The organism is Chryseobacterium pyrolae, assembly GCF_025153485.1.
GTDB classification, from domain to species: domain Bacteria; phylum Bacteroidota; class Bacteroidia; order Flavobacteriales; family Weeksellaceae; genus Chryseobacterium; species Chryseobacterium antibioticum.
In genome coordinates, this window is record NZ_JANZQH010000001.1 from 1 (window position 1) to 230,686 (window position 230,686).

Genomic DNA, 230,686 nt, shown 5'->3' on the forward strand with positions numbered 1-230,686 from the left:
AATATCAACACAATTATTGAAAAAATATAAATATTTTAACTTATAAAATTTGCTAATTAACATAGAATGTCAAGGTTCAAAACCTTGACAAGGATAACGACTAAGATTATCATAGAATTTCAACAAGATTTTTAGTCAGATTTCTTCTTGAGAACTGTTCAATATTCTGAGTATTTTCGAGAAGACTTCCTTTTTTCCATTGCTCAAATTTTTCCAGAATAAAATCTTTAATCACTTTAGAATCTTCGTAGCTGAAATGTTTTCCGGCAGCCGTTTCAGTAAGAATTCTTGAAACATCGGCTTCATCAGGACCAAAAGAGATGATTTGCTTTCCGGTGGCCAGATATTCAAATATTTTTCCCGGAATAATTCCTTTAGAAGATTCATTTGGAAAATTGGTGATCAGCAGAAGATCTGATTGGGCCATCTCTTCCACGGCTTTGTCGTGAGAAATATACCCAAGGTTCAGAATATGATTTTTCAGGTTTGAATTTTCTATGGACAGAAGGATCTTATCGTCAATTTTACCCGCAAACTTCAAGGTGAAATGGTCCGCAAATTCTTTATTTTCCTTTACTAATTCATCAAGGATTTTCCAAAGGTTTTCAGGATTTCTTAACTGCTCAAGAACCCCGATATAGCTTAAAGTAAAGGCTTTTTCCTGAGTGTTTTCGTCTGTCACATTGTGTGTGGCCGAAGCATCGCTTTCATCAAATCCATTCGTAATACAAACGGCATTGGCACCAGCTTTCCGGAAGTTTTCTGCGTCTCTATAGCTTGTGGCTAATGTGATATCGGCAGTTTTAAAAACCGCACTTTCAAGCTGACGGTGCTTCCTGTCTGAGCTTTTAGTAAGTTTTAAATGTTTATAATAAGAGATCTCTGTCCATGGATCACGGAAATCGGCGATCCATTTCAGATCCGGAAATTTCTTTTTCAATCCGAGACCGATCATGTGAAGAGAATGGGGCGGCCCGGAAGTCACCACCACATCGATTTTATTTTCTTTTAAGTACTGCTCTAAGAATTTTATGGAAGGTTTTACCCAAAATACTCTGGCATCCGGAATGAAAAAGTTTCCTCTTACCCAGATCGAAAGCTTGGATTTCCAGCTCTGGTTTTTACCAACATCAAACTGTCCGGCTTTGAATTTTTTATTGCTTTTATTCAGTTTTTCAGCTAATTGATAAGGTTCCCATATCTTGGTTTTTACAATCTCCAGATGTTGAGGGACGTCTTTCAGAAGACTTTCATCGAGTAGGGGATAACTTGGATTTTCCGGTGTGTAGATCACGGGATTCCAGCCGAATTCAGGTAGATATTTGGCAAACTTCAGCCACCTTTGAACACCAGGACCTCCCGCAGGAGGCCAGTAATAGGTGATGATCAGTATTTTTTTTTGTTCCATTAATTGAAGATTTGAATCTAAGTCTTAATAGTCTTAACAGCTTAAATAATTCTTAATGTTTTAAATTTAACCATTAAGGTTTGAGTTAAGGATAAAGAGTATTAAGTGCTAACTTCGTTTTAGGCTTTTTCTTCAGTTAAAGTTATCTTTTTCTTACTTTTGTACATCCAGAAGATTCCGAATCCACTGAGTGCGATAAACAGTCCAAAGCATAAAAGCGACAGCCATTTACCTTTTTCAATCACTTCAGGTTCAAAGACCATTCTGATGTTGTGGTTTCCGGCAGGAACATGTACAGCACGCAGAAGATAATCCGCTTTGATGTAAGGAACTTCTTTTTCATCTACAAACATTTTCCAGCCATGAGGATAATAGATCTCAGAAAATACAGCCAGCTGAGGTGTTTTAGACTGAGACTTAAATTCAAGCTCGTTCGGCTGATATTTGGTTAAATTAATAAACGCCGTAGAATCTGCCTGAACAGGTTTGCTGCTGAAATAGGATTTATCTGATGCAGCAATCACCGCTGTTTTCTTACTGTTGATGATCCCGATAGACTTGATTTCTTCATTCGGTGTGTTCACGAATTTAAGGTCGCTCACAAACCACGCATTTCCGTTGGCTTTAGCATTCGGCATGGCCTGAGGCTTGTCAGGTCCGCCCATTACCCAATATTTTGCGTTAAGAAGATTAAGAACATTCGGTACTTTTACAGAATCCATGATCTGGAAATATTCATTGATCACATCGTCATATCTTCTCAATTTTACGGCATGATAACCCCCGATTGAAGATTTGAAATAAGACGTATTCGTCTCGCTGAATGTTCCTAAAATATTATTGAAAACCCTATAGTGCGTTTTATCTTTTTCGGCGATGGTTTCAAGCGTTTTATTCACGTTGACATTCGCTAAAATAGATTCTAAATTCGGATTTCCCTGAACTTTTTCAGCCAGAAGATCTGAACCTTCAGTCTGAAACGGGTTTTCCGCAAAGATCTTGTCTACATAATTTTCATCATTCAGATAACGTTTGTTTACAGTCCACAGATCAAATAAACTCACCGTCCCAATGATGATCAAAGCCACATTCTGACTCAGTTTCTTTTTCATAGTCATGAAAAGGACTGCAGCTGTAATCGCTACGTAGATCAATGCTTTTATTGCATCAATTCTGAATAGTTTGAATCTCTCCTCAGCCAGATAGTCTAAAAGGAAAGGAGGGAAATATGTTTTTTCTCCATCTGTATAAAAACCAAGCAGTGATTTTCCAAAAAGAAGAAGAAGAAGCAATAGTCCTAAAGTTCCACCACTTACATACATTAGGATTTTCTTTTTGTAGTCCTCTGTCAGTTTCTCGTCGGTAAAGAATCTGTAAATTCCAATAATGGCAATCAAAGGGAATAATAATTCTACAACCACCAGAATAGAAGATGGTGCTCTGAATTTGCTGTAAAAAGGAACGTAGTCGATAAAGAAGTCAGACAGCGGCATAAAGTTGCTTCCCCATGCCAGTAAAACGGTCAAAATGGAAGCTCCGAGAATCCAGTAACGGTATTTTTTCCAGGCAAAGAAGAATCCTAATAAAGCAAGGAAACATACGACGGCCCCCTGATAGGCAGGCCCTGAAGTTCCCGGTTGGTCTCCCCAATAGGTTACCCCGTTGAAACCTTTGGAAATTCTGTCCATCTCTGCCTGTGAACCTACATTTTCCTGGATAAGTTCCTGCACTTTATTCATCATTTCTTTGGCCTCAGGTTCCTGGCTTCCGCCACCCATTAGCCTTGGAATAAAAAGATTCAATGTTTCCAATTTTCCGTAGCTCCACATCAAAATGCTGGTTTTATCCAGTCCTGATTCTCCTGAAGTATGGCTGTCATTGGTCAGGATTTGTTTTCCACGTACAGTTTCTTTGATGTACTCGGAATTGGCCATAATCCTTTGGGAATTCATCCCGACACCAATCAGGCATGAAGCGGCAATAATTCCTGATGAAATAAGGAAATGCTTCATCGAAATCTTTTTCTGAATCGCTCTTACCAGTTCGGATAGGAATAGAAATCCTAACGCCAGAAACAGGTAATACGTCATCTGCGGGTGGTTGGCTGCAATCTGAAGCCCCATAAACAGGGTTGTTGCAATGAATCCCCAGATATATTGTTTTCTGATATAGACTAATATAATTCCGGCAAGCAATGGTGCGAAATACTCAATTGTATTGACCTTACCGTTGTGCCCGGCCGCAATAATAATATAAAAATAGGTGGATAAGCCAAAGAAAGTGGCGCCCAATAAGGCATACTTCCAGTTTCTGACGGCTACCATTCCAAGGAAGAAGAATCCTGCAAAAAGCAGGAAAAGATAATTAACCGGTCTTGGAAGGAAGTTCAGGTTGCTGTCTATCTTTTTGATGATATCTCCTTTGAACTGGCTTCCCATCTGATAGGTTGGCATTCCGCCAAACATGGAGTCACTCCAGTAGGTTTCGTTTCCGGTATCGGCTCTGTAGTCCAGGAGCTCTTTTGCGCCTCCTCTGTACTGTACGATATCATGCTGAAAAAGCTGTTTTCCTGAAAAAACAGGGGTGGAGTATAAAAATGCTAAAACTATAAATACAACGAGTGAAATTGCAATATAAATTAAGTTTTTATTTTTAGCCATGCTGGTTATTATCTTTTATTTCTTTGGATTTTACCTTTTGTCTTTACTTTCTTTTACCTCTTCATAGTCAACTGTTTCTGCATCCCAGTTGAGGTTCTGTTTATTCTTATTTGAGCTGTTGATATCCTGCTGCTTGTTCGTATTGTCCTTATGATTGTTAAATCTATAACTATAAAAAGTTTTGAAAAAGAGCCTTCTCAGGATATTCCAGACAAAGAACATAATAATAGCGGTGAGTACTAACTCAAGAATGTACTTCATAATTTCTAATTTAAATTCAAGTGTATGGTTTAAAGCCTGAAGTTTAAAATTCAAGGGTACAAAATGATCCTGAAAGTAATTATCAATAATAAAAACCCCCTCTCAAACTCTAATACCCTTTCACTCTCAAATTCTCTGACCCTAAAACGTCTTTAATTCAATTATTTTGCAGAAGGATTGACCATTACAGAAGATTTGGAAGTACTTTTCATAGACTGTGACTGTTTTCCGTCTGAAATAGTCTCAACCTGTGTTGTTTTTACATCGATATTCTGGTTGGCGATCCATCCTGTACTTTGATCAAACTTAATGGTTCCGTTCTGAGCAAGTTCGCTGCTTAGGCTGTGCGTGATCGGTCCCTGTGTTTTCTTCTCAGTTTTTTTAGGAATTCCTCCAGTTACTGAAATTTCAGCAGTTCCGTTTCCTACACTTTTCAAGATATAGTTTGAAGTTACTTTAACACTACCGCTTGCATCAGCATTTTCGGAAGTCGTCCATTTTTCACCGATTTTCACTCCTTTTTTAGGAATAATCGTTAAGTTTTTATTAAGCTGATCTTTCAATACCTTTTCATTGAAAGTTTCTTTAAGACTGGCTACAACGCTTGCTTTTTGGTTTGCATCTTTGATCAGCGTTCCTACTGAATTGGTCACTTTGGTATATACGGCATCAAAACCTGTAATAGAAATTACATTTCCTTTAGTGTCCATTTTCATGTTCAGCTTGTTTCCTGTAAGCGCCTTGTTGATATTCCAGATCATTTTCAGGTCATCTTCTTTCGGAATGGCCTGCTTGGTATCAACGATGATGGTTTTACCCTGAGCACTTTGTGAATTTCTTTTTGCTACAAGATTAAGGGTCATATCATATACATTCCCTTTGATATCGTTCACTGTGAAATTCATTTCGTCCGTAGATTCGTTGGTTGCCGTGATGGTTTTTCCCTGAGGATCTTCCATGGTTTTTACGTCTCTCTGGTACGTGGTAAGAGGGTAGGTCTTTCCTTTTTCCAGTTTAAAAGTCTGAGTGAACACTCCGGCAGAATCTTTGATTGCTGGATTTTCCGCCACTTTAGCTACAGAATCTGCAGGAACTTCTACGGTAATTGTTTTTCCGGTTTTAGGATCTACTTTAGTGATGGTTGCTGTTTCTTTTTTACAAGAAACTAGAGCTATAGATGAGATGAGCATTAATGCTGCTACGTTTTTCATTTTAATTTTTTTAAGTTTAAATTTTACTGATATTTCTGTTCTGTGCATCAATAACGATACCATAAAACAGAACGATAAAATACTTATGTCCTGACGGCTGATTAAAGATTTGGAGCTGAAACGATTTTCTGTCTTACCGCTTCATATAAAATGGCCCCACATGCTACAGAAACATTTAGAGACTGTGTTTTTCCTTCAATAGGAAGTTTTATTTTTTCGTCTGAGTGGTGCATCACTTCTTTAGAAATTCCGGTTTCTTCATTTCCCATAACGATCGCACAAGGTTCTGTGAAATTTACGTCATAGATCAGTTTCTGAGCCTTTTCAGTGGCTGCAAATACAGAAATACCACTCTGCTGAAGGAAATCTACTGCATGGGCAAGATTAGGTTCTTTACAGATCTTGATATTGTAAAGTGCTCCCGCAGACGTTTTAATAGCATCTGAATTAATAGGCGCTCCTCCTTTTTCAGGAATAATGATGGCATCTACCCCTACACATTCTGCTGTTCTGCATATCGCTCCGAAGTTTCTCACGTCTGTAAGTCTGTCCAGGATCAGCAAGAACGGTGTTTTTCCTTCCTCGAACAGCTGTGGAACAAGATCTTCCACTCTGTGAAACGGAACATCTGAAATAAAAGCAACCACACCCTGATGGTTTTTTCTTGTAAAACGGTTCAGTTTTTCAATCGGTACATAGTTAGGACGGATTTTATGTTTAGCTAAAATAGTCTTCAGCTCAGCATAAATAGGACCCTGAAGTGCATTTTGCACAAAGATCTTATCAATCGTTTTTCCCGCTTCAATGGCTTCTATTACAGGACGAAGTCCGAAAATGAAATCGTCTTTTTTGTTTTCGTTTGTCAAAATTTATTTTTTCTGTTGTTAAACTTAATCAAGGCAGGGCGGCTCTTCTACTGTTTTGTATCTGCTGTCAAAGCGAGAATCTGTTGTAGTGATACCTGCCATTTTTCTTTCATCATTATAAACATCCCATACTGCCTGGTTGTTGTCTTTAATATCCAATGTATAATGTACATTTTCTTGTCCTTTTTCCGCATTTTCCTCTTGCAGTTCAAACAAGTATGTATTTCCGTCTTTTCTTATATTTTTTATCTGAAAATAATAAGCATCCTGCCCAATGATATGCTCTAATGCATATTTTCCATCATGGTTCAAACGTATTTTCTGGTTTTGATAATCACATGGAATATATATGATTTGCTTTGAGTCTTCTTTGGTGAGCATGGTCCATTCTTTTGGAAGAGCCTCGAAAATTTCTTTCCAATGATCAGAGCTTTTCGTGTCAGGCTGCTGGATTTCCGGACTCTTACTCACTGACGGTTTTGAAAGACTGTCGGTCGTCTGAGGTTTTACAGTCTCATTTTTAGGAGAACAGCTCACTAAACTAAAAGTGATTGCACCTAAAAGGAAGAACCGTGGAAAACAACTTTTCTTCATCAAAATATTAATATTTTTCGCCTAATATTGCTCTTTTCTGTGCCATGATGTAGCCATAATGAAGGCTCTCATGCATATTGTTAAAAATAATGGCATCCTGAATGCTTTTCAGATCCATCCCGAAACTTGTGGTGTATGGTGTGTAATCTGAAAAGAAGTCGCCGTCATAATCTTTCATCAAAATCTTTGAAGTTTCGGTGAGTAAAAACTCAAGATCTTCCACTTCAGATTTTTGTACATTCAAGTTGGGAAGAGTGCCTTTTTTGTAGGTTTCGATCCAATATTTATCAATTCTGAAAGGATTTCCGCTCAGATAATAATGCAGCAGCTGCTGGGTAGCAACCGTATGGGCAATATTCCAGTACATATTGTTATTGAAGCCGTCAGGAATCAGCAAAAGATCTTCGTGGGAAGTGTTCTGCAGGACCCCTAAAAGGTTCTTTCTCACTTGTCTGTGTGCTTGAAAATGATAATTCATTTTACAATTTTTTTTAATCACCAAAAATAGTCTAATAAACTGGAAGCGACAATTTTTTGGATAGGGTATTAAATTAAATGTTCTTAAATCGTGAAAAAATAGGTTAATTCTTATCGTTTTAATGTAAATAAAAACAACAGAATACCATTCTGTTTTTACGAATCATAAAAAACTCCTCTGAAGATTATTCAAAGGAGTTTTTTATGGTTTTTCAAACTCAAGTGATCTGAATATGATTTTATAGTGATTATGGTTTAGGCTTTATCTAGATATATTGTATGTTTATTTTTTAATGATTTTATGCTTGAAAGTTATTCCACCCTTTAAAACGATATTGACAAAATAAATCCCTGTGCTGTAAGGAGACAGGTCAATCCTGCTTTCTTGATGGGTTTCAGCTAATTTTTTTCCGTCTATACTGAAAAGGCTTATCGACACAACATCTTCTTTTGATTTTATATTCACAAAATCAGACGTAGGATTAGGGTATATGCTTACGTCTACGGTCTTAATATCTTTTACATCCAAAGCTGCATTGCTTTTACCCTGCATATAAACTGATAAATAAACATCTCCTTGTTGTTGATTAAAAACGGCGGTTGGTATGGTGTGTTTCAGCGTGTGATTTCCAGCAGTGATATTGGGTAGTGTAAATCCTCTGATGGGAACTGAATTTCCAGGACACCAATTGTTCCATGAGGTCCATTCGTTGAGGGTTTTTGGAACCGTTCCATAGATTCCGTTCCCCTGTGTGTTGTATACTCTGTAAGGCTCACAGGAAATTCCTCCCGGAGTATAGGTGAGCATCTGTACATCATCTATATACGTGTAGTTTTGTCTTCTTACATATTCTTCACCACCACTGTTTGCTCCGTGTGGAGTAGATATTACGTAGAAACGGGCATTGGTAACAGCGTTAGGAAGGTTAAAGTTGACAATTCTTACTGTCTCACCCGGAACGTTAGTGCTGTTATAGTTATTAAGAGTATTGTAAGTCAGTATAGGAACGATGTTATTATAATCTGTGGGCGTGGCTCCTGTATCTGTTGAAAAGAAATTCAGGGTTCCGGAAAAAACATCAATCCTGCCGGAGCAGCCTGCAACCTGGGTTTGTGCTGCATAAGGAACTCCAAAGACATCAAGTTCCATATACATATCATAAGCGTTACGCAGTCCGGTATCATGAAATACACTATAAAGATTACTCAAATCATAAGTATAGGGAACTTCAAGAGGAGAGCGGTTTTTATTCATAAACGGGGTGATGTATCTGCCTACTTCAACTCTTTTCACATTGGTGTCACTTAAAGTGTAGGTAGGCTGATTTTTAGGTATCATCGACAGATAAACACTTCCCAGGCGGTCATAATTGTCACACAAAGCACCTATGGTTACCCTCATGGCAATTTTTGCTTTGAAGGAGTTGAGTTCGGCATCTGTAAGTTTTCTGGCATATCTTGTATTGGAAAGCCTGATGAGACCTGCCGGCACCGGATCGGATACCGTGGCTGCATAGCCGTCATAATACGTTGCCTGAGAGATCACATTCACCTGAGTGGTCTGTGACTGAAAAAGGCCGGCCAATAAAATATTCAGAAAAAATAACTTTTTATACATATTGTCTGTATTTATCACAAATATATTAAATATTCGTTTAAAGTGTTGGTAAATCATATTGAAAAATCACATTTGTTTGAAAAATTAAAATTTTATCTTTAAATTAGCGCAATGTTCAATATTAATTAATCAATGATGAAAAAAATTTTACTTTTCTCTTTGTTATCGACAGCATTAATGTTTAATGCCCAAATCAATTTAAACATTGGAAGCACAAATGTCGGTACGGCACCGGTGAGTAGCTTTTTTTCGTATTCTTATGTTCAGCAGCTTTATCCTAAACAGGAAATCAATGCCAATGCTGCGGGGAATATCACAGGTCTTGTATTTTATATAGACCCTTCAGCAACTATTTCTGATTCTTCAGACTGGACGGTTTATCTTGGACATACTTCAAAGACAGCATTCGTATCTGGCGCAGACTGGATTCCTGTTTCACAACTGACTCAAGTATATGCAGGTACCGTGGTTAAGAATAACAATAGAGTAGAAGTTACTCTTACAACGCCATTTGCCTATAATAATACCGATGATTTAGTCATTGCTGCAAAGGAAAATTCTCAGAGCATTGATATTAATAATTTCGACGAAGCCTTTCGTGTTTATCCCTATACTCCGAACTCAACCCTTTATTATAAAGGAGACCGTATGATCGTGGATCCTGCAGTTCCTCCGGGTGGAATAAGAGCTGATTATAAATCAGCCATCACTATTTCAGGATTGACGCCAAGATCTACTCCTGCGTGTCCTTTAGTGAGCTATCCTTTAAATAATGCCCAATCTGTTCCTTTGTCTCCAAACATCAAATGGTTCCCTGTTTCGGCAGCAGATTCCTATAAAATTTCAGTGGGAACAAGCCCTGGAAGTACAGATGTTATCAATCAGCAGGTTGTAACGGTTACTAATTTTACTCCCTCAGCTCCTCTTAATGCGAATACCAACTACTATTTAAAAGTAAGTGCTGTTTCGGCGGGTATTGAATCTACAGGATGTGCGGATGTAGTTTTTAAAACGATACCTCCGGTTCCTTTAAATGATGCTTGTTCCGGTGCTTTATTGGCATCAGTTTTCCCATATGAATATACCCAGATTGACGCAGTATCTGCTACTAATAATAATGGATTCATCACCTCGTGTGCCGACGCAATGAATGACGGCACCTGGTTTAAATTTACCGGAGACGGAGGTCAATTTACCGTTGGTATAACAATGCCTGCTGGCAGTACCTACGATCCTCAGATGGATATATACAGTGGGACATGCAGCAGTTTAGCGTGTGTGAAAGCAATGGATAACGGTGGTGGCGGTGCTGCAGAAACCTATACATTCACAACTACAGCAGGAACCGAATATTTTATAAATGTAGGAGCCTATGAAGAAACAGTCGATATGCCGGAAAATGTTTTTACCATTAAAATTATTAAACTTTAATAGAGGTGAACGATGAATGGTCAATAGTGAATTTTTGCTAGTATGGAATCATTGACCATTGACTTGCGAAGCAATATTGAGCATTTATAAAAAACCTGATTTAACATACTGTTTTATAAGAAATTATTACCGTAACTTTCACTGCATGAATTGATTTTGTGCAGTGAAGTTCTTGTTATGCCACTCAGAGTGCTTTACTAATCCCGGAATATTTAACAAACTTTAACTCAAAAATGGCATTCATTATGTTGATTAATGCCAGTATTTATCAGAAATTTACCACTTATTTTAATTAAAGCTATGTCAGATACATATCAAGCCGAAGATATCCGCCAGTTGACGGAAAAAGTAAAAGAAAAAAACTACTTATTTTCCCTTCTGAGGCAGGAAATCAACAAAGTGATCATTGGACAGGAATACATGATAGACCGCCTTTTGGTGGGGCTTTTGGGGAACGGACACGTTCTTTTGGAAGGGGTACCTGGACTGGCAAAAACTTTGGCGATTAAAACCCTGGCAGAAGCGGTTCACGGACAATTCTCCAGAATACAGTTTACACCGGATTTACTCCCTGCAGATGTTGTCGGGACTATGATCTTTAATATTAAAGACAACGATTTCTCAATAAAAAAAGGGCCTGTTTTTGCCAATTTCGTATTGGCAGATGAGATCAACCGTGCGCCGGCAAAAGTACAGTCGGCACTATTGGAAGTAATGCAGGAAAAGCAGGTAACCATTGGTGACGAAACCATGAAACTTCCAAAACCGTTTTTGGTACTGGCTACTCAAAACCCAATCGATCAGGAGGGAACTTATCTGCTGCCGGAAGCCCAAAGCGACCGTTTTATGCTGAAATGTAAGATCGATTATCCGAATTTTGAAGATGAAAGAACAGTGATGAGAATGGTTTCTACCTCTCATCAGCCCGTTGTCAAGCCTGTGATCTCATTACAGGATATTGTAGATGCTAAAGAACTGATCAACCAGATTTATCTGGACGAAAAGATCGAAAAATATATTCTGGATATGGTTTTTGCCACCCGTTATCCTGAAAACTATGGCCTTTCTGAACTTAAAAATTATATTGGTTTTGGAGCTTCACCAAGAGCATCCATCAACCTGGCGATTGCATCCAGAACGTATGCATTCCTGAAAGGAAGGGCTTTTGTTATTCCTGAAGATGTAAAAGCATTGGCTCAGGATGTATTAAGACACAGAATTGGTCTTACTTTTGAGGCAGAAGCAGAAGAAATTTCATCAGAAGAGATCATCAACAGAATTTTAGCAAAAATTCAAGCTCCGTAATGAGTGAAGTGATCATCAGAAAAGCAGTTCAGGAAGATTGTGCTCCCATGCTGGAGCTCATCAGGGAACTTGCAGAATATGAAAAGGCACTTCATGAAGTGACTTTAACTTTGGACGAGTTTACAAAAGACGGCTTCGGAAAATCTCCGGTTTGGGGAGCTTTTGTAGCCGAGCTGAATCATGAGATCGTAGGAATTTCACTATATTATGACAGATTTTCAACCTGGAAGGGAAGAAGGCTGTATCTTGAAGATCTGGTGGTAACAGAAAAAATGAGAGGGAAACAGATCGGAAAACTTTTGTTTGATGCCACTTTGGAATATGGAAAATCTAACCAATACAGCGGAATGGTTTTCCAGGTATTGAACTGGAATGAACCCGCCATTAATTTTTATAAGAAATACAGCCCCAAATTTGACAATGAATGGCTGAATGTTTCGATTGAATTGAAAGATTAAAAGTGAGAGGATGAAAGTAAGGAAGATGGGAGATGGAAGCGCAACTCGAACCTCACAACCCGCAACGCATTTATGGAAATAAAAGATATTGTAAAAAAAGTAAAGCAAATTGAGATCCGTACCCGAAAGAAGACGGAAGCTTCGCTTATGGGACAGTATCACAGTGCTTTTAAAGGACAGGGGATGACGTTTTCGGAAGTTCGTCCGTATCAGTTTGGCGATGAGATCCGCAGAATCGACTGGAATAAAACAGCCCGGTTTCGTGAACCTTTCGTAAAAGTGATGGAAGAAGAAAGAGAACTGACCATGATGATTCTGGTAGACATTTCTGCTTCCATGGATTATGGAACCAAAGGTCAGCTGAAAAGAGAATATGTAGCAGAAATTGCTGCCAGTCTCGGGTTTTCGGCGGCAGGAAATAATGATAAAGTGGGATTGATCCTGTTTGCAGATAAAGTATATAAAGTAATTCCACCACAGAAAGGCAGAAAGCATATTCTTTCTATCATCAGTAATATTCTGACGGCTGATTACGTGCCTGCTGTATCAAAGATCGATAAGGCTATGGAATATATGATGGGGATTTTCAAAAGGAAATCTCTGGTTTTTCTGTTTTCGGATTTTGAAGATACCTATGATTCCAAAATGCTCCGGGTAGCTTCAAAAAAGCATCAGTTGCTGGGCATGAGAATATATGATGAAAAAGATAACGAAATCCCTGATGTAGGCTATGTGCTTTTGCATGATGCTGAAACAGGAAAAGAAGTCTGGGCCAATACTTCCAATGCGAGGTGGAGATATACCTTCGCGGAAGCCCAGAAACAGAAAGTCCGTGCTCTGGAAGAAGATTTTGCCACCAGTTCGGCCAGCTTTATGAATGTCAGCACAGGAGCGGATTATTCTAAATTGCTGTATAATTATTTTCAGAAGAAATAAATCTAAATAACAAAGGCTCCGGCCTTAACCACCATTATTTGAAATTGAAAAAAATATTATTCATACTGTCTTTTCTAATCTGTGCAAATGCTTTTTCACAGATATTGTCTTCGAAGCTTGAAAAGAAGACCCTTGCTTTGGGTGAAGTTAATCGCTTGATTATTAAAATTGACAATGTCCATGATCTGCAGGTGGTTGCAGCCCCTAAAAATGAGCTGCTTCCTTTCCATTTCGAGGAAATCAAGGATAGTATTGGACAGAACCAGAATTTCTACGAAAGAAAAATTGAGTTTTCAGTCTATGACGAGGGAAAATTTACCATTCCTGAACTGGAATTTAATGTAGGAGGGAAGATTTTGAAAACCATTCCTTATGAAATTGATGTGATCAATACAGCCCAAAAGGCAGATCAGATCAATGATATCATGAATAATAAAGAGGTGAAACTTGAAACTAAAGATTACTGGGAACTTTATAAATTTTATATTCTGGCAGCTCTTGCAGTTATTGCTCTGATTATTGCGATCATTATGTTTATCAAATGGGGCAGGAAATCTAAAAGCTCACCGGTAGTTGCAACCAATCAGACTTTAAAGGAACTGGATTCTCTGAAAAAGAAAAAATACATTGAAGACGGAAATTTCCGTTCGTTCTATGTTGAATTAATAGAAATATCAAGAACATTTATTGCCAAACAGTATCATCTTCCGGCAGATGTTCTTCTTACCGACGATCTTATTGACGTCATGAAAAAGAACAACACCATTTCTCAGGAAAACGAAAAAATAGTAGAAGATGTATTCTTAAGAGGAGATCTTGTAAAGTTTGCCAAGACCTTCCCGGACCAGGTGACTATGGAAAAAGATTTTGCAGACATCCGGGATTTTGTGAAGAGATCATCAAAAGATTTAGAATTTGAAAATTTAAGAAAGGATGTTTAATTTCGAATTTTACAGTCCGTGGTTCCTGCTGCTTTTCCTGCTGTTCATTCCCCTTTTCATTAAAGATGCGGGCGGAAAGAAAAAGAAAGGAATTAAAGTTCCCACTGTCCAGAATATGGAAGATAGTGGAGGAATCCGTGCGGTGCTTGTTCTGCTTAAACTCTCGAAGTATATCATTCTTTCAGCGCTTATCGTTGCCATGGCAAGACCAAGGACTTTTACGATCTCTCAGGACAGAGATGATACCAAAGGGGTAGATATTATGCTTTCGATAGATGTTTCCCTGAGTATGCTTGCGAAAGATCTTAATCCGGACCGTATTACGGCATTAAAAGATATTGCTGTAAAATTTGTCCAGAAGCGTCCGAATGACAGGATAGGAGTAGTGGCGTATGCAGCAGAGGCATTTACCAAAGTACCGGTGACTTCAGATCATCAGGTGGTGATTGACGAAATTAAAAATCTTAATTCTGCAGGACTTGAACCGGGAACAGCGATCGGAGAAGGACTTTCTGTGGCGGTGAATCATCTTATCAAAAGCAAAGCTAAAAGTAAGGTGGTGATCCTGATGACCGATGGGGTAAGCAATATTCAGAATGCAATACCTCCACAGCTGGCCGCAGAACTGGCTAAAAATAATAATATAAAGGTATATGCGATCGGGATCGGGACCAACGGTTTTGCACTGATGCCAACCTCTCAGGATATTTTCGGGGATCTGATTTTTACCGAAACGGAAGTGACGATCGATGAAAATACGTTGAAAGAAGTAGCACAAGTTACTGGTGGAAGATATTTCAGAGCGACTTCCAACAGCAGTTTGGAGGAAGTTTATGACGAGATCAACCAATTGGAGAAATCGGATGTCAAAGTTTCCAAGCTGTACAACTATGATGAATATTTTAAAATCTTCCTTTGGATCGCGCTGGGAATGCTGTTCTTTGATGCATTGCTGCGATGGGTATTATATAAATTTTTAAGCTGATGAATTGGTCTTTAGGAAATTACTGGTATTTACTTTTGCTGCTGCTTTTGCCGTTGCTGGCTTCCTTTCTGATCCGTTTTTTGAAATGGAAAAAGAAGAAAAGGGAGATTTTTGCAGAGAGCCGTTTTCATGAAAGCTTATTTGAAAAAAGGTCAGGATTTACAAAATTCTTTCCCGCTTTATATCTTTTGGGAACGCTGTTTCTGATATTTTCGATTATAGACCTTCTGAACGGTTCGGAAGAAGTTAAAACCAATCAAAGGCTTAATAATGTCATCTTTATGCTGGATGTTTCCAATTCCATGAATGCGGAAGACATTGATCCAAGCCGTCTTGTAGAAGCGAAGAATTTGATGGTGAATACCATGCAGAAGATGAAGAATGACAAGATTGGAATCGTGATTTTTGCCGGTGAAGCAGTTTCTATCATGCCGCTTACCACAGATTACGGTACTGCCGAAACCTACATAAGTGCTGTAGAAACAAATTCCATGAAGATCCAGGGTACGGATTTTTTGAAAGGAATGCAGGCAGCAGCAGAGAAGTTTAAAAATGTAAGCAAAGGCTCAAGAAAGGTGATCCTGCTGAGCGATGGTGAGGATAATGAAGGAAATGACAATGCCGCTATCAGACTCGCCAATAAAGAAGGCATTTCCATAACATCGGTAGGCATAGGAACGGATGAAGGTGCGCCGGTACCGGAATATGTTTTCGGACAGCTGATGGGCTATAAAACGGATATCGACGGCGGAACGGTGATCTCTAAAAGACAAACAGAAGCCCTGAAGAAGATGGCAGAGTCTACAGGTGGAGACTATATTGATGGAAATAATGTGAACGAAGCTCCCAATAAGATCATCGATGCCATGAATAAAAAATCTTCATCTGCACAAACTTTGGTGAGATCCCAGAACGCGAATCACTACTATCAGTATTTTTTAATCGTCTCTATTTTCTTCTTCTTTTTAATTTATATATTGAACCCGAAAAAAGATTTCAATATATAATTTTTTACACTTTGTTTATCAATATTTTAAATCAATACTTTAACCGAACTTTAACAAATAGAAGTCTGTTTATTAACATATAAACGAATAATTTTGCAGGTAATGAATACTAAAATCATTTTTTTATCGTTTCTTATTGCTTTCTCGTTCTCAAGCGTAGTGTTTGGGCAGGAAAACTATAGAACTTTAGTATATGAAGGTAATCAGAAATTCAATGGTAAAGACTATGATGGAGCGTCCTCTAAATACATGGAGGCCGTAAAAACCAATGAAAAAGATTTTACAGCTCATTATAATCTTGGGAATGCATTGTATAAAAGCAAGAAGTATGAAGAGGCTAAAGCAGAGTTTGACAAAGCACAGAAGCTTTCGCAGACACTGCCCGATAAAACGGCCGCTCTCCATAATCTGGGCAATACTTATATGCAGATGAACCAGCCGGAAAAGGCAGCGGATTATTATAAGCAGGCTCTGAAGCAGAATCCTTATAATGAGGCAACCCGAAAGAATTATGAAATTGCCAAGCTGAAAGAAAAGGAAAAAGAACAGCAGCAAAAAAACGAGCAGAAAAATTCAGGAAAAGGCGGTGGCGGAGATGATCAGAATAAAAATGATGATCAGAAAGGCGACAAAAAAGATCAAAAGCAGGATCAGGGCAGTGGCCAGCAGGAAGAAGGGAAGAGCGAAAAAGGAGATACTCCTAAGCAGGATCAGAATGATGAAGGGAAAATGCCTAAAAACCTTGAAAATGCCATATTAGATAAAGTAAGCGAAAAAGAAAAAGAAACCGCCAAAAAAATATTAAACAAGAATTCTTATTCGGTGCCCCAGAGCAACGAAAAAGATTGGTGATGCAACAGAAATTAATTTACATATTATTCATTTTTGCATCCGTAATTTCTTACGGACAGGTTAACCTGTATATGGAGTCTGATAAAGCAGAGTACAATGGAAAGGATATTGTCAACCTTACGATTATTCTGGAACTTAATGGCGTTGATCTTGAACCACAGACCCGTTTTCAGCTTCCTGATCTTTCAAAATTTACCATCATAGGAAGCGGATCCGTAACCAATACGTTGATTGATCCCGCAACCAATACACTTGTTACCCAGAAAGTATCCAGAATTGCTCTTGAACCTAAGAAAAAAGGCAAAATCAAAATAGGTTCCGTTCTGGTAACGGTTAACAATAAGATCTATAAGACAGAACCTTTTGACGTCAATATAAAAGATATCATTGAAAAAAGATCTCTTGCCAGTAATATGTCCAGCGAGATGTATCTTAATATGGAGATAGAAGACCGTGAGGTATACCAGGATCAGCCAACCATAGCTGTATTGAGGGTATATTCTAAAAACATGGACAACTTCAGAAAAGTAAAAGATGTTCGTCTTCCGCATCAGGATAATATTAATGTCCATCCTATAAGCTTCAGCAAGTCGGAGATTGACCCTTCAGGGGCCGGAAATATGGCTTCCCAGATTGTAGCCGTATTTATGGTGTTTCCTAATGAATCAGGGTATGTAGATGTTCCTTCGGTCTCAGCGTCTGTAAGCTCTTACTCCAACAAGAATAAAATTGTTTCCAATAAAGTTAAGCTTAATGTAAAAAAACTTCCGGAGGGATCGCCTGAATACTTTAAAAATGCAGTCGGGAATTTCACTGTGAATGTTTATAATGCATCAAAGGATAAAATAGAGGTTGAAAAACCAATTAACGTAATTGTGAAAGTTTCAGGAGAGGGGAACCTGCCTGATATGTATCTTCCGAAGATCATGTCATCTCCGGATTACGAGGTTTTTACTCCAAAAATCACTTCCAAAGTGGCTCCCGGAACTACAGGAATGAAAGGGGAAATTTTCGCTCATTATGTGGTGATTCCTAAAAAAGCAGGACCTATTTCCATCCAAACCGAGCAGTTTGCTTTCTTTGATCCTGCCAGCCGCGAATATGTAGACCTTGGACAGAAAACCCTTGCACTGAATGCATTTTCTCATGACCAGATTCTGGAATCACGTACAACCGTTGAGAAAGTAAACGAATATACCAACACTCTTTTGGAAACGGTAAATACGCCTGTTTTAAAGACAACAACATTTAAAGTAAAAGAAAAGAGTAAATTCCACTGGAATATTCTTTTAACCAATATTGCTATTCTTGTAGGATTATTTATTGTCTATCTGTTATTTAAGACTTGGCAAAAAAAGCGAACGTTAGTTAGAGAAACAACATCTCCGAAACCACTTGGCTCTGTGGCTGAAACAGAAAAAGAAATCAGAGAAACGCTGAAAACAGATATTAACGATTACTTCAGCTATCTTGAAAACCTTAAAGATAACGGAGATTATGAAAAGTTCTTTGATACTTTAGAGGATATGGACCTGGATGTAAGAAAACAGTATTTCCAGAGCCCTTCAGAAGATTTCAGAACATTTTTGGAAAGTTATAAAGGACCTGCTGTTGCTGAGGAATACAGAAATCTATCCCAAAGAATTCAAATGGAGAAATACTCACCTTTGAAATCACCTGAAGGAATGGAGGAACTTTTGAAAGCAGTTGTTAATTTGTATTCACGAATTAGCAAATAATCACTTTTTTTTCATATTTTTGCGAAATTATTAATTACAAAGAGATGGAAATACTTAATGATTTCTCTATTAAAGAGATCGTTACCTGCTTTATGGTTCTTTTTGCGGTAATCGATATTATCGGTTCTGTTCCCATTGTGGTAAGCCTTCAGCAGAAATTCGGACAGATTGAAGCCGGAAAGGCATCGATCACTGCCGGAGTGATCATGATTGTTTTTTTATTCGTAGGAAATAAAATCCTTAAGCTTATTGGAGTAGATGTAAATTCATTTGCCATTGCCGGAGCTTTTGTGATTTTTATCATAGCACTCGAAATGATTCTTGGAATTGAAATCAACAAAACGACAGAAGCAAAGGCTGCATCCATTGTCCCTATTGCGTTTCCGCTGGTAGCTGGAGCCGGAACCCTGACCACAACGCTATCTCTTAGAGCTGAATTTCATGACATTAATATTATTTTAGGAATTGTTCTCAACACAATTTTCGTATATTTGGTGCTGAAATCAGCGAAGTGGCTGGAAAACAAAATGGGAGAGGCTACCCTGTCTATTCTTCAGAAGGTTTTCGGAATCATCCTTTTGGCTATTTCAATAAAATTATTCACCGCTAACTTTGCCCAATTGGTGCAGAACTATATTAATTTTTAAGAATCATGCAGAAGTTTTATAAAGTATTTCTAGTTGTGTTTATCGTTTTCATTGCCATCAATCTTTATGCATTAGACTGGCAGACGGATCTTTTATCAGAAGATAACCTGAAGTTTGTATTTTCAATCGCTTCAGCAGTTCTCGGTTTGATTTTGCTTTTTGTATTAGATACATGGAGTAGAATTGGAGTGAAGAAATAATTTAAGAATCACATTATTCTATATACTAAAACCTCTTTCGTTTGAAGGAGGTTTTTCTGTTTGTATGAGTAGATTATGACGTGTAGCTTCGAGAGCCTCCTTTGCCTGGATTTTGATTCTAAGAAATAATAAGATTCTTTAAAATTGCTTCTGATTTGAGTTCTGTCTCCCGCCATTCTTTTTCAGGATTGCTTTGCGCTGTAATGCCGCCTCCTACAAAGACGTGTACGGAATCTTTATATAGCCTTGCACATCTGAGGTTCACAAAATACATGACCCATTCGTCTGTTTCCACTTTAATAAAGCCGGCATAGAATTCACGTGGAAATTTCTCAAATTGCTGAATACTCTTTTTACAGAAATCCTTTGGAATTCCGCAGACTGCGGGAGTAGGATGGAGGTCATGGATCAGATTGTCCAGGTCTTCAGGCCGGATGAGGGCTTTGAAATCAGTTCTCAGATGTTTGATGTTTCCTGAAATATGATCGTACGTTTCTGACAACTCTATGTTCTCCGAATAATCTTCAAGAATGTCTTTAATGTAAGATGTAACGGGTTTCTGTTCTTCAATCTCCTTTTCTGTCCATTCCTCCGATACAGGAAGTGTTCCGGCAAGGCTCATGGTTTCAAACTCGTGAGTGGTTTTATTGAACTTCCCTAGGGTCTCCGAAAAAGCACCCATCCAGGCGTTCTCTCCATCATTAAAAATATATCTGAATGCATTTGGATAGGTGATACAAAGCTTTTTGAAACTTTCCTTATAATCGATTGCATTAAAATCCGTGAATATCTTCTTTCTTGAGTACACAAGTTTAGGAAGCTGATGATCTTTGATAACATCAATAACCTGCTGGAGAGTATCTGTATATTCGTCTTTGGTTTCTTCCTTGAAATGACTTTCATCTTTCAGCAGTGTTTCATTGGTCATCGCTGTCTGCTCAAATGGTTCGGAAGCTTCGGTGATATTGCCTTCGAAACTGATGTGCCTCAAGAGATCAAAAGAGTGAAAACTGATGGATTCCCCGTCTTGTTTTTGATCGGTTGAATATAATGTTTCGTTGAAAGGAAGTTTGAAATAAATCATGAGCTGTGGATAGGTTTTGAAAGTTACCACCCGGAAATAGTGTAGGAAATTCCCAAGTTGATTTTCCTTTCAGCAAAGGTATTATTAGTCTTAAAAATGTCAAAATTAAAAGAGCTGTTTTTTAGCGAAATATTTCTCATTTTATATTCCTGATATTCTAAAGACAGAAGAAATTTCGGCATGATCCGGTATTGAATTTTGAACAAATAAAAAAAGACTCAGTTTTTTGAGTCTCATATTTTTTAGTGGATGCTTTTAAAACTATTTCAGAATAATATTGTTCGTCATCGTGGTATGATTGATGAGCGTTCCTTTTTCATCCCTGATTTCAATTTCAGAAACATGCATCGTCTTTCCTTTTCTGATGAAACGTGCCGTAGCCGTTACAATTCCATCTTTTTTACTTTTAAGGTGGTTAGAATTAATATTCGTTCCTACCCCATAATATTTACTACCATCGATAAAAATATTAGACAGGCTTGACCCTAAAGTTTCTGCCAGAACACAGCTTGCGCCACCATGCAGAATACCAAAAGGCTGATGTACCTTGGGCTCAACCGGCATGGTTGCAGTAAGGGTTTCATTGTCAACGTCAATGTCGATGAATTGTATTTCAAGTGTTTTTGCTAATGTTACACCGTTTCCCCAGTTGTTTAAGAACGTAAGGAGCTCTTCTTTAGTCTGACCTTTCATTTTATAAGTGATGAATGATAAATAATGAATGATAATTGATGATAGGATGAGTCAAAGTAATTTCGCTAACTTCTAACTTCTAACTTCTAACTTCTAACTTCTAACTTCTTCCTCATTTCCTGTTCCCATAATATTCGGGTTCCAGTTGGCAGGGATTTTAGGTCCGATGTCATTTTTGATATAATAATCCTGAATCTCGTCCATGATCTCAGAAAAAGGAACAGAAGCAATTCTTTCATAAGGAATCGTATAACCTAAATAAACAATATTTCTTTTAAAATCACCGGCTGCGAGAACAATAGGAACTTTTGCGGCTAATGCCATATGATAGAATCCTTTTCTCCATTTCGGAACCCAGCTTCTCGTTCCTTCTGGGGTAATAACAAGACTGAAATCTTCTTTTTCAAACTGCCTGGCTACAAAACTCACCAGATCATTTTTCTGGGTTCTGTCGATTCCGATTCCTCCCAGGCTTCTTACCACACTACCGTACCATGCTTTTGTGTGGGCATCTTTGATGATAATTTTTAAAGGTTTCCCCAGAGACCAGTAGGCAAGATTTCCCAATAGATATTCCATGTTGTGGGTATGTGGTGCTACCACAAGGATACATCTGTCCAGGCTTTTTGCATCGCCTTGTAGAACGACTTTCCAGCCCAGTATCTTTAACATTATTTTACCTATCAGTTTTCTCATATATCTTTAGATTAAAAACAAAAAGTACAACCAAACAGGTTATACTTTACAAATATATTGAAATATTATCGCTCTTAAAACAAACCGCTGATTAAATCTACGATTTTCATTACAATTTCTAGTGCAACTTGTACCATGGTTAGGGTGTTTTTTATTGATTTGGTTAATTATTTTTAACTATACGAATGTATAACATTTTTTTAACATAGCGAACTAAATACTCTTTTTTTTAGTTTTCTGAGAGAAGAAGAGTGTGAATTTCAAACGGTTGCCTTCCATTCACACCTCCTGCACTCTCTGAAGGTAATTATTTAGTTTGTATGGAAATTTCGTCTTTTCCGTCTTTGATTTTGATGTCTACATTTTTATTCATCTTTTTGATGGTAGACTTCATAGAATCCATTACTTTGTCAGCCTGGGAATTCGGAACTTTTTTCCCATTGATGATAATACTGTCTTTATCGTCAGAGTTATATTCAATTGTAGAACCATTGACAGAGATCTTATTCTTTTCAATTTTGATCTTTCCGTTCTCATCCTGATCCTGATCATCGTCATTGATACCATCTCCGTTCAAATCTCCGCCAAAGTCCATTCTATCTTTTTTCAATGGAATCACTACCGCGTTTTGAGGAACTACCAATTCGTAATCTACCCTGTAATGTCTGAATCTGTGTTCGTAAGGATACTTGATATAATTTGGAAGCATTACCTTATTGCCCACTATTTCTACAGGTACGTTGATCTGAACCGGAACGTTATAACCATTTCCTTCTTTTTTGATGATCAGGTAAGGTGTTTTTACCTCAGGCTTTCTCGTTATGTCTACAGAGATATAATCTTCTTTGTAAACCGTTTTTTTATCAGAATAAATATCATCATCATAAGCTGTAAAATTCTGAGGAATATTTACCTGTTTCAAATCTACATAAAGCGTATCAGATGTAGTATTGATGGCAATATTTTCAGTGTCTTCCTTGCTACCTTTGTAGATCAGGTTTTTCTTAGCCATGCTTACTCCGAAATAAGTTCCCAGTCCAATCAGTATAAGAAACAATGCACCTATTACCCATCCGATATTTCTAAGTTTAGTTTTCGGTGAAAATATACGAATACTCAATAAACTGAACAGGATAGTAGGAATCAGACATCCGATGATCATAATGGCTACCAGGACTTTGTCAAGGCCGTTGTCATCCATATAGAATCTCATCTCATTAGCTCCTGGAAAATCTGCATCCATCCCGAATAATCCGAAGATGACAAATATACCGATGATGCTTCCGATCGCCATTAATACAAAGATGGATCCTACAAAATATTTAATGATATTCCATACGCCACTACCAGCATTATCAATATAAGGCTTTGTCTCGTTGTACATTTCTCCGACTCTCTGAGTAGATTCGTTGGCAAACTGAACCAATTTATTAGACTCATTTTTAAGATTGTCGAAGTTCATAGGCTTTCCCTTCATTTTCAGGAAATCTGCAGCTGTTTCTGCTCTTGGAAGTACGATCCAAAGAATGATGTAAAGAAGGCCAATTAGTGAAGAAGAAATAGCTGCGGTGAAAATACCCAGTACAAAGATTCCAAGCCAGATAGCTCTCATTGCAGTAATATCCATTCCTACATAGTGAGCAAGACCTGCACATACCCCGGCTATTTTTTGTCTTTCAGGATCACGGAACAACTGTTTTTTGTCTGTATATTCAGCGCCTGACTGAGCTGTTTTTCTGGTGTTCTTTTCAGAAAAGTAAGCTTCTTCCTGCTCTTCGATCTTTTCCGGAGATCCGATCTGTGCAATCACTTTTTCTACGTCTGTATCGTTGATTACTTCACGTTTTCCTAAAGAATCTCTGAAGATTTCAACCATTCTTATTTCTATATCATGCATTACCTCCTCCTCCTCTGAAGCATCCAATGAGCTTCTCAGTGCATTCAGGTAATCGCTGAGCTTTATATATGCGTGTTCTTCTATGGTGAAAGAAAAACCTGCGAGTCCTATTGAGAGTGTCTTGTTCATAGCTTTGTTTTTTATATTTTTTGAGTGATTTGATTGACTGACGCTGTCAGCTCTGCCCAGGTATTTTGAAGTTCAGTCAGGAAAAGTTTTCCTTTTTCTGTGATCTGGTAATATTTTCTTGGTGGTCCTCCTGTAGATTCTTCCCATCTGTAGGAAAGAAATTCTCCGTTTTTCAGTCTTGTAAGGAGAGGATAGAGGGTTCCTTCCACTACATCCAGTTTTCCTTTTTTAAGTTCATCAATTAGGTCAGAAACATACATTTCACGGTGATTGATGAGACTTAATATGCAGAATTCCAGAATCCCTTTACGCATTTGCGCTTTGGTATTTTCAGTATTCATCTTTAATAAGTTTTGTTAATTAGTTATGTTTTAAGAATAATACTCCTAGCTAGATGAGCCTCTTCTTATTTTACATTACAAAGATATGTAATTAAAATGGTAATATGCAATACAAAGTAGTGAAAAAATATAAATATATAATATAACTAATTGAAAATCAGTATAATTATTTTTATTAATGAATTTTAAGAAATGAGAATTTTAAAGAAACCGGATCAAATTGTTACTAATTTCCCTTTTAAGCTGGTTGGTCTTAAAGTAACAAGAGCTTTTTTTTCTAATTCTTTCTGATAGGATACGAAACTGAATTTTTTGTAGAATTTACGGACGATAAGAGACATTTCCATCATAGCAAAATGTTCGCCAATACAAAGTCTGGGCCCGGCACCAAAAGGGTAGTATGCAAAATTCTTGGCATTTTCATCATCAAAACGCTCCGGAATAAAAGAGTCCGGATCTTTCCAATATTTAGGATTTCTGTGAAGACCGGTGATGTAAAGGATGATCAAAGTATCTTTCGGCCAGGAATATTCTTTGAAACTGTCATCTTCCAAAGCCTGACGATCAATGGCCCAGGCTGGAGAATGCAGTCGCATAGCTTCTTTGATAATATTTGAAGTGAAAGATTTTTTCATTAAGCTATCTGAAGTAAAAACCATTTCATTTTCTTCTGTGATTTCTTTTCTTAATTTTTCCTCGGCTTCAGGATTCTGACTGATCTCGAAAAAGATAAAACTTAAAGCATTGGCTGTTGTTTCGTGTCCCGCAATGAAAAGAATAAGCATTTCATCAACCAGTTGTTCATCGGACATCGGAAGTTGTGTGTCTTCATATCTTGTCTGGATAAGCATGTCGAGCAAATCATTTTTATCTTCTCCTGAACTTCTTCGTTTATCCAAAACCCCCTGAATAATAGCCTTTGCTCTTTCGCTTTTTTCAAGAGTCTTGTCAAGCACTCCAAACATTTTTAATATTTTAGAATAAAAAGGCAAACGGACTTCTTTCGCGAAAACTTCCTGAACTTCTGTAATGATTTTACCCAGTTCTTTCACCCGGTTTTCATCAATGTCAGAACTGAAAAGGGTCTTGGCTACAATGTTAAAGGCAAGCTTGTGAAAGAAATCATACAAGTCCAGATCCTGTTCAGGTTTAAATGATTGAAAAGCTTTATCAATTTCTTCTTCCATAATGGAAACAAGATTGATGATTTTTGTTTTACTGAAACCGGGTTGGATCAGTCTTCTTTGCCTTAGCCAGTCTTTTCCGTTGTTAGTGAGCAAGCCGTTTCCCAAATACTTTCCTAAAGTGATGGATTGGATCTCGGATTTGTAATAGTTTTTGTGATTCTGTTTTAAAATATATTCTGTGAATTCTTTATCCTGAGAAAAAATAAAGTTTTTATTCGTAAGACTGTCTTTGATGCAGTAGTTATCTCCTGCAATGTCATGGTTTCCGGTAATCACCAATAGCGGATTTTTCAATCCTTTCAATAGAGAATACAACTTTCTTGTTCCTTTAATTTCCGTTGGATAATTGAATTCTGGAGCCATATTATATATTTTTACTAAAAATACAACTAATCTATTATATGAAATAGCTTTCAACCAAAACCCTTATTTTTGCATAGAATTTGTTTAAAATATTCAATCAATATCCAAATCACACATGATCAATACATCCCTGTTTTATAAGTCTTTATCAGCGTTGATGCTGCTTGGACCTCTTTGTTTCGGACAATACCGCTTTGCCATTGAAAATGCATCCAAAAAATATAACACTGAAATTGATGTGGAAGAATGCCTCACTGATCAGTGCAGACATAAGGCAAACGTAGTCCTCTTTAATAAAAACGGTGAAAAAATACAGACTTTGGTTTCAGATGACCTGGTTTTATCTTTTAAGGAAAAATTTAAGCCCTCCAAAGTAAATGTAATACCGCTTACTTCAGAAATGGTCTATGAAAGTCCTGTGGTATTCGGTGATTTTAATTTTGACGGGACCGAAGATGTCGCCATCAGAAACGGAAACGGAGGAAATTATGGGAGTGCTTCATATGATGTGTATGTCTTTAATTCGACACAGAATCAATTTGTCCCAAGTAAAGAACTTACCGAAATTGCCAGCAGCTATCAGGGAATGTTTGAAGTAGATTACGGACGCAGACGATTGATTACTTATGCAAGGTCCGGAGCTTCTTTACATTACACCTATGAATATCAGGTGATTCCTAATAAAGGGATAGATCTGGTGTATGAAAAAATTGGAGATGTAAGTGAAGAACCATCAAAAATAACCATAAAAGAGAAGATCAATAATAAATGGGTGGTTAAAAAATCATCTAAATAATAGTATAATAAGAAAGAAAATGAAGATACAAAAGGAGATCGATTTTATCCTGGCCGTAGATGCCCTGAAAAATGTACAGAGGAGAAATTACAATGCTGATGATTCCAGAAGGGAAAATACTGCCGAACATTCATGGCAGATCATTATTCTGGCACAGATTCTATATCCCTATGCTAAAAACCGCACAGATATTGATCTTTTAAGGGTAATCAGAATGCTGTCCATTCATGATCTGGTGGAGATTGAAGCAGGAGATACATTTTTATTTGATGAAGCTGCCATGGTTGGGAAATTCGAAAGAGAAAAAATTTCTGCACAGAAGATCTTCGGAATCCTGGATGAGCCTTTGCGTACAGAATTTTTTGAGCTATGGCTTGAATTTGAAGAAGAAAAAACTCCGGATGCTATTTTTGCCTGTTCCATTGACAGGATCATGCCGTTTATTCTAAACTCCCACACGTCAGGGAAAAGCTGGACAGAAGCCGGGGTTACCGAAAAACAGATCAGAAATATGCTGGAAAATGCCATTACAAGAGCATCTGATGAAATGGGAGAGGCTTTTGAAACATTGCTGAGCAGAAGTTTGGATACTGATAAGGTAGTTAGGTAATTTTACAGCGAAGCAAGACAGTGGTTTTTAAATCGCTGTTTTTTATAATAGTTTCGGGCGGCCAGAGGCCGCCCGAAACTATATGAGTTAGTGAATTTTATCTATTTTAGATGGTTACCTTAAGTTATTTAGAGGTCGACCTAAGAAACTGTAACGTTAAGAAAACTCTTATGTCTGAGTGCGGGACAAAGTATGATTCTTAATACAGATGGCTACCGCACGAGTTTTAGAGTTTTTAGAGAGCAGATTTCATTTTTAGTGGAAGTTTCTGGTCTTGAATTTTTGGTTCATTTTGCTTCAAGGCAAAAGAACAAATTAAAATAATTATAGTATAAAATGGTTTCGGGCGGCCAAAGGCCGCCCGAAACTTACCAATTATAGTATTCTGATTGGCTTTTTCTCTTCATCAATAGCCACAAAAGTAAAATCACCAACGATCGCTCTTTCTCTTTCATAAGAGTACATCTGCTCCGTATAGATCTCTACATTCACCTTCATACTTGTTTTTCCGACATAGGAAACCTTTCCGATAAGTTCCACAATGGTTCCTGCAGGGATTGGTTTTTTAAAATCGATTTTATCGCTGCTTACAGTTACCACTCTTTTTCTTGCAAAACGGGTTGCTGTGATAAAGGCTACTTCATCCATCAGCTGCATAGCTGTACCTCCGAAAAGAGTATCATAATGGTTAGTGGTGTTTGGGAAAACCGCTTTAAAAATTCTGGTTTCGGATGCTGCAATTCTTTCTTCTGTAGTCATATTTCATTATTAATTAATACGAAATGAAATAGATCAAAATAACAGAGCAGTGACAAGAATCATAGGAATTCCTGAAGCAGTCCATCAGATCAATAAACTTCAAATCGCGAAAGTTTCTTGTTTAAAGAAATAGGCAGGTCTCCTGACTTGTAACATCATTTATCTCCTTCCCGTGCCCTGCACAGTGGATCCTTGATAAAGACTTCAGTTACTTACAGTTGCGCGACAGTCCGTGATTTTCACACGGTTCCCTTTTAATCTGCGTTAAGCAGAACCAGTTTCTGTGATGAATAAGCGTTAAACTTTTTCAGGACAAAAATAAGAATATTACAGAGAAAAACGGCAATTATTCCGGACTATTATAAATAATCTGGCTCATCACCCTTCCTTCCTTGATGGTCCAAAGCGTGATATACCTGTTCTCACCGGAACCGTTAATCATATAAAGATAGATGTGATCGTTGTCAAGAGCGGTTACTCCGACATTGTTGAAATCCATAGTAGGCTGGAACATATTTTTAATAGCTTCCCTTACAAAAACAGAACCTCTTCCAGGTTGCTGAACCCGGATCGATTTGATCTCCGTCATGCCTTCCGGAAGTCCGTCCTTAATTCCCCAGGGTTTTACTTTATCAATCGTAAGGATCTTTCCGTCTGCATCTTTTTCCTGTTTTCTGTAGCCGGCATTCGACGGATAAACATCGATTACGACCTTGGTTCTTTGGGAAGTCGGTATTTTGGGATTACTGTTGTCTGTAAAAATAAGTGATTTTCCGTTTTTGGATTTAGAAGGGGTAAACTGGGGAAGCTGGTCGATAAAAGCAATACGACCTTTATTCACCATCCCTTCCTTCTCAAGATTTTCATATCTCACAAAAGGTTTTTCCTCATCTTGCTTTTCAGGATATTTGATCCAGATCCATTCTGTTTCTCCCGGAGCAGGCTTTACATAAACAAATACATCACCTTTACGCATCCGGATCTTGTCTACGATTTTTCTGTAGTCATCCTTGTGGACACGTACATTGGCGTAGCCTTCTTCAGCCTTTACAACACCGAAAGGAACTTTATTCTGTCCTTTCACAAATGCTAAGGAAAAAAGACTGAAAGCGGATAAGTACAATGCTCTGTTTACGGAAATCATTCTATGAAATTTTTTGATCCCTCAAATATATAAATTAAATGTTTTTTTGATCAGTAAAATGTAATGGTATTTGATTAAAATTGTCAATATACTCTCAAAAGCTTGTAAAACTCTTCATTGGGAGGCTGATGCCGATTATTTTTAAAACAATTTTAATTTTTCGGAAGATAATTAAATTGTTGCAGTTCTTTAAGGTCTTTCACCTTTCTCAAATGGGTGTCCGAGAGAAGATAAATATCATCAGCCATATTGAATAAAGTCATATAATTATGATCGGAGATGATCATTCCTTTATAGGGTACCTGGCTTTTAATGATCATTTCCAATTCATCAACGTTTTTAGGAGAAACACCGCTGAAAGGTTCATCCAGTAAAATAAATTCCGCATCTGAATAAGTAATGATCAGGGTTTCAATGATTTTTTTCTCACCGCCTGAAAGATTTCTTGGTGTTTCATTCAAAAAGGGCTGTATCATTTTTAGGTCGTAAAGCTTTTCCGCATTTTCTTGGGTACAGAATAGTGGGATGAGCTTCCTGATCTTACATTCTTTAGGGAGAAATGAAGAACGCTGAGGCAGATAAGCAATTTTATTTTTCCTGTCGGACAGGCTTTTAAGAATAGTATCATTCAATTTAATAAACTGCGTATCCCCTTTAATTGTTCCAAAGATGATCTCTAATAAAGTAGATTTTCCGCCACCAGCGGGGCCAAGAATTCCTGCTATTTTTCCAGTTTCACAGCCTAAATAGATATCCTGGAGAATCTTTCTTCCGCCGAAAGATTTGGTAACACTGTCGATGTGAAGTTTATTCATAAGAATCGGGTAATTACTTTAATAATTAAACTTAATGATCCCGTGAAACCCCACAAAAACCATTTTGAAAACCCAAAATTGGCGTAGAAAAAATATTCGCCTTTCAGCCTTATATCATAAATAAAAAAGTGGAGGAGAGGAAGAATGAGGAAAAAATATAGCCCAAGATTTTCAAAAGTAAATTGAGTACCGAAGCATAACAACAGAGAAAATAACACCGCAGGAATCATTAATTTTCTATAAAAAATCCAAAGGACAGTAAAGCTTTTATCCATGATCCAAAAATAACAAGAAAATTTGATCTGTATGCTTCAACATGCAATGTTTAGGAGTTAAAATAAAATAGCGCTGAACATTCAGCGCTATTTTTATAGGATTAAAAGGTATACCTCATTAAATTCTTTCAAGCTCATCCGCATTAATCGTGGTCTTAAAAGTTCCATAGTTGACGATCACTTTATTTTTAGAAATCTTTTCAATTGTTCCTACGCTGGTACTTCCGGGAATACGGACACGTTGTCCCTCTTTCATCCATACGGCGCGGTCGGTTTTACGTTTCTCCTCCATTTTTTCATTGGTTTCAGCGATCTTTTCAATCACATCATCCTTTTTGAGTTGCTGGGTGATCTTTCTTTTAACCACCTGAAGACGCTTAGTTTCGTCTTTATCAGCGCCAATTTTCCTGAATTTTTCCTGCTCAAGAATTTTCACAAAATCCTTGACAACATCTTTTCTCGATTTACCTTTTACGTAACTGTCGATGAATGTTTCAATTTTATTTCCAAACTGAAGCTTACGGTGTTCCTCCTCATACAGTTTTTGGAAATTGAACAGTTTCTGTTGCAGCTGCTCATTAAGCTTTTGAAGATTGTCACGTTTGTCTTCCACAGATTCCTTTCTTTCTGCAAGATCGGTTTTCAGCTTTTCAACTTCAAATTTTTCCTGCTGAAGCTTCACAATTGTTTTGTCAAGATTAACAATGTCATGCTCTACCTTCTTTTTTGCCGCATGAATGATAAATCGTGGAATCTTGTTTTTCTCCGCAACCTCAAAAGTGAACGAACTTCCTGCCTGTCCTACCTCCAGCTTATACATTGGTTCCAGCGTTTCTTCATCAAAAAGCATGGCTGCATTTTCAGCATTCGGAAGCTCTTCGATGACCAGTTTGATGTTCGTATAGTGAGTCGTAATGATCGCAAAACTTTTTTTATCATAGAAATATTCCATGAAACTTTCTGCCAGTGCACCTCCAAGCTCAGGATCAGATCCTGTTCCGAATTCATCAATAAGAAGTAGGGTATTGGCATCTGCCTCACGGATGATTCCCGACATTTTCTTAAGCCTTGAAGAATAAGTCGACAAATGATTCTCGATAGACTGGTTGTCTCCGATATCCGTCATCATCTTTTCAAAAAAGAACATTTCCGATCTTGGATGCACAGGGACCAGAATTCCGCTTTGGATCATCAGCTGAAGCAGTCCGACTGTTTTCAGGGTAATGGATTTTCCTCCCGCATTCGGTCCTGAAATACAGATAATCCTGTTTTGGTCCGTCAATGACAGGGTTTGTGGAAAAATAGTCTTGTTTTCAATTTTATTTCTAAGCCATAACAGCGGATGGAATGCATCTTTCAACTTCAGCGTTCTGTGACGGTTGATCTTCGGAAGTATTCCGTTGACCTGTTCAGCAAATTTTGCTTTCGCTCTCGTCAGGTCAAGGTCAAAAATATATACCTGGTATTTCCATAGCTGAGGCTGGAATTCTGCAAGTTCAGCAGTCAGTTTTCTAAGAATCTTGTCGATTTCTTTCTTCTCTTCCTCTTCACTTTCCTTCAGCTTGAAGTAGGGTTTTACCACACTGTCCGGCTGCATATAGGTAATAGAACCTGTTTTTGAAATTCCTAAAACTCTTCCCGCAATTCTCTTCTTAAACCCTGATTTTACAGCTAAAACCCTCTGGTCTTCAATAATAGTTTCCCGGATATCATCCAGAAATTCGCTTTGTCCGTAATTGAATAAAGCACGGTTGAAATTTTCCTGGATCGCTTTTTTAGCAAGTTGGATTTCTGCCCTCAGTTCTTTTAAAATGGGTGAGGCATCACTTTTTACTTCCCCAAAACGGTTAAAAACTTTATCTACTTTATCAATGATCTCTTTCTTAAACTCCAGCACAGAAACATCACCTACCAAAGTAGGGAAGGTATCCGGCATACTGGCAAAAAACTTCTGAAGTTTTCCTATCTGTTCAGTTAAGGTTTTTATTTTAATAAAAGCATTGTTTTCCAAGCGGTAATTCTCGATCAGCATTACCTTCAGCTCAGTTTCAATATCTTCATACTCAGCGAACGGAATTGCATTTGAACTCTCAAAACTCGAAAGATATTCCGACGTTTTTTTCAGGGAAAGTTCCGCCTCGTCAATTTCCATGGGACGAAGTTGAAGAATTTTTTCTCTCGTTTTCGGAGAATACGCAAATGGAGAGATCTCCGCGAGCAATTGCGGAAACTCTAATTCGTTTAAATCTTCTTTATTTATATACACACTGCAAATTTAGTGAGAAAATGTGAATGTTAATTTGAAAATGATGTAATTTGAAAATTTGAAATATCTATTAATCAGGTTTTATTAAATTTGGGATATGAAACTAGAAACTGAAAGACTACAATTAAAAGAAATCAACGAAAGCTATGTTGAAGATATTCTGAAAATTCGGAGTAACGAAATAATCAACCAATTCGTTCAGAGAAATTCTCCGAAAAATAATTACGATGCCCTGCAATTTATTTTAACCATTAAAGAGAGAACACGAAATAATGAGACCTTTTATTGGGGGATTTCTTTAAAAGATCAACCGAATCTTATCGGAACGATTTGCCTTTGGAAGTTTTCTGACGACAGAAAACAAGCAGAAGTAGGCTACGAATTATTACCCGATTACCACAGAAAAGGAATCATGTCGGAAGCATTGACTGCGGTTTTAAACTTTGCTTTTAATGATTTACATTTGCATGAAATTGTGGCAATGACCAATAAGTTTAATGAAAATTCGAAAGGTCTTCTCTTAAAACACAATTTTGTTTTGGAGGAAGGTAGAATAGATGAAGGATTTCCTGATAATTTGGTTTTCAGTTTTAAAATTAAATAAACTTTCCTACATCCTGATTTCAGGCAAAAATTTGATATTGCAGATATTTAATTTTATATTTGAATTTTTTCAAATAATCCCCACATGACCTGGACAGACGTTTTAGCCCCCATAAAAAGTACAACCTATTTTATAACCCTTTGGGAAAAAGTAAAACAGGAATATGCTACGACTAAAGTATTTCCGCCTAAAAATCAAATATTCAGAGCCTTGGAAATTACACCTTTCGAAGATGTTGAGGTGGTGATCATCGGGCAGGATCCTTATCATAATGACTATCAGGCGAATGGTTTGTGCTTTTCGGTTTCAGAACAGGTAACAGCGCCACCTTCCCTAAAAAATATTTTTACAGAACTAAAAGATGATCTGGGCGTTGAAAGAACTTCAAAAGAATTGGATGACTGGGGAAAACAAGGGGTTTTATTATTGAATGCAACCTTAACCGTGCGTGCCCATTCACCAAATTCTCACAAAGACTTAGGCTGGGAAAAATTCACAGACTTTATCATCAAGGAAATCTCAGATAAGAAAGAAAATGTGGTTTTTGTTCTTTGGGGAGCTTTTGCACAAAAAAAAGCCGAACTTATTGATCCGGCTAAGCATTTTATTTTAAAATCAGCGCATCCTTCACCGTTTTCTGTATACAGAGGTTTTTATGGAAGCAAACCGTTCTCGAAGATCAACGAATATCTGGTCTCAAAAGGAAAGAAACCTATTTCGTGGTAGGATCTCCGGGACCTTCCGTTTTTTTGATTTTAATCCCGATTTTATATTTTCCTTCCAGATCTTTTCCTCCGGTATCAGATTTCCGGGAAGGAGTCACTTCTTCCAGTGAAATAGTGTAGCCGTTATATACTTCTGACTGACGGTAATTTCGTCCTGCATTGTCAGAAGTAGCGAGACTTAATACCATAGGTCGGGAGTAAGTTCCCATTACTTCTATTTGAGCTACGGCAACTCCCGCCCAAATACATGCTACTCCTTCAGGACAGCGGCTGTCTTCAGAAATACCTTTGAAGGTGACATTCATTTGGTAGTCTTTCAGGAATTTATTTTCTCCCTGATTAAAATAAATAATGCCCCCTTTTTGTGCTGAATTCTTGGTGTCATTCATTGGAGAGGTTGTTCCGGAAGTTTGTTCCGGTGTTTTCGTTTTCTTTTGGGCATGGCATCCCGCTAAGGTTAGCAATCCAAGGCTGAATATGATGGCTTTATGGAACATATCTTTTTTTATATAATATTAAGCATATCTAAAACTACTACCAAAAACATTGCCACACCTACCACAAGACTGAAACCTGTTCCGTAAATGAAGCCTATAAATGCCCCTTTAGTAGACTGAAGTGCTTTGTTCATATCCTTGCTGTCGTGAAGAAGCTCGCCGATAAATACCCCAGCAAACATCCCTATCAGAAATCCTAAAGGAATAGGAATAAAAATCCCTACAATTGTTCCGATAATAGATCCAATACTTCCCCAGCGGGTTCCTCCATATTTCCTGTTGGTTTTTGCAGGAATAACGTAGCTCAGCACCACAGAGACAACCGTAAGAATTCCGAATGCCCAGATATAAATCATTGGCAGATCGGCATCCGTTCCGAATTTATAGATCAAAAGACCACAAATACTTAGTACAAGCCCCGGAAGGACTGGCAGAAAAGTTCCCAGCATCCCAAGGACCAGTAAAATGAGGCAGAGAATATTAATTAAGGTTGTATCCATTCTTTAAAATTATCAATGCAAGATAGGAAAAAAGAAGATTTACAAAGACGTTTTAAATATTTGGGATGAAAATTGATTGTCAATAGTAACATCATCATTCTTAATTTTATAAATTTGCTGTAATGAAAGACGAAATACAGGACACTAAAAACTTTTTACAGGAAATAAGTGATCAGCTTTATATCTATATCAGCCAGGTAACGCCAGGCGGAATGGATTGGATTGTTCATATTATGATCAAACTGGCACTGCTCTGTGCCGTATTTTTAGTGGTTGATTTTGTTTTTAAATTCGCCATCAACTTTATATTCAGGTTTTTCCGCAATGACGAAAAATATCCGATCATCCGATCCATTTATCAGTCTAAGATAAGCAATTCTGTTGCTCATTTCTCTGCACTTTTGGTGGTAGGAGCGATCCATCCCTCGATATTTCCGGCAACAGCACTCCCCAAAACGAATATTTTCATCAACAGATCAATCAATTTAGGTTTGGTCATGATTCTTGCGGGAATGCTTTACCGTTCACTCACAGGTTTCAGATATTACTTTACCATAAAGCAGGATTTTTATAAAATTATGGCACTGAATGCCATTTCAGAAACCGTAAAGATCCTGGGAATTTTTGTCTTTTCTGTAGTGGGTCTCTGTGTTATATTCGGGATCAAAGGAACCACGATTGTCGGGAGTTTGGGAGCTATTACCGCAGTATTGGTACTTGTTTTCAGGGATACGATTTTAGGTTTTGTGACCGGGATACATGTGGCTACCTCCAAGAACCTGAAAGTCGGGGACTGGGTAAGCATTCCGAAATACAGTATTGAAGGAAATATTACAGATATAAGTCTTCTGACCACGAAGATCACGAATTTTGATAAAACCGTTTCAACGATTCCTACTTATGACCTTCTGACGACGGAGATCAAAAACCTTCAGGTCATGTCAGAGTCCAATACAAGAAGGATCAAGAAATCTGTTTATTTCAATATCAATTCCTTTAAATTTTTAAATGAAGAAGATATTGAACGTTTAAAAGATATCAACCTGATCTCAGAGTATCTGGAAGAAAAGACACAGGAAATCAGACAGGAAAACCAGAGGGTAGAGCATAATGATAAAACCATCAATGGCAGGCAGCTGACCAATATTGGTGTTTTCAGATATTACGCACAGAAGTATATAGAAAACGATCCGGATATCGATGAAAATGGAACAAGAATGGTTCGCCAGCTGGATATTACCCCGCAGGGACTTCCTCTTGAAGTGTATTGCTTTGCTAATGATTCCAAATGGGAGCATTTTGAACAGATCCAGGCTGATATTTTTGACCATTTGTTGGTTGCTTCAAAAGAATTTGACCTTCAGGTGATGCAGATAAGCGTTAAAGTCTGATGCAGAAAAAGTAAAAGTGGAAGTCATAGAGCTTCCCGTAAATTTTTAAATTAAATTTTGATAATGATTAAGGAATAGAGAGATTGATAAACGCTGAAATACTTCAGGCTTCCATCTTCAAACTTCCCTCTTTATATTATCTAACATCTAAATAAAGAAATGACAAAACTAAGCGTAAACATTAATAAAATTGCGACTATAAGAAATGCAAGAGGAGGCGAAACGCCAAGTGTAACAGAAGCAGCAGTGAAAATTCAGGAATTTGGAGGACAGGGAATTACCATTCATCCGAGACCTGATGAGAGACACATCACCAGAAAGGATGTGTACGATCTGAAACCCTTGGTTACCACTGAATTCAACATTGAAGGAAATCCACACCGCTCTTTTATTGATATGGTTTTGGAAGTGAAGCCGGAGCAGGTTACGCTGGTTCCTGATGCAGATGATGCCATTACATCCAACGCAGGCTGGGATACCAAAAAGAACTTCGATTTTCTGACAGAAATTATTGCAGAATTTAAAAATGCAGGAATCCGTACCTCCATTTTTCTGGATCCTTTGCCGGAATTGGTAGAACATGCCGCAAAAACTGGAGCTGACAGAATTGAACTGTATACGGAAGCTTACGCGAAAAATTATCTTACGAACAAGGAACAGGCAATAAAGCCTTACTATGATACCGCAGTTGCTGCTACAGAATTCGGATTAGGAATTAATGCAGGACATGATCTGAGCCTGGAAAATTTAAAATACTTTGCCGACCATATTCCCAACCTTCTTGAAGTATCCATCGGACATGCTTTGATTTCTGAAGCCCTTTATATGGGACTTGAAAATACAGTTCAGGCTTATTTGAAGAGACTGGCAAAATGGTAGCTGATTAATAAAATGAGCGAATTTTGTACACCTTTACCTGAAGACAGAAAAAAATATATTAAAGATCTGGGAAGCATTCTTGTAGATGATTACGGCAAAAAAGATTTTTATAAACCTGAAGAAATAAAAAAGGCCGATCAAAAGGCTTCATGGGGGAGTGGAAGTGATTATTCCTGTTGGGGGATGTCTGTTTTCTCTTCACATGAGGATTTTGATGCTTATCATAAAGCTTCGGGAGAAATCTGTGATTATGCTGAAATGAAGCAAACCATGCTTGACGGAATTTCTTCAGAGGGGTTAAATTTCGTTCTTCCTGAGCTTTCTGACGCAGAAATTGATTTATCCTGGCTGGATCTTGGAGATGTTTTTCAGGCAGTCGGAGAGTTTTTTTCATCATTTTTAGACTAATACATTATGGATAATACTATACTTAACTCAAAAATATTCGGCGAAAACCTTAATGTTACGCCACTTCTTGTATTTCACGGACTGTTTGGAATGCTAGACAACTGGGGAAGTTTTGGAAAAGACTTAGGTGAATACCTTCCCGTACATCTTATTGACCTTAGAAACCACGGGAGAAGCTTTCACTCGGAAAGCATGACCCACGATGATCTGGCAGACGATATTGCCCGTTATATGGATCATTATGGTATTCAGAAAGCTCATGTTTTAGGACATTCTTTAGGAGGAAAAGCAGTCATGCAGTTTGCTTTGAAATATCCTGAAAGAGTAGAAAAACTAATTGTGGTAGACATTTCGCCGAAAGCCTATCCTCCACATCATCAGGGGATTATTAAGGCTCTTGAAACTGTAGATTTCAATACAGTAAGTTCAAGAGGCGAGGTAGAAACTGTTTTGAGTCAGTATATTCCGGAGAAATCTACCATCCAGTTTTTAGCAAAAAACTTATACTGGGATGATGATAAGAAACTGAACTGGAGATTTAATCTCAAAACGTTATCTGAAAAATATAACGAGTTTGTGTCGAATGCCGTAAAATTTGGTGTTTTTGAAGGCGATTCTTTATTTATTGCCGGCGAAAAATCAAATTATATCCTTCCACAGGATGAATATGGGATCAAACAGCAGTTTCCAAAAGCAAAAATAGTGACGGTAAAAAAGGCCGGACATTGGGTTCAGGCAGAGAATCCTGTAGATTTTGCGAATGTTGTTAAGGAATTTTTGGAATTGCATTAATTTAATTCCGTTTATTTAATTTTTTAGTTAAAATTTTCTTAAAATAAGATTATATTTCCCCACGTGTTGATATTTTTTGTACTTTAGTTTTACATAAAAACTAAATATAATAACTTATGGAAAAGAAAAACTCAAAAAAACCTTTCTTTGCTTCATTTTTAGAGAAACAAATTCAGGATCCTGAAGCAATTCAGGGAGGAGGAATCACTACACCTACTACAGATGTTATTACGGTACCAACAAGAGATATCGTGACCACTTCACCGCTTGTAGACAATGCAACACTTCCTGTAAGAGATCAGGTAGTAACGATGAAGTATCCGTCTGACAGCGATGAGTCTGGAGAATTGGAAATTTTATAATCAAGCTAGAATAAAAATTATTAATCCAACTCAATCACAATGAAAGACGAGAATTCAAAAAAGAAACCTTTTTTTGCTTCATTTTTAGAAAAGCAGATTAAAGATCCTGAAACCGTTCAGGGAGGTGGAATCGTAACCACACCAGATATTGATGTGATTACAGTACCCTCTATGGATAATGTAACAAGACCGATATTAGACAATGCAACTTCACCCAGCAAGGATCTTTTGGTTACTATGAAGTATCCTTCAGATGGCGATGAATCTGTTATTTAAATTTCTATTATAAAGGAAATTACAATTATACTTTTAACCCAAACTAAATTATTATGAAAGACAAAAATTCAAAAAAGAAGCCGTTTTTTGCGTCATTCTTAGAAAAACAACTTAAAGATCCTGAAACTGTAAAAGGAGGAGGAGTTATTACAATCCCTGAAAGAGATGTGATCACAAAACCTGTAGTAGATAACGTAACATCTCCTCAGGATGATCTTATGGTTACCATGAAATATCCATCTGACGGAGATGACGATTCTCCATCCGTTCCAGTAGACTAATACATTAAAAAATTAAATATTAATCGTATTAATACAATCATATTCAAAGGAAACTTACCATTAAGTTTCCTTTTTTAATAAAAAACGGCAAATGATTCTCTGCATCACCCACTCAAAGGATTTTTACAATATCGACATCTTTTTTGAATATTTAGCCTCTAAAAATATCCCATACTTCAGACTGAATTCTGACCGTATGAACCATTTCCAAAAGATCAGTGTGAATGAAAATTCCTTTGAATTGACTGATGAATTCGGAAATACGATTCATTCCAAAGACATTCAGGGAGTATGGCACAGGAAAGCATGGGGAATAAGCACTCCCGAAGAACTGGATGAGGATTACCGAAAAGTATTCCTGAGCGGGTACGGAAACCTTCGTTACAACCTGATCACTTTATTAGAAGACGTTCCGTGGATCAACCCTTTTGAAAATGAAAGAAAAATAGACGGAAGTAAAATGCTTCAGCTAAAATTGGCCAAAGACAATAATCTGACAGTCCCGCCAACTATTTTTTCTAACGACGAGGAAAAGATCACTGCCTTTTTTCATGAATTCTGTGGCGGAAAAGCGGTTGCAAAACTTCACAGTCTGACCGCAAAGACCATGAACGGAGAGAATCTTATCTCAACAATGATCATTGAAGAGGATACTTTGGAACATATTTCAGACATTGCTTACTGCCCAATGATCTTCCAGCCGTATGTGGACAAAGAATATGAATTAAGAATTGTGTACATCGCAGGAGAATTTTTTACAGGAAAGATCAACAATAGTGAGAATGTCGATTGGAGAGTAGCGCAGGGAGATTATTTCTGGTCAGCCTATGATCTTCCGGAAAATGTCAAAACCGGTCTTGCCTCCATGATGGAAGAAATGGGGCTTTATATAGGAGCCATTGACATGATCAAGGGAAAAGACGGCGCCTATTATTTTCTGGAAGTAAATCCTCAGGGAGAATGGGGAATGCTGCAGAAAGAACTGGGCTTTCCCATTGCAGAAAGAATTGCCGATAACCTTATAAAAAGAATCAATATCCATGAATAAAATACTAATCATTACGCATACTGCAGATAATTTTTCAATTGAGAAAGTAACAGAATACATAGAGAAAAACGGTTGCGAGGTCATCCGTTTCGATGTAGACCTGTATCCTATACAAAATAAACTGTCGACCATTTTTCAGGATGGAGAATGGGTAAGTATCCTTGAAACCAAAGATGCACAGTACCGTTTGGACGATATTGCCGCCATTTGGTATAGAAGAGCTTACAACATTGGAAACGGAGTGAAAGAAGAAATGGATAAAAAATTCTATGGTGCCGCTATGGGTGAGATCCGCAATACGCTTTTCGGATTTATAGAGTCTGTAGATGCTTATGCACTTGGAAAGCCCGGGGTTTACAGAAGATTAGACAGTAAAGAAGAACAGTTAAAAGTTGCGGTTAAATTAGGACTTAAAATTCCTGAAACCTGTCTTACCAATAACCCTGAAGAAGCAAGGAAATTCATCCTTAAACATCAGAATGTAGTCGCAAAAATGCAGACTGGTTTCGCGATCTATGAAGACGGTGTAGAAAGTGTGGTTTTTACCAATGTGATTAATGAAGATAAACTTGAAGAACTGGATTCACTGGTGTATTGCCCGATGCAGTTTCAGAAAAAAATAGAAAAGAAAAAAGAGCTTCGCGTTACTATTGTAGGACAGGACGTGTATGCTTTCGAAATAGATTCCCAGCAGTCTGAAGATGCTAAAGTTGACTGGAGAAAAGACGGTGTCAACCTTTTGACCAAATGGGTGAGAACTGAACTTCCTGCAGATATTGAAGCAAAACTTCTTGAACTTTTAGATATTTATAATGTAGATTACGGGGCAATAGACATCATTGTTTCCCCTGAAGATGAATATTATTTCATCGAAATCAATGCAGCTGGCGAATTTTTCTGGCTGGATAACCTGACCGAAGACAATCTTATTTCAAAGAGTATTGCAGACGTTCTTTGTGACAAAGCTCCAAGAAGAAACAATATGGTCATGGCTTAAAACAACATGGCGATCTAAACCATAAAAGTCCTTTTGTTAATCTAAAGGGCTTTTTTTATTGGTTAAAGTGAAAGTTTTTAAGTAAAACTCCCTTTAAGAAACGCTGAAAAAAATCATCTGATTTTTTCTTAACTTTCCTTACCTCCTTCATTAATCTTAATGTTTCAAAAACAACTCAAATATTTATCTCCCGCAGATTAAACAGGTCAGACAGATTTTTATCACAGCAAATAAAATCTTTGATGTTTGAAACTTAAGTGTACTTCCTACTACCCAATACATAAACTTAAAGAAAATTACTTAAGTGTTAAAAAACTTTTGCCTCTTTTGTGGTTGAAACAATCCATTCGTTACTCTATCAACTTAAACAGGATGACATTGAAAGACCGGAATAATGATAATATTGGTTAAATTAAGTGGAATTCTGCTTTAAAAATCGCAAATTTGCATAAGCAGTTTTTCATGAAATCTCTACAGAAAAATGAAGAATTGCCGGATAGAAAATATTGTCATATTTTAGTCAGCAATCAAGTAAATAATTAATGATTTTTGTAACGGGTGCGACCGGAATTCTGGGAAGGGTGATCGTTTTGGAACTTCTTAAAAAAGGGAAAAACGTACGTGCTTCCAAAAGACCGGGCAGCAATTTAAACGATGTAAGGCATTCTTACAGTGTCTATACAGAAAATTCTGATGATCTTTTTAATAAGATCGAATGGATAGACCTGGATTTTGATGATCTGGATGCTCTGCAGAATGCATTAAAAGGGGTAGATGAGGTCTATCACTGTGCCGCAAAAGTAAGTTTCCATCCTCATGATGAAAAAGAAATGTACCATACCAACGTAAAGGGTACCGAAAACCTGCTGTTTGCATGTGAAGGTTCGCAGGTTGAAAAATTTCTGCACGTCAGTACGATTGCCGTTCTGGATCTTTTTAATGAAAAGGGAGAATTAGACGAAAGTTCTGAATTCAATCCCAAAGAAGAACATTCTGCCTATGCCATTTCTAAGCATCTTGCTGAGATGGAAGTCTGGAGGGCTTCTGCCGAAGGTTTGAATACCGTAATCGTGAACCCGGGAATGATTATAGGAAGCGGAAACTGGGGTCAGAGCAGTGGAGATATTTTCCTGACTTTTGAAAAAAATGGCTTTACATTTTCCGGTGGAACGAGTTATATAGATGTAAGAGATGCAGCTGAAATTTGCATCGAACTTATGGAAAAGAATGTTTTCGGAGAACGTTTTATTCTGATATCGGAAAACAAAAAATATGCAACGCTTGGGCAGCAGATCAGATCGAAGCTTGGTTTAAAAGAGGCAAAAATCCTTACAAAATCTCAGTTAAATTTAGGAAGACTGGCCAATATCCTATTTGGCTGGCTGATTCCGAAACTGAGAATCATTACAAAGTCCAATATTGAATCCATATCATCCCTCAACACCATCTCCAACCAAAAAATAAAAAAAGAGCTTGATTATCAGTTTATTCCCGTAAAGGAAAGTATTGATTTTCACCTTAACAATTATATTAACGACAAAAAGCTGAATTCATGAATCTTGCAGCAGCAATTATCCTAAAAAATATAGAAAAACATCCGTTAAAATCAGCGATAGGCTTTAAAAAGAAAGATGAAACCTGGAAAGAACTGAGCTGGAAAAAACTGGGCGAGATTGTTTTTAGAACAGCTAATGCACTGAAAGATGCAGGAATTCAGGAAAATGATAAAGTCGCCATTTATTCGGATAACTCTTCTGAATGGATGATTTTTGATCTGGCTTCCATGGCCATTGGTGCAATCAGCGTTCCTATTTATTCTACAAACAATGCAGAACAGGCAGAATATATCTTCAATGATTCGTCTGCAAAAGCTGTTCTTGTGGGAAGTCAGGAGCAGTATGATGCGTGTCTGGAACTTGTAAAGAAAGAAGGTAACCCCTTGGAAACGATCATTGTTTCCAAAAAATCAATCTGGATCAAGAAAGAATTCAACAGTTTTTATCTCGAAGATTTTATTGCAAAGTCTTCACCAAAGCTGGAGATCATTAACAAAGAAAATGATGATGTCGCTACACTGATCTACACCTCAGGAACTACGGGAACTCCGAAAGGGGTGATGCTTACCCATGGGAATTTTATCAAAGCATTTGATTCACACTTTGAATTTTTTAAATTTAAAAACTTTGAGGAGGAACTTTCATTGGCATTTCTGCCTTTGACCCACGTTTTCGAGAGAAGCTGGAGCTTGCTTTGCCTTTATGGTGGTGCCAGAGTATATTTCCTGGAAGATCCCAAGAATATTGCCAAAGCGCTGGAAGAAGTAAAGCCTACCATGATGTGTGCGGTGCCTAGATTTTTCCAGAAAGTATATGCCGGAGTGTTAGAAAAAGCAGAAGAAGGTTCATCAACTAAGAAAAAGATCTTCGATTGGGCACTGGCAACAGGGTGGCAGACTGCAGAACTGAGAAGAAACGAAAAACCAATTCCTTTTGGATTAAAACTGAAGGAATCTGTTGCAGATATGCTGGTTTTCAGCAAAATTAAAGAAAAAATGGGGGGAAGACTTTGGTTCTTACCTTGCGGAGGAGCATCATTGTCACCAGAAGTCACCAGGTTCTTCGATTCAGTAGGCATTCATGTCATCGTAGGATATGGTCTTACAGAAACTACGGCTACACTGACCCTTTTCCCGTTGACTCATTTTGAACACGGTACCAGCGGAAAACCTTTACCGGGTGTAGAAATCCGTATCGGTGAAAGCGATGAGATTCAGGCTAAAGGAAATGGTATTATGAAAGGCTATTACAACAAGCCTGAAGACACCCAGAAAGTTTTCACGGAAGACGGATGGTTCAAAACCGGAGATGCCGGAAAATTTGACGACAAAGGAAATCTGATCATTACAGACAGGATTAAAGATCTGATGAAGACTTCCAACGGGAAATATGTAGCACCACAGCAGATCGAGAATCTTCTTACCAATAATAATTTTATCCAGCAGATTATGCTGGTGGCAGAAGGAAGGCAGTTTGTGTCGGCTCTTATTGTCCCTAATTTTGAATTTTTACAGGATTTTATCAAGAAAAACAATATTCCTTTCACCAATTGGGAAAAAGCCGTGGAAGATGATAAAATTATTACTTTATATAAAGATAAAATTAAAGAATTACAGGAGCATCTGCCAGATTATGAGAAGGTGAAGAAGTTCACGCTGATGCCAGCTGAATTTGATATCAATACCGGCGAGATTACACCAACATTGAAGGTTAAAAGAAATGTGGTTCTTAAAAAATATGCAGATATTATAGAAAAAATGTATTAAAATAAAACAATCTAAACCACAAAAAAGACAAACGGTTTTTTCAAATAAAAATCAAATATTTTTGAAAACTTAAGTGGTCTTGAATAGACAGTTTTATTTAACTTTATCAATAACTTAAGTGTTAAGATTCTTTTGTGCCTTTGTGGTTGAATAAAAGCGTTTTACCATTTTAAATCAGATTATGACAACACAAGAATTCCTAGGAAAACAAAATTTCACCATCCATACCCAGACCGTTTCAGAAAGCTGTCCGTCCAATATTGCCCTGATCAAATACTGGGGTAAATACGAAAACCAGATCCCTGCCAACCCGAGCATCAGTTACACTTTGAATCATTGCAAAACAAATACGTCTATGGAGTTTTTAGCTGATGAATCTTTCTCTGTGCAAACCTTTCTGGCAGGAAATGAAGAAGTGAAATTTGCAGAAAAAATAGAAAAATATTTTAAAAATATCGAGCAGTATCTTCCATGGGTACTGAAAGGAAAATATATTATCAGAACAGAAAATACCTTTCCGCACAGTTCCGGGATTGCAAGTTCTGCTTCCGGATTTGGAGCTATAGCCAAATGTCTGATGAAACTGGACGAAGCTTTTTCAGGAAAGGGTTCTGAAGAAGAATCTTTAAGAAAAGCCTCATTTTTAGCGCGATTAGGAAGTGGCAGCGCTTGCAGAAGTTTGTACAACGGATTGGTTGTTTGGGGAACTTCGGAAGAAGTAGAAGGAAGTTCAGACCTATTTGCTGTAAAATATCCTGATGCCGAGATTCATGATATATTCAAAAATTTCAACGACTGGGTTTTATTGATCCATGAAGGTCAAAAAAGTGTCTCTTCAACCGTAGGACACGGCTTAATGAACACCAATCCTTACGCTGAAAGAAGATTCCAGGAAGCAAGAGAAAATTTTGTTCCGATGAAGGAAATTCTTAAAAACGGGGATATGGAGCGTTTTATAAAATTGGTTGAACACGAAGCTCTCACCCTTCATGCTATGATGATGATGAGCGATCCTGCCTTTATTCTGATGAAAACAGGAACCATGGAGGTCATCAACAAGATTTGGGATTTCAGGAAAGAAACAGGACTTCCTTTGTTTTTCACGCTGGATGCCGGAGCAAATGTTCATCTGTTATTTCCGAATGACCCTTCAGAAGAAAAAATCAAAATCTTTATCGAAACAGAATTACTGCAACATACCCAGAAGAATGGAGTAGTGAAGGATGTGATGAGGTTTTAGATTTAAAATACTGTAGCTTTTACTATACATAACGAGCTGCGTCATCTGCGAAACCAGTTGGGAAAAATCTCTCATGGATATCGCAGATGACGCATTTTTTTTAATCTGATATTGATGTTTTACTCTTATAAATTTAAAGAAATAGGAGTATTCAGAAAATCATTGAAAGGTTTCATCAACTTGAAAATTTTTGTCATACTTTTTACGGCATTTTTATCCAGAACTTCCTCGTCTTTCAGATGATAAACCACAATAAAGCTTTTAAGTTTCAAATAGTCTCCCATTGGGTCTTCCTTTTCAAATCCCTGGGGAATTTTTTTAAGTTTATCGTCCTGATCCAATTCCGGAAAATGTTTTTTAAATTCCTTTTGGTTGATGATCTTGAGAAAATCCGCACCATACAGAGAAATTTCTTTTCGTACTTCTTTCAAAACGGAAGATTCCGGCATGTAAACTCCTCCGGCGAGAAAAGATTTCCCGGGCTCGATGTGAAGATAGTAACCGCCTTTCTGACTTCCTTTGCCCATTCCTAAAGAAGCTCCGAAATTCGTTTTGTAAGGTATTTTATCTTTTGAAAATCTCGTATCACGGTAAATTCTGAACAAAGATTTTTTACCGTCAATTTTCCCTAATTCTTCATCAAATTCTGCCATCTCTTTGATCAGTTCGTCAAGAAATGAGATGACATTTTCCTGTGATTCTGTGTAAAGTTTTTTGTTTTCAGTAAACCACTCGCGGTTGTTATTCTGAGTCAAATCTTTTAAAAATGTCAGGGTTTCTGGCTTAATGGTACTCATGCTTTTGGAAATTTAATGTAAAATAGTGTTTTATTGAACCAAGTTAAAAAATAAACTTATGCTGACCAAAATTAAGTGATGAGGTACCTTTTTTATGCTTAATGAAGTGGAGAATTTCAACAGATGAAAATTGTAAAATGAAGCATACAAATTGGATCCGATGAGGTGTGAATTTTAAGATTAAATTTTGGAAAAGAGGCTGAAAAAAGAGGAAATCCAATAAAAAAAAGTTGGTATTGTACGGTTTGGAAAAAATAATTGTAAATTTGTAAGAGCCTCAAATAAGTCGTAAATTGAACATTGTTAAGAGATCGGTAAATCTTGAAATGTAACCATGGATACTGGAAATGTTCTCATGATAATAAATAGGATTATTAAAAGTAAATTTACATTTCATGGTGCTGTTTTTGAAAATTCATAAATAATACAGAAAAAATCAATCAAATTTAATAAAAAAAAACAATGGTTAGCATGTTTTTAATGTAAGACCTGTTTTTTTGGATTTAATTTTTTAAAAATTAAAAATATATTAGAGGATTGTGAATTAAAGTTTACATATTTAGAACTTTATTCAAAAACAAATCAAATATTTGTTGTATCTTTGCAAAAATTTTAAAATATTTAATGAATTTATTTACGGAGTCCAATTTAAGTCCTGATATACTTAAGGCAGTTGGCGAACTGGGTTACGAAAGCCCGACAGAAATCCAAAAACAGACTATCCCTTTCATTCTTTCAGATATTCGCGATTTGATCGCACTTGCGCAGACAGGGACAGGCAAAACAGCAGCGTTTTCGCTTCCGATTTTGGATATGATTGACGAAACGAGTCGCAAAATCCAATTTTTGGTGCTTTGTCCGACACGGGAACTATGTCTTCAGATTTCTAAAGACATAAAAAATTACTCCAAGTACATGAAAGACATCAAAACCACAGCGGTTTACGGTGGAAGCAGTATTATGGATCAGATTCGTTCTTTAAAGGACAAGCCGCAAATTATTGTAGGTACTCCAGGAAGAGTAATCGACCTTATCAACAGAAAAGCACTTGATTTTTCTGCTATTCATTGGTTAGTTTTAGACGAAGCTGATGAAATGCTTTCAATGGGTTTCAAAGATGAGTTGGAAACGATTCTAAGAGAAACACCGGATACAAAGCAGACGTTCTTATTCTCGGCAACGATGAATAAAGAAGTGGAGAGAATTTCTAAAAACTATCTTACCAATCCGCACCGTATTTCTGTGGGTTCTATTAACGAGGTTAAAAAGAACATCAAGCATGAATACTACGTGGTAGGATACCGTCAGAAAAAAGAAGCTCTTAAGAGATTGATTGATGCCAACCCGAACCAGTATTCTATTTTGTTCTGTAGAACAAGAATGGAAACTCAGGAGGTTGCAGATTTCCTGATGCAGAACGGCTATGCTGCTGATGCACTTCACGGAGATCTTTCTCAGGCACAGAGAGATACAGTAATGAAGAAATTCAGACTGAAAAACATCGATATTTTGGTGGCAACAGATGTTGCGGCCAGAGGATTGGATGTAGATTCATTGACTCATGTTATTCACTACTCTTTACCGGATGATCCTGAAGTTTTTGTACACAGAAGCGGAAGAACAGGTAGAGCAGGAAAAGATGGTATTTCAATCTCTTTGATCAAGCCTGAAGAAAGCAGAAAATTAAAGCAAATAAAATCTACAACGAAAATCGATATCGTTGAAAAATTTATCCCAACAGGAGAGGATGTTATCAAGGCTCAGGTTGGAGGCGTTTTCGAAAAGTTATTTACGGAGCACCTGGATGTATTTGAATTTAATGATAACCTAATCCCGGATCTAAGCGCGTTTACAAAAGAAGAATTGGTACACAAATTATTGCAGTTCCAATTGAAAGATCTTGCGACGTACTACAAAGATAAACATGATCTTGCTGACCAAAAATTCAGCACTAGAGATGATGATTCTAGAAGAGATAGAGATAGTAGAGGAAGAGACCGCGATAGAGGAAGAGATCGTGATCGTGGAGACCGTGACGTAAGAGGAAACAGAGATGGCGGAAGAGAACGTGGTGGAAAACCTAGAAGAAAGAATGAAAACATGGTAAGATTCTTCTTCAACTTAGGGAAAAAAGATCAACTGAAAAAACTTGATGTTTTAGATATTATTAATAAAGCGACTTCACCAGCTGGAGGAAGCAAAAAAAGAGCAGAAATTGGTGATATTGAAATTTTAGAGAAATTTTCTTTCTTTGAAATTGAAAAATCATTTAAAGGAGAGCTTTTGAATAATATTGCATCAATGAAATTCAAAGGAAAAGATATGAGAGCCGAAGAGGCAAATTAACACTCATTCTAAACTATATAAACCGGCTTTACAGCCGGTTTTTTTGTTTGATAATCAGGCGTTAATGGTATGTTAACAAAACTTAATGTTATATAGTTTCAGGGCAAATCCTTTTTTAGGAAATTTGCACTCAAATTATAAATACATAAAAATGGGAATTGGTAATATTTTCCACGCTTTTCAACCGAAGGATAAAATTTTCTTTGTACTTTTTGAAAAAGTAACTGAAAACTTAGTTGCAATGTCTGAAGACTTTAACAACGGGATTAAAGATTTCGATCTTAATGACGATACGATGTTAAAAAGAATGAGTGACTACGAACATAAAAATGACGAGCTTACACATGAGATCTTCATTGAGCTGGGAAAAAACTTCATTACACCTTTCGATCGTGAAGATATCCACACACTGGCAACAGGCCTTGATGATATCGCCGATTACATCTACGCTTCCACAAAATACATCTTCCTGTATAAATCTCCTGAAATGAAGGCTTATTCGGATTTCTCACTTCTGATCCACAAGGCATGTCTTGAGATCCAGAACGCGATGAAAAACCTTAAAGGTTTCAAGAATATGGACCAGGTAAAAGAAGCTTGTATCAAAGTAAACTCTATTGAAAATATTGCAGATGACCTGCTTTCCAATTCAATGGTTGATTTATTTGAAACCAATGATGCGATTAACATTATCAAAGTTTCATCTGTACTTAATTATCTTGAAATAGTAACCGATAAGGCAGAGGATGTTGCCAATACTATTGAGAACATCATGATTAAATACGCCTAAACAAAATAACAAAAATGGAATTTCCGATTTTACTAATAGTTATTATTGCACTGGCTTTAATTTTCGATTATATCAATGGTTTTCATGATGCCGCGAATTCAATTGCGACCATCGTTTCTACAAAAGTTTTAACTCCATTCCAGGCTGTACTTTGGGCAGCTCTATGGAACTTTGCCGCTTTCTTTATTGCAGCTTACATTATTGGAGAATTTAAAATTGGGAATACGATAGCCAAAACGGTTAATGAAAACTTTATTACATTAGAAGTAATCTTTTCAGGTCTTATCGCTGCGATAGCCTGGAACCTTTTAACATGGTGGTTTGGGATTCCTTCATCATCATCACACACTTTGATCGGTGGATTTCTGGGAGCAGCCTTAATGCATGCTTTTATGATGGATTATCATGAAGTTGTGGCTACTCAACCTAATTTAGGAGCATGGGAAACTTTTAAAACAGCTTGCTATCAGGTTACCCAGCAAGGTGTTGTTAAATTTGATAAAGTAATTCCTATTTTCCTGTTCATTTTTATGGCTCCGATTATTGGGATGATTATTTCAATCATTATCACTTTAATTATTGTTCATCTTTATAAAAGATCGAATCCGTATAAAGCAGATAAATCATTTAAGAGATTACAGTTGGCTTCTTCAGCTTTGTTCAGTTTAGGACATGGTTTGAATGATGCACAGAAAGTAATGGGTATTATAGGAGCAGCGATGATCTATTATCACGTTAATATGCTTCAGGATCCTGATTATCTTAATATTCCATCTGCGGGGCGTTTCGATTATTTTGCACAACATTATATCTGGGTTCCTTTGGTTTCTTTCATTGCGATCGCATTGGGTACGATGAGTGGTGGTTGGAAGATCATCAAAACAATGGGAACTAAAATTACAAAAGTAACTTCACTGGAAGGGGTAAGTGCTGAAACAGCAGGAGCCATTACTTTATTCCTTACAGACCATTTTGGTATTCCTGTATCTACAACACACACGATCACAGGGTCTATCATCGGGGTAGGGTTAACGAAAAGAATTTCTGCGGTGAGATGGGGAATTACAGTAAGCCTTCTCTGGGCTTGGGTATTAACGATTCCTATTTCAGCAATTGTTGCAGGGATTACTTATCTGGTAGTAACATTTCTGACTTAAGATAAAAGTTGAAATTATAATATAAACTTTGTCCTCCGGGGCAAAGTTTTTTGTTTTATAAAGCCCCGAAAAATTGTATTTTTGTTCAAATTATAAGATTTTATGGAATTTTTAGACAGATACCAGCAGATCGTAGCTGAAGCGATCACGAAGTACACTTTTAAAGATAAGCCTGCGGAACTCTATGATCCGATGAACTACATCATTTCCCACGGCGGTAAGCGTCTTCGTCCTATTATGGTACTGATGGCGTGTGACCTGTTCGGCGGAGATCTCAGACAGGCTATTAAACCCGCACTGGCGATCGAGTTTTTCCATAATTTTACCCTGATCCATGATGACATTATGGATGAGGCTCCTCTGAGAAGAAATAAACCCACCATTCATACCCTTCACGGGATCAACGTTGGAATCCTTTCCGGAGACGGACTGATGCTGAAAGCCTATAAATTTTTTGAAGACCTTGAGCCTGAAATTTTCAAGGCTTGTATCAGAATATTTACCCATACAGGACTTCTTCTATGTGAAGGGCAGCAGTACGATATCAATTTCGAAACTCAGGAGGATGTAACTTATGATGATTACATTAGAATGATTACTTATAAAACCGGAGTTTTGAGTGCCTCTTCTTTTGAAATAGGAGCGCTTATTGCAAGAGCCAATTTTAAAGATGCCAAAGCTATTTTCAACTTCGGAAAACACATTGGGATCGCTTTCCAGATTATGGATGATTATCTGGATGTATTCGGAGATCAGGCTCAGTTTGGGAAAAAACATGCCGGAGATATTTATGAAAATAAGAAAACAATCCTTTATCTTTTAGCCAGAGAACATGCTACAGAGGAAGAAAGAAAAGAGTTGGATCACTGGTATGGTAAAAAGACCGATAATATCGATAAAGTATACGGTGTTGAGAAGATCTTCAGAAGAACAAAAGTAGACGAGAAAGCATTGCGTCTGATTGAAACGCACAATGAGATCGGGCAGAGCTATCTGGCGAAAATCAATATTCCTGAAGATAAGAAAAAACCTTTCGCGGAACTGGCGAATTATCTGTTGAGAAGAGAGAGTTAATAAGGTAGTAGGATTTAGGGCTTAGGGATGAGTTGTTTGTAGCAGCTATCTAAGCCCTAATTTCTAAACCCTAATCCCTTACTTAATAATGAAATTCAGAACTGAAGTTGACATTCCAAAGTCGGAGAAAAAGATAGATGTTGAAGATAAAATATTTTCAATAGGGTCTTGTTTTGCTTCAGAAATGACAGACTTGTTGGGACAGGGGCAGCTTCAGACCGTTAATAATCCCTTTGGGACCATTTTTAATCCTTTTTCGATCAGTAATGCGGTCAAAAGGCTCCATGATTCAGAATTTTATGACGAGGAAGAACTGATCACTTTTAACGAAGAATTCATTTCACTGGATCACCACAGCAGCTTTGATACACGGTACATCCATCAGACTCTGGATAAGATCAATGCAGGAATAGAAGAAGGAAACCGCTTTCTGCAGGATGCCGGTTGGGTGATTATTACCTACGGGACTTCATTTATTTATGAATTTATCCCCAAGAAAAAACTGGCTGCCAACTGTCATAAGATTCCACAGAAATTTTTTGAAAAAAGACTGCTTTCCCATCAGGAACTTACAGATTCCATCTACAATACGGTGTTAAACCTGAAAGATATCTGCCGGGATGATGTACAGATTCTGTTTACAGTCTCTCCTGTACGCCATACAAAAGATGGAATGATTGAAAACCAACTGAGCAAATCTAAACTGATCACTGCCGTTCATGAAGCTGTTTCACAGCTGGAAAATTGCCATTATCTTCCTGTTTATGAAATATTGATGGATGATCTGCGTGACTATCGTTTTTATAAGGAAGATATGATTCATCCTACTTCACAGGCCGTCAATTACATTTTTGATAAGTTTGGAGAAGCTTATTTTTCTGATGAGACTAAAAGTTTTATTAAAGAAAATTTTAAGATTAATAAAGCGCTGGAACACAGAACCGAAGATGAAAAGGATCCGAAATATATAGAGTTTAGAGAAAAGCTGAACGAAAAAATTGAACTTCAGAGGGAAAAAGTAAGGCATGAAATTTTTTCAAATGATTGATTTTACGAACCTCAATTATCTGAAATCCGGAAATAAAAAGCAAAAAAGAGCTTACGAAGTTCTTGAAAAATATAAGGTTTTTGAGAAATTAAAAGCCTATTCGCCTGTTTTGGCGGGAACAATTCCTATAGAGATCGATATTGAAAACAGTGATCTGGACATTATCTGTGAGATAGATCTTCAGTTTGAAGAGGAGTTTTTGGATGATATTAGGTCTAGCCGGTTAATTCCGACAGACGCAGAGGTGAAAGTTGAAAATATGATGATCAATGGAGAGAAAAGTATGGTTGTGAATTTCATGCTGGAAGAATTTCAGGTCGAAATTTTCGGACAGGATAAGCCATCTCTTGAGCAGAATGCTTACCGTCACATGCTTGCTGAATACAGAATATTACAGGAACAAGGAGAAGAATTTAAACATAAAATAATAGAACTGAAGAAACAGGGAATCAAAACTGAGCCTGCTTTTGGCCTGTTGATGGAGTTAGAAAACCCTTATGAAGATCTATTGAAATTTTAAGAAAATGATTGATACACATACCCATTTATACGCAGAAGAATTTGATGTAGACAGAAAAGAGGCCATTCAGAGGGCTGTAGATAAAGGAATCACGAAGTTTTACCTTCCCGCTATTGATTCGGAATCGCATGGAAAAATGCTTCAACTGGAAACAGAATATCCTGGACAGATCATCTCTATGATGGGACTTCATCCATGCTACGTAAAACCTGAATCCTGGGAAAAAGAACTGGAAATAGTTAAAAATTACCTTGATCAGAGACGTTTTCCTGCGATAGGGGAGATCGGAATCGATCTTTACTGGGATAAAACAACATTGGATATTCAGGTTAAAGCTTTTGAACAGCAAATCGACTGGGCTATAGAAAAGGATCTTCCTATTGTTATTCATACCAGAGAAAGCTTTGATGAAACATTTGAAGTGCTCGAAAGAAAGAGACACCCGAAACTTCGCGGTATTTTCCATTGCTTTTCAGGAGATCTGGAGCAAGCCAAACATGCAATAGATCTTAATTTTATATTGGGAATAGGAGGGGTTGTAACATTTAAAAATGGGAAGATCGATCAGTTTCTGAATGAAATTCCTTTGGATAAAATTGTTCTGGAAACAGATTCCCCATATCTTGCTCCGGTTCCGCACAGGGGAAAAAGAAATGAAAGCTCATATCTTGATCTTGTAGCGGGAAAACTAGTGAATATCTATGGGAAAGACTTTTCAGAAATTGACCGATTAACTACGGAAAATGCTGAAAAAATCTTTGGGAACTAATCATTTAAGATGAATAAGATTTTAACCTATACAAAAGACGGCAAGGCAAACAGTTTAATGATGTTTGCCGTTTATTTTGTGATTAATCTTCTATTTCTGACCAAGTATGGCATCCGGCAATCTGTCGTTCCGCTCAGTATTTTAATTATTGCATTTGCAGCATTACATTTTTCGATGTTTTTTCTGAGAAAGAATCAACTGTTGGAAAAAAAACTAAATGAAAAGTTAGTTTATCTGCTGACGGGGCTTTTTACTGTTGTTTATATTGCATTATGCCATCTCTTAAAAGATCCGTATAAAATGAATATAGACCGGTGGCAGACGCTCAATTTTTCTCTAGAGTACTGGACCCACGGGAAATATATTTATGATACGCCCAATTTTATGGGGAACTTATCTTCATATCTTCCGGGGCAGCTGTTGCTGGCTCTTCCATCTTATCTTTTAGGAAATGTAGGTTATCTTCAGGTGATGGCTTTTTTGCTGTTTTCCTATACCATTCTGCTTGAATTTAAAAGCAATCTGATCAGGTTCACAGCGATACTGATGCTGGGGATATCCCTGTCTTATATTTATGAAGCGGTTTGTAAGAGTGATTTTATCGCCTCTTTTATTTTTGTAGCTGCATTTATCCTGTTCTGGCACAATAAGTTTAAAGATAATTATTTTCAAAAACCGGTGCTGCTGGGTATTAGTCTGGGCATTTTATGTCTCACCCGAAGTGTGGCTGTTATTCCTTTAATTATTTTTTTAATGAAGCCCTTTTTAGCTACGGATATCAGCCGCAAAATAAAAACAGCATTGGCCTTTTTGCTTACCATAACTGTATTATTGCTTACCGTGTTTCTGCCGGCTAAGAATCTTGATTTTATTCTACAGCATAATCCACTGACTTTGCAGGGACAGAGCAATAAATTTGTCATGTTGTTTTTTCTGGTGGCAGCCATAATTTTATCATTTAATGTTAAAAAAATAAGTGACGTATTTTATTTTTCAACATCCATTGTTTTTCTGATTATGCTCTGTTTTGTTCTTGAGAAGTATCTTGTTCTTGGATTTGGTTTTCAGCATAACCTTTTTTCTACAACTTATTTGGCGAGTTGTCTGCCGTTCTGTATAATTTCGTATTGCCTGTCAGTTCGTAAAGAATTGAAAAGATTAGTATAAAAATAAGATTAGATAATTATACATAGTAGATGAGATGAGAATATCTAAAGAAATACAATTTTATGGTTATGTAGGATTCCTGGGAATCGTTTTGTTATATATCATTGCCCAGTTGTATGTCAAATCACATCTTCCTGAGCTTGGATGGACCGTGTCAGACTGGTTGATCAATTATGAAGATGGAGGATTTAAAAGAAGGGGATTATCCGGTAGTATCTTCTTTCTTATTCAGGATAGCTTAAAGATATCACTTAATACACAGGTCTTTTTAATTCAGGCCTTTTTCTTTATACTTATTTTCTATTTTTTGGTCCGCTTACTCGTATCCAAAAAGCTGAATTGGGATATTTTGATATTACTGTGTTCACCGCTTTGCTTTTTGTTTATTCCTGTTAATATTTTTAATTCAGGAAGGAAGGAAATTGTTTTAATAGCCCTGGTTTTGTTTTTTGTTTGTGGAAAGCAGAGTGAATTAAAAAAATACATACTTTTCATTGGCTTTATTGCCGGATTATTTCTGCATGAGCTATTTTATTTTTATTTACCTTTTGTCATAGCTGCTTATATTCTCAAGACTCAAAAGGTTGATTTAAGATATTTAGGAAGTCTTTTTGTAGCCTCTACATTAGTTGTTGTTATATTGTTCGTTTGGGGCGGAGAAATTAATCAGGGGCAGTCATTAGAGCTTTTAAAGCATCGGGGTGTTCAGTTTACAAAGTTGAATATTTTCACTTATGACGTGGTTAAGGAAAGAAAAGGAATGATCAATGCTTATCAGTCGTATATTCTGTTTGGCTTGGAATTGCTGTTTATGATATTCCTGTCTTTTATTTTCGTGAAAAAATATCTGCCTCAGAGCGTTAAGAGCTTTGGAATTTTCGTGCTGATTTCTTTGGCATGGGTAAGTCCCGTTTATATTCTGGGAGCAGACTGGTTCCGCTGGAATCACATTTATGCATTTTTACTTATTATACTCATCATTATTGCTTTGCCTGATAATGATCAAAAAATACCATGCGTAGAAGGAAAGTTCAATCTTTCATTGGTAGCTGTTATGATCCTTTTCTTCATTGTTTTTTTCCTTCATATCCAATATGACAGTTCGGGGAACTCAAAAGATTTCTGGCTGCAATATACAAAGGGCAGGGTATAGGATCTGCTTTAAACTTCAATAGAATCAGGTAAGGACATATTATAAGGTGAGAATCTTTTACATGAAAATCTTTACGGGAAAGTAATTGAATACCACATAAAAAAAAGCCCTTTCAATCGAAAGGGCTTTACTATTATTTTTTTCTCGTGAAATTCTTATTCTTAGGTTTCGTAAACCCGGTAGGAGCACTGCCAGCTGGCTTATTGCTGTTGCTCTGAGGTTTTGGAGATCTTGGAGGTCTCCTGTCGCCACCTCCGGAAGAAGGCTTGTTATTCGAGTCTCTTTTCTGCGCTATAAGATTATCAGTATGGAAAGGATGCTCTTTTATCACAGGAATTTTTTTCCCGATCAGTTTCTCCGTATTTCTTAAGTTTAAAAGATCCAGGCTGTCTACGAAAGAGATCGAAGATCCTTCGGCTCCGGCTCTTCCCGTTCTTCCGATTCTGTGAACATAGGTTTCAGAAACGTCGGAAAGTTCAAAATTGATTACATATTTCAGCTCATCGATATCAATACCTCTTGCAGCGATGTCTGTAGCGACCAGAACCCTTGTTTTTCCGTTCTTAAAATTATTCAGGGCATTCTGTCTCGCATTTTGAGATTTATTCCCGTGAATAGCCTCTGCTGAGATATTATCTTTCTGCAGTTTTCTTGCAATTTTGTCTGCGCCGTGTTTTGTTCTGGAAAATACCAGTACAGAATCTGAAATATCATTCTCTAAAATATGAGAAAGAAGATCCAGCTTGTTTTCTTTGTCTACAAAGTAAACCGATTGTTTGATTGTTTCTGCAGTGGAAGAAACCGGAGTAACTTCTACTTTTACTGGATTGTTCAGGATAGAATCTGCCAGTTTCTGAATCTCAGAAGGCATGGTCGCAGAAAAGAATAACGTCTGTCTTCTCTGTGGAAGAAGTTTAATCACTCTTTTTACGTCATGTACAAAACCCATATCAAGCATTCTGTCTGCTTCATCAAGAACAAAGATTTCAATGTTCTTTAAGCTGATAATACCTTGAGCGATAAAATCGAGAAGTCTACCAGGAGTTGCTACCAGGATATCGATACCTCTTCTAAGAGCAGCTTCCTGATTCCCTTGCTTTACTCCTCCGAAAATAACGAGTTGTTTTAGCGGAAGGTATTTTCCGTATGCGTTAATATTTTCCTCGATCTGGATGGCAAGTTCTCTTGTCGGCGTTAAGATCAAGGCCTTTATATGATTATTTTTGGTCTTGTTTTTTGATAAATTCTGCAGAATAGGAATAGCAAACGCCGCTGTTTTTCCTGTTCCTGTCTGTGCACATCCTAAAAAGTCGCTACCTTTTAAGATTTCAGGGATAGATCTCTCCTGAATGGGCGTTGGGTTCGTATAACCCTGTTCCTGAATTGCTTTTGCAATAGGTTCTATTAAGTTTAGGTCTGTAAAATTCAAATGAACTATTTTTTTAATTTAAAATAAAATTCCCTCAATGTGAAGGAATTATATGGTACAAAGGTAGTCTAAATATTTTTAAGCGGATCATTTTACTTTTGCCCACTGTTGGTTATGTCTCAGGTCTTCAATGAACAGATAGACTTCCCTCAGTTTTTCACTTCCTCTTTTGCCGTAATCTTCTACATTTTTGGAAGCTCCATCCTTAAAGTTAATTCTCAAATAGGACGTTGAAAGATCCGTGATATTTCTTGTTCCGTACTTGTCTTTCAGATTTTTAATATCCAGGCCATTCAGTAGCGAGACCAGTTTGTTGTAATCTCCTTCTTTGATGACCGCTCTAAAAGTTCCTTCACGGGGCTTTGAGAATTCGCCTTTCGAAAAATCTTTGGCGAAATTGAAATGCTCTGCTTCCAGTACGGCCGTCCGGTCCGGATTGATGGTCATTGTGAAAATAGGGCAGGATCCAAAACATGCGCCGGCCTGGTATTCAATTGTAGTGTATTTCGAATCCGTTTTTTGTGTCGTGCACGAAAATAAAAATATAAATGCACAAAGGCTTAGTATATATTTCATAATAGATGGTTTCTCTGTTTTGTTTCAATAATTATTCCAAATAGAAGCGGCTTCAGGATTGAAGCTACTCCAGAGATGAAACGCAGCAGCCTTTGGTGAATGATAATCTTAAAAGTACAGAATCATGATCCTTTGATTCATAATACTTTGTTCTCTTTTTTGAGGAGTTATAATAAGAATAACTCTTTATTTCTCCTTTTGTGAACAGTATTTTATTTTTATAGAACAGAGGTTCCATATCATAGAGAATGTTGTTGTTGAAATCCTGATCACTGTTGGTAATGTCCAGTTCAATCACTCCCAGATTCGTTTTCACTTTCTGATTAAGAATAAGGTTGTATGTATAATGAATCAGATCGTTTTCTGCTCTCTTTTCAACCAGTTCTAAAATATGTTCAGTTTTTGCTTTTTTCCTTTTTTTGATGTCTGCAATTTCAGATTCCAGAGGAATGTCACCTTTAAAATAATCAAAATTTCCGGGTTTAACCTCCTTGCTCTCATCCTTGATCAAAACAGGAAGTATAGGATTGGTGTCTTTACTTAAATTATAAATAAAGCCATTTCTGCTGTTGTTATAAGATAGGACAGACAAATCCGTATCACTGATGAAATACTGAATATCCTCACTCACTTCATTGCTTGTACCCTGATCTTTGATCTTATCATAGGTAAGCGTATACTTTACCCTTTTGTTGAATTCATACTTAAAAAATGCCTTATCATTTAAAGGCGCCAGTTCATCTGTTTTAGATGTTTCCACGAATGAATCACTATCCTGAGCGTAAGCTGAGGCAGGTAGAAGAAATGAAACAAAAATAACAGCAGGTGCTGTTATTTTCTTTAATGAGTGTATCATCTTTTATCCGTGTAGTTTTTTCCAGATTGCATCTTTCAGTTCTACGAGGCCTTCTCCAGTAACACCGGAGAAAAATAGCGGCTTTTTGTTTTCCGGGAATTCAGCAGAGATTTCTTTTTTCAGTTCTTCATCCAAAAGATCGGCTTTTGAAATAGAAACGATGAAATCTTTATCCAAAAGTTCAGGATTATATTCCGTTAATTCATTTTCCAGAATTTTAAACTCCTGAAAATGGCTTTCAGAATCAGCTGGAATTAAGAATAAAAGGATAGAATTTCTTTCAATATGTCTTAAGAATCTGTGTCCTAAACCTTTTCCTTCAGCAGCACCTTCAATGATTCCCGGAATATCAGCCATTACAAATGATTTGTAATTTCTGTAATCCACAATCCCAAGATTGGGAGTCAGTGTGGTAAATGCGTAGTTGGCAATCTTAGGTTTTGCTGCAGATACAGAGGCTAGAAGTGTAGATTTTCCGGCATTTGGGAAACCAACCAAACCTACATCGGCCAAAATTTTAAGCTCAAAAACCACGTAACCTTCCTCACCATCCATTCCTGGTTGTGCATATCTTGGCGTCTGATTGGTAGAAGATTTGAAATGTTCATTTCCTTTTCCTCCTTTTCCTCCAAGCATTAAAGTGATTTCCTGTTTGTCTTCAAGAATTTCGCCGATAATTTCTCCTTCCTCATTTTTAGCGATAGTCCCGATAGGAACATCGATATAAATGTCAGCACCGTCAGCACCGGTCAGCTGACTTTTCGCTCCGTTTTCCCCCCGGTCTGCTTTTATGTGACGGGTGTATCGAAGTGGTAGTAAAGTCCATTCCTGAGCATTCCCTCTCATGATGACGTGTCCGCCACGACCTCCGTCGCCTCCATCCGGACCACCTTTAGGAATATATTTTTCACGGCGAAGGTGGGCAGAACCAGCACCTCCGTGTCCGCTTTTACAATGGATCTTTACGTAATCTACAAAGTTAGACATATAGTTTGTGTTGCGGGTTGCGGGTTACGGGATTCGAATTCTTCCAATCCCGTAACCTATATCCCGATTATTTAATTTTTTCGACTTCAGCGAAAAGTTTTTGAGAAATCTCATCAATTTCTCCTACGCCGTTTACTTCAACATATTTTCCCTGTTGCTTGTAAAGTTCAGCTACTTCTGCTGTTTTAGTATAGTATTCTTTAATTCTGTTTTCAATGATCTCTACATTGCTGTCGTCAGATCTTCCGCTGGTTTCACCTCTTTTCAGAAGTCTTTCCACTAAAGTTTTATCTTCAACCACCAAAGATAGGCAGATATCAATTTTGTCGTTCAGTTCCTCATCTACGATTTTTTCCAAAGCCTCTGTCTGAGCAGTCGTTCTTGGGTAGCCATCAAAGATAAATCCGTTGGTATCGGTTGGCTTTCTAAGCTCCTCGATCAGCATATCCGTCGTTACTTGATCCGGAACCAATTCTCCCTTATCGATGTAAGATTTAGCCAGTTTTCCAAGCTCGGTATCATTTTTCATGTTGTATCTGAAAAGGTCACCTGTTGAAATCTGTTTTAAATTGAATTTTTCGATCAGGTTTTGAGCTTGTGTTCCTTTTCCACTTCCTGGAGGGCCGAACAGAACAATGTTTATCATAATGTTGATTCGCTTGCAGCTTTCAGCAATAAGCTTTCAGCCTTTAGCTTTTTTAGTTAATATTTACTTTATTTCGATTTAATATTTAAAGCTAATGGCTAATAGCCAAAAGCTAGTAGCAATAATTAATGGTTGATCTGTCCCTCTTCCAACTGATACAGATTCGCAAGGTTTCTTCCTAATTCATCATAATCAAGTCCGTAACCAAGGACAAATTTATTTGGAATCTCTTTTCCGATATAATCCAGTTTAAAATCTTTCTTGTATACATCAGGCTTTAATAAGAAAGAAGCCAGTTTTACAGATTTCGGACGCTGGGTTTCTGTGAAATATTTGAATAAGCTTTCAACGGTATTTCCAGTATCTACGATATCTTCAACAAGAATAATGTGACGGTCTTTCACATCTTTCGTTAGTTCCATTTTCTGGTAAACGATTCCTGTAGATTCAGTTCCTGCGTAAGAGCTCATTTGGATGAAAGCAATTTCGCATTCGCCCGGATAGTATTTTAAAAGATCTGAGAAGAACATGATCACTCCGTTCAGAACCCCGATGAAAACAGGAACTTCATCCTTGTAATCTTCATAAATCTTTAAAGCTGTTTCTTTTACAATTTCCTGAATCTCGGCTTCCTTCAGATAAGGAACGAAAGTTTTGTCGTGAACTTTAATGCTTTCCATAAAAAATTTTAGTAGTCGGCAAAGTTACGTTTTTTTGATTAAAATCTTTTCTACTTTTATTGCGGATTTCATAATGACTCATTTAAACGAGATGTACTGGAAATAATGCGGGTCAAAAATCTGTGATTCCATCCAATTATACCATTAAATCTAGGATCTATAACTTTTGCAGAGAACGGAATTCCAGTCCGGCGGATGGGAGGTCCCTTAGAAGTATTGGAAAAATCCATATGTTTTTTATCAGGAAAATGTAATATTTGGAAATTTCCTATCTTTGTACTTCCAAAACCCAATGATAAAGACATGTAGGATTTAATTTCTTTCCGATTTTACCAAACAGTAACCCATGTGTTGCTGATGTTTAACTATTACTAAGAAAGAAATTATGATGGTACTACAAAGTATATCCTACGGGTTTCCCGGGGGAGACCTCCTGTTTAATTCTATCCATTTATCAATACAGTCTCATACAAAATCAGCACTAACCGGAAGCAATGGTGTAGGAAAATCTACGCTTCTGAAGATCATTGCCGGAGAAATTCAACCACTAGAAGGAAACGTAACGGTCAAAGGTGATCTGTATTATGTTCCGCAGATGTTCGGAAATTTTGATCATCTTACGATTGCAGAATGTCTTGGGATTGACAAAAAACTGAATGCTCTTCACCAGATTACCCATGGTGAGGTAGACGACGAATATTTTGAAACTTTAAATAACGACTGGGATATTGAGGAACGATGCCAAAATGCCTTACAATACTGGAAACTAGAAAACTTAAACTTAAATCAAAAACTTGAAAGTTTAAGCGGCGGACAAAAAACAAAAGTTTTTCTGGCAGGAATTCACATCAATCAGCCTGATATTATTGTACTCGATGAACCTACGAATCATCTTGATCTGGAAGGTAGAAAACTCCTGTATGATTTTATTAAACAAACAAATTCAACTGTGGTTATTGTCAGTCACGACAGAATATTACTGAATCTTGTTGATGTTATATTTGAATTAAGCAATCAAGGGATTTCGACTTATGGAGGAAATTATGATTTTTATGCTGAACAGAAAGAAATAGAGCAGCATGCACTGAACAACGACATTCATTCTAAAGAACTTGCTCTGAAAAAGGCAAAAGAAAAAGAACGTGAGACGTTGGAAAGAAAGCAAAAACTGGATGCAAGAGGAAAACAGAAGCAAGAAAAGTCCGGTGTGGCAAGGATCATGATGAATACGTTGCGCAATAATGCTGAAAAAAACACTTCCAAATTGAAAGATATTCATGCTGAAAAGATCAATGATATCTCGGGAGACTTGAGGAGTTTACGTTCATCATTGAAAAATTCTGATCATATGAAAGTAAATTTTAATCATTCTGACCTGCATTCCGGAAAACTCTTGATTGCAGCAGAAAAAGTTAATTTTAAATATGATGAAAAATTATTGTGGAAAGACCATCTAAATCTTGATATCAGAAGCGGTGAAAGGATTTTGATCAAAGGATCCAATGGTTCCGGGAAAACGACTTTAATACAACTTTTATTGGAAAATCTGAAGCCCTATGCCGGAACAATTTCAAAATCAGAATTTAATACCATTTATGTAGATCAGGAATATTCTTTGATTGGTCAGGACGTGACTGTTTATGATTTTGTCCAGCAATTTAATGATAGTGCAATGCAGGAGTCTGAAGTGAAGACTTTACTATCCAGATTTTTGTTCGGAAAAGAAACCTGGGCTAAAAAATGTGGGGTATTGAGTGGAGGGGAACGGTTGAGACTGCTTCTATGCGGGCTTTCAATCAGCAATAAAGCACCGGATATGATCATTCTGGATGAACCAACAAACAATTTAGACTTGCAAAACGTAGACATTCTCACGAATTCGATCAAAAATTATCAGGGAACCTTGCTGGTGATTTCTCATGATGAGACCTTTCTTGAAGAGATTGGAGTGGGGAGGGAGATTGTTTTGGGTTAAATAATGTTCTGTTGGATGTTTTTTATGCTCCCGCAGATTTTACGGATTTCGCTGATGCTTGTGCTGTATTTTTTATTGAGTTTAGATGTAAACCTTATAGGTTTCTAAAACCTATAAGGTTCGGGTGGAGGGATGGTTTCTCAGTTGTTCGTAAAGATTTTATGTATTATTTTAACTGAACATCAGGAAGTTTATAATTCCCAACAACTTCTATTAAATGGGAAGAGTTATTTTTTAGATTGTTGAAAAATTTCTCCATATTTTCTTTATAGCCTCTTTCACTTATGGCGAAAAGTAAGACGCCTTTGCTTCCATTGACCGTAATCACCTTATAACGGTATATATTTCTTTCTGCAATGAGTATTTCCTTTCCATCTTTCGAGTTTTCACTCATGAGAAAGTCTACAATATATTCTCCCTTATTTTCATATGTTTTATAATTGACAACCGGATTCGATTGCTTCATTTTTTCAAGTTCGCTTACTTTCTGATCAACTACATCTTTAAGATCGAAATCTCCCTTTACAAATTCGATCAAAGTTAATGTATTGTATTTTTCAATATTTTCATTAGAACTTAAGTATTCCTGTTTGTAATAATTTTCATTGGGATGAGAACTCCAAACTAAATTATAGGTCTTGTTATCCATTTTAATGGGTCCGGGAATGCTTAAGTAATCGATAGTTTTATTCTGAGCATGTAGCGAAAATGTTATGAGGGAAAATAGTGCGATAAGGAATTTAATTTTTTTAGTCATAATTTTTTAGTGTTTTTGTTATAATGATCAAATATATAATAATTTAAAAAATGAGAAGAGGAAGTAAACTTGAAAACTTCAAAAATAATTTAATATTGTGCTTTTGTTGGAGTGAAATTATTCCCGAATTTTTTCTGTTGCCAATCACAAAGATTTCTATGTTAATATGCAAGAACAGCTACGTAATTTGAGAACGATCAAAGATCTCCCACAGATTTTACAGATGACACCAATGGCTGTGTTATAAATGTTTTGAAATCCATTGCAATATTTCATTGAAGATCTCTTCTCTGATTTCCTCATTCAATATTTCGTGGCGCATTTCGGGATAAATTTTAACGTTGATGTCTTTAAAACCATCCTGTTTTAAATAATCATCCGTTTTCATAACACCTTTGCTGAAATCACCGATTGGATCATTCTGTCCGCTGACAAACAGAATAGGGAAGGACTTGGGAATAGAAGCGGCCCAGTTTCTTGCCGTAGCTTTTTTGTAAATACTGAACAAGGCATAAAAAGCATTATTCGTAAAAGGAATTCCACAGAGCTCATCTTCAGTAAATGCTTTTCTATTGGCAGGATTCACGCTTAACCAGCTTGTGTCGCTAAAATCTTTGTCTTTTTTAAAACGTTTATTATTGACAGTATTGAAAAGAGTATTGAGATAGGTAAGATGATGAGGCGCCATTTTGTTGGCTAACGAGAGATAACCATTGATCAGATTGATACCGGCCAAAGGACCTCCGGTTCCTGTAATAATGGCTCCATTTAATTTGCCACTAGCTCTTTGAAGAAGACAGCGTGTAACGAATGATCCCATGGAATGTCCAAGAACAAAGTGAGGAACATCCGGATATTGTTGTATAAGATAATCACCCATTGCATCAGCATCTGAAATAAGCTTTTCATCCGGTTGATCCAGCTGGAAAAATCCGATATCTTTTTTATCCTTCACTGATTTTCCGTGACCCAGATGATCATAGGTGAGTACAGCGAATCCTCTGTCTGCAAAATAGCTTGCTATTTCAGCATATCTTCCGCTGTGTTCCTGCATGCCGTGGATGATCAGTAAAGTGGCTTTTACGGGAACTTCATTGGGAGTGAATAAAGTGTGGAAGAGCTTTACTTCGCTGGTGGAGGATGGAGAGAAGTAGGAGGATTTTTGTGATGATCTCATGGTGTGGAGGAGCTTTGGTTATTTCAGAGAATAATCAAAGATACAGAATTAATCAAATTCATTTTGAAGAGTATTTTCCTGATTTTATTTGTTCACTGATGAAAATTATCAAAATAGTCGCCTAATAGTATTGTATGAAATTACTTTTAAAAAATATTAGACCCATAATTTGCCCACCCTATTTTTAAAAAGTAATTTTGCATGAATCTAAAATAAAAGTAAAATATGTCAACTTACGTAGTTGTAGGTCTTCAGTATGGAGATGAAGGTAAAGGAAAAATCACGGATGTTTTATCAGCTAAATCGGATTATGTTGTTCGTTTCCAGGGAGGAGACAACGCGGGTCACACGGTTTATGTAGGTGAAGAGAAATTTGTTTTGCACCTTCTCCCTTCAGGAGTTCTACAGTGCAAAGGGAAGTGTATCATTGCGAACGGAGTAGTGGTAAACCCAAAATCTTTCATTAAAGAGGTTGGCCAGATTGAGAGCAAAGGCTTGAAAACTGACCACATTTTTATCAGCAGAAGAGCGCATGTCATCATGCCTTACCACATTCTTTTGGATACTTATCGTGAAGAAGAACAGGGAGGAACTCAAATCGGAACGACTAAAAAAGGAATCGGACCTTGCTATGAAGATAAAATTTCAAGAGTAGGGATCAGAATGATCGACCTTTTAAATCCTGAAATTTTAAGAGACAAAATTGAGAAAAACTTAAAACTTAAAAACTCTCTTTTCGAAAAATATTACGGAAAACCGACTTTAGACGTTGAAGAAATTTACAACGAATTTTTAGAGCTTGGAAAACAGCTTCAGGACAGAATCGTTGATACGGAAGTTGAATTGAACGAAGCCATCAGAGACGGGAAAAACGTTCTTTTTGAAGGAGCTCAGGCATTAATGCTGGACATCGACTTCGGAACTTATCCGTATGTAACTTCATCTTCTCCATCTACTGGAGGTGTTTGTACAGGAGCAGGAGTTCCGCCTACATCCCTTCAAAACCTTATCGGTGTTGCGAAAGCATACTGTACAAGAGTAGGAAACGGACCTTTCCCTTCTGAATTAGATAATGAATTAGGAGAAAAGATCAGACAGATTGGAGGTGAATTTGGAGCTACAACAGGCAGACCAAGAAGAACAGGTTGGTTAGACCTTGTTTCTCTGAAGCATGCTTGTATGATCAACGGGATCAATAACCTTGTGATTACTAAATTAGACGTTCTTACAGGAATCGAAAACTTAAAGATCGTAACTCATTATAAAACGGAAGACGGAAAAATTATCGATTATTTCACTTCTTCAACTGAGAAATTATACAACTACGAACCTATCTACCAGGACCTACCAGGTTGGAAAGAAGATCTTACCAAAGTAAGAAGCTACGACGAACTTCCTGACAATGCTCAGAAATATATCGAGTTCATCGAGAAATACCTTGGAATCAACGTATACTTGGTTTCTGTTGGCCCTGAAAGAAGCCAGAACATCATCCGGAAAGAATTATTCTAAATTCAGAATAAAATAAAATAGAAAAGAGACTGTCACATGACGGTCTCTTTTTTTATAAACATCCGGTAGCTTCATCATCGGCATAGCCGTATTCTTTGCTTTCCTTAAATTTGCCGCATCATATTTATTAAATCTTTGCGTTAAAAAAATGAATAGAGCTGTCTTCAATCTTATCCCTCTGTCACTATAGCATCCCGCTCTCCGTCCTCTTCTTTTCCTTCCTGTATCATTTCTTCTGCTTCAGCTTTTTCTTCAACGGTGGCTTCTTCTACCTTTTCTTCTTGTTCGTCATTATGATGGTCAATGAAAAACTCACAGTACACAGGAAGATGGTCTGATCCAAAATTTTCCAGGGTTTTAAGCTCTTTAATGAAAATATCTTCACTGTGGAACATTAAATCAATCGGAAATCTTAGCAGAAGGTACTTAGCGTGAAATGTAGATACAAACGAACGTCCGATTCTGGGATCGATCAGATGACTCGTTTTTCTAAATAATATAGAGGATTTGGACCATGCGACATTGTTGAAATCTCCCACAACAATCACAGGTTCTTTGATGTCTTTAACACGTTTGGCAGCACTTAGCAGATCCCCGTCTCTTTCTTTTGAAGTTTCCTCTTCCGTAGGACTTGGCGGCGGCGGATGTACTCCAAAGAATACAAATGAAAAGCCATCTTTGGTCTTTAAATGAACCTCAATACTTGGAATATCATCAGCAACGAAATAATGTGTCTGTGCACTTTTGATCTCAAGTTGAGAGTAGAAATGCATTCCATAGGTATTTTCAAGCGTCACTTTGTGGTGGAACGGATAGTCTTTTTCAAGCACTTTCATTGCATGTTCCCAGTCCCCGTTGCTTTCCATGGTAAGAAACACCTCAGGTTTGTGTTTTTTGATCAGTTCAATAAACCGGTCATATTCTTTATTAAACTGGTAGACATTAGCGGAAATAAAATGAAGCTTTTTGGAAGACTGATGTTGTTGTCCGTATTTTTTCACCGGGTAAAGCGGAGTATATTTTACCAATGTGACACCGTGATGAACGAACAACAGAAGCAAAAGGCCCTGTCCGTACCAGAAATGCTGGGGATGATCAAGAAAAAGCCCTGCAATAAAGGTAATCACAACTACATAAGTAATCTGGATTTTGCCGAATTCCGGAACCCGAAATATCCAATGAGAGTTTTGAATCTTGGGTAGTATCGTCAACAGTACCAGCAATGCAATCAAAAACAAATAAATTCCCCACATAATTTCAAATAAATGGATAAAATTAATCTATTTTTAAATAATGAAGCGCAATTCACTTTTTAAACTTTGTTAATTTTAATTGTTGACCATATTTTTCCTATTTTTATAGAATCAGATTAATTGATATCCATATGAATAAACTTGCCGCCGCCGCTTTACTGTTCTGTACGTTCTGTTTCGGACAGCAGAATCAGGACATTGAAAAACCAATTCGTAACCTATTTCTGGGCATGAAAAATGCTGATCCTGCACTGATGAAATCTGCTTTTGCAGAGAACGCTATTTTACAGAGCATTGCCAAAGACGGAACGGTAAAAAATGAAAACGTTCAGGAATTTATTGCTTCTGTCTCTAAATTTTCAAAAGATGATCTGGAGGAAAAGATCATCGTTGACGCCGTTCATTCAGACGGAGGGCTGGCCAGTGTATTTACGCCTTATTCTTTCTACTTTAAAGGGAAGTTTTCACATTGTGGAGCGAACAGCTTTCAATTGGTGAAACAACAGGATCAATGGAAAATCCAGTACATCATCGATACCAGGAGGAAAGAGAACTGCAGAGAAATAAAATAAATTTAATTTTAAATTATATTTTTTCCAGCTATGCCCATTAGCTTTGGATATTGACAAGAAATATTTACATTTTACATATACAATGAAGATTCATCACATTGCCATCATATGTTCAGATTATGAAGTTTCAAAGAAATTTTATACTGAAGTGATAGGCCTGAATATTATCCGCGAAGTGTACCGTGAAGAAAGAAAATCATACAAACTTGATCTGGCCATCGGAGACCATTATGTTATTGAGCTTTTTTCATTCCCTTATCCGCCGGAAAGACCTTCGCGCCCGGAATCATGCGGTTTAAGGCATTTGGCATTCTCTGTTGAAAACGTTAGCGTTAAAAGGGAAGAACTTATAGCAAAAGGCCTTATCTGTGAAGACATCCGCATAGATGAATACACCGGAAAAGAGTTTTTCTTTACCCAGGATCCGGATCAGCTGCCGCTGGAGTTTTATGAAATGTAAAATTAGTGAGCGTATCCTGTAAAAAAGCTGATCGCCATAATAACAAGAACTATTGAAGAAATGACTACATACACGTAGTCTTTTTCTTTCAAATACCCGATCAGTGCGAAAATAATTCTTACCAGAGGAGTGAAAATTAACAGCAGAATTCCCAGCTGGATAATCGCCATTCCTTCTCCTTTGCACAAAGAACTCCAGAACATTCCCCATACTTTTTCAGAAGAGGTACCCATATTAAGGGACGAATATTTTTTAGGCATCTCAAAGCCTTCCACGAAAAGTTTGATAAAACCAATCAATGATGTTATTACAGACAAAATTACGCCTAGTCTCAAAAGATTTCCTACCGAACGGTTCAGATCTACATCTGTAAAATTCTTTCTCATTATCTGAAGCTTTTATTGATACCGTTATACATCATGTAAACTGATAAAATAGTAATCACGATCGCAAAGAATACTTTTAATTTCTTTGTTTTCGATACCATCAGTGTTTTTGATCCGATGAAACTTCCTACTACCACACCAATTAATACCGGAGCTACGATCACAGGAATGATCTCACCTCTCTGGAAATAGATCAGGGCACTTGCTACTGCTGTGACACCAATCATAAAATTACTCGTAGTTGTAGAAACCTTAAAGGGCAGTTTCATCATATTGTCCATTGCCAGTACTTTAAGGGCACCGGAGCCTATTCCTAAAAGTCCGGACATGGCACCTGCAAACATCATCATTAAAAATCCCGGAACTGTATTTCTAGCCGAATAGCTTTTTAAAACGCCTTTGTCAGGAAAAGTTCCGTACAGCTTCAGTTTTTCTTCAAGACTTCCCTTGATGATCGGTTCCTGATGGTCAGGTTTTCCTTTAAGATTGAGAATAACAGTCAATAGAAGAATACTGGCGAAGATGATCCCGATGGTATTGGGATTAAGCATTCCGGAAAGCAAAGCCCCCATGATAGCCCCTGCCGTAGTACCGATCTCCAGGAACATTCCTATCCGCATATTGGTAAAGCCCTCTTTTACGAAAGCTACCGCAGCACCGGAAGAAGTCCCGATCACAGAAATTAAAGAAGCACCGATTGCATAATGCATAGGAACGCCGAAACCCAGCGTCAATAAAGGAATAATGATAACTCCTCCTCCCAAACCCGTAAGTGAACCTAAAAGACCGGCTGAAACCGCGCCGAGGAACAGAATAATGATTTCTGACATGCTACAAATATAAAACTATTGCCTTATTCTGCCAAACGTTTAAAAAAGATAAATTTGACGTATTTTTGCAGGCATGAAAAGTGAAATGAAATTATTTTATATCATTCTCGGTGCAACGCCCAGGGGCAGGAATATCGAGCAGCATGACGTTTTTTTCGGGATCGCAGAAAATCTTAAAGATCTCGTTCCTGATATGAAGGATTTCTGGAAAGAAGCCGAAGGAAAGATCCATTTAGACTGCCATCAGGAAGTGAAATTTGCGGACGGATATGAGGTGAAAATTGTTGAAAAAACAGATCATACCTCTGAAGATCAACTGTATTTCCTTAACTTAGGGGGATACAAGAAAGGCTTTTTTGAAGAATTTCACGAACAGCATCTGATGGTCGGAAAATCAATGGGGGAGATCATCAAAAGAGCAAAAGCTACAGAGTTTTATGCAACGATGGGTTTTGAAGGCGCCGTAAGCCATGTGGATGATAAACATGGTGTCGATATTGATGATATTTTCAATGTGAATGATATCCTGCCGGAAAAAATGAAGGAAAAATATTCCATCGTCCTGACAAAATCTGATGCGGAAGATCAGAAAAACCCAATGGGGCTGGGATATTTAAAGATCGATAAAATTCAATAAGACTTTCCATAAAAAATCTAATAGAAAAAATAAAAGTAAGAATGAAAATAGGAATTTTAGGAGGCGGACAGCTAGGAAGGATGCTGATACAAAGCGCACTGAAATACGACGACCAATTTTATACGCTGGATCCGGCTTCCGATGCACCGTGCAACAATATCTCTCATTTTACGCAGGGAAGTTTCAACGATTATGAAACCGTCCTGAACTTTGGGAAAGATAAGGATGTGGTGACCATCGAAATAGAGCATGTGAATGCGGATGCTTTGGCCGAGCTTGAAAAACAAGGTGTAAAAGTAGTTCCCAATGCCGCGATTATCAAAACGATCCAGCAAAAGATCCTTCAGAAAGAATTCTATAAAACCCACGATATTCCAAGCCCTGAATTTCAGGTCGTATGGGACAGTGATGAAAAGATCATGATGCCGTTACCGTTTGTACAGAAAATGAATACGGGGGGATATGACGGAAAAGGCGTTCAGGTAATTAAAACAGAAGAGGATTATCAACACTTATGGAAAGAAGCTTCAGTCATCGAAAGCCTTGTAGATATTGACAAAGAACTTTCTGTCATCGTTGCCAGAAATGAAAACGGTGAAACAAATATCTTTCCAGTGACAGAAATGGTTGCAGATCCAAAACTCAATCTTTTGGACTTCAATGTTTGTCCCGTTCTTCTTACTGAAGACACTCAACGACAAATTGACTTAATTACAGAGAAATTTCTGAATGCTGTAAATTCTCCGGGACTTTTTGCTATTGAATTATTTTTGGATAAAGAAGGAAAAATATGGGTGAATGAAACTGCACCCAGATTACACAATTCGGGTCACCAGAGCCAGGAAGGGAATACGAATTCACAGTTTGAGCAAATGTATCGTGTCGTAAAAAATCTACCGTTAGCCGATACAGATGCAATTACCTATAGTGGAATGCTGAATTTGGTAGGTGCAGAAGGATATGCCGGAAAAGTACTATATGAGGGAATGGAAGAGGTGCTTAAATTACCTGAAACCTACATCCATTTATACGGAAAAACGGAAACCAAGCCCGGAAGAAAAATGGGTCACATCAATGTACTGGCTGATTCCCGAGAAGAGCTTATGGAAAAGCTAGTGAAAGTGAAAAGCATGGTGAGAGTGATCGCTGAATAAGACTTATACTTAAAATAAAGATAAAAGAGCTGTAATGATGATTGCAGCTCTTTTTTTATGTGATTTTGTCAATGTTATCTATCCATCCGCTTCATCGAATCAACTTGTTGATTCCACCTTTGCTTTCCTCGAATCTATAGTATGATCTTAAAGCTTTGCGTGAAAAATTCTCCCGCAGATTAGATGGATTGAGCAGTTTTCGTGAATGTTGTGAAGCTTAAATTTACTCTATTTTTCCACGTTCTACTTTTGAATTTTAGGAAAATCAATGCTCCATTTCTTTTCATTTGAATTCCAGATGAGGTAGGGACCACCAAGATCATCAAGGTAAATTAACTCATAAGAGCCATTGCCGTTTTTTCTATAATCAGGTTGTGCTCCAAGATCTTCTTTTTTGAAACCTAATTTGTTGAGTGTTTCCCAATCGTTAATTTCAGGAAGATAATGATTGGTCTTTTTATAAATTTCAATATTTTGGATAAGACTGTTTCCGTATTGTATATCGGCACGCCTTGTTATGTCTATCGGAAGATTCCAGTAGATTGTGAGGGATACAATGATCACAAGAAGGATGGAAATGATTACTATCGCAGCTTTTTTCATAACACTAAACTTTATTACTTAATATCTTTCTTCTCCACCTTTTCAAAAACCTTCTTGTCCTCATTCCATACAAATGCATGGTAATAAACACTCTTATCTTCAGGTGATTCTTTACAGATGCTGGCTATAAAAAGCCTGCTGTTCAGGTCAAAGATAGCCCGGTCTTCCGCAAATAGACATGAAGTTTCCTCACCCAAAGGAAGTCCGTAAATTTTTCCGTCGCGCACATCCATCATCATTCCCATAATGCAGCTTGCTCCGCACCCAAAAGTCACGGTAATGTAGTAGCTGGCAAAATCAGGGCTGCCGGATGCATACGCTTCTTGAATCCTTGTTCTGAAGTTGTAAGCACCTTCATCGCTCGAGAAATCCAGTTTTGCTTTTTTGACGAATGTATAGTTTTTTGAAGGAAATTTATCGAAAGCAAAATGAGAAGAACTGGCAGCAGCTTCTGTTTCAGGTTCTTCAGTTTTTATACTTTCAGGTTCCTTTATAACGGCTGTATCCGTTTTTACTTCTTCCGGTGCTGCTGCTGCTGCGACAGTGTCAGCCAGTGCGGGTTGTGAAACTTCAGTTTTGACTGCTTCTTTTTTTTCTTTGCATGAAAACAGAACGACCACCATCATGGATATTAACAATAGATTGACTTTCATTTATTCTCAGTGATTTATAGTTTAAAAGTTTTTAAATTAATACTTATTATTTAAAAATCTTCTGGATCACATTTCCAATCTCCATAAAATCACCATGATTTCCCACAGAACGTATCTCCGGACTGTTTTCGTCAAATTCCGAGAACGGGAAGATCAGAAGGTAATTATTATCCTTTAAATACCTGTTCAGTAATTCAGGAATAAGCCTCATGCGCGGAATGTAAGATTGCATACCGCGTTTAGCCATCAGGACGATCAATGCTTCGTTTTCCTTCAATTTTGCCGCAGTTTTTTCACCATCCTGCCAGGTACTCATAATAATGAATTCGGCTTCTATATTGGCTTTTTTTACAATTTTCTGAAGAATATCAAGGATATTTTCGGGAGCGTAGAAAACTACAGTTGCTCCAGAATTTCTGGCCACATTCCATACCCTCAGAAGGGCGTGGAAGAATCCGGCTTCCTTATGCGCATTCTCCGGGATCATCACTGCATATTTTTTAATCGTGGAAAGAGGTTGTGCAGCATGATAGACCAGTACATTCACATCGTCATTCTGAAGATATCCGTTGTACAAATTGTACACAAAAGAAGGGGAGAAGCCTTTCTCGTCTTCCAGTCCGATGATCAGATCTGTAATCTTCTGTTCCTTGATTACATTTTTAACCCCGTTGATCACATCGTTGTCGTATCTTTTGAGCGTTTGCATTTTAACGTCAGCAGCTGAAGCCGCATCTGCAGCCTGATGAAGAAGCTTTTCAGCATTTTTTACCGAAGATTCATTTTTATCTTCATTAATCACATTTAAAGCAAACAGATTTTCCGTATTCGAATGGGCTTTGATCAGGATTCCCAAATTCACCATTCTGTCTACCGTTTCCTCATGGTTGATGGCCAACAGGATGTTTTCCTCTTCATGGCTGTTGCCGGAAACTGTATCTTCATTGTCACTTTCTGCAATCTTTTGGGCACTTGCCATTGAGATGAATGAAGAGATGGTACAGGAAATAAGAATCAGAAGAATACTTCCGTTCAGGACGTGCTCATTCAGCAATCTTACCGGTTCGCCGGTTTCTGTTTCAGAAAGGATGATGTTATATCCTACCATAACGGAGGCTAATGTTGCTGCTGCAGAAGCAGAACTCAGTCCGAAAATCAGTTTTCCTTCCTCTTTGGAAAGCCTGAATGTCTTTTGGGTCATCACCGCTGAAATATATTTTCCTCCGATGGATGCCACAAGCATAATTCCTGCCACCTCCAATGTTTCCCAGCTTTTAAAGAATACCTTAAAATCGATCAGCATTCCCACACTGATCAGGAAGAAGGGAATGAAGATGGCATTTCCTACAAATTCCACACGGTTCATCAGTGATGAGGTGTGTGGAATTAACCTATTTAACGCCAATCCGGCAAAGAATGCCCCGATAATGGCTTCTACTCCGGCAAGTTCAGCAAGCATGGCTGCCAGATAGATCATCACAAGAACAAAAATATACTGTGAAATTTTATCATCCACCTTTTTGAAAAACCACCTTCCGATAATGGGAAATATGATCAGAACAATAAGTGCAAATAGAATAAATGAAACAGAAAGTTTAACCCAAAATTCTGTACCAACATCTCCCTGTGACATTCCTACAATCACGGCAAGCACCAAAAGCGCCAGAATATCCGTGATCATTGTTCCGCCAACGGTAATATTTACGGCTTTATTTTTTGCAATTCCCAGTTTGCTCACCAGCGGATAAGCGATCAGCGTATGGGAAGAAAAAAGACTGGCAAAAAGGATTGACGTCAGTATAGAAAAATGAAGGAGATAATAGCCTCCGAGATATCCGAGGACAAAAGGAACAATAAAGGTATAGAGTCCGAATGTAAGGCTTTTCCATTTGTTCTTTTTGAAATCTCCCATATCAATCTCTAATCCTGCCAGAAACATGATGTAGAGAAGTCCTGTAGTTCCTGTAACCACAATGCTGCTGTCTCTGGCAAGCACATTGAAACCGTTTGGACCTATTACCGCACCGGCAATGATCAGTCCCAGAAGATGGGGAACTTTAATTTTATTCAGAAGAAGAGGAGCAGCAAGGATGATGACGAGCACCAACAGGAATTTTAATACCGGATCTTCTATTGGAAAACTCAGATTATGTATACTCAGTAAAATCATAGGTGTTTTATTTGGTGGAACGTACTAATTCAACAGAAAATCTGGCTGTACAGCCGTTATCAGCTATAATGGTTCTTGTTCCTTTCATTTTGTTGTCCGAAATGTCATTAAGCAGAACATTCATTTCTACCTTTTTTTGCGAAGTGGAATCTGTCCTGAAATTGAGTTTAATTTCATTATTCTCAAATTTGCCGGAATAAATCCGTACCAGATTATTGTTGTTGATGATTTTTGCAGAAAGATGAATAGAATCACTGTCGAATTCCCAGATATCGGTTCGCTGGTCACCTACTGCATAATCACTGCAGTTAGACTCTGTGCAGATCACCTTTCCGTTCCAGGTGCCGGAAATTTCTTCAGGCCACAAGGCTATCCTCACGGAATCTTTTTTTGAAAAAATACTGTCCCTCATTTTTAAAAGAGACTGATATTCGGATTCTTTTTTTGCGAATGTTTTTTCTTTTTCGAGTAATTGTTTTTCTCTTTCTGTCAGGTTTTTTTCTTTTTCCTTATAATCACAGCTGATTAATAGAAAAGAGGCAGCAAAAAGTATAAAAAATGTGTTTTTTAGCATATTGTCGATATTGGTCTAAACAATATAAGAAAAAATATGGAAAATATAAAACCCAGTGGCTTATATCGGCTTCAATACGGGAAAATATACAGCAGAGTTATTATCAGTATTCGATAGGAATCAACACAATTCCTGAAACATCAAAACCATTCACATTCGTTTTCCACGTGGGTGATTTCTTAATGATTTCGATGATTTTGGTTCTGATAGTATCTGCGATGCTGAGGTTCTTGATTTCAATAAAAGATGCTGAGCCTTTAGGATCTATATCTAAGACCAGAACAGCATTTCCACTGTCTTTCTTTTTAAATTTCTGATCCAAAACAGGATAGATGCTTTTTTCAATCCATTGGTATAACGCAGCCTCTCCTCCTGCAAATTCAGGGTGTGGTGGCTTATTGTCTTTAAACTTGGGAGGAAGGTCATTTGGATAAGCGCTTAGATTAAGGTTTTCTTTGAGCAGTTTGAGGCTTCCTTTCTTGTTCGGGCTATATATTCTTTGATTGATCTTATTGGATTTAAGATCAATATCTATAAAATGAATTTCCGTATCATTGATCCGGTAAAATCCTCTGTGAGTTTCTTCATTGGAAGCATTTTTCACCAATGCATTTTCTGTGATGGTATCACCTTTGTTGGGAATCACGTACAGTTCTTGGGCTGTTGATGGATCTTTTTTGTTCTTAAGATAAATATCGTAATTAAAACTTTTCAGTTTTACATTTTCTCTAAGTTCAGTTTGTTGTGCAAAATAAAATAAAGGAGTCAATATCAACGAAACAGTAAATAATTGGTGTCTTAGCATGTGATCAGTGTTGGTGGAACCAAGATAGGAAATATAAAGTAACCGGGAAGGTTTTTAGGAAAGCCCTTTTTGATGAATAATTTATTTCCCGCAGATTTCCCAGGTGTTTGAGAATATTTTTACAGCTTGTCAATATAAAAATCCTGGATTTTTGGAAATCTTATGTGCTTTTATATGCAGTTTTGATGTCAAATTTATTCCACTAAGGGTTTTAAAATAACATTTTTATATCTTGTAATTTCACCTTTTCACTTTCCTCACTCTACCTTCTGTTTTTTAAACATTTCCGGCTTATAATTAATAATAAAGACACCACAGATAATCATCACAGCTGCGAAGATAAATTTCAGGGAAATTTTTTCGTCCATGATCAGCCAACCTAAAAATATTGCAATGACTGTATTCACATAGGCAAGTATGGAAACCTGTACGGGAGATATTTTGGTTAATGCATAATGAAAAGCGAAAAAGGCAGCAACAGATCCGAAAACAGCCAGATAAATCATGGCTGAGATACTTTTCAGAGACCAGTTCCCAAAGTTATAATTTTGTGAAAACAGAAAAGCGAAAATAATCTGTACAACGCCAGCAAACAGAAATTGATAAAACAAATTCAGGGTGATATTTCCACTCTGGATATTGAGCTTTTTCGTGAAGATAGTTCCGGAAGCCCATCCAGCAATGGCGCAGAAAAGGAAGATCATTCCCATTCTGTATTCGGGATTAGCAAGATCCTGTAGACCATCCCAGAAAATAAAAAGAATTCCGCTGAAACAGAGCAAAACCCCAATCAAAGCCCGGAAGCTGAATTTCTGCAAACCAACCGCCAGACTTCCCAGAAATACCAGAATAGGAGAGCAGGCACTGATTAGTGAAGCCAGGCTGCTGGATACGGTTTCCTCGGCAACGGTGGTCATCCCGTTCGCGACAATCAGCATCAGTGAGGCGAAAATAACCTGATAACCCAGGTTTTTCCAGCCGATCCATTTGAATTCCTTTCTTGCAAGAAGAACCATTAGCATAATGACCGCTGCCAGAAACTGACGGATCCCGGCCACGAACCAGGCAGGAATAGTTTCCACGGCAACACGAATCGCTAAAAATGTAGTTCCCCAGACAATAGCAACAGTGAGAACAGCAAAAAGAAGTTTGTAATCTTTCAAGGTAAATCTATGGTATAACAAACAAATATACCTGTTATGAAATGAATGGAATGGGTACAGTTGCGGCGATTTTTACTGATACAGATTTAGCATTGAGTATTTAACTGATAGAAATCGGGGTGTTGGAAGACCGAAATTTAGATGAGTTATAAAGTGGTATTGCCGTCTGCATGAATAGAAGTAACCCAACACGTTCAACAGTTATATTCCCATTGGCAGTAAGCCCAGGTTTTCTTACTTTTTCCTAATCACATATTTTTTATACTTTTGTTATTCTATGACTTATATAAGTTAATTTAGAGAAATGATGAATTTATTTATAACAACAACCCCAAAAATACATAGTATTGACCTTCTGAAAAGGAAACTAATATCCCTCTATGTTTACTTTTTATTATTGGTCCTGGTGGCATATGCTGTTATATTTTATTTATTTCTTGAGTACAAATACTATTCTTATTTTCTATTAATTTATTGTGTTGTTTTTTTATATAGCTGGTCTATTATGAAAAAATATTATCCAGTAAAAAACATGGTGCATCTACATCTTATTACCGGATCATTATTTGTTTCTATTGTTATGCTTAATTTTTGGAAATATTCTGTTTCCTCCTCTACATGGTTGCTTCCGGTGCCATTTGCTGCCTATGTTTTTTTAGAAAGAAAATACACCTATATATATTGTGTGTATATTACATTGATTATTTTGTCTGTAAACCTATTATACAAAGATCTTGGATTGGAATTTTTTAAATTTTCGGAAGAGAAATATTTGGTCATTTCAGATTCATTTGTAGTCGTTGCTAACATTATTACATTCATGCTTTTATTATATTGTCATGAAAAAATAAATAAAATGGAGAAGGAAAATAGTTTTATAGCTAAAGATGATCAGAGCTTAAATAATTCACTTCATTTAATTAAAGAAAATACTGATGAACAGGGAAATGATATCAATGAAGATGATATAGCCTTAACCCATGTATTTACTGAACGTTTTGATCTCAAAGAAGTAAGATCAGAATTACAATCTGAAGTAAAAGAGGTTAGCTCAAAAGATATTGAAAAATATAATCTGTTATTTCAAAAAATCATTGATTATATTGAAACAGAAAAGCCTTATAAAGATGTCAATTTTTCTATTTCAGAATTGGCTTTTGCTATAAAGACTAATAGTTTATATATTTCTACGGCTATTAAACAAAACGGGTATAGCAGCTTTAATCATTTTACAAACTCTTATAGAATCAATAAAGTAAAAAAGCTCATTGCAGAAAACGATCTTAATAAGGTAACATTAATGTATATCTATACAGAATGTGGTTTTTCTAACCAGGCTACTTTTAATAGGGTTTTTAAAAAGGTTGAAGGGATTACCCCGTCAGAATATATTAACAGATTAAATAGTATGTAACTGTAAACCCAATGCAATTCAAACTCTTTACAATAGTACTGAAATGTAAAATGAAGATGATCAATTATTGACCACCTTCATTGAATTCATCTTGTAATATGTTTTAGAATCTGATTTTAATTTTAAAGTGCCTTTACCTGCTTTATGATGATATATGCTTTGGCACTGGTACACGTTCCTGCAGGGCAGGTGGTGACATCTGCGTTGATGCTGTAACTGGGTGCTCCCATCATAATGACAGCCTCATACATGGTCTTATCCGCATTATTTGTAGTTGTCCAGGTGTAGCGACGATGCTCCGGAGCAAGATAATAAACATCAGCATCACCCCAGGCTGAAGTAGGACCAGTAGAAAGTCCTGCATCATAATAAGAACCACTATTTCCATACCAGGTATTTCCAGCAGATAGAATAAAGGTATTTCCAGCTCCGTTATAATCTCCATTTTGCCACTCCGTATGATAGTTCCACATGATAGTTTTAGGACCATTGTTTGATCTGATCTCAATATCAGCTGCTCCAAATGTTGAACCTTGTGGTGTTCGTACTCTGATTGAAAATTCCCCATCGGGTGTTGTTAAATACTGTTGATAGTTGGCATAACCTCCTTCTGTATTAAGTCTTAAAGGCCCCAATACTGCTATTTCTTTTATATCAGCTTTATCATCTCCTCCCACCGTAGCTGTACAGTTTTGTGCAGATGTAATAAACGGGACGAGGCTGTTGGTGATATTTACACTTGTAGTAGCAGGAGAAGAAACTGTAGGATTTCCACTTACTGCAAACACCAGTTCCCCGTCTCCATATTCAAGCTTATCTGCTCTTAATATAAAGGTTAATCCATTCACAGTTACTGAACTGCCGGGTTGATATTTTCCACCATTTCCTCCTGTATAAGGTATTTTCAAATATCCATTGTAGGGAACACCAGCAGTATAGTTTGATGGCGATAAGGTTGCTGCACTGCAATTTACTGAAGTAACTCCCGGAGCTACAGCAGTCGAATTATCAATATTCCTCCATTCTGATCCATTCCAAAAATAATATCCTGCCGGTAATGTCACGCCATTATTATAAATAAGTAAGCCAACGGCGTTTACTGCGGTTCCGAGCTGCAAAGTAGTACTCGTAAGATTTATTCTTGGAGCGAGCATCCCCTTATTGGTAGAGACAATATCAAGAATTGAAGATGGATCCGGATTCGATGTGTTTATTCCAACCTGGGCGAAAATGTTGCATGACAAAAACAATGCAAAAAATTGAAATTTAATTTTCATAATTCATGTATTTTTATATTATTATTTTCAGTACGATATAAAAGATTATCATTAATAAATCAGATAACCGTAATGAACAATGTAAAATTATAGGGTTTATTAAAGAAATAACTGAAAAAGAATGAAACAATAAATCATATTATTAACTTTATTTATGTTTTTTCAATAAACTGATAGCTAGATAGTTGTGTAAGTTGTTTTTTTAAAATAAAATGATAAGTCGTAATATCTTTAAATTAAGATTTAGCAATCGTGAACAGATTATTGAAAATGATTTATCTTATGAAAAAATATTGATGATCTTAAAATATCGACGGGTAAAAATATTAGTAATACATTCGGAATTTATAAAAATTATGTGGGCTGTTATTTTAAAATAATACAGGAAAAATTTTAAATGAATATGCTGAAAATATAAAATAGCTCCTATTGAAAACTGTCTATACAAGGTAAGCGAGATCGCAGATGAATTTGGAAGTAGAGAGAAAAGCCACCTGAACCTGTTTTTCAAAAAAACAAAAGGAATTACGTTTTCTGCATTCAGGAATGAATAGAGCTGTTATTTTAAAAAAAGACTTTTATTCTTTATCTTTGAAGATCTAATAAAAATTGAAGATGGTAGGAATTATTATGGGCAGCCAGAGCGATCTGCCGATCATGGAACAGGCTGCAAATTTTTTGAAAAGCCTCAATATTCCATACGAACTGACGGTAGTTTCGGCGCACAGAACACCGGAAAGAATGTTTGATTATGCGAAAACTGCAAAGGAAAGAGGTCTTAAAGTAATCATTGCAGGAGCCGGTGGAGCAGCCCATCTTCCGGGGATGGTAGCGAGCTGTACCACCTTACCCGTAATTGGAGTTCCGATTCTGTCCAGCAATTCTATTGACGGTTGGGATTCTGTACTATCTATCCTTCAGATGCCGGGCGGAATTCCTGTAGCAACGGTAGCTTTAAACGGAGCTTTGAATGCAGGGATCCTGGCGGTTAAAATTTTAGGAACCGGAAACCAGAAGATTGCTGAAGATCTTCAGAAATATCAGGACGCTTTGAAAGATAAAGTACTGGGTACCGTGGATGATATCAAATCAAAACATCCTAATCAGTACGATAAGTAGTATCAATTGTGAATAATTAATTGTGAATTTGCTGTATTTATGATCATGCATAGGCAAGTGAACTGCTAATTATTATAATAAAAAAACGCTCCAAATTGGAGCGTTTCTGTTTTATTCCTGGATCATATTGTCCCGTGTATTTTTCTGGACGGAGATGGCTCCGAATAGAGCGAGGAGAAATGCAAATGCATAAAATCCTTTTTCACTCGGAAGTATGGTGGCATTCCAGAGCCCAACTGCTAACAGCACGATGGAAGAAAGGGTGGCAAACCAGCAGATCCCGTAATAGATATCTGTTACCGGGATATTTTCCAGGCGGTCACGAACTGCTTTCTGCAGAGAAACTACGGCAAACAGGCCATAAAGAAGGATGGTAAAGTAATATCCTTTTTCATTCAGCAGCATTTCTGCTCTGGCAAGACCTACGATATAACCGACCATTCCTGCTCCCAATGCTACCCAAGATGCGGCTACGAATGCATTCGATACTCTTTGTTTTTTCATTAATTATATGTTTTGTTTAAGGGGCTAAATATATTCATTTTTTCTAAATTTAGCGGCTATGACAGAAAAATATGGGTAAAATACGGAGAAAGGGGTAATGGGGACTTCACTAGCCCCGATAGCAGCGGCTACCCCGCAGTATGCCTGGGCTTTGTGTGGTGCGAGGAGTAGGAGCGGATAGCGGGAAATAGCTTCTAAAAATGAAAACGCTCCGAAATGGAACGTTGTTCATTAAAAGTTAAGTCTTATTGTGTAATATATTCGTAATTGTACTGGACGTAATTGTTTCCATTGGTTTCTTTTCCAACCACCTGAACCGGGAGCTGAGCGCTGTTGTACTGTATAGTATAGGTAATATTTTGATTTTGAGTCCAGCTGCCGTCATTATTTTTATAGCTTAATCTTTCTGTTATATAATTGTTTTTGTTTCCGGAATAGGCTCTTTCCATCATGATTTTTAAATACTTGTTCATATAGGTGAACGGGTTTAATTTATCATCGTGAGAAAATTCTCTTTTATAAGCCGAGATTATTGATCCTCCGATGGTGGAAGTTTCCGTGGAAATATTGTCTCCGTTATAAGCATATGTGGAGGTACTTGGGTTGGAACAGTCTTCTGACTGGCAAAGGGTAGAAGAGATAAGTTTACCATTTGAATTATACGTGTACGTGCTTTTTCTGTTGAAATCCGGATTCGTATAGATGGCTTTGGTGTTAACTAATTGGTCTCCGCTATAGTTAAAAACAGTGTAATACTCCAGGGTTTGGCTGGGCGTGTAATAACTTATTTTTGTAGGTTTCCCACTATTATATTCGAAAACGGAAGCTCTTCCTTCGGACAGCATTTTCATGAGTTCTCCCTGATTGTTGTATTCGAATGTTGCTACACTGGTTTCAGGGTTAGACGGATTGTCATAGTAAACTGTAGTGATTTTACTTAACAATAGTTTTTGTTCTGCCGGATTATTTATACTATCATCGTCGCTGCTGCAGTTTGTAAGAATTGTAGCCGAGCTCATCAAACCCAGAAGGAAATACTTTTTCATGATTATTTTTTAATCTTCAAAAATAAGGAATACTTGCCATGTTTGAAAATGTTGTAAACAAAAAAATCCCACTATGTTGAATAATGGGATTGTATATATAGATTAAAATAAATCTTAGTATCTGTAGTACTCAGGCTTGAATGGCCCTTTTGCATCTACACCGATGTATTCAGCTTGTTCCGGAGAAAGAGTTTCCAGTTCAACGCTTAATTTTTTAAGGTGTAAAGCAGCTACTTTTTCATCTAAATGCTTTGGAAGCATATATACCTCGTTTCCGTATGCTGCAGAGTTGTTCCACAATTCGATCTGAGCCAAAGTCTGGTTAGAGAAAGAGTTAGACATAACGAAACTAGGGTGTCCTGTTGCACAACCTAAGTTTACCAGTCTACCTTCCGCAAGGATGATTACTTCTTTACCTTCAATCGTATAGATATCTACCTGAGGCTTCACTTCAGATTTCGTCTGACCGTAGTTTTTGTTTAACCAAGCCATATCGATTTCATTATCGAAGTGACCGATGTTACAAACGATCGCTTTATCTTTCATTTTAAGGAAATGCTCTCCTCTTACAATGTTGAAGTTACCAGTAGTTGTGATGATGATATCTGCGTTGTCTACAACAGTATCCAATCTTTTTACTTCGTAACCGTCCATTGCAGCCTGAAGAGCACAGATTGGGTCAATTTCAGTAACGGTAACGATAGAACCAGCTCCTCTGAAAGAAGCAGCAGTACCTTTACCTACGTCTCCGTATCCGCAAACTACCACTCTTTTTCCGGCAAGCATAAGGTCTGTAGCTCTTCTTACAGCATCTACTGCAGATTCTTTACATCCGTATTTGTTGTCGAATTTAGATTTAGTCACTGAATCATTTACGTTGATAGCAGGCATTACTAAAGTTCCGTTTTTCATTCTTTCGTACAGTCTGTGTACTCCTGTAGTAGTTTCTTCAGAAAGACCTTTGATATCTTTTGTGAATTCAGGGTATTTATCGAAAACCATGTTCGTTAAATCTCCACCATCATCCAAAATCATGTTCAATGGCTTTCTGTCTTCACCGAAGAATAAAGTTTGCTCAATACACCAGTCAAAATCCTCTTCATTTAAGCCTTTCCAAGCATAAACTGGAATTCCTGCAGCAGCAATAGCAGCAGCAGCATGATCCTGTGTAGAGAAAATATTACAAGAAGACCAGGTAACTTCAGCTCCTAAAGCTACCAATGTCTCGATAAGCACAGCTGTTTGGATCGTCATGTGAAGACATCCTGCAATTCTTGCTCCTTTTAAGGGTTGAGATGGTCCGTACTCTTCACGGATAGACATCAAACCTGGCATTTCTGCTTCGGCAAGGGTAATTTCTTTTCTTCCCCATTCTGCTAGGGATATGTCCTTCACTTTGTAAGGAACGTATTGTGTTGTAGTACTCATATGTAATGAATAAATTTAAATTCAGTTGATAACGAAATGCAAAATTACAATTAATAATTAAGATAAAAAAACGTTGGGTCAAGTCATAATTTATGAGATTATACATTACTTAAAATTATTTAGTCTTAATCTAAATAACTACTTTTGGTTCAGATAAAATTTTATACTATGAATCATACAAATACCCAGGAAGAAGCTAACAGAAAAGCAAAACCCGTAGTTCCAAAAGTAAAGGAACTGATAGAACGTACGAAAAGCGTTATTTTGGCAACTGTAGATGCAGAAGGAGTTCCGAATTCCAGCTACGCCCCTTTTGTACAGGTAAATAATACCTTATATATTCTGGTTTCTTTTATGGCCAAGCATACGAAAAATCTTGCGGACGGAAGAAAAACGTCTGTAATGTTTATTGAAGACGAATCTGCAACAAAACAAATTTATGCCCGCGAACGTCTGACTATTGAAGTAGAAGCTTCTCAGGTTGAAAGAGATTCTGAGACCTGGAACACCGTGGTAACTCAATTAAAGGAAACCCACGGAAAAGTCGTTGATGTTATTGCTGAAATGCAGGATTTCATCCTTATTGCTTTGCAGCCCGTAAAAGGTTCTTATGTAAACGGATTTGGAAGTGCTTATTTTGTGGACGAAAATCTTGAAATTCTTGAGCATAGAAATGATGTGAATCATCAGTCGAAATAAATAGGAAAGGGAGCTGGAAGAGGGAGGCTGGAGGTTATACCTGTTAAGCTAAGAGGCCGAAATACTTTTTAATAGGTTTTCTAACTAAGTTTACCTTTGTTTTTATTGACAAATATAAACTTCCTTCTTCCAGCTTCTATCTTCCGTCTCTCTTCATTTACTCCATTTTCTCTTTCCGCTTCTTTTTACTACTTTTATCGAATAAAAAAACAATGCCTCTTTACCGCGATTTTTCAGATGACAATGCCACGATTCTTGTATGGAAATATGACGAAAGCGAAGAACTTGATATCAACGAGCTTCTGGAAACTGAAAATGCCGAAAAGGTAAAAGACTATCATCCCAAAAAACTGCAGGAGGTACTCATGGTGCGTAAACTTCTGAAAGGATTAAAGCCCCACTCTAAAATTTTATATAAAGAAAGAGAACCCTTTTTATCGCCTAAAGACGCGGAAATTTCCATCACCCATTCATTTCCTTTTGCTGCCATAGCTGTTTCTAAAAATAAAATAGGGATCGACATCGAAAAATTCAACCCAAAAATTCTGAGGGTTATTGATAAATTCACCTACGAAAACGAAAGAGGATTCATTCCCGAAGATAACGCACCTGCTTTCTATACTATTATATGGAGTGTGAAGGAAAGTATGTACAAGATCCATCATTCGAAATACTGGTCTCTGAAAAAGAATTATGAAGTAAAGCCGTTTGAGCTCAAACACCTTCATAAAATAAGCTGCAGGGTTTATGACGACCAGTTTTCAGACGAGTTCAAAGCGAGAGTAGAGTTTTTTGATGACTATTGCTTTACGATTGTGGAGGAATAGGATCCGCTTCACTTCTGTATTTTTCTATCACCTTTCTCTGTTCTTTAGCAACATCATAAATCAGCTCCAGGATATCATGGATATTTTTGAGCTCTGTTAAATGTGAAATCTTATCAGGATCTCTTCGGTCAACAAGGTCATTTTCTCCGATCTCCGTCTTTCTTTTTGAAAGCATATCTTCAATAGAAGAATCTTCAGGTTCCAGACGACTTTCCATCTTTAAAGCTTCATTGATTTCGTTTCCATGTAGCAAAACAGAGGTCTGCTGCATTTCTGCTCCAATCTTTCGGCTCCAGCTTTCAGCATCTATTTCAGGATACTTTTCGTCATTTTTGGAGTATTGGGAAAGAGAGGCGGTATATGCTGTGATCAGGTGCGACGTTGCCACAAACTGATGCACCACTTCCAGTTTCTTCTGTTGGTTTTTGGGTTCAGAGATCATTCTTTGGAAATTGTCGGAAAGGTTAGCCAACGAAATGATTGCATTTTTCCGCTTCATTTTATAGTCTTCAATATCAAAGTCTCCTTCCAGAAATTTTGAAATAACACTCTCGAAATAGATGAGGTTGTCTGCAGCAGATTTCTTCATCAGATCAAGATTTTGAGTATGTTCCCATACAGGCAGAACGAGATAAGATACTGCAGAAGCAATCAATCCTGCGATCAATGTATCGAGGATTCTGTCTTTGAAGATCACATTTACATTGCCTGGATTTAAAAAATTAAAACTCAAAAAAACATAGATGGTCATGAACAGGACTGCCCAAAAATACCGGCCCTTCAGAAAACTGAAGCACATGATCATGCTCAAAAGCAGGATGGTAAACAGAATGCCGTTAATATGTATAAAATGCAGAATGGTATAGGCAATAACCGCTCCTGCAATGGTTCCGTATAAACGGAGAAGATTTCTTTTTTTAGTAATAGAGTAGGCCGGTTTCAATATGGCTGTAATCGTGATCAGGATCCAGTAGGTATGACCAAGGCCCAGAAGATCGAACATGGAAAAGATATATCCAACCAGCAAGGCCGTAGTAATTCTTATCGCATGTCTGAAATGAGACGATGAAAACGAAATATTATTCCTTAAAACCTTGAAGTTAAGTTTTTCTTCATTAGGCATGAATTTTTTTAAATCCAGACCTGTGGAAAGACTTTTCGCCAGTTTTACGTTCTGGGAAAACACTTTGTAGATCTCGTTGATTTCTTTTGTGATCTCATTAATGCGCATCAAAATCTGGCGAAGGACCATGAAATTTTCAAAATTATCCGGACTCATCTGCTTATTGCGCAGTTCGAAATAATGAGAATTAAGGTTTTTCAGCTCAAGTTCCAGATCAAATAAAGGTTTTGCTCTTGTTCCTATCTGAAGAGAGATTCCGATATTGGTAATTTCTTCTGCAAGAAGGTTGAGGTAATCATGGATGTTAACCAGAATCATGCTGTCTTCAAAACTTTGCTGCAGTTTCTGATAGTCGCTTTCAGAGGTCATCAGCTTTTCATGAAGGTCCATAGAATTCAGAAACATCAACATCAAAAGCCTGCTGGTCGTAGTTGATTCGTTAACGATGGTCCTTGTCTTGAAAACGGTTTCCCTGGTTTCTTCCTGAAGATTTTTGATTCCCACCTGCTTGGCGATCACCTGAATTGTTAGCTTGTCGAAATCGGGGTTTTTCTGATAATAATTCGCTTTGATCTTTAAGAATTCTGCGAGCTGGAGATAATTTTCCCCGATCATCTGCCCCGCTAGTTTATAAGGCTGAATGGTAGTCACTACAAGGAATATCAGCAGGAACCAGATACATCCGGATGCGAAGATCAGCAGACTTTTAAAGATATTGCCTCCCGTAAGGTGACCGTCGATAAAGATCGCCAGTACAACAAGAGATAATGAGCCTACCGCAGCAAGTCTCTGTCCGTAAACCCCGATTAAGGAGAAAAACATTCCGAAGGCAATGATCTCCAGCAGGACCAGAACTTTAAAATTCATCACCAGGCTGGCGATAAGTGCTACAAAGACAAAACAGAAAATAGCAAAGGTAAGTGCATTTCTTCTTCTGATAAAAGGACCGGGCTGATCACAAAGCGCTACAAAGCTGGTTCCGAGAGGAAATAGGAAGTATTCTTTCAGGATTCCGAAGTGGGCAAGGACTAAACAGGGCAGAACAGTTGCCAGTGTAATTCTGATTGCAGAATATACATATTGACTGGTAACGAATTTTTTGAGTTCTGCTGAATAGTTCATGCTACAAAATTAATTATTGAAAACAAGAAAAGCCTTATAAAGATGAGACTTTTGCAAACTTAAATATTATATTTCTGTAATAATTTACCAATTGTCAATTTGGATGGTTGTGCTTATGACGAATTTGGTATAACGAATTGTACTATTTGCCATATGAGTGTGAATGGTAAATTTTGCTTCGCAAGTGAAGAGTGAATCTGTAAGCATGAGAGAAAATTCACGGCGAAGCCAATTGACAGCGCAGCTAATTGTCAATTGACCAACTAATTGTTTACAAAAAAAGCCTCATAAAAATGAGGCTTTTTGATTTGAGGTATAAATATCTTAATTATCTACATTAGATGTTTCGTCACCAATGTTCCAGGTAAGACCGAAACGAAGGGTGTTATCCAAAGCAGTATTGATTTTTGACATGTTGATCAGATAAGAAATATCAAGTCCGAAAGAACGGTATTTCAATCCGATACCTGCTGTAGCGAACTGTCTTGCTCCCTGCTCTTCGCTTTCATGGAAGTAACCTGTTCTTACTGCAAATGCATTGTCATAAGAATATTCTAAAGCACCACTATACATGATACTGTTTTTATTTTTGAAAGATTTTCCAATACCGGCGATAGGTCCCACGTTTGGAATCTCATATCTTGGCTGTCTTGTATTAGGATCTATTCCTACATATTCTGATCCGGGAACCAAGATCTTCGAACCTTCTACGCTTAGCCCGATCTTGTTCATATCATCTAAATACATATCATATCCAAGTCCCAATCTTGCCATTGTAGGCAGATAAGATCTGGATTCTTCATTTCCGGTATAGTCTAATTTAGGACCCAGGTTCTGAACAGCGAAACCAGCGTTCACTTTTCCGTCATACCCTCCGAAACTTGAGAATCTTGGAGAAGTATAGTATCCTGAAACGTCTACTGCAAAAGAGTTGGCAGCTTTAAGAGTTGTATCTGTGTTGAAACCTCCGGCTAAATCAGAACGAATGAATCTACCGGTAACCGCCATTGAGTAAGAATCAGAAAGTTTCAGACCGTAAGCAACGTCGATAGAGAATTCGTTAGGTTTTGATGTACCCATGGAAGTTACCTCTGAACCTACTAATTGAGTAAGGTCTACTTCACCCATGTTGAAATAATAGATACTCGCAGAGATGGTAGATCTTTCTTCCTGTCCTAAGAATTTATGGAATGCACCATATAATAAAAATACGTCATTGGTAAGTTTCCCCATATAAGGCGTATAGTTAAGACCTACGGAAGAACTTGTTTTGCTAAAAGGATATTTTGCAGCATTCCAGAATTGTGAAAACGCATCCGGAGAGGTTACAACCCCCTGGTCTCCCATACCTCCAGCTCTTGCATCAGGTGCAATTCTTAGAAAAGGAGCTCCGGTCAATACTGGATTTATCTTACTTAAATCTTGCGAATAGCCTAAAAAACCAGCACTTAAACCAAATCCCAAAAGCAGTTTAGTAGTTAAATTCATATGTTGTCTTTTATATATTATCAGTTTTTTATAAAAATTGTTATCTATGTATTATTTAATTATTTCAAAAGTACCATTTTTTCTACAGCTGTAGCACTTCCTTTGCATTTTTCTTGATTTTGACTTTTTGCAAATATCTTAAAAATATACGTACCTTTTGCAACAGTTGACCCAAAATCGTCTCTTCCGTCCCATTCTATTGCCTGACGTGGTGTTCTAAAGCCCTGTAGGAACGGTTCTGCAACTACCGGCTGAGATAATGTTCTTACTAATTTTCCTGTTATCGTGTAAATCTGAACATTTACATCCAGAATATCATCGCAGTTATGTTCAAACTGGATGTACGTTTTATTGGTAAATGGATTCGGCCAGTTCAATGGTCTGTTAATAATCAGATGTTGATCAGCTTCATCCTTAACTTCAAAGTTTAACGTAGCAGTTGTCGAATTATTGTTTATGTCCCAAACTTTAAATGTTAATTGATGTTGTCCTATTGCCAGGTTTCTGAAAGGGTAGGTTACATTCCCTTTCTGGTAGTCGGCAAGACTAGGGTTCAGACATCCGTTTCCTTCACCTGAAGCAAAGAAGTCATTCAGAACAACAGTATTGATGATCTGGCCATCAAGATACACTGTAATATCGTGACCTACACCAGATCCGGTAGAGTTGATTCCTGTATCGTCTGTAACGCAAGCTAAAAGCATAGGGTTCTGATTCGTGATTCCACCGTCTGCAAAGTTTGTATTGTTCATATACAGTCTTACTTTTGGAGGTTCATTATCATTAATTCCATTTGGATTGATGTCTCCTACCTGTACAGCCTGATTGTTAAATACATCTGTTCCTTTGTTGTCAGCGTATCCCAATATTCTTCCTTGTCCTACAGCATAGTTGATATCCTTAGGAACATAGAATTCCACGTTGAATACTCCGTTTACTGCAGTTCCCGAAGCTTTAACGATAGCGCTTCCTTCTTCTGTATAGTCCATGACAGGAGATAGCACTCCGTCGTTATTCAGAGTCTTCTTATTTAATCTCTTATCAAAAATATTGATAGAAACCCTTCCGTTGAAAGTTGTATTAAGAGTTCCGTTAGGATTGTTAATATGCCCTTTCACTTTAATAAAGTCCAAACCTCTGATCAGTCCCGGAACCGGTGATTCAATACCATCGATCACAAGTTGTCTCTGAGGTCTGCTTAATTTCATAGCAGGATCACCAAGGAAGTTAACCTTCAGGTGATCAATATTGGCTCCTTTTTGTTTTTTAGCATTTAAATGAGCGTATCCTAAAGTTTCAAAATCATCATTGCTCAACTTGAAAATGTTCTTTGTATAAGTATCTGTAAAGAGACGCCCATAGTCTACCCCAATGGCACGGCTTGAGGTAATCATGGCAGCAGCACCTCCTTGTTTCAGTTTAATGAACTGTTCTCCCGCAGAAGAAGTACCCGGTTCATCCCATAATGTAAATTCACAAGTGATAGTAGATACAAATGGAAATCTGCTGTATACATTGGAGAAGTTATTAGAGTTCTGGATCTCTGTACTGGTCAACACCCTTTCCTGTGCCCATCCGCTGATACCTCCGTGTCCGAAATAGAATAGATACAAGCTGTTTCCGATGTCATTTGAAATAGCCTGAGTCACCTGAGGGAATCTTTGTCCCGCTGCAGTACTCTGAGCCTGGAAAGCATCCATATATAACTTTCTTACGTTGTATTCTTTTAGTTCCACCTGACCCGGTTGTTCAAAAATAGTTGACAGCGTATTATTCATTACTTCGTGGAAAGGACTTCCACCATCCTTATCATCATCTACAACAAAGTCAACCTTCATACGCCATTCTCCAAAAGGAGTGGACTGTCCAGGTAAAGCATTGTAATAGGCGAGCGTTTTGTTCATCATATTTCCAGCTTCAGTTACGTTAGCCGCCGGAATTCTTCCTACAGGAATATCCGGTAGATTGTTTTCAATGAACGCTGTGGTCTGGGGCTGCGTCATTACAATATAGTCATCCGTAACAAACGAACCCACAAAGTCTGCAGAATTCTCTCCCTGATAGCTGGAAACTATATTGGAATTACCGGAGATTCTGTTTTTATAATCATAGGAGGCATCTCCCAAAATAAATACATATTTAAGCCTGGCGCTGTTGTTGAGTTTTGTTACGAAATCTCTTATAGCAGTAAGATCTCTGCTTCCGCTTCCAAACTCGTTATAGATTTTAGTGGCATCTACGATTTCCACTGTATAATTATTTTTGGTCTGGTGATAGCTGGCTAGTCTTTGCGCCTGTCCCATCATTTCAGGAACAGTAATGATAAGATAATCTACATTCTGCAGCCCAGAAAGATTCTGATTGGCGATTCTTTCCACAAACTGAGGGTTATAAGCCGCGTCGGCACGGAAAGCAACAAATTCATTATTAAAATTGGGATCAGAGGTAAGATAACCGAAATTAAAGTTACCTGCACCTGCTTTGTTTACTCTCCTGTTGGCATTCGTAATATCAGTTACATCCCATACCTGCTCAAGGTTTGTTGCATTGGAAATACCGAAGCCATAATTGGTATTGGTTCCGCTGGCAAGTGAGAAATCCCTGAAACTCATCTGTGATCCATTGAACGTAAGATTTTCCTTATATTGTACTTCCACATAATCAAAGTGGAAAGTTCCATTCGGATTTAAAGAGATATTAGGAGAGTAGTTAAAGGTAATTTGGTTTCCATTCAGATTAGATATTGTACCATCGTATTTCAGCTGGTAAAAATCATAGCCATAGGTCGCGGTGTTGTCAGGTACATTCTGTGTGACCGGATTTAGATTATTGATTTTAAATTGTACAGTATTCTTCTGTGATCTGTAACCTACTACCTGAGTTCTGTATTTTATAATATCACCTGCCTGTATTGGCGAACTCGTAGTAAAAGTAACCACCTTATCCGTTGTGAATGGCGCTTCTTCTACCCAAATTCTTCCTACTTTTAAAAGATTCTTTTGGTCATTGTTGATCACCTGGTAATTATCATACCTTGTAATTAAAGCACCTGCCGGAAGATTGGCATCTACAGGCTGTACTCTTTTACCGGCACCTTTGTCGAAATTGATGAAATAGTATGAAAAGTCTTCGTAGATATTTTTCAGATTATTACTTTGGTCAGATCTCGTATCAGTTCTTTTGAAGCCGTTTCCGTTCGATTGATCATAAAGATTGTATCCGTTTGGTCCCTGAGCATAGAAAAGTGCGTAATCTCCGTCATTCCATACACCGTCATCTTCACCCACTACCTGAATGGCATTTTCCTGAAGTGCGCTGTACTTTGTATCCTGATTGTGTTCAGGAAGCATTACACCACCATTTCCGTAAATTCTGAAATTTTTAGGATTTACGGAAGCCGGGTTAATGCCGTTATCTTTTAAAAACTGTGTAGTAATTTTAAATACTCCTGATCTGTCTACTTTAATCTTATAAAAGCCGCCACTTGAAAGAGGGTTGGCTGTGCTTCCCACTTTGTTTGCACTTACAGATCCGAAATTGTTGGGAGAGGCCGTTTCAGAAATACTGAATGAGGAAAGTCTCTGGACACGCCCTTTTACATTCTTAAATAAAGATACACTGACACTCGCATATCTTTCTCCTTCCAGAGTGTAGTAAGCGATGTCGGCAATATCATAATCCGGTAATCTTCCTTTGTCAAGATCATAGAGATCTTTATTGGAAACACTTTCCCACGCCAGGTCGGAAACTTTCAGCTGCTTTTCTCCTATTTTTTGTTTAGTGATGATAAAAACGTTATTTTGGCTGAACGAAAAACCTTCATTTTTGAAATTTGGAAGAGTTAATTTTGTGTCACCAAAATCTTGGATTTTAGAGCCTTCCCATTCTATGGCTTTTCTCTGGGCCCAAAGTGTTGATACAAAAGAGAATAGTAATAAAAAGGTGATTTTTTGTTTCATGTTTATTATTGAAATTTCTGAATTACAAATAAAATGAAAATTTTAGAATTAAATTGTGATACAATAAAATTAATTTGTTAACGTTTTTCAAAAAAATCAAATGTTTACTTGATTTATTGAATAATTTATTTTTTCTTTGTACTTTGAAAATATTTATATCGACTATGAAAAAACTAAAGTTATTTTCATTAATAGCATTAAGTTCTACACTTGCATTAACCAGCTGTGGCGGATCAGGTACCAGCAAAGGAGGCGGTACTAAAAAATTTGTCAGCAAGACGGGTTGGAAACCAAACGAAAAACAAGGTTGGTTTTTTGCAGGAAAGCAACAAAAGCAGAAGGGGTGGCCAGGAATGGTATATGTAGAAGGTGGAACTTTTACAATGGGATTAGTGAAGGATGATGTGATGCATGATTGGAATAACACACCGCGCAGAATGCAGGTAAGTTCATTCTTTATCGGAGAAACAGAAATTACTAACTACGAATACCGCGAATACCTTACATGGTTGAAGTATGTATTCCCTCCAAGTGACCCTAGCTTTAAAGAGATCTACAACGGCGCCCTGCCAGATACTCTTTTATGGGATAATAAATTAGCTAGAAACGATTATAATGAAACGTATCTGCGTTCGCCAGAATTCGATTACTACCCGGTAGTAGGCGTTTCCTGGACTCAGGCAAACAGATACTGTGAATGGCTTACAGACAGAGCGAATGAAAAAGCTTTGATGCAAGCCGGAATTATTGCTAAAGATTTGTATATCAACGAATCCAATAACCAGGGAGGAACAGCATTTAACATGGATAAATTCAAAGCGAATGATCCGGAAATGCAGGGATATATCAACGAGAAAAGAATGCAGCAAAAATCTGGTATGAAAACAACCAACCAGAGACTTCTTTCTGCAAACAGAGCACCAAACTCTTCAATGGTTCAGAAGTTCAGACTTCCTACCGAAGTTGAATGGGAATATGCAGCTCTTGGTATGGCTAAGAACAGAGAATACAACCAATATCTTGGTAAAAAACCTGAAATCGAAAGATTAAGAGGTACTAAAGGAAAAGATAAAGGAATGTTCCTTGAAAACTTCAAAATGGGTACAGGTGACTATTCAGGTATCGCAGGATGGAAAAATGACGGAGCTGCACAAACTGCAGACGTAAGACAATATCCATCTAATGATCTTGGAATCTACGGTATGTACGGAAACGTTTCTGAATGGACGGCTGACGTATACAGACCTATCATTGACGAAGATTTCAACGACTTCAATTACTATAGAGGAAACATGCCTCAGGCTGTTGTAAGAAACGGTGACGGAACTTATAAAATGATCGACGAAGGAACTATCAAGTATGATACGTTAGCCGACGGAAGATTGGTTTATAAAGGACTTCCAGGACAGTTTGAAAGAGAAACTATCGCTGACTACAGAAACTACAGAGATGGTGACAGACAGTCTTCTTTAGAATACTACAGAACTTCAGACTCATCTGATACTTATAATATGTACAATGCTCCTCAGAAGAGATTTGTAGTAGATGCAGGAGGAAGAGTAAAACTTCAGAAAGATACTAAAGACAGAACGTCAGCAATGTCTAACGATGTAAGAGTTGTAAAAGGTGGTTCTTGGCAGGATACAGCATATTGGTTGGATCCGGGACAAAGAAGATACAAAAGCCAAGGCAAAGCTTACGGATGGATCGGCTTCCGTGTTGCACAGGATGCTAGAGTTAACGACAAGAGCAGAACTAGAAGATAATATTATCAAAATACTTATAAAAAACCTTCCGGATTTCCGGAAGGTTTTTTTATTTTTGAACTATGAAATCGCTTTGGCTAAAAAGTCTAAAAACACTTGTATAGATTTGGCGATTGCATGTGACTTCTTAAAAAAAATATATATTTCCACATGAATATAGAACAGTTTTATCCTTTATTTTTAAAGTCAGATAAAGTGACGATCGACAGCAGAAAAGTCGGAAAGAATGATATCTTCTTCGCCTTTTCCGGTGATAACTTCAATGCTGCAACTTTTGCAGAAAAAGCCGCTGACGAGGGAGCTCTGGCTGTGATTGTGGAGCAGCAGGAATTTGAAAATAAGGACAAAAACATTTTCTATGTTCCTTCTACACTGGAATTCCTTCAGCAGCTTGCAGTTCATCATAGAAATCACCTTAAAATTCCCGTGATCGGGCTTACGGGAAGCAACGGAAAGACCACCACCAAAGAGATTATACACGCCGTGCTTTCACAGAAATTCAATGTACAGTATACTTTTGGAAATTTGAATAATCATATTGGAGTTCCGCTGACCATTCTTTCCATTAAACCTGAACATGAAATGGCTGTCATAGAAATGGGAGCCAATCACCAGAAAGAAATAGAACTTTTATGTACTATTTCGCAGCCGGATTTTGGATATATTACCAACTTTGGGAAAGCTCATTTAGAAGGCTTCGGTGGATTTGAAGGCGTGATCAAAGGGAAGTCTGAGCTTTATGATTATTTGAAAAACTATCACAACACGATTATAGTCAATGAAAATGATCCTATTCAGGTAGAAAAAACTGAAAACTACACCCCAAAAATTACCTTTGGAAAAGAGAATTCAGATTATCAGTTCGGATTGTTTTCAGAAGACCACTTTGTAGGATTGCAATATCAGGAAATGAAAGCGGTTTCAAAACTGACGGGAGAATATAATTTCACCAATTTATGTGCTGCTGCTAGCCTCGGACTTCACTTCGGAATCGGCTTTGAAAAAATTAAGCAGGCTGTTGAAAACTATACTCCGACGAACATGCGTTCACAGGTCGTGAAAAAAGAAGGCAGAACATTAGTACTGGATACGTACAATGCCAATCCAAGTTCTATGACGGCTTCTCTGCACAACTTTGTTACGTTTGAAGGACGTAAGACTATCATCATCGGAGATATGCTTGAATTGGGGGAGGAAAGTGAGAGAGAACATCAGAATATCTTAAAACTTGCCCAGGAATTGGCTTTTGACCAAATCATTACCGTAGGAAAGCATTTTAAATCAGTCAATCCTTCAGCATTGTCTTTTGACAATACTGCAGAACTGATAGGATATCTTCAGCAGAATACAATTCATTCTGAAAATATTCTGTTAAAAGGTTCAAGAGGAATTGCCCTTGAGAAAGCAATAGAATTTATTTAAGCTTTAAATTCCAGAAATCTTTTACAATAAGCTTAATATTCTGGAAAGTACTTGGGAAAACTTCCTCCTCAATCTGGGCGGTGTTTTTCCAGGCCACTTCCGTAATTCCCTCCTCAATCTGAGGTTTTGAGGTATCTTCACCATCGAAGTTCATTTCAAACCAATGGGTACATTTCAGAATCTTTTCACCGTTTCTTTCGATATAAATATGGTAAGTGGTGTTGATGAACTCTACCAGTTCTACATCTTTCAGGCCGGTTTCTTCTTCAATCTCTCTTACGGCAGATTCTTCGCGTGATTCGCCTTTTTCCATCTTACCCTTGGGAAGATCCCATTTACCTAATCTTTTAATGAAAAGAAGGTCTCCCTGAGGATTGCTGACAAGTCCTCCTGCCGCTTCTATGATCCTGAAAAGTTTTTGGAACTCTTTCCAGATCTCTTCAATATTCTCACCGAAAACATTCAGTTCTTTTACTGAAGTGTTCTCCAAAAGATCTAGCGCAATCTCTAAAGTTGTGAAACTTTCGAACCTTAGATCTTTTTCAAGATTCCCGGGATGCTTAGATACTAATAATTTTTTTTCGTTCACAAAAACTTTATACATTTGTAAGAATTAAGAATTTAAATACAAAAATAAAAAATGAATTTAGAAGGACGAAAAATTATTGTCAATAAATCATCTAAAGATTTGTCTGAATTGTTGAAATCACCTGAAAACTATAAAGATTTTATGCCGGATGGTCTTCAGAAATTTGAAACAAGAGATAATGGGTTCAAATTCGGTCTTCAGGGAATGCCGGAAATCGCGTTGAAAATAGATGAAGTGGATGAGCAGAAAGCTGTTTTAAAGTCAGCAAGCTCAAGTCTTGACTTTACATTAACAGCCACTTTAAATCCTCTCAACGAAAACCAGACTGAAGTTCAGATGCTTTTTGAAGGAAAATTCAATCCTTTTATCAAAATGATGGTAGAAAAACCACTTCAGAACTTTATCAATACACTGACAGATAAGATCGAAGCTTACAAATAATAACTAAACCTTCAGCAATGAAGGTTTTTTTATGCAATGACTCCTGAACTGTGATCTGCTGTGCTGCCCGTTGCAGAAGATAGAACATTGATTTCGTTATTCATCCTTAAAACACCCATGAAGGCGAAGATTAATGCTTCCTTGTAATCGATGATTTCGTTCTTGGGAATGATGATACCGGATCCTGCTTTTTCTCTGATCTTTTCGATAAGGAAAGTATTGTAGGTGCCTCCACCCGTACAAAGGACCTTTTGTAAACTGTTTTTAGTAATGATCTCAGAGATTTGTTGTGCTACATGTTCAGTAAAAGTAGCCATAGCGTCTGTTGTTTCGATATTTTCAAAAAGTGAAAAAATATGTTCGTTACACCATTCAATGCCTAAAGATTTAGGGTGAGGCAGGCTATAGAAGTCTAAGGAATTAAGTTGGGCTAAAAGATTCTCATTGATCTGACCTTTTCTTGCCAGATCACCATTTTCATCAAAATTTTTATTGAATTTCTGAGCAAGCCTGTTCAAAACAATATTGACAGGGGCGATATCGAATGCGATCCTTTTACCCTCCTGTTTTAAAGAGATATTGGAAAAACCTCCAAGGTTCAGGCAGGCATCATATTGAGAAAAAAGCAGCTCGTCCCCGATAGGAACCAAAGGAGCTCCGTTTCCCCCCATAAGCACATCCTGGCTCCTGAAATCATAAATAACCGGAAGTCCTGTTTCTATTTTGATGGCTCTGCCGTCTCCGATTTGCAGGGTAAATTTCTTTTGAGGCTGATGAAAAACGGTATGTCCGTGAGAGCCGATCAGGTCAATATTTTCAAGACCGTTCTTTTCAATAAATTCTTTAACCTTTTCAGCCAGATAAAAACCATACTCTGAGTGAAGTTCCAATAATTTTTCTGACGATAAATAGATAGAATTTCTAAGTTTTTCTTCCCAGTGTTGAGAATAGGGAAGGGTTTCTGCCTTTAAGATCTGAAAATTCCAGCCGTTCTGTTTTTCAAAAGCGGCAAAACATATATCCAGACCATCCAGACTGGTTCCGGACATGAGCCCAAGAGCCTGAAATCTCATGTTACTGTGGTGTTTTTTTTTCTTCGAGTCTTTTTGTACTGAAGTCTCCCGAATTATTGAAGAAAGTATATTCAGAGAAATCATCTTTAGCGGTCATACCATTGGCCCCTACCAGAGTAGAGCCATCTTCCATGGTAACGTATACCGTATCTTTGGTGTAGATCCTGTTTTTTCTCTGATCCCAGTAAATACTCTGCATGGCAAAACGCTGCCCTTCATTGGTGGTAATCCTTACATCACCTTTTGCTTCGTAGAATTTTTTATATTCGAAAATACGGGCATATTTGGCGGTGATCTTTCCCGGAACTTTGGGTTTCTTTTTATCAAAAAACTCTATGTTAATTCCCTTTTTTGCGACAATATAAGGACTGTCGATCAGCTCATATTTTTCAATGATTGGAGCTTTGGCTTTTAATGAGATAAAACCTGAGTCTCGCTGAATAATATTGGCATTATTAATGATCTGCGAGGGGAAGTTCTTGCTTTTGCTTCCGTTGGCCTTGGTAAGGTCTTCTTCACAGGATGTTAATATAAAAAATATAGCACAACTAAAAAGGCATGCTATATTTTTATATGATATTTTATTTAAAAAATTCATTCTAGTTGTACAGATTCTTTCTGAACCATCTGTCAGCAAAGTTGAACCCGACTCTTAGGTTGATAAAATTCTGATTGATCAGATTGTTCTTAAGAGTTCCTCTTTTTCCTACTTCTATACCTAGCTCAACACCACTCATTCTTGTGATACTGCTTGTCTTGAACGGAAGTAATACCCCTCCTGAGATTCCAAATTTATTGATGCTGTTACCGTCTATTTTAAGATTTCCTCTTTCATAGAATGCTCCATATCTGTAGACTACTCTTGAGAAGTAACTTCTGAAGTTATTGTAATTAGGTAGGTACCATCCTCCTGCAGATATCCTGTAGGTATCCTGGAAGTCAAAAGTCTTTCCGAAATAAGAGATGTCTTCCCCTTTCTTATAATCAAGCTGTCCGGATACAAACCAGTGGTTTTCGCTTCCATAGCCAACCCCTAAAGATGCCTGAAGCGGAAGAAGGTTTTTGGAGCTCGTACTTTTTTGATCTATAATCGTTTCCAAAGCTTTTACCGTGTTGGCTGCATCAGCATACACATAAGTACTGTTGATATAATCAGTAGTCATATTGCTGGTGTTCCCAAATGTAGCAGTTGCTCCGATCGTTAACTTTTTGTCGGTACGTGTATTCAGACTCTGGTAGCTTCCCCCAAGAGTGAAGTTAAAGTTTTTGATGCTGTTCTTGGTTTCATAACCGTTGACATATTCAGCGTCTGAAACTTTATCTTTATCAAAAGATCTAAGCTCATTAAGGTCATAAAGATTTCCAAAGTAAAGATTAGCTCTTAAACCTACAGCAAAATTCTGGTCGATTTTATAAGAAACAGCTGCCTGGGCAGTATTCAAAGTTCCACTTCCTTTAAAACGGTTTGTATAATATCCGTCTAATGTTGGAACATTATCTACAGTTTTGTACCTTTCAATAGTATTTACAATGTCATAGCTCTTGGAGCTGTAAGGCTGATAGGAAAGTCCCATCTTCACTTTTGAAGACAAAGGAAAGGCTAGCGAGATATTAGAAAGATACGTAGAATGTTTGGTAGACTTCGTATCGTTGTAATTAGTTTTGAAGTAATTGTTTTCGTTGGTAGCTTCCAGCTTGATGCTTGTCAGCTCGAAATTAGAGTTATTCGCAGGGTTTGCGAAATTGAAGCTGCTCGTAAAATCACTTATATAAGCAGTAGATATACCACCCATAGAGGCAGTTTCAATCGTATTATCATATTTTACATCTCCAATTCCATAAGTTGCATACGGAGAGTTACTTATACTCTGTGCATTTAGGAAGTATCCAACTGATATGAATGATACGGCAAAGATTTTTTTCATTCTTTATTTTTAAAACAATGCGCAAATATCTTAAATATTAATGAATTGTAAAAATTATATGTGGTTAAAGTTTGTTAAGGCTTGAACTGATGGGGTTTTTTGAAGATTTATTAATGAAACACTATAAGTGAATAATGAATGATGAATCGGGTTACGGGGTTCAGGATGCGGGATTCGAGTTGTGAGCTAAGACATATAAGCCATCAGGAAGGTAATATAAAAGATCGAAAACTTTTTCAAGGCCAGAATCAAAGCTCATACTCAACTTGAAAGCCTAATACCCTTATTTTGTAATTTTAACCCATATCTAGTATCCCGAAACACTTACCCCGTATCAAAATTTATCATGGACACTTATTCCCAAAATTTAACTTCAGATTCTTCCCCAGTTTTTTTATCTTTGGAACATGAATTGGGAGAACATTGCCGGACAGGAAAACCTGAAAAAACTTCTTCGGGAAAGCATTGCTGAAAACAGAGTGAGCCATGCCCAGCTTTTTTTAGGAAAAGAAGGATATGGAACATTTCCTATGGTATTAGCTTATGCCAAAGAGGTATTTCGCCAGGAAAATGAACATGCTGCTTCGAAAGTAGAGCATTTGAATCATCTGGATCTGCATTTCAGCTTCCCTGTTTTTACTGATAATAAAAATTCTTTAAGCAAAAATAAATTTGAGGAGTTCAGGGAAATGATCATGAACTCTCCTTATGCCAACTATGACGACTGGACCGCTTTTCTGGAATCTGAAAACAAACAGCTTTTTATTTCTGCAGATGAAATTGATGACCAGAATCAGAAGTTTGCCTTAAAGAGCTTTGAAGGAGGAACCAAAATTCTGATCGTTTGGAGAGCAGATAAAATGAACGTTGCCGCAGCGAACAAATTTCTGAAATTTTTGGAGGAACCACCGGCAAAAACACTTATTTTACTTACGGCTGAAACGGCCAATGATATTCTTCCTACCATTCTTTCAAGAACACAGATCGTAGAAGTTCCGAGAATCAGTGATGAAGACCTGGAAAACTATCTTAAGAAGAACTTTTCAATGGCTGATGAAAAGGCGAGGGAGATTGTTCATGAAGCGCAGGGAGACCTCAATGATGCATTAAAGATTTTAAACTCCGGACATAAAAGTGACGAATTTGAAAAGCTTTTTGTACAGTGGGTGCGTGATGCATTTATGGTAAAAAAGAAACCTCAATTTCTTAAAAGCATCATCTTCTGGGCCAGAGAAATTGCAGGATGGAATAGGGAAAAACAAAAGAACTTCCTGAACTACTGCTCCGAGATCTTCAGGCTTGCCCTGCTTCAAAACTACCAGTCTGAAAATTTAGTGTATAAAAAAATTGATGCAGATGGGTTCAACTGGGCCGGATTTTCAAAATTTATCAGTGGTGCTAATATTGAAAGTATCTTAGAAGAAATCAATACAGCTGATTTACACCTGACCCGAAACGGAAATCCTAAAATTGTCTGGACGGATCTGGGGATAAAATTATCGAGATATATTCACAAAAATTCTTAGGAGATAAAAGCGTAAGGTTTTATTTGGGCCTTTATGGTTTAAAAATTCAATTTTATATTTAAAAGAGATATAAAGCCCGGACTCGTTTCGGGCTTTCCTATTTCTGTTTTGTACACTTATCTCTGTATGTTATCCTAAACACGAGATCCGGCTATCATTGATCTTTTTTTACACTGATTTGAAAAATTCGTACTGTCTATCTGTTTTCCGGTAAAATATAATGCCCAAATACACTCATTATTGCAGCTGTAGGAATTTATTTTTTAATGGTGTTCAAATTATATGGGCTTATAACCCTATTAATTATCAGTGATTTATTTTGGCGAATATTAAATCTGCATTAAAAAAATCAATCAATCGTTTGATTTGTTGGAAATCTTATGTACATTTGCGCCCTGAAAAATAGAATTGCTATGGTTTCAAAAGAAGAAAATATATTATTTGCTGCAGAAAGGCTTTTTGCTGAAAAAGGCTTTGAAGGAACTTCCACAAGGGAAATCTCTAAGGCAGCTAATGTAAATATTTCTATGATTTCGTATTATTTCGGATCCAAAGAAAAGCTGTACGAAAAATTAGTAGAATACAGGATGAGTGAAGGTCAGTTCTTCGCCAAAGATATTCTTGAAAGAACAGATATCAATGAATGGGAGAAGATTGAAAAAATCGTAGATCAGTTTTCCGGAAGAGTAAGACATCATAAATGTTTTTACAGAATTATGCAGCGTGAACAGCTTTACACAGAAAATACACAGATTGTGGAATTTCTAAAGCAGACGAAGATGGGCTTCATCTCCATGTATTCGCAGATTCTTGAAAGCGGACTTAAAAAAGGAATTTTCACCAAAAATCCTCCCATCTATTTACTTCATGCTACGGTAAGCGGAACTTTATTCTATGCATCCAATGCCAAAGACATGTACAAAGAGTTTCTAAATGATACGGAAGACGATGAGGTTTTTGAAGAAAAATATTACACAGAACTTAATAAACATATAAAATACTTACTAAAAGACCTTTTAGGTTATGAAGAGAATAAATAACTCGGTGTTCGCATTATCCCTGTTTATGGGAATTGCAGCCATAAATGCTCAGGAGAAAAAACAGCTGACTCTGGACGAAGCCGTGCAGCTGGGAATCCAGAACAGTAAAAACCTTAAGATCGATGCCGCTAAGATCGAAGAAGCTACGGCAGATCTTTTGGAAGCTAAAAACAGACAGCTTCCTGAATTGAAAGTTTCCGGCAGCTATATGTATCTTCCCATTAAACCTACTGTTGATTTAAAGCTTTCCGGCGTTTCGGGAGCGGGAGCAGCAGGTCCGGAAGTCCATCAGGTTGCCTACGGATCAGTTAATCTTAGTGTTCCTGTTTACAACGGTGGAAGAATTAAATACGGTATTCAGTCTGCCAAATATTTGGTGGAAGCCTCAAAATTAAGTACGGAAAATGATAAAATAGCGATTGCTTATAACGTTGCGCAGGCTTACAATAATTTATTTAAAGCGAATCAATCCATCAAAGTTTTAGAAGAAAACCTTACGGCTTCTCAAAAAAGAGATGAGACGTTTCTGAAGCTTGAAAACAATGGAGTTATTGCTAGAAATGACCGTTTAAAAGCCAATCTTCAGACTTCAAATATCGAATTGCAATTGTTGGAGGCTAAAAACAACTACAATATTGCCAACATCAATATGGATCTGTTATTGGGAATTCCTGAAACTACAGAAATTGAAGTTGACCAGAATTATATCGATGAAGGATCAGAAGTAAAAGCAGTTGATTATTATATCAATGAAGCTAAAGAAAACCGTAAAGATTTACAGGCTTTAGCACAGCAAAGAAAAGCTGCAGAATTGGGATCAAAATCGGCAAAAGCTGAAAACCTTCCTTCTATCGCATTCACCGGAGGATATGTTGCGGCAGATATTCCTAAGTTTCTTACGGTGTACAATGCGGTGAATGTTGGGGTGGGAATTTCTTACAATTTATCCAATATCTGGAAAGAAAATTCTTCATTGAAACAGTCTCAGGCAAGAGAAAAGCAACTGGCAGCAACCGATGAGTTACTGAATGATAACATTAAGCTTGACGTGAACAGAGAATATCAGAACACGGATTATTCTAAAAAGAGAATCGCAGTGTATGAGAAAGCCGCCGAACAAGCTAATGAGAATTACAGAATTACAAAAAACAAATATGATAACGGTTTGGCAACCATGACCGAACTTTTAGACGCAGATGCAGCCCAGATTTCTGCAAATGTAGGAGTTATTAATGCAAAAGCAGATGCAGCACTGGCTTACAGAAAACTATTACAAACTACAGGAACTTTAACATTTAAATAAGATTAAGACCAAAAATGGAAAATAATAATACACCAGCAATTGAACCTAAGAAGAAAAAAAGTTTAGTTTTTCCAATCATTTTAGCGGTTGTCGTTGTGGTAGGAGGAATTTACGGTTATAGAACCTATTCTTACGGACAGATTCACGAAGAAACAGACGATGCTCAGATTGCTTCCAACATGAGCCCTGTGATTTCTAAAGTTTCGGGTTACGTAACGCAGATTAAAGTAAAAGATAATCAATTTGTAAAGAAAGGAGATACTCTGGTTATCCTGGACAACAGAGATCAAAAAATGGCTTTGGTACAGGCTGAGGCGGCTTTAGCGACAGCAAAAAGCAATATTTCAAACGCCCAGGCAAGCACGACGGCAACGTCTAAAAATATAGGAAGCTCACAAGCTGCTGTTACAACAGCAAATGCTCAAATCGAAGCTGCAAAAGTAAACGTTTGGAAAACCAACCAGGATTTGAAAAGATATTCTGTTTTAGTAAAAGACCATTCAATTACAGAACAACAATACGAGCAGGCTTTGGCAGCAAAACAATCTGCAGACAGACAGTTACAGGTTTTGGTTGATCAGAGAAATCAGATTGCTCAACAAACTAGTATAGCTTCTTCTCAGACTGCTGCAAGTTCTCAGCAGATCAGCGTTGCAGGTTCAGTGGCTAAACAAAGAGAAGTAGATGTGGAAAATGCAAGACTGAATCTTTCTTACACCATTATCCTTGCTCCGGAAGACGGATTTGTTGGAAAAGTTCCTATCCAGGCAGGACAGTACTTACAGGCGGGATCACAATTATTCAGCTTAGTTAAAAATGATCAGAAATGGGTGATTGCCAACTTTAAAGAAACTCAGGTTGATAAAATGGTAGAAGGTCAGAAAGTGAAAATCGAAATCGATGCTTTCCCAGATACAGAATTTGACGGAGTGGTAAGTTCATTCTCTCCGGCTACAGGTTCTACATTCTCTATTCTTCCTCCGGATAACGCGAGTGGTAACTTCGTGAAAGTGGTACAAAGACTTCCTGTGAAAATAGACTTTGTAAAACTGGATCCGAACGTTGCTAAAAAACTGAGAACAGGAATGAATGTGAAAGCTGAAGTTTCATTGAAATAGTATAATGTAGTGATGTAAGGGGTATTGATGATTGAAAGATTGAAGAATTTAAAGATTTAAAAATTCAAGAGTTTAGAGATCGGTATATTCAATAGGAACGGGCTTTAGCCCGTTTAACAAAAAAAGATCAAAATCAACCGGCTTCAGCCGAAATTTAAGATCATTAATACATTCTGCATTTTACATTCATACAAACATTTGTAAAAAACTATGCAAGATTCATTAGTAGAATATGGAGCCCGAAGAGTGATCATTACGATCACGGCTATTCTTTGTGCTTTGCTGGAAATTGTGGATTCCACGATTGTGAACGTTGCCCTGAACGAGATGAAAGGTAACCTGGGTTCCACACTTTCTGAAGTGGGATGGGTAATTACGGCGTATGCCATTGGTAACGTTATTATTGTACCGATGACAAGCTGGCTTTCCCAACAGTTCGGACGAAGAAATTACTTTGCGGCTTCTATTATCATTTTTACCGTATTTTCTTTTTTATGCGGTAATGCAGATAATATTTGGGAACTGGTATTTTTCAGACTGTGTCAGGGAATTGGAGGTGGTGCCTTATTGGTAACATCGCAAACTATCATCACAGAATCATATCCTGTTGAAAAAAGAAGTATGGCTCAGGCTATTTATGGTTTGGGAGTAATTATTGGTCCTACATTAGGTCCGCCATTGGGAGGTTATATTGTTGATAATTTTAGCTGGCCTTATATTTTCTATATCAATATTCCTATCGGGATTGCGGCCACTTTAATGACATTACAGTTTATAAAAAGTCCGAAATATGCTGAAAAACGTAAAGCTTCAGATGTAGACTGGTTGGGAATTGCTTTATTGGCGGTTACGGTAGGTTCATTACAGTATATCTTAGAAAGAGGACATGAAGAAGACTGGTTTGCGAGTGGATGGATTGTACTATTTACAGTATCAGCCGTTTTAGGATTTATATTATTCCTTTGGAGAGAACTTACTTTCAAGTATCCGATTGTAGAGCTAAGAGTTTTAAAAAACAGTAATTTAAGGATTGGAACGGCCATGTCCTTTGTATTAGGATTTGGTTTATATGGTTCTACGTTTATCGTTCCGTTGTATACCCAGAGTATTTTAGGATGGACGGCCTTAGAATCCGGAGCATTAATGATTCCCGCGGCGTTAACAACCGCTTTCATGATGCCTATTATTGGTAAGTTGCTTTCAAAAGGGGTAAAACAGCAGATCTTAGTATCTTTAGGATTATTTACCTTCTTCGTTTATAGTTTCTGGGGATATAAAATTCTAACTCCGGACACCGGTAAAGAAGCATTCTTCTGGATGTTGATGGTAAGAGGAGCTGGATTAGGACTACTGTTTATTCCGATCACATCCTTATCATTAAGCACATTGAAAGGTCAGGAAATTGGCCAGGGAGCAGCATTTACAGGAATGATGAGACAGCTGGGAGGATCTTTCGGGATCGCAGCCATCACCACCTTTATTGCCAATGCCAGCCAGAAATACAGAGTCAATTTGATTTCTCATTTAGATTCTAATGACTTTGATGTCCAGCAGAGATTGAATGGCTTAAAAGCAAGCTTTATGGCGAAAGGTATGACTCCCGATGCTGCAATGAATGCCGCCTATAAAATGATGGATCTTACCGTTACCAAGCAGGCAACAGTATTATCATATATGGATGTTTTCCTGTATTTAGGAATTGCCTTCTTAATTTGTATTCCGTTTATCTTATTGGTAAAAGAACGAAAAAGCAAAGAAAAAATAGATTTAAGTGGTGTACACTAAATAATATTGAAATCAATAGAAAACCTCCGGAAAATTCCGGAGGTTTTTTTGTGGAAATTATTTCATTAAAAGAAAATTCTCCAGTTTAAATAAAAACATGTAGTATTAGCGATGTCATCCTGAGCATAAACTGAAAGTTTACGAACGCAGTTCACGAAGGATTTAAACATAATATTCTTAATAACTTAACAAAACCTTAATGGTTTAAATTGTAATCGTTTATTTAATTTCCGCTGTCCATTCAATACCACTGATATCAATCAGCTTTACCGTATGAATATCTTCTTTTTTTACAGAAATATCATTGAGACTGACAGTCAGATCAGCCTTTGCTCCGAGCGGAATAATCAAACTGTGTTTCCCAGGTTTTACTTTAGCCACATAATGATTGCTGATCTTTTCTTTTGGAAACTTTGATAGTTCTTTTGGTTCTAATGCTTTTAAAACATTCCCGTTGTTGTCCAGAATATGAATACCGATCAAAAAAGAACCGTAAACATCAGCCCCCTGGGTTCTGTACACCTCAAATGTCAGATCTGAACTGCTGAGAACAATATTAGAGATTTCAACATTAGGTTTTACAGATTTATTATGCAACGTTCCCCAGACTCCGCCATGGAAATACTGATTGGTATACAGCGTAAGTCCGAAAATTAAAGCAGAACCTGCGAGTACCAGCGTTTTTGGTTTTGATAAAGGAAGAACGCCGGATCCCAGCCATAGAAACCATTTTTTATGGGTAAAGTTTTTATTGTGCTTGATGAAATAATGATCCAGAGAAAAAGAACCGCTTCCGGTAAGAAATAAAACAAATCCACCGGCAATTCCTAAAACACCGATTTGCCACTCATCAAGACACGTAGTTCCGATCCAGCCGGAACCGAGAAGAATTCCCATGGCCAAGCCAAAGATCCCGATGCTCATGAATCTGGTAAACAGCCCTAAAATAATGAATAGTCCTACAATACCCTCAACAATGGTAAAAGTAACCATGGAAGTGTGTAAGGCATCCGGATGGGTAACCAGGTATTCTATAAGAGGTTTTATCCCTAAAGCGTTAGGCAGGAAATGGTTGAATTTCTCTCCGATATATCCCGCTTCATCGGGAATAAGTTTGTTTTCGAGGACGAGTCTGCGCCAGAAGGCTGAAAAGTAAGTCCATCCGATCACAAGACGGAGTGACAATGTGTAGAGTCCGGCCAGGTCATAAGACCGGCTGTCTGAAATATGTTTCATTGAAAATTGTATTGTATTAAAAGACTTTTTGTAGAAAAACAGATTAAGATAAAGATCTAAACCAGATGTAATTTCAATCTTTTAAATAAGATATATTTCGGGGGACTGTTTCCGGTAGAATGTCCGGAATACTTATTCTGAAAAATTATTGCCCCTTCATGAGGAGATGGAACAGCATTTAAAGCCGTAAAGTGTTTGTTTTCCTTAGATTTTAAGCTGTTTTTGGAAACAGAGCTTCTGTTTGAAGAACTTTCCGTTACACTGTCACAGGCATAGGTTTGAGCAGAAGTGGTTGTCTTTACTTTATTTAAGGCAGTGATATATTGAATATCAAAAATACCAAGAAGGTCTCTTTTCAGAGAACATGGAGAAAGTGAGAACACCATCACAAGCATCATTACGATGGTTTTATAGATCTTTATATGGGCTCTTAGATTCTGCATTCTGACAAAACTACGCATTTCTGATTCAAGTCGGCCAAAGATTTTTGATTTGTTTTGGGGTTGTTATGTTTAAAAATTACGTTAACAATAAAATTAAGATAGGGTGAAACAGGTTATTTTAACAAGGGAGTTATAAATTTCACAAATTCAGCCTGTTGGTCCACAAACAGGTAATGGGAACAGTTATCAATGATCTTGAAATGATTTTTTCCAGCCATATTTTCCATGTCCTTGAGCTGTTTCACCGAAAATATTCCATCGTCTTTTCCATAAACGGCAAAAATCGGAATTCCACTTTTCTTTATTTCTTTCAAAACAGGAGTATTATCAAGGTTGTTCCGGGGTTCATTTTTATAAAACTTCAATGGTGATTCCGGGTTTCTGAAATTCGTGGCATAAAATGCTCCTGCTTCATATTCCTTTCTCAATTGTTGACCCTCAGAAGTAGGAGTCGGCATCGTGAAGAAATTCATTTGGCTTGCTATTTCATAACATCTTTTTCTATAAGCAGCCGAGTTCTTGCTCAAGTTTTCAATCTCACCAATTTCTTTAAGTTTTAGAGAATCATTTTTGAACTTTTCTTTAGCTTGTTTTAAGATATGATCATAGGTTTCCTGCTGGGAAAATAAAGCGCCAGCCAACGTGAGTGAACTTACCTTGTCAGGAAATTGTCTGCTGAACAAGGTTCCGATAATTCCTCCAAAACTGTGGGCTAGGATATTGGCTTTCTTGATTCCATAGGCTGTATAGATCTGGTTGAGGTCCGCAAAACTTTCTTCAAAGGTCATGGTCGCATTTTCATCTTTAGATCTGCCTTCTCCGCGTCTGTCGTATACAATAACATAAAATCCTTTATCCGCCAGCTTTTGAGCTGTAGTTCCTTCAAATAGGGTCGCATTTCCACTTGGTCCGCCGTGGATGAAAATGATGGGATGATCCTTCGGGTTGCCATACGCTTTAGCATATATTTTCTGGGCATTAAAGGAAACAAATATCAGGATAGAAAGGAAGGAAAGAAAAAATTTCATAGTTTATTTTGAGACTTCTAATGTATAATGTTCTGCAAAAATATGAATCATAAATTTGAAAATTAAAACACTACTGACTAACAGTTGTCACAATCCTGTCTTATCTTTATCAGCTGAATGGCTTCGAATTATCAAAAGCATTAATTTCAAAAAACAAAAGTAATGGATCAAAATAATTTTGACGGAATTATTAAGCGCTCACTGGCGATCAGAGAAAAGTATCATGGGCTGGAACGCCAGCATCACGGCACGGAATGGACTTTGGAAGAGGATGCTCTTGCTTATCTTACGGATGCTGGACTGGTAGGAAGAGATATCATGTCACACCAAAAAAGATGGCTGAAAAAAGATTCCGCAGTAGAGCTGGAACATAAATTAGGCGAGAATATCTGGTGGCTGATTGTATTGGCAGACCGCACTGGTATTGATATTAAAGAAGCTTTAGACCAATTTTTAACCAAAACAGAAAAATTATTTTAATGAGTTATTGTTTAGCAATAGACGGAATGCAACCCGAAAGCAGAAAAGAACTGCATAAAAACTACCACGACAATTATTACGGATTCCCTATCCATGATGATAATGAACTCTTTGGAAGACTTATACTGGAAATCAATCAGGCAGGACTAAGCTGGGAAACCGTTTTAAAAAAGGAAGACAGTTTTAGAAAAGCTTACCACAATTTTGATATTCAGGCTATCGCAGCCTATACGGAAGAAGATCGCGAAAGACTGATGAATGACGCCGGAATTATCAGAAACCGACTCAAAGTAAATGCTGCCATTGAAAATGCAAAAACCATTATAGCATTGCAGAAAGAATTCGGATCATTTGAAAAATGGCTGGAACACCATCATCCGAAAACCCTTCAGGAATGGATGAAACTATTCAAAAAAACATTCAAATTTACAGGTGGAGAAATTGTCAATGAATTTTTAATGAGTACAGGATATTTGAAAGGGGCACATGCCGAGAGTTGCCCTGTTTACCAGCATGTGCTGGAACAAAAGCCGCTTTGGAAGGAGTAAGAGTTGAGTTTTTTGAGTTTTGGGCGGCGGAGAATCCGCCGCCCTAAACTCTGAAATTTTTCATATATAAATTGATGGTTCTATTTAAAGAGCTGTGCGATACTGTCGTTCTTCCTTTTAATTTCTGAATAGATCAGTTTTAACTTTTCAGGATCTGTCTTAACAGAATTTTCTTTGGCAGTTTGTCGATTATCTGTATTCGCGATGACTTTTTTTAAATCAAATTGATCCAGGTCTTTTTGAGTGTAAAAGATTTTAAAAATTCCCCCCGTTTTAATAGGAATTTCTTTGGCTTTAACGGTATCAACTCGTATTGCTTTTATTTTTTTGAATCCCATAGTATTATTTAAATCCAATGTTGCGGGTGAAATTGCGAAGTCTTTTGGAGTGATTACAATGGAATTAATGGGAATATTATTACGGATAGCCGCATCTATAGGTATATTGATGGGATAAGAATCTATTGTAGTAGTTCCGTCTGAAAAGAAAAGAATTGAGTTTTGTCCTTTGTGTCCTTTTAAGGAGTACAGTGCATTCAGTAATGCATGTGAAAAACTGGTGCCAAATTTCAGCGGCCCTACATGCGTTATCTGTTGGGTAGTTTTATCAATAGCTGTCAGTAATTCCTGTTTATTTTTTGTTAACGGACAGATCAGATAGGAATCACCTGCAAAAACCACAATGGAAAAAGCCTGATTATCTTTTTTGGAAGAAATCATATTTTTTAAAACCTTCAGAACAGCTTCTGACCTGTTGGGTTTAAAATCTATTGAGTACATGGATATTGATTTATCTATTACCAAAGCTATATTCTGTGGTGGAAGTTCTTTTTTCTGAACTGTTTTATTTTCGGTTTTTGTACATCCCAGGATGATAATAAAAACCAGAATTAAAGAATATCTCATTTACTTCAAATTTCTTACTGAAACATCGGGTTTTTCGCCTTGTGGAACAATTAAAATAGCATTATCACTGATGGTATCTCCCTGGTCAAAATAATAGCTTCCTATTACAGGAATAGTACTGGTCGTAAATTTACCGGATTTGTCATAGGCCGAATACGTCACATTAATCATCTGAGCTTTCATTTTCAGTTCAATCTTTTTGGAAGTGAGCTTAGCACCGGTTGCATTGATGCAGTTCAGTTCTACAAGTCCGATATTGCTCACAATTTGAGGGTAAGAAGACAGTCTGATGTTGTATGCTTTGTCTGAAGTGTTTTTTACTGATGCTGACACCTTGTAACGATCATACGGTTTTCCGCCTGCTTCAATACTTTCTTTGTTTAAAATATTAAAAGTGACACTCATTCCATTGACCTCTATCGTCTGGCCGTCAGTAATTTTTTGTGCGCTTATAATGTTTCCGAAGAGCAGCGTCAAGAATAAGCTGAATAAAAAAAGCAGATTTTTCATAGTATAGTTTTTGATGATTAAGACCAATTAAATTTACAAATTATTAGCCCTGCGCGCTAAAATAAATGAGAAAATTCTTTTCTTCGCCATCAATGTATAAATAGTCATAATCTATACCCAGCTGATATTCATGACTTTGCTTATTAACATTTTGAAAATGAAAAATTCTCTTTTCTTTTGTAAACTCTTTCAAAGAATGATAAAAGCTATTCACTTTTTCTAAATTTTCTGCAGGGTCCTGATTGATGTTCTTTGAATGTTCGCGGCCAAAGAACCATTTATAGATTATTTCCCTGAATTCAAATTCAGTTATTGTTCTTACAGCCAGTTCTTTATTGTCTTTTAAAGCAAAATAGGTTCTCATGAAATCCGGAGCATCTATTGAATGATCAAATACAACGATATTAAATTCATAGAAATAATTGGCAACGGGATTATTTCTCAAAGCATGAGCGGATAAAATCTCTTTAAAAAAATCTAATGTAACCATCAATAAGATGTTTTTATACTTGTTAATTACAGAAAAAATAAAAAACCTCTGTTCCATCAATAGGGACGGGCTTTAGCCCGTTTAATAAAAAAAATCAACGCAGAGGGGCTTTAGCCAAAACTTAATTTATCAGCGCTTATGCCTTTTGAGATTCAGAGACGGAATGTTTGTCAGCCATAATAGCCTTATGCTCTTTACCCCACTTTTCAAATTCCAGAATGATGGGCTTCAGCTTATAGCCAATCTCTGTCAATTCATATTCCACGCGGGGCGGAACTTCAGCATAGACGGTTCTGGTGATGATGCGGTCTTCTTCCAGCCTGCGGAGTTGGAGGGTGAGCATCCGTTCTGTGATGTTGTTCAGCTTTTTTCTGAGCACTCCGAATCTCAGTTTTCCATTGATGAGGTAACAGCAGATGGCGAGTGCCCATTGTCCGCCGATCGTATTGGATGCGTAGATTTCCGGACATTCATCGGAAAGCGCTTTTTTATTGGCAAAATTGGTGGATGTTTCCTTTATTTTAGTCATTACTTACATTTTTTATAGTACCATACAATTGGATACTAATGTCAGAAATGTAAGTTACGTATATTATTTTTGCTGAAGAAATGTAAACGAAAAATGAAAACATTAATCATAGTGATTCACCCCGATATCGAAAAATCGGTGATCAATAACAGATGGATTGAAGAATTAAAAAAATCTCCTGAAAAATACACGATTCATTCTTTATACGAAGCCTATCCGGATGAAAAGATAGACGTTGCAAAAGAGCAGGAGTTGATAGAGTCTCATGACAGGATAGTCTTCCAGTTTCCGTTCTACTGGTTCAGCAGTCCGCCGCTTTTAAAGAAATGGTTTGATGAGGTACTTCTTTACGGTTGGGCCTACGGAAGTAAAAGCGGTTACAGAGCAGGAGGGAAGAAGATGACATTGGCAGTCACGGCTGGAATAGATGAACAGGGCTACAGCGCACCAGGAAAATACAAATATACCATGAACGAGCTTTTCCGACCTTATGAACTGACTTTCGACTACATCAAAGCAGACTATAAAGAACCTTTTGTTTACTACGGAATAGAAAACGATCCTTCCAGAGAATGGATTGAAAGAAGTGTACCGATGTATCTGGAGTTTTTGGATTCAATATAAACGGGCAGCGGTCATGTCTATAGATATGGCCGTTTTTACTTTTCAGATTTTCTGTCTTTTACAAATCCACCCACGTTTATCTTTGTTACTCTTTATAATCTACATTTTCAATTTTCCAGCTCATTAATGTTGAATCGCTTTTATAAGTCAAATGCAGATTAATATAACCATTAGGATCAATCATGCCTGTTTTTTCTTCGATATAATAAATTTCAGATCCGTCTTTTGTATCGATTTCGTTGGGTTTTCCGATGAGGTTGATCACCTTTTCTTTACTGGTTCCTCTATGCTTTCCGGATTCAAATGTAAGGACATTTTCCACCAGATCATTCAGCATTTTCTTGCGGTGTCCGTCATAGAGTCCTGATTCTATAGGAACCCATTGAGCAGAATCAAATGTTTCGGAATGACAGCTTGTAAGAACAAGAAGAATACTGGCAAATAATAGAAGGTTTTTGATAGCTCTGTTCATTTTGATATTTTTAATCTTCTATATGCTTTTATAAGCCCTCACTAGTAATTCATATTTATTTATAGTGCTGGTAAAATTTATTGTCAAAAATTTCCTGAGGATCATATCTTCTTTTCAGAACGAAAAAAGAATCAGTTTGAGGATATACTTTTCTCATCTTTAACCTATCGATATGCAGACGGTAGGGCAGATAAAATGTTCCTTCATTTTTAAGAGTAATATCAACGAGTTTGTTGGTCAGGATTTTCATTGCGTTTTCCTGTTTCACTGTTTTCTTTTGGTTAAATAATAAAACAAATCCAAATACATTTTCCCTCGCATAATTCATGTAACTATCCTCATCTTTATTAACGGCCCGAATCGTTATATTGAGAAGATCCAATCCTGAACTTTTTAGAACGGGCTTAATATCCTTAATAAATTGATTAAAATTTCTTTCAGGGATAAAATATTCCTGTAGCAGATCCGTAGAATTTGGGTCTTTATTTTCAATCAGAGAAACGTGGTCATTGAGGAGTTCATTCCTGGAATAAACAGCATTTTTGGTCACTTTGTTCATTCCTGTTTCCAGATCCCAGCGAAGCCTTTTTCCGTATTCACTGTTGACGGTACTTCGGAAAACGAGACGTTTTGTTTCTGCATTTTTGGCATTTTGAACAGACAGCGCAAGCGGTTTTTCATTTGCCTTTTCAAAATAATTAATGGTGGCCTCTTCCAGAAAATGTTTGTCCGAGATCTTTAGTCTCCCGAAAACCAGATTGACTTCAGGATGATCGGAAATAAATTTCTTATAATAATCAGTATAGTGATCCGAATTTAAACGGACATATCGGTATTTCAACGCAGTATTATCAACCACTTTTAACTTGACATCCAAAATAATTCCGAACAGACCATAGCCTCCAATCACCAGCTTAAAAAGTTCAGGATTTTCTTCCCTGCTACAATTCATAATTTCACCGTTGTGATTCATTAAAGTAAATGAAACAACAGTTGAAGCTACTGAAGGAAGGTTTTTCTGCCATCCGTGACCGTTCACACTTATGGAACCGCCTACGGAGAACGAACTGAATGCCTGCATCACTGCAATTGATTTTCCTTTTTTGTCAAGATATTCTATAGCATCTTCCCAAAGAGCTCCCGAACCAATGGTCAGGATATTATTTTCAGCATCCAGCTCCATGTGTTTGTAAGGAAGCATATTGAGGAGAATTCCATTGGGGTAAATGGTGTGTCCACCCATGCTGTGTTGTGCTCCGGCAATGGAGATCTTTAACTTTTTTTCTCTGGCATATTTCAGGATCTGGCGCAGCTGATTTTCAATCTCAGTTTTCGATGACGGGACTTTTATTAAAGTATCTATTTTTGTTAAATTCAATTGACTGGCATCATCCGTATAACCTTTTGGAATTTCTGTTTTATGATCAGGCTCACTCCATTTTGTTTTAAGGACATGAATGACGGGAATAGAAATGAATATAAGGAGCATTAGAATTCCGATAGCAAAAAAATATCTTTTCTTCATTAAAATATTAAAACTCTAAAATACTCAAAATTCCTTATCCCACAGTCGGTGTATCCGCTTCCTTCAGGATCTTTTTCTCCTTCATAGAAAGCATCATCCTTTCATATTTATATTTTTCCCAGTCGAACTGATTCAGAAAATCCAGAGCGGCCTGAAAGCCTCTGTTGAAAAGATCCTCTTTTTCTTCTCTTTTCATAAAGAAATTTAGCCAACTGCTTGTGCCACAATTAACAGATTGAATGCTGTAAAGACGGTAAAAGCTATGCTTTGTTAAAAATGACTTATCATTAAAACCTTTTAACGTGCTGATAATGTTTCCCGCATAAGAAAAAGGGGTTTTCAGAATTTCTTCACTGGTTTTTCCTTTTTCCGAAAGGATGTCAGAATCGCTGGTAAGCTGTACCCCAAAAAGGGGCATTCTTGGATAAAATACATCGCTGGCATGAAAAATATCGATGGGGAAGTTGGAAATACTTCCGCCGTCAATGAAGAGTCCGGAAGGGTAGATATCCTCCGGCTTTGTGTTCATCCAGAATTTCCAGGCATATTTTACAGAACTGTCATCCCTGTCGATCATTTTCCGGAAAGGTTCAAAAAAGAAAGGGACAGACATAGAGGCTCTTACAAATTCAGCCGGGCTGACGTGTTTCAGTTCCTCTTCCGACCAATATAGATTAGCCATTGTAGGAAGCTCTACTTTGATTTTAGCATTGATATCCGTTGTAATGACGATATACTCCGAACGAAGCTGGTAAAACGGATTGTTTTTGTAATAATCATTATTCACCGCACTTTCGTAGAAAATCCTATAACGTGTCTGATCAATATGCTCCTTGTTTTTAGCTTTGATGGCTTCAATGCTTTTTAAAGCGATGGTATAATATTCCTGTGTATTTCCGTAACGGTAATTAAGATTGAGATCATATTCTTTCTGAATGAATTTTTCATTAAGCTGAGCCACCGTTTTGATCCCAAAACCATCCAGAACGCTTTGCATGGTCTCTAAAAAAGCATTCCCCGGATTGAAGCCGCTGTTCTGTTTTCTGAAATCATTGTAAAACTTTTTAATACAGAAAAAGGCGATGATCACCGGAATTAAAGGAATCAGGAATAGGAGTTTTGCATTCAGCGTAGTTTCCGGTCTGGATGCAAAGGGAATGATTACCAGAATCACCATAATAACTGCCAAAATAATGGCATTGATCTTAAAGAAATCCTTATTGTTCAGAATCGCATGAATCGTGGTTTTTACATAGGTCTTTCCGTCCATGAAATCGGCAAAGTTCCAGCTGAAAAGGATATCCTTGATTACCTCGCTTTTGGCTTCCTCTTTAGTTTTGCAGGCAGCAATAAGCATCGTATTGATGGCCCCGGCACTCGTTCCTGCCACTTTCAGAAACCGAACCCCGAATACCTCCAGACCATAAAGATAGCCAACCAGAGCGCTTCCCCAGACACCGCCTCCTTCCTGAACAAATTCTACATACTGGTTTCCCTGCGCATCCAGCAGATCAGAAAATTCCCTGGAGGAAATATTCTCATGGAGAGCCGTAAGCTTGTCTTTAGATTCTCTGGAGAGTACGTGTTCCTCAAGAATTTTGTTTAGAATGTCGGTTTTCATGATCAGTTTGGTGTTTGGTGATGTTGGCTAAACGCAAAGATTGTATTTATCATCCGTCATTGCGAACCGTAAGGTGAGGCAATCTCAAATGCGATTTAAAGTTAGTAACAAATCCTTACAGCAGCTTAAGTGTTTTTCCCTTTTTTGCTGTACAATTACCATTGTTTACGCCTTGCATAAATAAATGTGCAGATCACCACCAAAGCCATGAAACCTAACGTTATAAAATATCCATATTTATGATGCAGTTCGGGCATATTGTCGAAATTCATTCCGTAAAGACCCGCAATAAAAGTAATCGGTAAGAAATATACCGAGTAAATCGCAAGAACTTTCATGACCTGATTGGCTTTCTGATCTGAAAGCGCAAGAAACATTGAAATAAGGTTGGTAATCTGGATATTTAAATGATCAAAATCTGCTACAACATCTTTGTGTTTGTCTTTTAAATCCACGATCTCGGAATCCTGAAGATCCAATAGCTTAAATTTATCTACCGCATCCGTCGAAATAGTCAGTACCCGGGAATTCAGCCCTGATTTCCTTTTCAGCTTATACAGTCTTCTGATCTGGTTCGTATGGTTGGTATTTTTAAGAAAAATTTCGTTTTCAATATTATCCATTGTTTCCAGAAGGCTTAATGATTCATCATCGAAACTTTTCATGATCAGGAGGGCAATCACTAAAGCAATTTTTGAAGAGGAAACTTCGGTCTGCATGGCAGAAATCTGTTTTTTTGTCTCCAAAATACTTTTCGTTTTCATCCTGTGGATGGTGATGATGGTATTATCCAGCAGAAAAATCCCGATTTTTGTGCTGATATCGCTTATGGTGTTGAGGTTTTTTCTTTCCAGCTCCGTACTTTCACGGAGAAGAAAGAATTTTACATTGCCATCCTCTTCGTATTTCGGAAGGTGGTTTGGATCCATGGTATCTTCCAGAAGAAGGTTGTTGATCTCATATCTTTCGTGAAGAAATTTCAGGTCCTCCGCAGTGGGAGCCTCTACATCTACCCATTCACATTGGGAGTCTCTGTATATCGTGTCGATTGGCATATAATAAAAATACTAATATTTTGAAAAACTATGGGTTAAATAATTTTATCTTTGCCAAAATTAAAAAAACTATATGATTAAAAGTACAATAAAAGGGATCGGATTTTATGTTCCAGATAATGTTGTTACGAATGATGATTTAGCTAAACTGATGGCGACCAATGACGAGTGGATTACGGAAAGAACAGGCATCAAAGAAAGAAGACACAGACAAAATAGAAATGATTCTCAGGAAACCACGGCTTATCTGGCATTTAAAGCCTCCGAAAAAGCTCTTGAAAAAGCCGGACTGACCGCTCAAGATATAGATTATATTGTTTTCGCAACACTTTCTCCGGATTATTATTTCCCGGGATGTGGTGTTTTGCTTCAGGATATGCTGGGTTGCGATACTATTGGAGCTTTGGATGTAAGAAATCAATGCTCAGGATTTGTATATGCGGTGAGCGTGGCCAATGCTTTTATCAAATCGGGGACCTATAAAAATATTCTTGTAGTAGGAGCGGAGGTTCATTCTTTCGGACTTGATTTTTCTGATGAAGGAAGAGGCGTTTCAGTGATCTTTGGAGATGGGGCAGGTGCCATCATACTTTCAGCAACGGAAGATGAAAATGCGGGAGATATTCTGGCGGTAAATATGCATTCTGAAGGTAAATATGCAGATGAATTATGCACACAGTTCCCGGGTTCCAAATTCGGATGGAGCGACAGAATGAGAAAAGAACCTGAAAATGTAACCGATAAAGAAGTTTATCCAATCATGAACGGAAATTTTGTGTTCAAACATGCAGTAACAAGGTTTCCGGAAACCATGCAGGAAGCTTTAGATAAAGCAGGAAAAACCATCGAAGATCTGGATATGTTCATTCCTCACCAGGCGAATCTTAGAATTGCCCAGTTTGTACAACAGAAATTCGGACTTCCGGATGAAAAGATCCATAATAATATTCAGAAATACGGAAATACAACCGCTGCTTCTATTCCTATCGCTTTAAGCGAAGCTATTGAAGAAGGAAAGATCAAAAGAGGAGATTTGGTACTTCTTTCAGCTTTTGGAAGCGGATTTACATGGGGAAGTGTATTGTTTGAATACTAAATACAATAATAACATAGAAGTTTTAATGACTTCTCCAATTGATTATAAAAGGAAGCTGCTGCTTCCTTTTTTTGTTGAATGCGGTTTGAGATTGGGTACATTTTTATCATCTTCTATCTTTATCAGGCTTTATTAAAAATATACCCGGACATTAATTCTGAAACATTAAAGTTCTGTGCTTTATTACAATTAAATTTTTCAACAAAAGATATCTTTGAATATACTTTTGGCTGTTCAGATTCGCAAAAACAGACTTCGCAAAAAATTAAACATTTCATCAGAAGAAAACATCTATGTTTTGATAAGTCAGCTATAATTGAAAACAATCTCATCACTGGCTTCTGGTAAATCTATCTCTTTTTTAGGATAATTTTTCAATAAAACAGAGAGCTATGAATCATCAATTAAAAATGTAATTCATTGAATATTAGGGGTGTATTTTTATTGTGATAGCTGTGTGATAGTTGTTTTTTTTGAATCTTCTGCTGTACTTGTTTTATTTGTGCATCAAATTGATGGGATACTGATATCTCACAAAAAATCATATCAAAGCAGTCATAGTAAAAATGAGAATAATTAAACAGCATTTTTTTGCTGGGATTGCTATTTAATATAAAGCGTTTCTGAACACAAATGAAAAAATTAAAAACTTCAATTAAAATAAAAACAAAATTATTTTTTAGCCTGGTCATTTCTTTCCCTATTTATATCTCAGCTCTGCAACATGAAAATTTTAACCCAAAATCACTGGATCAAAAACTTTGGGATTTATCCCCCAAACTAGCTGATGACGGAAATTTTGAAAAAGTGATCACCATCAACCAAAAATTAATTGAAGAATGCAAAAAAGCTGATTACATCAGAGGGGTCATAAAAGGATATTGTAATCTGGGGAATGTTTTCTGCAGAATGGGGAAGTATAAAGAAAGTCTGTCATTGCTTCAACTTGCTGAAAAAGAAAATAAAAAGCTTGATGACAGGGAAATGGAATCTACCATTTATTCGGAATATGGTAATAATTATTATTTATTGGGACTATACACACAGGCGTTAGAATATTTCAAAAAATCTTTAGCATTAACCAACTATATTTCGGGTAGAAATAGGAAAGGATTGCGGCTTTTCGCCTACAGTAATATTATTTCTATTTATGAAATTCGGGAAAAACCAGATTCGGCTTTTTATTATAGTAAAATTAATTTTAATGAAGTAAAAGATATATTTAACAGCAATACGCTTGCCTATCACTATATGCACTATAAAAAAAACTTGGATTCTACAGAATACTATCTGAAATATGCCGGTAAAATATCAGAATCAACACCTGGAAAATCAGTTTTTGAGGACTATAGCTTAAGTAGGAATTGGGGCGAATTTCATGAACAAAAAAAGAATTTTAAAGAAGCGAAAGTTTTCTACGATAAGAGCTTGAAGTTTGCGAAAGTACTGAAATTACCTTTTGAAATACGAGATAGCTATTGGCTATTACATCGAATTTCGGATAGTTTAAAAGATGAAAGATCGTCAAATATTTATTTAAAAAAATACACTCAATTGTATGACAGTCTTTCAAAAACACAAGATGTGGAAGCAGAATTTCCAATCCAGCAATATATAAAAGATAAAGAGCAGGAATATAAAGACAAGGAATTCAGATTATATTATATCATCTTATTAATATTGGTTTTTGCAGTAGTATTTGTATATGTACTGATCAGGATAAATAAAAGAAAAGAAAAATCTTTAGAAAGTAGAATACAGGATGAAAGAGAAAAAATAATAGAAAAAGAGAAAGAAACAGATCATCTGAAATTTAAAATTAATGAAGGATTCGATGAAGTTATAAGACTTGCCAAAGAAAATAATCCTGAATTTGTAACGCTCTTCAGAGAATACTATCCTGAATTCTGCAGTGCACTTATCCATATATATCCTGACATTAATAATGACACCCTTAAATTTTGTGCGCTGCTGAAACTTAATTTTTCTACAAAAGATATTTCCGAATATACTTTTGTCACAACACGCGCTGTTCAGATACGAAAAAATCGTCTTCGGAAAAAACTCGGAATTTCTTCAGAGGAGGATATTTATTTATGGATGAACAATTTAGGTTAATTTCTAAATGCCTTTTTTAATTGATTTCCAGTGGTTTATGACGTGTGATATCTATGTGATATCTGGTTTCTGTGATCAGCCAGACTTTTTGTCTTCCTTTGTTACCGATATCAAGACCATTACATAAATGATGAAAAAGAATGATTTTAAATCCCAGGAATCTTCTTTTGTACTTAGTGAAATTTTCAATGAAACTTTGTGATAGATTTTTGAAGCCTATCAGTATAATAAAAACAAAATTGATGAAAAAAATATGTATTCCAGTGGCGGTAATATTTTCTATTTCCGTGTTTTCCCAGGTAGGAATTAATACCGCTGCTCCTCAGGCTACTTTACATGTAGATGGAAACAAAGATAATCCTTTGACGGGAGCACCTTCTCTTGCACAACAAGCCAATGATGTGGTGATAACTTCTAGTGGAAGGGTAGGAGTTGGAACAATCAATCCTACAGCTCAACTACAGACCACCGGAAATATGATTCTGGGAGCAGCGACCCTTACCAACGGGACTACAGGATACAGTACAATGGTAAGAAATAATACCACAGGAGAATTAAAGGTAGCATCATCAAGCAGTGGAAATACTTTTGTTTTTAATAATGTGGTGTATCAGATTAATAATGTAAGTGGAGACTTCATTAATGATTTCAATACCAATCTTAATTCTACCCAATATACAGTTATCATTACAGGAAGTAGCTTTATTACTGCAAACGGAGGAGGACTTTCAAATTCATCCACCGGAACTTTTTCTCCTAAAAATATATATGCTTATTCAAATGGAGGAACCTGGCACCTTTCCGCAGACTACAGGGGAGGGAGTACAGCTGATAGTATAAATGGCTCTTGGACGATTTATTGTCTTATTATCAATAATACTTTCATGAATTCATTAGGCACAGTTACTTCAAACCTTGGAGGTAGTTCAAATGGTTCTGCAACCACACCTGCAGGATTATAATTTTAACATAAGGTGATTATAAAATAAGAATGCCATGAAAAAGAATATTTTACTCTTATTTGTCTTTTTAGCTTTTTTTTCTACAAATGCTCAAGTGGGTATTAATACTCCAAATCCCCGAGCTGTTTTTCATATTGATGGTGCCAAAGACAATCCAATAACCGGAGTTCCCTCTGCATCACAGCAAAATAATGATTTTGTTGTAACCTCCGCAGGGAGGGTAGGAATTGGAACTATCAATCCTACAGCTCAGCTTCAGACGACTGGGAATATGATTTTAGGAACTTCTGCCGCTACGGGGGGAACTACAGGATATAGTACAGTCGTGAGGAATAATGCAACTGGAGAACTAAGGATTGCCTCATCCGGTAGCGGAAATACTTTTATGTTTAACAGCATAATTTTTCAGCTTAATAATGTTAATGGAGATTATATAAACGATTTCAATTCTAATATTAACTCTGCACAATATACTCTGATTGTCATTGGAAGTAGTTTTAATTTACCCATCGGAGTAGGACTTTCTAACTCCAATTCAGGAACTTTCTCTCCAAAAAATGTATATGCATTCGAGTATCAGGGTACCTGGCATTTATCAGCAGATTACAGAGGTGCTAATACAGCAGATGCAAGTAATGGGTCGTGGACTATCAATTGTCTTGTCATTAATAACACTTTTCTGAACAATCTTGGAACGATTACAGCTGGATTGGGAGGGAGCTCTAACGGTTCTGCACCATCACCGTCAGGTTTATAATTAGTAAAATAAGTAAGATTTGCACGTTTATCATCTCATATTAATGATGATTTTCATTCCCAACAGCACACAATATGTAAAGTGATTTACAAAATATACGCATAAGTTCAGTAATCCAACCGCATGGCCGATAAATACTGAATTGATTAATCATAAAAGAGAAAATGTGAATTATTTAACAATCACTTATTTAACACAATAGGATTTTAAATAAGGCATAGATGATTAATATAAAAACGGCACCCTGAAATTTTTTTTCAACGGTGTCGTTTTCAATTTCAGAAAGGATGAAAGAGCCTGTCTATCTTATATGCTTTTCACCAATTAAACTTATTTTTCTGATAAAGTAGTAGGGGATATTGGACTGTAAATAAATTTTAATTCAGTTTTATTCATTATTTTTTATTAAATTTATATTGAAAAAAGTGATGTAATTGTTTGATTAAAAATATATTAACTTTAAAATTCAACAAAATGAAAATTAATTTATTATCTGGGATTTTGTTCTTTCCCTTCATTTGCAATGCCCAAGTGGGTATAGGTACTCCCTCGCCTGCTGCAACACTGGATGTAACAGCTAAAGATGCTACTGGTACTACCACCAATGTTGATGGTATCCTGATTCCAAGAGTTGACAGACAAAGAGCTCAAAGCATGACAGGAGTTCCGACTTCAACTTTAGTGTACGTAAACAGCGTTGCTACCGGTGCACAAACGGGAACTGCTGTAAATATTGATGCTGTTGGATATTATTATTATAATGGTAGCTTATGGACGAAATTAAATGCTCCTGTTAATATTTATAATTCTGATGGAACAATTACAGGAAACAGGATTGCCACTACTGCGGGGAACTCACTCACTTTCGTGAATGGAGCAAACAATGTTATAATAGGAACTGCAGGTACTCAGGGAATTGTTTCGACAACCGGTTCTTCAAGAGGGGCATTCCAGGCAAATGGAGGTGCAGGTGTTTTAAATATGTTTGTTGATAATGGTTCGAGTGCACAAATTACAACATCGGGAAATAGTACAAGTATGAATTTAAATACTATTGCAGCAAATCCGATAAATATTCTTACCAATAACACAAATAGAATGACCGTAACCGGTACGGGAAGTGTGGGGGTAGCTACTCAGACTCCGCAGAAAAACTTGCATGTTAATGGTTCTTTACAGGTTGTGAATGAACTTAACGTTGGAGGTAATGCTACTACAGCTGGATCGGCAGGAACTACCGGACAAATTCTTACCTCTAGCGGAGCTGGAGTGGCACCAACCTGGAAGACTCTTAATACGTCAAGTGGGACTATCTCTTCTGCAAATTATGTACAGGGAACAACAGCACTAACGATTACTCAAGGTACGGTTGCAGATGTGCCGGGAGTTACCATTACATTGACGGTTCCAGCAGGAATGACCCAAACTTTTTTGTTTAATATTTTGGGATATGCACCTAGTCTAACTAGTTCTGATTCACAAGGAGCTTTCTATTTATTACAGAATGGTGTTAAAATATCTTCTGCCTATACGTCAATGGTAAGTGGAACTCAATTAGTAAGGCTTCCGATTCCGGTAACATTTCTGAAAGCAGTCACGCTTACTGCGGGAACCTATACCTTCAAGGTACAATATTCTTCCTGGTTTGGTGATCAGACTGTTAATTACGTTCCTTCTGGCTATTCTGGCTATAATGGAGATACAGAAGCAATGCTTACCAAGATGCAGGTACTTGTTTACAATAACTAAAAAAATCCGCAGAGCTTTGCTCTGCGGATTTCATTTTTATACTTTATTATTTAAAGACTTTTCAATAGTTTCTCAGTATCTGAGTAATCCTGACCTTCTTTTTTTGCTAGTTCTATAGATTTTTCAACCCATATTTTAGCGTTCTTTTTGTCCCCGATCTTGTTGTAAAGATTAGCTAAAGTATCTGTATTCGCATAGTTTTCATCTTTTTTTACAGATTCCTGCGCCCATGCTATCGCTTTTTCCAGGGAAGTTTTGTTGCTTACGTTTTCAAAGAAATTCCATGCTAAAGAGTTTAATTCCTCAGAACCGGTAGCAGAATAGTCCTTATATAATTCTATCGTTAACTTCTCATAAGTAGGGATATCCTTGTTCTTTAAAGCTCTGTTTGCTTTTGCTCTTTTTAAGACCTTTTCAGATTCCTCTTTTGTCATAAACTTTTGAGATTCTGTCAAAAAGTAGTTGTCATTCCAGGATTTTGTATCTGCATTGTAAGACTTTTTAAGAACCGTATTCAGTTTTATATTTGTATCGAATCTAGTGTATTTATCTTCTGGAAAAATTTTGATGATATCCGCTTTTTTGGCCTGAAATATCTTGTATAAAGGGCTTTCCGTACTCTGTGTTCCCGAAAGAAGCATTTGTACATCTTCCTGATCAAGAGTCGTTTTCTGCTGGAAATAACGGTCTAATACCTTTCCTGCAAATTCAGAATCGTTATAAATGGTAAGGCCGGCAAGATTTTTTAAGAATTCAGGATCTTTTTCTCCCTTTTCAAATTTCTGCTTTAATGCAGTAAGCCTTTTATTGGGATCTTCAGCATCCTTAGCAAACTGAATGAAGTCTTTTTCCTCTACATATCCCAGTGTTCTGTGTACCTCCTCACCATCACCATTGATAAAAAGGTACGTAGGAAATGCTTTTACGTTATATTTCTTGGCAAGCCCGATTCCTTCTCCTTTTTCCATATCTATTTTAGCATTCACGAAATGAGAATTGTAAAAATCTCCAACAGTCTGAAGAGGGAAAATATTTTTCACCATCAGTTTACAAGGTCCGCACCATGATGCATAAGCATCTACAAATACAAGTTTATTCTCTTTTTTTGCTTTCGCCAGGATTGTTGCGAAATTGCTGTCTTCAAATTTAATTCCCTGTGCAAATGCCAGAACTCCTATAAATAAAGAAGAAAATATTGCTAATTTTTTCATAAAACTTTTTATTGATTACAAATGTAATAATTATGTTAACATGAGATTGGATATATGTTGAAAATATTTACTTAAACCTGTTTATTATATGTAATAATTCTATTTAAGGTGATAATTGTTAATAAGGTGTTATTAAAATAAATGATAATCTGGTTTTTAGTTAAAAAAATTAAATAATAGAAGAATATTTTAATAAAAAATAAAATATTAGTAGCTTTGTAAAAACAAAAAGACACCCCATGAAAATGATGAATTATTATAAAATCAAAATAATAATTTATTTTTTTATGTCTAGAAGTCTGCTCAAACTTTTGTTTTTGTTCATCACTGCTGCCCCCATCTGGGCTCAGAAAAAATATGGCTATGACCAGATTTGTGAAAGAACATCCATTCAGATGGCCCAAAAGGATATCCCAAAGGCCCTGAAAATAGCGGATTCTTTATATATGGCTGCACAAAAGCCTTTAGATAAAGTCAAAAGCCTTTTACTTTCCGCTAATCTTTACCATTCTGCTGGAGAATTCAAGAAATCTATTTGCTACGCTGAAAATGCCCATTCCTTATTAAGTCAGATTAACGATGCGGAGTGGTTCTCACAGGTCAACGGATTCTTAGCTAAAGAATACCGGCTGGTCGGCCTTCATGAAAGATCAAAAAAATATATTTTACAAGGCATAAAATCGGCAAAACTCATTGGTGATTCTCAAAAAAGAGGAGAAGCGCTGGGACTTTTGAATCAGGAAATGGCATATTACGAAATGGAGCAGGGGAGTTATACTCATGCTGTGAAGTATATAGAATTATCACTGAACTCTTTTGGAAAAGATAATGTTCGGGATAATGACAGAGCGGTAGCTGCATCCTATCAGATCCTTGGAGAGGTATACTTTAAGCTCAGAGACTATCCTGCTTCTGAAAAATATTACCGGAAAGCAGAATCTTTGCTCAACGAGAAATGTTGTATTCTGGGGCTTGTTTATAATGGGCTGGGCGGGATCCGTCTGAAACAGAAAAATTGGGCAGAGGCTGAAATCTATCTGAAAAAAGCTGAAAACATAGCAGACAGTTCCAAAAGTCTTAAACTCAAAAAAGCAGTATATTCCAATATCAATGATTATTATGAAGGGACGGGGGATAATGTTAAAGCCTCCCTTTATGCCACAAAATATGTAAGAGCTTACGACAGCCTTACAGCCCGGAACCGTGAATTTGCAGTAATTGCTCCGGAAAATTTAGTGAAGCCTAATAAAAAAAGTACACAGATCAGTATTGTGAAAAACGCAGCTATTATTGTATTGCTGATTTCCCTCATCGGGCTTGTTGTTTTCTTTAAAGTAAAACAGAAGAAACAGCGTTCAAAATTCAGGAATATTATAAGAACTCAGCTGCAGATGATCAGTTCCCGCAGTGAATCTTCACCTTTAAAAACAGAAAACTCTGATTTTTCAAACATTTCTGTGGAAGAAGTGGACGATAGAATAGGAGGAGCTGATAAAAAGCGAAATGAATCCCTGATGACGTCCGAAACAGAGCTAAAACTGCTGGAACTTCTTGAAGAATTTGAAAAAGGAGACCTCTATAACAACAAAAATATGTCGTTATCATTTCTGGCTGCAGAACTTAATACCAATACAAAATACCTTTCTTACGTGATCAATCAGCATAAATGTGCTGATGTTAAAACATATGTCAATCGTCTCAGAATCAATTATATCATTGATAAATTGATCAATAACGAAAAGTACAGACAGTACAAGATCAGCATCCTCGCAGACGAATGTGGCTTTTCTTCACACAGTAAATTTGCTTCGGTCTTTAAAGCCGTGACAGACTTTTCTCCTTCAGCGTATATCAAATATCTGGATGCTGAAAATCAGACAGATAAAAATGTTCATTTTCCCGAAAACAATTAAGACAATGGCTGTTTTTATGAATTCTGTCTTTTCATTTTCATGAAAACGGATAACCTATTGTTTTACGTAAGGCATTCACATCTATATCTTTGCGCCAGCTTTACCGGAATAGACATACTGCAGTTTGTCACTCATTTTTTAATCTTTTATTCCGGATAAGCAGAGCAGCGATCAAATCTAAAGACTAAATTACTAGACGGTTTAAAATACCTGCCAATTATTTTACACCAACCATGAAAACTTTAAACTAGTAAATTAAACAGATGAAGACAACTTAACGGTCGTGTTGGCATCCGTATTATCTAATGTTGCCTTTGCGTAGATTGGGATTAATACACTGATGCCTATTGCGAGTCTGGACATCGTCGCGAAAAGAACGACGAATCAATAGCTGAGGGGGTATTGCCCCCAATGCTTTTCAAGGCTCATATCCACTCCGTGTCCGGGATTGCTACCTTATGTTAGTAATAATGGATAACAGGTCTGCCTACCTGGTCGTAAATACCTTTATTTACCTGGGAGAATACTTCCGTGAGATAAAGACTTTATAATACAATCGGGGTTGATTGCCCGGTTTTTTTCAGTCAAGTTTTTTTAAGTGCAAATCCGCAGCGTAGCTGCGGATTTGTTATTTTATTTAGTCTTCAGACTGTCGGTTTTTACTTTTGCAGTATCATGAGAAGCCGGAGCCGGTTCAGAATTGGCAACAGCAGAATCTCCCATCTTATTTCTCAGGGAATCTTTATTGTGCTCATCCTTGAATTCTTCTCTTTTCTCCTTATTCTGTGCACAGCTTCCTAAAAATAAAACGCCCAGAATAGCTCCTATCCATAATTTTTTCATAATAGTTGATTTTGATGTTTAATGCTATCAAATATATAAAAATAATACTATTTTTATGTCATTATATAATTTTTGTCTGATGTAAATTCATTTTTAATCTAATCATAAAAAAAATCCGCAGAGCTTTCATCTACGGATTTTCCATGTTTAGATTAAAAATCTGTTTATATCTATTTAGCCGGACGTGTGGCAGCTACGGAATCAACTCGGACACTGTCTTTTACGGCCATCTTCGCTGAATCTTTTGCAATCGGTGCTACAGTTTTGGTATGAACTGTTGCAGTAGAATCCGTATTACCCGATGACATCGAAGACTCTTTAGTCCCGCAGCTCACAACGACTATTCCTAAACCAAAGGCTGCTAACAATAACTTTTTCATAATATTTTATTTTAGTGTTATACGTTAAAGTTCAATAACCATTCCTAAGCAGTAGTCACAAGTATTAAAACATAGGTAAAGTTTGTTAAAAGGTGTTAGAGGTAGTGGAATAGGTAATAGGTTGCAGGGATTAGGGGTTAAAGAGTTGTATTCCAAAGTTTGAAATAATGGTCATCATTATTCATTGCTTTATCATTGATCGCTTATCATTTATAAAAAAGGCCCCGGAATTAAAATTCCAGGGCCTTGTGATTATTCATTGCTCATTACTGATTACTTATCATTTTATAATGTACAATTCCTAACGTATAATTCTTATCCCAGATATGGGTATTTGTAATCTTTTGGAGAAACAAACGTTTCTTTTACGCTTCTTACAGAGGTCCATCTTAGTAAGTTCATTTTAGAACCAGCTTTATCGTTTGTTCCTGAAGCTCTACCACCACCGAAAGGCTGCTGTCCAACAACGGCACCCGTTGGTTTGTCGTTGATGTAGAAGTTTCCTGAAGCATTTTCTAAAGCTTTGAAAGCTTCATTGATGGCATAACGGTCTTGTGCGAATACAGAACCAGTCAATGAATATGGAGACGTAGAATCAACTAATTTTAAAGTTTCTTTCCAGTCCTGATCTTCATATACATAAACAGATAAGATAGGCCCGAAGATCTCTTCTACCATACTTTCGTAATGAGGATTGGTCGTTTCAATAACAGTAGGGTGTACAAACCATCCTTTAGAATCGTCAACTTTTCCACCGATAGCGATTTCAGCCTCACCGGAAGCTGTTGCTCTATCGATATATCCTTTACATTTTTCGAAAGAGTTTTTATCGATTACTGCGTTCACGAAGTTAGACGGATCTTCAGGAGAACCTACTTTAATAGAATTGATCTGAGTTTCCATTACTTTCTTCACATCAGCCCAAAGAGATTTAGGAACGTAAGCTCTTGAAGCCGCAGAACATTTCTGTCCCTGGTATTCAAAAGAACCTCTTACCAAAGCAGTAGCTACTGCCTCTACATTAGAAGAAGGGTGAGCGATCACGAAGTCTTTTCCTCCAGTTTCCCCAACAATTCTCGGGTAAGTTCTGTAGTTATGGATATTATCACCGATCATTTTCCACATTCCCTGGAATACTTTCGTAGAACCTGTGAAATGAAGACCTGCAAAATCAGGGTGTGACATTACTTTCTCAGCCGTTTCTTTTCCGTCTGTGAACACCATATTGATGACACCGGCAGGAAGACCAGCCTCGATTAATACATCCATGATCACTTTTGCAGAATAAACCTGCTTATCAGAAGGCTTCCAAACCACTACGTTTCCTAGCATAGCCATGCAGGTAGGTAAGTTCCCGGAGATCGCTGTAAAGTTGAACGGAGTCACTGCAAAACAGAATCCTTCCAATGGTCTGTACTCTACACGGTTCCAGATTCCGCTGTCGGAAACCGGCTGCTCAGAATACATTTCAGTCATGAACTCTACGTTGAATCTTAAGAAATCGATAAATTCACACGCAGCATCTATCTCAGCCTGGTGAACATTCTTAGACTGTCCGATCATCGTTGCCGCATTGATCACGTCTCTGTAAGGTCCAGCCAAAAGATCAGCCGCCTTTAAGAAAATAGCTGCACGGTGTTCCCAGCCTAGCTCGTTCCATTCTTTTTTAGCTGCTAATGCCGCGTTGATGGCGTCATCTACATGCTGCATGGTACCTTTATAGTAAAATCCGAAATCATGAGCATGATCCTGAGGAGACTGAAGCTGAACCTTTTCGTCAGTTTTCACTTCCTTTCCGTTGATGAACATTGGAATTTCTATCTTCTCAGCCCACATCTTTTTGTAAGTGGCGATAAGGTTTTTAACTTCTGGAGATCCCGGTACATAAGAATTTACCGGTTCGTTTACTGCAAATGGTACTTGCGAAATTGCTTTTGACATATTATGTTGTATTATTTTAAATTATAAATATGTTGGTATACAAATTTACGTTTTCATTTTGAAAGGAACAATTCCTGCAAATACTTCATCTTATTATTTAACATAAATTGTTATATATTAGATTTGTTCTTAAAACTTTAGAAATGAAGAAAACAGTATTCATACTTTTGTGCTTTTCTCAGGCTGTATTTGCACAGCATAAAAATAAAATCCCTCCAAAAGTTCCTTTAGAAAAACAAATTGAACATTCATTTACTGAAGAAGAACTTTTAAATGATGCATTGAAAGGATCTAAATGGTATTTTGATCTTAAAAATTACGACCAGACAAAACTTTCATTCGATAAAGACAAAGTAAAACCTGATATTTTATATTTCGTTGATGCCAAAAACTTTCAGATCAGTATCAATCAGAAAAACTGTAAAAGCCTCATAAAAGGAACCTACCAGATCATGAAAAAAATGGAGGAACCTACAAGTACTCCTGTCAGGTATCATTCCTTTAAAATTACTTCACCCTATCAAAAATGTGTGGCCAAATTATCTGATTTTTTATGGAGTGATCTTGACATTTCACTGAATGAAGCCAAACAGGTTATAGAGATGAAAGCTATTGAAGACGTTCCGCCAATAACTCTTCCTGGCTTTTAATCTGTTCTATTGGCCATCATTTCACAACCACCGCATCACACTTTACGCAGCTTTTCAAGAAAATTGCAGGAATTACGCCTAAAGATTATAGAACGCAGTTTTTGAAGAATAGGGTTTCGGTGTAAGGAAGGAAGCTTGAAGCTGGATGCAGGAAAGACTGATTGTCAAAATTGTTCTGTATGCCGTTTTAAATGAATCTTGAAAGGCACTACAAATGAATCAAAGCTGAAAAATTTAGAGAGAGAGTTCAATATATTCTATCTTTATGCTCCCATTTTCCGTCCCTCCTACATTTTCTCGTTTTCCAGAATCTTCAAGACAAGCTTTTCTTCCTGTGTAAGGCTGGTTTTTCCATCATTTTCTTCGATTTGTTCCAGCTCATCGAGGTATTTTTTAATGGTATTATTTTCGTATAGGTTGATGACCAGCGGATGAACATAATATTTCCGGCAGACCGTGCTGGTATTTCCAAGGTGCCCGGCAACGATTTCCAGAGCTTCTTTCACTTTCTTTTTATATTGTGAGTCATTTTCAGCGTATCCTATTTCCTTAAAAGCGATCAAAGCACTCACAGTTCCGGACCAGGTTCTGAAATCTTTGGCCGTGAAATCTTCCCCGCTTATTTCTTTAATATACTCATTCACCATTCCGGAGTCTATCGAATGGCGGTTTCCTTCATCATCAAAATACTGGAAAAGCTCTTTGCCCGGAATATCCTTACATTTCTGCACAAGCCTGGAAAGTCTTCTGCTTTTAAGATTGATATGGTGCATAATGCCTTTTTTTCCTTTAAATGAAAAAGAGATCTTTTGCCCGTTAATTTTTACATGTTTATCCTTTAAAGTCGTAAGACCAAAAGAACCATATAACTTTTCATACGCATTATTACCAATACGGATATTGGTACGCTGCATTAAACTGACAATCAAGGCCAATATTTTTCGCTTCTCAAAATTCCGTATCGCAAGATCCTGTTCCACATGAAGACGGATATCAGGTAGTGCATACCCGAACTGAAGCATTCTGTAAAATTTCGTATGATTCCTTAAAGCGCTCCATAAAGGATGATAGCGGTATTGTTTTCTGCTTTTCACATCAAAACCTGTGGCCTGAAGATGGCCATTGTCCAAAGCACATATCCACACATTTTCCCAGGCAGGAGGGATGACCAGTTTGTTGATCCTGTTGATCTCCTCTTTATCTTTAAGCTTTTCGCCGTCTTTGTAATAAGAATACTTCTTTCCTGTTTTCTTGCGGGTAATCCCGGCCGTTTCCGCATCGGTGGTATATACAAGATGTACCGCCTTTGCGGAGGCTTCGGGATCCTTCATGATCTTGACAATTTTTGAAGGCTTGAGATGGGAAATGATTTCTAGATCTGTATTCTTCTCCATAGAAAATGGTTAAGAGTTTTTACCCCGCGAAAAGATCAGAAAAAGGATTACTACAACTGCAACGACTAGAATAATTCCCCACCACATTCCAGCCTTAAAAATAGTTTCTATTGCTTCACAACTTGTCAGTGTTAACAACGTGAATATGGTTATGCTGTATAAAGTCAACTTTCTCATGATATAATATTTTGATGTTATTAGACTCTCTGGTTATCGGCTTTCCAGTTCTTAATAGCATGTTTGATCTCGTCTCCTGAGATGTTTTCTTTGATTGCTCTGTTCAGAAGTTCCCTGAACTCATCATCATAGGCAAATCTCAATGCTGCGATCTGGTCAAATCTGAGTTGCTCTGTAATTTCATCAGATCTCTGTCCGAAAATTTCAAAATACCGTTGCTTAAATTCCAGTCTTATCATTCGGTTTTGAAGTCCCAACGCATAGTGTTGCCTCGTCATAAAAGCAAGGTAGAAAAGCAAAAATATCACGACCGAAAATAAAGTCCAGATCAGATGGTTTTCAGGGTCGCCCCAGATTTTACAGATTCCATAAATTTCCAGCACAATCAATAGCGGAAGATAAATGAAATGATGGGGAGGATAAAATTTCCTGTGATTTTTATAATTCTGCTTACTCATACAATGGATAGTAGCAATAATCTTTCCAAAGCTTTATATTTTTAATAATAATCATGTTTTTGTGGTATGTAAATGTATATTAGAGTCAATGTTGCTGATTATTTTTGATGAATCGTAAAATGCATTAAATAGGATTTGTGCTGTAAATTTGTGTTACGGGTGTTTAAAACATTTAAATCTGTCAAATAAAACCTTAACATGTTGAGCGTATCCACAAAGAAAAAATAACAAATCATTAACGAAAATACGGGAATGATTTCACTTCTAAACTTCAATTTTTTCGTAACTTTCGGTGTTTAAAAAAGAAAAAGAATGACTTCAAAGGAAAAAGTTGCTGCACTTCGTGAAGAAATGCAAAAAAATAATGTTGATGCATTTATAGTATATTCTGCGGATCCCCATATGAGCGAGTATTTGCCTGAAGAATGGCAGGAAAGAGCATGGCTGTCAGGGTTCCTAGGTTCCGCAGGTTTTGTGGTAATTACGAAGGACAAGGCAGGGCTTTGGACAGACGGAAGGTACTTTACCCAGGCTGCTATTGAACTGGAAGGTTCGGGAATTGATCTTTTCAAAGACGGAATGGAAGGAACTCCCAATTATATAGACTGGATTATTTCTGAAATTCCTGCCAACGGAAAAGTAGCTGTTAATGCCGTTGCCACTTCAAATGCCAATTGGGAACTGCTTTCACAAAAATTGCAGTCAAAAAATATAAGCTTAACAGATCTTCCTCTATTAAAAGAGATCTGGAAAGACAGAGGAACGCCTTCAAAAAATCCAATCTTTGTTCATCCCGTAGAAAGAGCAGGAAAATCAGTTACAGATAAACTGGGAGCGATCCGTCAGAAAATGGAAGACCAGGGAGCTACCGTTCATATTATTTCAAGTCTGGATGATGTAGCATGGACCTCCAACTTAAGAGGAAGTGATGTGCAAAGCAATCCTGTATTTTTAGGATATATCGTCATTACGAAAAATGATGCAGTATTATTCACTGACCTTGAAAAACTGGAAGTAGGCGCAAGAAAGCAGATGGATGATTCCTTTGTGAAAATGATGCCTTATGAAGAGTTTTACAACTATCTGAAAGCATTTAAAAATGAAAATGTACTGGTTTCTCCAAACAGCAACCAGATGATTTTTGAAACTTTAAAAGCAGACAACAAGTTTATAAAAGCTCCGGTTCCGGGTAATCTGATGAAAGCCCAGAAAAATGAAACCGAACTGGAAGGATTCCGAACAGTGATGGTAAGAGATGGTGTAGCGATGGTGAAATTCCTTTACTGGCTGACTCATAATGCAGGAAAAGAAGCGATGAATGAGTATTCTATCGGTGAAAAACTGAGAGGTTTCCGTGCAGAAGGAGAAAACTTCGTAGGAGAAAGTTTCGGCAGCATTGTTGGGTATAAAGATAATGGTGCGATCATGCATTATTCTGCAAAAAGCGAGGGAAGCAAAGACGTAACGAATGATGCAACCATCCTGGTAGATTCAGGAGGACAGTATCTGGAAGGAACTACCGATATTACAAGAACACTTTCCTTAGGAGCGGTTTCGGAAGAGTTCAAAAGAAATTCTACGCTAGTACTTCAGGGATTGATCCGTTTATCGATGGTGAAATTCCCGAAAGGAACGAAGGGGGTTCACCTTGATGCGATTGCAAGACTTCCGCTTTGGATGGAAGGGAAAGATTTCAATCACGGAACGGGCCATGGAGTTGGAAGTTTCATGAATGTACATGAAGGACCTCAGAATATTAGAAAAGATCTGAACCCGCAGGATCTTCTTCCGGGAATGGTGTGTTCCAATGAGCCCGGATATTATCTGGAAGGAGCATACGGAATTCGACACGAAAACCTGATTGCTGTAAAAGAAGCAGAAAAAACAATTCACGGTACGTTCTATGAATTTGAGACCCTGACATTCTGTCCGTTCTTTAAAGATACCATCGTGAAAGAAATTCTTTCAAAAGAAGAAATTGCATGGTTGAATGATTATCACAGAACATGTGAAGAAAAAATAGGTCCTTATCTTGAAGGAGCCGTTAAAGAATGGTTCCTGGAATTGGTAAGCCCACTTTAATAATGATGAAATGTGAATAATAGTTGATGGTGAAATAGTGAATGGTTAATTTTTGGACAATCAAAGTATTGAATTTCAACCTTAACCTTGTACTTAACCATTGAGTTTTATATATTAAACATTAATAATTGTTAGATAAATTCTTGAAGCCCCGCAGAATTCTCTGCGGGGCTTTTTTTATGATGCAACCGTATTTTCACGGATATAATTGTAGGGATTCCCCTGATAGAAATAAATACCGGGTGATCTATCTTTGCATCAGTAACAAGACATCATTCATATCTTCATACATTTAGTAAATTCAAAGCAGTAAGACCATTTCGTCATGAAATGGTTTTATTTTTTCCAAAACTTATCATTAAGATCTTTTGAACGGGTCGGTATATTTAATTTTTGAAATGCTCTCTGATTTGTTTAATTTCGCCATGAATATACCGCAGAAGGTATCATAACCTTCCTGAATTATAATTTGAAAATATGGTAGATGATTTTTTTCGCAGCTTTAATGTATTCTCAGACAATGAGATCAAAGATCTCCTACAGCTTTTTGAAGTCAGAAAAGTACATAAAAATGATTTTTTTCTACATGAGGGCGATAGATGCAGGGAAATAGCATTCATAGTATCCGGCATTTTTCGTTCCTATTATATTTCAGATGAGGGAAAAGATATGACCTACTGCTTCAGGTTTCCCAATCAGCTGATGGCCAGCTATTCTTCATTTATTTCAGATTCTCCCAGCAGAGAAAATATGCAGGCTATTACCGATGCCCATCTTATGGTTTTAAAAAAAGAAGTGATAGATCATATTGCAAAAGATGATCTCAACTGGACCAGATTTTTAAAAATGATTGCTGAACAGGAATATCTTGAGCTTGAGAAGAGGTTCTTTCAGCTTCAGAGAGACACTGCAGGCCAGCGTTATGAATATCTCCTCGGCAATCAGCCGGATTATATTCAGAAGATTCCGCTGCAATATCTCGCTTCTTACCTGGGAATTACACAACGACATCTTAGCCGGATCAGAAAGGAAATTACGTTGTAAAGAAAAGATCTGATCAAAAAGGATAATCAGGTAGTCGTAGCTTTTTGGACATTTGTCCTATAGTCGGGATAGGCAGCTTTATAATTTTGTAAAAAAAATATATGAAGCATAATATTCTAGTCATTGGAGGAAACGGTCTGGTAGGAAAAACGATTATCAGAATTTTAAAATCAAGAAACCCCCACATCAATGTTTTTGTTGGCGGGAGAAAAGGAGGAAATATAGGAAATGATCTGAAAATTGATGTAACAAATCCGGGTACTTTTCGCATCATTCAGGAAAATAAAATAGATATGATCATTCTTTCAGTCAATGATAAAGAAGATCATGTTCTTCGGTTTGCGATCGAAAATAAGATAGATTATCTGGATATCACCAAGCCTACTCCCGACCTTGTCAAAGCGTATGCTATTGCTAAAAACCGAAATGTTCAGAGCCGGATTGTATTCAGTTCCGGATGGATGGGAGGGATTGTGAACGGATTGGTGAAAACACTTTCAGATAAGACTGCAGATATTCAGGAAGTAAAGCTCTTTGTTTATTATTCTGTGAAAGATCTTGCCGGTGAAAGTTCAGCACACTTTATGGCTGAAAATGTAGCAAAACCGTTTATCAGGTATGAAAATAACAGACAGGTTCCGATCAAGCATTTTTTAGATTCCGAAAATTTTAATTTTTCTTTTGGAATTGGTACCAGAGAAGCCTATAACTTTGATGTACCGGATTTATACATTCTGAATCAAATTGAAAAGGTACCCAATGTCAGTGTTAAAATGACTTACAATTCAAAGTTTATCACATGGCTTTTAGGAGCATTTCAAAAAGTGAGAATTTTTAATATTTTATCATTAAAAGAAAGAAGAATAATTTTCGGATCGAGTGGAAAGGGGGATCAGAGTGTATTTGAAATCGTTGTCAGGAGTAATGGTGAAGTTAATAAGCTAAGTCTACAGAGTACAAAGGGGCAGGCGGAATTAACGGCACTTTCTGCGGTGCTGCATACAGAAGAACTGTTGAAGGATTTCCATGAAAATAATATCTATTTCAGTCATCAGCTGCATCAGCCATCTTCACTGCTGGAAAAGCTTAAAGCCTATGAAAGCATCAATATACAATCTGTATCATGAAAAAAATAGCCATTATCAACGGGCATCCGAATAAAGATTCGTTCAATTTTGGAATTGCAGAAGCGTATAAAGAAGGAGCAGGAAATTCTGGGGCAGAAGTGAAAGTGATTACAATTGCTGAACTGAACTTTGATCCTATTCTTCATTTCGGATATCAGAAAAGAATGGAACTGGAACCGGATCTGCTGAAAGCCTGGGAAATCATACAGTGGGCAGATCATCTGGTATGGATTCATCCGGTGTGGTGGGGCGGGATACCTGCTTTGATGAAAGGTTTTATCGACAGGTTATTTCTTCCTGGATTTGCTTACCAGTACAGAGAAAATTCGGTTTGGTGGGATAAGCTGCTGAAAGGGAAAACGGGCCATATCATCACAACACTAGATCAGCCGGGATGGTACTACCGACTTTTCTATGGAAGACCGAGTGTAAATCAACTGAAAAAATCAACGCTGGAATTTTGTGGGGTAACACCAGTAAAAGTAACTTATATCGGGGTTATAAGAAATTCTACGGATCTACAGCGTGTGAAATGGCTACAAAAAGTGAGAGAACTCGGAAGAAGAGAACTGTAAACAGTCATTTCGAGGAACGAAGTGACGAAGCAATCTTGCAGATTTTTTTGCCTTGCGCAGATTTTACTGATCATACAGCTTTTAAACACGAATGGTATTAATCTTTAGCACAAATAGTCACAGATCTGAATCCTAAACGTCAATGGATAAAAATCCCAAAAGCTCCAATTAAAGCCATAGACAATCTGTATAAAAGACGCTGTCAGAAATTAGCATGAAAAACCGTAAATTTGCATCATGAATAAGGATACGATTTGCGCACTGGCTACGGCCAATGGAGTAGGAGCTTTAGGGATCATCAGAGTTTCAGGGGACGATGCTTTAAAGGTTGTCCAGAAAAGTTTTCCGGGTAAAAATCTGGAAAAGCAGAAGTCCCATACCATTCATTACGGTTATTTTATGGATGGAGAGGAAGCTATTGATGAGGTTATGCTTTCTATTTTCCTGGCCCCGAAAAGTTTTACTACAGAAAACTCTGTAGAAATTGCTTTTCACGGTTCGCCGCATATGGGAAAACGTATTCTGGAAACGCTGACCCAAAACGGGGCAAGAATGGCGAAAGCGGGAGAATTTACCCTTCGTGCATTCATCAACGGGAGAATAGATCTTTCGCAGGCGGAAGCTATCGCAGATGTGATTGCCTCTGAAAATGAAGCTTCCCGAAAAGTAGCCATCAACCAACTGAAAGGGGGAATCACCAATGAAATATCAATATTGAGAACAGATCTTCTGAATTTTGTCTCCCTGATCGAACTTGAACTGGATTTTGCTGAAGAAGATGTAGAGTTCGCTGACCGATCTGCGCTTAATGGTCTATTGGATAAAATTGAATTAAAATTAGACTCTCTTATCGATAGTTTCCAATATGGAAATGCCATTAAAAACGGGACTGCCGTTGCCATCATCGGAAAGCCGAATGCAGGAAAATCAACCTTACTAAATGCTTTATTGAAAGAGGAGAGGGCGATCGTCAGTAATATTGCCGGAACGACGAGGGATACAATTGAAGAAATCTTACATATTAAAGGTCATGCATTCCGTTTGATCGATACGGCAGGACTGCGTGATACAGTGGATGAAATTGAAGCAATCGGGGTAAAGAAAGCCAAAGAGAAGGTAGAAAACGCCAATATCCTGGTATACCTTGCAGATGCCGCTACAGAAGATTATTCCGAAGATATTGAAATGATAAAATCTCTGCAGAGAGACGATCTGAAACTGATTATCTGTTCTACAAAAATCGATGAGGTCCTGCCACCGAAATATGAGGCCATAGAAGAAATTTTCAGAAACGAAATAGCCCAGGATTTTGATTTCATCAGAATTTCAGCGGTAGAAAACCAAAACATACAGGATCTTAAAAACGAATTGTCTTCATATGTTGAGCAATTAAAGTCTCAGGAAAATAACGTAGTCATTACGAATCAAAGACACTTTGAAGCTCTTCGTAAATCCTTGGATGCTACCCATAAAGTCAAAGAAGCTATTTCTTTCCAAATCTCTACAGAGCTGCTGGCCTATGAACTGAGAAATGCTTTAGAACATCTTGGTGAGATATCCGGTGAAGTGACGAATGATGAGGTGCTGGGGAATATTTTTTCTAAGTTTTGTATCGGAAAATAGAATTTACAAGTCATTGATATATAGTAAGTTACCATTTTAAAGGTTGTTTTTATAACACGCTGATTTAATGTAACTTATGGGGATTTTAAGTTTCTAATGTTAGAATTTTTGTCCCTTTTCTTGTCCCTTTGACATTAAAGCACAAAATTTGAGCAAAAGAAAAGGGAATTGTTATAGAATTTCATGGTCTAGTATACTCTAATGAGTATTAAATGGTCTTTAAAGATGACTATTGTATTCTATATACTCTTAATTTGGAACATATGCTGATAATTTATCTAAAATTTGTTTTTCTAAAACTTTTATAAATCTTTTTATTAATGTAGAATATCTGCGTATTCATCAGAATTAGAAGTAGTAATATGAAACTAACTTTCTTTATTATGAACGATACTGTTCCGAACATGTAAATTAAGGGAATAATATGACTGGAATTGTTGTTCATATATCCATTTATTCCCCAATAGTTTGCTAAAAAGATTGCTTCAGTGCCTGTGACTGCACCAATGCTGAAATTTCAGGCGTCAAATTCTGGCTGAAATATTTTTATAAAATTCTTTTTAAGTATATTAAATTGACTGTTACACTGCCCTCTACCGGTTAAACTATGTATTTCCCGGATACAACAATTGGTATAATAGAAAATTTGTTATGATGCGCTTAATATTGCATTCGCACAGTTAATTCCATCTATTGCGGCAGATAAAATTCCGCCTGCGTAACCGGCACCTTCTGCACAGGGATATAAACCTTTTACCTGAGGATGCTGATAGGTTTCTTTATCCCTTGGGATCCTAACCGGCGATGATGTTCTACTTTCAACACCAACCAAAATGGCTTCATTAGTATAATAACCTCTAATTTTTTTCCCAAACAAGGGCAATGCTGCACGCAAACTATCTGATACAAAATCAGGCAAAATGTGATCAAGCATTGAACTTTTGGTACCTGGGAGATAAGAATTCCTTGGCAGATCGATCGATAATCTATTGTTCACAAAATCGACCATTCTTTGTGCAGGCGCAACCAAATTACCACCACCAGCCTCGAAGGCTCTCTTTTCGATTTCTGATTGAAAATGTAACATCCTGAGCGGATCGTAACCCTGAACATCCTCTAAGGTAACCTGAACCACTGTTCCGGAATTGGCAAAAGGGTTGTTCCGCTTAGATGGCGACCAACCGTTAACCACAATTTCATTTTCACCTGTGGCACATGGCGCAATAATACCTCCCGGACACATGCAAAAAGAAAATACGCCACGGGTACCAACCTGCTCTACCAAACTATAATTGGCCGGGGGTAAAAATTCTGATCGGATATCGCAATGGTATTGTGCCGCATCAATAGTTTCCTGAGGATGCTCTATCCTTACCCCTAAAGCAAAAGGTTTTGCCTCGATCAGAATATTTTTTTTATTTAACAATTCGTAAACATCTCTTGCCGAATGGCCTGTTGCCAGGATAATATCATTGGCAAATAACTTGTCCTGAAAATTAACTTCTATTCCTTTTACTTTACCAAATTCGATTAAAATATCGGTCATCTGGCTATCGAAAATCACTTCACCACCAGCATTTAAGATAGTGTTTTTTATGGAAGTAATAATATGTGGAAGTTTGTTTGTACCGATATGCGGACGGGCATCGATCGTGATATCTGGCTGTGCGCCATGGTTTACAAAAACCTGAAGCACTTTATTAATGTCGCCGCGCTTATTGGACCGGGTGTATAATTTGCCATCTGAATAAGTACCTGCTCCACCTTCACCGTAACAATAATTAGATTCGGTATTTACCAAACCCTGTTTATTTATGGCAGCTAGATCTCTACGGCGTTGCTTTACATCTTTACCGCGTTCGATAATAATGGGTTTTAATCCGTTTTCGATACACTGTAAAGCAGCAAATAAACCTGCTGGGCCTGCACCGATAATGATTACAGGTTTTGCCGTACTTACATTAGGGTAATTGACAGTGTAAACTTCCGGAACGGCTTCTTCATCCACAAAAACCTTTACCTGAAGGCGAAAAATGACTTTTCGAGAACGGGCATCTATAGATCTTTTCAGGATTTCAAAGCCTTTTATCCTAGATTTGGATAGTTTTAAGGCTTCAGCCAGTTTTTGGTTGATTAGCTCAGTTTGCTCTACCTCGTGAGGAAGCAATGTGATTTCGATGTCTTTTTGCATATCAAGTCGGGTTTTTATCCCGAACGGTACAAAGATAGACAACTATCAAGAAAAATTGATATTATTTATATGCTGTTGCATATGCTTAATAAACGCCTTAAAATAATTCATTTATTTGGAAGGCAAACACTTATTGAATATAAGCATTTTTTATTTGTTAATAATTTCATTATTAGTGAAACACTGAGTTTCCGCCGATTTGAATTTCAACAAATTTGAATTTTGTTAGCATTTGTTTTGCCTAAATATCTGATATGTTGTATCTTTGATCAGGTTAATCCAGGTTTGTGCAAAGCAGTCCCCGATTTGTCCCCTATATTCAAGAAAGCAGTGATTATAAAAGAGTTTCAGTTTCTGCATAGGTAAGTAATCCGTTTAAAATACTGAAAAATAAATCACATGAAATAAAGAAAAAAAAGTAAAAACTTTAAGATTTTATAGGTTAATTCGCCGTATATAATGCATAAACACATTATGAACAAACTAATTTTTTGATTTCTATCGTTAGGAGTATTTACTGGTGGTTAAATGAAAGCCTTATATTGATTTGTAGTTAAAAAGCCATTTAAACGAAGCATTCCATTTCGGGAATTTCCTGAAATGGAGTGCTTAATTTGGAAAGTGGTGTTTTTTAAATACCCCTAGTAATTATTGATGCTTCGTCTACAACTGGAATCGCAACTATTTTTAAATCTTTTAAAAATGGTAAATTAGCGACCACGTTGATTTCTGGTGTAGCCATAAAGGAATCCATATCCTCTTTAGTTTCCCATAAATAGAAACTGCAAAATTGTGTATCAAAATCTGCCATCCAAACTTTTGAGATTAATCCTTTGGCATTAGAAATAGTTTCTGCAAAAGGGTCTACGAATTGTTTAATATAGTCTTCTTTGGAATCCAATTCGAGTGTGTAAGTAAAAACTTGTCCGTATTTCATATCTAATAATGTTTTATTGTACTACAAAATTGGAGGAATTTACCTGGAGAAAAAATGAACTTTCACACTTTTATTTTGTGTGATTTGTCACACTTTTACTCAATCGGCTCAGCATTTCTCTTGATACACCGATATATGACGCAATTAAATATTTTGGAATGGATTGGATCAGATTTGGATATAAACTAATGAAGTGATTGAATCGCTCCATAGCAGTTAGATTGAGCATGGTTAATATTCTCAGTTGTGAAGCTACATAACCTGCATTTGATTTAACACGAAAGAAATGTTCCATTTTATGAAATTCGGCACTTAATTTTTCGAGATCTTGATTGCTGATGTACAAAAGTTCACAATCTGTAATACAATCTACGTTGATGGTCACTTCCTTATTATTAAAGAACGCATTATAGTCAGTGATCCACCAGTCAGGTTGGGCAAATTGAATAATATGTTCCTTATCATTTTTATCGATGTAATAAGATTTTAAAATTCCATTGAGGACAAAGTATTTATTGACTTTCTGCTGACCAGCTTGTAAAAGAAACTGGTTTTTCTTCATTTTTTTATGATGAAAATGTGAGCTGATGTACTCAAATTCCTGATCTGAAAAGCTTGCGATTTCTGCTATATGGTTTCTAAGTGTTGTCATCATTATTTTACTTTCTACTAAACTATTGTACAGTTAAATAAACCTCAATTATAATACAAGTTTGTTTTAGCCTATTTAATCCCGTCATTTGAATCAATCCATTTTACTTTTGCTCTGCATCATCCAACCCATCTTCGTCATGAAATCTGATAGTAGCGATGTGGGGCATACATGAATGTTAACTGTAAGATTCAAGCAAACTTGAATGTTCCATTTTGTATTTCTTTCCCAATTATACTTATAGGATATTGCTGTTGTAATCTGTATTGCTAGGTCAAAATTGAATGCCCCGGAGTGATGTAATTGGCTTGTAAATATAATAAATTTCATGTATGCATGATGACTAAAGGTTCGTCATGTATCAAGTGTTTTATGGCAATGGTTAGCACTTTTAATAACAGAATGCATAAAATAACTACCATAGATGTTTGTAACTTCCATTATTGTTATACCATTTTTAAAATACTTTTATGAACATAACAACTGTGAGTGAATCTGGAAATACTCTTATATTTGTACTCCATATACGCTAAGCGTAAACTGAAGAAATCATATGAAAAAGCAGGAGCAGGAAGCTATCTACGAATATCATTTACACGCTGATTTTCCAGACAAAATGAAGTTTGAAATCCAATCTTTACAAGATGTTATAAAAGATCATCAGGAAGATATGGTAAAGCCTCATATCCACAGTTTTTATCAGGTCATCTGGTTCAAGTCAGGTATTGGGAAGCATTTTGTTGATTTCAATGAATATGATGTATCGGAAAATACGATCTTCTTCATTGCTAAAAACCAAGTTCACGCTTTTGATAATAATCCAGATTATGAGGGATTTGTCATTCATTTCTCAGAAGATTTTTTGGTTCAAAAGGAGAACGATGTTGATTTTTTCCTCAAGTGCAGTATTTTTAATAATCCATATCAAATGCCCTCTTGTTGTGTAGGCAGTGGAAACGAGTACAAATTGGATGAGTATATTGTCCAGATGCAGACTGAGCTTAAAGAACATGATAAGTATGGCCAGGAAGATTTGCTAAGACTTTATCTTAAAGCGTTTCTGATTCAGGTTCAACGTAGAAAATATGAACTTGAACAACTCAATAAGGGAATGGCACCTTTTATTGTTGATGAGAAACGGACCCAGTTGATCCATTTTGTCAACCTGATTGAAGAAAATTATACCAAAGGACTACCCGCATCAAAATATGCAGAAATGCTGTTTGTTTCGCTTAGAACTTTGTCAAATCTTACTTTGCAACTGCTCAATAAAAAACCATCAGAGATGATCCATGAAAGGATTGTGCTGGAAGCAAAAAGATTACTGCTGCATTCGGAACTCAATGTTAATCAAATAGCAGATAAAATCGGTTTTGAAGATCCATCTTACTTTATACGATACTTTAAAAAATACACCAATCAATCGCCCACAGCTTTCCGTAAATCCTTTCAATAGTATATTCGGGTAAGAGATTTAATCAATATATGGATATTGTAAAACATATCAGCCAGCATACCAAGAGCTTAATTGAGAGACTTGACGGTTCTTCTTTGGAGCAAAGGAAAAGTTTAACCGTAGCCATTTTAGGGTTTTATTATCAATTGCCTAACTTTGAAGAGACTCTACATAAATACCTTTATATCAGAATAAAAAAACAGCAATTAATCGCTGATATTTACAATGGTCATCTTCAAAATTACCAAGCAGCGATTGAAAAAAGTAATGCTATAGTAGATGTTTATGCCGACAACTATGAAGAGCCGGAACCAATAGAACTATTTATATTAGATGCATTCGCAGGTATAACTTCTGATTTGAAATTATCTGCTAACGTAGTTCCGCTTTTTATTGGAATTATCGACACATTGGACTACTATGAAAACTTCTCAGATCAACCTGAATTTTGGAACAATTTGTTGGAGAAAGAAGTCGCATTTCAAAATGAAATTATAAATCAGCTAAAATCCAAGCAAGCTTTCGACGCTGCAATCTATAAAAATAGATATGAAAATGTGTCCTTTGACGGATTATAAACATACCTGTGAATAATATAAGTCCTGCTATCAGGTAATTTCAAATTAAAGTAGGTCTACCTGACAACTCCGCTGTCAAAAACTAACCCTTATTTTATAGTCTCCCCACTGATATTATCCCAATAGGTATATCAGTCATCATGAATACAGATACATAAACTTCCAAAATAGTACCTGGATAAAATCAGTGCCGTATTAATTGGATGCAATGCCTAAAATACGATCCAAAAAAACATTTTGTATTAGCCTCGCTCTAGATAGAATTTGTGTGATATCAGCCTAAAGTGAAATGGTATAATCGGATCAATAAGTGCTATTTGTTTTCAGTTTTGTCCATTTTCTTGAAGCTTTCCAGCCAGTACCTTTGTACTATAAAATTTAAAACAATTGGTTATGTTAAACAATGTAAATCTAGAAGCATTAGGGAATTATGTAGAAGTAATTACCAACAAACCTACTGAAGCAATTGCAGCATTAGGTGTTACGGCAACCTGGAAAGGTGGTGTGAATACTGAAATTACCACTCACAGTAAAAAAATAGGAAGCGTTTCCGTTGAAAAGCAATTCAAATATAATATTGGAGAGCCCGCGGAACTTTTAGGAGACAATCTTAATCCTAATCCTCAGGATTATATTCTTGGCGGTTTAGCCGGATGTATGATGGTTGGTTTTGTTGTAGGAGCGACCAGCAAAGGAATAAAGCTTGACAGCGTTAATCTGACCATTGTAGGAAATCTTGATCTACGAGGGTTTTTAGAAGTTGATCCGAGTGCGACTGTGGGATTTGAAGAACTTGAATTTAATTTTGAGGTTACAGGAAGTGGTACTGAGGATGATTATGCTGCTATTGCTGAACATGTCCGTAAAATATCTCCCGGATACAGAACAATTGCAGAGCCTGTTAAGATTAGTGTCAATAAAAGCTTGAAAGCTATTGTCTAATTAATCTCAGAATAACAGTGATGCTTTTGAAAGATGTATTGCTGTTGTTCTCAATTTAAAAATATCAAAAAATGAATTTAGCTAACAAAATTGAATCTGATCAATTAACAATGATCAATTTTCACGCCTCCTGGTGTGGCCCATGCATAGCTATGAAGCCCCATCTTGATGAAGCCATTGCAAATTATGGTGAAGCGATACATTATGAACGGGTTGATATCGATCAAAACCCGGGTTTAGCACAAATATTCGAGATTAGAGGAGTGCCTACTACGATGCTGTTTAAAAAAGGGAATATGAAATGGAGGCATTCCGGGGTGCTTTCATCTCAGCAACTTACAGAAATCGTCAATGAGAACCTCTAAAACCTTTAAATAAAAATACAATGAAAATACAGGTATGGTCGGACATTATGTGTCCTTTTTGCTACATCGCAAAGAAAAACTTTGAGCAAGCTTTAGCAGATTCTTCATTTAAAGATGAAGTACAAGTTGAGTGGAAAAGTTTCCAGTTGGACCCTTCATTAAAAGAAAACTCTGGAAATATAAGTATCAGCGAGTATATGATAAATCGTAAAGGTTTTTCTAAAACCCAGCTTGATCAGTTTCTGAATCAATTAAAGGATATGGGAAAAAATGCTGGTGTTACTTTTAATTATGATACCGTAATTGCTGCTGATACTTTTCCTGCACATAAGTTATTGCACCTTGCGAAAGAAGATGGTAAAGCTGATGCGATGGAAGAAGCCTTGTTTGAAGCTCATTTTGTCAACGGAAAAAATATTGCAGATGTTGAATTCTTGGTTTCCCTTGCAGGGCAGTTGGGCTTAGATAAGGAAAAAGCCAGAAAAGTATTATCGGAAGATGAGTATGATTATGAGGTGAAGCAGGATATCATGGAAGCGCAAAATCTGGGAATAACAGGTGTTCCTTATTATATTCATGATGGTAAATATGCCGTTTCGGGAGCACAGCCTGTTGAGCTTTTTGCAAAGGCTCTTGCACAGACTTACCAAGAAAGGATTGTTCAATTGTCTCAAGAATCTGATGACAATATGTGCGGAATTGATGGATGTAGCATATAATCAAAAAAGTAATTAAATATTAACAATAAAAAATTTAATAAAATGTCAAAATTAGTAGAAACTACCTATGAAGGTAAATATAGTTCAAGTACACAAACAGCGTCAAACGCTGATCCAATCAAAGTAGATTTGAAATTTGGTCCTATTGACCTGCTTATGGGTTCGTATGCAAGTTGTATGCTAGCTACGGTTGATTTTTATGCTAGAAAAAAAGACTTTGAAGTAAGCGGTTCAAGAAGTGAGCTATCTTATGAAATGTCTGCAGAAGGTGGGCAAGTGGGAAGAATCAATATTAAATTGTTCTTTGATAAAGAATATACTCCAGAGCAAAAGGAATGGATGGAAACATCAGCAAAGGATTTATGTCACGTTGGAAACAGCCTTAATCCTGCCATTGTGAAAAACTATGAATTTAATTACGGAGCTTAATCAGAGGTAAGCTTTCATCAAGATTAATTTAAAACTATTTCCAGGTCGGAAATAAAATGACAAAATATAAAAGATATAAAAATGGAACAAGCATTAATTGTGGGTGGTTCAACCGGAATAGGTAAGGCTACAGCAGAATTACTAATTGCAAAAGGAGTTGAAGTAGCCCTTGTAGGAAGAAGCCGTGATAGCTTAAATAAAGCTAAAGAAGAATTGGAGGCAAAAGGAGGTAAAGTTAAAATTTATTCAGTGGATTTATCCGATATGGAATCTGTAGATACTTTTAACAGTACCCTTAAACAGGAACTCCCAAATTTGAAGTATTTGGTCAATAGTGCAGGACATTATACGCCAATTTCATTCTTAGATCATACAGAGAAAGATTACGACAGTTACCAGACATATACAAAAGCTTTCTTCTTTATTACACAAGCTGCAGCTAAAATAATGAAAGAAAACAACGGCGGTTCAGTAGTCAATATTGGAGCAGCACTGATGCATCATGCAATAAAAGCAGGACCTGCATCATCTTACATGGTGGGGAAAGCTGGATTAGTTGCACTTACTAAGCAATTAGCCATTGAGTTAGCTGAGTTCAATATCAGAGTTAATTCTGTAAACCCAGGGTTTGTAGTTACTCCAATCTTCAAGACCTTTATGCCGGAAGATAAAATTGCTGAAAACCTTTCTGCATTTGATGTATACCATCCGTTAGGTGGTGTAGGTCAACCTGAGGATGTTGCAAAAACAATAGACTTTTTACTTTCTGATCAAACAAGCTGGGTAACAGGTGCTACCTGGACGGTGGATGGCGGATTATTAGCCGGTCAAAACTAAATAATTTCAATTTAACTATCATAATTTTGGTTAAAAGGTGGGTTTGCTTTCAAAGCATATCCGCCTTTGATTTTAAGGTATTTCTGATAAATAAAATTGTTTTCAGAAATTAATTTGTAGGTATCAAAAGCTAATTTCTTTTGTGAAAGCACCATCTGTATGAGTCTATTGATAACTATTTTTAGCAACATCTTGTGTGCTATTTACTAGATTAGATTGTTCTTTTTTTGCCTTTTCTTTTGTATTTGACAGATGGATTTTTATTGAGTTTTATTATATTATTTTCATTAAATTTGACAGTTTGGATAATTCTGATCATTAAAATATTGATGATAGTTATCAATTAGTGATTCTTGAAACTGCTTTTTGTGATTAACATAGTTTCAGACCGTCAGTTACAGATCTTTCAAGATCTGTAAGCAAAATTTTAGAAAATTTCCATTTTAATCATAATAGATTTTAATTGTTTATGAAGCCGAAATGATTAAGAAAACCAGATAATATACTAACCAAAACCTAATTAAATTGAGAGCTATACTTTTATATATATTGCTTTTATTGTCTTTAATTTCTTTTTCAAGTTGCAGCAATACTAAAAGTCCTGAAAAAATGAGAATAGGTTTTTCTCAGGGTTTGGGCAATCATCCCTGGAGAGATGCAATGAATCATTCCATGCAAATCCAGGCATCTTTACATCCCAACATAGATCTTACGGTTATGAAAGCAGATAAATCTGTCAAGAAACAGATTGCTGATATTCAGAAAATGATTGATGGAAAAGCTGATATCATAATTATCTCTCCAATTGATTCCCAATCACTTGTTCCGATTGTTGAAAAAGCTTATGCCAAAGGTATTCCTGTTATTTTACTGGATAGAAAGATAGCCTCTGAAAAATATACCACCTATATCGGCGCTGATAACATTGAAATTGGTAGATCAGCAGCAAAATATATTTTATCTGACTCTAAGTCCAGCAAAGAAATTTTGGAAATACAAGGCGATGATAACTCTTCTCCCTCAGTAGAAAGAAGCAAAGGATTTCAGGAAGTCATCAAAAAACAACCTGACGCACATCTGTTGATGAGCTTTAAAGGATTTCCCGCAGAAAAATTTAAAAATACCTTACAGTCCATTGGCCAAAAGAAATTATATGTATTTGCTTTTAATGATGAATTGGCCTCGCAAGCCTGGTCGGTAGCACGTAGTATGGGACTGGAAAACAATATTACATTCATTGGTGTGGACGGGCTCAATATCAAGGATGGCGGAATCCAAATGGTAATGGATGGAAAGCTAAGTGCTACACTTTTATATCCCTCCGGTGGCGCAGAAGCCATCGAAACAGCCATTAAAATACATCAGGGGAGTACTGTTCCTAAGAGAATAGTACTTGGTACAACGATCATTGATCAGTTCAATGCCGAAATTATGAAGAATCAGTTTGATCGCATATTGGAACAACAAGGGACTATAGAACATCAAGTGGAGGCTATTGAGAAGACGACCAATCTATATTCATCACAAAATATACTTTTACAATGGTCCATTGTTTTGCTTACGACACTACTGTGTTCTGTAGCATATTGCATCTATCTGATCTATGCCGTGAAATTCAAGAATAAAGAACTTACCTTGAATAATGAAAAAATTACCATTCAACGCAATCAGATTGAACATATCGTTGATGAACTAAAGGAGAGCAATGAGGCCCGGGTTAATTTTTTTACAGGTATTTCTCATGAATTCAAAACACCTATAACCTTGATCCTGAGTTCTGTAGATTCTCTAAAAGAAAATGATCAATCCAAAGCAAAAAAATCAGGATATGAGCTGGAACTGATCCATAAAAATTCTAACCGATTACTCCGATTGATTGATAATCTGTTAGATTTTAGAAAAGTGGAAAGTAAGACCTTTAATCTCCGTGTTTCGCAGACCAATATATATGATTTTTCATATTCCGTATACCGTGATTTTGAGAATGAAGCAAAAAAGCGGAATATTAAATTTGATATTCAATCCAACAACAAAAATCAGGATATTTTTATAGATCGTAATCTTATGGACAAGGTCTATTTCAATCTACTGTCCAATGCTTTTAAATTTACGCCTGATAATGGTAAAATTGGAATTAATATTGTTGAAAAAGGCAATCAAGTGATCATTCACTTCAAAGATAACGGAATAGGAATCCCCAAGGATGAATTGCATCATGTGTTCCAGCCTTACTTTAAAGGTTCCAACAATCGTAAGAACAGTTCCGGTATAGGGTTACATCTTTCCAAAGAATTGGTAGAATTACATCTCGGAAAAATTGAAGTCACGTCTTTACAAGGTACAGAGTTTGTAATTACCTTATTTAAGGGGAACAAGCACTTTAATGAAGATCAGCTCATCCGTGAACCTGATTTGATAGATGCGTCGTTATTGGAACAGGAACCCTACTACATGAGTTTAGAACCTGAACTCACCGAAAATATGAACACCGATGAATTGCGTTACACCTTGTTATTAATTGAGGATAATAGAGATTTGTCACAGTTCTTGAAAAGTAAATTACAAAAGGAATTTGATGTTTTATTGTCAGATGGGACAGATGCTATTGAAAAGGCTTTAACTATAGTTCCTGATATTATCATTTGTGATGTTAATCTGCCTGATAAAAATGGGTTTGAAATCTGTGAAATTCTTAAAAAAGATCTCAGGACTTCTCATATTCCGACCATTATTTTGACTGCCATGGATAACAAAGAATCTTACTTACAGGGATTAAAATCCGGTGTTGATTTGTATCTGACAAAACCCTTCAACTATCCGATTCTGATGCAGTCCTTAAAATCATTATTGTTTAATAGAGAAAAACTAAGATATTATTACACCAATAATATCAACCAAGTATCCAATGGTACAAAACCTTTTGGTGATCTGGAGCAGCAATTTGTAAGTAATCTCAACACATATATTAGTGAAAATCTTGATAATGCTACATTTTCAGTTGAAAATCTTGCAGAATCTATGCATGTTTCCAGAGTACAGCTCTATCGTAAAGTAAAGGCAATATTCAATGAAAATGTCAGTGATTACATCAATAACTTCCGTTTGGAACAATCCAAGATCATGCTTCTGGGTACTAAACTTACGATATCTGAAATAGCATATAAAAACGGATTCTCTTCACCCAATTATTTTTCTACAGTCTTCAAAAATAAATATGGCACTTCGCCGAATACTTTTAGGAAGTCATCAACTGAAGATTAGGTGGATAAAGTAATACAGTAAGCCGCAAGCATGTAACATTTTCGCACAAGTATGTAACATTTTTATAATTTCAATTGTATTCAAATAATATTTGGTCTTGTAACTAATTGATTATTAGTGAATTTATATTCAGTTCATATTTGATTAACATTTTCGAAGTATTTTGAATCAATACTAAATCACAGGATCACATTCTCAAAATATTTTAGGACAAAACAAATATTGTCTTAAAATGAATAAAATTACAATTTGGTCGATCACGGCAGCTCTTGCAGGATTTCTCTTTGGATTTGATGTGGTCGTGATCTCTGGAGCCGATAAAAAGCTTCAACTGTTATGGCAGAGTTCAGACGCTTTTCATGGAGCAGTAGTAATGGGAATGGCATTATGGGGTACTGTGGTTGGGGCCATCTTCGGAGGAATTCCAACAAATACATTCGGTAGAAAAAATACGCTTTTTGTTATTGGAATTCTCTATGCGATTTCAGCCCTGGGGACCGCATTATCAAATGATCCTTATACTTTTGCTTTTTTCAGGTTTATGGGAGGTCTGGGTGTTGGGGCTTCCACTGTTGCAGCACCTACCTATATCTCTGAAATAGCCCCTGCAAAAGATCGTGGAAGGCTGGTGTCTCTATATCAGTTCAATATTGTGCTGGGAATCTTAGTGGCATTTTTATCTAATTATCTGATCAGTGGAATTGGTGACAATGACTGGAGATGGATGCTGGGAATACAGACCATACCTGCTATTATCTATACACTTTTTGTCCTCACCATACCGAGAAGTCCGAGATGGCTGATTTCTAAGTTTAGAATTGATGAGGCAAAAAGTGTACTGAAGACCATCAGCCCTGATGAAGATCCGGAGATTCTTATTTCTCAGATTCAAAACAGCAATGCAGAAACTCCCAAGGAAAATATTTTCATGAGAAAGTATCGGTTTCCACTTATTCTGGCTTTTCTGGTAGCCTTTTTCAATCAAATGTCAGGGATCAATGCATTTCTATATTATGCACCAAGGATTTTCGGTGAAGCGGGTCTGGGAGAAAAAACAGCATTACTGAGCAGTATAGGTATCGGAATAACAAATATGATCTTCACGCTTTTAGGAGTTTCACTAATTGATAAGGTTGGCCGCAGAACATTAATGTACATTGGTTCGATAGGTTACATCATCTCTTTAGGACTGGTCACGCTTGCTTTCTATTTACATTGGTCAGGCATAAGTATTCCTATATTTCTATTTCTTTTCATTGCGGCTCATGCCATTGGACAGGGAACTGTGATCTGGGTTTTCATTTCAGAAGTATTTCCTAATCATCTTCGAGCCTCAGGACAGGCATTTGGAAGCTCGACACACTGGGTTCTAGCTGCTGTTATCCCTTCATTCGTTCCGATGCTGTTCTCCACAATCGGGCCTGGTAGTGTATTCCTCGTCTTTACTATCGCGATGGTTTTCCAGCTGCTGTTTGTCATTCTTATGATGCCGGAAACGAAAGGGATTTCTTTAGAAAAATTAAGCCAAAAATTAACGAAATAAATATATGAAAATGGTAAAATATACTATTTTAACAATAGCAGCTGCATTGATGTATACCTGTAAAGGACAGGCTGTGAATGCCCAATCTAAGGAAGATCAACGGTATAGGCCCAATTATCATTTTACCCCAAAAAGCGGATGGATGAATGATCCGAATGGTATGTTTTACCTGAATGGAACCTACCACTTATTTTTCCAGCATTATCCTGATAGTAATAAGTGGGGACCGATGCATTGGGGGCATGCAACCAGCAAAGATCTGATAAGATGGGAAGAGCAACCCATTGCCTTATTTCCTGATCAATTGGGATATATATTTTCAGGAAGTGCAGTGGTTGACACCAATAATACTTCAGGTCTGGGAGATGGCAAAAATGTTCCTATTGTGGCTATTTTCACTTATCATGATATAGCCAAAGAAAAGGCCAATCAGGTTGATGTAGAAAGCCAGGGAATAGCTTATTCATTGGATAAAGGAAAAACATGGGTTAAATACAGCAACAATCCTGTCCTCAGGAATCCAGGTATACGAGATTTTCGTGACCCTAAAGTTTTTTGGGATCAACAAAGCCAGCAATGGATTATGACTTTAGCTGCACAGGACAGAGCTCATTTTTATGGCTCTAAAAATTTAAAAGACTGGTCACTTTTATCAGAATTTGGAAAAGAGATTGGTGCTCATGGCGGTGTCTGGGAATGCCCGGACCTATTTCCTGTGAAAATCAAAGGAACAAATGAGCAAAAGTGGGCTTTGATCATCAGTATTAATCCAGGAGGTCCCAACGGAGGTTCGGTCGCTCAGTATTTTATTGGTGATTTTGATGGAAAAACCTTTACAATGGATCCGCATTTTACGCAGCAGTTAGCACGTGAAAAAGCGGTTTGGCTCGATTGGGGAAAAGATAATTATGCTCCTGTTACCTGGGATAATGCCCCAGAAGGTAAAAGGTTGATGATTGGCTGGATGTCCAATTGGGATTATGCACAGGATGTTCCTACCGAAAAATGGAGAAGTGCAACTACCATTGCCAGAGAAATAACTTTGACCAAAAATGAAGAAGGTTACAAATTAAGAAGTATGCCGGTTTCGCAGCTTTCTAAGTATCGGGGTAAAAGTATCAGCAAGAATAAAGTTCTGGCTAAAGAAATGCTTTTGGTTAAAAAGGATGAATTAAATCTTGCCCAATCTGCTATGACGATTAATCTTAAAGATCTCAAAGAAGATACGTACACATTTACAGCAAGCAATGCTCTGGGAGAAAAGATATCCTTTGGAATCAATAATAAAGATCACTATTTGTTTATTGACCGCCAAAATTCCGGAAAAACGAATTTTGGAAACAATTTCAGTACTAAGATTTCAAAAGCTCAATTATCAAAAAGCTATTCCGAAGTATCTTTTAACATATTACTGGATAAAACTTCACTGGAAATTTTCTTTAATAATGGGGAAGAGGTGATGACGGAGATTTTCTTTCCTACCAAACCTTACACGGCATTATCAGTTTCTTCCGATGCCCGGGGTACTTCTGTTTCTATGGAAGGGCATCAACTCAATATCAAGTAAAAAACTAACCGCAATGAAAAAATACAAAATAGCGATTGCATTTTGTTTGTTGCCATTTTCTTTTGCTTTTGCACAGGAAGTGGTAAAGGGCAAAGTCCTTTCAACCGATAAGAAACCCTTAAAAGGAGTACATGTTGTCGTTTCTGAAACAGGAACCACGACCACCACAGATGTAAATGGGGAATTTCAGCTGAATGAAACAGAGAAAGGGAACACCTTGATTTTCAGCCTTCCTGAATATAGTGATTATGAATTTAAAATTGATGGTACAACCCCTCAGCTTAATATCGTTCTCGCGCCAAGGCAAGAAAAAAAGATTGAAGAAGTCATTGTAACAGGGTATACCCGTCAGCGTAAAGCTGATATCACAGGAGCAGTCTCGGTTGTTGACATGAAAGACCTAAACAAACAAACCGAACCCAATCCCATTAAATCAATGCAGGGAAGGATTGCAGGGGTTAACATTACCTCAGATGGTTCGCCTTCCGGAGGAAATACCAAAGTATTGATCCGGGGTGTGGGAACCCTCAACAATACAGATCCATTGTATGTGATCGATGGAGTTCCTACAAAAGCAGGGATGCAGGAACTTAATCCTAATGATATAGAGTCCATGCAGGTTCTCAAAGATGCCTCGTCGGCTAGTATATATGGTTCACGTTCTGCAAATGGAGTAATTATTATCACAACCAAGAAAGGTAAAAAGGGTAAAATGAGAATTGACTTGAATTATTATACCGCCTTTTCTCAGTATGCAAAGAAAACAGAAGTCCTGGATGCCCAACAGTTTGGTCAGGTATTATGGCAAGCCAATATCAATGATGGTATCGATCCAAACTCTAATAACCTCAGCTATCATTTTGACTGGGGCATGCAGAATGGATCAGCGACCTTAAATCAGATCAATATTCCTGAGTATCTGGATGCTGCCAAGACAATTAAATCTGCCAATACCAATTGGTATGATGAAATTTCCAGAACAGGCCAGGCTAGCTCTCTGGATCTGGCAGTATCCAGTAGTTCTGATAAAGGTTCCTACTTCTTTTCCATGGCCTATTATAACAATGAAGGAATTGTAAAGCTGACAGATTTTAAAAGGATCTCTTCACGTATCAATACTTCTTACAATTTCTTCGATGGAAAGTTAAAGATCGGGGAAAATTTTACCATCAATAAAACAAATGAAATAACTGATCCGGGAGTATTGGATCCGGCATTGAGAGCGTTACCCATAATTCCGGTGCATACTGTTGATGGAATCGGATGGGGTGGGCCTGTCGGCGGGATGAATGACCGACAGAATCCGATGAGATTGCTGGAATATAATAAAGACAATGGATATAAAAACCTGCGTCTTTTTGGAAATATCTATGCAGAACTCCAACCTGTTAAAAACCTGAGCCTTAAATCCAGCTTCGGTATAGATTATTCTAATTATTATAAACGCAATTTACAGCGTAGTTATGTCTCGGGTTACCTTCAGAATGATAAAAATGCGGTCAATATTGATCAGTCTACCAATGAAAAATGGACCTGGTCCAATACTGCTCAATATACCGCTAAAGCAGGCAATCATAATTTCGATATTCTAGGTGGTACGGAAATGTATCAGGAAACTTATGACAACACATGGTTGAGAAAAGAAGGATTTCTCATTGAAGATCCTGATTATATGTATCCCGGTGCAGGAACAGGCCAAGCTTATAATGGTGGCACTTCTACCCGGTACGGCCTGCTTTCCTATTTTGGTAAATTTACGTATGATTATGACCAAAAATATTTATTTTCTGCAACAATACGATACGATGGGTCTTCCAGATTTGGGAAAAATAATCGTTTCGGAACTTTTCCTGCGTTCTCGGCAGGATGGAAAATCAGTAAAGAAGAATTCTTTAAAAGCACTTTTCCTTTTTTCTCTGATTTAAAGTTCAGAGCCGGCTGGGGACAAACAGGTAACCAGGAGATCAGTAACGAAGCGATCTATGCTTTATATCTGGCAAGTTATGCGGGAGACAATCCTACATGGAATACTTCTTTTGGGACAGCCTATGATATTTCCGGAGCTGGTAGCGGTCTGCTTAATTCAGGATTTATTGCCATTCAAAGCAAAAATGATGATCTGAAATGGGAAACCACCACGCAGACCAATCTGGGTGTTGATTTTGGTTTTTTTGGACAAAAACTTACCGGTAGTATTGATATTTATAAAAAAGTTACCGATGATATCCTGGTGTTGCCTCCCTATCTAGCCATTATTGGAGAAGGAGGTAACCGATGGGTTAATGGTGCTTCTATGGAAAATAAAGGGATTGAATTTTCCTTAGCCTATCAGAACTCCACCGGTTTTGGGCTGAAGTACGAAGTTTCAGGGAATATTTCGATGAACAGGAATAAAATTACTCAACTTCCTGAAGAAGTTAAGAATAATTATGGTGGAAATGGAACCACGGATAATATTTTAGGAAGACCGATCAATTCGATGTATGGATATGTTGCAGACGGACTTTTCCGTGACCAGGGTGAGTTGGATAATTCTGCAGTACAACCCGGGAAAGGATTAGGGAGAATACGTTATGCTGATCTTAACGGTGACGGGATCATCAATGATCAGGACAGAACATGGATAGGGAATCCAAATCCAGGATTTACCTACGGTTTAAATATCAATTTAAGTTTCAAAAATTTTGATGTTTCAACGTTTTGGCAAGGTGTAGGAGATGTAGATGTAATCAATACGAAGAAATACCAGACTGATTTTTGGAGTGTAGATGACGTTGGATCCAATAAAGGAACCAGACTATTGAATGCCTGGTCACCTCAAAACCCTGATTCAACCATTCCGGCACTTACGACAGTAGATAAAAATGCAGAATCGAGATTCTCAAGCTATTATGTGGAAAATGGGAGCTATCTGAAGCTTAGGGTATTACAAATTGGATATTCATTACCAAAATCGGTAACAGATAGCTACAGTATTACCAATTTCAGGCTCTATGCAAGTGTACAGAATCTTTGGACTATAAAATCCAAAAGCTTTACCGGAGTTGATCCTGAGACACCGAATTTCGGGTATCCGCTTCCCATTACCTTTAATTTTGGTGTAAACATCTCCTTATAACCTTTAATATCATTCAAATGAAAAATAGTATAGTTTTAATTATTTCGTGTGCGCTTTTACTTGGATCAACACTTTCGTGTAATGATTTTCTGGACTATGAACCTAGGGGAGTATTATCAGAATCTGATGTTGTTACACCAAAAAATGTGGATGGCTTCGTTAATGCAGCCTATGCCTCTTTGGGTAATGATCATTATGATACCCCGTTCAGTTTATGGCCATATGGGAATGTACGTTCAGACGATGCCTATAAAGGAGGAAGCGGAACCAATGATCTTCAGACATTCCATTTTTTTGAGATATCGAATAATATCCGTTCAGATTTTGGAGAATTGGATAAACTATGGTACCTTAACTACGTAGGGATTTCAAGAGCCAATAAAGCAATTGTAGCTCTCAATAAATTAACTGATGCCGAATATCCCAATAAACAGAAAAGGATTGCAGAAATGAAATTTGTAAAAGGGCATTTTTATTTTATGCTTAAAATTCTTTACAAATATGTTCCTTATGTTGATGAGAATACACCAATAGAAGAATACAAGAACATTTCAAACAGAGCATTCACAGATCAGGAACTTTGGAATGCCATTGCCTCTAATTTTGAGTATGCTGCAGAATATCTTCCTGCCACCCAGCCCGAGGTTGGAAGACCAAAGAAAAGTGCGGCTTATGCCTATCTTGCAAAAGTCAGACTTTATCAGGCCTATGAGCAGGATGACAATTATGGGATTACGAACATCAATAAAGTCACCCTTCAAAAGGCAATAGATGCAGCAAATCAGGTCATTGGAAATTATTCGCTGGAATCTGATTTTGGAAATAATTTTATGCCGGGAGGCTATGAGAACGGACCGGAATCTGTGTTCTCCATCCAGTATTCTGATGATGACGGAACACTTTTCGGAAGACTAAACTATGGTGATGTCCTTTCACTGCCACAAGGCTTGGGATGCTGTGATTTTCATAAACCAAGTCAAAATCTTGTCAATGCGTTTAAGACCAATGCACAGGGTTTACCCATGTTTGATAACTACAATCAGACGGATGTCGATTACCACCATTTAGACAATTTTACGGTAGATCCAAGGTTATACCATACGGTAGCAATGCCTGGACTTCCATGGAAATATGACCAAAACAAGATCTATCAGGAGAGCTGGGTGAGAAGCCCGGGAACCTATGGATACTATGCTTCATTAAAAGAAAATGTTCCGCCAGGTTGTAGCTGTTCCGTCAACATAGATCCATTCTATGGAAACTCAAAGAATAGGATTATCATTAGATATTCTGACGTGTTGCTCATCAAAGCAGAAGCATTGATTGAAATGGGGCAAGAGCAGGCAGCACTACCGCTGATCAATCAGGTAAGGGAAAGAGCTGCTGCAAGTAACCATTTTACAGGAAGTTATACCAGTAATAATTTGATCCATAAGTATGAGCCGGGGGTCAACTGTGTATGGAATCAGGATTTTGCGAGAAAGGCAATGCGTTGGGAAAGGAGAATGGAATTTGCCATGGAAGGAAGCCGTTTCTTTGACCTTGTTCGATGGGGGGTTGCAACAGAAACGATGAATTCTTATTTTGCTGTAGAAAAAAACAAAAGAGGCTATTATAGTGAAGCGGGTTTTGATCATGGAAAAGAAGAGTATTGCCCCATTCCTTTAGCACAAATCAATTTTAGCCAGGGATTATATAAACAGAACAACGGATACTAAAAAAAATTTAATAAATAAAATGTTTAAGCAAACAAATCTAAAAATAGTAAGTTTCGGAGAGATATTGTACGATGTTTTTGGAGAAGAAAAAAAAGTTGGAGGAGCTCCCCTTAATCTTGCATTAAGAACCCGCTCTTTTGGATTCGAGACAACAATCATCAGTGCTGTCGGAGAAGACAAAAATGGAGAGGATCTAAAAAAATATATTGAAGAAAATGGTGTTGGTATCAACAATGTGATTACCGACCCAGACCATGAGACAGGTTGGGTCCAAGTTCATCTTAATGAGCGAGGTTCTGCGACTTATGAAATCAAATTCCCAAGTGCCTGGGATTTTATAAAAAATAATGAAAGTATACAGAATACTGTTTTAGAAGCTGACATATTCTTTTTCGGAAGTTTGGCATGCAGGAATGAAGTTTCTAGACATACCCTTTTCGAACTTCTTCATAGTAATCTTGGAATGTATAAAATTTTTGATGTCAATCTCAGAGCACCTCACTATACAATTGCATTATTGAAGCAGCTCATGGATGAATCTGATTTTATAAAATTCAATGATGAAGAGATTCTTGAAATTGCTAATGAATTGGGATTTCAATCCAGCAATCTGGAAGAAAATGTCCAATTTATTGCCCAAATTACGAATTCAAAAGGTATCTGTGTGACAAGGGGCAAACATGGCTCTATTTTATTATGGGAGGGTACCTTTTATTATCATAATGGTTTTATTGTTAAGGTTGTTGATACGGTAGGAGCTGGAGATTCATATTTGGCAACCTTAATAACTTCATTGTTAACCGATGGAAATCCTCAGAAAGCTCTAGATTATGCCAGTGCAGTGGGTGCTATCGTGGCAAGCCACCCTGGTGCTAATCCTGACATAGAAAATTCGGCAATCGCGGATTTTTTAAAAAAGGATATTACGGAACAATGATTCTCCCTTACAAAAGGCTGCATAGTTGCAGCCTTTTTTCGATGATTACATCAAGATTAGATTCGCAAAGTATATAAAAATCTATTTAGCATTGGTAAATGTTGGAGAAATCATTATCATAAATTGTAATTACATCTTACCTTAATACCCTTGACCTGATTCGGCTTAATGGTTCTTTCGTTATACCTAAATAGCTGGCAGAAAATGTTGTGGAAGTGCCTTACGACCATGCCATGATATACACGCTTCATCGCCAATTTGAAAATCTCCACTGTTCTTTTTTCAAAATGTATTGTTTGACGTTTTTTACAATAATAATTTTTCGTCTATTAGTTTTGGCTATTGAGGTTTTCCATGCTTTTTTAGACATAGTAACTTCTTTCTTAATTGCTCCTTTGAAATTTAGGTAATCATCATATCCAGCAAGATTATCATACGATGGCCAATGAGTATCAGCTAGCATCCCTAGCCAAGTCTCCCAAAAGTGAATATCTGTTTTTTTGTTTTCTAAGCCAATCCTTGAAGGTAGGAGGATTAAAAGTGATTTTGGCTGATATTGATTCCTTTGGCAGTCAGTCCAATTTGAAAAATCCACATTAGTGAATCCCCTTTGTTATAGAATCATTTTTTTAATCATTTAATTGGACAACCAATTAAAAAGAAAAGATATCAAGTGTTTACTAACCAGTATTATAAAGATAAATATCTACCTGTTTATCGATATAATTCGATGTGTATTCTAAGTCATTTTAAATCGAAATGTCGGTACTTTGTGACGGAAAAAAAATAATCAAAATAGCTTTTTTACTTTATAAAATATTTTGTTGTTGACAAATACAAATGATAACAACATGAAAATAATAAGCAAAATTGATTATACATATATTGTAATTAATGATGCTAAAAATACAAATGTTAGATCATAACTCTATAAGTTTCTTCAGATTCTGAGAACATAAATGAATAATGTAATCAGTCCCTTCTCATTCTCCTTGATCCCTCAAAATGGTAAGAAATAAGGAGGCTGTTTTTAATCTTAATTTATTTTTATAAAAATACACTAAAAATGAAAAAAATATTTTCTTTATTGATTCTTTCAATGTACACGGCAGTTTGTGCTCAAGTGGGTATTGGAACAGCGACCCCTCAAAAAAGTCTTCATGTGAATGGTTCGTTGCAAGTTACGAATGAACTTAATGTCGGAGGTAATAGTACTACCGCAGGTTCGCCAGGTCTGATTGGTCAGGTACTGAAATCAAATGGACCAGGCACCGCACCTTCATGGCAAACTTTAGCGGGTGTTCCCACATCTACAGGGACAGTAATAGCTGTTAATGGACAGTTTTTAGTTGCACAGGAAATTACTGTTCAAATGACTGCTGACTTTACAGCCGTTGGGTCTCCCGGGGCAACGGTAGCTAATCCCATTGGTAATCTCAATAATGAAATTATTGATAATGAAAGTCTTTATGCCGGAACGGCTACAACCAATTCTTTTAAAGTTTCTGCTGACGGGGTTTATCAGATTAATATGAATGTGCAGATTTCTACCGCCAATGCAACCTCACCGGTTATTGGTATATGGAACAATACCACTGGAGCTTGGGTCGCAAGAGTAAATGACAACTATGTAGCACCAACCGGCGGATTGCAAACTTATACTTTAATTACCTCAATTCCGATGTTGGCAGCAAGCACCTATTCGTTTAGAGCTATAAATACACAAGATTACACACTCAAGTATTTAAGCACAGGCTCTACGGGTTCAGGTCCTGTTACGCAGGTTTCTGTAAGACGATTAAAATAAGCCAGTAAAGAACAAAATCCCATCAAAGAAAGGGAATAATAAACAAAATTTATAAACAACAATAGAAAAGCCTTATTTATAAGGCTTTTCTATGTAATATATGTGTGATCAACCAATTAAAAGTAGTCTATATTCGTCTTCATTTTCCACAGAAGCTCTATGAACGCAAGTTAAGACCTTTTGTTCCGGATGACCTAAGGCTAACGTCCTTTTTCTAAATTAACAGGCTCTGTATTGGGTTTACGTTGATTACACAGATCGAAGAAATATTTTTTCAAAAAAAATAAAATTCCACTTCCAGACCGCACTGTAATTCATTAGGCTTTTCTCATATTTAGATTTTCCCCCAATACTCTACAGCTTGGTTGAGAAGGGGATGTCAAGCTTCATTATTTATTAAGGATTATTAGTAGTAATAACAAACATGATCAAAGGTTCATTACCTATATTTTCAATAGAATGATAACCTATGGAACTGATGGCTGTAATATCTCCTTTTTGAAGTATTTTTTTTCGCTCCGGTCCCTGGGTTCCGGTTCTTTCACGATACTCTCCGGTTCCATGCATGACGACATATAATTCTTCTTCCTTTTTTTCATTGTGGGTATGAAACCCGGATTCATCACCTGTATTCAACAGAACCATATAAGCACCCAGACGATTATTAGCCAGTTCATTCCGGTCGAACATTTGGATCATATATACAGTTCCGTTTCCACCATACATTTTTTCACGCTTATCTATACGTGTAATGGTTCGTTCTTCCTTTTCAAAGGCCATTACATACAGGTGAAGGTATTTTGAAACCTCCTGTATAACGTGATCGAATTCCGCTCCTTCAGATAATATAACTGTATCAGCCATTTGAGTTAGATATTAATTTAAAATAATGTACATCAATTTACCAAAAATTATACAGTAATGCAAGCAAAACAGCTTTCATTGAAAAATCAATCATTTAGCAAATCAACAACAATCTATACTCACCATCACTTTCAACGGGAGCCCTATGAACACACGGCAAGACATGTTGTTCCGGATGATCTACCGCCAGGCGCCAAAGATGTCCGGATCCTAAATTGACAGGTTCTGCATTGGGTTTAGGCTGATAATGCAGATCGAAGAAATAGTCTTTCAGAAAGGTTTCGAATTCCGCTTCCGGACCGTCGTGTAATGCTTTGAGCTTTTCCCTGATTTCCGGAATCAGAATTTTTTGTTCTACCTGATGATTGGGCAGGATATCACTTGCAGCGCCGTGATAGGTACATAAAAAAGTATGGGTACCAACAGGTGAACGGTCTACATGATAGGAATATACATCTGTTGAAATAAAATCCAGCTCTTCATCCCGTTCATAACATTTAAGCAAGTTGAGAGAAGGTAATGCTCCCAGATCTGTTAATGACTGCAAATCACTTAAGATTGTTTCTCTGGCCATATTTCCTTTTTCTGATAATTGCAGGGCTAAAAGGTCCTCAACAAAAACTTCTGTAACGTTCTCCTTTAATTGAAGTTGAGACACAATTTCTTTAAAATCTCCGACCAAATTTCTATACCAGCAAATGGCATTCATAGCTCCTTTAAAATCGGTATTTACGAGTTCAGAAAAAGTAGAAACTACTCCAATTTGATCGTTGTCAGAAAATGTAGGGTTCATATTTTGGAAGAAACAGTTGAGTCGCTTAATTCTTTGCAAAAATAAGGAATAGGTGAGAGATTATGCTAAGATTAATCAGGAGTTATTTTTAACGACATTGATCATATGATCGATATCGAATGGTTTTTCGATATAGTCATCTGCTTTGCATTCTTTTGCTTTTTCAGGTAAATCAAACGATGTAGAGGTTAGTACGGCAGAAACATCTTCCGTTTGCGGGTCAGCTTTTAACTCTTCGATCACTTTTGATCCTTTTTTATTTCCTCTGATATGATCATCTACAATCACTACATCAGGTTCAATTTCGTCTATTTTTTCTATAGGTTCGGTGGTTAATGATGATGTAACATCAAATCCTTCTTCCTCCAATACCTGATCCATTATCTCCAGGATCTCTTCATTATCCTGAATAAGGACAACTTTTTTCTTCATATGTTTTTTAATAACTAGTATAAAGGTAAGAAAACTTTGATATGTGCCGCAAGTATTTGACAGACAATTATCTTATTGCTTTGGAAAATGGTCACTCATCATTTTATAAAACACCGCTTCACTGGCAGGTAGTGTACTACACTCATTTGTAGTATTCACATAAATCGCGGCTTTTTCATGATAAAAACGAAAACAGCTCCTGTCTAATTTCTATATTTGTAAGGTTCGGTTTCAGATCTAAAAGAAAGGTTACCTGAAATCCGAAATCAAAGCGATTAAAAAAAGAATAAAGAATGGATAAAATAAATTTATTAATTATAGTAACGGTAATTTCCCTGTTCATTTCATTATTTCTTTCATTTTTTTTGTTAACAGTTAAGACAAAGTACAGGGCAAGCAACACTCTTTTTGCTCTTTTTCTAATCATTACGGCAGTGGATACAAGCGAACCTTTGTTCAGCTTACTATCCGATGGCCCTTCAAATCTGGGAATGTTGAGAAATACACTGGCTTTCTTACAGATTCCTGTTTTTTATCTGTATGTATTATCGGTTTGCTATTCTGATTTTAAGTTTAAGCTTAAATATATCATTCATCTGCTTCCGTTTTTATTGGCGAATGCCGTTTTATTACCTCGTTTTTATACGGTAGATCTTGCTTCCAAGATCAATTTCATTATACATCGTCAAATTATGATAGAATTGCAATTCAATCATGTTCTTTTTCATATTCAGATTGTTATATATCTTATTGCCGTTTTTAGGGTATTAAAAAAAGCCAAAAAATTATACCTTGAAAATTATGCAGGTGCTAATATTAACTCTTATCATTGGCTGTTTCAGTTTACGGTTGTACTGACTGTTTTGTATTTGATTGTCGTTTTCAAAAATATTTTTAAATTTTCCGACTATTCGTACATCTCCGAATGGATGAAAATTGGAATCCTTGTATTTCAGCTCCTTATCGTTTGCTGGTATTTATTTAAAGCCTTAAACAATCCCGGTTTATTTAGAAATATAGATTCAAAATTAAAACTGGTTTCCGATATGGTTTCTGAAGAAAAAAAGAGCGAGCCGGAAACTATCAGTAAAGAACAAAACAGTGCAGAACTATTGAAATTAAAGAAGTATATGATGGAAGAAAAACCATTTCTTGATCCTTCTTTAACCATTCAGCATATTTCTAACGGTATCGAAATTCCTACCCGTGAATTATCCGTTTTAATTAATCATCAGTTAGGACAGCATTTTTACGATTTCGTTAATACTTATCGGATAGAGAATGCGATGGCTATTTTGAAAGATGCTACAAAAAGTAAGGTAACCGTTCTTGAAATCTTGTATGAAGTTGGTTTTAATTCAAAATCCTCTTTTAATACCGCTTTCAAAAAACATACAGGTTATACTCCAACTGAATATCGCAAAAGCTTGTCAGATAGTGTTTTGTAATTATTCGTACCCGTTTTTATAGAGATTCGTACTTATTTTTTTTAACAAATTCGACCGACTACTTTTACTCGGTCGCATAGCTTTAATTTCTCCTGCATATTTGTATCGAAATAATTTTTTAACATAAAAAACGATACAATGAAAAGTAGTATGTATTCACTGGTTCTTATAGGAGTGATGTTGATTTGCCTAACAAGTAATAAGGTTTTGTCCCAAAAAAGAGACTATCGTTTTCTTACGGACAGTTTGAATATGGAACAACAATTGGATTATGAGGCCACAGAAAGAGACTTTAACAGGTTAGGGTATCAATTTCTCAGACTTCAACAATGTGAAAATTCTGTACAGACATTTAATACGGCCTCATTAATTTTTCCAAAGAGCTGGAATGTATTTGACAGCTATGGTGAGGCATTGCTTCAGTGTGGAAAAAAAGAAGAGGCGATGAAGATGTACCGGAAATCTCTGGAACTAAATCCGGAAAATACAAATGCTAAGGAGGTGATTAAGAAAATGGAAGCCTTATCAAAAAAATAAAATTTATGAAATAAAAAAATTAGAAAAAGCTAATATATTAGCTGAAATAAATTTGTATTGATGAAATATGACATTTCAGGAGACGAATCTGAAATATTACCTAACAAATTGGGATTAAAAAAGCCACATGATATTGCTATGTCAGAATTTGAAGGTTTTTTACAGGCAGAAATTAGCTTTACAGAAAATCTCCGTGATAATACTAAATTTGACACAAAATATATATTGAAAATTCATAAGTTGGCATTATCTCATTTATACACATTTGCAGGAAAATATCGTAATGTAAATCTGTCAAAAGGTGGATTTCTTTTTTCTTCTGCAAAATTTCTTCCCGAGTCAATGAAAAGTTTTGAAGACGAAATCCTATTAAAATTACCATCTGATTATAATGATAGGGAAAGTCTGATAAGAGATGTTGCTACTGTACATGGTGAGCTGCTATTTATACATCCGTTTAGAGAAGGTAATGGCAGAACAGCGCGTATACTTGCCAATCTCATGGTTAGAAAAGCAGGGTCTAGTCCTTTGGAATTTGAAAAAATAGGAAAAAAAGAACTGGAACACTATGTCGTTGCAGTTCAAAAAGTCAGCCGCAAAAAACTATGAACCGATGATAGATCTTATCGGGATGATTTTGCGATCTTAGTCTCCACTTTTTTAAGTGTTTTAGCAGCTTCATCAGGAGAGATTCTTATTCCCTCTATCTTAAAAGAAGCTACCGCAGATTTCATAATCTGTTTGCGTAAACCATCCTTATCTTTATGAACTGTTTTCATTTGCTTATTTTTAAGAGAATTTTCTACTATACAAATATAACGTTTTTATTCTCTTTTTTTGTTCTTTTTGAGTAAAATTAAAGCCATATACAACCGCCTCATTCCTAAAAATGAGACGGTTGTATTACTTTATCAATTACCTAAATCTACCATCAAAGACGGTCGGCAATTGAATGATATGGACTGGTTCTGTTCAAATTTTTCTTTCCTTTCTATTGTGCTTTACACATAGCATCCCAAGTTGTCCAAAAATGTGCATTAATGGCACCGGGAAAAGGATTCATGCTGTCTGCAACAATACCTACCATAGAGGCACAGTTGGAATTACAGCCTATTTCATTATAACTTCCCTTTTGAGGAGGGATCTGACGCCATGTCCCGGTTGAACCACTTAACATTTCTACTTTAATATCAAAAATGCCGGATAAGTTAGGCGTCTGAATCTGTTTCGTAGGATTCTCGCTTGAAATGGTATCACTCCAGTTACCTTGTGAGAATGTGACACGCCATGTTGAAATCATTTTGGCTGTATTGTTCTGTGGTGAAAGATATACCCAGAACTGAGCGCCCCCACCCAATTGAAGCTGGCCGGAGGAGTTGACGTTTACGTTTGCTGTTTCCATAATGAATGTATTTTGGTTGATTAGTTTCTGTTGATAATGGCTTTTTGGAAGTACATCAGTTGATTGTACGGTAAGCTGCCATTTTATTTTTTTTAGCTTTGATTTCTATCTCAAAGTAACAAAGAAGAAAGAATCTGGAGTAGCGTACAAATAACCAATTATGGTTTTGAGTAGAAATACTTAATCTTATTGAAACCATTTATCGCGATCATATTTTCGGGAGATTTGCGGGCAAAGGAGGAAATGCTTTATCTTTGTTTTTCGGGGTTGATGATCAGATGTTAGCCGAAATACCTTTATGAACAAAAACAGTTTCTTATTTTCTGCGAAAGGAATTTATATTGCAACTTTTCTTTCTTTAAACACAGTAATGTATGCTCAGAAAAAAACAGATATTTCAACAATTTCAGAGAAGACCTTAAGCAGTATTCTGGAAAAAAACAGAACCTATTATACACAGGGAAAAGTAGCTGATTATATTCCTGAACTGGGAAAAATGGATGCGAAAGCCATTGCTTTTTCAGTGGTTGGAAAAAATGGGCGAGTGCTGAATGTAGGGGACGTTCATAAGAAATTTACGATGCAGAGTATCTCAAAGATCATTGCGCTGATGATCGCTGTCAATGAAAAAGGGGAAGCGAATGTTTTTGATAAAATGGGCTATTTCGGAACCGATAAACCTTTCAATTATTTTTCCAATCTTGAAACTACCGGGAAACCATTGAACCCGATGATGAATGCAGGGGCTATTCTTACGACTTCTTTAATCTCCGGTGAGGGCGAAAAGCCATTTCTTAAAATTTTGGATATGGTTCGTTATATCACCAAAGATCAGACTATTGGGTACAATACATCCGTTTATGAATCCGAAAAATCTACCGGACATCGTAACCGCGGAATGTTCTATCTGATGAAAAATAATGGACTGATTTCAGGAAACGAAGATCAGCTGGATAATTATTTCAAACAATGCTCTATTGAACTCACCGCCGAAGATCTGGCTAAAATAGGGTATTTCTTTGCCAATGAATGCGTTCGGTTTGACGGAGATGCTCAGTATAAAAATGTTGAACTGGCAAAACTCGTAGAATCGCAAATGCTCATTGCCGGGATGTACGAATTCAGTGGAGAATATGCCAGAACCGTAGGTCTTCCGAGCAAGTCCGGTGTTGGAGGTGGAATTACCGTAAGTGTTCCCGGAAAAATGGGCATCGGTGTTTTCAGTCCGGCTTTGGATCAGCATGGAAACTCCTCAGCAGGGTATCATATGATTTTGGATCTGGTGAAGCAGTATGATCTGAGTTTGTTTTAAGACTGATTTCTTTTTCTGTTACTTTCCCCAATCACACCATCTTATTTTTCAGCTCCTTATATTTTGAACGGCCCACCGGAAGCACTTCACCCGTCTTAAGCAGAGCACCATACCGTGTCCCGGGGTTGATGATGATTTTTTCGATCTGTTGAAAATTAACCAGATAGGATTTATGAATCCGTTCAAACCTGTCAGGAAGAAGTTGCTGCAAATGCTCTAGCGATTTATCATGAAGCTCATTCTGCCCATTGCTGAGGTGAAGCTCAGTGTAAATTCCTGCTCCCTTAATGTAAATCACCTCAGAAATACTGATAAGACGAACCTGTCCTGATCTTTTTACAGCAAGATATTTAATCCCTTCATCAGATTTTAAGGCGGGACTGACAAATCTCGTCAAGGCCTTAAAAAGTCTTTCCTGATCAAATGGCTTGGGAACAAAATCAAGCACTCCATACGAAAAAGCGGTAATCGCTTTATCAATATTGGCGGAAACAATGATCGTATGAAAAGAAGCGGCCACCATCTGTTCCAATACCTCAAAACCATTATCACCATTCAGATTAAGGTCAAGTAAAAGTAAATCGGGAAGTTGGCTGGCAATTTGATCAAGTCCATTTTGAAGAGAATCACAGACTGTTATGGTAATAGGTTTGTCCGTAAAGAATTCAGTCGTCATGCGTTGCAAACGTCGGGCAATTCTGGCTTCGTCTTCTATGATTAATATATTCATGATCTTAAAATTTGAATGGTAGATACCCACCCGTTTTCTGTAGAACCCGATTCAAACTTCCAGTTTTGACCGTAGCTTTCACTCAGACGAGCTTTGATATACTTAAAACCGTTTCCACCTATACGGTCTGTCATGATCTGTCGGTTCTTTGCAATAGTTTCAAAAGTATACTGATGAGCATTTTCTGATAAAGAATAGCGGAGTACGAATTGAATCGTGTTTCCGGAAAGCGGTTCACTGTGGGTGATACCATTCTCCAGCAATGTATGAATAATTGCGGGCGGGATCATCTGAGTTTCATCTATTCCTTTCTGTTCCCATATATAATTGATTTCTTTACGAAAACCCATCACAGACAGATGCTGCCGGCAAAGTTCTAATTCTTTGGTTATGGGAATCAGCTTTTGTTCAGAGATCTCGTTCATGATGTCAAATTCTGATGCCAATGCCTGAATGAAACGGGCACCTTCTTTTGGAGACTCTTCCACCCAGTCCATCATAGAGGTTAAAGTATTTCTTAAAAAATGAGGCTGGATATTCTTTTTAAGGAGCTCTAATTGCAATCTTGAGGAAAGCAAAACAGCATTCTGATGTTCTGCCTCGATGACACTCGTACGGATAGAATGAAGATAAAGCATAGACAGCACGATGATCGTAAAACTGATGAACAGTCCAAAATCGTACACCACAAATTTATTAACCAAGGCACTCGCCAAAAGGGCTGCCAGGGCAATAAAACCACCTTTTTCTTTTTGAGCAATGCCTTTTAGCACTACAATAAAAGCAGCTATCAGCATGGCTAAACTGTAAAGTCGGGCCGTCAGATCGTAGTGTCCGTAATTGAACCAATAAAGCACAAGTAGCGTTAGTAACAGGGCGGCCATCAGCCATTTTCCTTTTCTGAAATTAAACTGAATGATAAAATACCAGGGAACCAACAAAGCGTTGGCAAACGTCAGCCATCCGATGATCTCAAGACGGATAAAAAATTCAGAATACGGAATGACTATATGGAATTTCAGGTACTCCATAATCAGTAAAATAAAAAAGAGAAGGCATATGGTCGCAAATATGAGGATGTCTTTTTGTCTGCGCTTGCTATTCAGATAAAGAAAAAAGTAATAGACTGCCGCGATCAGAAAAGCTCCTGCCATCAGGTTCATATAGGCCATTGTAATCAATGGTCCGGTCAATAGTGTTGTATGGTTATTGATGTGGAATCCAATGCTTCGCTGTACATCCGGATGCAAGGATTGAGAACTGCGCATAGCAATGGTGTGAAGACCGGGAGAAATCAGATGATCCGGAATCCTATAGTAGCTGCACTCAGTTCCTGGGATTTCTGGTTGTCCGTTTTTCGGGAGCTGCCCGTTTTTGCCAATCAGTATACCATCCCAGTACACTTCAAAAGCCCCAAAGGAATCAATCTGAAGTCCAAGAGGCCTCAGATCATTTTCCACCGGACGGAGATCAAGCTGAGTACGTGACCAGAATATCTTGTCCGAAGTATTGCCTCTGGTTTCTGACCAGTCTTGATCAGGGTAATTTTTAGCAGCCCACGCCATATCATCCCCGGTTTTATAAACAGGTATTGGGTCTTCATTTCGGATAATAGGCGTGGCTAACAGGTTAAGCAGTGTTAATAAAAATATTAAATTATGCATAATGTAAATATACAAGCTAATTTGAAAAATCTGATGACCGTTTGAAAGCCCGTAGAGTTGTTCAGATGTTTCTGCTGTGAATACATATATCCGCGATTTAAATTTACAGCATGAAACAAATAATCACTTTCTTTATCATTTTATCTGCGCCTTATATATTGGCACAGAATGGTCAGGTAACCGGTATCATTCATGAAAAATCAGGTACACCTGCAGCTTATGTTACCGTAACACTAAAGGAAAATTCAGATCAACCAATTGCCGCCGGTATTTCGGATACTAAAGGGGTATTCCGTCTGGAAAATATCCCAGCAGGAAATTATACTGTCGGTTATAGTCTTGCAGGATTTCAAACCACCAGCAAGCTGATACAGGTTAAAACTAATGAAGTGACCAATGTAGGGACTCTCATTTTAGAACCAGATGCAAAACTATTGCAGGAAGTGTCATTAACCGGACAACATTCATCAGTTAGCTTAAAACTGGACAAAAAGGTGTTCGAAGTGGGAAAGGATGTGCTCTCCCAATCGGGGGCAGTAACGGATTTGCTCAACATTGTTCCCTCTGTGAGTGTCAGCCCAGGTGGAGAAATCAGTTTACGGGGTAACAGCAATGTCTTGGTATTGATCGATGGCCGTCGCACCGGACTTACACAAGGGAATGCTTTGGAACAGGTTCCTGCCGACCAGGTAGAACGTGTGGAAGTGATCACCAATCCTTCTTCCAGATTCGATGCAGCAGGTTCGGCGGGGATTATCAATATCATACTTAAAAAGAACAAAAAAGGAGGTTTCAGCGGACAGTTACGTCTGGTCGGAGGCATTCCCAATGAAACACGTATCAGTCCCAGCCTCAATTATAAATCGGATAGACTCAATCTGTTTGCAACCTATGGCATCCGGTTGTCAGATTATGTTGGTCTGTATACAATGAAACAATCCACCGGACTTTCAGAAACGCTGGTTGATCTGAACCGGAGACAGGATGAGAACAGGCACGATGATGCCAAATTACTCTATTTTGGTGCAGATTTTAAGATCAACGACCATAATACCATTACCGCAGCTTTCATGAGGAACTCAACCCATGATCATGACAAAACGCAACTGAGCTATGTATATTCTGATAAAAATGGGGTGATCGACAGCAGTCTCAGCCGCAGTGGAGAATCGTGGGAAAAACGAAGCTATAACCAACTGGAATTTAATTACACCAAAATTTTTGCTAAAGCAGGTAAGAAACTGACAGTCGATATGCAGTACGATTTCTGGGACAGTGACAAGGACTGGAATTTGTCAACCCACAAAGTCTTCCCGATGGAAGCCGCTTTGCCGATGATCAGAACAAGTTCGATGGGCGAGAGTAAAGATTTTATGATCAAGACAGACATGGTACAGCCTCTGGACAGCACCTCAACCCTGGAATTCGGTTTGAAAATGGAGGATCGCAGGGTAAATAGTGACTTTATCGCTGAACAGCAGAATTCGACAGGTTGGGAGATCATTGATCAGATTGATAACCATCTTTTGTATAAAGAGCTGATCGGGAGTGCTTACGTGCAGTTTTCCGGAAAGACAGGAGCTTTTAGTTACCAGGGAGGTTTACGTGGCGAACTTACTCATATCGGTATTGAAGACCGTGCGGGTAGCTATTCCGCTGAAAAAGATTATAACCGGCTGTTTCCAACACTCAATATCAGTTACCGTTTCAATGAAAAAACCACTTTGCAGGGCAGTTACAGCAAACGGATCAACAGGCCGAGATTAGGGATGATTTATCCGTTTAATGAACTGACTGATTTGAGTAGCCGTTACGTCGGCAATCCGGATCTTAATCCCTCTTACTCGAATGTATTTGAACTGGCTTTTCTTAAAAACTGGAAAACAATTACTTTCAACCCATCCTTCTACTATCAGCGAAATACCGGAGTCATGGAAGATTATACTTTCCGGAATACAGAGGGGCTGTTTATTACCATGCCGGTTAATATCAGTAAAGAAACACGTCACGGTTTTGAACTTTCAATACTCTATAATCCGGTCAAATGGTTGCAGGTAAATACCGAGTTTAATGTATTTCACTATGCCGAACAGGGGAGTTATAAGAACCAAAGTTTCGACTATTCAGGCAGTACATTTACTGCGCGTATAAGCACTCAGTTGAAATTGAAGAATAAACTCGCTTTCCAGACCCTCTATAATTTCAGAGGGGCCAATGCTACTGCCCAAACCCGAACAGATGCCCTGCACAGTATCGATTTTGGACTGAGCAAAACTTTCTTAAAAGACAAAGCAACGCTTATGTTTGATGTGAACAATTTGTTCAGCCTGAGGAAGTCAAACAGCAGAACAATAGGATCAGACTACGAAATCAGCCAAAGTAATATTCCTAATGCTGCCCGATATCGCCTGACTTTGGTCTATAGATTTAATCAAAAAGATAATCAGACTGTACGACAGGCTAAAAGCGGTAACAGAGATTAAGTTAATGCATCCGAAAATTTAATAAACATGATTGGTTATTCTGTAAAGTTTAAATAAACAGAATCCCTAAATTTGATCTTTAACGCTATAGTACGAAAAAAAGATATTGACAGATGGCAGATGAAATACAAATTCTAAAGGACTTTGTTCAGGGAAAACTTTCGGATAAGGAGTTTGAACAGCAGCTCTATACCAATTCAGCCTTGGAAAAACGCCTTTCAGATTCAGCGATTAATTGGTACGGAACGTATTTACAGGATACCACTGCATTCCTGTACTTAATCGGGCAAAACTATACCACTGCAGAAGGACTTTTAAATGCTCACGAAACCGTAAAACTGTTTTTAAATAGAATTGGAATTGAAGTGCTCACTTCAGCACAACGTTCTGAGGATTATGATCTTTTACTGAGTGCCAGCCCCAAATACATAGATGCAAAAGCCGATTATATTGAAAAATATATTGTCCCGAAAGACAGAACCCTTTCCAAATCTGATCAAAAGCAATACATAAAACAACGGTACGCTGAACTTTTTAAATACCAGACAAAACCACCCAAATGGATACAAAATCCGGATTGGCCTATTAAAAATGATAAACCACTATATTTTTTAGGACAGATTGAAATGAAGAAGGGTGATCTATTCCATGATGAGGGAAGTATCTATCTGTTTATTGAGGCTGAAACTGGAATTATTGAAACCGTGAAACAGTTGTACTGATTGCATATAAATATCGATAAAAATTAATATAAATTTATTTTTCCCTTTTAGAAACCCATGCAGGTATATCCGGTGATTTTTCCGATCTAATAAAAGATGATTTCCATAATCTTCTTATTTTCATAACGTTGCTTCTTGGTAACGTTGTTTTTTTATGAAAAAATCTTCTGAAATTTAAGTCTTAATTATTTCCATCCCGAATTATTTGACCTTTTTTGCCGGAAAAACAAAGTTGGTTTTTCTAGATTCCATACGCTTTTATAGGTGTGTTATCTTTTTGTAATATTAGAATAATAATTCTCTTATTTTTGATTTATTATATTTTTTATTTCTATATTTGCCTTAAATAATCAATTATAAACCTTTATAATTGAATCTAATAGACTGTACCGTCTTATTTCTGATAATAAAAATTTAAACTACTTTTTTTAACAGTATTTAAATTCATAATAATTTATTGTTAATAATTTATTATTAAATTTTATTTATGGTTGAAAATGTAGTATAAATTTATTATTTTTATTCCCTCATAATTGATAAATGTTTTTTATGCCGAAAGGTTTGACATTTTGTTATGAAGTTTTCCCAGTTATTATCTCAATACCATAAATGAAATGAAAAACTTAACCATTATTGGATTAACCCCTTTTGAAAAGCCGGATGTGAATCTTATGCCTAAACTGCACCAGGCAGGTGCGTTTCCCGTTTTAAGTTTAGGACATGACCTGACAGTTGCTCAGGAAGCACTCAATCAACTTGAACAGACGGATATACCATCATTCGGTATTTACTTTCCTAACGATACGTTTATATCGCTTCAAATCCCCAAAAAAGTAAGGTTTGCCATATTTCCTTCCGGTGTTTCAATGGATATAGCTCCGGACCTGCCTGTTATTTATCAGGTAAGCAGTTTGGATGAAGCCAGACAAGCCGAACAGTTGGGTGCAGAAGGTATTATTATAAAAGGAAATGAGGCAGGTGGCCTGGTAGGCTATGAATCAACATTTGTGTTGTTTCAGCGTATCATCAAAGAAATTAAAAGCGTACCCGTTTGGGTACAGGGTGGAATAGGGCTCCATACCGCAGCAGCAGTAAAATCTCTGGGAGCCACCGGCGTTGTGTTAGACAGTCAGCTTGCCTTGTTCCCGGAGAGTTCCGTTCCACAGGATTTTAAAGATCTATGCTCAAAACTGAATGGAACCGAAACTAAAATTATAGCCAACCATCGTGTATTGGTGAGGCCCAACTCACCTGCGTTACCGGAAAATGTAAGCATTGAAGAACTTAGACCATATTTTACCGATCTTGATCCTGCAAAGAGCTATATTCCAATGGGTCAGGATATTTCATTGGCTATAGACCTGTATGAAGATTTCAAAAGTCTGAAAAAAATGATTTTTGGATTTAAAGAAGCAATGTATGGCCATCTGAAACAGGCGAAAGCTCTTCAGGTTATCAGTCAGGACAATCTGATGGCTAAACACCTGGGACTTCGTTATCCCATTGCACAGGGACCCATGACCCGTGTCAGTGATGTGCCTTTATTTGCTAATGCAGTTGCAGAAGCGGGAGCTTTGCCTTTTGTGGCTTTATCCTTACTTAAAGGAGAAGCTGCTAAAGCTTTGGTAATGGATACTAAAAAACTGGCTGGTGAAAAAACATGGGGAGTAGGTATCCTTGGATTTGCCCCTCAGGAATTGAGAGAAGAACAGACATCCTATATCTTGGAAGCAAAACCTTCCGTAGTTCTTATTGCCGGAGGAAGACCGGCGCAGGCCAAGGTATTTGAAAAGGCCGGAATAACAACCTTCCTTCACGTTCCTTCCCCTGCGCTATTGGATATTTTCCTGAAAGAGGGCGCTACCAATTTCATCTTTGAAGGCCGTGAATGCGGAGGCCATGTAGGTCCGCTTTCAAGTATGGTCCTTTGGGAAAAACAAATCGAGCGTATTTTAAAAGAAGATCATCCCGAAAAGATCAGTGTATTCTTTGCGGGTGGGATCCATAATGCATTTTCAACAGCTTTTGTTTCCATCATGGCAGCTCCGTTAGCAGCCAGAGGTGTAAAAGTGGGGGTATTAATAGGCACTGCCTATCTCTATACTGAAGAAGCGGTACAAACCGGAGCGATTCAGCAGGAATTTCAGGTACAGGCTATGCAGGCTAAAGACACAGTCTTATTAGAGACTGCACCCGGACACGAAACGCGTTGTCTAAATACAGCATTTGCCCAGCATTTTAGCACAGAGAAGACAAAGCTTCTTGCAGCTGGAATGGATAAAAAAGAAGTTTGGGAACAGCTGGAAAAATTAAACGTAGGCCGCCTTCGAATTGCTGCTAAAGGAGTAGAGCGTAAAGGCGATCAATTGATCAGTATTCCAACAAGCGAACAGCTGGATCTGGGAATGTATATGATCGGTCAGGTGGCTACCATGCAGAACCGTGTGATCTCCGTTGCCGCACTTCATCAGAATGTAAGTATTGATAATTATCAATATATTGAAGAGGCTGCTTTACCGGAACAACCGGTATCCACAGAAAAACCTCTGGATGTAGCGATTGTTGGGATGGAATGTATTTTCCCGGGCGCTAAAAACCTTGAAGAATATTGGAGAAATATCATCTTGGGAAGAGACAGTGTCACAGAAGTTCCTGATGAACGCTGGAATAAAGAATTGTATTACCATCCCGATTCAGACGGACCGGATGTATCTCACTCCAAATGGGGTGGATTTATTCCAAAAATAGATTTCGATCCTTTAGTATTTGGAATTCCTCCGCAATCCCTGGCAGCCATTGAGCCAACACAACTCTTGACCTTATTGGTGGCTAAACGTGCGATGGAAGATGCCGGCTATGGTGAAAAACATATCAACAGAGAAAATATTTCTGTAATTATCGGAGCTGAAGGAGGGAATGACCTTGCCAACAGCTATAGTTTCAGAGGATATTATAAACAGGTATTCGGAGAACTTCATGAAGAAGTGAAGCAGGCATTTCCACATACCACAGAAGATTCATTCCCTGGTATTCTGGCCAATGTGATTGCAGGAAGAATTACCAACCGCCTGGATCTTGGGGGAAGAAACTTTACAGTAGATGCAGCGTGTGCTTCTTCTTTAGCAGCTATTGATCTTGCCTGTCAGGAATTAATATTAGGAAAATCAGATATGGTTCTCGCGGGTGGAGCGGATTTACATAACGGGATCAATGATTATCTTATGTTTTCCAGCACTCATGCACTTTCCAGAAAAGGAAGATGTGCAACATTTGATGGGGATGCCGATGGTATTGCCCTTGGAGAAGGAGTGGCAATTCTCGTCTTAAAAAGATATGAAGATGCCGTTCGCGACGGCGATCGTATTTATTCAGTGATTAAAGGAGTGGGAGGATCCAGTGACGGAAAAGCACTTGGTCTTACGGCTCCGAGAAAAATAGGGCAGGTACGCGCATTAGAACGTGCGTATTCCCAGGCAGGAATCAGTCCTGCGACAGTAGGTTTAGTGGAAGCTCACGGGACAGGAACTGTTGTAGGAGATAAAACTGAACTCAGTGCACTGACCAATTTATTCAGCCGTTCAGGAGCAATACCGGGACAGACGCATTTAGGCTCAGTGAAAACACAGATCGGGCATACCAAATGTGCGGCCGGATTGGCTGGACTGATCAAAGCTTCTCTTGCGGTATACCATGGGGTAAAACCTCCAACGCTTCATTTACAGCAGCCTAATGCTTATTATAATGCCGAAACAAGTCCTTTCGCTTTTTATGCAGAAAGTGGATTGTGGAGCGAGAAAAACCGGTATGCCGGAATCAGTGCTTTTGGATTCGGTGGAACCAATTTCCATACAGTCATTGCCAATCACCCTAAACAGGACGATTCTGCCGTATTGCAATCGTGGCCATCGGAATTATTTGTATTCCGTGGTGAGACCTATGACGAAGCTAAAATCAAATTGGCTCAGATTAAGTCTTTATTAGAGATCAACGGTGATATTCCTTTAAAAGATATGGCCTACAGTTTAGCGGTTAGTTCAGAAAAGCCAATTCAGCTAAGCATTGTCGCTGATACTACTGAACATTTGATGATGAACATCGAACTGGCATTATCAGGTATTGAAAGCAAAGACACATTTACAGTCAACAGACGCGATGGTAAAGTAGCATTCCTGTTCCCTGGCCAAGGCAGCCAGAGAATCAACATGGCCCGTGATCTGTTCGTAGCTTTTCCAGCCATGCGAAATCTGATCGATGGATATCCTGAACTGGAAAAAGTAGTTTTCCCTTCCGCTACATTTAATGAAGCTGCTTTAAAACAACAGAAAGAAACCATTAAAGATACCCGCTTGGCACAACCCATTCTGGGGATAGTTGATCTCGCTTTGGCTAAATTCCTTCAATCGCTGGACATCGTTCCGGATATGGTGGCTGGTCACAGCTATGGTGAATTACCTGCTTTATGTTTTGCAGGCGTTTTTGAAGAAGAAAAACTGGTTGATTTGAGCATTCAAAGAGCTCACGCCATTTTAGATTCAGTAGAAGGTGGAGATCCGGGTACTATGATTGCGGTAAGCGCAACAAGAGAACAGTTACAACTGGTATTAGACAAAACAGAAGGTTGTTATCCGGTCAATTATAATGCTCCAACCCAATGTGTGGTAGCAGGAAGTACGCCAGCGATCAATAAATTAATGGAAACCCTAAAACAGGAGCGTATTTCTGCTAAGAAATTAGAAGTTGCGTGTGCATTCCACAGTCCGTTATTGGCTAAATCCAAAGGTTTATACGATGAGGTCTTAAAAGAGATTCCTTTCAGTGAAATGCAGATTCCGGTTTGGTCGAATACAACTGCGGAAACCTATCCAACAAGTCCATCGGAAATCAAAGAAAGACTGACGGATCATCTGGTACAACCCGTAAGATTTGTAGAAGAACTTCAGGCAATGTACGAAGACGGAGCCAGAATATTCATCGAAGTAGGCCCTGGAAAAGTTCTTTCCGGCCTGACGAAATCCTGCTTAGAGAAAGATCAGCTGACCCTGTATGTTGAAGACAGCAACCGAAATAAACTGAGCCATCTTCTTTCCATGCTGGCGCAATATCTGGGAACTGGCAGAAGCTTCAGCATCGAAAAACTTTTCGATGGCCGTAATGCCAGACTGATTCAGATGGACCAGCCTGAACTGTATAAGAAAAATCCAGCCATCTGGCGTGTGAACGGACAGACGGCACATCCAACAACAGGCAGCCTGCCAGCCAATGGTGCGCTACCTATATTAAATCCTATTCCCATGAACAATTTTACCAATAACCAACCAGCTCCTGTAGCCGAATCTCAGCCTGCCGCTGAACGTATGATGCAGGAATATTTAAATACCATGAAACAGCTGATTCAGGCACAGCGTGATGTGATGCTTTCCTTCCTGGGACAGAATCCACAAGTCAGCCCTGCACCCGTTTATGCTGCGCCGGTACACTCGCCAGTGAACGATCGTTTGGTGACGATTCCTGCACAGTCGGTTAATGCAGAGAAGCCAGCTGCTATTGTAGTAAAACAAGCTCCGGTGAAAGATATTAAAACCTTATTGCTACAGGTTGTCAGCGATAAAACAGGGTATCCTCAAGAAATGCTGGGCATGGAAATGGACCTGGAAGCTGATTTGAGCATTGACTCTATCAAAAGGGTGGAAATCATTGGAACGCTTCGCAGTGAGTTAGGAGCGCTTACATCTGGTAATGCCGATGAAGATACGATCATGGAAAAATTAGCATCAATCAAAACTTTAAGCGGTCTCGTTTCCTGGTTGACAGAATTGACAGGAACTGCAACAGCTGCTCCTGAAAAAAACGGAACTCCAGCAACAACGACAGCAGAAGTGCAAAGCAAATCTGCATTCTCTCTGGAAGAACTTCAAAATATAATTCTGGATATCGTCAGCGAAAAAACAGGCTATCCAAAAGAAATGCTTGGACTAGATCTTGATCTGGAAGCAGACCTGAGCATCGATTCTATTAAAAGAATGGAAATTATCGGAGACCTTAAAACCAAAATCGGTTTTGGAGAAGATATGGACCAGGCTGATGATCTGATGGAAAAACTGGCTGCCATTAAAACATTAAAAGGACTGGCATCATGGATCAGTGAGATGACAGGGAATAATGATGCCGAACCGGTACAAAACGTATTGTCACGTCTTCGTTTTGGTTTGACTCCAACTGATGTTTCTACAGAACAAAATACAGAAATCATCAAGGGAAAACGTTTTGCAATCACTCAGGACAACAGTCCACAAACGATGGCGATCAAAAACACCCTTGAAAAATACGGTGCCATTGCGGAATTGGTGGATACAGAAAGAGATCTTAAAGATTTTGACGGATTGATCATTCTGGATCTGTTCTCCTCAACCGTAAAACATAGCATCATTGATCATGTTGATCAGATTAAAAAACTGGATCTTGATAAAGCCAAATGGGTATATCTGATTTCAGACATTCCTGCTCATATTCAGGAATTGACTGATACCCGTCTTTTACGTCATTACAAAGGCTATCCGGGACTTTTCAAAAGTCTGGCGAGAGAATTTGAACAAACTTCTTGCAGATTAATAAGTCTGAGCACGCCACAGGAAGTTGATAGGATTACGGAGATCACTTTAAATGAAATATTAACGACTGATAAACCTTCTGAAGTCGTTTACAAACACGACCAAAGACACAAAATAGATATTATCCCTTCTCCATTGTCAACAAGCCTTGAGGAGGCACATATTCAACTGGATCAGAAATCTGTTGTCTTAGTACTCGGAGGCGGACAGGGAATCACTGCTGAACTGGTGAAGCATATGTCCGGAGCGTACCCGTGTACCTATATTTTGGTAGGAAGATCGGCAGATCCAAGAGATGTCATAGCAGACCTTAAAGAAGTGGAAGCCATGAAAACCAAGGAAGAAATAAGAAGCTATCTTATTAAATCCGGACAATTCACTTCTCCTGCTGAAATAGAAAAAGAGACCGTAAGAATTTTCAAAAACAACCAGATCCTGCGTACGATCCGAGATATGGAACAGCTGGGAAGTACAGTGATGTATCAATCCTTAGATCTTTGTGACGAAGAAGGATTATCAGATTTAATCAAAAATATTTACGATAAATACACTCGTTTAGACGGAGTCATTCATGGAGCAGGTCTTTTGGAGGACAAACTGTTCAGACAGAAGACATCCAGCTCATTTGAACGCGTATTCGATACCAAAGTAAAACCGCTTCGTGTATTGGCCGAACAACTTCGAGCTGACTGTCAGTTTGTAGTGCTCTTCTCAAGTATCGCTTCAGTATATGGGAACAAAGGTCAGACAGATTATGCTGCCGCCAATTCCGTACTGGATGATTATGCGAAAGCGTTAAACAAAAAATTAAAAGGAAAAGTAATCTCCATCAACTGGGGCCCATGGAAAGGAGCCGGAATGGTTTCATCGACTCTGGAAACAGAATATGAACGCCGCGGTATTTCTTTAATTCCATTGGATCAGGGGAAAGAAATTTTTCTTAACGAGATCAAATACGGAACCGAAAGTCAGGTATTGATCATGTCAGGAAACAACTGGTAAACCTCTGTATACGATAACTATGAAAAAAACAGATGTTGCTGTCATTGGCCTATCCTGTGTCTTTCCCGGGGCACAGGATGCCAACACTTTTTGGCAGAATATTGTCAATAAGGTAGATTCTACCCAATTGGCTCCTGCTGATAGGATTGATCCTGTACACTTCAGTGATGCTACCAGTCCTGTCGACCGATTTTACTGTAAACGCGGTGGATTTATTTCAGATTATGAATTTGATCCAACGGCTTTTGGGATTCTTCCGTTAGCAGTAGAAGGTACGGAGCCGGATCATTTATTAACCCTTGATCTGGTGCAGAAAGCCTTGGAAGATGCCGGTGTATTTCAAAAGGGAACTTCTCTTGAGAAAACTGGAATCATCATTGGTAAAGGAAACTATACCGGTCCTGGAGCTATCCGCGCCATCGAAATCGTGCGCACCGGAGAACAGATTTCTTCGCTGTTACAGGAATTGCTGCCCCAGGTATCTTCAACAGATATCGAAAAGGTGAAGCATGCTTTTCAGGAAAGAAAAGGACGTTTTGCAGCGGATACAGCCATGGGATTAATTCCTAATTTGGTTGCCTCTTTGGTTGCTAACCGTTTCAATTTAGGCGGTGCTGCTTTTACAGTAGATGCTGCCTGTGCAAGTGCCCTGATTGCCGTAGATCATGCAGTTCAGGAACTTAACCGTGGCCGTTGTGATATGGTCATCGCAGGTGGAGTTCATACCGGACAAAATGCTGCTTTCTGGAGTATTTTTGCTCAGTTGGGAGCTTTGTCTCACCAACAACAAATAAAGCCGTTCAGTAGCGATGCAGATGGATTATTAATTGGTGAAGGTTGTGGTTTTGTCGTTTTAAAACGATTAGAAGATGCAGTCCGTGATCAGGATAAAATTTATGCCGTGATCAAAGGCGTTGGCGTAAGCAGCGATGGTAATGGAGCCAGCGTGATGAGCCCATCCGTTAAAGGTCAGCTTAAAGCTTTACAACAGGCCTGGATCAATGCAGATATAGACGAAAAACAGATCGGTTATCTTGAAGCTCATGGCACAGGAACACCGCTTGGAGATAAAACAGAACTTCAGACCTTAGCCCAGTTTTTTACTAAAGAAGAAACGACCCAGACTGCCGGAATCGGATCCGTTAAATCCAATATCGGACATGCTATGCCGGCTGCCGGAATCGCAGGTTTAATCAAGACTTGTCTGGCGCTTCATCATGATACTTTACCGCCTACATTATATTGCGAAAATCCAATTGCAGATATGGAGCATACCCGTTTTGCTCCGGTACAGGAACCGAAAAGCTGGTCAAAAACAGGTTTGCCGAAAGTAGCGGCAGTTAATGCCTTCGGATTTGGAGGGATCAATGCACACGTTGTTTTGGAAGGCTATGATATGCCGAAAAAAGACCGTGTTTTAGTATTGGCAAGACCCACGCACGAAGAATTACTTTTTGCTTTAAAAAACAACGAAAACAGAGTAGGAGAAGGGGATTACCGGATTGCTTTATTCGACCCGACACCTGAAAGAATAGAAAAGGCTACTAAAATTGTAGCTAAAGATAATCCATGGCGCAATAAACAGGATATCTGGTACACCAACACACCTTTACTGAAAGATGGAGGTAAAATCGCCTTCGTATTTCCTGGGCTGGATGGCCTTGCGAAAGGGGAAGTGGACAGTGTGAGCCGTTATTTTGGATTAACCGAACCTATCGAAACAGAAGGGGAAGGTTTATTAACCGATGCATTGGGGATTTTCAACAAATGCAGCATCCTTGATAACGCCCTGAAAAAACTGGGAATTGTTCCTGATATGAATGCGGGACACAGCCTGGGAGAATGGCTCGCTGGATATTCCTCCGAACTGGCAGAAGTGAATTCTGTGAAAGCTTTGATTGATGTTCTGAATCCGGAAACCTTTGAATTGAAAGATTCCAGATTCATCGCGATTGGAGCGGGAATTGATGCCGTCAAGCCTTTTATCGATACCATTCCAAACTTATATATTTCTAATGACAATTGTCCTAATCAGGTGATCCTTTGTGGCAGTAATGCAGCCTTGGATGAGCTAGTTCCATTGTTAAAATCAAAACAGATTTTTCATCAGATTCTGCCGTTCCAATCCGGTTTTCACTCACCGTTTATCGCTGATAAACTGGATGTGATCTTAGCGGGAATGGAAAAAGCGCAGTTTCAAAAGACGAAAATCCCGTTATGGTCGGCAACGACTTTAGAACCATATCCTGCCGATCAGGATGCCATCAGAAAACTAAGCGCGGAGCATTTGGTTCAGCCGGTCCGCTTCCGTGAACTGACGGATAAACTGTACGAAGAAGGAGCGAAATTCTTTATCCAGATTGGTACCGGAGGATTGATCGGATTTATCGATGATACTCTAAAAGGAAAAGCATTCAGTACGATTGCTTCCAGCGTAGCCACAAGATCTGCACTTGCTCAGTTGCAGCGTGTGGTAGCCGCATTATTTGTGGAAGGTAAAACAGTAGCATTGGACTTTTTAGAAATACAAAACCAATCTAAAAAATCATCAGGAAAGGGAATCAAATTACAGTTAGGGTCACCGATCATTCGTAATTTTAAAGAAATTCAAAATCTGGCTCAGTCTTTTGAGATGCCAAAACAAAATGCAGTTTCAGCGACGGTAGCTAAGACCGGTCATCCTCTTGTTCAGGCTTTCCAGGAAAATATCACCGATATGATCCGGATGCAGGAAGAAGTATTGACACTGTTTCAAAGCCGTCCGGAAATTACAGTTCCAAGACCTGTGGTTCCTAGAGCGCCCATCAGCAAAAATTTCTCGAAACTTCTGCATGTAACTTTAGATACCCATCCTTACCTCATCGATCACAGTTTATTGAGACAGCCGAAAGGTTGGACCAATGTTTCTGATATGGAGCCGGTGATCCCGATGACCATGATTTTTGAGCAGTTAGCAGAAATAGCACAGGCCGAAATTCAGGGAACCCGAGTTCATAAAATTATGAATGTAAGTGTGTTTCAATGGATGAATGTAGCGAAACCTTTTGAAAAAACAGTCAAAGGAGAATGGCGTTCACCTAATCATGCTTACCTTGATATCGAGAACTTTGCGAATGCAGAAGTCTTACTTGCTTCATCTGCACCTGCTGTTCCTGCCTTTAACCTGTCGATCGGAGATCTTCTGCCTATCGAAAGAACACCTGAAGAGATCTATGACAAACATATGTTCCATGGAGAACTGTACCAGGGAATTACAGAGATTTCAGCAGTAGGAACGAAAGGAATTGTAGGAAAAATTAAAGGAAATGGAGGAAAAGGATCTTTGCTGGATAATGCCGGACAGTTATTCGGACTGTGGTTACAATTAACCTTAACGAAAGACCGTATTGCTTTCCCTGTGAAAATCAGAGATATTGAATTCTTTGGTGATATGGAAGATCAGGACGGCCTTTTTGAATGTACCTGCATCCTGACCGAACTCAATGAAGAATTTGCCATTGCAGATATCATTCTCAAAAGAGACGGAAAAGTATGGTGCGCGATTACAGGCTGGCAAAACCGCCGATTGGAAATTGACGAGCCGCTTTGGAACGTTTCCATGTCGCCTTTACATAACCGTCTTTCGGAAGAAATAGCCCCTGAGGTATTTTTCTTTCATCAGGCGTACACGAGAGTCGCTTCTTGGGATTTTATTCTCAAAAGATATTTCAACCAGACTGAAAAACAATATCATCAGCAGTTGTTTCCTAATAAACGAAAAGAATGGATGGTGAGCCGTGTAGCGGTGAAAGATGCCGTTCGGAATCTTCTCCGTGAAAAGAAGAATCATCCTTGTTTTCCCATTACTTTTGAAATCGGGAAGGATGAAGTCGGAAAACCTTATCTGATAGGCGATGTCACTGAAGATATCCATATTTCTTTGGCGCATAAAGAAAAAGATGCGGTAGGTATTGCTCGTCAGGGCGGTCCGGTGGGAATCGACATGGAGATCATTGAAGAACGCAGTTCCGGATTCTATGATCTGGTATTTACTGATCATGAATTAACCTTATTAAAAGACAGAGATCAGGCGGAATGGACCACCAAATTCTGGGTAGCCAAAGAAGCTTACGGAAAGTTTCTGGGAACCGGACTGAAAGGAAATCCAAAAGCCTTTGAAATCACCCATATTGAGGGAGATCACTTGTGGATCAACCAAACTGAAATAAAAACTATTAAACATAAAAAATATATTATCGGATGGACACTATAAACCACACATTAAAATTGAATCACGAAGAATTGTTCACTCTTTTAAAAGGTTTTATTGCTGAAGTGATAGGCGCTGAATTTGTAGAGGAAATGGACATCACTCCGGACAGTTCATTCACCAAAGATCTGGAAATGGACAGCATAGAAATCGTTTCTTTTTCCGAGAAGATCAAAGCGCATTTCGGGGATCAGATTGATTTTACGGGATGGCTGTCTTCTATGGACTTAGATCAGTTGATCGACCTTGACCTGAGTATGATTATTAATTATATCTACGAATGCCAGTAATCACGGTTAATCATAAACAGGTTCATATTCAGGAACTCAATAAAGGGGCTGAACAGACGGTGGTGCTTATCCACGGGATGTTCAGCAACCTCTCCATTTATTATTTTAATATTGCCCCGATTCTGGCGAAACATTTTCACGTGGTAATGTACGATCTGAAAAGCCACGGCATGAGCGAGCGTTTTACAGACGGCTACGATCTGGAAAGTATGTCATCCGATTTACTGGCTCTGATGGATGTTTTAAACCTTAAAAAAGTGCATCTGGCCGGATACAGTTTCGGAGGTCTTATCGCTTTGAAAACCGCATTGAAAGAACCGGAACGTGTCAGTCAACTGGTCGTTATAGAAGCACCGGATCCTCAGGACGAAAAGGCCCGTAACATCATCGATGAATACAGCAAAGAATTCCTAGAACATTATGTGGCCAATTTTACGGACACTACCAAAGTGCAGATGGGCAAAAGGCAGATGGAGAAAAATCACCGCATGTATGAATTCCTGTTTGAAAAGACCAGCATCAAGGCAGATATGATCAGGGAAAAAAACTTTTTGAGTGAAGTAAATTTCTCTAGCCTGGATATTCCTACACTTTTGCTTTACGGATCTGAATCCAACTGTAAACCTACAGGGGAATGGCTGAAAACACAGATCATTTCATCTGAACTGGAACTGATTCCCGGTGATCACAATGTCCCGATCCAGGAACCTGTTCAGATCGCAGAATCGATGGTTCATTTTTTATCTCAATCATTATCTAACGCATTAACACAAAATCATGGCTAAATTTGTATTTGTTGTTCCACCATTGACAGGCCATGTCAATCCAACCTTAAGCATCGGTGCAGAATTACTGCAAAGAGGACATGAAGTGGCCTGGATCAGTCTTGACAAAAATTTAAGTACGAAACTTCCGGTCGGGGGAGAACTTTTACTGATTCAATATGACCAAACCGACGAAGAAAAAAGAGAAAGTGAAAGCTATCTCGATATTATTTCTAAAAAAGTAGTGTATGGTATTGACAGTATTAAGTTTCTTTACGATGACGTATTGATTCCTTTAAACAGACATTGCTACAATGGAATCGTTACCTTACTAAAACAATATCAACCCGATATGGTGATTGGGGATCATCAGCTATTTGCGGCAGCTATTGCCGCTAAAAAACTGAATCTTCCCTACAGCACCTCCGTTACCGCACCGGCTGCCATTAAAATGATGGATGAGCTGCCTAAAGTACACGAGTGGGAAGTCAACAAAATCATTGAACTGCAGAAAGAACTGGGGGTAACGGAAAACCGTTCATTAGCTTCTTCGGATCTGTTAACCCTTGTTTTAACCTCAAAATATTTCTTTGGCGAAATGGATCTGCCGGAAAACTATCAGTTCACGGGACCTGTTCTTACGGAACGTCGCATCTCCAGTGAATTTGATTGGGACAGACTGAAAAGCAGTACCAGCAAAAAGATCCTGGTAAGCATCGGAACGACTTTCGATCATGATCATAAAAAAGCGTTCTTCCAAAAAGTGGTTGATGCTTTTAAAGATGAAGATATGACAGTTGTATTGGTTTCTGATCCGCAGCTTTTTGATAGCTGGCCGGAAAACTTTATGGTCTATCATCAGGTTCCACAACTGGATCTGCTGCCACATCTGGATGGAGTGGTTTGCCACGGTGGTCACAATACCGTTTCTGAAGCCCTATCCAACGGTCTTCCGTTGGTGGTGATCCCGATTGCGTATGATCAGTCTCATGTAGCTGGACGTGTAGTGCGTACCGGAGCAGGAGAGCGTCTTAATTTTAACAGATTTAAATCCCATCACTTAAAAGAGGCCGTGAAAAATATCTTGCATCATTCAGAATATAAAGAAGCTGCCGAAACGGTTCGGGAATCTTTCACCGAAGCCGGAGGCACAGCCACTGCAGCCAATTTGCTTGAAAAAGCATTAATCCCTGCTGCCGAAACAGTAAAATCTGGCTCTAAATTTTTATTTGTGATTCCACCGTTTTTTGGACACATCAGCCCAACCTTAAGTGTGGGAGCCAGCCTGATAGCCCGTGGACACGAAGTAAAATGGTTTGGAATTACTCCATTAGATAATAAACATATTCCGGAAGGAGGAAGTTATTTTTATCCTGAAGAAGATCTTATTCCGTTTCAGGAGGATATTCAGCGTATTTTAAAGAGACAGGATGATGGGCCGGCCTGTTCAGGACCTGAAGTCATGAAACTGGCACTCGAGGAAACCTATGTTCCGTTTGCTAAAATGATGATGCCCGGACTGGAGCGTCTTGTTCAGCAGTGGAAACCTGATGTTCTGGTGAATGACTGCATCACCTTTGGAGGAGCTCTTTTTGCCCACAAACACAATATTCCATGTGTGACGACTACACCTGTTCCTCCTGATGTTATGGGTGATACTGCGAATAGCGCACCCAAAATATTTGAGTGGCAGCAAAACCTGATCAAAGATCTTCAAAAAGAAGTGGGGATTGATGATGAAGGTATTTTTATCCATTCCAATCAATTAAATCTGGTATTCACCTCACAGACGTTTGCGGATTTTGAAACGGTTCCATCACATATGAGATTTGTCGGTCCGGTAAAGGGACGTCCCAACCCGGCTCCTTTTGACTGGGAAAAACTGGAAGCTTCTACGACCCCGAAAATATTTGTGTCATTGGGTACTTTGCTGGTGGATATCCGGAAAGCCTTTTTTGAAAAGGTGATTGCAGCCTTTGCCAATCAGCCTGTAACGGTTATCGCGGCCACTCCGCCGGACATATTTGAGGAATGGCCTTCTAATTTTATTGTAAGCGGTTTTGTGCCTCAATCTGCACTGATGCCGCATATGGATATGGTGATCTGCCACGGTGGTTTCAATACCGTTAACGATACCTTCACCAATGGATTACCGATGCTCATTACCCCAATTGCCTACGATCATTTTCATATTGCAAAATTGATTGAAAAAGCAGGCTGTGGAATCAGCATCCGATACAAACGATTACGGGTGGAGGCCCTGCGTGAAACTGTTTTTGAATTGCTGGAAAATCCGGTATACAGAAACGCAGCGAAAGAAGTTCAGTCCAGTTTACTCAATGCAGGCGGTAATGATCTGGCTGTAGAGCTACTGGAGGGCTTTGTACAACAAGAACAACCATCATTAGTTTTAGGATAAGCCTATGAGACGAAAATTGTTATTTGGTGAGCGCATGCTGCTGGGTGACGGAACAGAACCTTTTAATGCGGTGATTCCGTTCCGTTTGCGGGGTATCTTTAAGGAAGAAGATATTCAATATGCCCTGAGCCAGCTTCAGGGCAAACATCCGTGGTTGAGAGCACTCATCAGCCATGATGAAAAAAATATCCCCTGGTTTGAAGTACTGGAAAAACATCTGCCGATCCCCATACGAATTGTGAATCGAAAAGGGGAGAACGACTGGCAGGAGGAATCCAGAAGAGAATGGCAGACGTTGTTTCATTATGGAGAGCAACCCCTTCTCAGGTTCATATGGATCAAGGGGGAAGAGGTTTCGGATATGCTTTTTTCATTTCATCACTGTTTATGCGACGGAGGTTCGGCGATGGCTTTCCTCTATGAATTTTTAACGATATTGGATTATCCTTCAGCGGAAATTGGACTAGAAAATCCTATTCTGGGAATTCATGATGTCGTTCCGGCAGACATTCTGACGAACCGCAGACAAAAGCTGAAAGCGAAAGTGATCGGTAGGGTCGCAGCAACGGCGATCAAATGTATTCCTGTCGGAAAAAAAGCAGTTGAGCGACAAAACGATTACCTGATCCACTGGAAATTTGACAAAGAAATGAGCAAGGAATTAATTGCCTACTGCAAATCAATGGAAGTTACGGTGAACACGTTTTTATGTGCAGCGGTACTTCAGGCATTCAGGAAGGTAAAAGGGGATGCTTCCTTCAATAAGGTTTCGTGTCCGGTAGATATCAGGCGTTTTGCGAAGCAGATCAAAGAGGATCATATTTTCGCTTTCGGTCTGATGATCGTGGTCTCAGCAAATCATAAAATAAGCTTTTCTGAGAATTTACGACTGATGCAGGAGTCTGTAGAGCGTAAGACCTCCAAACTGAATCCCTACATTACCATGATGGTGATAGAGTCTGCTCATGATGCTTTGAAGAATTTCACCAAGCTTTTAAAACATGGAAAATCTTCCAATGATTGTATGTTTTCCAATTTGGGACGCATTCAGATTCCTCATCAATACAAGGATTTTACACTGGAGACCATTTTTAGTCCTTCCGTGATTGGTCCTTTGGGAAATACCACCACGATGGTAACGTCAACATTCAATGGAGAAATGGATTTTTCTTTCGTAGGAAGCGAAGGATATTTACCGTATGCTGAAGCGTTAGCGATCCGGGATGAACTGATTCAGACTGTAAAAGAACAACTAGATCCTATATCTGTATTATGATCAGAAGAAAATTAATGATGGTGGAAAGGATTATGTACGTTGATCCAGAAACACCGGTCAATTGTGTATTTACCGCAAAAATAAAAGGGGAAATCCCTGAAGAAAACTTTAGGGCTGCTTTGACGAAAATCCAGCAGAAGCACCCTTTGCTGAGAACCAGGATTGATAGGCACAGTGAAAAGTATCCTTTTTTTACAGAAGAAAAAGAGATTGAACCGATCCCGCTCCGTATTGTTGACCGGAAAACGGATGAGGACTGGTTGCGGGAATCTGAAAAAGAGTGGTTCAGGCTATTTAAAGACGAAAAGAAACCGCTTGCCCAACTGGTATGGGTAAAGGGACAGGGTGCTTCGGAAATCCTTTGGGTAATGCCTCACTGTATCTGCGACGGAACCTCCCTGGTCACTCTGATGCGGGAACTTCTTGGTCTTTTGGATGATCCTTCTTTTGAGATGAATCCTTATCCGGTATTCAGTTCAGTCGATGATTTTCTGCCTCTGGATTTCAATACGAAAAAAGAGAAACGGAAAGCTCGCATTTACCTGCTGATGGCCCGGTTCTTTTTTATGATGCAGCGAAAAAGCAAAATAAGAAATCTCGGGAAAAACTATGTCATTCATTGGAAGGAAAACTCCCAAATGACGACTCAAATCACTGAAAAATGCAAAGCTCACGGCATTTCCATACACGCTTTACTTTGTGCAGCCTACATGCAGGCTTTTAAAGAAATACAAGGGAAGCAGGCGAAAGGAAAAGTAATCAGTCCGGTGGATGTACGCCACTTTATTCCCGAGATCAGAAAAGATCATCTGTTTGCTTTTGCGCCAACGGTTGAGCTTCCGTTAAAAAAGGGCAGCCAGGATGTCATGGACAATGCAAGGGAGATCAAAAAAGAACTTCTTCAGAAAATAGATAAGATCGAAGCGAGAAAACTTTTGTGGATGGGCGAGCAGATGCATCCGGTCGTAGATCGTATGATTGCTATGTTGAAATCCAGTAAAGGAGGGCATGATATCACATTATCCAATATGGGTAGAATTGATATTCCCAATGATTATAAGCATTTTACGCTGGAAACGATCATCAGCCCAACGGTTGCATTTCCCTGGCTGAATTCGAATACTTTGGTAACCACAACGTACAACCAACAAATGGATTTTACCTTTATGTCCAACGAGCATTTCCTTCCGAAAGAAGAAGCTATGAAAATTAAAAATAAAGCCATTGAACTCCTGACCTCGTCTTTATGAAATTTAAACTGAAGCCTGCGCAACCTAAAAAACTCAAGAAAACCACCCTGAAACGCTTTTTAATCAAGCGCACGATTTATTATGTCCTTCCGAATGTATTTTTCAATTTCATTATTGCGTACGCCAGCTTTCAGGAATTAGGATATACGCACTTCTTTTCAGGAACTCAAAACCTGGCCCGGCTAACCCTTCCTATGGCTATATTCCTACCGGTAGTCCTTACCATCGATATTATCAACAGGGTAATCATTGCTTCCGAGCAGGGCGCCATTGAATTTACGGTAGATGACCAGCTGAATAAGAAGAAACTGATGACGAAACTCAGTATTGTACATGGTCTCATTACTGGCTTGTTAGTTTTGTCTGTATTGATGCTGGCACAATTCAGTTTGTCAAAGTATTATAAACTGGACGCCACTGCCATGGCGGTGCTTGTTGGGGTGCTGGCGGGGATATTGTCTGTGATATTTGTGTATTTGCCGATGAAGAGGCTGAGGAGGTATCTATGCAGATCTGTGGTGGCTTAATAATAAGTTCTTTTCAATTTTGATTAACACCAAAAACTATTAACTATGGAAATTGATAAAATCAGAGATCACATTGCATAAAAACTAAGCAGTGATTATAATGTATGGAATGATGTATTAAACAATACGCAACCAGAAAATTATGCTTGTGAACATTGGAGAGTAGACATTAATCCAACGGATATTTGGGTTGATATTCCCAATAAAACATTTTCTGTTGATGACGGTTTTTTTTCTTTTAACGTTATCGTAGAGCCAGGTCAAGAGAATAGGGATATATCCTACAATAAAGCTTTTACGGCAAAAGGTACATTTCTATTTGAAAATAGGAACGATATTAAAATAGAAGAAATAGATGTTGATATTGAAATAGATATTTTTTAGGGCATTTTGTGTTTAATTGTGTAAATGAAATAATGATAAATCACCTGATTTGTAATTTTGTTTATGCTTTACAAGAAGTTGCAGGGCTGCTTTATTAAGTAAAATACAGTTTATATCATTAGATCTGGGCTGTAATAACACAAAAAAGAATAATTTAATCATAAATGAATTTCTTTAGCAAATTTCCTGCTTGGCAATTATTTTAACTTCTCCCTACTAAAAATAGGAGATAAATAAGCCGAAAAAATGATAAAAAAAAGTGAAAAAAGTCATGTTTCAAATGATCCTTACACATTTTATGAACGCTTAAAAGCTTATTAATAGTATCATATCAGTATGTTACGTCGATTAATATCAAATAAGTGTGAAATAAATTTGAATCATATCGCATTTTTTTATTATTTTCATTCTTATAAACTAATACCATAAAAACATCAACCATTAAATTGAAATCTATGAAAATTTTTCTTGACAATACCATTCAGTAGTGAACCTGTTCCGGATTCCAAAACCCATTAATACCTATTAAAGAAAATACAAGGTCAATCTGAATAAAGATTTGCTATTTGATCAACCTTTCCTTTTAGCCAAATTACAGTCAATACTGTTTAGGTTGGGATTAATTTATTTTAAAACTATTTTCAATACGAGTCCGGGTTTCGATACATCAAAAGAATAAAACGATGGGTTAAGTGACATTTAAAGACAGACAATTTATCGACGAAATGTATACTTAAATGTTGTTTGATGCATCCTATATCCGCATGATCCTGTCCATTTCATATTGAACGACTTTGCCCTAACTATACTCATCTATATTAACCGTTATGTAAAATTTAAAAAACTATAAAACCATGAACACACTTGAACTACTCAACAAAAAATTTAATTACCCCTTCCCGACGTTAAAGAATCCCCATGCAGACCAGTTGCAGGAAATTACTGAAAATCAGTGGATAGATGGGGAGTATCTGTGGCTTTATGAGCAGAATCCTGATCTTCGCAAAAAGTACAAAAAAACCAAAACGGCACATATCGCTGCTCAGTGGTTTCCTACCGCATCACTTGAACGCTTCAAACCTATCTGCAGACTGATGCTGTGGACGCTGTACAATGACGATCTGTATGAGGAAAGCGTATCTGGTGATATTAAAAACATACACACCCAGTCGGTTGCAGTTCTCAATGGTGAAATAAGCGCTGCAGAATCTACAATACCATTGGGAGCTATGTTGGCCTCATTAAGGCAGGAGCTGTTGCAGTTTATTCCTCAGGAATCTATCGTCAGGTTTACAAAGATGATCAGCAGGTATTTTACAGGGCTGGAAACTGAGCTCATATACAAGGAAAAAAAGATGTTTCCAACCATAGAAGAATGTATTGCGTTAAGGGAAAATTCTATCTGCCTGTATCCTTTTCTTCAGCTTACAGAGGTGGAAACGGGAATTGTTCTGCCTCCCGAGATCCACAATCATCCGGTGATTTGCCGCCTGCAGACCCTGGCTTGCCATCTGGTCACCTATTTCAACGAAGTGCAGTCGGTGGTGAAAGATGAGGCGACGGACAGTGTCTATTACAATATTGTTAAAGTAATCCAGCACGAACGGCAAATTTCATTGGAAGATGCGTGTCTGGAAGATCTGCGCCTTCATAATGAAGACCTGAAAGAGTTTGTAGCCCTGCAAGCTTCTCTGCCTGACTTTGGGATCTGGCAGGATGCTGTAGTGAATTGGGTTCATTATATGAGCATGGTCCTGAGCGGATGGAAGAACATCTCTACAAAACTTGGCCGTTACAATGCCATGGAATTTCCAGAAGCAAGGGAGTTGAAAGAAAAGCTGAACCAAATATAAAGAGGACCCAACTTATAACTATTCTATAATTTAAAAACTTAGACTTTAAACAAAATGAAACCAGAAGAATATAATTCAAAAGATTATCTGCCACGGGGCCATTATCCCTGGCCTGACCTTATCAATCCACATGCAGAACAAATGGGGAAAGATATGGACGGATGGATTGACAATGATTACACTTTCCTGACAGAAAAACAACGCAACACATACAAAAAAATGAGGCTCCACATGTGCACGGCTCGTATGTGGCCGGACTTAACCTATGAACAGAGTATTCCCTGCAACAGATTTATGCTTCAGTACGTCGCTCTTGATGATCAGGTGGAGCATTCGTCTCTGGAGGAAATCCAACAGTTACGGACTCGTTGTGTAGACATTCTCAAGGGTGCACAACCAAAGGAGGATGAAAATGCTCTCTATCAACATATGGCGTTAATAAGGGATGAATTCCGCGCCTTGATGCCCGACCTATGGGTGGAGCGTTTTATTTACTATTTTTATCAATCCTTCAGATATGGGATTGAATTGGAGTACCCTTATAAAATAGCACAACGTCCGCCGTCACTTACGCTTTTCAAAACAATTCGTGAATATTCTGTTCTTATGCGTCCCTATCTGATCTTAGGTGAGATTGAATCAGGTCTTGTTCTTCCTGAGCATATTTTTGAGCACATTGTTGTTCAGAAAATGATATCTCATATGACTCTGGTTGTTGCCTGGCAAAATGATATTCACTCGCTGCCAAAAGAAATGGCGAAGGGCACAGAGGTTTTTAACCTGGTTTTTGTATTGCAACAGGAATATAATCTCTCATTGAAGGATGCTTGTTCACAGGCATTCCGCATCCATAATGAAGAATTGGCAAAAGTACTTGCCTTACATGCTGAATACCGCGAGTTTGGTGAATATCAGGAGCATGTAGACAAGTTCGTTTATTATGCAGGAGTTGGACTTCAGGGCGTGAATTCTTTTTATCTGGAAACTGAAAGATACCAACATGGAGGAGTAGGTTTTGCCTGGCCAGAAATCAGTAATGATATAAAAATCAGTTAAATTGATAATAAGTGGTTGTCCGAATTGGTATTATAATTCCGGTGCAAGCGATATGGGGAGGAAATACTTTTAAACTTAATAAAATGCATATTTTCCAGAATTACTTTAAGAAATGTAAACTCAAAAACACCTACAAATAAAAAATTTATGAAAGAAGAACTTCAAATCCCAATTCCTAAATATCCCTGGGCATATATCCCAAGTCCTCTGATGTTTGCTTTTGATGAGATAGAAAAACAATGGATAGAAGAAGATTATGCTTATCTGGGACCAGAGAGCATGAGAAGATACATTAACCAAAATTTAGTAAAGGTATCCGCTTACATGTCACCCACCACGAGTAATCCAGATATGCTTAAGCCTATATGCAGGTTTCTGTTGTATGAAACCTACTTTGATGACTACGTAGAAATTATGCCGCTGGAAGAAATTGAAGCACTTAGAGACCGTGTTTTTGAAGTAATGACAGGGGAAAGTGTCCGTCCTGATGAAATCGGTATATTCAGACAGATGGAACAGGCCAGAAAAGAATGGATTGCTAATGGCATGCCTCAATTTTGGATAGAAAGAATGGCAAAAAGCTTCTGGGAATTTATAACGTATGGAATTATGGAAGAATCCCGTTTTAAAATCAGTAAAACCTATCCCACACTAGCCCGTTTCTTATTAATCAGGAGCCGTTCAATTGGTCAGATAGCCTATGGTAATATGATTGATCCCGCAGTGGGATTTGCACTTCCGGAGGATATTTATCAACATCCGGCAATTCAGCGGGTACTTTTCCTTCATGCCATTATTATAGCAATACAAAACGACTTTGCTTCTATAAGAAAAGAAATGGCAAGTGAAAGTGACAATTTTAATATTATCCTTTTATTTCATCATACCGAGCACCTTTCTTTTGAAGAATCATTGGCTAAAGCCATGAAGCTTCATGATGACTTTGTAACTGAGTTGGAGGAGATTTCACAATGTCTGCCCGATTTCGGCGCTTATCAAAAAGAAGCCGAGAATTATGTATATCATACCAAGCTGATGGTAACCTGTCTTAATGAATGGTATTATATATCCGGTACAAAGCGTTATGAGCCAGAGGGTTTTATCACTCCAAAATACGGTGTACAAGGTGAGAAACCGTTAGATTTTGAGGTAAAATACATTCGGCAGGATTAGCTTAGGCCATATTCATCCTATAATTCAGGCACCAAAGCTATGAACCTAAAGGATTTATCTTGCCGCAGCACATCACATAAGGATGGTATTCATTAGATAGTAAGCTTTAAAAATCTAGGATACAAAACAGCAAAGACGTAAGTTTTTGCTGTTTTTATATGCAGCGAAAATATATATGCTCCTGATGATGAATGGATCATAAAAATTGAACCTTTCTAAATCTGCATTCCCGGAGTGATCACAATATTTTTAAAATCTTATCTTCGTACATTAAAATAACTTGATGATATGAAAAAAATAGTATTCCTCGCTTCAGCTGTTTTTGTATTAAACTCTTGCGTGGTTTCCACAGCGGCTAAAGTCGTAAAGGGTGCTGTCAATGTAAGCTACAAAGCCGTAAAAGGAACAGTCAATGGAATTAGCTGGGCCGTAAGTAAAGCCAAAGGAAAAATAGACGAAGATCGTCTGGACGGGACCTGGAAAGTAGTGGGAGCGTATAAAGGCTCTTTCGAAGACTTTACGAATGATCAGAATCCGCAAAGTTCCTTTACTTCGGAATGTACGGAAGGTTTTGATCAGATTATTTTCAAGGCTAAAAAATCCAAATTCAAACCCGTACACTGCAGTTCAGAAAAGGAAGACTGGGTAAAATACGATTTGGAATTCGGTAAAAATCCTGTCACCAAAGAAAAAGAAAACTATATAGAATACAATTCCAATAATTATATTTCAGTGATTGATGTCAACAATAAAACCATGGTGCTGGAAGGAAACCTGATGCCTAAACTGGCATTTTCAGGGGCGAAATTATATCTTTTGGAAAAAGTAAAGTAAATATTTATTTCAACAAAGATTCAGAGTAGACCATCCAATTCTTAGTTTTTTTGGCTCTCGCACTTTGGAAATAGCATCTGCTATGTCCTGATTTACCTTATAAAAGATCTGACTTTCTACCGGAAGTTTGGTGTAGAATAATATCTCTATCTTAACCAGATCAAAAAACTAATAGAATATTCATTTATGAAACTTAAAATAGGTATCCTTTCACTGCTGGTCACCGCCGTTTTTACAAAAGCGCAGACTACTATTAAACAAAGCGATTTACAGGACTTCAGTATCGGGAAGGAAATGGAAAAGCATGAACCGCAACATATAAGATATAAAGATGGCAAGACATTGGCTCCTGGAAAATATATAGTCATAATGGATGAAGAGGGCAGTAATTCGGAAGGTTTTAAATCATTATTTGAAGTTAATGATCTGGGTAAAATTGATGGTGAAATGAAGCTTGATACACCGGATAAAACTTTCGATGTCAGGGCGGTATATAAAGACGATATTCTGATCAGAATAGACAAAAAGCTAAACGGGAAACTTATAGAAACCTATTACTTTGACCAGGGTATTTTCTATGAAAAAGAATTTGAACCGAATGGTGATTTTAAAAGTGAATCAAGAGCGATAGATGGAAAGGCTGTTTATTCAAAAAGAATGAATCTTTCCGGCTGGGATGTTGAGGATGACGTGGAAGGCACACGTACATTTTATTATGGTAAAACCAATAAAGTAGAAAGCCGTACCAGCACTAAGAATCTTGAAAAAGAGGCTACCTGGATGGAAGAAAAATTTGATGAAAAAGGGAAGCTGATCAGTAAGGAAATCAAATACGGATTAGGTAAAAGTAAAAAAATCAAAAAAGACGGCAGTTACGAAGTGATGATAGATACCGATAAAGGATACAAGGTTTCAGAATACTCTGCTAAAGGTAAATTATTGAAAACCTATGTGGCCGCTTATCCTACGATGCCATCACAATGATCATTTTTAATTCCAGGGAAAAGGGAAGAGAATGTAAGCAGACCCAATATTTGTTTTGTGAATAATTCTACGGTAAATAATTCAATGGTATGTAGAACATAGTTGCTATGTCGACAAATGACATACTTTAACAAACATTGTAGCGTACCCTCGATAAATTTTTGTTCTTTTGCAAAATAGTTTTAATTTTTAAATAATTACATGTCGAAGTTCGATGAAATCAGGCCTTTTTATGATCATGAAGTAAATGAAGCGTTACGGAGTATAGCCCGTGATCCTATGATGACCGCACTGATGAGTTTCACTTTTCCTGATGTTGATAAACAGGTTTGGAGAGAACAGTTTAAGAGTATTCATTCGATAAGTGATTTTCAGCACAATTTTATCGCCCATACCATTCGTCAGATTCTCACGAAAAGCTCTGAAGGCTTAACGACTTCGGGATTTGATCAGCTGGATAAAAATACACCGTACCTTTTCGTTTCCAACCACAGGGATATTGTTTTGGATACCTCACTGCTCAACCTCGTGTTGCTGGAGAAGGAGTTTATCATGACTTCATCTGCCATTGGTGACAATCTGGTTCAGAAAACATTCCTGCATGTATTAGCAAAACTAAATCGTAACTTTTTAGTCCAGAGAGGTTTGCCGATTCGTGAGCAGCTGAAGAGCTCCCAGATCATGTCTGAGTATATTGAGCAGCTTCTGCATGTTGAAAAACGTTCCGTTTGGATCGCCCAGCGTGAGGGAAGAACCAAAGACGGAAATGATGCTACGCAACAAGGTGTTTTAAAAATGCTTGCGATGGCTGCCGGAGATCTTTCTCTGACGGATTATTTTAAAACATTAAAGGTCGTTCCGATATCTATTTCCTATGAATACGATCCTACCGATTCCTTAAAAATGCCACAACTTCTGGCCAAGCACAGAGATGAGGAATACGTTAAGGGTAAGGATGAAGATTTTATGACCATGCTTAGTGGAGTATTGGGTCAAAAGAAACGTATTCACCTGCATGCCGGTCATGTATTGAATACAGAACTGGATGATATTGCCCTCAATTTTGAAAACAAAAATAAGCAGCTGCAGGCTGTTGCCCAGATCATTGATGATTCAATTATACAAAACTATAAGCTTTGGCCGACCAAGTTTATCGCTTATGACCTGCTTCACAACACGAATACATACGCCTCAGAATATACAGAACAGGAAAAACAATTGTTTGTCCGAAGACTTGACATGCGTATCGACCCTTCTGATGCCGTTTCAAAAGAATTTTTCTTAACAATGTATGCGAATCCTCTGATTAATAAAATGAAGTATGAGGACAACTCATTAATGTAAGTATTGCTGAAGAGTTGTCGATATCTGTCTAGGAAGCTGTAGCGTTAAGAAAATTAAAATTTTAGGATTAGGTTTTAATTCTTAGTGAAAGCTTCCAGCCTTGAATTTTTGGTTCATTTTGTTTCAAGACAAAAGAACAAAGACAGAAAATTTAGATAATGCACTATTTTTGTCCAGTATCCTTAACTACTTCATTAGTCTTAATCTCTCGAAAATTATTTCACGATCAATTTTATAGACGATTAAAATATTTTGAATTTAAAGTAGGACCTTGTCATTTGAATAATTTTACTTTTTAAAATGGTAAAATGATTTTATCAATGATTTTAAATAAAATTAGTAAGCTGTTTTGAGGCTCCTAATTTTGCCGAAAGAATAAAGTTTGATGCTAAATAATGATCCAAACCCCTTTTTTTAATTTAAAATTTTCCTAAAAAAGCATGAGTGACGCTTGGGCTATTCATATCTTAGGGGCTGATTAAAAACTAAAAAGCATGAAACTATTTCAACACGATTATTTTCCACACATAACAGGCGATAGGGTATCATTACGACAGATTAAGGATGCAGACCTTGATGATCTTATTGAAATCTCTTTTTACGATGCCATCCAGGCAAAAACAGTTCAGCAGGCAGCCGAAATGCAGTCAAAGATCAATCAGGATTATCTGGACGGGAATTCCATTCACTGGGGAATTGTAGACAACATTACCGATAAAATCGTTGGAACCTGTGGCTACTACCGCGGGTTAGATAAAGGAGAAGGAGAATTGGGCTGTGTTTTATTATCAAAATACTATGGAAAGGGATATATGACCGACGGAATGTCGCTGGCCATTGATTTTGGACTGAATACCCTGGGACTGAAACGTATCTGGGCAGCAACAGGCCAACAAAATGTTCCTGCAAGGAAGCTGCTGGAGCGGCTTAATTTTGTGCAAATTGCAGAAGCAGATGACGAAATCGAATATGAATTAAGACAGGCTAGTGGTAAGTAATGTTCGGAAACCTTTATTTTTGTGGAAATTCAAATTTTTTATTGTGTAAGATGGCATCGACAGCCTGTGAAATATCAAAAAGTTTTCCGTTATATTAAAAAATAAAGGCTATCCCAAAGTCGGAATAGCCTTTATTGATACAATCGTGATCGTCATCTACTGAATCACAATACTTTTTTTCTGTGTGGTATGGGCAGAGAAGTATCCTAAAGCTCCATGATCAATATTACTTGGAGGATTGGAAGGCGTTACACCTCCGCCAGCACCTCCATCCCCTGAAATCTGCAGAAGAGCAGAATAATAGGTGAATATGTTGTGATCAATGGACTGCATTTCTACATAAACGGTATCTCCGGGCACTACCTTATGGTCGGTAGGATCATCATCTTGATCCTCGTTAGGGAGAAATAAAGGTCTTTGATTCACCAGTCCATTATTAACGTTATCTGAAAATACTTCAAACGTTTTTTTAGTCATATTATTAATGGTGAAATTGAAAAGATAGCGGTTTCCTAATGCCACAGGATCTGTAAAAACAGGAAGCAGGGTATAGGTGGTCTCACTTCCGAAAGTAAAGGAATCCTGTGTCAGACCGTCAAAATTAACCACTTCAGGCATTGAACTCTGAGCGGTATATTGTTTTCCTTCTGCCTGTATTTTCAGCGTATAAGTACGTCCTGTTACCCCTGTAAAATTGGTGGTTTTATACTTTCCGTCCCCTACGTATTGTAATGTTTCAGTTTGTCCCGTGTTGTCACTTAAAATCACCTGAGCGTCGGTCACCGCAGGATACTGATTATTTTGAGTAAAAGCTACCGATTTTGTTATTCTTACAAAATAAGGTCCGGGCTGGTTCGTTACATTACCTTCTATGACAATGTTTCCGCTTTTGTCATCCAGATCAAGATCGATCTCCTTTTCACAGGAAGTGACTAAAAACAGCGTTAATATGATAAAAATAATATTCTTCATGATCTAAAATTTGAAATTATAAGTGACATTGGGTACCCAACGGAATAATGAAGTTTGCATAGCTCGGGTGGTTCCCGGGTTATTCGGATTGTCTTCAAACGTGATGGTATAAGCATTTTCACGGCCGTAGATATTATAAATACCAAAAGACCATGATCCTTTGAAGCGTTTGGTAGACTCCGGTTCATACGTAGCACTCAGGTCCATTCTGTGGTAAGAAGGCATACGGTCGGCATTTCTGCTGCCGTACTGAAATATAGTCTGTCCGTTCAGTTCATACTTTGCGGTAGGGAAAGTAACAGCATTTCCTGTACTGTAAAGGAATAATCCCGATAAAGACCATTTTTTATTCAGTTCGTAAGTAGCAACGATAGAGATGTCATGCGTTTTGTCCATCCTCGCATTATACCACTCGTTATCGTTAATTCCGTCTATTTTTCGCTCTGTTTTAGACAATGTATAAGAAATCCAGCCGGTCAGTCTTCCGCTTTTCTTTTTGGCGATAAGTTCCAAACCGTAAGCTCTTCCTTTACCATACAACAATTCACTTTCTACATCAGCTGCCGTATCAAATGAGATCTGTGCTCCGTTTTTAAAGTCGATCTGGTTCTGCATAGATTTATAATAGATCTCCGCATTCAACTCATAATTATTGTTATTGAAATTTCGGCTGTATCCTGCACTGATCTGATCCGCGATTTCCGGTTTTACACTGTAGCTGCTTCCGATCCACTGGTCCGTAGGATTTCCGCTGCTGCTGTTGCTCAGAAGGTGAAGGTTCTGTGTGTTGCGGGAATAGCCTGCTTTCACGCTGCTGACTTCATTAATACGGTAATTCGCTGTAATTCTCGGTTCAAGATTAAAATACGTTTTTCCGAATTGGCCTTTTTCCAGAAATCGACTGTCCGTAATGACTCCATTTTCATAAGTATTATACGTGTCGCCACCTAAAACACTGAAAGTAGAAAGTCTCAAACCATAGTTCACAGTAAATTTGTCAGAGGCTTTGAAATCATCATTAATGTACACCGCATTTTCCCATGATTTTCTCGGATTTCGTGGGAAGCTGCTCACACTCGTACCAGAAGCACTGCTTGGGGTAATCGTATGGTAAATAGACTGAAGCCCGAAACGCACGGAATGTTTATTACCTGCAAACCAGGTAAAATCCTGCTTAAGGTTCCAGTCCTCAATCTGAGAATCTAAACCAAAAGTATTGTCATTGCTTTTAAGGCTGATTTTATAATTGTAATTGCTATAGATGAATGAGGTATTGGAAAACAATTTACTGTTGATGATGCTGTTCCATCGAAGCGTAGCCGTCGTATTTCCCCAGTCTGTAGAGAAAGTGTCACCCAGTCCCAGAACATCTCTTCCGAAATATCCGGATAAATAAAGACGGTTGTTTTCATTGATCTGATAATTCGCCTTCAAATTCAAATCGTAGAAATACAGCTTACTGTCCTTATAATCATCGGAGGTCTTAAGAAACAGATCGGCATATGTTCTTCTTCCTGAAACGATAAATGAGGATTTTTCATTCTGGATAGGACCTTCCACGCTCAGTCTGCTGCTGATCAGGCCAATTCCTCCATTTACATTATAATCCTTATTATTTCCGTCTTTCATTTTAACATCCATCACCGAAGAAAGGCGGCCTCCGTACTGAGCAGGGCTGTTTCCTTTGATAATACTCGCATCCTTCAGGGCATCGCTGTTGAACGTACTGAAAAAACCAAGTAAATGCGAAGCATTATAAACAGGCGCTTCATCCAGTAAGATCAGGTTCTGGTCTGTGGCTCCCCCTCTCACACTGAATCCGCTGCTTCCTTCCCCGTTGCTTTTTATTCCCGGTAAAAGTTGTATCGTTTTCATGACATCCTTTTCCCCGAATAAAACCGGAAGTTTTTCTATATTTTTGATGCTTAAAGTCTCAGTTCCCATCTGGGCTGTGGTAAGATTTTTATTCTTTTTAACCCCTGAAATAACGACTTCATCAATCTTTCCTACTTTTTGATCCTCCTGGTCAAGGGGAAGGTCTACCTTCGTGTTTTGTTCCACTTTGATAGCATATTCGAAATCACGGTAGCCCGGATACGAAACGATAAGTGTGTAGTTTCCTTCGGGAAGAGAAAGGGAGTAAAAGCCATATTCGTTGGCCACCACCGAAATCGAGGGGTCTTCATTTACTTTTACAGTAACCCCGATCAGCAGTTCGCCATTCTTGTGGTCTTTCACAGTACCGCTTACTGAGTACTTTTGCTGCGCCAGAGCCATGGAGCTGAAACAGAGTGCAGCGGCCGTGACGGCAGTCTTAAAAAACAATTTTTGCATTGAGTTTACATTTTAATGGAGTAGAAATCTATCAAATAGTAGGTTTTAATGGATTGATGGTAAGCTGATCATGCAGAACAGGGAAATTAGACGGATCAAACTTTTTATGTTAGGTAAAATGATTATTAGTTTCCTGTCAAACGTAAAAATTCCTAGGATATTACTGTTCAGGTTAAAAAAAAGTGGTATCATGGACCTGAAGGTGGAATATTTTCTCATCGATATCCTGAACGGAAAATACTTTTGCGGATCTTTGAATAAAAGAATAAGGTAGGTTTGAAATCATCCTGACCTCAGTTGTTGGCCTTTTTTCTTGTATGGTAGGCATGCTGCATGGGGTTATCTGGTTCATAGTTTTTGTATGGTTATTCTGAAAAAAGTAAAAATTCCCCCTTTCGGGAATACAAAAATAGCAAAATACCGTTACCAGCCTTATAATTAATTGTAATCTTATCATTAATTAACTGTTTGAACTTGAATGAGAAGAATCAACGGAGAGAATCTGATCCGAAACATGAGATAAAAAATAAGCCTGAAATCACTTATATTTGTTCCGTTATTCCTCAGTGGCAGGAATAAAATGATTTTCCAGCAGATGTTCTTTAACTAAATAATTGATTAAAAGATGATTCCACTTCAAGAACTCGTATTTTTTATTCTGGCTGCACTCGTTTTAGTGATAAGCCCCGGTCCTAATATGATTTATTTGATTTCAAAATCAATCACACAAGGAAAAAAATCAGGATTGATTTCACTGGCAGGTGTTGTTTGCGGTTTTCTGTTCCACATTATTATGGTGTCTTTTGGCCTTACTGCAGTATTATTGGCGGTTCCATTGGCTTATACGGTCCTGAAAACACTCGGAACCGTTTACCTTTTATATTTAGCTTATCAGGCAATTAATCCAAAGAGCAGGAATATATTTGATGTAGATAAGAACAGCCCGCATGACGGCCCTAAAAAGCTTTTCACAGTCGGTTTTTTAACGAATGTGCTGAACCCCAAAGTGGCCGTATTCTACCTGTCATTTTTCCCGCAATTCATTAAACCCGAATATGGTTCCGTTTTGACTCAGAGTCTGGAACTGGGCGTTATTCAGATCTTTGTAAGCTTCAGTGTTAATTTTATCATTGTGCTGACAGCAGCAAGAGTAGCGGCTTTTTTTGCAGGAAATCCCTTTTGGGTAAAAGTGCAAAAATGGTTTATGGCGAGCGTCTTAACCTATCTAGCCGTAAAAATGGCCTTTTCAAAAGCCAGATAAGCTAAGGTACCATGAAACAGTCCATTCCCACCTACGATTTAAGCAGTATCACACAGCATGGTATCCTGATCGAAAGAATTGAAAAACGGACGATCAATAAAGTAGACAATCTTTTTGACAAAGGGATTCATCGCGACAGCCATTATATTTTTACTTTTCTGGAAAGCGGCAGGGCCAGGATGATGGTTGATTTTAAAGTGGTAGAATCGCGCGATGCTGCGGTATTCTTTCTGCTTCCGGGACAGGTTCATGAAGGGATTCTGATGGAAGACGTCACGGGGTGGTTTGTGGCAGTGAAAGCAGACCTGCTGCCGGATGCTGTAAGATCGGTTTTTGAAGAGTCATTGGTGGATATACAACCCATTTCGGTTGATAAAAACTGGATTGAAAAACTCAGTACCTGTGCCGGAATGCTTCAGATGTCTTGCACGGAAGAAATACTGGGAAGTAAAGAAGGCTTTTTGGTTATCCAGTCTTTCATAAATGCTTTTTCGGGGATGTATGCGATGATCTTTTTAGGGGAAAATAGCCTTGGAGTATCTCATGAAAGTCGTGCAATTCAACTGACCAGAACATTCAGGATTCTGGTGAGGAAAGAATTTAAAACCATGAAAAGTCCATCCGCTTATGCCGAAGCTTTGAATATTTCACGGGGCTATCTGACAGATGTTATCAGGGAAGTCACAGGAAAATCGGCACAATACTGGATTCATCAGGAGGTTTTAATTGAAGCCAAGAGGCTCTTATCTTTCACTCATTTGACAGTGAAGGAAATTGCTTACGAATTGGGATACAGCGACCATGCTTATTTCTCCCGCTTATTTTCTAAAGTGGAAGGCTGTCCGCCGTCAGAATTTCGGGATAAAAGCCGGAAATAGATCCTGAACCGCGAATTGTCCAATCAATTCCCTGAAACGGCTATCGGTCCGTTTTCATTTTGAAGCTTCCTTTGCATTAAAATGATTTATGCCAAGCTTACCTAAGTGGATCAATGACACGTTAGAAAATGTCATGTCCTCAAAATTCAAAGAATGCACCGTTATCAATACCGAACCCGTTTCAAAAGATCTTCGTCTCATCCGTTTTGCGTCTGATCTGGAAGATGTTCCTTTTGAACCTGCCTATGCGATTGGAATAAGAGTCAACGAAAGGGATTACCGTAATTATTCGCCCTTCAGTTTTAATAAGCATACAGGGACTTTCGATGTGCTATTTCATCTCCACGATACCGATTCCGTCGGAAGCCGTTTCGCCCATCACCTTGCAGAAGGAGACACTACAAAAATTTTAATGCCTAGAGGAAAACGTTTCTTTGAACCCAACGCGGAAATTCATTTCTCCATAGGCGACGAAACTTCATTAGGAAGCTCTCTGTCCATCAAAGAAGCGGCGGAAGAGATCGGTGGCTCATTTGTCTGCCTTCACGAGCTGGAAGAGCCTTCAGCGCTGAAAGAACTGGAACTGTATGGCTATCACGCTCCAAAAAACGATATACAGAACATTATGGAAGCTTTAAACGACTTTTTAAAAGAAGAAAAGCAGGCCATTTACAATAACGAAGCGGTTTTCTATCTTACAGGCAACGGAAATACGATGTCCGTGATCCGGAAATTTCTTAAGGCAAAAGGAGTTGAGGCTAAGTGTATCAGGTCGCAGGCGTATTGGATGGAGGGGAAGAGGGGTTTGTAGAGGTTTCTAAAGGATAGTGCAACAAATTTCGGAGGCTGATGGAGAGTGTATAGTTACTTTATAAGAATCTGATGATCAATGGACAATTGTTACAGTGACTTTTTGTTGAAAATTACGTTTTCCCGTAAGCAGGAATTAAAGATTTTCAGTATACTTGCTGGCAATATATAATTACTCACGGAGTTTTTCTGTGATACCCCATAAAACCAAATACTAAGAAAATCTAATGCCTACGGAAACAATACAAAATTATTTCAAAAACCTTATTAATTCAGAAGAATATTACTTTCAGAAAGGAAGAGATGCTTTACAAAAATGGATGGAAATTCATTTATCGGATGACGGGCTAATAGAGTTGCGAAGTCTTTTAGATGATTACAACTCTTTTTCTGAGCTCAAAGAAGGGCATACATTTTTTTCAGTGAAAGAAATGCTCTTTGAGATTATATCTTATTGTGATGTACACGCAAGAAACAAAGCTTTTTACAATAAGTATGAAGATAAAAGAGTATTGGCGAAAGCGGGGGTCAGAATGAAACCTTGGGTTATCAATACATTTAATTATAAATACAGTAAAGATGAGGTCAATATAACAGTGAAAAATGCTCTGGATATGTTGATTAATCCAAAAGATAATATAAATTCTATTGCATTGAGCCATAGGGAGCTTATATCTAATTATTATCTTCGTCATCCTTACGATATGAACACGTTTGTTGTTGAACTGAAGAACAAATTTTCTGATTTAGATAAAACCATAAATCCTGAAAATCAGACGCTATTAATAGCGGCACATATGTATGATGAGAAAAAAGAATGGGACAAAAAGCAAATAAATTTTAAAGTTTTTATAAATAACCTTAAAGAATACATCTTTCTTAAAGAATCAGTCAGGCTACGATTTCGGTCCCTTGCATGGAGGTAGAAAACCTCATATTTGGATTTTTGATAAAGAACAACATTTTAATGATAAGAGGGCGCATTTTGAAGTTGTAATGGAAAAAAATAGTATATCGGTTGATTTACACTTTGAAGATGGAGATGAAAATGCAGAATTGATGAGAGGTCTTTTGGGAAATCTTCCTGATTATTTAGAATGGAAAAAGTGGCATTATGGAAATTCTGTTTCTCATCAGACAAAGTTCAGGCTTACTGATGAAGATCTGGTAGATAATGTAGTCGTAGCTTTGGATGATCTTTTTGATGCGACCTTTGAAAAACTAATTGACAAAATAAAAGAAATTAAATCTAACAAAATGAGTGAGAAAAAAGATAATATAATACATCATCCGCTAAATCAAATCCTATATGGCCCTCCTGGAACAGGAAAAACTTACAATACAATCAACAAAGCTGTTCAAATCGCAAATCCCGATTTTATTTTATCAGATCATACTAGAAAACAAATAAAGGATGAATATAAAAGGCTATCAGATGAAGGCAGGATTGTTTTCACAACGTTTCATCAGAGTATGACCTATGAAGATTTTATTGAGGGAATAAAGCCTAAAATAGAAGAAAATGAAGATGGCACTAAAAAAGTGATCTACGAAGTTGAAGAAGGAATTTTCAAAAGAATTTCTAATGATGCTCTAAAGCCGAGATTTAAAAATGAAAGTTCAATTGAGGCTTATACATTTGATGATGCCTGGAGTGAACTTGTGGAAGATGTTAATAAACATCTCGAAGATAAAAATCCTCTTGTATTGACGATCCAGACTCCAGATCTCGGATTGAAGATAGTAGATGTTTCAGATAAAGGAAACTTACAACTTAAACCTATTTATTCGGAAGATTCTAAAATATATACAGTGTCATATTCCAGAGCTGAAAAACTAAGTCAGGCGTTTCCAGATCTTTCAGTAATTAAAAATGTAAATAAGGAGTTTAGAGAAGTTATTGGTGGTTCGAACTCTACGGCTTATTGGTCTGTTTTAAATTATATCAATAATAAAATAAAGCAAAAGCCGGTCAATGAAATAGTAGAAAAAAAATTGCCTTCTCTGCCTTATGTACTTATCATAGATGAAATCAACAGAGGAAATGTTTCCCAGATTTTTGGAGAACTTATTACTTTAATAGAAGAAGACAAGCGTTTAGGTCACGATGAAGCTTTACAGATTACCTTACCTTACAGTAAGAAAAAATTTGGAGTTCCATCCAATTTGTATATTATTGGAACAATGAATACAGCCGACCGCAGTGTGGAAGCATTGGATACAGCTTTGAGAAGAAGATTTTCCTTTGAAGAAATGCTACCGAAACCGGAACTTCTGAATCCTTCAGATATGATAGAAAAACTGTTCTGGGAATATCAAGAACATAGCTGGGACGACAAAGACTATATGTCGGAAGAAAATAAACTCTTTGAACTTTTGGGAGTTTCCGAAGATCTGAAAATCAAAAAAGGACACATCTGGGATGAGATAGAATATGATGGAAAAGGTAAGAAGACTGGGTATTTTAAAGAGTTTAACTACGGTAGAATAGACTTTCAGAAATTATTATCAACAATCAATGAAAGGATTGAAAAACTGATAGATAAAGATCATGCTATAGGTCATGCTTATTTTATTGGAAAAAACAACCAGACAATCATTAATTCCTTTTATAAAAATATAATTCCTCTGCTACAGGAATATTTCTTCGGAGATTATGGTAAAATAGGTTTAGTATTAGGGAGAGGATTTATAAAACTGAAAGAAAATGCTTCGTCGGTTTTTGCAGATTTCGATTACCAAAACGATTACTCAGAAAGAGAGTCCTATGAAATTATAGATTATAGAAATCCGGATACAAACTACATACTAAAGTTACAGGAAGGTGAAACTAAAATGGATTTTGCTAGAGCTATAGAATTGTTAATGAAGTAGTATTTTAGATGAAATCAGCAGAACCAATTGTCATTTTTGAACATGAAAAGCTTTATTTTACGGAAGAGCATAGAAAGCTTAAACTTGATGAAGCTTTAGAAAAGTATCATGGGGATTCTTCTCCCTTTTTTAGCCTGATCAGAAATGGTGTAGAATTTAATCAGCATGTCGGTGTTTTAAAAGTAGGGAATACAACTATTGAGATATTACCGAAGGCAGATAGGAACGGTGAAGAAGTGTGGAGAAGTCTTCTGATTGATATGATCAAAACCGTTTGGGGTTTTGAAGTTAAGATTTCCAGTAGTGCAGATCTAAAGCTTAAAAGTAATTCGATTTTAGATCTGTATTTTGAGTTGTTTATCAAGGAGCTGGAATATTTGCTTCATCGGGGTCTTATCAAAAGATACAACAAGAAAGAAGGAAACCTATATGCTCTAAAGGGATCATTACAGTTTTCAAAACACATATCACAAAACCTGGTCCACCAGGAAAGATTTTATGTCAAATATTCAAATTACGATGTAAATCATAAATTACACTGCATCCTTTATAAAGCATTAAAACTAATTGATCAAACTAATAATAAGCCTGATTTGAACAGTAGGATAGGAGCGATGCTTCTGAACTTTCCTGAGATGAATGATATTAAAATCATAGCATCTACTTTTGATAAAATTGTATACGACCGGAAAAATAAGCATTATGAGAAAGCACTTCAAATTGCTAAGCTTTTATTGCTTAATTATCATCCTGATGTTTCAAAGGGAAGGAATGATGTATTGGCTTTAATGTTTGATATGAACCGCTTATGGGAACAGTTTGTATACGTTGTCTTAAAACGTGAGCTTAAAACAACGGATTTTAAAGTAAGATCTCAGGTGTTAAAAGAATTCTGGAAGTCAGAAACTGGAACTAAAAGTAGAATGAAGCCGGATATTGTTTTAGAATCGGAGGGGCATACTGTTGTTCTTGACACAAAATGGAAAAATTTGTCTGGTAAAGGACCTTCTCCTGAAGATCTGAGACAAATGTATGCTTATCATCATTATTATAAAGCTTCAAAAACTGCCCTGGTTTATCCGGGAGAAGAAGGAAAACTGATCAGAGGAAGATATTCTCCTATCCAAGAAGGTAGTATATCAGATAATACATGCGGAATCGCTTTTATATCTACCCATACTGATATAGCAGCATGGAAAAAGAATATTGTATCATTTGTTCAAGAAAATTTTCTTACTGTCTCTGAAGAAGAATAGATAATAATATAAAAACGGCTGAAGAATCCCTCTTCAGCCGTCTTTTTTGAAAATAATATATCAAGAATTTAATCCCGGATCACCATCTTTTTGGAACCCGTTACTTTTCCGTCGGTGGTCATTTTATAAACATATGTACCGGATGGAAGATCCGAACTTGAAAGGCTAACCGCTCCATTTCCTCTTTCGCGAAGAGGGAGAGATCTTACCAGCTGACCGGAAATGTTATAAATTTCAATCGATGCTGCCTGGGCATTTTTGGGAAGATAATAGCCGATGCTCGTTCCGTTTTTGGTAGGATTGGGAACATTTTGAGAAAGTTGGGCTACCTCTGAAGAAGAAGTAAGAGAAGATGAAGTCCCTTTGTTCAACAGCAGCTGCTTAAGTTCCTCTACCGTGTTTTCAAGATTTTTAATACGGTCTTCCAGTTGCTGTATCGTTTCATCTGAAGCAGCAGTTCTGTTGAGTGGCGTATTGGAAACCATTACATTTCCACTTGGATCTACAACCAGGGCGCGGCCGCTTCCTGTAGGCAGATTTTCATGTCTTACCGTTCCTACCGTATGGAAGTTCGCAGTAGGAGATAAGGTAAGAATGCCGACACTTTGATCTTTAATCAGCATCGTTGAAGTAGGAGATAACCCAAACATGATCGATAATGGAATATTATTCGTCAGTTTCACTCCTCCCGTTCCAGATCCTATCACAAAAGAACGGTTTCCTGTAGCGGCCAGATCAATCCCGAACCCACCGGAATACACATCTTTAAGATCGATGCCCACACCTAATGCAAATTGGTTATGGTTCCTGATAGTGTTTTTCCAGCCCAATGCTACAGATTTGCTGCTATTATTCAGGACAATGTTATCCTGTCCGCTCACGATATTGGCGCCTCCGCCGTTGGTGAGATCATTTCCCCAGCCGCTTACTATAGAACTGCTGGCCAGCCCTCCAAGAATATTGGAGCTTCCCGTAACGATACTTCCTTTTACTTTCGCCACATTGGAGTTATTGACTGCATCAACGATAAATGAACCCGCTTCATTAAGGATAGCTTGTCCCGGGTTGGAAGAAGCTCCGTTGGTTCTCAGATAAAAAGGCCTTGGATCTACAGTACCTGCATAATTGGCTGGAGTAATTCCTCCATTTCCGGTAACCTGCCACTGCTGTGCGCTGGCGATTCCGCTTAACAATACCATAGCTGTTGCCAGGCCATTTTTCATGGATAATAATGATGTTTTCATAAATTTTGAATTTTGATGGTTTTAGTTATCACTAAAGTATGAAATATTATTATTGAAAATAAATATTTATCACGATAAAGTGATTTTAAAACGTATTGTGTTGCTTTAAATCCAATGATAAAAGGAATAGTTTGTATTATATTTAATATCTATAGTATTTATTTGTAAAATCTAATAAGTCTGAAAGTCTTTTCCATACGGATATTTTGCCCACAACGTGTTTTCAGAAATTTTTTCTTTTGCTCGGGTAAGAAAAAGAAACGTTTACGGCTTCCCGTAATTTTTGTTTTACGGTTGTTTATAATTTCGGGCATTATAAAAACGAAAACAAACAACTCAAACATTATGAATAAAAAAACGACTCCGGCAGACCTTTTTTTAGGAGTACTTGCCCTGCTCCTCATCAGTGTCAGCTTTTATCAGACATGGCTTGGTCTGCAGCAGATCTTTGGGCCCGCATCATTTGTGATCGCCCTTGTATTGTCGCTTCTGCTCTTATTTCTTTGCTGGATGATCCGAAATGCCAAACTGGAAGGAAAACCTACGGGAAGCCTTGTGGGAATCTATGTGTTTATCGCTTCTTTCTGTTTTATCGCCAATTTTAATGCCTTGTACACCAGATTTATGAAAACGGATATCTATACCGATGAACTCCGGGAGATCAACAAAAGCTTTATGGCGCTTGAAAATGATGTAGAATCAAAGCTGAGCTATAAATACAATAAAATCATCACCCAGAATATCGAGATCAAGAAAAAGCAGCTGATGGAACAGATCAAAGATCCCGGAAACAAAGGAATAGGAACCCGTGCCCAATCATTGATCAGGGATATCGAAAAACTGACCGGCCAGAAAGTAGATCTGCTCACTCCCGTAGGAACCGATTACGAAGATCTTTCCGAAAGAATGGGCCACCAGATCGATAATATGATCTCCGATCTTTCTCCCGAAGAGAGAGCTTTGAAGACAGATCTTAATAACGCCGCTTTAAAGTGGAATAAAAATATTCAGGATCTGCTTTTATTGTCCAAAAAAGAAAAGGATGACCTGTCACAGGGTGTCATCGATGAATCGCTTGCCGAGTACAATAAATTGGGGAGCAGGGCGCAGACGGTTTTAGGAAATGAAAAAATTCATTTTGAGCCCATCGTTTCCCAGACCCAGGAAGTAGGAAAGATAGGCTTTGCCTTTGAACATGCCATTAAACACTTCGGAATGTATCAGTTTGTGGTGTTGGCCGGGTGTATCTTGCTGGATTTCGTTATCGTGATTATCATTTTGCTGGTAACAGGTCAGGATAACAACAGAAACAACAGAGGGAGTGTGTTCAATAACAAAAGAAGTGGTAATACTTTAATTCCTAATAACTAAGTCATGGATAATTTTAACGAAAAATTTAAACCGCTGTCTTTTGATCAGGAGGCTGAAGAAATGTTGAAACCTCTTTCATTTGACAATGATCAGCAGATCCAGGAAGATTTTGTTCCTATATCCAGAACCATATCCAACGATATTAAAAACAAAGAAAGCAATTTTGTATTCTTCTTCGGAACAGCAGATTCAGGAAAATCAGTGATCCTTTCCTCCATGTTATACTATCTGAAATCTCATGCAGGCGTACTGAGGCCTAAACTTGGAACTCCCAATAGTAAAGAAGCTAATGTTCTCTTATCAGACTTTTTTGAAAACATACGCCAGGGGATTCTTCCCAACAGAACCTCCAGGGATAAAGTAACGCGTCTTGATCTCGTTTTCGAACCCAATAATAAATCTAAAAAAGTAGTTCCGATTGATCTTACATTTTTGGAAACCTCGGGAGAAAATCATAATGAGATCAGAAGGGGAGGGAGCTATCACAGCAGTATAGAATCATTTCTGAATGCCAATGTGCCGCTTACCTTCATTATCGTCACAAGCTATGATTCTGCGCATAGAGAAGATAGTCTCATCAATGAATTTCTGGATGAACTGGAAAGAAAAGGAAAGAATTTGAAATCAGTCAACGCAGTCCTTATTATTTCCAAATGGGATAAATCCGGAAGAATGGATGTTGAGAGTGCGGAAGAACTGGAAGGTTTCATTTCCGACCGTTTACCAATGACAGCCCAGAGAATCAATACCTATGGACTAAGTAAATCGTATTACACCATTGGGAGTGTGCAAAATTCCGTAGGACAGGAAAGGGTAAACCTGCTTAATCTGTCTACGGCAGAAGTGTTATCCAAATGGTTGTACAGAAGCATTACCGGATACGATCTGGATTATGAAGGAACATTTTGGGAGCGTTTAAAATTTAGTTTTAGCAACTGATGAGCAGTACTTACTTTTTTTCGGCATTTGGCACCTTTGGAAATCCGAACGGTTTCCGGCAATCTTACTTTCTGGGCGGAAATGCGGATGTAGCCAAAAACATCAAAACATTTGATTTAAAAACAGATGCGGTGAAGCTTTTCCCCGGCAGCAAAATCTATGGAATACGCATAGAACCGGCAGGCAGCTCCCATTTGATTTCGTATACGGTATACACGTTTGCAAAAGAACAGAACTCACAGCGCGGCGGTACATTTATCGGATCGAGCCTTATTTTTTTAGATAAAATAGCCCCTGAAAGTCTGACTATAAATGTTCTGGATGAATTTCATCAATATTTGGAAAAACATAATGCGGTAGACGGGACGATTACCATTAACCATTCGGATAAATTTTCCATTGATAAACCCAAAGATTATGATAAAATAGGTTTCAATGCACGGGATGTGGAGAGCCCGGTAATGGTTCAGTCCGGTAATGATTATCTGATGGTATATACCGAATCGGGTTCTTCGAAATGGCCGTCTTTGTTCAGTAAAGCCATTGTCCTTCTCAATACATATGATATGATCTACTTCACAGAAAGTCGTGAGGTTGCTGAATTTGTTCAGCTGAAAGGGATTTTTAAAATTGTTGATGTCAATGGATTTGAGCGGGAAATTCAAAAATCGGATGAAGAGAAATCAAGACTGGTGAATAGCTGCATCCAGGACCTGGAGAAAGAAAAGGAAAATTTGCAGGGAGACAAGAAGACTCTTATTGAGGAGGTAGAGAGACAGATTGCCCAAAATGAAAGACGACATCAGGAAAATGAAAAGAAGATCAGCGATTCTAAAACTGGAATCACGGTCATCAACAACGAGTTTCATCAGTATGCTTTAAAAATTGATGATCTGATCAGTAGTTTAAGATCAGATAAAAAAGTAGAAACCGTAAGAAAGCAACATCTGGAAAGCCGGAAAATATTTACCGATAAGATCAGGCTCAGCAGAGATGTCGGGATGGTAAGCTCGATAGGATCTTCCTATCCGTCCCAGCCGGAAAGTTCAAAGCCTAAGCTGAAAAACAGCCTGGAAGACTTTAGTATGGGAAACAGTAGCTACGATAATAAGAAAACCAGTTTGAACGGATATAAAATTGCCTTCTGGAGTTTACTTTTGCTAATCACAGCCGGAGCTGCCTCTTGTTTAGTGTTTTTGGATAAAGGAAAAATGCTTGGGTTTTCAGGTGAAGAAACTGTTGTTGCTGCTGAAAATAACAAGGCAGAGACCATAGCTGCAGATCATATCGCGGCAGAAACTTCCATAGCTATACCAACCACAAATCTGAACCCCTTTCCCAATGCGGAATTAAATGAAAACGATTGGCGGTTGGTGTCAAAAAAAGCACCATTTGGAATGAAGATAGATAGCCTCATCAGCGTTATTTACAAAGAGAATCCTTCAACAGTCAAAGACTTTTACAAGCATCAGAAAAAAGAGTATAAAGCTCATCTTTACACATTGAATCAGCAAAGTTTTGGAATTGATGGGCAGGATACCGTCCTGACAGATACTTTAAAGAGAATTCCCAATTACATACAATCTCTTCCGGTTCATTGATGATGGTGTCATCTCGAAGAACAAATCTTTACAGATTAAAAAGATGCATCATGATGGTGCATCTTTTTTCATGAATCTTACTCAATAGAAATTTTGGATGAATTTAAAAATGACTGACCTTACTTTCAAAAAAAAATAAAAAAATTAAACAATTGTTTAAATTCCTGTTATGCTGTTAATTAAGTGTATTTACTTCAAATAAGTTCGGTTCAATAAGACCCAGGAATAAAATTTTGGTACATAAATTGTTCACTGGAGAGCTAACGTAAAATTTAATTTTTAATACATTAAATTATGTAAAAAACATTAATTTATTATAAAGTCATATGAATAATCTAAATTTTGGCGTCATTAATGAGAAATTGATTTTCTTGTTAATGGCTTTTTTTTATGGTATTGCCAATGCGCAATGCACAGCTTACACGGGCCAGGCCATGAATCCTGGAGAAACGTATTGTCTTACCGGAAACCTTACTTTGGTTAATGATATTACCATTCCGCAGGATGCCCTTCTGATCATTCAGCCGGGTGGGTCACTTATTGTAAAAGGTATTACCGTGAATGGTAATCTGGAGATTGGGGATACGGGGAGCGTAAAATCAGAGGGTTCCATCATCATTGGTGTTTTCGGAAGTCAGAAGAACTCAAAAGTGAAACTTGGAACCAAAGCATACCTTTCCCTTACCGGATCAGTTTCTCAGGGAGATCCTTCATTCATGGGAGTATTTCCCGGGGCAATGTCAACCATTGATATGGGAACCTACAGTGTGGTGGAAATATGCGGAACTTTCAGTCAGCAGTCTATCACTTATCCTTTTATAAACTATGTCGGAGCTCCTTTGGGAAAGGCGTATTGTATTGCCAAAGCACAGGTGAACGGCGGGGGAACTTCTGTACTCAGCAATGACAGCCAGATTATTGCCATTGCCATGGATACCGTAACAGGGCTGGCTCCCGGAAATGCCAGTTTCTGTGGGCCTAACGCTACACAGGCTATGTGTCCTGCTTTATGGCCTTCCGGTCTTCCCGACGATAAATTTGCCTGTGGTTTCGCTGATGAGGTCGTTCATGAATTGGATGATTATTGTACCAAACCTGGGATTTCAGGAACACCCGATGGTTATACCAAAATGGGGATCACGATACAACAGAAAACCAGTAGCTGGCCTGAAAATATTCCAAACGGTTTCCTTGCATTGGAATCCAAAACAAAAGGTTTCGTAATTACAAGAGTGTCTCATGTAAGTCAGGCACCTCAGCCCGGAGATGCTGTTGCAGAGCCAAAAGAAGGAATGATTGTGTATGACATCCAGGACCGTTGTGTAAAACTGTATAACGGAACCCAATGGAAATGTATCGAAAGAAGCTGTAATGATTAACCTAATTTGTACATAAAATGAAACATATAAAAAACATAATTATAGCTCTGACATTGGTCGTTTTTAATACTTTTTATGCTCAGGTGGCTATAGAAAAAGAAACGGTTGATGGCAGAAGCACAGTGCTGGATTTTAATAATACACCTTCTAATACAAAAGGTCTTATTCTTCCCGCCACTCAGGGGATTCCTACAGGGATTCCTGCAAACGGAACCTTTATTTTTGATACCTCAGATGATAAAATAAAAGTCTACGAAAATAATACCTGGAAAGCACTTAGCGATACGGGGAATGGTTCGGCAGTGGTAGCTAACAGTTCCGATGAAACTGGTAATGGAGTCGTGATTGGTACTCCCGCAGGAAGTGCCGATGGTATACTCGTTTTGGAATCGCCGGATAAGGCTATGGTTCTTCCTAAAATATCTTCGCCACACCTCAATGTAAAAAATCCGTATCCCGGAATGATCTGTTATGATACAGCTAGCAAAACTTTCGCTGTTTTTGACGGAACGGTTTGGAATTACTGGAAATAATAACCGGGTAAAAAAGGTTCAAAAAAGTGTCTAACTTTTTGGGGGCAGTCCATAATGCAGGACTTTTTTATTTTTTCCTTCCGTAAAGTAAAATTCTTTTAAAAGCGTAAATAGCAGGAAGTTTTGAAAAGTCCTTTGCAATACGCAGTTTAAATTCTGCCGTGAACACTTTCTGTTGTTCTTCGTCAAGTTTTTCCAGATAAGGAATCAAAGCCGATCCTGAGATAAAGTTGAATAAAGTTTCATGGTCCTCTGCAATGATAGGATAGACCTTCTGTGATAAATTCAGATCTTCAAGCCCACTGTCAAATAAAATCTGGGCATATTCGTCAATCGTCAATACTGCAGAAGGACGGTTCCAGCCGTTGAGCTGGGTTCGGAAAGGCTCTTCATCCGCAAGTTCAAAAAGAATCTTATTCAGGGTGTTGCCCGGTTGATAAGGCATCTGTACAGCGAATTGTCCGTTGGTATTCAGCTTAGCAATAAGTTTAGGAAAAAGGTCCTGATGATTATCAGACCATTGAAGGGCAGCATTACTAAAGATGAGATCCCAGTTTTCATCAGTGTCAAGCATCGCCTCGGTTGTAGCAATTTTAAAATGGAGACGCTCATTTTCCAACGCTTTGGATTTTTCAAGCATTTCGGGAGAAGAGTCAATCCCAGTAAAAACAGCATCTTGAAATTTTTCAGTAAGAATGGCGGTCTGTTCGCCTGTTCCGCAGCCAAGATCCACTGCTTTCATTGCTTTTTCATCGGTGATCAGCTCAGCGAGATCATAAAACGGCTTAAAACGGATGTTTTTAAATTGGTTATAAACGTCGGGATTCCAAGGCATATTCTGTAATTTTAAATGTGACTTCAAGTTACTCAATCCGGAACAGAACGAGAAAATTAAAATATTAAAAGATTCTTAAAAGAAAGGAAGCGGGAGGATGGGAGTTACTGAAAGAAGAAAGAACAATTAATCCCGTTTTCATTGAATTTAAAGTTTCATCAAGTTAATCTGAATTCGGTAAAGACCAGAAATCCATTTACAGACTGAAAGTAACTTCCATCTCCCATCTTCTCGCTTCCCTCTTCAAACTCCTACAAAATCTGCGCACTTTCCTTAATACTGTTCATCACGAAAATACTCTTCGTCTGCCCAATACCTTCAATTTCAGAAAGCTTATTGACGAAAAACTCATGGAAGTCATCCATATTCGGAGCCAGGATCTTCAACATAAAATCAAAATCCCCGCTAATGTTGTAAAATTCTACAACCTCTTTGAGTTTTCCTACCTCTTCGATAAATTTCCCTGCTGTTTTTTTATTGTGGACATTCAGGGCAATCATACAGATGACCATCATGCCCTTATTTACCTTTTTACGGTCTACTACTGCGGTGTATTCTTTGATAATTCCCAGTTTCTCCATCCGTTTGATCCGTTCATGGGTAGGAGTGGGGCTTAAATTGATCCTGGCGGAAATATCACGCACACTCATTTTGGCATCCTTCTGTAGCAAACGGAGGATAGAAAGGTCTTTTTCGTCGGGGGTATATTGTTCTGCAGTCATTTGTTCTGTTTTTAGACTTGTTAAGGAGTGTGATAGTAGTTTTGTTCTTTTTTAATAACTTAAATAGTTTATTTGTTCCAAATTTACCATATTATTTTCAAATATGTTCTTTTAAAATTAATTTTGCAGGAAATTTGAATCTATGAGTACAAGGAAAAATTTAATATTAATATTAGCATCGGTAGGAACTTTTGTAGAGGCTTTGGATATTGCCATTATTAATTTAACGATTCCTTCTATTCAGGAACAGTTTCATATCGGAGCAGAGACTGTACAGTGGTTGCAAACCCTTTATGTCCTGTTTTTCGGAGGCTTTCTGATCATTGGTGGGAAACTTTCCGATCAGATCGGGCGTAAGAAGATATTCCTTATTGGAGCTTTGATTTTTATGCTGACATCATTAGGAGCAGGACTTTCGCCGAGCTTTGAAGTTTTGGCCATATTCCGTGCCCTTCAGGGATTGGGAGCGGCATTCATTATGCCTTCTGCATTATCTATTGTGACCAATACCTTCAGAGAGGAGCAGGAGCGTAACTACGCTATTGGGATTTTCAGTTCATTCGCAGCGATAGGCTCCGGAAGTGGTTTGTCGGTAGGAGGAATTATCAGTACCTACCTAAGCTGGCACTGGGTTTTCCTCATCAATGTTCCCATATTGTTATTGACTTTAATTTTTGCCTATCAATTTTTGCCTGCAGACGAAAAAAGAGAGACCGGGCAGAAAACAGATCTTGTATCTGGAATGTTGCTTGTATTAGGACTTTTAAGCCTTACGTACGGAACACACGAGCTGGTTCATATTAAAGAAAATCCTTTCATGATTATAGGTTCCCTGGTGCTTTCTGTTTTGCTTTTGGTGGCTGTATTTCTGAGGTTAAAATCTGTATCCCAACCTTTGATCGATTTGCAATTGCTTAAACACCGATCATTGGTGGTTTCTAATGTCGTGTTTTTTACATTAGGGGCATTTTTTATAGGATTTTTATTCCTTATTTCCTTAATGCTTCAAAAAGACATGGGACACAGCGCTGCATCTGCGGGACTTATGCTGGTGCCATTTAGTATCATGTCTGCATTGGCTTCAAAATTTGTGCTGCCCCATATTTCTAAACGATTAAGTTCTTCCCAGATGGGCGTTTTCGGATGGAGTTTTATGCTGGCAGGTGCTTTATCTCTACTGATTTCAGTTTACACAGGACATCCATTGGCCGTTGTACTGTTGGGAGCGGCATGTATTTCAGGAATAGGAATGACGTTTTGTTTTACGGCGCTTTCAGTGATGGGAATTCAGGATGTAGAACCTTCGCATTACGGGGTGGCCTCCAGTTTAAGCTCTACCAGCTATTTCCTCGGAGCCGGAATTGGGTTGTCGTTCATGACTTTGATGAGCCAGATCTTTCCTTCTCAATACGCGGTTGGAGATTTAAGTCTGATCATCCTGGTTGGATACGCTTTGCTGGCCCTTGGAATGCTGCTTTATTTTATTGTTAAAAGCTTAAAAACCAGACAAGAAGAAATAGCAATTTCATGAAAAAATTATGTATAACCCATTATTTTAACGCAAAGAAATTATTATTCCTTTCTATTTGAGGAGAGCAAAGAAAACGGCTCTGCCGTTGATTAAGCTGTAATAGAAATATGTGAAATAACTGTTTTCTTTAGTATTGTAGTCCGTTAATGATGGCCTAGGGAGCTCTAGCGTTAAGAAAATTATAATTTGATTCGTTAAAAAATTCCCACTGTTTGAGTACGGGAAGAATATTGAACCGAAGCGGTAACAATGAATCCGCACGAGTTTGGGGATTTTAGGAGCAAGTTTTAATTTTTAGCGAAAGATTCCAGTCTTGAAATAATATTCGTCGACTTTATGGAGACAATTTTTGGTTCATTTTGTTTCAAGACAAAAGAACATATAAATTATAATAGTTATTTACTTATATAAATATGTACTGATAAGATCAGTTTTTATTAAAATTATACAAACTATATGAAAGAGGATCGGCATTATTTTGTCGGTTCTTTTTATTTTAGCGGAATGAAAATACAGATCATCAGCGACCTTCATCGGGAATTCGGATCGACTGATTTATTTTTTGATCATGCAGATGTTGTCGTGTTGGCCGGAGATATTAATCTGGGAACAAAAGGAATTGAATGGATCAAGTCAAAAATTAAGGACAAACCTGTCGTGTATGTTCTGGGAAACCATGAATATTATAAAGGTTCTTATCCTAAAACATTAAATAAAATCAAACAGGCCTCTGAAGGATCAAATGTCTTTGTTCTCGAAAATGATTCCGTGGATATTGACGGAATCAGATTTCATGGTGCCACACTGTGGACGGATTTTTCTATTTTCGGAAATCCTTTGCATTACGGAATGATCTGTCAGCCAAAAATGAATGATTATAAAATGATCAGACGAGATCCTTCCTATTCAAAAATGAGGACCATTGATACCTTTAAAATTCATCAGTTTTCAAAGCTATGGTTAAAAGAAAGTCTGGAAAACTCTGTAGGCTTAAAGAATATTGTCGTTACCCATCATGCGCCAAGTATCCAGTCTGTTCCCCAGCAGTATAAAGAAGATCCCCTGACTGCTGCTTACGCTTCCGATATGGAAGATTTTATTACAGAGCATCAGCCGTTATACTGGATTCATGGACATATCCATACCCCATGCAGATATACCATTGGGGAAACCGAAATTATCTGCAATCCTCACGGTTATATCGACGAAAAATACAACGGTTATGAAAAAGAGCTGATGATTGAACTGTAAAAGGCAGAACCGTTTTCTCTTCTGTCTTTGAGCTCATCCGGGTTTTGTACTTTTCATCCAAATACCCTAATTTCGTATCCTAATTCACTTCCTATGGCTAAAAAGTCTACCACAAACCCCTCAGAATTTGTATCCGTATTTACTTTTGAAGAGCTTCTTCAGGAGGTAGAGTTTGATCTCAGAGTGAAAGAATTTGTGGTCATGGAAATCGATAAGGCTAATTATGGCATAAAGCTTAATATCCCTTACCGTTCAGATTATTTCTGCATTTTTATGGTCCAACAGGGAAGCATCCGTTTCAGACTTGATGACAAAAGCTATGATGTATCGAAAGGTGATGTTATTTTCTGTCCTTTTTCAGAAATATTCTGGGTAGATATGATCTCAGAGGATTACAGAGCAAAATATATCTTCTTTTCCCTGGATTTTATTTCTGATGCCGGATTTAATTATAAATCGAATGATGTCCTGAAAAGCCTTTCAGCAGATCCTACCCATATTATCAGAAATGAACCTGATCTTTACAGAAGGGTGAATTTCCACCTTGATGAGCTAAAGGCCCTTAACAATGCGGAGAAAGAAGATTATTACTTCAATGAAATGATCTGGCATCACTTTTCACTGGTGATCTATGAAATTGACAATTATTTTAAAAAGATTGAAAAGCCCCATCAGGTGACCCACCGCGAAGATGAACTGACGACCAGTTTTTTTACCCTGGTCCGGGAACATTTCAAAGACGAACATAATGTACAGTTCTATGCGGATAAACTGTGCATTAGCCGTAAATATCTGACCAAAGTGATCAATAAAACGATGTTTAAGTCACCGCGGGATATCATCCATCAGGTATTAGCGGTAGAAGCCAGGCTTCTTCTCAGAAATCCGAACCTTAATGTCAACAATGTAGCCGTACAGTTGAAGTTTTCTGATCAGGCGTCTTTCAGTAAATTTTTTAAAAAGCATGTCGGGAAATCACCCTTAGAATACAAGAAAGATGATTTATATTGATAATCAGCGCTTTATGTTTTTGTATTTAAAGAACTGATGTCTTTTTGCTAAATTATGACTGTTTTTTGATGCGAAAAGTAGAATTATATTATTTATATATTCTATTAAAGGGATTTAATGATATTTCTCATGTTTAAAAAAATAAGGAGTCTTTTTGACAAAATAAGGAGTTTTTTGAGTATTTCGATTGAATTTTTTTAGGGCGAATTTTGCCCCGTAAATTTAAAAGGAATATTGTTATGCAAAGATTTTTTATTCAAAAATCAACTATACTTTTCCTCTCACTGATCGTCTTGGCGGGATGCAGGAAAAACAATCAAAACCAGGCTTTCCAACAGCAGGCTCCTGAACTTCCCGTAGAAAAAGTGAAGCAGGGAGACGCTTCTGTTTCCAGAGAATATGCAGCATCAGTGGAAGGAATCTCCAATGTAGAGATCAGACCGCAGGTTACAGGATATTTAAGTAAAATCTTCGTAGATGAAGGAGATTACGTAAGAGCAGGTCAAGCACTATTTAAAATAGAAGACCAGATCTTCCGCGAGCAGATGAAAAGTGCCCAGGCAGCCCTGATCACAGCCCAGGCCAATCTTTCCACTTCTAAAATTGATTTGGATAGAAAAAAAGAATTACTAAGAAACAAAATGGTTTCTGACATCCAGGTGAAAGAAGCGGAAGCAGCTTACAACGCAGCAAGAGGAACTGTAAGTCAGTCGGTGTCTGCGATTGAATCAGCAAAGATCAATCTTAATTTTTCTACGATCAAAGCTCCGGTAAGCGGATTTATCGGAAGGTTCAATTACCGTCTGGGAAGCTTAATGACGCCTTCCAATCAGGAGCCGATCACGCTTTTATCAGACATTCATGAGGTTTATACCTATTTCAGTATGAGTGAAAATGATTTCAATAGTTTCCAAAGACAGCAGGCAGGAAGTAATATCAATGAGATCATCAAAAATACACCAGCCGTTTCCCTGTTGCTTTCCGGAGGTGAAAAATACGCACAGACCGGAAAAATTGATGCGGTGGAAGGACAGTTCAACAAAACCACAGGTTCCATCACTTTAAGAGCAAAATTCACCAATCCGGACAACCTTTTAAGAAGCGGTAATACCGGGAAAATTGTCATGGAACAGTTTTACAGCAATGTAGTGCTTCTTCCTATAGCTTCTACAAGAACCATTCAGGATAAGATCTTCGTGTTCACTATTAAAGGAGGAAAAGCAGCCATGATTCCGGTGGAAGTAACAGGAAAAGCAGGCGATAATTTCATCGTATCAAAAGGGTTAAAAGCCGGTGATGAGTACATTGTAACAGGGTTCGACAGATTACAGCCGGGAACTCCGGTAGTCGCTCAGAAGAAGAATGCTCAACCGAAAAAATCGTAAGAAAAAATCATGTTAAAGACAATTATAAAAAGACCTGTACTGGCAACGGTTATCTCCGTGTTGCTTGTTATTCTGGGTATCGTCGGTATGGTCAGTCTGCCGATCACGAAATTTCCTGATATCGCACCGCCTACCGTAATGGTAACAGCTGCCTATCCGGGAGCCAATGCGGAAACAATCGCGAGATCTGTAGCACCGCCTTTGGAAAATGCCATCAACGGGGTGGAAAATATGGACTATATTACGTCTACGGCCAGTAATGACGGTACTTTAAGTATTACCGTAATCTTTAAACTGGGTACAGATCCCGATCAGGCTGCGATTAACGTGCAGAACAGGGTAGCGCAGGTAACGAATCAGCTTCCTGCAGAAGTTATTCAGGCCGGAATTACAACGGTGAAGAGACAGAACAGTATGATCGCAATGGTTTCACTGACCAGCAAAGATGGTACAATGGATGATCTTTTCCTTGAAAACTACGCGAAAATCAACATCGTTCCTGACCTGAAAAGGGTAAAAGGAGTAGGAGATGCTATGGTTTACGGAAACAAAGATTATTCTATGCGGGTATGGCTTGATCCTAATAAACTGACTTCATATAGTCTTACACCTTCTGATATTTCAAGGGCCATCCAGACCCAGAACCTTGAGGCAGCACCGGGGAGATTCGGGGAAAGAAGTAAAGAAGCAATGGAATACGTGCTTCGGTATAAAGGAAAATTCACAGAGCCTGAGCAGTATGAAAATATTACGCTTAAAGCACTGAGCGATGGTTCTGTTTTAAAATTAAAAGATGTTGCCAAAGTTGAATTTGGAGCGTACAGTTATACGGTTTCTTCCAATTTCAACAAAAAAGCTTCGGTAACGATGGCGATTTTCCAGATGGCTGGATCTAATGCCAATGAAGTACAGATTGCCCTTCAGGAAAGAATGAAGGAGCTTGAAAAATCCTTCCCGGAAGGAATGGCCTATGAAATTCCTTATGCGACAAAAGAAGCACTGGATCAGTCTATTGATCAGGTAATCCATACTTTGATTGAGGCATTTATTCTGGTATTCATCGTGGTGTATATCTTCCTGCAGGATTTCCGTTCTACGCTGATTCCGGCTATTGCAGTTCCGGTATCTATTGTGGGAACGTTCTTCTTTATGAATTTGTTTGGTTTTTCTATTAATATTCTGACGTTGTTTGCCCTGGTACTGGCCATTGGTATTGTGGTGGATGACGCCATTGTCGTCGTGGAAGCGGTCCATGCTAAAATGGAACATAAAAAGCTTAACCCAAGGGCTGCGACCATGTCGGCGATGAGTGAAATTACAGGAGCTATTGTTTCGATTACTTTGATTATGTCTGCAGTATTCGTTCCGGTAGCCTTTATGAGTGGTTCTACTGGATTATTTTATCAGCAGTTTGCTCTGACGCTTGCGATTGCCATTGTGATTTCAGCTATTAATGCATTGACATTGAGTCCGGCTTTGTGTGCGATATTTTTAAAACAACATCATCCCGAAACCCATGAGAAAATGAATTTCAAGGAGCGTTTCTTTGCCGGTTTTAATGCTAGTTTTAATAAACTGACCTTCCGTTACGGAAAAGCGATTCTGTTCCTGTTAAAGAGAAAATGGGTAGCAGCGATCATCATCGTTGGATTCGGAGGACTGTTTGTATGGATGTCTATGACGACGCCTAAAGGATTTATTCCTGATGAAGACCAGAGTTTTATCATCGTAACGGCCAATCTTGCGCCGGGAGCTTCGAAAGACAGAACTACCAAAGTAGTTTCTGATACGGAAGATTTATTAATGAAAAATCCGGCAGTAGAAAAAGTAATTTC

Annotated in this window: 204 protein-coding genes and 1 riboswitch (1 of these 205 cut by a window edge); of the genes, 120 read left to right on the forward strand and 84 right to left on the reverse strand. The window is 37.7% G+C overall.

All coding sequences use genetic code 11. From position 1 onward, the window contains the following. Positions 1-109: 109 nt before the first annotated feature. From NZD88_RS00005 to NZD88_RS00040, 8 genes are all read right to left on the reverse strand, one after another. Positions 110-1,408 (reverse strand): glycosyltransferase family protein, encoded by a 1,299-nt coding sequence (locus NZD88_RS00005; RefSeq protein WP_259826437.1) that lies wholly within the window; start codon positions 1,406-1,408, stop codon positions 110-112. Between the two features lie 119 nt (positions 1,409-1,527). Beyond that, positions 1,528-4,068 carry a YfhO family protein gene (locus NZD88_RS00010; protein ID WP_259826440.1) on the reverse strand — a complete coding sequence of 847 codons (2,541 nt, stop codon included), beginning with the start codon at positions 4,066-4,068 and terminating at the stop codon, positions 1,528-1,530. A 30-nt stretch (positions 4,069-4,098) separates the two neighbouring features. Continuing rightward, on the reverse strand, positions 4,099-4,329 hold the full coding sequence (locus tag NZD88_RS00015) for a hypothetical protein (RefSeq protein WP_259826442.1): 231 nt from the start codon (positions 4,327-4,329) through the stop codon (positions 4,099-4,101). A gap of 161 nt (positions 4,330-4,490) precedes the next feature. Further along, entirely contained in the window at positions 4,491-5,540 is a 1,050-nt protein-coding gene (locus tag NZD88_RS00020; RefSeq protein WP_259826444.1) for a DUF6263 family protein, read from the reverse strand. A gap of 101 nt (positions 5,541-5,641) precedes the next feature. Continuing rightward, a complete protein-coding gene (gene rlmB, locus NZD88_RS00025; RefSeq protein WP_279324394.1) occupies positions 5,642-6,406 on the reverse strand; it encodes a 23S rRNA (guanosine(2251)-2'-O)-methyltransferase RlmB in 765 nt (254 codons plus the stop codon). A 24-nt stretch (positions 6,407-6,430) separates the two neighbouring features. After that, on the reverse strand, positions 6,431-7,000 hold the full coding sequence (locus NZD88_RS00030; protein WP_259826446.1) for a hypothetical protein: 570 nt from the start codon (positions 6,998-7,000) through the stop codon (positions 6,431-6,433). Between the two features lie 7 nt (positions 7,001-7,007). Next, a complete protein-coding gene (locus NZD88_RS00035) occupies positions 7,008-7,478 on the reverse strand; it encodes a DinB family protein (protein ID WP_169236158.1) in 471 nt (156 codons plus the stop codon). 282 nt (positions 7,479-7,760) lie between these two features. Beyond that, complete coding sequence (locus NZD88_RS00040; protein WP_259826451.1) at positions 7,761-9,095, reverse strand: peptide-N-glycosidase F-related protein; 1,335 nt, start codon at positions 9,093-9,095, stop codon at positions 7,761-7,763. 135 nt (positions 9,096-9,230) lie between these two features. Here NZD88_RS00040 and NZD88_RS00045 point away from each other — a divergent pair, with 135 nt between their 5' ends. From NZD88_RS00045 to NZD88_RS00095, 11 genes are all read left to right on the forward strand, one after another. Then, positions 9,231-10,526, forward strand: coding sequence for a hypothetical protein (locus tag NZD88_RS00045; RefSeq protein ID WP_259826453.1), 1,296 nt, complete (start codon positions 9,231-9,233; stop codon positions 10,524-10,526). A 300-nt stretch (positions 10,527-10,826) separates the two neighbouring features. Continuing rightward, on the forward strand, positions 10,827-11,831 hold the full coding sequence (locus tag NZD88_RS00050) for an AAA family ATPase (protein WP_169236155.1): 1,005 nt from the start codon (positions 10,827-10,829) through the stop codon (positions 11,829-11,831). Continuing rightward, positions 11,831-12,289 (forward strand): GNAT family N-acetyltransferase, encoded by a 459-nt coding sequence (locus tag NZD88_RS00055; RefSeq protein WP_259826455.1) that lies wholly within the window; start codon positions 11,831-11,833, stop codon positions 12,287-12,289. The genes NZD88_RS00050 and NZD88_RS00055 overlap by 1 nt, the downstream gene beginning before the upstream one ends. A gap of 72 nt (positions 12,290-12,361) precedes the next feature. After that, a complete protein-coding gene (locus NZD88_RS00060; RefSeq protein WP_259826457.1) occupies positions 12,362-13,225 on the forward strand; it encodes a DUF58 domain-containing protein in 864 nt (287 codons plus the stop codon). Positions 13,226-13,269: 44 nt separating this feature from the next. Continuing rightward, a complete protein-coding gene (locus NZD88_RS00065) occupies positions 13,270-14,166 on the forward strand; it encodes a BatD family protein (RefSeq protein ID WP_423738649.1) in 897 nt (298 codons plus the stop codon). Continuing rightward, complete coding sequence (locus NZD88_RS00070; RefSeq protein WP_259826460.1) at positions 14,159-15,151, forward strand: VWA domain-containing protein; 993 nt, start codon at positions 14,159-14,161, stop codon at positions 15,149-15,151. The genes NZD88_RS00065 and NZD88_RS00070 overlap by 8 nt, the downstream gene beginning before the upstream one ends. Continuing rightward, positions 15,151-16,158 carry a vWA domain-containing protein gene (locus NZD88_RS00075; protein ID WP_259826462.1) on the forward strand — a complete coding sequence of 336 codons (1,008 nt, stop codon included), beginning with the start codon at positions 15,151-15,153 and terminating at the stop codon, positions 16,156-16,158. The genes NZD88_RS00070 and NZD88_RS00075 overlap by 1 nt, the downstream gene beginning before the upstream one ends. A 102-nt stretch (positions 16,159-16,260) precedes the next feature. Continuing rightward, entirely contained in the window at positions 16,261-17,010 is a 750-nt protein-coding gene (locus NZD88_RS00080; protein WP_259826463.1) for a tetratricopeptide repeat protein, read from the forward strand. Then, positions 17,010-18,749 (forward strand): BatD family protein, encoded by a 1,740-nt coding sequence (locus NZD88_RS00085; RefSeq protein ID WP_259826465.1) that lies wholly within the window; start codon positions 17,010-17,012, stop codon positions 18,747-18,749. Before NZD88_RS00080 ends, NZD88_RS00085 begins: the two co-directional genes overlap by 1 nt. A gap of 44 nt (positions 18,750-18,793) precedes the next feature. After that, positions 18,794-19,396 carry a MarC family protein gene (locus NZD88_RS00090; protein ID WP_259826466.1) on the forward strand — a complete coding sequence of 201 codons (603 nt, stop codon included), beginning with the start codon at positions 18,794-18,796 and terminating at the stop codon, positions 19,394-19,396. A gap of 5 nt (positions 19,397-19,401) precedes the next feature. Next, positions 19,402-19,596: a hypothetical protein gene (locus NZD88_RS00095; RefSeq protein ID WP_034728849.1), complete on the forward strand. Its 195-nt coding sequence runs from the start codon at positions 19,402-19,404 to the stop codon at positions 19,594-19,596. Between the two features lie 118 nt (positions 19,597-19,714). On the opposite strand, the gene NZD88_RS00100 is transcribed toward NZD88_RS00095, so the two are convergent. From NZD88_RS00100 to NZD88_RS00125, 6 genes are all read right to left on the reverse strand, one after another. Beyond that, positions 19,715-20,680, reverse strand: a complete 966-nt coding sequence (locus NZD88_RS00100; RefSeq protein ID WP_259826474.1) for a chorismate-binding protein — start codon at positions 20,678-20,680, stop codon at positions 19,715-19,717. A 261-nt stretch (positions 20,681-20,941) separates the two neighbouring features. Then, positions 20,942-21,373, reverse strand: a complete 432-nt coding sequence (locus tag NZD88_RS00105; protein WP_259826476.1) for a PaaI family thioesterase — start codon at positions 21,371-21,373, stop codon at positions 20,942-20,944. Between the two features lie 93 nt (positions 21,374-21,466). Then, positions 21,467-22,069, reverse strand: a complete 603-nt coding sequence (locus NZD88_RS00110) for a 1-acyl-sn-glycerol-3-phosphate acyltransferase (protein WP_259826478.1) — start codon at positions 22,067-22,069, stop codon at positions 21,467-21,469. 307 nt (positions 22,070-22,376) lie between these two features. Continuing rightward, positions 22,377-24,095, reverse strand: a complete 1,719-nt coding sequence (locus NZD88_RS00115) for a PspC domain-containing protein (RefSeq protein WP_259826479.1) — start codon at positions 24,093-24,095, stop codon at positions 22,377-22,379. An 11-nt stretch (positions 24,096-24,106) separates the two neighbouring features. Beyond that, positions 24,107-24,436 carry a PadR family transcriptional regulator gene (locus NZD88_RS00120; protein WP_073333048.1) on the reverse strand — a complete coding sequence of 110 codons (330 nt, stop codon included), beginning with the start codon at positions 24,434-24,436 and terminating at the stop codon, positions 24,107-24,109. A 215-nt stretch (positions 24,437-24,651) separates the two neighbouring features. Further along, positions 24,652-25,986: a cytochrome P450 gene (locus tag NZD88_RS00125; protein WP_259826482.1), complete on the reverse strand. Its 1,335-nt coding sequence runs from the start codon at positions 25,984-25,986 to the stop codon at positions 24,652-24,654. 115 nt (positions 25,987-26,101) lie between these two features. On the opposite strand from NZD88_RS00125, the gene NZD88_RS00130 reads away from it, so the two are divergent. Continuing rightward, positions 26,102-26,782, forward strand: a complete 681-nt coding sequence (locus NZD88_RS00130) for an FG-GAP repeat protein (protein ID WP_259826484.1) — start codon at positions 26,102-26,104, stop codon at positions 26,780-26,782. A 19-nt stretch (positions 26,783-26,801) separates the two neighbouring features. After that, entirely contained in the window at positions 26,802-27,392 is a 591-nt protein-coding gene (locus NZD88_RS00135) for an HD domain-containing protein (RefSeq protein ID WP_259826485.1), read from the forward strand. 375 nt (positions 27,393-27,767) lie between these two features. Here the strand turns inward: NZD88_RS00135 and NZD88_RS00140 are convergent, their stop codons facing one another. The 4 genes from NZD88_RS00140 to NZD88_RS00155 all read right to left on the reverse strand — a co-directional run bounded on the left by NZD88_RS00140 (position 27,768) and on the right by NZD88_RS00155 (position 32,651). Further along, entirely contained in the window at positions 27,768-28,151 is a 384-nt protein-coding gene (locus NZD88_RS00140; protein WP_073333042.1) for an acyl-CoA thioesterase, read from the reverse strand. 115 nt (positions 28,152-28,266) lie between these two features. Next, positions 28,267-28,445, reverse strand: a riboswitch (cobalamin riboswitch). A gap of 52 nt (positions 28,446-28,497) precedes the next feature. Further along, the gene (locus tag NZD88_RS00145) at positions 28,498-29,295 is read right to left on the reverse strand and encodes a hypothetical protein (protein WP_259826488.1); all 798 of its coding nucleotides are present in this window, start codon (positions 29,293-29,295) and stop codon (positions 28,498-28,500) included. A gap of 152 nt (positions 29,296-29,447) precedes the next feature. After that, positions 29,448-30,110, reverse strand: coding sequence for an ATP-binding cassette domain-containing protein (locus tag NZD88_RS00150; protein ID WP_259826490.1), 663 nt, complete (start codon positions 30,108-30,110; stop codon positions 29,448-29,450). 393 nt (positions 30,111-30,503) lie between these two features. Next, positions 30,504-32,651 carry an endonuclease MutS2 gene (locus NZD88_RS00155; RefSeq protein ID WP_259826492.1) on the reverse strand — a complete coding sequence of 716 codons (2,148 nt, stop codon included), beginning with the start codon at positions 32,649-32,651 and terminating at the stop codon, positions 30,504-30,506. Positions 32,652-32,748: 97 nt separating this feature from the next. On the opposite strand from NZD88_RS00155, the gene NZD88_RS00160 reads away from it, so the two are divergent. Then, a complete protein-coding gene (locus NZD88_RS00160) occupies positions 32,749-33,255 on the forward strand; it encodes a GNAT family N-acetyltransferase (RefSeq protein WP_259826493.1) in 507 nt (168 codons plus the stop codon). A gap of 84 nt (positions 33,256-33,339) precedes the next feature. Then, complete coding sequence (locus tag NZD88_RS00165; protein WP_259826495.1) at positions 33,340-33,981, forward strand: uracil-DNA glycosylase; 642 nt, start codon at positions 33,340-33,342, stop codon at positions 33,979-33,981. Here NZD88_RS00165 and NZD88_RS00170 read toward each other — a convergent pair. After that, positions 33,968-34,477 carry a hypothetical protein gene (locus tag NZD88_RS00170; protein ID WP_259826496.1) on the reverse strand — a complete coding sequence of 170 codons (510 nt, stop codon included), beginning with the start codon at positions 34,475-34,477 and terminating at the stop codon, positions 33,968-33,970. The genes NZD88_RS00165 and NZD88_RS00170 overlap by 14 nt on opposite strands. A gap of 8 nt (positions 34,478-34,485) precedes the next feature. Next, a complete protein-coding gene (locus NZD88_RS00175) occupies positions 34,486-34,977 on the reverse strand; it encodes a DUF456 domain-containing protein (protein ID WP_259826497.1) in 492 nt (163 codons plus the stop codon). Between the two features lie 122 nt (positions 34,978-35,099). Between NZD88_RS00175 and NZD88_RS00180 the strand changes: the two genes are divergently transcribed. From NZD88_RS00180 to NZD88_RS00235, 12 genes are all read left to right on the forward strand, one after another. Next, the gene (locus NZD88_RS00180) at positions 35,100-36,368 is read left to right on the forward strand and encodes a mechanosensitive ion channel family protein (protein WP_259826499.1); all 1,269 of its coding nucleotides are present in this window, start codon (positions 35,100-35,102) and stop codon (positions 36,366-36,368) included. A 159-nt stretch (positions 36,369-36,527) separates the two neighbouring features. After that, the gene (locus NZD88_RS00185; protein ID WP_259826500.1) at positions 36,528-37,247 is read left to right on the forward strand and encodes a pyridoxine 5'-phosphate synthase; all 720 of its coding nucleotides are present in this window, start codon (positions 36,528-36,530) and stop codon (positions 37,245-37,247) included. Positions 37,248-37,259: 12 nt separating this feature from the next. Beyond that, positions 37,260-37,655 (forward strand): hypothetical protein, encoded by a 396-nt coding sequence (locus NZD88_RS00190; protein WP_259826502.1) that lies wholly within the window; start codon positions 37,260-37,262, stop codon positions 37,653-37,655. 6 nt (positions 37,656-37,661) lie between these two features. Further along, entirely contained in the window at positions 37,662-38,447 is a 786-nt protein-coding gene (locus NZD88_RS00195; RefSeq protein WP_259826503.1) for an alpha/beta fold hydrolase, read from the forward strand. Positions 38,448-38,563: 116 nt separating this feature from the next. Further along, positions 38,564-38,809 (forward strand): microviridin/marinostatin family tricyclic proteinase inhibitor, encoded by a 246-nt coding sequence (locus NZD88_RS00200; RefSeq protein WP_259826504.1) that lies wholly within the window; start codon positions 38,564-38,566, stop codon positions 38,807-38,809. Between the two features lie 39 nt (positions 38,810-38,848). Beyond that, positions 38,849-39,085, forward strand: coding sequence for a microviridin/marinostatin family tricyclic proteinase inhibitor (locus NZD88_RS00205; RefSeq protein WP_259826505.1), 237 nt, complete (start codon positions 38,849-38,851; stop codon positions 39,083-39,085). 53 nt (positions 39,086-39,138) lie between these two features. Next, positions 39,139-39,366 carry a microviridin/marinostatin family tricyclic proteinase inhibitor gene (locus NZD88_RS00210; protein ID WP_169236125.1) on the forward strand — a complete coding sequence of 76 codons (228 nt, stop codon included), beginning with the start codon at positions 39,139-39,141 and terminating at the stop codon, positions 39,364-39,366. Between the two features lie 91 nt (positions 39,367-39,457). Then, positions 39,458-40,414, forward strand: a complete 957-nt coding sequence (locus NZD88_RS00215) for an MvdC/MvdD family ATP grasp protein (RefSeq protein ID WP_259826507.1) — start codon at positions 39,458-39,460, stop codon at positions 40,412-40,414. Continuing rightward, positions 40,407-41,411: an MvdD family ATP-grasp ribosomal peptide maturase gene (locus NZD88_RS00220; protein ID WP_259826509.1), complete on the forward strand. Its 1,005-nt coding sequence runs from the start codon at positions 40,407-40,409 to the stop codon at positions 41,409-41,411. The genes NZD88_RS00215 and NZD88_RS00220 overlap by 8 nt, the downstream gene beginning before the upstream one ends. 542 nt (positions 41,412-41,953) lie before the next feature. Continuing rightward, on the forward strand, positions 41,954-42,967 hold the full coding sequence (locus tag NZD88_RS00225; protein WP_259826510.1) for an NAD-dependent epimerase/dehydratase family protein: 1,014 nt from the start codon (positions 41,954-41,956) through the stop codon (positions 42,965-42,967). Further along, complete coding sequence (locus tag NZD88_RS00230) at positions 42,964-44,733, forward strand: AMP-dependent synthetase/ligase (protein ID WP_259826512.1); 1,770 nt, start codon at positions 42,964-42,966, stop codon at positions 44,731-44,733. The genes NZD88_RS00225 and NZD88_RS00230 overlap by 4 nt, the downstream gene beginning before the upstream one ends. Before the next feature lie 181 nt (positions 44,734-44,914). Beyond that, a complete protein-coding gene (locus NZD88_RS00235; RefSeq protein ID WP_259826514.1) occupies positions 44,915-45,973 on the forward strand; it encodes a diphosphomevalonate decarboxylase in 1,059 nt (352 codons plus the stop codon). A gap of 125 nt (positions 45,974-46,098) precedes the next feature. Here the strand turns inward: NZD88_RS00235 and NZD88_RS00240 are convergent, their stop codons facing one another. Next, positions 46,099-46,770: a DUF2461 domain-containing protein gene (locus tag NZD88_RS00240; RefSeq protein ID WP_259826523.1), complete on the reverse strand. Its 672-nt coding sequence runs from the start codon at positions 46,768-46,770 to the stop codon at positions 46,099-46,101. Between the two features lie 624 nt (positions 46,771-47,394). Here NZD88_RS00240 and NZD88_RS00245 point away from each other — a divergent pair. The 9 genes from NZD88_RS00245 (at position 47,395) to NZD88_RS00285 (ending at position 56,794) form a co-directional block, all read left to right on the forward strand. Then, entirely contained in the window at positions 47,395-49,116 is a 1,722-nt protein-coding gene (locus NZD88_RS00245; RefSeq protein ID WP_259826525.1) for a DEAD/DEAH box helicase, read from the forward strand. 151 nt (positions 49,117-49,267) lie between these two features. Continuing rightward, positions 49,268-49,906 (forward strand): DUF47 domain-containing protein, encoded by a 639-nt coding sequence (locus tag NZD88_RS00250; RefSeq protein ID WP_034705775.1) that lies wholly within the window; start codon positions 49,268-49,270, stop codon positions 49,904-49,906. Between the two features lie 14 nt (positions 49,907-49,920). Beyond that, on the forward strand, positions 49,921-51,063 hold the full coding sequence (locus tag NZD88_RS00255; protein ID WP_259826527.1) for an inorganic phosphate transporter: 1,143 nt from the start codon (positions 49,921-49,923) through the stop codon (positions 51,061-51,063). Positions 51,064-51,165: 102 nt separating this feature from the next. Then, the gene (locus NZD88_RS00260) at positions 51,166-52,137 is read left to right on the forward strand and encodes a polyprenyl synthetase family protein (protein ID WP_169235047.1); all 972 of its coding nucleotides are present in this window, start codon (positions 51,166-51,168) and stop codon (positions 52,135-52,137) included. Positions 52,138-52,225: 88 nt separating this feature from the next. After that, positions 52,226-53,185 carry a GSCFA domain-containing protein gene (locus tag NZD88_RS00265; RefSeq protein WP_259826528.1) on the forward strand — a complete coding sequence of 320 codons (960 nt, stop codon included), beginning with the start codon at positions 52,226-52,228 and terminating at the stop codon, positions 53,183-53,185. Beyond that, positions 53,163-53,705: a DUF4269 domain-containing protein gene (locus NZD88_RS00270; protein WP_259826529.1), complete on the forward strand. Its 543-nt coding sequence runs from the start codon at positions 53,163-53,165 to the stop codon at positions 53,703-53,705. Before NZD88_RS00265 ends, NZD88_RS00270 begins: the two co-directional genes overlap by 23 nt. A gap of 4 nt (positions 53,706-53,709) precedes the next feature. Then, positions 53,710-54,474 (forward strand): TatD family hydrolase, encoded by a 765-nt coding sequence (locus NZD88_RS00275; RefSeq protein WP_259826530.1) that lies wholly within the window; start codon positions 53,710-53,712, stop codon positions 54,472-54,474. A 9-nt stretch (positions 54,475-54,483) separates the two neighbouring features. Further along, complete coding sequence (locus NZD88_RS00280) at positions 54,484-55,641, forward strand: hypothetical protein (RefSeq protein WP_259826531.1); 1,158 nt, start codon at positions 54,484-54,486, stop codon at positions 55,639-55,641. 34 nt (positions 55,642-55,675) lie between these two features. Beyond that, entirely contained in the window at positions 55,676-56,794 is a 1,119-nt protein-coding gene (locus NZD88_RS00285; RefSeq protein WP_259826532.1) for a hypothetical protein, read from the forward strand. A gap of 133 nt (positions 56,795-56,927) precedes the next feature. Here the strand turns inward: NZD88_RS00285 and NZD88_RS00290 are convergent, their stop codons facing one another. The 6 genes from NZD88_RS00290 to NZD88_RS00315 form a co-directional block, all read right to left on the reverse strand. Next, the gene (locus tag NZD88_RS00290; protein ID WP_259826533.1) at positions 56,928-58,223 is read right to left on the reverse strand and encodes a DEAD/DEAH box helicase; all 1,296 of its coding nucleotides are present in this window, start codon (positions 58,221-58,223) and stop codon (positions 56,928-56,930) included. Between the two features lie 87 nt (positions 58,224-58,310). Then, positions 58,311-58,799 (reverse strand): DUF6438 domain-containing protein, encoded by a 489-nt coding sequence (locus NZD88_RS00295; RefSeq protein ID WP_259826534.1) that lies wholly within the window; start codon positions 58,797-58,799, stop codon positions 58,311-58,313. 64 nt (positions 58,800-58,863) lie between these two features. Then, positions 58,864-59,655 (reverse strand): hypothetical protein, encoded by a 792-nt coding sequence (locus tag NZD88_RS00300; protein ID WP_259826535.1) that lies wholly within the window; start codon positions 59,653-59,655, stop codon positions 58,864-58,866. Positions 59,656-59,658: 3 nt separating this feature from the next. After that, positions 59,659-60,642 (reverse strand): GTPase ObgE, encoded by a 984-nt coding sequence (obgE, locus tag NZD88_RS00305; RefSeq protein ID WP_259826536.1) that lies wholly within the window; start codon positions 60,640-60,642, stop codon positions 59,659-59,661. Positions 60,643-60,709: 67 nt separating this feature from the next. Continuing rightward, entirely contained in the window at positions 60,710-61,288 is a 579-nt protein-coding gene (locus tag NZD88_RS00310) for an adenylate kinase (RefSeq protein ID WP_169235056.1), read from the reverse strand. Between the two features lie 125 nt (positions 61,289-61,413). Then, positions 61,414-61,968, reverse strand: coding sequence for a phosphoribosyltransferase (locus tag NZD88_RS00315; RefSeq protein ID WP_073332962.1), 555 nt, complete (start codon positions 61,966-61,968; stop codon positions 61,414-61,416). A gap of 385 nt (positions 61,969-62,353) precedes the next feature. Between NZD88_RS00315 and NZD88_RS00320 the strand changes: the two genes are divergently transcribed. Continuing rightward, on the forward strand, positions 62,354-63,943 hold the full coding sequence (locus tag NZD88_RS00320) for an ABC-F family ATP-binding cassette domain-containing protein (protein ID WP_259826537.1): 1,590 nt from the start codon (positions 62,354-62,356) through the stop codon (positions 63,941-63,943). Positions 63,944-64,109: 166 nt separating this feature from the next. Here NZD88_RS00320 and NZD88_RS00325 read toward each other — a convergent pair whose 3' ends face one another. Both NZD88_RS00325 and NZD88_RS00330 read right to left on the reverse strand, forming a co-directional pair. Continuing rightward, the gene (locus NZD88_RS00325; protein WP_259826538.1) at positions 64,110-64,700 is read right to left on the reverse strand and encodes a hypothetical protein; all 591 of its coding nucleotides are present in this window, start codon (positions 64,698-64,700) and stop codon (positions 64,110-64,112) included. A gap of 241 nt (positions 64,701-64,941) precedes the next feature. Next, positions 64,942-65,877: a lysophospholipase gene (locus NZD88_RS00330; protein WP_259826539.1), complete on the reverse strand. Its 936-nt coding sequence runs from the start codon at positions 65,875-65,877 to the stop codon at positions 64,942-64,944. 225 nt (positions 65,878-66,102) lie between these two features. On the opposite strand from NZD88_RS00330, the gene NZD88_RS00335 reads away from it, so the two are divergent. Then, a complete protein-coding gene (locus NZD88_RS00335) occupies positions 66,103-67,389 on the forward strand; it encodes an adenylosuccinate synthase (protein ID WP_259826540.1) in 1,287 nt (428 codons plus the stop codon). A 170-nt stretch (positions 67,390-67,559) separates the two neighbouring features. Here NZD88_RS00335 and NZD88_RS00340 read toward each other — a convergent pair whose 3' ends face one another. Then, positions 67,560-68,642, reverse strand: a complete 1,083-nt coding sequence (locus NZD88_RS00340; RefSeq protein ID WP_259826541.1) for an endonuclease/exonuclease/phosphatase family protein — start codon at positions 68,640-68,642, stop codon at positions 67,560-67,562. A gap of 131 nt (positions 68,643-68,773) precedes the next feature. Here NZD88_RS00340 and NZD88_RS00345 point away from each other — a divergent pair, with 131 nt between their 5' ends. After that, positions 68,774-69,214 (forward strand): nuclear transport factor 2 family protein, encoded by a 441-nt coding sequence (locus tag NZD88_RS00345; protein ID WP_259826542.1) that lies wholly within the window; start codon positions 68,774-68,776, stop codon positions 69,212-69,214. Between the two features lie 82 nt (positions 69,215-69,296). Further along, the gene (gene gloA2 / locus NZD88_RS00350) at positions 69,297-69,674 is read left to right on the forward strand and encodes an SMU1112c/YaeR family gloxylase I-like metalloprotein (RefSeq protein ID WP_259826543.1); all 378 of its coding nucleotides are present in this window, start codon (positions 69,297-69,299) and stop codon (positions 69,672-69,674) included. A 2-nt stretch (positions 69,675-69,676) separates the two neighbouring features. Here gloA2 and NZD88_RS00355 read toward each other — a convergent pair whose 3' ends face one another. Together NZD88_RS00355 and NZD88_RS00360 are read right to left on the reverse strand one after the other, a co-directional pair. After that, positions 69,677-70,060 (reverse strand): DUF1634 domain-containing protein, encoded by a 384-nt coding sequence (locus NZD88_RS00355; RefSeq protein ID WP_073332946.1) that lies wholly within the window; start codon positions 70,058-70,060, stop codon positions 69,677-69,679. Further along, positions 70,060-70,890 carry a sulfite exporter TauE/SafE family protein gene (locus NZD88_RS00360; RefSeq protein WP_169235064.1) on the reverse strand — a complete coding sequence of 277 codons (831 nt, stop codon included), beginning with the start codon at positions 70,888-70,890 and terminating at the stop codon, positions 70,060-70,062. Before NZD88_RS00360 ends, NZD88_RS00355 begins: the two co-directional genes overlap by 1 nt. Positions 70,891-70,975: 85 nt before the next feature. Here NZD88_RS00360 and NZD88_RS00365 point away from each other — a divergent pair, with 85 nt between their 5' ends. Continuing rightward, positions 70,976-71,527, forward strand: coding sequence for a DUF1543 domain-containing protein (locus NZD88_RS00365; protein WP_259826544.1), 552 nt, complete (start codon positions 70,976-70,978; stop codon positions 71,525-71,527). Between the two features lie 41 nt (positions 71,528-71,568). Beyond that, entirely contained in the window at positions 71,569-72,681 is a 1,113-nt protein-coding gene (locus NZD88_RS00370) for a 5-(carboxyamino)imidazole ribonucleotide synthase (protein WP_259826545.1), read from the forward strand. A gap of 243 nt (positions 72,682-72,924) precedes the next feature. Here the strand turns inward: NZD88_RS00370 and NZD88_RS00375 are convergent, their stop codons facing one another. The 6 genes from NZD88_RS00375 to NZD88_RS00400 form a co-directional block, all read right to left on the reverse strand. Further along, on the reverse strand, positions 72,925-73,284 hold the full coding sequence (locus NZD88_RS00375) for a hypothetical protein (protein WP_259826546.1): 360 nt from the start codon (positions 73,282-73,284) through the stop codon (positions 72,925-72,927). 14 nt (positions 73,285-73,298) lie between these two features. Beyond that, positions 73,299-73,937, reverse strand: coding sequence for a hypothetical protein (locus NZD88_RS00380; RefSeq protein ID WP_259826547.1), 639 nt, complete (start codon positions 73,935-73,937; stop codon positions 73,299-73,301). Positions 73,938-73,983: 46 nt separating this feature from the next. Next, positions 73,984-76,107: a cation:proton antiporter gene (locus tag NZD88_RS00385; RefSeq protein ID WP_259826549.1), complete on the reverse strand. Its 2,124-nt coding sequence runs from the start codon at positions 76,105-76,107 to the stop codon at positions 73,984-73,986. A 7-nt stretch (positions 76,108-76,114) separates the two neighbouring features. Then, positions 76,115-76,681 carry a hypothetical protein gene (locus NZD88_RS00390; RefSeq protein ID WP_259826551.1) on the reverse strand — a complete coding sequence of 189 codons (567 nt, stop codon included), beginning with the start codon at positions 76,679-76,681 and terminating at the stop codon, positions 76,115-76,117. Positions 76,682-76,784: 103 nt separating this feature from the next. Then, complete coding sequence (locus tag NZD88_RS00395) at positions 76,785-77,486, reverse strand: hypothetical protein (protein ID WP_259826552.1); 702 nt, start codon at positions 77,484-77,486, stop codon at positions 76,785-76,787. A gap of 257 nt (positions 77,487-77,743) precedes the next feature. Further along, on the reverse strand, positions 77,744-78,649 hold the full coding sequence (locus NZD88_RS00400; RefSeq protein ID WP_259826554.1) for a DMT family transporter: 906 nt from the start codon (positions 78,647-78,649) through the stop codon (positions 77,744-77,746). Between the two features lie 505 nt (positions 78,650-79,154). On the opposite strand from NZD88_RS00400, the gene NZD88_RS00405 reads away from it, so the two are divergent. Continuing rightward, complete coding sequence (locus NZD88_RS00405) at positions 79,155-80,063, forward strand: helix-turn-helix domain-containing protein (protein WP_259826555.1); 909 nt, start codon at positions 79,155-79,157, stop codon at positions 80,061-80,063. Positions 80,064-80,185: 122 nt separating this feature from the next. Here the strand turns inward: NZD88_RS00405 and NZD88_RS00410 are convergent, their stop codons facing one another. Further along, positions 80,186-81,340, reverse strand: a complete 1,155-nt coding sequence (locus NZD88_RS00410; protein ID WP_259826556.1) for a hypothetical protein — start codon at positions 81,338-81,340, stop codon at positions 80,186-80,188. Positions 81,341-81,955: 615 nt separating this feature from the next. Between NZD88_RS00410 and purE the strand changes: the two genes are divergently transcribed. Next, complete coding sequence (gene purE / locus NZD88_RS00415) at positions 81,956-82,459, forward strand: 5-(carboxyamino)imidazole ribonucleotide mutase (RefSeq protein ID WP_259826557.1); 504 nt, start codon at positions 81,956-81,958, stop codon at positions 82,457-82,459. Positions 82,460-82,570: 111 nt separating this feature from the next. On the opposite strand, the gene yiaA is transcribed toward purE, so the two are convergent. From yiaA to ahcY, 3 genes are all read right to left on the reverse strand, one after another. Then, positions 82,571-82,963 (reverse strand): inner membrane protein YiaA, encoded by a 393-nt coding sequence (gene yiaA / locus NZD88_RS00420; RefSeq protein ID WP_169235075.1) that lies wholly within the window; start codon positions 82,961-82,963, stop codon positions 82,571-82,573. A 245-nt stretch (positions 82,964-83,208) separates the two neighbouring features. Further along, complete coding sequence (locus tag NZD88_RS00425; RefSeq protein WP_259826559.1) at positions 83,209-84,009, reverse strand: hypothetical protein; 801 nt, start codon at positions 84,007-84,009, stop codon at positions 83,209-83,211. A gap of 114 nt (positions 84,010-84,123) precedes the next feature. Next, a complete protein-coding gene (gene ahcY / locus NZD88_RS00430) occupies positions 84,124-85,437 on the reverse strand; it encodes an adenosylhomocysteinase (protein WP_259826561.1) in 1,314 nt (437 codons plus the stop codon). 168 nt (positions 85,438-85,605) lie between these two features. Here ahcY and NZD88_RS00435 point away from each other — a divergent pair, with 168 nt between their 5' ends. Together NZD88_RS00435 and NZD88_RS00440 are read left to right on the forward strand one after the other, a co-directional pair. Beyond that, on the forward strand, positions 85,606-86,136 hold the full coding sequence (locus NZD88_RS00435; protein WP_259826562.1) for a HugZ family pyridoxamine 5'-phosphate oxidase: 531 nt from the start codon (positions 85,606-85,608) through the stop codon (positions 86,134-86,136). A 212-nt stretch (positions 86,137-86,348) separates the two neighbouring features. After that, positions 86,349-86,963 (forward strand): 4'-phosphopantetheinyl transferase family protein, encoded by a 615-nt coding sequence (locus NZD88_RS00440; RefSeq protein WP_169235078.1) that lies wholly within the window; start codon positions 86,349-86,351, stop codon positions 86,961-86,963. Here NZD88_RS00440 and NZD88_RS00445 read toward each other — a convergent pair. From NZD88_RS00445 to porU, 3 genes are all read right to left on the reverse strand, one after another. After that, on the reverse strand, positions 86,944-89,208 hold the full coding sequence (locus NZD88_RS00445) for an FUSC family protein (protein WP_259826564.1): 2,265 nt from the start codon (positions 89,206-89,208) through the stop codon (positions 86,944-86,946). The two genes, NZD88_RS00440 and NZD88_RS00445, sit on opposite strands and share 20 nt — an antisense overlap. Before the next feature lie 324 nt (positions 89,209-89,532). Continuing rightward, on the reverse strand, positions 89,533-90,696 hold the full coding sequence (gene porV, locus NZD88_RS00450; protein ID WP_259826565.1) for a type IX secretion system outer membrane channel protein PorV: 1,164 nt from the start codon (positions 90,694-90,696) through the stop codon (positions 89,533-89,535). 59 nt (positions 90,697-90,755) lie between these two features. Further along, positions 90,756-94,655, reverse strand: a complete 3,900-nt coding sequence (porU, locus tag NZD88_RS00455) for a type IX secretion system sortase PorU (RefSeq protein ID WP_259826566.1) — start codon at positions 94,653-94,655, stop codon at positions 90,756-90,758. Between the two features lie 164 nt (positions 94,656-94,819). Here porU and gldJ point away from each other — a divergent pair, with 164 nt between their 5' ends. Together gldJ and NZD88_RS00465 are read left to right on the forward strand one after the other, a co-directional pair. Continuing rightward, positions 94,820-96,421: a gliding motility lipoprotein GldJ gene (gene gldJ, locus NZD88_RS00460; protein WP_259826567.1), complete on the forward strand. Its 1,602-nt coding sequence runs from the start codon at positions 94,820-94,822 to the stop codon at positions 96,419-96,421. Between the two features lie 150 nt (positions 96,422-96,571). After that, a complete protein-coding gene (locus tag NZD88_RS00465) occupies positions 96,572-97,843 on the forward strand; it encodes a UDP-N-acetylmuramoyl-tripeptide--D-alanyl-D-alanine ligase (RefSeq protein ID WP_259826568.1) in 1,272 nt (423 codons plus the stop codon). On the opposite strand, the gene NZD88_RS00470 is transcribed toward NZD88_RS00465, so the two are convergent. After that, positions 97,836-98,447: an NUDIX hydrolase gene (locus NZD88_RS00470; RefSeq protein WP_259826569.1), complete on the reverse strand. Its 612-nt coding sequence runs from the start codon at positions 98,445-98,447 to the stop codon at positions 97,836-97,838. The two genes, NZD88_RS00465 and NZD88_RS00470, sit on opposite strands and share 8 nt — an antisense overlap. 36 nt (positions 98,448-98,483) lie before the next feature. Here NZD88_RS00470 and NZD88_RS00475 point away from each other — a divergent pair, with 36 nt between their 5' ends. Next, on the forward strand, positions 98,484-98,873 hold the full coding sequence (locus NZD88_RS00475) for an SRPBCC family protein (RefSeq protein ID WP_259826570.1): 390 nt from the start codon (positions 98,484-98,486) through the stop codon (positions 98,871-98,873). 29 nt (positions 98,874-98,902) lie between these two features. Here the strand turns inward: NZD88_RS00475 and NZD88_RS00480 are convergent, their stop codons facing one another. From NZD88_RS00480 to bamG, 3 genes are read right to left on the reverse strand one after another with little or no spacing between them, the layout of a single operon-like run. Then, on the reverse strand, positions 98,903-99,946 hold the full coding sequence (locus NZD88_RS00480; RefSeq protein ID WP_259826571.1) for an anhydro-N-acetylmuramic acid kinase: 1,044 nt from the start codon (positions 99,944-99,946) through the stop codon (positions 98,903-98,905). Between the two features lies 1 nt (position 99,947). After that, on the reverse strand, positions 99,948-100,544 hold the full coding sequence (lptC, locus tag NZD88_RS00485) for an LPS export ABC transporter periplasmic protein LptC (RefSeq protein WP_259826572.1): 597 nt from the start codon (positions 100,542-100,544) through the stop codon (positions 99,948-99,950). Between the two features lies 1 nt (position 100,545). Next, positions 100,546-101,871: a BamG family beta-barrel-assembly machinery protein gene (gene bamG / locus NZD88_RS00490; RefSeq protein WP_259826573.1), complete on the reverse strand. Its 1,326-nt coding sequence runs from the start codon at positions 101,869-101,871 to the stop codon at positions 100,546-100,548. 407 nt (positions 101,872-102,278) lie between these two features. On the opposite strand from bamG, the gene NZD88_RS00495 reads away from it, so the two are divergent. From NZD88_RS00495 to NZD88_RS00515, 5 genes are all read left to right on the forward strand, one after another. Continuing rightward, on the forward strand, positions 102,279-103,397 hold the full coding sequence (locus NZD88_RS00495; protein ID WP_259826574.1) for a DNA polymerase III subunit: 1,119 nt from the start codon (positions 102,279-102,281) through the stop codon (positions 103,395-103,397). A gap of 413 nt (positions 103,398-103,810) precedes the next feature. After that, complete coding sequence (locus tag NZD88_RS00500; RefSeq protein ID WP_259826575.1) at positions 103,811-104,437, forward strand: TetR/AcrR family transcriptional regulator; 627 nt, start codon at positions 103,811-103,813, stop codon at positions 104,435-104,437. Next, positions 104,421-105,740 (forward strand): TolC family protein, encoded by a 1,320-nt coding sequence (locus tag NZD88_RS00505; RefSeq protein ID WP_259826576.1) that lies wholly within the window; start codon positions 104,421-104,423, stop codon positions 105,738-105,740. Before NZD88_RS00500 ends, NZD88_RS00505 begins: the two co-directional genes overlap by 17 nt. Positions 105,741-105,754: 14 nt before the next feature. Further along, complete coding sequence (locus NZD88_RS00510; RefSeq protein ID WP_259826577.1) at positions 105,755-106,858, forward strand: HlyD family secretion protein; 1,104 nt, start codon at positions 105,755-105,757, stop codon at positions 106,856-106,858. A gap of 210 nt (positions 106,859-107,068) precedes the next feature. Beyond that, positions 107,069-108,643 carry a DHA2 family efflux MFS transporter permease subunit gene (locus NZD88_RS00515; RefSeq protein WP_259826578.1) on the forward strand — a complete coding sequence of 525 codons (1,575 nt, stop codon included), beginning with the start codon at positions 107,069-107,071 and terminating at the stop codon, positions 108,641-108,643. A 219-nt stretch (positions 108,644-108,862) separates the two neighbouring features. Here the strand turns inward: NZD88_RS00515 and NZD88_RS00520 are convergent, their stop codons facing one another. From NZD88_RS00520 to NZD88_RS00530, 3 genes are all read right to left on the reverse strand, one after another. After that, on the reverse strand, positions 108,863-109,879 hold the full coding sequence (locus NZD88_RS00520; RefSeq protein WP_259826579.1) for a TQO small subunit DoxD: 1,017 nt from the start codon (positions 109,877-109,879) through the stop codon (positions 108,863-108,865). 56 nt (positions 109,880-109,935) lie between these two features. Next, positions 109,936-110,322, reverse strand: coding sequence for a hypothetical protein (locus NZD88_RS00525; protein ID WP_259826580.1), 387 nt, complete (start codon positions 110,320-110,322; stop codon positions 109,936-109,938). Between the two features lie 113 nt (positions 110,323-110,435). Further along, positions 110,436-111,350 carry an alpha/beta fold hydrolase gene (locus NZD88_RS00530; RefSeq protein WP_259826582.1) on the reverse strand — a complete coding sequence of 305 codons (915 nt, stop codon included), beginning with the start codon at positions 111,348-111,350 and terminating at the stop codon, positions 110,436-110,438. Between the two features lie 162 nt (positions 111,351-111,512). Here NZD88_RS00530 and NZD88_RS00535 point away from each other — a divergent pair, with 162 nt between their 5' ends. Beyond that, positions 111,513-111,830 carry a nucleoside triphosphate pyrophosphohydrolase family protein gene (locus NZD88_RS00535; RefSeq protein WP_259826583.1) on the forward strand — a complete coding sequence of 106 codons (318 nt, stop codon included), beginning with the start codon at positions 111,513-111,515 and terminating at the stop codon, positions 111,828-111,830. After that, positions 111,830-112,378, forward strand: coding sequence for a DNA-3-methyladenine glycosylase I (locus tag NZD88_RS00540; RefSeq protein WP_259826585.1), 549 nt, complete (start codon positions 111,830-111,832; stop codon positions 112,376-112,378). Before NZD88_RS00535 ends, NZD88_RS00540 begins: the two co-directional genes overlap by 1 nt. Before the next feature lie 80 nt (positions 112,379-112,458). On the opposite strand, the gene NZD88_RS00545 is transcribed toward NZD88_RS00540, so the two are convergent. From NZD88_RS00545 to NZD88_RS00560, 4 genes are all read right to left on the reverse strand, one after another. Beyond that, positions 112,459-113,283: a vWA domain-containing protein gene (locus NZD88_RS00545; protein WP_259826587.1), complete on the reverse strand. Its 825-nt coding sequence runs from the start codon at positions 113,281-113,283 to the stop codon at positions 112,459-112,461. After that, on the reverse strand, positions 113,284-113,793 hold the full coding sequence (locus NZD88_RS00550; protein WP_259826589.1) for a hypothetical protein: 510 nt from the start codon (positions 113,791-113,793) through the stop codon (positions 113,284-113,286). It abuts the gene before it with no gap. 43 nt (positions 113,794-113,836) lie between these two features. Beyond that, positions 113,837-114,283, reverse strand: a complete 447-nt coding sequence (locus NZD88_RS00555) for a hypothetical protein (RefSeq protein ID WP_259826591.1) — start codon at positions 114,281-114,283, stop codon at positions 113,837-113,839. Between the two features lie 136 nt (positions 114,284-114,419). Further along, on the reverse strand, positions 114,420-114,812 hold the full coding sequence (locus NZD88_RS00560) for a winged helix-turn-helix transcriptional regulator (RefSeq protein ID WP_259826593.1): 393 nt from the start codon (positions 114,810-114,812) through the stop codon (positions 114,420-114,422). Positions 114,813-114,905: 93 nt separating this feature from the next. On the opposite strand from NZD88_RS00560, the gene NZD88_RS00565 reads away from it, so the two are divergent. Further along, complete coding sequence (locus tag NZD88_RS00565; RefSeq protein WP_259826595.1) at positions 114,906-115,436, forward strand: NAD(P)H-dependent oxidoreductase; 531 nt, start codon at positions 114,906-114,908, stop codon at positions 115,434-115,436. An 85-nt stretch (positions 115,437-115,521) separates the two neighbouring features. Here the strand turns inward: NZD88_RS00565 and NZD88_RS00570 are convergent, their stop codons facing one another. The 4 genes from NZD88_RS00570 to NZD88_RS00585 form a co-directional block, all read right to left on the reverse strand. Then, positions 115,522-115,908 (reverse strand): hypothetical protein, encoded by a 387-nt coding sequence (locus NZD88_RS00570; RefSeq protein WP_259826596.1) that lies wholly within the window; start codon positions 115,906-115,908, stop codon positions 115,522-115,524. 55 nt (positions 115,909-115,963) lie between these two features. Then, entirely contained in the window at positions 115,964-117,433 is a 1,470-nt protein-coding gene (locus NZD88_RS00575) for an FAD-binding oxidoreductase (RefSeq protein WP_259826598.1), read from the reverse strand. A 34-nt stretch (positions 117,434-117,467) separates the two neighbouring features. After that, entirely contained in the window at positions 117,468-119,054 is a 1,587-nt protein-coding gene (locus NZD88_RS00580; protein WP_259826600.1) for a patatin-like phospholipase family protein, read from the reverse strand. Positions 119,055-119,209: 155 nt separating this feature from the next. Further along, complete coding sequence (locus tag NZD88_RS00585) at positions 119,210-120,109, reverse strand: magnesium transporter CorA family protein (protein WP_169235103.1); 900 nt, start codon at positions 120,107-120,109, stop codon at positions 119,210-119,212. Positions 120,110-120,182: 73 nt separating this feature from the next. Between NZD88_RS00585 and NZD88_RS00590 the strand changes: the two genes are divergently transcribed. The 5 genes from NZD88_RS00590 to NZD88_RS00610 all read left to right on the forward strand — a co-directional run bounded on the left by NZD88_RS00590 (position 120,183) and on the right by NZD88_RS00610 (position 126,791). Continuing rightward, the gene (locus NZD88_RS00590) at positions 120,183-121,205 is read left to right on the forward strand and encodes a 3-oxoacyl-ACP synthase III family protein (RefSeq protein WP_259826602.1); all 1,023 of its coding nucleotides are present in this window, start codon (positions 120,183-120,185) and stop codon (positions 121,203-121,205) included. A gap of 633 nt (positions 121,206-121,838) precedes the next feature. Next, entirely contained in the window at positions 121,839-123,323 is a 1,485-nt protein-coding gene (locus NZD88_RS00595) for a tetratricopeptide repeat protein (RefSeq protein ID WP_259826604.1), read from the forward strand. A gap of 242 nt (positions 123,324-123,565) precedes the next feature. Next, positions 123,566-124,285 carry a hypothetical protein gene (locus tag NZD88_RS00600; RefSeq protein WP_259826606.1) on the forward strand — a complete coding sequence of 240 codons (720 nt, stop codon included), beginning with the start codon at positions 123,566-123,568 and terminating at the stop codon, positions 124,283-124,285. 34 nt (positions 124,286-124,319) lie between these two features. Next, positions 124,320-125,042 (forward strand): hypothetical protein, encoded by a 723-nt coding sequence (locus NZD88_RS00605; RefSeq protein ID WP_259826608.1) that lies wholly within the window; start codon positions 124,320-124,322, stop codon positions 125,040-125,042. A gap of 474 nt (positions 125,043-125,516) precedes the next feature. Beyond that, on the forward strand, positions 125,517-126,791 hold the full coding sequence (locus NZD88_RS00610; protein WP_259826610.1) for a hypothetical protein: 1,275 nt from the start codon (positions 125,517-125,519) through the stop codon (positions 126,789-126,791). 50 nt (positions 126,792-126,841) lie between these two features. Here the strand turns inward: NZD88_RS00610 and NZD88_RS00615 are convergent, their stop codons facing one another. Further along, positions 126,842-128,002 carry a thioredoxin family protein gene (locus NZD88_RS00615; protein WP_259826612.1) on the reverse strand — a complete coding sequence of 387 codons (1,161 nt, stop codon included), beginning with the start codon at positions 128,000-128,002 and terminating at the stop codon, positions 126,842-126,844. A gap of 287 nt (positions 128,003-128,289) precedes the next feature. On the opposite strand from NZD88_RS00615, the gene NZD88_RS00620 reads away from it, so the two are divergent. Further along, a complete protein-coding gene (locus NZD88_RS00620) occupies positions 128,290-129,915 on the forward strand; it encodes a helix-turn-helix domain-containing protein (protein ID WP_259826614.1) in 1,626 nt (541 codons plus the stop codon). A 633-nt stretch (positions 129,916-130,548) separates the two neighbouring features. Here the strand turns inward: NZD88_RS00620 and NZD88_RS00625 are convergent. The 3 genes from NZD88_RS00625 to pruA all read right to left on the reverse strand — a co-directional run bounded on the left by NZD88_RS00625 (position 130,549) and on the right by pruA (position 133,079). After that, positions 130,549-130,758, reverse strand: a complete 210-nt coding sequence (locus tag NZD88_RS00625; protein WP_259826616.1) for a hypothetical protein — start codon at positions 130,756-130,758, stop codon at positions 130,549-130,551. A 170-nt stretch (positions 130,759-130,928) separates the two neighbouring features. Next, positions 130,929-131,138 carry a cytochrome C551 gene (locus NZD88_RS00630; protein WP_259826618.1) on the reverse strand — a complete coding sequence of 70 codons (210 nt, stop codon included), beginning with the start codon at positions 131,136-131,138 and terminating at the stop codon, positions 130,929-130,931. Between the two features lie 315 nt (positions 131,139-131,453). After that, a complete protein-coding gene (gene pruA / locus NZD88_RS00635; protein WP_259826619.1) occupies positions 131,454-133,079 on the reverse strand; it encodes an L-glutamate gamma-semialdehyde dehydrogenase in 1,626 nt (541 codons plus the stop codon). A gap of 143 nt (positions 133,080-133,222) precedes the next feature. On the opposite strand from pruA, the gene NZD88_RS00640 reads away from it, so the two are divergent. Continuing rightward, complete coding sequence (locus NZD88_RS00640) at positions 133,223-133,729, forward strand: hypothetical protein (RefSeq protein WP_259826620.1); 507 nt, start codon at positions 133,223-133,225, stop codon at positions 133,727-133,729. Between the two features lie 287 nt (positions 133,730-134,016). On the opposite strand, the gene NZD88_RS00650 is transcribed toward NZD88_RS00640, so the two are convergent. From NZD88_RS00650 to NZD88_RS00660, 3 genes are read right to left on the reverse strand one after another with little or no spacing between them, the layout of a single operon-like run. Beyond that, positions 134,017-135,123 (reverse strand): DNA topoisomerase IB, encoded by a 1,107-nt coding sequence (locus NZD88_RS00650; RefSeq protein WP_259826622.1) that lies wholly within the window; start codon positions 135,121-135,123, stop codon positions 134,017-134,019. Positions 135,124-135,132: 9 nt separating this feature from the next. Beyond that, positions 135,133-135,300, reverse strand: coding sequence for a phosphatidate cytidylyltransferase (locus NZD88_RS00655; RefSeq protein WP_259826624.1), 168 nt, complete (start codon positions 135,298-135,300; stop codon positions 135,133-135,135). Between the two features lie 20 nt (positions 135,301-135,320). Next, positions 135,321-135,758, reverse strand: a complete 438-nt coding sequence (locus NZD88_RS00660) for a DUF6526 family protein (protein ID WP_259826626.1) — start codon at positions 135,756-135,758, stop codon at positions 135,321-135,323. A gap of 312 nt (positions 135,759-136,070) precedes the next feature. Here NZD88_RS00660 and NZD88_RS00665 point away from each other — a divergent pair, with 312 nt between their 5' ends. The 5 genes from NZD88_RS00665 to mnmE all read left to right on the forward strand — a co-directional run bounded on the left by NZD88_RS00665 (position 136,071) and on the right by mnmE (position 142,209). Then, positions 136,071-137,840 (forward strand): aminopeptidase P family protein, encoded by a 1,770-nt coding sequence (locus NZD88_RS00665; protein WP_259826628.1) that lies wholly within the window; start codon positions 136,071-136,073, stop codon positions 137,838-137,840. A gap of 477 nt (positions 137,841-138,317) precedes the next feature. Beyond that, complete coding sequence (locus NZD88_RS00670; RefSeq protein WP_259826630.1) at positions 138,318-138,884, forward strand: Crp/Fnr family transcriptional regulator; 567 nt, start codon at positions 138,318-138,320, stop codon at positions 138,882-138,884. Between the two features lie 101 nt (positions 138,885-138,985). After that, positions 138,986-140,011: a saccharopine dehydrogenase gene (locus tag NZD88_RS00675; protein ID WP_259826632.1), complete on the forward strand. Its 1,026-nt coding sequence runs from the start codon at positions 138,986-138,988 to the stop codon at positions 140,009-140,011. Next, positions 140,008-140,586 carry an NAD(P)H-dependent oxidoreductase gene (locus NZD88_RS00680; protein ID WP_259826634.1) on the forward strand — a complete coding sequence of 193 codons (579 nt, stop codon included), beginning with the start codon at positions 140,008-140,010 and terminating at the stop codon, positions 140,584-140,586. Before NZD88_RS00675 ends, NZD88_RS00680 begins: the two co-directional genes overlap by 4 nt. A 237-nt stretch (positions 140,587-140,823) precedes the next feature. Further along, the gene (gene mnmE / locus NZD88_RS00685; protein ID WP_259826635.1) at positions 140,824-142,209 is read left to right on the forward strand and encodes a tRNA uridine-5-carboxymethylaminomethyl(34) synthesis GTPase MnmE; all 1,386 of its coding nucleotides are present in this window, start codon (positions 140,824-140,826) and stop codon (positions 142,207-142,209) included. Positions 142,210-142,858: 649 nt separating this feature from the next. Here mnmE and NZD88_RS00690 read toward each other — a convergent pair. From NZD88_RS00690 to NZD88_RS00700, 3 genes are all read right to left on the reverse strand, one after another. Next, on the reverse strand, positions 142,859-144,400 hold the full coding sequence (locus NZD88_RS00690) for an NAD(P)/FAD-dependent oxidoreductase (protein WP_259826637.1): 1,542 nt from the start codon (positions 144,398-144,400) through the stop codon (positions 142,859-142,861). Between the two features lie 631 nt (positions 144,401-145,031). Further along, positions 145,032-145,337 carry a YdhR family protein gene (locus NZD88_RS00695; RefSeq protein ID WP_259826639.1) on the reverse strand — a complete coding sequence of 102 codons (306 nt, stop codon included), beginning with the start codon at positions 145,335-145,337 and terminating at the stop codon, positions 145,032-145,034. Positions 145,338-145,407: 70 nt separating this feature from the next. Then, the gene (locus NZD88_RS00700) at positions 145,408-145,992 is read right to left on the reverse strand and encodes a Crp/Fnr family transcriptional regulator (RefSeq protein ID WP_259826641.1); all 585 of its coding nucleotides are present in this window, start codon (positions 145,990-145,992) and stop codon (positions 145,408-145,410) included. A gap of 550 nt (positions 145,993-146,542) precedes the next feature. Between NZD88_RS00700 and NZD88_RS00705 the strand changes: the two genes are divergently transcribed. The 13 genes from NZD88_RS00705 (at position 146,543) to NZD88_RS00765 (ending at position 163,459) form a co-directional block, all read left to right on the forward strand. Further along, the gene (locus tag NZD88_RS00705) at positions 146,543-147,445 is read left to right on the forward strand and encodes an AraC family transcriptional regulator (RefSeq protein ID WP_259826643.1); all 903 of its coding nucleotides are present in this window, start codon (positions 146,543-146,545) and stop codon (positions 147,443-147,445) included. Positions 147,446-147,474: 29 nt separating this feature from the next. After that, positions 147,475-148,023 carry a hypothetical protein gene (locus tag NZD88_RS00710; protein ID WP_259826645.1) on the forward strand — a complete coding sequence of 183 codons (549 nt, stop codon included), beginning with the start codon at positions 147,475-147,477 and terminating at the stop codon, positions 148,021-148,023. A gap of 393 nt (positions 148,024-148,416) precedes the next feature. Beyond that, the gene (locus NZD88_RS00715; protein WP_259826647.1) at positions 148,417-148,965 is read left to right on the forward strand and encodes an OsmC family protein; all 549 of its coding nucleotides are present in this window, start codon (positions 148,417-148,419) and stop codon (positions 148,963-148,965) included. Positions 148,966-149,036: 71 nt separating this feature from the next. Next, on the forward strand, positions 149,037-149,330 hold the full coding sequence (locus tag NZD88_RS00720) for a thioredoxin family protein (RefSeq protein ID WP_259826649.1): 294 nt from the start codon (positions 149,037-149,039) through the stop codon (positions 149,328-149,330). Between the two features lie 20 nt (positions 149,331-149,350). Beyond that, positions 149,351-150,049, forward strand: a complete 699-nt coding sequence (locus NZD88_RS00725) for a DsbA family oxidoreductase (RefSeq protein WP_259826651.1) — start codon at positions 149,351-149,353, stop codon at positions 150,047-150,049. A 42-nt stretch (positions 150,050-150,091) separates the two neighbouring features. After that, positions 150,092-150,478, forward strand: coding sequence for an OsmC family protein (locus tag NZD88_RS00730; protein ID WP_259826652.1), 387 nt, complete (start codon positions 150,092-150,094; stop codon positions 150,476-150,478). 81 nt (positions 150,479-150,559) lie between these two features. After that, positions 150,560-151,315, forward strand: a complete 756-nt coding sequence (locus NZD88_RS00735; RefSeq protein WP_259826653.1) for an SDR family NAD(P)-dependent oxidoreductase — start codon at positions 150,560-150,562, stop codon at positions 151,313-151,315. 609 nt (positions 151,316-151,924) lie between these two features. Further along, the gene (locus NZD88_RS00740) at positions 151,925-154,576 is read left to right on the forward strand and encodes a substrate-binding domain-containing protein (RefSeq protein ID WP_259826654.1); all 2,652 of its coding nucleotides are present in this window, start codon (positions 151,925-151,927) and stop codon (positions 154,574-154,576) included. A 232-nt stretch (positions 154,577-154,808) separates the two neighbouring features. After that, positions 154,809-156,119: a sugar porter family MFS transporter gene (locus NZD88_RS00745; RefSeq protein WP_423738650.1), complete on the forward strand. Its 1,311-nt coding sequence runs from the start codon at positions 154,809-154,811 to the stop codon at positions 156,117-156,119. A gap of 4 nt (positions 156,120-156,123) precedes the next feature. Then, positions 156,124-157,686 (forward strand): glycoside hydrolase family 32 protein, encoded by a 1,563-nt coding sequence (locus tag NZD88_RS00750; RefSeq protein WP_259826657.1) that lies wholly within the window; start codon positions 156,124-156,126, stop codon positions 157,684-157,686. Positions 157,687-157,699: 13 nt separating this feature from the next. Beyond that, positions 157,700-160,804: a SusC/RagA family TonB-linked outer membrane protein gene (locus NZD88_RS00755; protein ID WP_259826659.1), complete on the forward strand. Its 3,105-nt coding sequence runs from the start codon at positions 157,700-157,702 to the stop codon at positions 160,802-160,804. Positions 160,805-160,821: 17 nt separating this feature from the next. Beyond that, on the forward strand, positions 160,822-162,522 hold the full coding sequence (locus NZD88_RS00760; protein WP_259826660.1) for a RagB/SusD family nutrient uptake outer membrane protein: 1,701 nt from the start codon (positions 160,822-160,824) through the stop codon (positions 162,520-162,522). A 19-nt stretch (positions 162,523-162,541) separates the two neighbouring features. Beyond that, the gene (locus NZD88_RS00765; RefSeq protein ID WP_259826662.1) at positions 162,542-163,459 is read left to right on the forward strand and encodes a carbohydrate kinase family protein; all 918 of its coding nucleotides are present in this window, start codon (positions 162,542-162,544) and stop codon (positions 163,457-163,459) included. 247 nt (positions 163,460-163,706) lie between these two features. Here the strand turns inward: NZD88_RS00765 and NZD88_RS00770 are convergent, their stop codons facing one another. Next, entirely contained in the window at positions 163,707-164,054 is a 348-nt protein-coding gene (locus NZD88_RS00770; RefSeq protein WP_259826664.1) for a hypothetical protein, read from the reverse strand. Between the two features lie 504 nt (positions 164,055-164,558). On the opposite strand from NZD88_RS00770, the gene NZD88_RS00775 reads away from it, so the two are divergent. After that, on the forward strand, positions 164,559-165,266 hold the full coding sequence (locus NZD88_RS00775) for a hypothetical protein (RefSeq protein ID WP_259826666.1): 708 nt from the start codon (positions 164,559-164,561) through the stop codon (positions 165,264-165,266). A 396-nt stretch (positions 165,267-165,662) separates the two neighbouring features. Here NZD88_RS00775 and NZD88_RS00780 read toward each other — a convergent pair whose 3' ends face one another. From NZD88_RS00780 to NZD88_RS00790, 3 genes are all read right to left on the reverse strand, one after another. After that, positions 165,663-166,130, reverse strand: a complete 468-nt coding sequence (locus NZD88_RS00780; protein WP_259826669.1) for a cupin domain-containing protein — start codon at positions 166,128-166,130, stop codon at positions 165,663-165,665. Between the two features lie 94 nt (positions 166,131-166,224). Beyond that, positions 166,225-166,923 carry a DUF1826 domain-containing protein gene (locus tag NZD88_RS00785; protein ID WP_259826671.1) on the reverse strand — a complete coding sequence of 233 codons (699 nt, stop codon included), beginning with the start codon at positions 166,921-166,923 and terminating at the stop codon, positions 166,225-166,227. A 75-nt stretch (positions 166,924-166,998) separates the two neighbouring features. Beyond that, positions 166,999-167,355, reverse strand: coding sequence for a response regulator (locus tag NZD88_RS00790; RefSeq protein ID WP_169236623.1), 357 nt, complete (start codon positions 167,353-167,355; stop codon positions 166,999-167,001). Between the two features lie 293 nt (positions 167,356-167,648). Here NZD88_RS00790 and NZD88_RS00795 point away from each other — a divergent pair, with 293 nt between their 5' ends. The 3 genes from NZD88_RS00795 to NZD88_RS00805 all read left to right on the forward strand — a co-directional run bounded on the left by NZD88_RS00795 (position 167,649) and on the right by NZD88_RS00805 (position 169,949). Next, on the forward strand, positions 167,649-168,803 hold the full coding sequence (locus NZD88_RS00795) for a helix-turn-helix domain-containing protein (RefSeq protein WP_259826674.1): 1,155 nt from the start codon (positions 167,649-167,651) through the stop codon (positions 168,801-168,803). A gap of 138 nt (positions 168,804-168,941) precedes the next feature. Continuing rightward, entirely contained in the window at positions 168,942-169,340 is a 399-nt protein-coding gene (locus tag NZD88_RS00800) for a tetratricopeptide repeat protein (protein ID WP_259826675.1), read from the forward strand. 60 nt (positions 169,341-169,400) lie between these two features. Next, a complete protein-coding gene (locus NZD88_RS00805; RefSeq protein WP_259826676.1) occupies positions 169,401-169,949 on the forward strand; it encodes a Fic/DOC family protein in 549 nt (182 codons plus the stop codon). Positions 169,950-169,963: 14 nt separating this feature from the next. Here the strand turns inward: NZD88_RS00805 and NZD88_RS00810 are convergent, their stop codons facing one another. Continuing rightward, entirely contained in the window at positions 169,964-170,119 is a 156-nt protein-coding gene (locus tag NZD88_RS00810; RefSeq protein ID WP_259826677.1) for a hypothetical protein, read from the reverse strand. A 212-nt stretch (positions 170,120-170,331) separates the two neighbouring features. Further along, complete coding sequence (locus tag NZD88_RS00815) at positions 170,332-170,742, reverse strand: hypothetical protein (RefSeq protein ID WP_259826678.1); 411 nt, start codon at positions 170,740-170,742, stop codon at positions 170,332-170,334. A gap of 298 nt (positions 170,743-171,040) precedes the next feature. On the opposite strand from NZD88_RS00815, the gene glsA reads away from it, so the two are divergent. Further along, entirely contained in the window at positions 171,041-172,054 is a 1,014-nt protein-coding gene (glsA, locus tag NZD88_RS00820; RefSeq protein ID WP_259826681.1) for a glutaminase A, read from the forward strand. A 31-nt stretch (positions 172,055-172,085) separates the two neighbouring features. Here glsA and NZD88_RS00825 read toward each other — a convergent pair whose 3' ends face one another. Beyond that, entirely contained in the window at positions 172,086-172,784 is a 699-nt protein-coding gene (locus NZD88_RS00825; RefSeq protein ID WP_259826682.1) for a LytR/AlgR family response regulator transcription factor, read from the reverse strand. Further along, complete coding sequence (locus tag NZD88_RS00830; RefSeq protein ID WP_259826684.1) at positions 172,781-174,448, reverse strand: histidine kinase; 1,668 nt, start codon at positions 174,446-174,448, stop codon at positions 172,781-172,783. Before NZD88_RS00830 ends, NZD88_RS00825 begins: the two co-directional genes overlap by 4 nt. A 110-nt stretch (positions 174,449-174,558) precedes the next feature. Between NZD88_RS00830 and NZD88_RS00835 the strand changes: the two genes are divergently transcribed. The 17 genes from NZD88_RS00835 to NZD88_RS00915 all read left to right on the forward strand — a co-directional run bounded on the left by NZD88_RS00835 (position 174,559) and on the right by NZD88_RS00915 (position 204,664). Next, positions 174,559-176,931 carry a TonB-dependent receptor gene (locus NZD88_RS00835; protein ID WP_259826686.1) on the forward strand — a complete coding sequence of 791 codons (2,373 nt, stop codon included), beginning with the start codon at positions 174,559-174,561 and terminating at the stop codon, positions 176,929-176,931. A 113-nt stretch (positions 176,932-177,044) separates the two neighbouring features. Further along, positions 177,045-177,653, forward strand: coding sequence for a hypothetical protein (locus tag NZD88_RS00840; RefSeq protein ID WP_259826687.1), 609 nt, complete (start codon positions 177,045-177,047; stop codon positions 177,651-177,653). A gap of 614 nt (positions 177,654-178,267) precedes the next feature. After that, a complete protein-coding gene (locus NZD88_RS00845) occupies positions 178,268-185,263 on the forward strand; it encodes a type I polyketide synthase (RefSeq protein ID WP_259826689.1) in 6,996 nt (2,331 codons plus the stop codon). Between the two features lie 19 nt (positions 185,264-185,282). Beyond that, a complete protein-coding gene (locus NZD88_RS00850; protein ID WP_259826690.1) occupies positions 185,283-189,515 on the forward strand; it encodes a beta-ketoacyl synthase N-terminal-like domain-containing protein in 4,233 nt (1,410 codons plus the stop codon). Further along, on the forward strand, positions 189,503-189,802 hold the full coding sequence (locus NZD88_RS00855; RefSeq protein WP_259826692.1) for an acyl carrier protein: 300 nt from the start codon (positions 189,503-189,505) through the stop codon (positions 189,800-189,802). The genes NZD88_RS00850 and NZD88_RS00855 overlap by 13 nt, the downstream gene beginning before the upstream one ends. Continuing rightward, positions 189,793-190,587, forward strand: coding sequence for an alpha/beta fold hydrolase (locus tag NZD88_RS00860; RefSeq protein ID WP_259826694.1), 795 nt, complete (start codon positions 189,793-189,795; stop codon positions 190,585-190,587). Before NZD88_RS00855 ends, NZD88_RS00860 begins: the two co-directional genes overlap by 10 nt. Then, positions 190,580-192,985, forward strand: a complete 2,406-nt coding sequence (locus tag NZD88_RS00865; protein WP_259826695.1) for a glycosyltransferase — start codon at positions 190,580-190,582, stop codon at positions 192,983-192,985. Before NZD88_RS00860 ends, NZD88_RS00865 begins: the two co-directional genes overlap by 8 nt. Before the next feature lie 4 nt (positions 192,986-192,989). Beyond that, entirely contained in the window at positions 192,990-194,261 is a 1,272-nt protein-coding gene (locus tag NZD88_RS00870; RefSeq protein ID WP_259826696.1) for a condensation domain-containing protein, read from the forward strand. Beyond that, entirely contained in the window at positions 194,258-195,511 is a 1,254-nt protein-coding gene (locus NZD88_RS00875; protein ID WP_259826698.1) for a condensation domain-containing protein, read from the forward strand. Before NZD88_RS00870 ends, NZD88_RS00875 begins: the two co-directional genes overlap by 4 nt. Continuing rightward, positions 195,508-196,038: a hypothetical protein gene (locus NZD88_RS00880; RefSeq protein WP_259826699.1), complete on the forward strand. Its 531-nt coding sequence runs from the start codon at positions 195,508-195,510 to the stop codon at positions 196,036-196,038. Before NZD88_RS00875 ends, NZD88_RS00880 begins: the two co-directional genes overlap by 4 nt. Positions 196,039-197,276: 1,238 nt before the next feature. After that, complete coding sequence (locus tag NZD88_RS00885) at positions 197,277-198,275, forward strand: terpene synthase family protein (RefSeq protein ID WP_259826701.1); 999 nt, start codon at positions 197,277-197,279, stop codon at positions 198,273-198,275. 54 nt (positions 198,276-198,329) lie between these two features. After that, positions 198,330-199,331: a terpene synthase family protein gene (locus NZD88_RS00890; RefSeq protein ID WP_259826703.1), complete on the forward strand. Its 1,002-nt coding sequence runs from the start codon at positions 198,330-198,332 to the stop codon at positions 199,329-199,331. Positions 199,332-199,478: 147 nt separating this feature from the next. Next, on the forward strand, positions 199,479-200,504 hold the full coding sequence (locus NZD88_RS00895; protein WP_259826704.1) for a terpene synthase family protein: 1,026 nt from the start codon (positions 199,479-199,481) through the stop codon (positions 200,502-200,504). Positions 200,505-200,792: 288 nt separating this feature from the next. After that, positions 200,793-201,338, forward strand: a complete 546-nt coding sequence (locus NZD88_RS00900; protein WP_259826705.1) for a hypothetical protein — start codon at positions 200,793-200,795, stop codon at positions 201,336-201,338. A 186-nt stretch (positions 201,339-201,524) separates the two neighbouring features. After that, positions 201,525-202,322, forward strand: coding sequence for a hypothetical protein (locus tag NZD88_RS00905; RefSeq protein ID WP_259826706.1), 798 nt, complete (start codon positions 201,525-201,527; stop codon positions 202,320-202,322). A 201-nt stretch (positions 202,323-202,523) separates the two neighbouring features. Beyond that, positions 202,524-203,666, forward strand: a complete 1,143-nt coding sequence (locus tag NZD88_RS00910) for a 1-acyl-sn-glycerol-3-phosphate acyltransferase (RefSeq protein ID WP_259826707.1) — start codon at positions 202,524-202,526, stop codon at positions 203,664-203,666. A gap of 494 nt (positions 203,667-204,160) precedes the next feature. Beyond that, positions 204,161-204,664, forward strand: coding sequence for a GNAT family N-acetyltransferase (locus NZD88_RS00915; protein WP_259826708.1), 504 nt, complete (start codon positions 204,161-204,163; stop codon positions 204,662-204,664). 156 nt (positions 204,665-204,820) lie between these two features. Here the strand turns inward: NZD88_RS00915 and NZD88_RS00920 are convergent, their stop codons facing one another. The 3 genes from NZD88_RS00920 to NZD88_RS00930 all read right to left on the reverse strand — a co-directional run bounded on the left by NZD88_RS00920 (position 204,821) and on the right by NZD88_RS00930 (position 208,322). Further along, a complete protein-coding gene (locus NZD88_RS00920) occupies positions 204,821-205,636 on the reverse strand; it encodes a DUF4249 domain-containing protein (protein WP_259826709.1) in 816 nt (271 codons plus the stop codon). Between the two features lie 3 nt (positions 205,637-205,639). Beyond that, on the reverse strand, positions 205,640-207,970 hold the full coding sequence (locus NZD88_RS00925; RefSeq protein WP_259826710.1) for a TonB-dependent receptor: 2,331 nt from the start codon (positions 207,968-207,970) through the stop codon (positions 205,640-205,642). A gap of 172 nt (positions 207,971-208,142) precedes the next feature. After that, complete coding sequence (locus tag NZD88_RS00930) at positions 208,143-208,322, reverse strand: hypothetical protein (RefSeq protein WP_259826711.1); 180 nt, start codon at positions 208,320-208,322, stop codon at positions 208,143-208,145. A 273-nt stretch (positions 208,323-208,595) separates the two neighbouring features. On the opposite strand from NZD88_RS00930, the gene NZD88_RS00935 reads away from it, so the two are divergent. The 6 genes from NZD88_RS00935 to NZD88_RS00960 all read left to right on the forward strand — a co-directional run bounded on the left by NZD88_RS00935 (position 208,596) and on the right by NZD88_RS00960 (position 215,049). After that, positions 208,596-209,231 (forward strand): LysE family translocator, encoded by a 636-nt coding sequence (locus tag NZD88_RS00935; RefSeq protein ID WP_259826712.1) that lies wholly within the window; start codon positions 208,596-208,598, stop codon positions 209,229-209,231. Positions 209,232-209,242: 11 nt separating this feature from the next. Further along, positions 209,243-210,109 carry an AraC family transcriptional regulator gene (locus NZD88_RS00940; protein ID WP_259826713.1) on the forward strand — a complete coding sequence of 289 codons (867 nt, stop codon included), beginning with the start codon at positions 209,243-209,245 and terminating at the stop codon, positions 210,107-210,109. 88 nt (positions 210,110-210,197) lie between these two features. Next, on the forward strand, positions 210,198-210,920 hold the full coding sequence (locus tag NZD88_RS00945) for a siderophore-interacting protein (protein ID WP_259826715.1): 723 nt from the start codon (positions 210,198-210,200) through the stop codon (positions 210,918-210,920). 226 nt (positions 210,921-211,146) lie between these two features. Next, positions 211,147-211,845, forward strand: a complete 699-nt coding sequence (locus tag NZD88_RS00950) for a hypothetical protein (RefSeq protein ID WP_259826716.1) — start codon at positions 211,147-211,149, stop codon at positions 211,843-211,845. A 70-nt stretch (positions 211,846-211,915) separates the two neighbouring features. Continuing rightward, positions 211,916-213,793, forward strand: coding sequence for an McrB family protein (locus NZD88_RS00955; RefSeq protein WP_259826717.1), 1,878 nt, complete (start codon positions 211,916-211,918; stop codon positions 213,791-213,793). 8 nt (positions 213,794-213,801) lie between these two features. Next, positions 213,802-215,049, forward strand: coding sequence for an McrC family protein (locus NZD88_RS00960; RefSeq protein ID WP_259826718.1), 1,248 nt, complete (start codon positions 213,802-213,804; stop codon positions 215,047-215,049). Positions 215,050-215,117: 68 nt separating this feature from the next. On the opposite strand, the gene NZD88_RS00965 is transcribed toward NZD88_RS00960, so the two are convergent. Further along, a complete protein-coding gene (locus NZD88_RS00965; RefSeq protein ID WP_259826719.1) occupies positions 215,118-216,293 on the reverse strand; it encodes a T9SS type A sorting domain-containing protein in 1,176 nt (391 codons plus the stop codon). 345 nt (positions 216,294-216,638) lie between these two features. On the opposite strand from NZD88_RS00965, the gene NZD88_RS00970 reads away from it, so the two are divergent. The 5 genes from NZD88_RS00970 to NZD88_RS00990 all read left to right on the forward strand — a co-directional run bounded on the left by NZD88_RS00970 (position 216,639) and on the right by NZD88_RS00990 (position 222,116). Next, the gene (locus NZD88_RS00970; RefSeq protein WP_259826720.1) at positions 216,639-217,664 is read left to right on the forward strand and encodes a hypothetical protein; all 1,026 of its coding nucleotides are present in this window, start codon (positions 216,639-216,641) and stop codon (positions 217,662-217,664) included. 3 nt (positions 217,665-217,667) lie between these two features. Further along, the gene (locus NZD88_RS00975) at positions 217,668-218,603 is read left to right on the forward strand and encodes a hypothetical protein (RefSeq protein WP_259826721.1); all 936 of its coding nucleotides are present in this window, start codon (positions 217,668-217,670) and stop codon (positions 218,601-218,603) included. Continuing rightward, entirely contained in the window at positions 218,603-220,204 is a 1,602-nt protein-coding gene (locus tag NZD88_RS00980; protein WP_259826722.1) for a hypothetical protein, read from the forward strand. The genes NZD88_RS00975 and NZD88_RS00980 overlap by 1 nt, the downstream gene beginning before the upstream one ends. Positions 220,205-220,581: 377 nt before the next feature. Then, complete coding sequence (locus NZD88_RS00985; protein ID WP_259826723.1) at positions 220,582-221,583, forward strand: hypothetical protein; 1,002 nt, start codon at positions 220,582-220,584, stop codon at positions 221,581-221,583. 17 nt (positions 221,584-221,600) lie between these two features. Then, positions 221,601-222,116 (forward strand): hypothetical protein, encoded by a 516-nt coding sequence (locus NZD88_RS00990; RefSeq protein WP_259826724.1) that lies wholly within the window; start codon positions 221,601-221,603, stop codon positions 222,114-222,116. Positions 222,117-222,183: 67 nt separating this feature from the next. On the opposite strand, the gene NZD88_RS00995 is transcribed toward NZD88_RS00990, so the two are convergent. Further along, on the reverse strand, positions 222,184-222,951 hold the full coding sequence (locus tag NZD88_RS00995; protein WP_259826725.1) for a methyltransferase domain-containing protein: 768 nt from the start codon (positions 222,949-222,951) through the stop codon (positions 222,184-222,186). A gap of 251 nt (positions 222,952-223,202) precedes the next feature. Next, on the reverse strand, positions 223,203-223,673 hold the full coding sequence (locus NZD88_RS01000) for an Lrp/AsnC family transcriptional regulator (RefSeq protein WP_259826726.1): 471 nt from the start codon (positions 223,671-223,673) through the stop codon (positions 223,203-223,205). 142 nt (positions 223,674-223,815) lie between these two features. Between NZD88_RS01000 and NZD88_RS01005 the strand changes: the two genes are divergently transcribed. The 5 genes from NZD88_RS01005 to NZD88_RS01025 form a co-directional block, all read left to right on the forward strand. Continuing rightward, entirely contained in the window at positions 223,816-225,204 is a 1,389-nt protein-coding gene (locus NZD88_RS01005) for an MFS transporter (RefSeq protein ID WP_259826727.1), read from the forward strand. Between the two features lie 456 nt (positions 225,205-225,660). Beyond that, positions 225,661-226,455, forward strand: coding sequence for a metallophosphoesterase (locus NZD88_RS01010; protein WP_259826728.1), 795 nt, complete (start codon positions 225,661-225,663; stop codon positions 226,453-226,455). Positions 226,456-226,548: 93 nt separating this feature from the next. Then, positions 226,549-227,466: a helix-turn-helix domain-containing protein gene (locus NZD88_RS01015; RefSeq protein ID WP_259826729.1), complete on the forward strand. Its 918-nt coding sequence runs from the start codon at positions 226,549-226,551 to the stop codon at positions 227,464-227,466. A gap of 239 nt (positions 227,467-227,705) precedes the next feature. Beyond that, the gene (locus NZD88_RS01020; protein WP_259826730.1) at positions 227,706-228,851 is read left to right on the forward strand and encodes an efflux RND transporter periplasmic adaptor subunit; all 1,146 of its coding nucleotides are present in this window, start codon (positions 227,706-227,708) and stop codon (positions 228,849-228,851) included. Between the two features lie 9 nt (positions 228,852-228,860). Further along, on the forward strand, positions 228,861-230,686 hold the 5' portion of the coding sequence (locus NZD88_RS01025) for an efflux RND transporter permease subunit (protein WP_259826731.1). The gene runs 1,315 nt beyond the window's last position; only the first 1,826 of its 3,141 coding nucleotides appear in the window; its start codon is at positions 228,861-228,863; the stop codon falls past the right edge of the window.

What these genes read in the sequence shown, in the direction of transcription:
- NZD88_RS00005 (WP_259826437.1), bottom strand. Translation starts at nt 1,408, where the DNA reads ATGGAACAAAAAAAAATACTGATCATCACCTATTACTGGCCTCCTGCG.
- NZD88_RS00010 (WP_259826440.1), bottom strand. Translation starts at nt 4,068, where the DNA reads ATGGCTAAAAATAAAAACTTAATTTATATTGCAATTTCACTCGTTGTA.
- NZD88_RS00015 (WP_259826442.1), bottom strand. Translation starts at nt 4,329, where the DNA reads ATGAAGTACATTCTTGAGTTAGTACTCACCGCTATTATTATGTTCTTT.
- NZD88_RS00020 (WP_259826444.1), bottom strand. Translation starts at nt 5,540, where the DNA reads ATGAAAAACGTAGCAGCATTAATGCTCATCTCATCTATAGCTCTAGTT.
- NZD88_RS00030 (WP_259826446.1), bottom strand. Translation starts at nt 7,000, where the DNA reads ATGAAGAAAAGTTGTTTTCCACGGTTCTTCCTTTTAGGTGCAATCACT.
- NZD88_RS00035 (WP_169236158.1), bottom strand. Translation starts at nt 7,478, where the DNA reads ATGAATTATCATTTTCAAGCACACAGACAAGTGAGAAAGAACCTTTTA.
- NZD88_RS00040 (WP_259826451.1), bottom strand. Translation starts at nt 9,095, where the DNA reads ATGTATAAAAAGTTATTTTTTCTGAATATTTTATTGGCCGGCCTTTTT.
- NZD88_RS00045 (WP_259826453.1), top strand. Translation starts at nt 9,231, where the DNA reads ATGAAAAAAATTTTACTTTTCTCTTTGTTATCGACAGCATTAATGTTT.
- NZD88_RS00050 (WP_169236155.1), top strand. Translation starts at nt 10,827, where the DNA reads ATGTCAGATACATATCAAGCCGAAGATATCCGCCAGTTGACGGAAAAA.
- NZD88_RS00055 (WP_259826455.1), top strand. Translation starts at nt 11,831, where the DNA reads ATGAGTGAAGTGATCATCAGAAAAGCAGTTCAGGAAGATTGTGCTCCC.
- NZD88_RS00060 (WP_259826457.1), top strand. Translation starts at nt 12,362, where the DNA reads ATGGAAATAAAAGATATTGTAAAAAAAGTAAAGCAAATTGAGATCCGT.
- NZD88_RS00070 (WP_259826460.1), top strand. Translation starts at nt 14,159, where the DNA reads ATGTTTAATTTCGAATTTTACAGTCCGTGGTTCCTGCTGCTTTTCCTG.
- NZD88_RS00075 (WP_259826462.1), top strand. Translation starts at nt 15,151, where the DNA reads ATGAATTGGTCTTTAGGAAATTACTGGTATTTACTTTTGCTGCTGCTT.
- NZD88_RS00080 (WP_259826463.1), top strand. Translation starts at nt 16,261, where the DNA reads ATGAATACTAAAATCATTTTTTTATCGTTTCTTATTGCTTTCTCGTTC.
- NZD88_RS00085 (WP_259826465.1), top strand. Translation starts at nt 17,010, where the DNA reads ATGCAACAGAAATTAATTTACATATTATTCATTTTTGCATCCGTAATT.
- NZD88_RS00090 (WP_259826466.1), top strand. Translation starts at nt 18,794, where the DNA reads ATGGAAATACTTAATGATTTCTCTATTAAAGAGATCGTTACCTGCTTT.
- NZD88_RS00095 (WP_034728849.1), top strand. Translation starts at nt 19,402, where the DNA reads ATGCAGAAGTTTTATAAAGTATTTCTAGTTGTGTTTATCGTTTTCATT.
- NZD88_RS00100 (WP_259826474.1), bottom strand. Translation starts at nt 20,680, where the DNA reads ATGATTTATTTCAAACTTCCTTTCAACGAAACATTATATTCAACCGAT.
- NZD88_RS00105 (WP_259826476.1), bottom strand. Translation starts at nt 21,373, where the DNA reads ATGAAAGGTCAGACTAAAGAAGAGCTCCTTACGTTCTTAAACAACTGG.
- NZD88_RS00110 (WP_259826478.1), bottom strand. Translation starts at nt 22,069, where the DNA reads ATGAGAAAACTGATAGGTAAAATAATGTTAAAGATACTGGGCTGGAAA.
- NZD88_RS00115 (WP_259826479.1), bottom strand. Translation starts at nt 24,095, where the DNA reads ATGAACAAGACACTCTCAATAGGACTCGCAGGTTTTTCTTTCACCATA.
- NZD88_RS00120 (WP_073333048.1), bottom strand. Translation starts at nt 24,436, where the DNA reads ATGAATACTGAAAATACCAAAGCGCAAATGCGTAAAGGGATTCTGGAA.
- NZD88_RS00125 (WP_259826482.1), bottom strand. Translation starts at nt 25,986, where the DNA reads ATGGCTCCAGAATTCAATTATCCAACGGAAATTAAAGGAACAAGAAAG.
- NZD88_RS00130 (WP_259826484.1), top strand. Translation starts at nt 26,102, where the DNA reads ATGATCAATACATCCCTGTTTTATAAGTCTTTATCAGCGTTGATGCTG.
- NZD88_RS00135 (WP_259826485.1), top strand. Translation starts at nt 26,802, where the DNA reads ATGAAGATACAAAAGGAGATCGATTTTATCCTGGCCGTAGATGCCCTG.
- NZD88_RS00140 (WP_073333042.1), bottom strand. Translation starts at nt 28,151, where the DNA reads ATGACTACAGAAGAAAGAATTGCAGCATCCGAAACCAGAATTTTTAAA.
- NZD88_RS00145 (WP_259826488.1), bottom strand. Translation starts at nt 29,295, where the DNA reads ATGATTTCCGTAAACAGAGCATTGTACTTATCCGCTTTCAGTCTTTTT.
- NZD88_RS00150 (WP_259826490.1), bottom strand. Translation starts at nt 30,110, where the DNA reads ATGAATAAACTTCACATCGACAGTGTTACCAAATCTTTCGGCGGAAGA.
- NZD88_RS00160 (WP_259826493.1), top strand. Translation starts at nt 32,749, where the DNA reads ATGAAACTAGAAACTGAAAGACTACAATTAAAAGAAATCAACGAAAGC.
- NZD88_RS00165 (WP_259826495.1), top strand. Translation starts at nt 33,340, where the DNA reads ATGACCTGGACAGACGTTTTAGCCCCCATAAAAAGTACAACCTATTTT.
- NZD88_RS00170 (WP_259826496.1), bottom strand. Translation starts at nt 34,477, where the DNA reads ATGTTCCATAAAGCCATCATATTCAGCCTTGGATTGCTAACCTTAGCG.
- NZD88_RS00175 (WP_259826497.1), bottom strand. Translation starts at nt 34,977, where the DNA reads ATGGATACAACCTTAATTAATATTCTCTGCCTCATTTTACTGGTCCTT.
- NZD88_RS00180 (WP_259826499.1), top strand. Translation starts at nt 35,100, where the DNA reads ATGAAAGACGAAATACAGGACACTAAAAACTTTTTACAGGAAATAAGT.
- NZD88_RS00185 (WP_259826500.1), top strand. Translation starts at nt 36,528, where the DNA reads ATGACAAAACTAAGCGTAAACATTAATAAAATTGCGACTATAAGAAAT.
- NZD88_RS00190 (WP_259826502.1), top strand. Translation starts at nt 37,260, where the DNA reads ATGAGCGAATTTTGTACACCTTTACCTGAAGACAGAAAAAAATATATT.
- NZD88_RS00195 (WP_259826503.1), top strand. Translation starts at nt 37,662, where the DNA reads ATGGATAATACTATACTTAACTCAAAAATATTCGGCGAAAACCTTAAT.
- NZD88_RS00200 (WP_259826504.1), top strand. Translation starts at nt 38,564, where the DNA reads ATGGAAAAGAAAAACTCAAAAAAACCTTTCTTTGCTTCATTTTTAGAG.
- NZD88_RS00205 (WP_259826505.1), top strand. Translation starts at nt 38,849, where the DNA reads ATGAAAGACGAGAATTCAAAAAAGAAACCTTTTTTTGCTTCATTTTTA.
- NZD88_RS00210 (WP_169236125.1), top strand. Translation starts at nt 39,139, where the DNA reads ATGAAAGACAAAAATTCAAAAAAGAAGCCGTTTTTTGCGTCATTCTTA.
- NZD88_RS00215 (WP_259826507.1), top strand. Translation starts at nt 39,458, where the DNA reads ATGATTCTCTGCATCACCCACTCAAAGGATTTTTACAATATCGACATC.
- NZD88_RS00220 (WP_259826509.1), top strand. Translation starts at nt 40,407, where the DNA reads ATGAATAAAATACTAATCATTACGCATACTGCAGATAATTTTTCAATT.
- NZD88_RS00225 (WP_259826510.1), top strand. Translation starts at nt 41,954, where the DNA reads ATGATTTTTGTAACGGGTGCGACCGGAATTCTGGGAAGGGTGATCGTT.
- NZD88_RS00230 (WP_259826512.1), top strand. Translation starts at nt 42,964, where the DNA reads ATGAATCTTGCAGCAGCAATTATCCTAAAAAATATAGAAAAACATCCG.
- NZD88_RS00235 (WP_259826514.1), top strand. Translation starts at nt 44,915, where the DNA reads ATGACAACACAAGAATTCCTAGGAAAACAAAATTTCACCATCCATACC.
- NZD88_RS00240 (WP_259826523.1), bottom strand. Translation starts at nt 46,770, where the DNA reads ATGAGTACCATTAAGCCAGAAACCCTGACATTTTTAAAAGATTTGACT.
- NZD88_RS00245 (WP_259826525.1), top strand. Translation starts at nt 47,395, where the DNA reads ATGAATTTATTTACGGAGTCCAATTTAAGTCCTGATATACTTAAGGCA.
- NZD88_RS00250 (WP_034705775.1), top strand. Translation starts at nt 49,268, where the DNA reads ATGGGAATTGGTAATATTTTCCACGCTTTTCAACCGAAGGATAAAATT.
- NZD88_RS00255 (WP_259826527.1), top strand. Translation starts at nt 49,921, where the DNA reads ATGGAATTTCCGATTTTACTAATAGTTATTATTGCACTGGCTTTAATT.
- NZD88_RS00260 (WP_169235047.1), top strand. Translation starts at nt 51,166, where the DNA reads ATGGAATTTTTAGACAGATACCAGCAGATCGTAGCTGAAGCGATCACG.
- NZD88_RS00265 (WP_259826528.1), top strand. Translation starts at nt 52,226, where the DNA reads ATGAAATTCAGAACTGAAGTTGACATTCCAAAGTCGGAGAAAAAGATA.
- NZD88_RS00270 (WP_259826529.1), top strand. Translation starts at nt 53,163, where the DNA reads ATGAAATTTTTTCAAATGATTGATTTTACGAACCTCAATTATCTGAAA.
- NZD88_RS00275 (WP_259826530.1), top strand. Translation starts at nt 53,710, where the DNA reads ATGATTGATACACATACCCATTTATACGCAGAAGAATTTGATGTAGAC.
- NZD88_RS00280 (WP_259826531.1), top strand. Translation starts at nt 54,484, where the DNA reads ATGAATAAGATTTTAACCTATACAAAAGACGGCAAGGCAAACAGTTTA.
- NZD88_RS00285 (WP_259826532.1), top strand. Translation starts at nt 55,676, where the DNA reads ATGAGAATATCTAAAGAAATACAATTTTATGGTTATGTAGGATTCCTG.
- NZD88_RS00295 (WP_259826534.1), bottom strand. Translation starts at nt 58,799, where the DNA reads ATGAAATATATACTAAGCCTTTGTGCATTTATATTTTTATTTTCGTGC.
- NZD88_RS00300 (WP_259826535.1), bottom strand. Translation starts at nt 59,655, where the DNA reads ATGATACACTCATTAAAGAAAATAACAGCACCTGCTGTTATTTTTGTT.
- obgE (WP_259826536.1), bottom strand. Translation starts at nt 60,642, where the DNA reads ATGTCTAACTTTGTAGATTACGTAAAGATCCATTGTAAAAGCGGACAC.
- NZD88_RS00310 (WP_169235056.1), bottom strand. Translation starts at nt 61,288, where the DNA reads ATGATAAACATTGTTCTGTTCGGCCCTCCAGGAAGTGGAAAAGGAACA.
- NZD88_RS00315 (WP_073332962.1), bottom strand. Translation starts at nt 61,968, where the DNA reads ATGGAAAGCATTAAAGTTCACGACAAAACTTTCGTTCCTTATCTGAAG.
- NZD88_RS00320 (WP_259826537.1), top strand. Translation starts at nt 62,354, where the DNA reads ATGATGGTACTACAAAGTATATCCTACGGGTTTCCCGGGGGAGACCTC.
- NZD88_RS00325 (WP_259826538.1), bottom strand. Translation starts at nt 64,700, where the DNA reads ATGACTAAAAAAATTAAATTCCTTATCGCACTATTTTCCCTCATAACA.
- NZD88_RS00330 (WP_259826539.1), bottom strand. Translation starts at nt 65,877, where the DNA reads ATGAGATCATCACAAAAATCCTCCTACTTCTCTCCATCCTCCACCAGC.
- NZD88_RS00335 (WP_259826540.1), top strand. Translation starts at nt 66,103, where the DNA reads ATGTCAACTTACGTAGTTGTAGGTCTTCAGTATGGAGATGAAGGTAAA.
- NZD88_RS00340 (WP_259826541.1), bottom strand. Translation starts at nt 68,642, where the DNA reads ATGTGGGGAATTTATTTGTTTTTGATTGCATTGCTGGTACTGTTGACG.
- NZD88_RS00345 (WP_259826542.1), top strand. Translation starts at nt 68,774, where the DNA reads ATGAATAAACTTGCCGCCGCCGCTTTACTGTTCTGTACGTTCTGTTTC.
- gloA2 (WP_259826543.1), top strand. Translation starts at nt 69,297, where the DNA reads ATGAAGATTCATCACATTGCCATCATATGTTCAGATTATGAAGTTTCA.
- NZD88_RS00355 (WP_073332946.1), bottom strand. Translation starts at nt 70,060, where the DNA reads ATGAGAAAGAATTTTACAGATGTAGATCTGAACCGTTCGGTAGGAAAT.
- NZD88_RS00360 (WP_169235064.1), bottom strand. Translation starts at nt 70,890, where the DNA reads ATGTCAGAAATCATTATTCTGTTCCTCGGCGCGGTTTCAGCCGGTCTT.
- NZD88_RS00365 (WP_259826544.1), top strand. Translation starts at nt 70,976, where the DNA reads ATGAAATTATTTTATATCATTCTCGGTGCAACGCCCAGGGGCAGGAAT.
- NZD88_RS00370 (WP_259826545.1), top strand. Translation starts at nt 71,569, where the DNA reads ATGAAAATAGGAATTTTAGGAGGCGGACAGCTAGGAAGGATGCTGATA.
- NZD88_RS00375 (WP_259826546.1), bottom strand. Translation starts at nt 73,284, where the DNA reads ATGAAAAAAGCTGCGATAGTAATCATTTCCATCCTTCTTGTGATCATT.
- NZD88_RS00380 (WP_259826547.1), bottom strand. Translation starts at nt 73,937, where the DNA reads ATGAAAGTCAATCTATTGTTAATATCCATGATGGTGGTCGTTCTGTTT.
- NZD88_RS00385 (WP_259826549.1), bottom strand. Translation starts at nt 76,107, where the DNA reads ATGATTTTACTGAGTATACATAATCTGAGTTTTCCAATAGAAGATCCG.
- NZD88_RS00390 (WP_259826551.1), bottom strand. Translation starts at nt 76,681, where the DNA reads ATGCTAAAAAACACATTTTTTATACTTTTTGCTGCCTCTTTTCTATTA.
- NZD88_RS00395 (WP_259826552.1), bottom strand. Translation starts at nt 77,486, where the DNA reads ATGCTAAGACACCAATTATTTACTGTTTCGTTGATATTGACTCCTTTA.
- NZD88_RS00405 (WP_259826555.1), top strand. Translation starts at nt 79,155, where the DNA reads ATGAAAAAATATTATCCAGTAAAAAACATGGTGCATCTACATCTTATT.
- NZD88_RS00410 (WP_259826556.1), bottom strand. Translation starts at nt 81,340, where the DNA reads ATGAAAATTAAATTTCAATTTTTTGCATTGTTTTTGTCATGCAACATT.
- purE (WP_259826557.1), top strand. Translation starts at nt 81,956, where the DNA reads ATGGTAGGAATTATTATGGGCAGCCAGAGCGATCTGCCGATCATGGAA.
- yiaA (WP_169235075.1), bottom strand. Translation starts at nt 82,963, where the DNA reads ATGAAAAAACAAAGAGTATCGAATGCATTCGTAGCCGCATCTTGGGTA.
- NZD88_RS00425 (WP_259826559.1), bottom strand. Translation starts at nt 84,009, where the DNA reads ATGAAAAAGTATTTCCTTCTGGGTTTGATGAGCTCGGCTACAATTCTT.
- ahcY (WP_259826561.1), bottom strand. Translation starts at nt 85,437, where the DNA reads ATGAGTACTACAACACAATACGTTCCTTACAAAGTGAAGGACATATCC.
- NZD88_RS00435 (WP_259826562.1), top strand. Translation starts at nt 85,606, where the DNA reads ATGAATCATACAAATACCCAGGAAGAAGCTAACAGAAAAGCAAAACCC.
- NZD88_RS00440 (WP_169235078.1), top strand. Translation starts at nt 86,349, where the DNA reads ATGCCTCTTTACCGCGATTTTTCAGATGACAATGCCACGATTCTTGTA.
- NZD88_RS00445 (WP_259826564.1), bottom strand. Translation starts at nt 89,208, where the DNA reads ATGAACTATTCAGCAGAACTCAAAAAATTCGTTACCAGTCAATATGTA.
- porV (WP_259826565.1), bottom strand. Translation starts at nt 90,696, where the DNA reads ATGAATTTAACTACTAAACTGCTTTTGGGATTTGGTTTAAGTGCTGGT.
- porU (WP_259826566.1), bottom strand. Translation starts at nt 94,655, where the DNA reads ATGAAACAAAAAATCACCTTTTTATTACTATTCTCTTTTGTATCAACA.
- gldJ (WP_259826567.1), top strand. Translation starts at nt 94,820, where the DNA reads ATGAAAAAACTAAAGTTATTTTCATTAATAGCATTAAGTTCTACACTT.
- NZD88_RS00465 (WP_259826568.1), top strand. Translation starts at nt 96,572, where the DNA reads ATGAATATAGAACAGTTTTATCCTTTATTTTTAAAGTCAGATAAAGTG.
- NZD88_RS00470 (WP_259826569.1), bottom strand. Translation starts at nt 98,447, where the DNA reads ATGTATAAAGTTTTTGTGAACGAAAAAAAATTATTAGTATCTAAGCAT.
- NZD88_RS00475 (WP_259826570.1), top strand. Translation starts at nt 98,484, where the DNA reads ATGAATTTAGAAGGACGAAAAATTATTGTCAATAAATCATCTAAAGAT.
- NZD88_RS00480 (WP_259826571.1), bottom strand. Translation starts at nt 99,946, where the DNA reads ATGAGATTTCAGGCTCTTGGGCTCATGTCCGGAACCAGTCTGGATGGT.
- lptC (WP_259826572.1), bottom strand. Translation starts at nt 100,544, where the DNA reads ATGAATTTTTTAAATAAAATATCATATAAAAATATAGCATGCCTTTTT.
- bamG (WP_259826573.1), bottom strand. Translation starts at nt 101,871, where the DNA reads ATGAAAAAAATCTTTGCCGTATCATTCATATCAGTTGGATACTTCCTA.
- NZD88_RS00495 (WP_259826574.1), top strand. Translation starts at nt 102,279, where the DNA reads ATGAATTGGGAGAACATTGCCGGACAGGAAAACCTGAAAAAACTTCTT.
- NZD88_RS00500 (WP_259826575.1), top strand. Translation starts at nt 103,811, where the DNA reads ATGGTTTCAAAAGAAGAAAATATATTATTTGCTGCAGAAAGGCTTTTT.
- NZD88_RS00505 (WP_259826576.1), top strand. Translation starts at nt 104,421, where the DNA reads ATGAAGAGAATAAATAACTCGGTGTTCGCATTATCCCTGTTTATGGGA.
- NZD88_RS00510 (WP_259826577.1), top strand. Translation starts at nt 105,755, where the DNA reads ATGGAAAATAATAATACACCAGCAATTGAACCTAAGAAGAAAAAAAGT.
- NZD88_RS00515 (WP_259826578.1), top strand. Translation starts at nt 107,069, where the DNA reads ATGCAAGATTCATTAGTAGAATATGGAGCCCGAAGAGTGATCATTACG.
- NZD88_RS00520 (WP_259826579.1), bottom strand. Translation starts at nt 109,879, where the DNA reads ATGAAACATATTTCAGACAGCCGGTCTTATGACCTGGCCGGACTCTAC.
- NZD88_RS00525 (WP_259826580.1), bottom strand. Translation starts at nt 110,322, where the DNA reads ATGCAGAATCTAAGAGCCCATATAAAGATCTATAAAACCATCGTAATG.
- NZD88_RS00530 (WP_259826582.1), bottom strand. Translation starts at nt 111,350, where the DNA reads ATGAAATTTTTTCTTTCCTTCCTTTCTATCCTGATATTTGTTTCCTTT.
- NZD88_RS00535 (WP_259826583.1), top strand. Translation starts at nt 111,513, where the DNA reads ATGGATCAAAATAATTTTGACGGAATTATTAAGCGCTCACTGGCGATC.
- NZD88_RS00540 (WP_259826585.1), top strand. Translation starts at nt 111,830, where the DNA reads ATGAGTTATTGTTTAGCAATAGACGGAATGCAACCCGAAAGCAGAAAA.
- NZD88_RS00545 (WP_259826587.1), bottom strand. Translation starts at nt 113,283, where the DNA reads ATGAGATATTCTTTAATTCTGGTTTTTATTATCATCCTGGGATGTACA.
- NZD88_RS00550 (WP_259826589.1), bottom strand. Translation starts at nt 113,793, where the DNA reads ATGAAAAATCTGCTTTTTTTATTCAGCTTATTCTTGACGCTGCTCTTC.
- NZD88_RS00555 (WP_259826591.1), bottom strand. Translation starts at nt 114,283, where the DNA reads ATGGTTACATTAGATTTTTTTAAAGAGATTTTATCCGCTCATGCTTTG.
- NZD88_RS00560 (WP_259826593.1), bottom strand. Translation starts at nt 114,812, where the DNA reads ATGACTAAAATAAAGGAAACATCCACCAATTTTGCCAATAAAAAAGCG.
- NZD88_RS00565 (WP_259826595.1), top strand. Translation starts at nt 114,906, where the DNA reads ATGAAAACATTAATCATAGTGATTCACCCCGATATCGAAAAATCGGTG.
- NZD88_RS00570 (WP_259826596.1), bottom strand. Translation starts at nt 115,908, where the DNA reads ATGAACAGAGCTATCAAAAACCTTCTATTATTTGCCAGTATTCTTCTT.
- NZD88_RS00575 (WP_259826598.1), bottom strand. Translation starts at nt 117,433, where the DNA reads ATGAAGAAAAGATATTTTTTTGCTATCGGAATTCTAATGCTCCTTATA.
- NZD88_RS00580 (WP_259826600.1), bottom strand. Translation starts at nt 119,054, where the DNA reads ATGAAAACCGACATTCTAAACAAAATTCTTGAGGAACACGTACTCTCC.
- NZD88_RS00585 (WP_169235103.1), bottom strand. Translation starts at nt 120,109, where the DNA reads ATGCCAATCGACACGATATACAGAGACTCCCAATGTGAATGGGTAGAT.
- NZD88_RS00590 (WP_259826602.1), top strand. Translation starts at nt 120,183, where the DNA reads ATGATTAAAAGTACAATAAAAGGGATCGGATTTTATGTTCCAGATAAT.
- NZD88_RS00595 (WP_259826604.1), top strand. Translation starts at nt 121,839, where the DNA reads ATGAAAAAATTAAAAACTTCAATTAAAATAAAAACAAAATTATTTTTT.
- NZD88_RS00600 (WP_259826606.1), top strand. Translation starts at nt 123,566, where the DNA reads ATGAAAAAAATATGTATTCCAGTGGCGGTAATATTTTCTATTTCCGTG.
- NZD88_RS00605 (WP_259826608.1), top strand. Translation starts at nt 124,320, where the DNA reads ATGAAAAAGAATATTTTACTCTTATTTGTCTTTTTAGCTTTTTTTTCT.
- NZD88_RS00610 (WP_259826610.1), top strand. Translation starts at nt 125,517, where the DNA reads ATGAAAATTAATTTATTATCTGGGATTTTGTTCTTTCCCTTCATTTGC.
- NZD88_RS00615 (WP_259826612.1), bottom strand. Translation starts at nt 128,002, where the DNA reads ATGAAAAAATTAGCAATATTTTCTTCTTTATTTATAGGAGTTCTGGCA.
- NZD88_RS00620 (WP_259826614.1), top strand. Translation starts at nt 128,290, where the DNA reads ATGTCTAGAAGTCTGCTCAAACTTTTGTTTTTGTTCATCACTGCTGCC.
- NZD88_RS00625 (WP_259826616.1), bottom strand. Translation starts at nt 130,758, where the DNA reads ATGAAAAAATTATGGATAGGAGCTATTCTGGGCGTTTTATTTTTAGGA.
- NZD88_RS00630 (WP_259826618.1), bottom strand. Translation starts at nt 131,138, where the DNA reads ATGAAAAAGTTATTGTTAGCAGCCTTTGGTTTAGGAATAGTCGTTGTG.
- pruA (WP_259826619.1), bottom strand. Translation starts at nt 133,079, where the DNA reads ATGTCAAAAGCAATTTCGCAAGTACCATTTGCAGTAAACGAACCGGTA.
- NZD88_RS00640 (WP_259826620.1), top strand. Translation starts at nt 133,223, where the DNA reads ATGAAGAAAACAGTATTCATACTTTTGTGCTTTTCTCAGGCTGTATTT.
- NZD88_RS00650 (WP_259826622.1), bottom strand. Translation starts at nt 135,123, where the DNA reads ATGGAGAAGAATACAGATCTAGAAATCATTTCCCATCTCAAGCCTTCA.
- NZD88_RS00655 (WP_259826624.1), bottom strand. Translation starts at nt 135,300, where the DNA reads ATGAGAAAGTTGACTTTATACAGCATAACCATATTCACGTTGTTAACA.
- NZD88_RS00660 (WP_259826626.1), bottom strand. Translation starts at nt 135,758, where the DNA reads ATGAGTAAGCAGAATTATAAAAATCACAGGAAATTTTATCCTCCCCAT.
- NZD88_RS00665 (WP_259826628.1), top strand. Translation starts at nt 136,071, where the DNA reads ATGACTTCAAAGGAAAAAGTTGCTGCACTTCGTGAAGAAATGCAAAAA.
- NZD88_RS00670 (WP_259826630.1), top strand. Translation starts at nt 138,318, where the DNA reads ATGGTAGATGATTTTTTTCGCAGCTTTAATGTATTCTCAGACAATGAG.
- NZD88_RS00675 (WP_259826632.1), top strand. Translation starts at nt 138,986, where the DNA reads ATGAAGCATAATATTCTAGTCATTGGAGGAAACGGTCTGGTAGGAAAA.
- NZD88_RS00680 (WP_259826634.1), top strand. Translation starts at nt 140,008, where the DNA reads ATGAAAAAAATAGCCATTATCAACGGGCATCCGAATAAAGATTCGTTC.
- mnmE (WP_259826635.1), top strand. Translation starts at nt 140,824, where the DNA reads ATGAATAAGGATACGATTTGCGCACTGGCTACGGCCAATGGAGTAGGA.
- NZD88_RS00690 (WP_259826637.1), bottom strand. Translation starts at nt 144,400, where the DNA reads ATGCAAAAAGACATCGAAATCACATTGCTTCCTCACGAGGTAGAGCAA.
- NZD88_RS00695 (WP_259826639.1), bottom strand. Translation starts at nt 145,337, where the DNA reads ATGAAATACGGACAAGTTTTTACTTACACACTCGAATTGGATTCCAAA.
- NZD88_RS00700 (WP_259826641.1), bottom strand. Translation starts at nt 145,992, where the DNA reads ATGATGACAACACTTAGAAACCATATAGCAGAAATCGCAAGCTTTTCA.
- NZD88_RS00705 (WP_259826643.1), top strand. Translation starts at nt 146,543, where the DNA reads ATGAAAAAGCAGGAGCAGGAAGCTATCTACGAATATCATTTACACGCT.
- NZD88_RS00710 (WP_259826645.1), top strand. Translation starts at nt 147,475, where the DNA reads ATGGATATTGTAAAACATATCAGCCAGCATACCAAGAGCTTAATTGAG.
- NZD88_RS00715 (WP_259826647.1), top strand. Translation starts at nt 148,417, where the DNA reads ATGTTAAACAATGTAAATCTAGAAGCATTAGGGAATTATGTAGAAGTA.
- NZD88_RS00720 (WP_259826649.1), top strand. Translation starts at nt 149,037, where the DNA reads ATGAATTTAGCTAACAAAATTGAATCTGATCAATTAACAATGATCAAT.
- NZD88_RS00725 (WP_259826651.1), top strand. Translation starts at nt 149,351, where the DNA reads ATGAAAATACAGGTATGGTCGGACATTATGTGTCCTTTTTGCTACATC.
- NZD88_RS00730 (WP_259826652.1), top strand. Translation starts at nt 150,092, where the DNA reads ATGTCAAAATTAGTAGAAACTACCTATGAAGGTAAATATAGTTCAAGT.
- NZD88_RS00735 (WP_259826653.1), top strand. Translation starts at nt 150,560, where the DNA reads ATGGAACAAGCATTAATTGTGGGTGGTTCAACCGGAATAGGTAAGGCT.
- NZD88_RS00740 (WP_259826654.1), top strand. Translation starts at nt 151,925, where the DNA reads ATGAGAATAGGTTTTTCTCAGGGTTTGGGCAATCATCCCTGGAGAGAT.
- NZD88_RS00745 (WP_423738650.1), top strand. Translation starts at nt 154,809, where the DNA reads ATGAATAAAATTACAATTTGGTCGATCACGGCAGCTCTTGCAGGATTT.
- NZD88_RS00750 (WP_259826657.1), top strand. Translation starts at nt 156,124, where the DNA reads ATGAAAATGGTAAAATATACTATTTTAACAATAGCAGCTGCATTGATG.
- NZD88_RS00755 (WP_259826659.1), top strand. Translation starts at nt 157,700, where the DNA reads ATGAAAAAATACAAAATAGCGATTGCATTTTGTTTGTTGCCATTTTCT.
- NZD88_RS00760 (WP_259826660.1), top strand. Translation starts at nt 160,822, where the DNA reads ATGAAAAATAGTATAGTTTTAATTATTTCGTGTGCGCTTTTACTTGGA.
- NZD88_RS00765 (WP_259826662.1), top strand. Translation starts at nt 162,542, where the DNA reads ATGTTTAAGCAAACAAATCTAAAAATAGTAAGTTTCGGAGAGATATTG.
- NZD88_RS00775 (WP_259826666.1), top strand. Translation starts at nt 164,559, where the DNA reads ATGTACACGGCAGTTTGTGCTCAAGTGGGTATTGGAACAGCGACCCCT.
- NZD88_RS00780 (WP_259826669.1), bottom strand. Translation starts at nt 166,130, where the DNA reads ATGGCTGATACAGTTATATTATCTGAAGGAGCGGAATTCGATCACGTT.
- NZD88_RS00785 (WP_259826671.1), bottom strand. Translation starts at nt 166,923, where the DNA reads ATGAACCCTACATTTTCTGACAACGATCAAATTGGAGTAGTTTCTACT.
- NZD88_RS00790 (WP_169236623.1), bottom strand. Translation starts at nt 167,355, where the DNA reads ATGAAGAAAAAAGTTGTCCTTATTCAGGATAATGAAGAGATCCTGGAG.
- NZD88_RS00795 (WP_259826674.1), top strand. Translation starts at nt 167,649, where the DNA reads ATGGATAAAATAAATTTATTAATTATAGTAACGGTAATTTCCCTGTTC.
- NZD88_RS00800 (WP_259826675.1), top strand. Translation starts at nt 168,942, where the DNA reads ATGAAAAGTAGTATGTATTCACTGGTTCTTATAGGAGTGATGTTGATT.
- NZD88_RS00805 (WP_259826676.1), top strand. Translation starts at nt 169,401, where the DNA reads ATGAAATATGACATTTCAGGAGACGAATCTGAAATATTACCTAACAAA.
- NZD88_RS00810 (WP_259826677.1), bottom strand. Translation starts at nt 170,119, where the DNA reads ATGAAAACAGTTCATAAAGATAAGGATGGTTTACGCAAACAGATTATG.
- NZD88_RS00815 (WP_259826678.1), bottom strand. Translation starts at nt 170,742, where the DNA reads ATGGAAACAGCAAACGTAAACGTCAACTCCTCCGGCCAGCTTCAATTG.
- glsA (WP_259826681.1), top strand. Translation starts at nt 171,041, where the DNA reads ATGAACAAAAACAGTTTCTTATTTTCTGCGAAAGGAATTTATATTGCA.
- NZD88_RS00825 (WP_259826682.1), bottom strand. Translation starts at nt 172,784, where the DNA reads ATGAATATATTAATCATAGAAGACGAAGCCAGAATTGCCCGACGTTTG.
- NZD88_RS00830 (WP_259826684.1), bottom strand. Translation starts at nt 174,448, where the DNA reads ATGCATAATTTAATATTTTTATTAACACTGCTTAACCTGTTAGCCACG.
- NZD88_RS00835 (WP_259826686.1), top strand. Translation starts at nt 174,559, where the DNA reads ATGAAACAAATAATCACTTTCTTTATCATTTTATCTGCGCCTTATATA.
- NZD88_RS00840 (WP_259826687.1), top strand. Translation starts at nt 177,045, where the DNA reads ATGGCAGATGAAATACAAATTCTAAAGGACTTTGTTCAGGGAAAACTT.
- NZD88_RS00845 (WP_259826689.1), top strand. Translation starts at nt 178,268, where the DNA reads ATGAAAAACTTAACCATTATTGGATTAACCCCTTTTGAAAAGCCGGAT.
- NZD88_RS00850 (WP_259826690.1), top strand. Translation starts at nt 185,283, where the DNA reads ATGAAAAAAACAGATGTTGCTGTCATTGGCCTATCCTGTGTCTTTCCC.
- NZD88_RS00855 (WP_259826692.1), top strand. Translation starts at nt 189,503, where the DNA reads ATGGACACTATAAACCACACATTAAAATTGAATCACGAAGAATTGTTC.
- NZD88_RS00860 (WP_259826694.1), top strand. Translation starts at nt 189,793, where the DNA reads ATGCCAGTAATCACGGTTAATCATAAACAGGTTCATATTCAGGAACTC.
- NZD88_RS00865 (WP_259826695.1), top strand. Translation starts at nt 190,580, where the DNA reads ATGGCTAAATTTGTATTTGTTGTTCCACCATTGACAGGCCATGTCAAT.
- NZD88_RS00870 (WP_259826696.1), top strand. Translation starts at nt 192,990, where the DNA reads ATGAGACGAAAATTGTTATTTGGTGAGCGCATGCTGCTGGGTGACGGA.
- NZD88_RS00875 (WP_259826698.1), top strand. Translation starts at nt 194,258, where the DNA reads ATGATCAGAAGAAAATTAATGATGGTGGAAAGGATTATGTACGTTGAT.
- NZD88_RS00880 (WP_259826699.1), top strand. Translation starts at nt 195,508, where the DNA reads ATGAAATTTAAACTGAAGCCTGCGCAACCTAAAAAACTCAAGAAAACC.
- NZD88_RS00885 (WP_259826701.1), top strand. Translation starts at nt 197,277, where the DNA reads ATGAACACACTTGAACTACTCAACAAAAAATTTAATTACCCCTTCCCG.
- NZD88_RS00890 (WP_259826703.1), top strand. Translation starts at nt 198,330, where the DNA reads ATGAAACCAGAAGAATATAATTCAAAAGATTATCTGCCACGGGGCCAT.
- NZD88_RS00895 (WP_259826704.1), top strand. Translation starts at nt 199,479, where the DNA reads ATGAAAGAAGAACTTCAAATCCCAATTCCTAAATATCCCTGGGCATAT.
- NZD88_RS00900 (WP_259826705.1), top strand. Translation starts at nt 200,793, where the DNA reads ATGAAAAAAATAGTATTCCTCGCTTCAGCTGTTTTTGTATTAAACTCT.
- NZD88_RS00905 (WP_259826706.1), top strand. Translation starts at nt 201,525, where the DNA reads ATGAAACTTAAAATAGGTATCCTTTCACTGCTGGTCACCGCCGTTTTT.
- NZD88_RS00910 (WP_259826707.1), top strand. Translation starts at nt 202,524, where the DNA reads ATGTCGAAGTTCGATGAAATCAGGCCTTTTTATGATCATGAAGTAAAT.
- NZD88_RS00915 (WP_259826708.1), top strand. Translation starts at nt 204,161, where the DNA reads ATGAAACTATTTCAACACGATTATTTTCCACACATAACAGGCGATAGG.
- NZD88_RS00920 (WP_259826709.1), bottom strand. Translation starts at nt 205,636, where the DNA reads ATGAAGAATATTATTTTTATCATATTAACGCTGTTTTTAGTCACTTCC.
- NZD88_RS00925 (WP_259826710.1), bottom strand. Translation starts at nt 207,970, where the DNA reads ATGCAAAAATTGTTTTTTAAGACTGCCGTCACGGCCGCTGCACTCTGT.
- NZD88_RS00930 (WP_259826711.1), bottom strand. Translation starts at nt 208,322, where the DNA reads ATGAACCAGATAACCCCATGCAGCATGCCTACCATACAAGAAAAAAGG.
- NZD88_RS00935 (WP_259826712.1), top strand. Translation starts at nt 208,596, where the DNA reads ATGATTCCACTTCAAGAACTCGTATTTTTTATTCTGGCTGCACTCGTT.
- NZD88_RS00940 (WP_259826713.1), top strand. Translation starts at nt 209,243, where the DNA reads ATGAAACAGTCCATTCCCACCTACGATTTAAGCAGTATCACACAGCAT.
- NZD88_RS00945 (WP_259826715.1), top strand. Translation starts at nt 210,198, where the DNA reads ATGCCAAGCTTACCTAAGTGGATCAATGACACGTTAGAAAATGTCATG.
- NZD88_RS00950 (WP_259826716.1), top strand. Translation starts at nt 211,147, where the DNA reads ATGCCTACGGAAACAATACAAAATTATTTCAAAAACCTTATTAATTCA.
- NZD88_RS00955 (WP_259826717.1), top strand. Translation starts at nt 211,916, where the DNA reads ATGGAAAAAAATAGTATATCGGTTGATTTACACTTTGAAGATGGAGAT.
- NZD88_RS00960 (WP_259826718.1), top strand. Translation starts at nt 213,802, where the DNA reads ATGAAATCAGCAGAACCAATTGTCATTTTTGAACATGAAAAGCTTTAT.
- NZD88_RS00965 (WP_259826719.1), bottom strand. Translation starts at nt 216,293, where the DNA reads ATGAAAACATCATTATTATCCATGAAAAATGGCCTGGCAACAGCTATG.
- NZD88_RS00970 (WP_259826720.1), top strand. Translation starts at nt 216,639, where the DNA reads ATGAATAAAAAAACGACTCCGGCAGACCTTTTTTTAGGAGTACTTGCC.
- NZD88_RS00975 (WP_259826721.1), top strand. Translation starts at nt 217,668, where the DNA reads ATGGATAATTTTAACGAAAAATTTAAACCGCTGTCTTTTGATCAGGAG.
- NZD88_RS00980 (WP_259826722.1), top strand. Translation starts at nt 218,603, where the DNA reads ATGAGCAGTACTTACTTTTTTTCGGCATTTGGCACCTTTGGAAATCCG.
- NZD88_RS00985 (WP_259826723.1), top strand. Translation starts at nt 220,582, where the DNA reads ATGGCTTTTTTTTATGGTATTGCCAATGCGCAATGCACAGCTTACACG.
- NZD88_RS00990 (WP_259826724.1), top strand. Translation starts at nt 221,601, where the DNA reads ATGAAACATATAAAAAACATAATTATAGCTCTGACATTGGTCGTTTTT.
- NZD88_RS00995 (WP_259826725.1), bottom strand. Translation starts at nt 222,951, where the DNA reads ATGCCTTGGAATCCCGACGTTTATAACCAATTTAAAAACATCCGTTTT.
- NZD88_RS01000 (WP_259826726.1), bottom strand. Translation starts at nt 223,673, where the DNA reads ATGACTGCAGAACAATATACCCCCGACGAAAAAGACCTTTCTATCCTC.
- NZD88_RS01005 (WP_259826727.1), top strand. Translation starts at nt 223,816, where the DNA reads ATGAGTACAAGGAAAAATTTAATATTAATATTAGCATCGGTAGGAACT.
- NZD88_RS01010 (WP_259826728.1), top strand. Translation starts at nt 225,661, where the DNA reads ATGAAAGAGGATCGGCATTATTTTGTCGGTTCTTTTTATTTTAGCGGA.
- NZD88_RS01015 (WP_259826729.1), top strand. Translation starts at nt 226,549, where the DNA reads ATGGCTAAAAAGTCTACCACAAACCCCTCAGAATTTGTATCCGTATTT.
- NZD88_RS01020 (WP_259826730.1), top strand. Translation starts at nt 227,706, where the DNA reads ATGCAAAGATTTTTTATTCAAAAATCAACTATACTTTTCCTCTCACTG.